Annotated in this window: 195 protein-coding genes and 1 pseudogene (2 of these 196 only partly in view); 107 read left to right on the top strand and 89 right to left on the bottom strand. The window is 59.0% G+C overall.

Annotation, left to right across the window (positions count from 1 at the left end):
• The 6 genes from lepA to pdxJ all read left to right on the top strand — a co-directional run.
• Positions 1 to 1,566: the 3' portion of a translation elongation factor 4 gene (lepA, locus tag ACZ89R_RS12220; protein ID WP_123494427.1), read on the top strand. 234 nt of this gene lie to the left of the window's left edge; 1,566 of the gene's 1,800 nt are visible here — the last part of the coding sequence; the start codon falls outside the window, past its left edge; its stop codon occupies positions 1,564 to 1,566.
• A gap of 5 nt (positions 1,567 to 1,571) precedes the next feature.
• Positions 1,572 to 2,426 carry a signal peptidase I gene (lepB, locus tag ACZ89R_RS12215; RefSeq protein WP_008073129.1) on the top strand — a complete coding sequence of 285 codons (855 nt, stop codon included), beginning with the start codon at positions 1,572 to 1,574 and terminating at the stop codon, positions 2,424 to 2,426.
• A gap of 184 nt (positions 2,427 to 2,610) precedes the next feature.
• A complete protein-coding gene (gene rnc, locus ACZ89R_RS12210) occupies positions 2,611 to 3,300 on the top strand; it encodes a ribonuclease III (protein ID WP_007905528.1) in 690 nt (229 codons plus the stop codon).
• Positions 3,293 to 4,195, top strand: a complete 903-nt coding sequence (era, locus tag ACZ89R_RS12205) for a GTPase Era (protein WP_429545665.1) — start codon at positions 3,293 to 3,295, stop codon at positions 4,193 to 4,195. Before rnc ends, era begins: the two co-directional genes overlap by 8 nt.
• Positions 4,196 to 4,367: 172 nt before the next feature.
• Positions 4,368 to 5,057 (top strand): DNA repair protein RecO, encoded by a 690-nt coding sequence (recO, locus tag ACZ89R_RS12200; RefSeq protein WP_063341462.1) that lies wholly within the window; start codon positions 4,368 to 4,370, stop codon positions 5,055 to 5,057.
• A 50-nt stretch (positions 5,058 to 5,107) separates the two neighbouring features.
• A complete protein-coding gene (pdxJ, locus tag ACZ89R_RS12195) occupies positions 5,108 to 5,854 on the top strand; it encodes a pyridoxine 5'-phosphate synthase (protein WP_429544198.1) in 747 nt (248 codons plus the stop codon).
• 94 nt (positions 5,855 to 5,948) lie between these two features.
• Here the strand turns inward: pdxJ and mltF are convergent, their stop codons facing one another.
• Positions 5,949 to 7,409 carry a membrane-bound lytic murein transglycosylase MltF gene (gene mltF, locus ACZ89R_RS12190; RefSeq protein WP_429545666.1) on the bottom strand — a complete coding sequence of 487 codons (1,461 nt, stop codon included), beginning with the start codon at positions 7,407 to 7,409 and terminating at the stop codon, positions 5,949 to 5,951.
• Positions 7,410 to 7,683: 274 nt separating this feature from the next.
• On the opposite strand from mltF, the gene purL reads away from it, so the two are divergent.
• The 4 genes from purL (at position 7,684) to ACZ89R_RS12170 (ending at position 13,434) form a co-directional block, all read left to right on the top strand.
• On the top strand, positions 7,684 to 11,580 hold the full coding sequence (purL, locus tag ACZ89R_RS12185; protein WP_429545667.1) for a phosphoribosylformylglycinamidine synthase: 3,897 nt from the start codon (positions 7,684 to 7,686) through the stop codon (positions 11,578 to 11,580).
• Positions 11,581 to 11,598: 18 nt separating this feature from the next.
• Positions 11,599 to 11,910, top strand: coding sequence for a YqfO family protein (locus ACZ89R_RS12180; RefSeq protein WP_007905538.1), 312 nt, complete (start codon positions 11,599 to 11,601; stop codon positions 11,908 to 11,910).
• A gap of 518 nt (positions 11,911 to 12,428) precedes the next feature.
• On the top strand, positions 12,429 to 12,998 hold the full coding sequence (locus ACZ89R_RS12175; protein ID WP_429545668.1) for a DUF6036 family nucleotidyltransferase: 570 nt from the start codon (positions 12,429 to 12,431) through the stop codon (positions 12,996 to 12,998).
• A complete protein-coding gene (locus tag ACZ89R_RS12170; protein WP_429545669.1) occupies positions 12,982 to 13,434 on the top strand; it encodes a hypothetical protein in 453 nt (150 codons plus the stop codon). The genes ACZ89R_RS12175 and ACZ89R_RS12170 overlap by 17 nt, the downstream gene beginning before the upstream one ends.
• A 163-nt stretch (positions 13,435 to 13,597) precedes the next feature.
• On the opposite strand, the gene ACZ89R_RS12165 is transcribed toward ACZ89R_RS12170, so the two are convergent.
• Together ACZ89R_RS12165 and ACZ89R_RS12160 are read right to left on the bottom strand one after the other, a co-directional pair.
• Positions 13,598 to 14,101: a L,D-transpeptidase family protein gene (locus ACZ89R_RS12165; RefSeq protein ID WP_429545670.1), complete on the bottom strand. Its 504-nt coding sequence runs from the start codon at positions 14,099 to 14,101 to the stop codon at positions 13,598 to 13,600.
• A gap of 65 nt (positions 14,102 to 14,166) precedes the next feature.
• On the bottom strand, positions 14,167 to 14,718 hold the full coding sequence (locus tag ACZ89R_RS12160; RefSeq protein WP_123494416.1) for an NUDIX hydrolase: 552 nt from the start codon (positions 14,716 to 14,718) through the stop codon (positions 14,167 to 14,169).
• A gap of 146 nt (positions 14,719 to 14,864) precedes the next feature.
• On the opposite strand from ACZ89R_RS12160, the gene ACZ89R_RS12155 reads away from it, so the two are divergent.
• The 5 genes from ACZ89R_RS12155 (at position 14,865) to purT (ending at position 18,140) form a co-directional block, all read left to right on the top strand.
• Entirely contained in the window at positions 14,865 to 15,464 is a 600-nt protein-coding gene (locus ACZ89R_RS12155; protein ID WP_007897550.1) for a CoA pyrophosphatase, read from the top strand.
• Positions 15,465 to 15,520: 56 nt separating this feature from the next.
• A complete protein-coding gene (locus tag ACZ89R_RS12150; RefSeq protein WP_003221962.1) occupies positions 15,521 to 16,045 on the top strand; it encodes a gamma carbonic anhydrase family protein in 525 nt (174 codons plus the stop codon).
• Positions 16,042 to 16,257: a DUF1289 domain-containing protein gene (locus tag ACZ89R_RS12145; protein WP_008071012.1), complete on the top strand. Its 216-nt coding sequence runs from the start codon at positions 16,042 to 16,044 to the stop codon at positions 16,255 to 16,257. The genes ACZ89R_RS12150 and ACZ89R_RS12145 overlap by 4 nt, the downstream gene beginning before the upstream one ends.
• 134 nt (positions 16,258 to 16,391) lie before the next feature.
• Entirely contained in the window at positions 16,392 to 16,859 is a 468-nt protein-coding gene (locus tag ACZ89R_RS12140) for a preQ0 transporter (RefSeq protein WP_429545671.1), read from the top strand.
• Positions 16,860 to 16,958: 99 nt separating this feature from the next.
• Complete coding sequence (purT, locus tag ACZ89R_RS12135; protein WP_123358219.1) at positions 16,959 to 18,140, top strand: formate-dependent phosphoribosylglycinamide formyltransferase; 1,182 nt, start codon at positions 16,959 to 16,961, stop codon at positions 18,138 to 18,140.
• Positions 18,141 to 18,246: 106 nt separating this feature from the next.
• Here the strand turns inward: purT and ACZ89R_RS12130 are convergent, their stop codons facing one another.
• The 3 genes from ACZ89R_RS12130 to ACZ89R_RS12120 form a co-directional block, all read right to left on the bottom strand.
• Positions 18,247 to 19,563 (bottom strand): MFS transporter, encoded by a 1,317-nt coding sequence (locus tag ACZ89R_RS12130; RefSeq protein WP_429545672.1) that lies wholly within the window; start codon positions 19,561 to 19,563, stop codon positions 18,247 to 18,249.
• A gap of 341 nt (positions 19,564 to 19,904) precedes the next feature.
• Positions 19,905 to 21,143 (bottom strand): HlyC/CorC family transporter, encoded by a 1,239-nt coding sequence (locus ACZ89R_RS12125; RefSeq protein WP_218398949.1) that lies wholly within the window; start codon positions 21,141 to 21,143, stop codon positions 19,905 to 19,907.
• A gap of 12 nt (positions 21,144 to 21,155) precedes the next feature.
• Entirely contained in the window at positions 21,156 to 21,968 is an 813-nt protein-coding gene (locus ACZ89R_RS12120; RefSeq protein WP_123494409.1) for a cytochrome C assembly family protein, read from the bottom strand.
• Positions 21,969 to 22,178: 210 nt separating this feature from the next.
• Between ACZ89R_RS12120 and ffh the strand changes: the two genes are divergently transcribed.
• The 5 genes from ffh (at position 22,179) to rplS (ending at position 25,749) form a co-directional block, all read left to right on the top strand.
• Positions 22,179 to 23,555 carry a signal recognition particle protein gene (ffh, locus tag ACZ89R_RS12115; RefSeq protein WP_123494408.1) on the top strand — a complete coding sequence of 459 codons (1,377 nt, stop codon included), beginning with the start codon at positions 22,179 to 22,181 and terminating at the stop codon, positions 23,553 to 23,555.
• Between the two features lie 249 nt (positions 23,556 to 23,804).
• Positions 23,805 to 24,056, top strand: coding sequence for a 30S ribosomal protein S16 (gene rpsP, locus ACZ89R_RS12110; RefSeq protein WP_003198088.1), 252 nt, complete (start codon positions 23,805 to 23,807; stop codon positions 24,054 to 24,056).
• Between the two features lie 5 nt (positions 24,057 to 24,061).
• Entirely contained in the window at positions 24,062 to 24,598 is a 537-nt protein-coding gene (gene rimM, locus ACZ89R_RS12105) for a ribosome maturation factor RimM (RefSeq protein ID WP_007897576.1), read from the top strand.
• A complete protein-coding gene (trmD, locus tag ACZ89R_RS12100; protein WP_173667518.1) occupies positions 24,580 to 25,353 on the top strand; it encodes a tRNA (guanosine(37)-N1)-methyltransferase TrmD in 774 nt (257 codons plus the stop codon). Before rimM ends, trmD begins: the two co-directional genes overlap by 19 nt.
• A 45-nt stretch (positions 25,354 to 25,398) precedes the next feature.
• Positions 25,399 to 25,749, top strand: coding sequence for a 50S ribosomal protein L19 (gene rplS, locus ACZ89R_RS12095; RefSeq protein WP_003175895.1), 351 nt, complete (start codon positions 25,399 to 25,401; stop codon positions 25,747 to 25,749).
• Positions 25,750 to 25,985: 236 nt separating this feature from the next.
• Here the strand turns inward: rplS and suhB are convergent, their stop codons facing one another.
• Positions 25,986 to 26,804, bottom strand: coding sequence for a type III secretion system regulator SuhB (suhB, locus tag ACZ89R_RS12090; protein ID WP_052967503.1), 819 nt, complete (start codon positions 26,802 to 26,804; stop codon positions 25,986 to 25,988).
• 146 nt (positions 26,805 to 26,950) lie between these two features.
• Between suhB and trmJ the strand changes: the two genes are divergently transcribed.
• The 21 genes from trmJ to ACZ89R_RS11985 all read left to right on the top strand — a co-directional run bounded on the left by trmJ (position 26,951) and on the right by ACZ89R_RS11985 (position 45,972).
• Entirely contained in the window at positions 26,951 to 27,721 is a 771-nt protein-coding gene (gene trmJ / locus ACZ89R_RS12085; protein ID WP_429545673.1) for a tRNA (cytosine(32)/uridine(32)-2'-O)-methyltransferase TrmJ, read from the top strand.
• Positions 27,722 to 27,723: 2 nt separating this feature from the next.
• Positions 27,724 to 28,497 carry a serine O-acetyltransferase gene (cysE, locus tag ACZ89R_RS12080; protein WP_429545674.1) on the top strand — a complete coding sequence of 258 codons (774 nt, stop codon included), beginning with the start codon at positions 27,724 to 27,726 and terminating at the stop codon, positions 28,495 to 28,497.
• A 255-nt stretch (positions 28,498 to 28,752) separates the two neighbouring features.
• Entirely contained in the window at positions 28,753 to 29,244 is a 492-nt protein-coding gene (gene iscR / locus ACZ89R_RS12075) for a Fe-S cluster assembly transcriptional regulator IscR (protein ID WP_003227911.1), read from the top strand.
• A 50-nt stretch (positions 29,245 to 29,294) separates the two neighbouring features.
• Positions 29,295 to 30,509: an IscS subfamily cysteine desulfurase gene (locus ACZ89R_RS12070; RefSeq protein ID WP_192345539.1), complete on the top strand. Its 1,215-nt coding sequence runs from the start codon at positions 29,295 to 29,297 to the stop codon at positions 30,507 to 30,509.
• 85 nt (positions 30,510 to 30,594) lie between these two features.
• A complete protein-coding gene (iscU, locus tag ACZ89R_RS12065; RefSeq protein ID WP_003443374.1) occupies positions 30,595 to 30,981 on the top strand; it encodes a Fe-S cluster assembly scaffold IscU in 387 nt (128 codons plus the stop codon).
• 34 nt (positions 30,982 to 31,015) lie between these two features.
• Entirely contained in the window at positions 31,016 to 31,339 is a 324-nt protein-coding gene (iscA, locus tag ACZ89R_RS12060; RefSeq protein WP_007903589.1) for an iron-sulfur cluster assembly protein IscA, read from the top strand.
• Positions 31,340 to 31,347: 8 nt separating this feature from the next.
• Positions 31,348 to 31,869, top strand: a complete 522-nt coding sequence (gene hscB, locus ACZ89R_RS12055; protein WP_095632456.1) for a co-chaperone HscB — start codon at positions 31,348 to 31,350, stop codon at positions 31,867 to 31,869.
• 51 nt (positions 31,870 to 31,920) lie between these two features.
• Positions 31,921 to 33,786, top strand: coding sequence for a Fe-S protein assembly chaperone HscA (hscA, locus tag ACZ89R_RS12050; protein WP_429545675.1), 1,866 nt, complete (start codon positions 31,921 to 31,923; stop codon positions 33,784 to 33,786).
• The gene (gene fdx / locus ACZ89R_RS12045) at positions 33,786 to 34,127 is read left to right on the top strand and encodes an ISC system 2Fe-2S type ferredoxin (RefSeq protein WP_007903596.1); all 342 of its coding nucleotides are present in this window, start codon (positions 33,786 to 33,788) and stop codon (positions 34,125 to 34,127) included. Before hscA ends, fdx begins: the two co-directional genes overlap by 1 nt.
• A gap of 14 nt (positions 34,128 to 34,141) precedes the next feature.
• Positions 34,142 to 34,342 carry a Fe-S cluster assembly protein IscX gene (iscX, locus tag ACZ89R_RS12040; protein ID WP_123494403.1) on the top strand — a complete coding sequence of 67 codons (201 nt, stop codon included), beginning with the start codon at positions 34,142 to 34,144 and terminating at the stop codon, positions 34,340 to 34,342.
• Positions 34,343 to 34,434: 92 nt separating this feature from the next.
• Positions 34,435 to 34,860, top strand: a complete 426-nt coding sequence (gene ndk, locus ACZ89R_RS12035; protein WP_007903599.1) for a nucleoside-diphosphate kinase — start codon at positions 34,435 to 34,437, stop codon at positions 34,858 to 34,860.
• Positions 34,861 to 34,888: 28 nt separating this feature from the next.
• Complete coding sequence (gene rlmN / locus ACZ89R_RS12030) at positions 34,889 to 36,037, top strand: dual-specificity RNA methyltransferase RlmN (RefSeq protein ID WP_007903600.1); 1,149 nt, start codon at positions 34,889 to 34,891, stop codon at positions 36,035 to 36,037.
• Between the two features lie 12 nt (positions 36,038 to 36,049).
• Entirely contained in the window at positions 36,050 to 36,808 is a 759-nt protein-coding gene (gene pilW, locus ACZ89R_RS12025) for a type IV pilus biogenesis/stability protein PilW (RefSeq protein WP_007903601.1), read from the top strand.
• A complete protein-coding gene (locus tag ACZ89R_RS12020; protein WP_429544187.1) occupies positions 36,808 to 37,848 on the top strand; it encodes a RodZ domain-containing protein in 1,041 nt (346 codons plus the stop codon). The genes pilW and ACZ89R_RS12020 overlap by 1 nt, the downstream gene beginning before the upstream one ends.
• Positions 37,849 to 37,851: 3 nt before the next feature.
• Positions 37,852 to 38,961, top strand: a complete 1,110-nt coding sequence (gene ispG / locus ACZ89R_RS12015) for a flavodoxin-dependent (E)-4-hydroxy-3-methylbut-2-enyl-diphosphate synthase (RefSeq protein WP_008070966.1) — start codon at positions 37,852 to 37,854, stop codon at positions 38,959 to 38,961.
• Between the two features lie 37 nt (positions 38,962 to 38,998).
• Positions 38,999 to 40,288, top strand: coding sequence for a histidine--tRNA ligase (gene hisS, locus ACZ89R_RS12010; protein WP_007903604.1), 1,290 nt, complete (start codon positions 38,999 to 39,001; stop codon positions 40,286 to 40,288).
• 40 nt (positions 40,289 to 40,328) lie between these two features.
• Positions 40,329 to 40,970, top strand: coding sequence for a tetratricopeptide repeat protein (locus tag ACZ89R_RS12005; RefSeq protein WP_007903605.1), 642 nt, complete (start codon positions 40,329 to 40,331; stop codon positions 40,968 to 40,970).
• Positions 40,963 to 42,114 carry an outer membrane protein assembly factor BamB gene (gene bamB / locus ACZ89R_RS12000; protein WP_038981745.1) on the top strand — a complete coding sequence of 384 codons (1,152 nt, stop codon included), beginning with the start codon at positions 40,963 to 40,965 and terminating at the stop codon, positions 42,112 to 42,114. Before ACZ89R_RS12005 ends, bamB begins: the two co-directional genes overlap by 8 nt.
• A gap of 235 nt (positions 42,115 to 42,349) precedes the next feature.
• A complete protein-coding gene (der, locus tag ACZ89R_RS11995; protein WP_008070964.1) occupies positions 42,350 to 43,819 on the top strand; it encodes a ribosome biogenesis GTPase Der in 1,470 nt (489 codons plus the stop codon).
• A gap of 225 nt (positions 43,820 to 44,044) precedes the next feature.
• Positions 44,045 to 45,193: a pyridoxal phosphate-dependent aminotransferase gene (locus ACZ89R_RS11990; RefSeq protein WP_429545676.1), complete on the top strand. Its 1,149-nt coding sequence runs from the start codon at positions 44,045 to 44,047 to the stop codon at positions 45,191 to 45,193.
• Positions 45,181 to 45,972 carry an amidohydrolase gene (locus ACZ89R_RS11985; RefSeq protein WP_427623015.1) on the top strand — a complete coding sequence of 264 codons (792 nt, stop codon included), beginning with the start codon at positions 45,181 to 45,183 and terminating at the stop codon, positions 45,970 to 45,972. The genes ACZ89R_RS11990 and ACZ89R_RS11985 overlap by 13 nt, the downstream gene beginning before the upstream one ends.
• Positions 45,973 to 46,135: 163 nt before the next feature.
• On the opposite strand, the gene leuA is transcribed toward ACZ89R_RS11985, so the two are convergent.
• From leuA to ACZ89R_RS11965, 4 genes are all read right to left on the bottom strand, one after another.
• Entirely contained in the window at positions 46,136 to 47,815 is a 1,680-nt protein-coding gene (gene leuA / locus ACZ89R_RS11980; protein ID WP_429545677.1) for a 2-isopropylmalate synthase, read from the bottom strand.
• A 451-nt stretch (positions 47,816 to 48,266) separates the two neighbouring features.
• Positions 48,267 to 49,088, bottom strand: a complete 822-nt coding sequence (locus ACZ89R_RS11975; RefSeq protein WP_429545678.1) for a peptidoglycan DD-metalloendopeptidase family protein — start codon at positions 49,086 to 49,088, stop codon at positions 48,267 to 48,269.
• Positions 49,089 to 49,091: 3 nt separating this feature from the next.
• Complete coding sequence (gene xseA, locus ACZ89R_RS11970) at positions 49,092 to 50,471, bottom strand: exodeoxyribonuclease VII large subunit (protein ID WP_063341447.1); 1,380 nt, start codon at positions 50,469 to 50,471, stop codon at positions 49,092 to 49,094.
• A 147-nt stretch (positions 50,472 to 50,618) separates the two neighbouring features.
• Positions 50,619 to 51,506 carry a LysR family transcriptional regulator gene (locus ACZ89R_RS11965; protein ID WP_429545679.1) on the bottom strand — a complete coding sequence of 296 codons (888 nt, stop codon included), beginning with the start codon at positions 51,504 to 51,506 and terminating at the stop codon, positions 50,619 to 50,621.
• 100 nt (positions 51,507 to 51,606) lie between these two features.
• Here ACZ89R_RS11965 and ACZ89R_RS11960 point away from each other — a divergent pair, with 100 nt between their 5' ends.
• The 4 genes from ACZ89R_RS11960 to guaA all read left to right on the top strand — a co-directional run bounded on the left by ACZ89R_RS11960 (position 51,607) and on the right by guaA (position 56,443).
• Positions 51,607 to 52,374: a sulfite exporter TauE/SafE family protein gene (locus tag ACZ89R_RS11960; RefSeq protein ID WP_429545680.1), complete on the top strand. Its 768-nt coding sequence runs from the start codon at positions 51,607 to 51,609 to the stop codon at positions 52,372 to 52,374.
• A 163-nt stretch (positions 52,375 to 52,537) separates the two neighbouring features.
• Positions 52,538 to 53,086, top strand: coding sequence for a sugar ABC transporter ATPase (locus ACZ89R_RS11955; RefSeq protein WP_123358101.1), 549 nt, complete (start codon positions 52,538 to 52,540; stop codon positions 53,084 to 53,086).
• Positions 53,087 to 53,302: 216 nt separating this feature from the next.
• Positions 53,303 to 54,772, top strand: a complete 1,470-nt coding sequence (gene guaB / locus ACZ89R_RS11950; RefSeq protein WP_008070940.1) for an IMP dehydrogenase — start codon at positions 53,303 to 53,305, stop codon at positions 54,770 to 54,772.
• 93 nt (positions 54,773 to 54,865) lie between these two features.
• Entirely contained in the window at positions 54,866 to 56,443 is a 1,578-nt protein-coding gene (guaA, locus tag ACZ89R_RS11945; RefSeq protein ID WP_007903619.1) for a glutamine-hydrolyzing GMP synthase, read from the top strand.
• A gap of 472 nt (positions 56,444 to 56,915) precedes the next feature.
• On the opposite strand, the gene ACZ89R_RS11940 is transcribed toward guaA, so the two are convergent.
• A complete protein-coding gene (locus tag ACZ89R_RS11940; RefSeq protein ID WP_192345551.1) occupies positions 56,916 to 57,563 on the bottom strand; it encodes a TetR/AcrR family transcriptional regulator in 648 nt (215 codons plus the stop codon).
• 107 nt (positions 57,564 to 57,670) lie between these two features.
• Between ACZ89R_RS11940 and ACZ89R_RS11935 the strand changes: the two genes are divergently transcribed.
• Complete coding sequence (locus ACZ89R_RS11935) at positions 57,671 to 58,564, top strand: NAD(P)/FAD-dependent oxidoreductase (RefSeq protein ID WP_429545681.1); 894 nt, start codon at positions 57,671 to 57,673, stop codon at positions 58,562 to 58,564.
• On the opposite strand, the gene ACZ89R_RS11930 is transcribed toward ACZ89R_RS11935, so the two are convergent.
• The gene (locus ACZ89R_RS11930) at positions 58,543 to 58,704 is read right to left on the bottom strand and encodes a DUF736 family protein (RefSeq protein ID WP_259698658.1); all 162 of its coding nucleotides are present in this window, start codon (positions 58,702 to 58,704) and stop codon (positions 58,543 to 58,545) included. The two genes, ACZ89R_RS11935 and ACZ89R_RS11930, sit on opposite strands and share 22 nt — an antisense overlap.
• A 65-nt stretch (positions 58,705 to 58,769) precedes the next feature.
• Here ACZ89R_RS11930 and ACZ89R_RS11925 point away from each other — a divergent pair, with 65 nt between their 5' ends.
• Entirely contained in the window at positions 58,770 to 59,633 is an 864-nt protein-coding gene (locus tag ACZ89R_RS11925) for a class I SAM-dependent methyltransferase (protein WP_429545682.1), read from the top strand.
• A 323-nt stretch (positions 59,634 to 59,956) separates the two neighbouring features.
• On the opposite strand, the gene treR is transcribed toward ACZ89R_RS11925, so the two are convergent.
• Entirely contained in the window at positions 59,957 to 60,661 is a 705-nt protein-coding gene (gene treR, locus ACZ89R_RS11920; RefSeq protein WP_429545683.1) for a trehalose operon repressor, read from the bottom strand.
• Between the two features lie 237 nt (positions 60,662 to 60,898).
• On the opposite strand from treR, the gene treP reads away from it, so the two are divergent.
• The 5 genes from treP to ACZ89R_RS11895 all read left to right on the top strand — a co-directional run bounded on the left by treP (position 60,899) and on the right by ACZ89R_RS11895 (position 68,337).
• Positions 60,899 to 62,341, top strand: a complete 1,443-nt coding sequence (gene treP, locus ACZ89R_RS11915) for a PTS system trehalose-specific EIIBC component (RefSeq protein ID WP_429545684.1) — start codon at positions 60,899 to 60,901, stop codon at positions 62,339 to 62,341.
• 39 nt (positions 62,342 to 62,380) lie between these two features.
• Complete coding sequence (treC, locus tag ACZ89R_RS11910) at positions 62,381 to 64,030, top strand: alpha,alpha-phosphotrehalase (RefSeq protein WP_429545685.1); 1,650 nt, start codon at positions 62,381 to 62,383, stop codon at positions 64,028 to 64,030.
• Positions 64,031 to 64,124: 94 nt separating this feature from the next.
• The gene (locus ACZ89R_RS11905; RefSeq protein WP_429545686.1) at positions 64,125 to 65,348 is read left to right on the top strand and encodes a maltoporin; all 1,224 of its coding nucleotides are present in this window, start codon (positions 64,125 to 64,127) and stop codon (positions 65,346 to 65,348) included.
• Positions 65,349 to 65,509: 161 nt separating this feature from the next.
• A complete protein-coding gene (gene ptsP / locus ACZ89R_RS11900) occupies positions 65,510 to 68,044 on the top strand; it encodes a phosphoenolpyruvate--protein phosphotransferase (RefSeq protein WP_429545687.1) in 2,535 nt (844 codons plus the stop codon).
• A 2-nt stretch (positions 68,045 to 68,046) separates the two neighbouring features.
• Positions 68,047 to 68,337, top strand: a complete 291-nt coding sequence (locus ACZ89R_RS11895) for a PTS sugar transporter subunit IIB (RefSeq protein WP_429545688.1) — start codon at positions 68,047 to 68,049, stop codon at positions 68,335 to 68,337.
• A gap of 283 nt (positions 68,338 to 68,620) precedes the next feature.
• Here the strand turns inward: ACZ89R_RS11895 and ACZ89R_RS11890 are convergent, their stop codons facing one another.
• Positions 68,621 to 68,944 carry a hypothetical protein gene (locus ACZ89R_RS11890; RefSeq protein WP_429545689.1) on the bottom strand — a complete coding sequence of 108 codons (324 nt, stop codon included), beginning with the start codon at positions 68,942 to 68,944 and terminating at the stop codon, positions 68,621 to 68,623.
• Between the two features lie 867 nt (positions 68,945 to 69,811).
• Here ACZ89R_RS11890 and ACZ89R_RS11885 point away from each other — a divergent pair.
• Positions 69,812 to 71,188 (top strand): multicopper oxidase family protein, encoded by a 1,377-nt coding sequence (locus tag ACZ89R_RS11885; protein ID WP_429545690.1) that lies wholly within the window; start codon positions 69,812 to 69,814, stop codon positions 71,186 to 71,188.
• Positions 71,188 to 71,685: a tRNA adenosine(34) deaminase TadA gene (tadA, locus tag ACZ89R_RS11880; RefSeq protein WP_123719405.1), complete on the top strand. Its 498-nt coding sequence runs from the start codon at positions 71,188 to 71,190 to the stop codon at positions 71,683 to 71,685. The genes ACZ89R_RS11885 and tadA overlap by 1 nt, the downstream gene beginning before the upstream one ends.
• A gap of 134 nt (positions 71,686 to 71,819) precedes the next feature.
• Here tadA and cmoB read toward each other — a convergent pair whose 3' ends face one another.
• The 10 genes from cmoB to ACZ89R_RS11830 form a co-directional block, all read right to left on the bottom strand.
• Entirely contained in the window at positions 71,820 to 72,776 is a 957-nt protein-coding gene (cmoB, locus tag ACZ89R_RS11875; protein WP_429545691.1) for a tRNA 5-methoxyuridine(34)/uridine 5-oxyacetic acid(34) synthase CmoB, read from the bottom strand.
• Positions 72,773 to 73,552: a carboxy-S-adenosyl-L-methionine synthase CmoA gene (gene cmoA, locus ACZ89R_RS11870; protein WP_429545692.1), complete on the bottom strand. Its 780-nt coding sequence runs from the start codon at positions 73,550 to 73,552 to the stop codon at positions 72,773 to 72,775. The genes cmoB and cmoA overlap by 4 nt, the downstream gene beginning before the upstream one ends.
• Positions 73,553 to 73,700: 148 nt before the next feature.
• Positions 73,701 to 74,336, bottom strand: a complete 636-nt coding sequence (locus ACZ89R_RS11865) for a lysoplasmalogenase (RefSeq protein WP_429545693.1) — start codon at positions 74,334 to 74,336, stop codon at positions 73,701 to 73,703.
• 2 nt (positions 74,337 to 74,338) lie between these two features.
• The gene (locus tag ACZ89R_RS11860; protein ID WP_429545694.1) at positions 74,339 to 74,731 is read right to left on the bottom strand and encodes a protease inhibitor I42 family protein; all 393 of its coding nucleotides are present in this window, start codon (positions 74,729 to 74,731) and stop codon (positions 74,339 to 74,341) included.
• Between the two features lie 170 nt (positions 74,732 to 74,901).
• Positions 74,902 to 75,375, bottom strand: coding sequence for a hypothetical protein (locus ACZ89R_RS11855; protein ID WP_429545695.1), 474 nt, complete (start codon positions 75,373 to 75,375; stop codon positions 74,902 to 74,904).
• A gap of 177 nt (positions 75,376 to 75,552) precedes the next feature.
• Positions 75,553 to 77,970, bottom strand: coding sequence for an endopeptidase La (gene lon / locus ACZ89R_RS11850; RefSeq protein WP_192345566.1), 2,418 nt, complete (start codon positions 77,968 to 77,970; stop codon positions 75,553 to 75,555).
• 289 nt (positions 77,971 to 78,259) lie between these two features.
• Complete coding sequence (locus tag ACZ89R_RS11845; RefSeq protein ID WP_429545696.1) at positions 78,260 to 80,668, bottom strand: glucose/quinate/shikimate family membrane-bound PQQ-dependent dehydrogenase; 2,409 nt, start codon at positions 80,666 to 80,668, stop codon at positions 78,260 to 78,262.
• 214 nt (positions 80,669 to 80,882) lie between these two features.
• On the bottom strand, positions 80,883 to 82,265 hold the full coding sequence (locus tag ACZ89R_RS11840) for a carbohydrate porin (protein WP_429545697.1): 1,383 nt from the start codon (positions 82,263 to 82,265) through the stop codon (positions 80,883 to 80,885).
• Positions 82,266 to 82,510: 245 nt separating this feature from the next.
• Positions 82,511 to 83,749 carry a serine hydroxymethyltransferase gene (gene glyA / locus ACZ89R_RS11835; protein ID WP_429545698.1) on the bottom strand — a complete coding sequence of 413 codons (1,239 nt, stop codon included), beginning with the start codon at positions 83,747 to 83,749 and terminating at the stop codon, positions 82,511 to 82,513.
• A gap of 138 nt (positions 83,750 to 83,887) precedes the next feature.
• Positions 83,888 to 85,093, bottom strand: coding sequence for a benzoate/H(+) symporter BenE family transporter (locus ACZ89R_RS11830; protein WP_429545699.1), 1,206 nt, complete (start codon positions 85,091 to 85,093; stop codon positions 83,888 to 83,890).
• 350 nt (positions 85,094 to 85,443) lie between these two features.
• On the opposite strand from ACZ89R_RS11830, the gene ACZ89R_RS11825 reads away from it, so the two are divergent.
• The 3 genes from ACZ89R_RS11825 (at position 85,444) to ACZ89R_RS11815 (ending at position 87,877) form a co-directional block, all read left to right on the top strand.
• Complete coding sequence (locus tag ACZ89R_RS11825; RefSeq protein WP_063341427.1) at positions 85,444 to 86,832, top strand: aminotransferase-like domain-containing protein; 1,389 nt, start codon at positions 85,444 to 85,446, stop codon at positions 86,830 to 86,832.
• A gap of 161 nt (positions 86,833 to 86,993) precedes the next feature.
• Positions 86,994 to 87,224, top strand: a complete 231-nt coding sequence (locus ACZ89R_RS11820; RefSeq protein ID WP_007941719.1) for a VF530 family protein — start codon at positions 86,994 to 86,996, stop codon at positions 87,222 to 87,224.
• Positions 87,225 to 87,226: 2 nt separating this feature from the next.
• Positions 87,227 to 87,877, top strand: a complete 651-nt coding sequence (locus ACZ89R_RS11815) for a Pr6Pr family membrane protein (protein ID WP_429545700.1) — start codon at positions 87,227 to 87,229, stop codon at positions 87,875 to 87,877.
• Between the two features lie 132 nt (positions 87,878 to 88,009).
• Here the strand turns inward: ACZ89R_RS11815 and ACZ89R_RS11810 are convergent, their stop codons facing one another.
• Complete coding sequence (locus ACZ89R_RS11810) at positions 88,010 to 88,801, bottom strand: siderophore-interacting protein (protein ID WP_429545701.1); 792 nt, start codon at positions 88,799 to 88,801, stop codon at positions 88,010 to 88,012.
• A complete protein-coding gene (locus ACZ89R_RS11805; protein WP_008072292.1) occupies positions 88,798 to 89,379 on the bottom strand; it encodes a PadR family transcriptional regulator in 582 nt (193 codons plus the stop codon). Before ACZ89R_RS11805 ends, ACZ89R_RS11810 begins: the two co-directional genes overlap by 4 nt.
• 513 nt (positions 89,380 to 89,892) lie before the next feature.
• Between ACZ89R_RS11805 and ACZ89R_RS11800 the strand changes: the two genes are divergently transcribed.
• The 6 genes from ACZ89R_RS11800 to ACZ89R_RS11775 all read left to right on the top strand — a co-directional run bounded on the left by ACZ89R_RS11800 (position 89,893) and on the right by ACZ89R_RS11775 (position 96,979).
• Positions 89,893 to 90,387 (top strand): CS1 type fimbrial major subunit, encoded by a 495-nt coding sequence (locus tag ACZ89R_RS11800; protein WP_429545702.1) that lies wholly within the window; start codon positions 89,893 to 89,895, stop codon positions 90,385 to 90,387.
• Between the two features lie 106 nt (positions 90,388 to 90,493).
• The gene (locus ACZ89R_RS11795; protein WP_429545703.1) at positions 90,494 to 93,016 is read left to right on the top strand and encodes a CS1-pili formation C-terminal domain-containing protein; all 2,523 of its coding nucleotides are present in this window, start codon (positions 90,494 to 90,496) and stop codon (positions 93,014 to 93,016) included.
• Positions 93,017 to 93,053: 37 nt separating this feature from the next.
• Entirely contained in the window at positions 93,054 to 94,310 is a 1,257-nt protein-coding gene (locus tag ACZ89R_RS11790) for a hypothetical protein (protein WP_429545704.1), read from the top strand.
• A 59-nt stretch (positions 94,311 to 94,369) separates the two neighbouring features.
• On the top strand, positions 94,370 to 95,113 hold the full coding sequence (locus ACZ89R_RS11785; protein ID WP_123500612.1) for a molecular chaperone: 744 nt from the start codon (positions 94,370 to 94,372) through the stop codon (positions 95,111 to 95,113).
• 47 nt (positions 95,114 to 95,160) lie between these two features.
• Entirely contained in the window at positions 95,161 to 95,655 is a 495-nt protein-coding gene (locus tag ACZ89R_RS11780) for a CS1 type fimbrial major subunit (protein ID WP_429545705.1), read from the top strand.
• Positions 95,656 to 95,704: 49 nt separating this feature from the next.
• Positions 95,705 to 96,979, top strand: coding sequence for a hypothetical protein (locus ACZ89R_RS11775; protein WP_429547863.1), 1,275 nt, complete (start codon positions 95,705 to 95,707; stop codon positions 96,977 to 96,979).
• Positions 96,980 to 97,200: 221 nt separating this feature from the next.
• On the opposite strand, the gene ACZ89R_RS11770 is transcribed toward ACZ89R_RS11775, so the two are convergent.
• Both ACZ89R_RS11770 and ACZ89R_RS11765 read right to left on the bottom strand, forming a co-directional pair.
• On the bottom strand, positions 97,201 to 102,312 hold the full coding sequence (locus tag ACZ89R_RS11770; RefSeq protein WP_429545706.1) for an NEL-type E3 ubiquitin ligase domain-containing protein: 5,112 nt from the start codon (positions 102,310 to 102,312) through the stop codon (positions 97,201 to 97,203).
• Positions 102,313 to 102,458: 146 nt separating this feature from the next.
• Positions 102,459 to 105,608, bottom strand: coding sequence for a transglycosylase domain-containing protein (locus tag ACZ89R_RS11765; protein WP_429545707.1), 3,150 nt, complete (start codon positions 105,606 to 105,608; stop codon positions 102,459 to 102,461).
• Positions 105,609 to 106,245: 637 nt separating this feature from the next.
• Between ACZ89R_RS11765 and ACZ89R_RS11760 the strand changes: the two genes are divergently transcribed.
• Complete coding sequence (locus ACZ89R_RS11760) at positions 106,246 to 107,667, top strand: amino acid permease (RefSeq protein ID WP_008072301.1); 1,422 nt, start codon at positions 106,246 to 106,248, stop codon at positions 107,665 to 107,667.
• 163 nt (positions 107,668 to 107,830) lie between these two features.
• Here ACZ89R_RS11760 and ACZ89R_RS11755 read toward each other — a convergent pair whose 3' ends face one another.
• Positions 107,831 to 108,955 (bottom strand): OpgC family protein, encoded by a 1,125-nt coding sequence (locus tag ACZ89R_RS11755; protein WP_429545708.1) that lies wholly within the window; start codon positions 108,953 to 108,955, stop codon positions 107,831 to 107,833.
• A gap of 221 nt (positions 108,956 to 109,176) precedes the next feature.
• On the opposite strand from ACZ89R_RS11755, the gene ACZ89R_RS11750 reads away from it, so the two are divergent.
• From ACZ89R_RS11750 to ACZ89R_RS11740, 3 genes are read left to right on the top strand one after another with little or no spacing between them, the layout of a single operon-like run.
• Positions 109,177 to 110,118: a glycosyltransferase family 2 protein gene (locus tag ACZ89R_RS11750; protein ID WP_123500628.1), complete on the top strand. Its 942-nt coding sequence runs from the start codon at positions 109,177 to 109,179 to the stop codon at positions 110,116 to 110,118.
• A gap of 1 nt (position 110,119) precedes the next feature.
• Positions 110,120 to 111,628 (top strand): glucosyltransferase domain-containing protein, encoded by a 1,509-nt coding sequence (locus ACZ89R_RS11745; RefSeq protein WP_429545709.1) that lies wholly within the window; start codon positions 110,120 to 110,122, stop codon positions 111,626 to 111,628.
• A 47-nt stretch (positions 111,629 to 111,675) separates the two neighbouring features.
• Positions 111,676 to 113,247 carry a glycosyltransferase family 39 protein gene (locus ACZ89R_RS11740; protein WP_429547864.1) on the top strand — a complete coding sequence of 524 codons (1,572 nt, stop codon included), beginning with the start codon at positions 111,676 to 111,678 and terminating at the stop codon, positions 113,245 to 113,247.
• On the opposite strand, the gene ACZ89R_RS11735 is transcribed toward ACZ89R_RS11740, so the two are convergent.
• From ACZ89R_RS11735 to ACZ89R_RS11710, 6 genes are all read right to left on the bottom strand, one after another.
• Positions 113,195 to 113,479 carry a putative quinol monooxygenase gene (locus tag ACZ89R_RS11735; RefSeq protein ID WP_007905780.1) on the bottom strand — a complete coding sequence of 95 codons (285 nt, stop codon included), beginning with the start codon at positions 113,477 to 113,479 and terminating at the stop codon, positions 113,195 to 113,197. The two genes, ACZ89R_RS11740 and ACZ89R_RS11735, sit on opposite strands and share 53 nt — an antisense overlap.
• 499 nt (positions 113,480 to 113,978) lie before the next feature.
• The gene (locus ACZ89R_RS11730) at positions 113,979 to 115,382 is read right to left on the bottom strand and encodes an ATP-binding protein (protein ID WP_429545710.1); all 1,404 of its coding nucleotides are present in this window, start codon (positions 115,380 to 115,382) and stop codon (positions 113,979 to 113,981) included.
• The gene (locus ACZ89R_RS11725) at positions 115,379 to 117,190 is read right to left on the bottom strand and encodes a DAHL domain-containing protein (protein WP_429545711.1); all 1,812 of its coding nucleotides are present in this window, start codon (positions 117,188 to 117,190) and stop codon (positions 115,379 to 115,381) included. The genes ACZ89R_RS11730 and ACZ89R_RS11725 overlap by 4 nt, the downstream gene beginning before the upstream one ends.
• On the bottom strand, positions 117,187 to 118,146 hold the full coding sequence (locus tag ACZ89R_RS11720; protein WP_429545712.1) for a cytochrome-c peroxidase: 960 nt from the start codon (positions 118,144 to 118,146) through the stop codon (positions 117,187 to 117,189). The genes ACZ89R_RS11725 and ACZ89R_RS11720 overlap by 4 nt, the downstream gene beginning before the upstream one ends.
• Before the next feature lie 38 nt (positions 118,147 to 118,184).
• Entirely contained in the window at positions 118,185 to 120,059 is a 1,875-nt protein-coding gene (locus ACZ89R_RS11715) for a putative bifunctional diguanylate cyclase/phosphodiesterase (protein WP_429545713.1), read from the bottom strand.
• On the bottom strand, positions 120,056 to 122,362 hold the full coding sequence (locus tag ACZ89R_RS11710) for an EAL domain-containing protein (protein ID WP_429545714.1): 2,307 nt from the start codon (positions 122,360 to 122,362) through the stop codon (positions 120,056 to 120,058). Before ACZ89R_RS11710 ends, ACZ89R_RS11715 begins: the two co-directional genes overlap by 4 nt.
• 256 nt (positions 122,363 to 122,618) lie before the next feature.
• Between ACZ89R_RS11710 and nosR the strand changes: the two genes are divergently transcribed.
• From nosR to ACZ89R_RS11690, 4 genes are all read left to right on the top strand, one after another.
• On the top strand, positions 122,619 to 123,977 hold the full coding sequence (gene nosR, locus ACZ89R_RS11705; protein ID WP_218399000.1) for a response regulator c-di-GMP phosphodiesterase, NosR family: 1,359 nt from the start codon (positions 122,619 to 122,621) through the stop codon (positions 123,975 to 123,977).
• Between the two features lie 207 nt (positions 123,978 to 124,184).
• On the top strand, positions 124,185 to 124,619 hold the full coding sequence (locus tag ACZ89R_RS11700) for an NUDIX hydrolase (RefSeq protein ID WP_123500647.1): 435 nt from the start codon (positions 124,185 to 124,187) through the stop codon (positions 124,617 to 124,619).
• A 23-nt stretch (positions 124,620 to 124,642) separates the two neighbouring features.
• Positions 124,643 to 125,281 (top strand): LysE family translocator, encoded by a 639-nt coding sequence (locus ACZ89R_RS11695; protein ID WP_008072313.1) that lies wholly within the window; start codon positions 124,643 to 124,645, stop codon positions 125,279 to 125,281.
• 1 nt (position 125,282) lies between these two features.
• Positions 125,283 to 125,798, top strand: coding sequence for a GNAT family N-acetyltransferase (locus ACZ89R_RS11690; RefSeq protein ID WP_429544152.1), 516 nt, complete (start codon positions 125,283 to 125,285; stop codon positions 125,796 to 125,798).
• Positions 125,799 to 126,007: 209 nt separating this feature from the next.
• Here ACZ89R_RS11690 and metR read toward each other — a convergent pair whose 3' ends face one another.
• Positions 126,008 to 126,925 (bottom strand): transcriptional regulator MetR, encoded by a 918-nt coding sequence (metR, locus tag ACZ89R_RS11685; protein ID WP_007898547.1) that lies wholly within the window; start codon positions 126,923 to 126,925, stop codon positions 126,008 to 126,010.
• A gap of 120 nt (positions 126,926 to 127,045) precedes the next feature.
• Between metR and metE the strand changes: the two genes are divergently transcribed.
• On the top strand, positions 127,046 to 129,358 hold the full coding sequence (metE, locus tag ACZ89R_RS11680) for a 5-methyltetrahydropteroyltriglutamate--homocysteine S-methyltransferase (protein WP_429545715.1): 2,313 nt from the start codon (positions 127,046 to 127,048) through the stop codon (positions 129,356 to 129,358).
• Between the two features lie 41 nt (positions 129,359 to 129,399).
• On the opposite strand, the gene ACZ89R_RS11675 is transcribed toward metE, so the two are convergent.
• On the bottom strand, positions 129,400 to 134,970 hold the full coding sequence (locus tag ACZ89R_RS11675; RefSeq protein WP_429545716.1) for a dermonecrotic toxin domain-containing protein: 5,571 nt from the start codon (positions 134,968 to 134,970) through the stop codon (positions 129,400 to 129,402).
• Positions 134,971 to 135,222: 252 nt separating this feature from the next.
• Here ACZ89R_RS11675 and ACZ89R_RS11670 point away from each other — a divergent pair, with 252 nt between their 5' ends.
• Positions 135,223 to 136,257: an alpha/beta fold hydrolase gene (locus ACZ89R_RS11670; RefSeq protein WP_429545717.1), complete on the top strand. Its 1,035-nt coding sequence runs from the start codon at positions 135,223 to 135,225 to the stop codon at positions 136,255 to 136,257.
• 189 nt (positions 136,258 to 136,446) lie between these two features.
• Here the strand turns inward: ACZ89R_RS11670 and ACZ89R_RS11665 are convergent, their stop codons facing one another.
• Positions 136,447 to 136,803, bottom strand: a complete 357-nt coding sequence (locus ACZ89R_RS11665; RefSeq protein WP_192345593.1) for a DUF6124 family protein — start codon at positions 136,801 to 136,803, stop codon at positions 136,447 to 136,449.
• A 548-nt stretch (positions 136,804 to 137,351) separates the two neighbouring features.
• Here ACZ89R_RS11665 and ACZ89R_RS11660 point away from each other — a divergent pair.
• The gene (locus ACZ89R_RS11660) at positions 137,352 to 138,020 is read left to right on the top strand and encodes a DsbA family oxidoreductase (RefSeq protein WP_429545718.1); all 669 of its coding nucleotides are present in this window, start codon (positions 137,352 to 137,354) and stop codon (positions 138,018 to 138,020) included.
• A gap of 148 nt (positions 138,021 to 138,168) precedes the next feature.
• On the opposite strand, the gene ACZ89R_RS11655 is transcribed toward ACZ89R_RS11660, so the two are convergent.
• From ACZ89R_RS11655 to ACZ89R_RS11605, 11 genes are all read right to left on the bottom strand, one after another.
• Positions 138,169 to 138,498 (bottom strand): GlpM family protein, encoded by a 330-nt coding sequence (locus ACZ89R_RS11655; protein ID WP_176466865.1) that lies wholly within the window; start codon positions 138,496 to 138,498, stop codon positions 138,169 to 138,171.
• Between the two features lie 8 nt (positions 138,499 to 138,506).
• On the bottom strand, positions 138,507 to 139,835 hold the full coding sequence (gene aauR / locus ACZ89R_RS11650) for a two-component response regulator AauR (protein WP_429545719.1): 1,329 nt from the start codon (positions 139,833 to 139,835) through the stop codon (positions 138,507 to 138,509).
• A complete protein-coding gene (gene aauS, locus ACZ89R_RS11645; RefSeq protein ID WP_429545720.1) occupies positions 139,832 to 141,733 on the bottom strand; it encodes a two-component sensor histidine kinase AauS in 1,902 nt (633 codons plus the stop codon). Before aauS ends, aauR begins: the two co-directional genes overlap by 4 nt.
• 218 nt (positions 141,734 to 141,951) lie before the next feature.
• Positions 141,952 to 142,686, bottom strand: coding sequence for an amino acid ABC transporter ATP-binding protein (locus ACZ89R_RS11640; RefSeq protein WP_008069475.1), 735 nt, complete (start codon positions 142,684 to 142,686; stop codon positions 141,952 to 141,954).
• Positions 142,683 to 143,354 carry an amino acid ABC transporter permease gene (locus ACZ89R_RS11635; RefSeq protein WP_429545721.1) on the bottom strand — a complete coding sequence of 224 codons (672 nt, stop codon included), beginning with the start codon at positions 143,352 to 143,354 and terminating at the stop codon, positions 142,683 to 142,685. Before ACZ89R_RS11635 ends, ACZ89R_RS11640 begins: the two co-directional genes overlap by 4 nt.
• Positions 143,354 to 144,100, bottom strand: a complete 747-nt coding sequence (locus ACZ89R_RS11630) for an amino acid ABC transporter permease (RefSeq protein WP_008069477.1) — start codon at positions 144,098 to 144,100, stop codon at positions 143,354 to 143,356. Before ACZ89R_RS11630 ends, ACZ89R_RS11635 begins: the two co-directional genes overlap by 1 nt.
• A gap of 352 nt (positions 144,101 to 144,452) precedes the next feature.
• Entirely contained in the window at positions 144,453 to 145,367 is a 915-nt protein-coding gene (locus ACZ89R_RS11625) for a glutamate/aspartate ABC transporter substrate-binding protein (RefSeq protein WP_192345597.1), read from the bottom strand.
• A 449-nt stretch (positions 145,368 to 145,816) separates the two neighbouring features.
• On the bottom strand, positions 145,817 to 147,355 hold the full coding sequence (glpD, locus tag ACZ89R_RS11620) for a glycerol-3-phosphate dehydrogenase (RefSeq protein ID WP_429545722.1): 1,539 nt from the start codon (positions 147,353 to 147,355) through the stop codon (positions 145,817 to 145,819).
• Positions 147,356 to 147,683: 328 nt separating this feature from the next.
• Positions 147,684 to 148,439, bottom strand: coding sequence for a DeoR/GlpR family transcriptional regulator (locus ACZ89R_RS11615; RefSeq protein ID WP_007898523.1), 756 nt, complete (start codon positions 148,437 to 148,439; stop codon positions 147,684 to 147,686).
• Positions 148,440 to 148,522: 83 nt separating this feature from the next.
• Positions 148,523 to 150,028, bottom strand: a complete 1,506-nt coding sequence (gene glpK, locus ACZ89R_RS11610) for a glycerol kinase GlpK (RefSeq protein WP_218399011.1) — start codon at positions 150,026 to 150,028, stop codon at positions 148,523 to 148,525.
• A 76-nt stretch (positions 150,029 to 150,104) separates the two neighbouring features.
• Positions 150,105 to 150,956: an MIP/aquaporin family protein gene (locus ACZ89R_RS11605; RefSeq protein WP_429547865.1), complete on the bottom strand. Its 852-nt coding sequence runs from the start codon at positions 150,954 to 150,956 to the stop codon at positions 150,105 to 150,107.
• 371 nt (positions 150,957 to 151,327) lie between these two features.
• Here ACZ89R_RS11605 and ybaK point away from each other — a divergent pair, with 371 nt between their 5' ends.
• Positions 151,328 to 151,798, top strand: coding sequence for a Cys-tRNA(Pro) deacylase (gene ybaK, locus ACZ89R_RS11600; RefSeq protein ID WP_429545723.1), 471 nt, complete (start codon positions 151,328 to 151,330; stop codon positions 151,796 to 151,798).
• Positions 151,799 to 151,908: 110 nt separating this feature from the next.
• Positions 151,909 to 152,691 carry a PhzF family phenazine biosynthesis protein gene (locus tag ACZ89R_RS11595; RefSeq protein ID WP_429545724.1) on the top strand — a complete coding sequence of 261 codons (783 nt, stop codon included), beginning with the start codon at positions 151,909 to 151,911 and terminating at the stop codon, positions 152,689 to 152,691.
• Positions 152,692 to 152,778: 87 nt separating this feature from the next.
• Here ACZ89R_RS11595 and ACZ89R_RS11590 read toward each other — a convergent pair whose 3' ends face one another.
• Positions 152,779 to 153,888, bottom strand: a complete 1,110-nt coding sequence (locus tag ACZ89R_RS11590; protein ID WP_123500674.1) for an ABC transporter ATP-binding protein — start codon at positions 153,886 to 153,888, stop codon at positions 152,779 to 152,781.
• The gene (argF, locus tag ACZ89R_RS11585; RefSeq protein WP_429545725.1) at positions 153,885 to 154,805 is read right to left on the bottom strand and encodes an ornithine carbamoyltransferase; all 921 of its coding nucleotides are present in this window, start codon (positions 154,803 to 154,805) and stop codon (positions 153,885 to 153,887) included. Before argF ends, ACZ89R_RS11590 begins: the two co-directional genes overlap by 4 nt.
• A 406-nt stretch (positions 154,806 to 155,211) precedes the next feature.
• On the opposite strand from argF, the gene ACZ89R_RS11580 reads away from it, so the two are divergent.
• The 3 genes from ACZ89R_RS11580 to grxD all read left to right on the top strand — a co-directional run bounded on the left by ACZ89R_RS11580 (position 155,212) and on the right by grxD (position 158,196).
• Complete coding sequence (locus tag ACZ89R_RS11580; protein ID WP_429545726.1) at positions 155,212 to 155,502, top strand: hypothetical protein; 291 nt, start codon at positions 155,212 to 155,214, stop codon at positions 155,500 to 155,502.
• Between the two features lie 134 nt (positions 155,503 to 155,636).
• Entirely contained in the window at positions 155,637 to 157,745 is a 2,109-nt protein-coding gene (locus tag ACZ89R_RS11575; protein ID WP_429545727.1) for a molybdopterin oxidoreductase family protein, read from the top strand.
• 97 nt (positions 157,746 to 157,842) lie between these two features.
• Complete coding sequence (gene grxD / locus ACZ89R_RS11570) at positions 157,843 to 158,196, top strand: Grx4 family monothiol glutaredoxin (RefSeq protein WP_429545728.1); 354 nt, start codon at positions 157,843 to 157,845, stop codon at positions 158,194 to 158,196.
• Between the two features lie 171 nt (positions 158,197 to 158,367).
• On the opposite strand, the gene bfr is transcribed toward grxD, so the two are convergent.
• Both bfr and ACZ89R_RS11560 read right to left on the bottom strand, forming a co-directional pair.
• Positions 158,368 to 158,841 (bottom strand): bacterioferritin, encoded by a 474-nt coding sequence (gene bfr, locus ACZ89R_RS11565; protein WP_429545729.1) that lies wholly within the window; start codon positions 158,839 to 158,841, stop codon positions 158,368 to 158,370.
• 199 nt (positions 158,842 to 159,040) lie between these two features.
• Positions 159,041 to 159,259 carry a bacterioferritin-associated ferredoxin gene (locus tag ACZ89R_RS11560; RefSeq protein ID WP_123500682.1) on the bottom strand — a complete coding sequence of 73 codons (219 nt, stop codon included), beginning with the start codon at positions 159,257 to 159,259 and terminating at the stop codon, positions 159,041 to 159,043.
• A 325-nt stretch (positions 159,260 to 159,584) separates the two neighbouring features.
• Here ACZ89R_RS11560 and ACZ89R_RS11555 point away from each other — a divergent pair, with 325 nt between their 5' ends.
• Positions 159,585 to 160,187 carry a peroxiredoxin gene (locus tag ACZ89R_RS11555; protein WP_007898510.1) on the top strand — a complete coding sequence of 201 codons (603 nt, stop codon included), beginning with the start codon at positions 159,585 to 159,587 and terminating at the stop codon, positions 160,185 to 160,187.
• Positions 160,188 to 160,306: 119 nt separating this feature from the next.
• Here the strand turns inward: ACZ89R_RS11555 and rnt are convergent, their stop codons facing one another.
• Together rnt and pyrC are read right to left on the bottom strand one after the other, a co-directional pair.
• The gene (gene rnt / locus ACZ89R_RS11550) at positions 160,307 to 160,984 is read right to left on the bottom strand and encodes a ribonuclease T (RefSeq protein ID WP_008069497.1); all 678 of its coding nucleotides are present in this window, start codon (positions 160,982 to 160,984) and stop codon (positions 160,307 to 160,309) included.
• The gene (gene pyrC, locus ACZ89R_RS11545; RefSeq protein WP_192345602.1) at positions 160,981 to 162,027 is read right to left on the bottom strand and encodes a dihydroorotase; all 1,047 of its coding nucleotides are present in this window, start codon (positions 162,025 to 162,027) and stop codon (positions 160,981 to 160,983) included. The genes rnt and pyrC overlap by 4 nt, the downstream gene beginning before the upstream one ends.
• Before the next feature lie 157 nt (positions 162,028 to 162,184).
• Here pyrC and ACZ89R_RS11540 point away from each other — a divergent pair, with 157 nt between their 5' ends.
• Both ACZ89R_RS11540 and ACZ89R_RS11535 read left to right on the top strand, forming a co-directional pair.
• Positions 162,185 to 163,093: a flagellar protein MotY gene (locus ACZ89R_RS11540; RefSeq protein WP_429545730.1), complete on the top strand. Its 909-nt coding sequence runs from the start codon at positions 162,185 to 162,187 to the stop codon at positions 163,091 to 163,093.
• A 129-nt stretch (positions 163,094 to 163,222) separates the two neighbouring features.
• Positions 163,223 to 164,440: an argininosuccinate synthase gene (locus ACZ89R_RS11535; RefSeq protein ID WP_429545731.1), complete on the top strand. Its 1,218-nt coding sequence runs from the start codon at positions 163,223 to 163,225 to the stop codon at positions 164,438 to 164,440.
• A gap of 175 nt (positions 164,441 to 164,615) precedes the next feature.
• On the opposite strand, the gene ACZ89R_RS11530 is transcribed toward ACZ89R_RS11535, so the two are convergent.
• On the bottom strand, positions 164,616 to 165,197 hold the full coding sequence (locus ACZ89R_RS11530; RefSeq protein ID WP_429545732.1) for a hypothetical protein: 582 nt from the start codon (positions 165,195 to 165,197) through the stop codon (positions 164,616 to 164,618).
• A gap of 548 nt (positions 165,198 to 165,745) precedes the next feature.
• Here ACZ89R_RS11530 and ACZ89R_RS11525 point away from each other — a divergent pair.
• A complete protein-coding gene (locus ACZ89R_RS11525; RefSeq protein WP_008069501.1) occupies positions 165,746 to 166,372 on the top strand; it encodes a response regulator transcription factor in 627 nt (208 codons plus the stop codon).
• 86 nt (positions 166,373 to 166,458) lie between these two features.
• Here the strand turns inward: ACZ89R_RS11525 and ACZ89R_RS11520 are convergent, their stop codons facing one another.
• The 8 genes from ACZ89R_RS11520 to metG form a co-directional block, all read right to left on the bottom strand.
• The gene (locus tag ACZ89R_RS11520; protein ID WP_007898493.1) at positions 166,459 to 166,638 is read right to left on the bottom strand and encodes a PA3496 family putative envelope integrity protein; all 180 of its coding nucleotides are present in this window, start codon (positions 166,636 to 166,638) and stop codon (positions 166,459 to 166,461) included.
• A gap of 108 nt (positions 166,639 to 166,746) precedes the next feature.
• On the bottom strand, positions 166,747 to 167,385 hold the full coding sequence (gene nth, locus ACZ89R_RS11515) for an endonuclease III (RefSeq protein ID WP_007938911.1): 639 nt from the start codon (positions 167,383 to 167,385) through the stop codon (positions 166,747 to 166,749).
• A 27-nt stretch (positions 167,386 to 167,412) separates the two neighbouring features.
• Positions 167,413 to 168,003, bottom strand: a complete 591-nt coding sequence (locus ACZ89R_RS11510; protein ID WP_429545733.1) for an Rnf-Nqr domain containing protein — start codon at positions 168,001 to 168,003, stop codon at positions 167,413 to 167,415.
• The gene (locus ACZ89R_RS11505; protein ID WP_429545734.1) at positions 167,996 to 168,607 is read right to left on the bottom strand and encodes an RnfABCDGE type electron transport complex subunit G; all 612 of its coding nucleotides are present in this window, start codon (positions 168,605 to 168,607) and stop codon (positions 167,996 to 167,998) included. The genes ACZ89R_RS11510 and ACZ89R_RS11505 overlap by 8 nt, the downstream gene beginning before the upstream one ends.
• Entirely contained in the window at positions 168,604 to 169,596 is a 993-nt protein-coding gene (locus ACZ89R_RS11500; protein ID WP_429545735.1) for an RnfABCDGE type electron transport complex subunit D, read from the bottom strand. Before ACZ89R_RS11500 ends, ACZ89R_RS11505 begins: the two co-directional genes overlap by 4 nt.
• Positions 169,583 to 170,590, bottom strand: coding sequence for an electron transport complex subunit RsxB (gene rsxB, locus ACZ89R_RS11495; protein WP_429545736.1), 1,008 nt, complete (start codon positions 170,588 to 170,590; stop codon positions 169,583 to 169,585). The genes ACZ89R_RS11500 and rsxB overlap by 14 nt, the downstream gene beginning before the upstream one ends.
• Positions 170,587 to 171,156 (bottom strand): Rnf-Nqr domain containing protein, encoded by a 570-nt coding sequence (locus ACZ89R_RS11490; RefSeq protein WP_429545737.1) that lies wholly within the window; start codon positions 171,154 to 171,156, stop codon positions 170,587 to 170,589. Before ACZ89R_RS11490 ends, rsxB begins: the two co-directional genes overlap by 4 nt.
• A gap of 244 nt (positions 171,157 to 171,400) precedes the next feature.
• Positions 171,401 to 173,452, bottom strand: a complete 2,052-nt coding sequence (gene metG, locus ACZ89R_RS11485; protein WP_008069514.1) for a methionine--tRNA ligase — start codon at positions 173,450 to 173,452, stop codon at positions 171,401 to 171,403.
• 255 nt (positions 173,453 to 173,707) lie between these two features.
• Here metG and apbC point away from each other — a divergent pair, with 255 nt between their 5' ends.
• Entirely contained in the window at positions 173,708 to 174,802 is a 1,095-nt protein-coding gene (apbC, locus tag ACZ89R_RS11480; RefSeq protein ID WP_123500752.1) for an iron-sulfur cluster carrier protein ApbC, read from the top strand.
• Between the two features lie 108 nt (positions 174,803 to 174,910).
• On the opposite strand, the gene ACZ89R_RS11475 is transcribed toward apbC, so the two are convergent.
• Entirely contained in the window at positions 174,911 to 175,669 is a 759-nt protein-coding gene (locus ACZ89R_RS11475; protein ID WP_429545738.1) for an SDR family oxidoreductase, read from the bottom strand.
• Positions 175,670 to 175,838: 169 nt separating this feature from the next.
• Between ACZ89R_RS11475 and ACZ89R_RS11470 the strand changes: the two genes are divergently transcribed.
• The 4 genes from ACZ89R_RS11470 to groL all read left to right on the top strand — a co-directional run bounded on the left by ACZ89R_RS11470 (position 175,839) and on the right by groL (position 179,347).
• Positions 175,839 to 176,570 carry a HugZ family pyridoxamine 5'-phosphate oxidase gene (locus ACZ89R_RS11470; protein WP_429545739.1) on the top strand — a complete coding sequence of 244 codons (732 nt, stop codon included), beginning with the start codon at positions 175,839 to 175,841 and terminating at the stop codon, positions 176,568 to 176,570.
• Positions 176,571 to 176,636: 66 nt separating this feature from the next.
• Positions 176,637 to 177,113 (top strand): FxsA family protein, encoded by a 477-nt coding sequence (locus ACZ89R_RS11465; protein ID WP_123500746.1) that lies wholly within the window; start codon positions 176,637 to 176,639, stop codon positions 177,111 to 177,113.
• A gap of 247 nt (positions 177,114 to 177,360) precedes the next feature.
• Entirely contained in the window at positions 177,361 to 177,654 is a 294-nt protein-coding gene (locus tag ACZ89R_RS11460; protein WP_429545740.1) for a co-chaperone GroES, read from the top strand.
• A gap of 49 nt (positions 177,655 to 177,703) precedes the next feature.
• Positions 177,704 to 179,347: a chaperonin GroEL gene (groL, locus tag ACZ89R_RS11455; RefSeq protein WP_008155543.1), complete on the top strand. Its 1,644-nt coding sequence runs from the start codon at positions 177,704 to 177,706 to the stop codon at positions 179,345 to 179,347.
• Between the two features lie 165 nt (positions 179,348 to 179,512).
• On the opposite strand, the gene ACZ89R_RS11450 is transcribed toward groL, so the two are convergent.
• Positions 179,513 to 180,256 carry a phosphatase PAP2 family protein gene (locus ACZ89R_RS11450; RefSeq protein WP_429545741.1) on the bottom strand — a complete coding sequence of 248 codons (744 nt, stop codon included), beginning with the start codon at positions 180,254 to 180,256 and terminating at the stop codon, positions 179,513 to 179,515.
• A gap of 217 nt (positions 180,257 to 180,473) precedes the next feature.
• Between ACZ89R_RS11450 and colR the strand changes: the two genes are divergently transcribed.
• From colR to ACZ89R_RS11425, 5 genes and pseudogenes are all read left to right on the top strand, one after another.
• A complete protein-coding gene (gene colR, locus ACZ89R_RS11445) occupies positions 180,474 to 181,157 on the top strand; it encodes a two-component system response regulator ColR (protein ID WP_008069526.1) in 684 nt (227 codons plus the stop codon).
• Positions 181,147 to 182,427: a sensor histidine kinase gene (locus tag ACZ89R_RS11440; RefSeq protein ID WP_429545742.1), complete on the top strand. Its 1,281-nt coding sequence runs from the start codon at positions 181,147 to 181,149 to the stop codon at positions 182,425 to 182,427. Before colR ends, ACZ89R_RS11440 begins: the two co-directional genes overlap by 11 nt.
• A 148-nt stretch (positions 182,428 to 182,575) precedes the next feature.
• Positions 182,576 to 183,245 (top strand): annotated as a pseudogene (locus tag ACZ89R_RS11435) (class I SAM-dependent methyltransferase).
• 4 nt (positions 183,246 to 183,249) lie between these two features.
• Positions 183,250 to 183,963 carry a lipopolysaccharide kinase InaA family protein gene (locus ACZ89R_RS11430; protein WP_429545744.1) on the top strand — a complete coding sequence of 238 codons (714 nt, stop codon included), beginning with the start codon at positions 183,250 to 183,252 and terminating at the stop codon, positions 183,961 to 183,963.
• Positions 183,964 to 183,965: 2 nt separating this feature from the next.
• Entirely contained in the window at positions 183,966 to 184,193 is a 228-nt protein-coding gene (locus ACZ89R_RS11425) for a hypothetical protein (protein WP_026331876.1), read from the top strand.
• A 142-nt stretch (positions 184,194 to 184,335) separates the two neighbouring features.
• On the opposite strand, the gene ACZ89R_RS11420 is transcribed toward ACZ89R_RS11425, so the two are convergent.
• The 10 genes from ACZ89R_RS11420 to ACZ89R_RS11375 all read right to left on the bottom strand — a co-directional run bounded on the left by ACZ89R_RS11420 (position 184,336) and on the right by ACZ89R_RS11375 (position 198,488).
• Entirely contained in the window at positions 184,336 to 187,362 is a 3,027-nt protein-coding gene (locus tag ACZ89R_RS11420) for a multidrug efflux RND transporter permease subunit (RefSeq protein WP_429375119.1), read from the bottom strand.
• Positions 187,363 to 187,375: 13 nt separating this feature from the next.
• Positions 187,376 to 188,524 (bottom strand): efflux RND transporter periplasmic adaptor subunit, encoded by a 1,149-nt coding sequence (locus tag ACZ89R_RS11415; RefSeq protein WP_429545745.1) that lies wholly within the window; start codon positions 188,522 to 188,524, stop codon positions 187,376 to 187,378.
• Between the two features lie 169 nt (positions 188,525 to 188,693).
• A complete protein-coding gene (locus ACZ89R_RS11410) occupies positions 188,694 to 189,794 on the bottom strand; it encodes a DUF1513 domain-containing protein (protein ID WP_429545746.1) in 1,101 nt (366 codons plus the stop codon).
• Between the two features lie 14 nt (positions 189,795 to 189,808).
• Positions 189,809 to 190,873 (bottom strand): imelysin family protein, encoded by a 1,065-nt coding sequence (locus ACZ89R_RS11405; RefSeq protein WP_429545747.1) that lies wholly within the window; start codon positions 190,871 to 190,873, stop codon positions 189,809 to 189,811.
• A 27-nt stretch (positions 190,874 to 190,900) separates the two neighbouring features.
• Entirely contained in the window at positions 190,901 to 192,328 is a 1,428-nt protein-coding gene (locus tag ACZ89R_RS11400; RefSeq protein ID WP_429545748.1) for a di-heme oxidoreductase family protein, read from the bottom strand.
• A gap of 357 nt (positions 192,329 to 192,685) precedes the next feature.
• Entirely contained in the window at positions 192,686 to 194,029 is a 1,344-nt protein-coding gene (locus ACZ89R_RS11395; RefSeq protein WP_429545749.1) for an imelysin family protein, read from the bottom strand.
• Positions 194,030 to 194,275: 246 nt separating this feature from the next.
• Entirely contained in the window at positions 194,276 to 196,324 is a 2,049-nt protein-coding gene (locus ACZ89R_RS11390) for a putative bifunctional diguanylate cyclase/phosphodiesterase (RefSeq protein WP_429545750.1), read from the bottom strand.
• 381 nt (positions 196,325 to 196,705) lie between these two features.
• Positions 196,706 to 197,302 (bottom strand): superoxide dismutase, encoded by a 597-nt coding sequence (locus tag ACZ89R_RS11385; protein WP_007898423.1) that lies wholly within the window; start codon positions 197,300 to 197,302, stop codon positions 196,706 to 196,708.
• 176 nt (positions 197,303 to 197,478) lie between these two features.
• Positions 197,479 to 198,081 (bottom strand): LysE/ArgO family amino acid transporter, encoded by a 603-nt coding sequence (locus tag ACZ89R_RS11380; RefSeq protein ID WP_429545751.1) that lies wholly within the window; start codon positions 198,079 to 198,081, stop codon positions 197,479 to 197,481.
• A gap of 5 nt (positions 198,082 to 198,086) precedes the next feature.
• Entirely contained in the window at positions 198,087 to 198,488 is a 402-nt protein-coding gene (locus tag ACZ89R_RS11375) for an ACT domain-containing protein (protein WP_429545752.1), read from the bottom strand.
• A 96-nt stretch (positions 198,489 to 198,584) separates the two neighbouring features.
• On the opposite strand from ACZ89R_RS11375, the gene ACZ89R_RS11370 reads away from it, so the two are divergent.
• The 3 genes from ACZ89R_RS11370 to ACZ89R_RS11360 all read left to right on the top strand — a co-directional run bounded on the left by ACZ89R_RS11370 (position 198,585) and on the right by ACZ89R_RS11360 (position 201,536).
• Complete coding sequence (locus ACZ89R_RS11370; protein WP_305446693.1) at positions 198,585 to 199,478, top strand: LysR family transcriptional regulator ArgP; 894 nt, start codon at positions 198,585 to 198,587, stop codon at positions 199,476 to 199,478.
• Positions 199,479 to 199,560: 82 nt separating this feature from the next.
• Positions 199,561 to 200,553: an NAD-dependent epimerase/dehydratase family protein gene (locus tag ACZ89R_RS11365; protein WP_007898415.1), complete on the top strand. Its 993-nt coding sequence runs from the start codon at positions 199,561 to 199,563 to the stop codon at positions 200,551 to 200,553.
• Positions 200,554 to 200,669: 116 nt separating this feature from the next.
• Positions 200,670 to 201,536: a GumC domain-containing protein gene (locus ACZ89R_RS11360; protein ID WP_429545753.1), complete on the top strand. Its 867-nt coding sequence runs from the start codon at positions 200,670 to 200,672 to the stop codon at positions 201,534 to 201,536.
• 167 nt (positions 201,537 to 201,703) lie between these two features.
• Here ACZ89R_RS11360 and ACZ89R_RS11355 read toward each other — a convergent pair whose 3' ends face one another.
• Together ACZ89R_RS11355 and pobA are read right to left on the bottom strand one after the other, a co-directional pair.
• Positions 201,704 to 203,221: an MDR family MFS transporter gene (locus ACZ89R_RS11355; RefSeq protein ID WP_429545754.1), complete on the bottom strand. Its 1,518-nt coding sequence runs from the start codon at positions 203,219 to 203,221 to the stop codon at positions 201,704 to 201,706.
• Positions 203,222 to 203,299: 78 nt separating this feature from the next.
• Positions 203,300 to 204,493: a 4-hydroxybenzoate 3-monooxygenase gene (gene pobA, locus ACZ89R_RS11350; protein ID WP_429545755.1), complete on the bottom strand. Its 1,194-nt coding sequence runs from the start codon at positions 204,491 to 204,493 to the stop codon at positions 203,300 to 203,302.
• 188 nt (positions 204,494 to 204,681) lie between these two features.
• On the opposite strand from pobA, the gene ACZ89R_RS11345 reads away from it, so the two are divergent.
• Positions 204,682 to 205,578 carry a helix-turn-helix domain-containing protein gene (locus ACZ89R_RS11345; RefSeq protein ID WP_123719327.1) on the top strand — a complete coding sequence of 299 codons (897 nt, stop codon included), beginning with the start codon at positions 204,682 to 204,684 and terminating at the stop codon, positions 205,576 to 205,578.
• Positions 205,579 to 205,697: 119 nt separating this feature from the next.
• Here ACZ89R_RS11345 and ACZ89R_RS11340 read toward each other — a convergent pair whose 3' ends face one another.
• Positions 205,698 to 205,874 carry a hypothetical protein gene (locus ACZ89R_RS11340; RefSeq protein WP_198537192.1) on the bottom strand — a complete coding sequence of 59 codons (177 nt, stop codon included), beginning with the start codon at positions 205,872 to 205,874 and terminating at the stop codon, positions 205,698 to 205,700.
• Between the two features lie 209 nt (positions 205,875 to 206,083).
• Positions 206,084 to 206,989 carry a LysR family transcriptional regulator gene (locus ACZ89R_RS11335; protein ID WP_429545756.1) on the bottom strand — a complete coding sequence of 302 codons (906 nt, stop codon included), beginning with the start codon at positions 206,987 to 206,989 and terminating at the stop codon, positions 206,084 to 206,086.
• A gap of 221 nt (positions 206,990 to 207,210) precedes the next feature.
• On the opposite strand from ACZ89R_RS11335, the gene ACZ89R_RS11330 reads away from it, so the two are divergent.
• Positions 207,211 to 208,092 (top strand): MBL fold metallo-hydrolase, encoded by an 882-nt coding sequence (locus tag ACZ89R_RS11330; RefSeq protein WP_429545757.1) that lies wholly within the window; start codon positions 207,211 to 207,213, stop codon positions 208,090 to 208,092.
• Between the two features lie 202 nt (positions 208,093 to 208,294).
• On the top strand, positions 208,295 to 208,909 hold the full coding sequence (locus ACZ89R_RS11325; protein ID WP_429545758.1) for an NAD(P)-dependent oxidoreductase: 615 nt from the start codon (positions 208,295 to 208,297) through the stop codon (positions 208,907 to 208,909).
• Positions 208,910 to 209,094: 185 nt separating this feature from the next.
• Here ACZ89R_RS11325 and ACZ89R_RS11320 read toward each other — a convergent pair whose 3' ends face one another.
• The gene (locus ACZ89R_RS11320; RefSeq protein WP_008069571.1) at positions 209,095 to 209,976 is read right to left on the bottom strand and encodes a LysR substrate-binding domain-containing protein; all 882 of its coding nucleotides are present in this window, start codon (positions 209,974 to 209,976) and stop codon (positions 209,095 to 209,097) included.
• 159 nt (positions 209,977 to 210,135) lie between these two features.
• Here ACZ89R_RS11320 and ACZ89R_RS11315 point away from each other — a divergent pair, with 159 nt between their 5' ends.
• The 6 genes from ACZ89R_RS11315 to ACZ89R_RS11290 all read left to right on the top strand — a co-directional run bounded on the left by ACZ89R_RS11315 (position 210,136) and on the right by ACZ89R_RS11290 (position 217,600).
• The gene (locus ACZ89R_RS11315; protein WP_429545759.1) at positions 210,136 to 211,773 is read left to right on the top strand and encodes a 5-guanidino-2-oxopentanoate decarboxylase; all 1,638 of its coding nucleotides are present in this window, start codon (positions 210,136 to 210,138) and stop codon (positions 211,771 to 211,773) included.
• Positions 211,770 to 213,218 carry an aldehyde dehydrogenase family protein gene (locus ACZ89R_RS11310; protein ID WP_429545760.1) on the top strand — a complete coding sequence of 483 codons (1,449 nt, stop codon included), beginning with the start codon at positions 211,770 to 211,772 and terminating at the stop codon, positions 213,216 to 213,218. Before ACZ89R_RS11315 ends, ACZ89R_RS11310 begins: the two co-directional genes overlap by 4 nt.
• Positions 213,219 to 213,436: 218 nt before the next feature.
• Positions 213,437 to 214,540: an ABC transporter substrate-binding protein gene (locus ACZ89R_RS11305; protein ID WP_008010017.1), complete on the top strand. Its 1,104-nt coding sequence runs from the start codon at positions 213,437 to 213,439 to the stop codon at positions 214,538 to 214,540.
• 232 nt (positions 214,541 to 214,772) lie between these two features.
• A complete protein-coding gene (locus ACZ89R_RS11300) occupies positions 214,773 to 215,681 on the top strand; it encodes an ABC transporter permease (protein ID WP_008069586.1) in 909 nt (302 codons plus the stop codon).
• Positions 215,678 to 216,526, top strand: coding sequence for an ABC transporter permease (locus tag ACZ89R_RS11295; RefSeq protein WP_429545761.1), 849 nt, complete (start codon positions 215,678 to 215,680; stop codon positions 216,524 to 216,526). Before ACZ89R_RS11300 ends, ACZ89R_RS11295 begins: the two co-directional genes overlap by 4 nt.
• Before the next feature lie 18 nt (positions 216,527 to 216,544).
• Entirely contained in the window at positions 216,545 to 217,600 is a 1,056-nt protein-coding gene (locus ACZ89R_RS11290) for an ABC transporter ATP-binding protein (RefSeq protein WP_008069588.1), read from the top strand.
• 135 nt (positions 217,601 to 217,735) lie between these two features.
• On the opposite strand, the gene ACZ89R_RS11285 is transcribed toward ACZ89R_RS11290, so the two are convergent.
• On the bottom strand, positions 217,736 to 218,665 hold the full coding sequence (locus tag ACZ89R_RS11285) for an AraC family transcriptional regulator (protein WP_063341346.1): 930 nt from the start codon (positions 218,663 to 218,665) through the stop codon (positions 217,736 to 217,738).
• A gap of 428 nt (positions 218,666 to 219,093) precedes the next feature.
• Between ACZ89R_RS11285 and ACZ89R_RS11280 the strand changes: the two genes are divergently transcribed.
• The gene (locus ACZ89R_RS11280) at positions 219,094 to 219,447 is read left to right on the top strand and encodes a putative quinol monooxygenase (RefSeq protein WP_429545762.1); all 354 of its coding nucleotides are present in this window, start codon (positions 219,094 to 219,096) and stop codon (positions 219,445 to 219,447) included.
• Between the two features lie 41 nt (positions 219,448 to 219,488).
• A complete protein-coding gene (locus tag ACZ89R_RS11275; protein ID WP_008010028.1) occupies positions 219,489 to 219,719 on the top strand; it encodes a hypothetical protein in 231 nt (76 codons plus the stop codon).
• On the opposite strand, the gene ACZ89R_RS11270 is transcribed toward ACZ89R_RS11275, so the two are convergent.
• The 6 genes from ACZ89R_RS11270 to ACZ89R_RS11245 all read right to left on the bottom strand — a co-directional run.
• The gene (locus tag ACZ89R_RS11270) at positions 219,720 to 220,349 is read right to left on the bottom strand and encodes a flavin reductase family protein (protein ID WP_123500694.1); all 630 of its coding nucleotides are present in this window, start codon (positions 220,347 to 220,349) and stop codon (positions 219,720 to 219,722) included.
• Between the two features lie 283 nt (positions 220,350 to 220,632).
• A complete protein-coding gene (locus ACZ89R_RS11265; RefSeq protein ID WP_123501351.1) occupies positions 220,633 to 221,952 on the bottom strand; it encodes an MFS transporter in 1,320 nt (439 codons plus the stop codon).
• Positions 221,953 to 222,218: 266 nt separating this feature from the next.
• Positions 222,219 to 223,544 carry a sigma-54-dependent transcriptional regulator gene (locus ACZ89R_RS11260; protein ID WP_429545763.1) on the bottom strand — a complete coding sequence of 442 codons (1,326 nt, stop codon included), beginning with the start codon at positions 223,542 to 223,544 and terminating at the stop codon, positions 222,219 to 222,221.
• Positions 223,544 to 225,304, bottom strand: a complete 1,761-nt coding sequence (locus ACZ89R_RS11255) for a sensor histidine kinase (RefSeq protein WP_429547866.1) — start codon at positions 225,302 to 225,304, stop codon at positions 223,544 to 223,546. Before ACZ89R_RS11255 ends, ACZ89R_RS11260 begins: the two co-directional genes overlap by 1 nt.
• Positions 225,305 to 225,389: 85 nt before the next feature.
• On the bottom strand, positions 225,390 to 228,239 hold the full coding sequence (locus ACZ89R_RS11250) for an RHS repeat domain-containing protein (RefSeq protein ID WP_429545764.1): 2,850 nt from the start codon (positions 228,237 to 228,239) through the stop codon (positions 225,390 to 225,392).
• Positions 228,240 to 228,243: 4 nt separating this feature from the next.
• Positions 228,244 to 230,686, bottom strand: partial view of an RHS repeat-associated core domain-containing protein gene (locus ACZ89R_RS11245; protein WP_429545765.1) — the 3' portion only. The gene runs 314 nt beyond the window's last position; the window shows 2,443 of its 2,757 coding nt (coding positions 315-2,757); its start codon lies off the right edge, out of view; its stop codon occupies positions 228,244 to 228,246.

Below are 230,686 nucleotides of genomic sequence, written 5' to 3'. Positions count from 1 at the left end.
ATTGACACCCCCGGCCACGTTGACTTCACCTACGAAGTCAGCCGGTCGCTGGCGGCCTGTGAAGGTGCATTGCTGGTGGTCGATGCCGGTCAGGGCGTTGAAGCGCAGTCGGTTGCCAACTGCTACACGGCGATCGAGCAGGGCCTGGAAGTCATGCCGGTCCTGAACAAGATTGACCTGCCACAGGCCGATCCGGACCGCGTCAAAGAAGAAATCGAAAAAATCATCGGCATCGATGCCACTGACGCGGTCGAGTGCTCTGCCAAGACCGGTCTGGGCGTCGATGAAGTGCTCGAACGCCTGGTAACCACGATTCCTGCGCCGACCGGCAACTACGAAGATCCGCTGCAAGCGTTGATCATCGACTCGTGGTTCGACAACTACCTGGGCGTTGTTTCCCTGGTACGCGTGCGTCACGGTCGTGTGAAGAAGGGCGACAAGATCCTCGTCAAGTCCACCGGCAAGATCCACCTGGTGGACAGCGTCGGCGTCTTCAACCCGAAACACACCGCCACCGTTGACCTGAAGGCCGGCGAAGTAGGCTTCATCATCGCTGGCATCAAGGACATTCACGGTGCACCGGTCGGTGACACCCTGACCTTGAGCTCCACGCCAGACGTTGACGTGCTGCCAGGCTTCAAACGCATTCAGCCGCAGGTGTATGCCGGTCTGTTCCCGGTCAGCTCCGACGACTTCGAAGATTTCCGTGAAGCGCTGCAAAAGCTCACGCTCAACGACTCGTCCCTGCAATACACCCCGGAAAGCTCCGACGCGCTGGGCTTCGGCTTCCGTTGCGGGTTCCTCGGCATGCTGCACATGGAAATCATCCAGGAGCGCCTGGAACGCGAGTACGACCTGGACCTGATTACCACCGCGCCGACGGTAATCTTCGAGCTGTTGCTGAAAACCGGTGAGACGATCTACGTCGACAACCCGTCGAAACTGCCGGACCTGTCGTCGATCGAAGACATGCGTGAGCCGATCGTGCGGGCCAACATTCTTGTGCCGCAAGAACACCTGGGCAACGTCATTACCCTGTGCATCGAAAAACGCGGTGTGCAGGTCGACATGCTGTTCCTCGGCACTCAGGTACAAGTGACTTACGACCTGCCGATGAACGAAGTGGTGCTGGACTTCTTCGATCGCCTGAAATCCACCAGCCGCGGCTATGCTTCGCTGGATTACCATTTCGATCGTTACCAATCGGCTAGTCTGGTGAAACTGGATGTGCTGATCAACGGCGACAAGGTCGACGCCCTGGCGTTGATCGTGCACCGTGACAATGCGCACTACAAAGGTCGCCAGTTGACCGAGAAGATGAAAGAACTGATTCCGCGGCAGATGTTCGACGTGGCAATCCAGGCCGCCATTGGCGGGCAGATTGTGGCGCGGACAACCGTCAAGGCCCTCAGAAAGAACGTATTGGCCAAATGCTACGGTGGTGACGTCAGCCGTAAGAAAAAGCTGCTGGAAAAGCAAAAGGCCGGTAAAAAACGCATGAAGCAGGTCGGTAATGTGGAAATTCCACAGGAAGCCTTCCTCGCCGTGCTCAGGTTGGATAGTTAGGTCCTATGTCACTAAATTTCCCGCTGTTGCTGGTCATCGCCGTGTTCGTCTGCGGTCTGTTGGCGTTGCTCGATCTGCTGTTCCTGGCGCCACGGCGCCGGGCTGCCATCAACTCTTATCAGGGTAGCGTCAGCCAGGCTGACATGGTGGTGGTCGAGAAACTGAACAAAGAGCCGCTGCTGGTCGAATACGGCAAGTCGTTCTTCCCGGTGTTGTTCATCGTACTGGTGCTGCGTTCGTTCCTGGTGGAACCGTTCCAGATTCCTTCCGGCTCGATGAAACCGACCCTGGACGTCGGCGACTTCATTCTGGTGAACAAATTTTCTTACGGGATCCGCCTGCCGGTGATCGACAAGAAAGTCATCGAAGTCGGTGATCCGCAGCGCGGTGATGTGATGGTGTTCCGCTACCCGAGCGACCCGAACGTCAATTACATCAAGCGTGTGGTAGGCCTGCCGGGTGACCAGATTCGCTATACCGCAGACAAGCGTCTGTTCGTCAACGGTGAATCGATCGCCGAACAACTGGTCGGCTCCGAGCCGGGCACGTTGGGCAGCGCCGAGCTCTACAAGGAAAAACTCGGCATTGCCGAGCACCTTATCCGCAAGGAAATGAGCCGCTACCGCGCAGCGCCGGATCGTTCGTGGACCGTGCCTGCCGGGCACTACTTCATGATGGGCGACAACCGCGACAACTCGAACGACAGTCGCTACTGGGATGATCCGAGTATTCCCAAGAATCTGCTGGGCATGGTTCCCGACAAGAATATCGTCGGCAAGGCCTTCGCAGTCTGGATGAGCTGGCCGGAACCAAAACTCAGTCACCTGCCGAATTTCTCGCGGGTTGGCCTGATCAAGTAATCACACACGGCGCTGTTGAACACAGCGCCGAATGCATTTCTGGAGTCGGCATAATCGGCACCGGACGCATGAAAACAATGATATTCAGGACGTTATTTTTGAACACAGCGTTAATTGTCCCAAGCCTGCGCCGCACCACGGCGATGGCGGTGGAATCCAGCCACGAACTCAGCGTGGGTAAACCGTGAGCGTCTCCTTAAGCCGTCTAGAGCGTCAGCTCGGCTACACCTTCAAAGACCAGGAACTGATGGTCCTGGCCCTGACTCACCGCAGCTTTGCCGGGCGCAACAACGAACGCCTGGAGTTCCTCGGTGATGCCATCCTCAATTTCGTCGCTGGCGAGGCGCTGTTCGATCGCTTCCCGCTGGCCCGCGAAGGCCAGTTGTCGCGTTTGCGCGCCCGCTTGGTGAAAGGTGAAACCCTGGCCGTATTGGCCCGTGGTTTCGATCTGGGCGAATACCTGCGCCTGGGCTCCGGTGAGTTGAAAAGCGGCGGTTTCCGTCGCGAGTCGATCCTGGCCGATGCCCTGGAAGCGCTGATTGGTGCGATCTACCTGGACGCCGGCATGGACATGGCGCGCGAGCGCGTGCTGGCCTGGCTGGCCGGAGAGTTCGAAGGCCTGACGCTGGTCGACACCAACAAAGATCCGAAAACCCGCCTGCAGGAATTCCTGCAGTCCCGTGGTTGCGAGCTGCCGCGTTACGAAGTGGTGGATATCCAGGGTGAGCCGCATTGCCGGACGTTCTTCGTCGAATGTGAAATCATCTTACTGAATGAAAAAAGCCGAGGTCAGGGTGTGAGTCGTCGTATTGCCGAACAGGTAGCGGCCGCCGCAGCACTGATTGCCCTGGGTGTGGAGAATGGCAATGACTGATTCAACCGCAACTCGCTGTGGCTATGTTGCCATCGTCGGCCGTCCCAACGTGGGCAAGTCCACGCTGCTGAACCACATCCTGGGTCAGAAGCTGGCGATCACCTCGCGCAAGCCGCAGACCACCCGTCACAACATGCTCGGCATCAAGACCGAAGGCGCCGTTCAGGCGATCTACGTCGACACCCCAGGCATGCACAAGGGCGGCGAAAAGGCTCTGAACCGCTACATGAACAAGACCGCTTCGGCGGCGTTGAAAGACGTCGACGTGGTGATCTTCGTGGTTGACCGCACCAAGTGGACCGACGAAGACCAAATGGTCCTCGAGCGCGTTCAATACGTGACCGGCCCGCTGATCGTGGCGCTGAACAAGACCGACCGTATCGAAGACAAATCCGAGCTGATGCCGCACCTGAGCTGGTTGCAGGAACAGCTGCCGAACGCGCAGATCATGCCGATCTCGGCCCAGCACGGGCACAACCTGGACGCTCTGGAACGAGTGATCGCCCAGCACTTGCCGGAAAACGATCACTTCTTCCCGGAAGATCAGATCACTGACCGCAGCAGCCGCTTCCTCGCCGCCGAACTGGTGCGCGAGAAAATCATGCGCCAGTTGGGCGCCGAGCTGCCGTACCAGATCACCGTGGAAATCGAAGAGTTCAAGCAGCAGGGCAAAACCCTGCACATCCATGCGTTGATCCTCGTCGAACGTGACGGCCAGAAAAAAATCATCATTGGCGACAAGGGCGAGCGCATCAAGCGCATCGGCACCGAGGCGCGCAAGGACATGGAGTTGCTGTTCGACTCCAAGATCATGCTTAACCTGTGGGTCAAGGTTAAGGGCGGCTGGTCCGATGACGAACGTGCGCTGCGTTCGCTGGGTTACGGCGACCTGTAATACCTGATCTGGATGTACGAGGATCCCCTGTGGGAGCGAGCCTGCTCGCGATAGCGGTCTGTCAGTCAACAACTCCGTTGAATGTTAGTCCCCCATCGCGAGCAGGCTCGCTCCCACAGTGGTTTTGGGGGTGTTTGTAAAACTGCGCTCCTTCATTGAGAACTGCGATTCCATGTCTCCAACCCAGCCCATCGCCCAACCCGCCTACGTCCTCCACAGCCGCGCCTACCGCGAAAGCAGTGCGCTGGTGGATTTCCTCACGCCGCAAGGTCGGCTACGGGCGGTGTTGCGCAGCGCGCGGGGCAAGGCCGGGACATTGGCGCGGCCGTTTGTGCCGCTGGAAGTCGAATTCCGTGGGCGGGGTGAATTGAAAAACGTCGGTCGCATGGAAAGCGCCGGTGTTTCCACTTGGCTCAACGGCGAGGCGCTGTTCAGCGGTCTCTACCTCAACGAGTTGCTGATCCGTCTGCTGCCCGCCGAAGACCCCCATCCCGCAGTCTTCGATCACTACGCCGCGACCTTGCTCGCCCTGGCCGAAGGCCGTCCATTGGAGCCATTGCTGCGCTCCTTCGAATGGCGTTTGCTCGACGACCTTGGTTATGGCTTTGCTTTGAACACCGACATCCACGGCGACCCTATCGCGCCGGATGGTCTCTACCGCTTGCAAGTGGATGCAGGCCTGGAACGGGTCTACCTGCTACAACCGGGTCTGTTCAACGGCACTGAATTACTGGCCATGGCCGATGCCGACTGGTCTGCGCCCGGAGCGCTGTCCGCTGCCAAGCGCTTGATGCGTCAGGCGCTGGCCGTTCATCTGGGTGGTCGTCCGCTGGTCAGTCGTGAGTTGTTTCGCAAGCCCTGATCACCCCGTATGCTGTGCACCGAACTTTCCCCTATTTCAGGAGCGCTTCCGTGACCACCAGCAATCGCATTCTTCTTGGCGTGAACATCGACCACGTTGCCACCCTGCGTCAGGCCCGGGGTACTCGCTACCCGGATCCGGTCAAGGCAGCGCTGGACGCGGAAGAGGCGGGCGCTGACGGCATCACCGTGCACTTGCGCGAAGACCGTCGGCATATTCAGGAACGCGACGTGTTGCTGCTCAAGGACGTGCTGCAAACCCGCATGAATTTCGAGATGGGCGTCACCGAAGAAATGATGGCGTTCGCCGAACGCATCCGCCCGGCGCACATTTGCCTGGTCCCGGAAACCCGTCAGGAGCTGACCACCGAAGGCGGTCTGGACGTGGCAGGGCAGGAGGCGCGGATCAAGGCGGCGGTGGATCGTCTGGCGAAGATTGGCTGTGAAGTATCGCTGTTCATCGACGCTGACGAGCGGCAGATCGAAGCATCCCGCCGTATTGGTGCGCCAGCCATCGAATTGCACACCGGGCGTTATGCGGATGCCGAGACACCAGCCGAAGTCGCTGAAGAGCTCAAGCGCGTGGCCGATGGCGTGGCATTTGGTCTGGCCCAGGGGTTGATCGTCAACGCCGGCCACGGTCTGCACTATCACAACGTCGAGGCTGTTGCGGCGATCAAGGGCATCAATGAACTGAACATCGGCCATGCGCTGGTGGCTCATGCGTTGTTCGTCGGGTTCAAGTCGGCTGTTTCCGAGATGAAAGCGCTGATTCTGGCGGCTGCTTTAAAGGGCTGAAAATCAAAAGATCGCAGGCTTCGGCAGCTCCTACAGGTGTACACAAAACCCTGTAGGAGCTGCCGAAGGCTGCGATCTTTTTGCAGGCGCCGCCTTAAAGCGGTGGGGTTTCCTGGCTCGGCTTGGTCTTGTCGACCCCCGGCACATGCAGGTTGCCTTCGGCGACCTGATTGCCTTCCAGCTGCGGCTGCGTGACCCACGTCAGGATGTCGTAATAACGACGGATGTTCGCCACAAAATGCACCGGCTCGCCCCCACGGGCGTAGCCGTAACGAGTCTTGCTGTACCACTGTTTCTGCGACAGACGCGGCAGGATTTTCTTCACGTCCAGCCACTTGTCCGGGTTCAACCCTGCCTTGGCCGCCAGTTTGCGCGCGTCATCCAGGTGACCGCTGCCAACGTTGTAGGCTGCGAGCGCGAACCACGTACGATCCGGCTCCTGGATCGACTCATCCAGTTGCTCTTTCATATAGGCCAGGTACTTTGCCCCACCCATGATGCTCTGCTTGGGATCGAGTCGATTGGACACGCCCATGGCTTGCGCCGTGTTCTGGGTCAGCATCATCAATCCGCGCACGCCGGTCTTGGACGTGACCGCCGCTTGCCACAGCGATTCCTGATAACCGATCGCCGCCAGCAGGCGCCAGTCGACTTTCTCTTTCTTGGCGTACGTCTTGAAATGCTGTTCGTATTTGGGCAGCCGCTGCTGCAGATGCTGGGCGAAGGTATAGGCGCCCATGTAACCGAGTACATCGACGTGCCCGTAATAGCGATCCTTGAGGCGTTGCAGGGTGCCGTTCTTCTTCACTTTGTCGAGGTAATCGTTGATCTCGTTGAGCAGGCTGTTGTCTTCGCCGGCGGCCACGGCCCAGCTCTGATTGCTGGCATCACCGAGATCGAAAGCGACCCGCACGTTGGGGAAGTACACCTGGTTCATCGCGACTTCGTTGGAATCGACCAGGGTCAGATCGATCTGGGCTTCGTCGACCATGCGCAGCAAGTCGACGACTTCAACCGCGTCGGACTCTTCGTATTCAATGCCGGGAAATTTCTTTTTCAGTTCTGCCAATTGCTCGGCGTGGGTGCTGCCCTTGAGCACCATGATCTTCTTGCCGACCAGGTCGCCTGCGTCGGTCGGCCGTGACTGGCCGTTGCGGTAGATGATTTGTGGGGTGACTTCGAGGTAGGAGTGGGAAAATCGCACCTGTTTTTTTCGTTCTTCGCTGCTGACCAGGCCGGCAGCAGCCAGCACCGGGCCATTGGGCTTGCCCACCTGATTGAACAGGTCGTCGAGGTTGTCGGCGGTTTCGATCTTGAGCTCGACCCCCAGATCCTCGGCAAAGCGCTTCACCAGCTCGTATTCGAAGCCGGTTTCACCGTTGCGATCCTGAAAGTAGGTGGCGGGACTGTTACGGGTAACCACCCGCAGCACGCCATCCTCCTTTACGCGCTCCAGCGTGTTGGGTTTATCAACACAGCCACCGAGCACCAGGAAGAGTCCGGTTGCGATCAGCCATTTGGCGTACCGCGGACGCAAAGCCGTTGGGGAAAACATCTGCGCAGTATACGCAAAGGACCACGAGCGCCATATCTCGACAGCGAAGGGCTTGTCTGCTAGAGAGTCTAAAACCCGCTTGGAGCCCGCAGGAATGGGCCCGGACAGCATTTTTTGAGATAAAAAATAACCCTCGGCGCGCGCCTGTTCAGGGCCCGAATACCCGGCCCGACGTTCGGGTGCAGCCGTGCGTACCGTTTCGGGTGATGTCGCGGGCGGTTTAGGCTAGAATGCACGGCCTCAAAGCACACCCCTTCCCGAGGCTGTCCCGAAGATGTTGATCCTGCGCGGCGCTCCTGCCCTTTCTGCCTTTCGCCACAGCAAACTCCTTGAGCAACTGAGCCAGAAGGTTCCGGCTGTCAGCGGCTTGTATGCTGAATTCGCTCACTTCGCCGAAGTTACCGGCGTCCTGACCGGCGACGAACAGCAGGTGCTCGCGCGCCTTCTGAAGTACGGCCCAAGCGTTCCAGTACAAGAGCCAACCGGTCGCCTGTTTCTGGTGTTGCCACGTTTCGGCACCATCTCGCCATGGTCCAGTAAAGCCAGCGACATCGCTCGCAACTGCGGCCTGACGAAAATCCAGCGCCTGGAGCGCGGCATCGCGTTCTACGTTGCCGGCCAGTTCAGCGATGCTGAAGCGCAGCTGATTGCTGACGGTCTGCACGACCGCATGACCCAGATCGTGCTGGACAACCTTGAACAAGCCGCCGGCCTGTTCAGCCACGCCGAGCCCAAGCCACTGACCGCGATCGACGTGTTGGGTGGCGGCCGCGCCGCGCTGGAAAAAGCCAACACCGAGCTGGGCCTGGCCCTGGCCGAAGACGAGATCGACTACCTGGTCGCAGCCTTCGTCGGCTTGAAGCGCAACCCGCATGACATCGAATTGATGATGTTTGCCCAGGCGAACTCCGAGCACTGCCGCCACAAGATCTTCAACGCCAGTTGGGACATCGACGGTCAGAGCCAGGAAAAAAGCCTGTTCGGCATGATCAAGAACACCTATCAGATGCACAGCGAAGGTGTTCTGTCGGCTTATAAGGACAACGCCTCGGTAATCGTCGGCTCCGTCGCCGGCCGTTTCTTCCCGGACCCTGAAACCCGTCAGTACGGCGCGGTGCAGGAACCGGTGCACATCCTGATGAAAGTCGAAACTCACAACCACCCGACCGCGATTGCCCCGTTCCCGGGCGCATCCACCGGTAGCGGCGGCGAGATTCGCGACGAAGGTGCAACCGGTCGCGGCGCCAAGCCAAAGGCTGGCCTTACCGGTTTCACCGTGTCCAACCTGCAGATCCCGGGCTTCGAACAGCCGTGGGAAGTGCCATACGGCAAGCCTGAGCGCATCGTTACCGCGCTGGACATCATGATCGAAGGCCCGTTGGGCGGTGCCGCGTTCAACAACGAATTCGGTCGTCCGGCCCTGACCGGTTATTTCCGTACCTTCGAACAATCGATCACCACCCCGCGTGGCGACGAAGTTCGCGGTTACCACAAGCCGATCATGCTGGCTGGCGGCATGGGTAACATCCGTGCCGAACACGTACAGAAAGGCGAGATCACCGTCGGCTCCAAGCTGATCGTGCTCGGCGGCCCGGCAATGCTCATCGGCCTGGGCGGCGGTGCTGCCTCTTCCATGGCCACCGGCACCAGCTCGGCGGATCTGGACTTCGCATCGGTACAGCGCGAAAACCCGGAAATGGAGCGTCGCTGCCAGGAAGTCATCGACCGTTGCTGGCAGTTGGGTGATAAAAACCCGATCAGCTTTATCCACGACGTCGGCGCGGGTGGTCTGTCCAACGCCTTCCCGGAACTGGTCAACGACGGCAACCGTGGCGGTCGCTTCGAACTGCGCAACATTCCAAACGACGAGCCGGGCATGGCCCCGCACGAAATCTGGAGTAACGAATCCCAGGAACGCTACGTTCTGGCGGTTGGGCCTGCGGACTTCGAACGCTTCCAGGCGATCTGCGAACGTGAGCGTTGCCCGTTTGCGGTGGTTGGCGAAGCCACTGCCGAACCGCAACTGACCGTGACCGACAGCCACTTCGGCAACAGCCCGGTAGACATGCCGCTCGAAGTGCTGCTGGGCAAAGCCCCGCGCATGCACCGTTCGGCCGTTCGCGAAAACGAGCTGGGCGACGATTTCGATCCGTCGACCCTCGAGATCGCCGACTGCGTCGAGCGCGTTCTGCATCACCCGGCCGTGGCCAGCAAAAGCTTCCTGATCACCATCGGCGACCGTACCATCACCGGCCTCGTGGCCCGTGATCAGATGGTCGGCCCGTGGCAGGTTCCGGTGGCCGACGTTGCCGTCACCGCCACCAGCTTCGACGTCTACACCGGTGAAGCCATGGCCATGGGCGAGCGTACTCCGCTGGCTCTGCTGGACGCTCCGGCGTCGGGCCGCATGGCCATCGGCGAAACCCTGACCAACATCGCGGCTTCGCGCATCGCCAAAATCTCCGACATCAAACTGTCGGCGAACTGGATGTCCGCTGCCGGTCACCCGGGTGAAGACGCGCGTCTGTACGACACCGTGAAAGCGGTCGGCATGGAACTGTGCCCGGACCTCGGCATCACCATTCCGGTGGGCAAGGACTCCATGTCCATGGCCACCCGCTGGAACGACGAAGGCGTCGACAAGACGGTGACTTCGCCGATGTCGCTGATCGTGACCGGCTTCGCCCCAGTGGCTGACATCCGTCAGACCATGACCCCGCAACTGCGCATGGACAAAGGCACCACCGACCTGATCCTGATCGACCTCGGTCGCGGTCAGAACCGCATGGGCGCTTCGATCCTCGCTCAGGTTCACGGCAAACTCGGCAAGCAGGCCCCGGACGTCGATGACGCCGAAGACCTGAAAGCCTTCTTCGCCGTGATCCAGGGCCTCAACGCCGACGGTCATTTGCTGGCTTACCACGACCGTTCCGACGGTGGTCTGCTGACCAGCGTCGTGGAAATGGCCTTCGCCGGTCATTGCGGCCTGAGCCTGAACCTCGACGGGCTGGCGGAAACCTCCGCCGACATCGCCGCAATCCTGTTCAACGAAGAACTGGGTGCTGTGATCCAGGTTCGCCAGGACGCCACTCCGGACATCCTCGCGCAGTTCAGCGCGGCGGGCCTGGGTGACTGCGTGTCGGTGATCGGTCAGCCGATGAACAACGGCGAGATCAGCATCACCTTCAACGGCGACACCGTGTTCGAAGGTCAGCGTCGTCTGTTGCAACGTCAATGGGCCGAGACCAGCTACCAGATCCAGCGTCTGCGTGATAACGCCGACTGCGCCGAACAAGAGTTCGACGTGCTGCTGGAAGAAGACAACCCGGGCCTGAGCGTCAAGCTCAGCTACGACGTCAACCAGGACGTCGCCGCGCCTTACATCAAGAAAGGCATCCGCCCACAGGTTGCCGTGCTGCGTGAGCAGGGCGTCAACGGTCAGGTGGAAATGGCGGCCGCGTTCGACCGCGCCGGTTTCAACGCGATCGACGTGCACATGAGCGACATTCTGGCCGGCCGTGTCGACCTGAATGAGTTCAAAGGTCTGGTGGCTTGCGGCGGTTTCTCTTACGGCGACGTGTTGGGCGCCGGCGAAGGCTGGGCCAAGTCCGCGCTGTTCAACAGCCGCGCTCGCGATGCGTTCCAGGGCTTCTTCGAACGTAACGACAGCTTCACCCTCGGCGTGTGCAACGGTTGCCAGATGATGTCCAACCTGCACGAGCTGATCCCGGGCAGCGAGTTCTGGCCGCACTTCGTGCGTAACCGTTCCGAGCAGTTCGAAGCTCGCGTGGCGATGGTGCAGATCCAGGAGTCGAACTCGATCTTCCTGCAAGGCATGGCCGGTTCGCGCATGCCAATCGCTATCGCTCACGGTGAAGGCCATGCCGAATTCGCCAGCGAAGAAGCGTTGCTGGAAGCCGATCTGTCGGGTTGCGTGGCGATGCGTTTCGTCGACAACCACGGCAAGGTCACCGAAAACTACCCGGCCAACCCGAACGGCTCGCCGCGCGGGATCACCGGTTTGACCAGCCGTGACGGTCGCGTGACCATCATGATGCCGCACCCGGAGCGGGTATTCCGCGCCGTGCAGAACTCGTGGCGTTCGGAAGACTGGAACGAAGACGCACCTTGGATGCGTATGTTCCGTAACGCTCGCGTTTGGGTTAACTAAGAGCGGGAGCTGATTGCCGTGTACAAGCTCGGTTTTTTTGTTCCGGCCAGTCATGTCGAGGTGGTCAAGAGTGCTGTGTTCGCTGCCGGTGGCGGGCGGATCGGGGCTTATGATCACTGCGCGTGGCAGGTGTTCGGGTTGGGTCAGTTTCGACCTTTGGATGGCAGTCAGCCGTTTATTGGTGAAGCGGGGCAGGTCGAGCAGGTTGAGGAATGGAAGGTTGAGCTTGTGGTCAGCGATGAGTTGATTCGGGCGGTGGTGGTGGCTCTGAAAGAGAGCCATCCCTACGAGACGCCGGCTTATGAGGTATGGCGGTTGGAAGACTTCTGATCTTCCTGGCCGCTGAAAATGAGAAACCCGCTGAAAGTGATTTCAGCGGGTTTTTTGTTGGCTGCGATTTAGGGCGTGGCGGCCTTAGAGCCGACCAGGTTCTTGTTGATTGAGTGTGCGGGCTTGCTCGCGAAGGCGGTCTGACACCCCCAACCAATCTCTCGAAGATGCACACGGCTCAATTGTAGGAGCGAGGCTTGCCCGCGAAGGCGGCCTGACAGCCAACCAATCTCCCCCAGATGTACGCCAACCCACTGTGGGAGAGAGCCCGCTCACGATGACGGCCCTACAGGCAGCGATGTTTATTGACCAGTAAAAACATCAGAACCTTCCCACAAGTCTTTCAGGTTGTCCGTCGGAAGTGGGCTCTCTAACCTTCCGATGTCGCTGCCAATTCAAGCTACCAGATAGTTTGTCAGGCGCCCCATATCAGTGCTTGAGGTTCAAAAATGGTATTGCCGGACGTAATCACTCCCCGCGTTAATACGAGCACTGCGTTAGGACAGGCCTTGATTTCGATGTTCAAATCCGTCGAAGCAGAGCTGGCACTTGAGAGCGCAGAATCAGGGGCGGTCAAAGTCATCGTGTTCGGTGGGTGCGCCGTTCACCTCTACACAAATCATCGTGTTTCCACAGACGTCGATGCCGAGATTTATGAAGCTTCTGTCCCTGAAGGCCTACATCTTCAGACCTTGCTCGCGGAGGTTCCTGAGCAATTTGTCGATGAGCGAACCGGTCGATTGATGGAGCTGAACTATGACCTTCAATACAACACAAGTTTTGGACCCATTCACGAGGATTACTGGGGACGGAGTATTCCTCTCATAGAGTTCCCGGTTGAGTCTCCGTTGCACGTTCACATTGCGGCACCTATCGACATTGCCATCTCCAAACTGGGCAGGGCCACAGATCAAGACGTTGGCGATATCATGATGCTTCTCCGGGCTGGCTTCATAGTGACCACCGAGCTTCGTCGACTGGCATTGCAGGCCATTGATGTATATGTTGGCAACAAAGAGCCACCAGCATCCGTTCTTACCCATATTTTGCAAGACTACTTGGAGAATACAGATGACGAAGCCCGCTAATGGCCACGTCCTCTCATCCGCCTTGGACACATTGGTCAAACGTCCTCTAAATCAAGCAGATGACGCGGCGCTTGTGAGCGCGGCCAAAGCTGTTTGGTACTCGAAATTGAATCTTGAGAATGAGGTGACAGCGTTCCTGAACTGTCACTCTGATGAAGTGGAAGTTCGACGTGCAGGCTATCTGCTCGAACGATTCACTCGCTTTGCCTGCGTGCCTGATAGCCGCGTGTCTGAAACCCTTAACGCTATTGAGCTATTTGCACACTCGACTTCCAAGCATGAAGTGATACCCCAAACAACCGTACCGCTTCGTCGGCGCCGTGATGAACTCGCCATTGCTTGGGGGCTGAATGAAGGCCTTGGTTTGAAGGCGCAATCCCTCATGCCTTTCCAGACTCGGCATTACGAGGCTGAACAGCGCGCTACGTTTTCCTGAGCTTAAGCTGCATTACAAGAACCCGGCCTAAGTCGGTTTTTTGCTGTCCGCCTGGATAAGTGATGGTGTTTATTTGTCAGGCAAAACAACAGAATCTTCCCACAAGTCTTTCAGGTTGTCCGTCGGAAGTAGGCTCTCTAATCTTTGGCCTTGAAGGTTGCCGTTAAGGGCGAATCTCAATCATCGTGCCGTCCGGCACCAAACCCCAAACCTCGCGCATGTCCATGTTGCGCATGGCGATGCAGCCGTCGGTCCAGTCCAGCGTATGGAACAGGTCTTCGGGGTTGTCTTCGGTGTCCGGGGTGCCGTGGATCATGATCATGCCGCCAGGCTCGACGCCTTCGCGCCGGGCACGGGCGGCGTCGCTGATATTGGGGTAGGAGATGTGCATCGCCAGGTTGAAACGGTCGCTGATCTTGCGCCAGTCCACCCAATAAAAGCCTTCGGGGGTGCGTTTGTCACCCTCCATCAGCTTTGGCCCCTTGGGGCGTTTGCCCAGGGAAATGCGATAGGTCTTGATCGGCCTGCCGTCATTGATCAACTGCAACTGGTGGGCAGATTTGAGAACCAGGACTTTTTCGATGACTTTGCCGTCCAGCGTTTCCGTGGAGGAAGCCTGGTTGACAGCGACGAACGACAAGCAAAAAACGGCAAGCAACCAGCGCATTGAAACGATATCCCTAAGAGGTGTCGCGATTATTAATTTTATAGATGCTTTTATGTGTAGGCGCGTTAAATGATGGCAGGCTGGACGAGCGGTGGGATCGATTCGGACCGCACGGGGTAGATCTCGGTCCGCCGGTCAGCGAAGAAGCATTCTAAGGTACGGCCCACCGTGCGGAAAGCCAGTTCGCCCCAAGGGATGTCGGCTTCTTCGAACAGTTGCACTTCCAGGCTCTCAGGCCCCGCGGAAAAATCCAGGTCCACCAGCTCGGCGCGAAAGAACACATGCACCTGGCTGATGTGTGGCACATCGATCAGCGTATAGATACTCAGGTTACGCACGCGGGCACAAGCTTCTTCGGCGGTCTCGCGAATGGCGGCCTGCTCGATGGTCTCACCGTTTTCCATGAACCCGGCGGGCAGGGTCCAGTAACCGAGCCGTGGCTCGATGGCGCGACGGCACAGCAACACCTTCGAACCCCAGACCGGCACGCAACCGGCGACGATATTGGGGTTTTGGTAATGGATGGTATGACAGCTGTCGCAGACAAAACGCAGGCGCGAATCGCCTTCGGGAATGCGCTGGGTTACCGGGTTGCCGCACTGGCTGCAAAATTTCATGCTTGGGTTCCTGAATGCTGCGCCTATCTTGGCGTGCAGCGGTGTCGGTCGGCAAGTTGTCGTTTCGCGACATGAGGCTGTTCGGGGCTTGGGCAGCCGATGCGATTGGTGCATGATGCAGGGTAAGGCACAGATCGAGAAGACTCATGCTGGACGAGCTACTGCACCGGGTAAGCAATCACACGCCGCGTACGCTGGAAACCGACCGACGTTTCCCCGAAGCCGCGGTATTGGTGCCCATCACGCGCAGTGACGAACCGGAACTGGTGCTAACCCTTCGCGCCAGCGGGCTTTCGACCCATGGCGGCGAAGTTGCCTTTCCCGGCGGTCGACGCGACCCCGAAGACCCTGACCTGATTTTTACCGCCCTGCGCGAAGCCGAAGAAGAAATCGGCCTGCCGCCGGGGCTGGTCGAAGTGATCGGCCCGCTGAGCCCACTGATCTCCCTGCATGGCATCAAGGTCACGCCCTATGTTGGCGTGATTCCGGATTTCGTCGAATACCAGGCCAATGATGCCGAGATCGCCGCAGTGTTCAGCGTACCGCTGGAGTTCTTCCGCAAAGACCCACGAGAGCACACTCACCGCATCGATTATCAGGGCCACAGTTGGTACGTGCCGAGCTACCGTTATGGCGAGTACAAGATCTGGGGGCTGACGGCGATCATGATCGTCGAGTTGATCAACCTGCTCTATGACGCGAAAATCAGCCTGCATCAACCACCCAAGAGTTTTATCAACACCTGAAGCCATCGTTCGCATGGCATGAGTCTGCGGCTGCCTGAGCCTTTGAGGACAATAAGATGAAATACCGCCTGGGCGACGCCCGCGTCGACACCCATCCGCAGAGTTGGGTCGCACCCAATGCCGTGCTGGTGGGCAAGGTCAAACTGGAAGAGGGCGCCAACGTCTGGTTCAACGCCGTGTTGCGTGGCGACAACGAACTGATCCTGATCGGCAAGAACAGCAATGTGCAGGACGGCACCGTAATGCACACCGACATGGGCTACCCGCTGACCATTGGCACCGGCGTGACCATCGGCCACAACGCGATGCTCCACGGCTGCACGGTGGGCGATTACAGCCTGATCGGCATCAACGCGGTGATCCTCAATGGCGCGAAAATCGGCAAGAACTGCATCATCGGCGCCAACTCGCTGATCGGTGAGGGCAAGGAAATTCCGGACGGATCGCTGGTCATGGGCTCACCGGGCAAGGTCGTGCGCGAGTTGACCGAGCCGCAAAAGAAGATGCTCGAAGCCAGCGCTGCCCACTATGTGCATAACTCGCAGCGTTACGCCCGCGATCTGGTCGAGCAGGAAGAATGAGCACCACTGAACGACCTGTTCCATCGCCGTGCGTGAACATTTGTGCGCTGGATGAGGATGACATTTGCACCGGGTGTCAGCGCACGGTGGAAGAAATCACCCGCTGGAGCCGGATGGACAACGCAGAGCGACGCAAGGTGCTGGGGTTGTGTCATGAACGGGCGAAGTCGAGTGGGTTGATCTGGATGTTGGGCAAAACACCAGACCTGTAGGAGCTGCCGAGTGCAACGAGGCTGCGATCTTTTGATCTTGCCTCTAAAAAACAACGTCAAAAGATCGCAGCCTCGTTGCACTCGTCAGCTCCTACGTTACCCTGTGCACCAAAATCGACAGGTACTCCCGCCCCATGCTCTTCCTGATCGCCTACATCAGCAGCGTCGTGCTGATCAATTACGCTTTTTCCAGCGCCCCGCACCTGGACATCATCTGGTCGGCCTGGGGTGGGCTGGTATTCGTGTTGCGCGACATGGTGCAAACCCGCTTTGGCCATGGCGCGATTGCGGCGATGTTGGTGGCGCTGGTGCTGTCCTATGTCACTTCCGACCCGTCCATCGCCTTGGCCAGCGCCACGGCGTTCGCCGTCTCGGAGTGCATCGACTGGCTGGTGTTCAGCATCACCAAGCGTCCATTGCATGATCGCCTGTGGATAAGTTCGGCGCTGAGCATCCCGCTGGACACCTTCATCTTCTTCGGCATGATCGATGCGTTCACTCCGGCCGTGATCCTCACCGCCATGGGTTCGAAGTTCGCAGGTGTGACAGTCGTGTGGCTGATCATGGCCTGGCGCTTGCGTAATCAGGCCGTCGTCGGCTGAAGCCAAACCCTCAGGTTCATGTAAAATGCCGCGCTTTCTCCCCATGGGAAGCGTGCCAGGCACCGCATCCCTCGATGATCCGCTTCTTGAGGACCTGAGATGACCCGTATCGGAACTCCATTGTCGCCAACCGCGACCCGCGTATTGCTGTGTGGCTGTGGTGAGTTGGGCAAGGAAGTGGTGATCGAGCTGCAACGCCTGGGCGTTGAAGTGATTGCCGTGGATCGCTACGCCAATGCGCCGGCCATGCAAGTCGCCCATCGCAGCCATGTGATCAACATGCTCGACGGCGCAGCCCTGCGTGCAGTGATCGAAGCCGAGAAGCCGGACTTCATCGTGCCGGAAATCGAAGCCATCGCCACCGCGACCCTGGTAGAGCTGGAGTCCGAAGGCTTCACCGTGATCCCGACCGCTCGCGCCGCGCAGCTGACCATGAACCGCGAAGGTATCCGTCGCCTGGCCGCCGAAGAGCTGGGCCTGCCGACGTCGCCGTACTACTTCGCCGACACCTTCGAGGACTACAGCAAGGCTGTCGACGATCTGGGTTTCCCCTGCGTGGTCAAACCGGTCATGAGTTCCTCGGGCAAAGGCCAGAGCCTGCTGCGCAGCGTCGATGACGTGCAGAAAGCCTGGGATTACGCTCAAGAAGGTGGCCGCGCTGGTAAAGGTCGCGTGATCATCGAAGGCTTCATCGATTTCGACTACGAAATCACCCTGCTGACCGTGCGTCACGTTGGCGGCACTACGTTCTGTGCGCCGGTTGGCCACCGTCAGGAGAAGGGCGACTATCAGGAATCCTGGCAGCCACAAGCCATGAGCCCGGTTGCTCTGGCTGAATCCGAGCGCGTTGCCAAAGCGGTGACCGAAGCCTTGGGTGGCCGTGGTCTGTTTGGCGTCGAGTTGTTCATCAAAGGTGATCAGGTCTGGTTTAGCGAAGTCTCGCCGCGCCCGCATGACACCGGTCTGGTGACCCTGATTTCCCAGGACCTGTCGCAGTTCGCGCTGCACGCACGGGCGATCCTGGGCCTGCCGATTCCCTTGATTCGTCAGTTCGGGCCTTCGGCTTCGGCGGTGATTCTGGTGGAAGGGCAGTCGACTCAGACCGCATTCGCCAATTTGGGCGCTGCGCTGAGTGAGCCGGATACCGCATTGCGTCTGTTCGGCAAGCCTGAGGTCAATGGCCAGCGTCGGATGGGGGTGGCGTTGGCGCGTGATGAGTCGATTGAAGCGGCTCGTGCGAAAGCGACCCGCGCTTCTCAGGCTGTTGTTGTAGAGCTGTAAACCGAGGCGCGCCTATCGCGAGCAGGCTCGCTCCCACATTCAACCGCATTCTTTCTGACAGAACGTGGTCCCCTGTGGGAGCGAGCCTGCTCGCGATGGCGGCCTGTCAGGCAACCCGATTCAAATCGTTATGCCGCGTCTCCTTCAGGCACAGCACCGCGATCAAGCTGAGCACCGCCGCCCCCGATACATACCCGCCGACATAACTCAAACCGCCCATCGCCACCAGTTTCTGCGCAAAGAACGGTGCCGCCGAGGCCCCGACAATGCCGCCCAGATTGTAGGCCGCCGACGCGCCGGTATAGCGCACGTGGGTCGGAAACAGCTCCGGCAGCAGTGCCCCCATCGGCGCAAACGTCACGCCCATCAGAAACAGTTCGATGCACAGGAACAGCGCCACGCCCCAGGTCGAGCCTTGGGTCAGCAGCGGTTCCATCAGGAATCCGGACAGGGTCGCCAGCACACCGCCGATGATCAGCACCGGTTTGCGCCCGAAACGATCACTGGCCCAGGCCGACAGCGGTGTCGCGGCCGCCATGAACAGCACCGCGAAACACAGCAGACCGAGGAAGGTTTCGCGGGTGTAGCCGAGCGTCGAAACACCATAGCTCAGCGAAAACACTGTCGAGATATAGAACAGCGCGTAGCACACCACCATCGAGCCGGCCCCCAGCAGCATCGGCGCCCAGTATTGGCTGAACAGCTCGACCAAAGGGATCTTCACCCGTTCCTGACGAGCCATGGCATTGGCGAATACCGGGGTTTCGTGGAGCTTGAGGCGTACATACAGGCCCACCATCACCAGCGCGGCACTGAGCAGGAACGGAATCCGCCAGCCCCACGAACGGAACTGCTCGTCGTTCAGGCTCATGGCCAGGGTCAGGAACAGGCCGTTGGCCGCCAGAAACCCGATCGATGGGCCGAGTTGCGGAAACATGCCGTACCACGCGCGCTTGCCTTTGGGCGCGTTCTCCGTGGCCAGCAATGCGGCGCCGCCCCATTCACCGCCCAGCCCCAGGCCTTGGCCGAAGCGCAGCACGCAAAGCAGGATCGGCGCCCAGGCGCCAATGCTGTCGTAACCCGGTAGCACGCCAATCAGCGTGGTACACACGCCCATCAGCAGCAGGGAGGCGACCAGTGTCGATTTACGCCCGATGCGGTCACCGAAGTGACCGAACAGCGCCGAACCCAGTGGCCGCGCAAGGAAGGCGATACCGAAGGTGAGGAACGCCGACAGCATCTGGGCGGTGCCGGAGGTTTGCGGAAAGAACACCGGACCGATCACCAGCGCTGCCGCAGTGGCATAGACGTAGAAGTCGTAGAACTCGATGGCCGTGCCGATGAAACTCGCGGTGGCTACTCGGGTGGCTGAGTTGGTTGGTTGGACAGGCGCGGTGGCGCTGAACGTTGTGCTGGTCGTCATGCGGTAATCCCTGACAGTCATGGGCCCCAGTGGAGCGAATTATTATGGTCGAATACCCAGGGATGTGGGTTGAGATACGGTCGCTGTTCAAGGTAGGAACAGTCGTCGCAGTGGTGCGGATATTGTCGATGATCTGGCCGGAACCTGCTGCGCGCGGGGTAAGCACGTGGTTCGGCGGGGCTTGGGTAAGCGACTTGATTATAGGAAGGCGGCTAACGATCTAACAAGGGCATGGATATTGAAAAAGATCGCAGCTCGCTTCGCTCGACAGCTCCTACAAAGGAACGCATTCCAAACTGTAGGAGCTGTCGAGCGAAGCGAGGCCGCGATCTTTTGCTGAGCTAACGGACGAGGGCAGGTACTGAGCTGGTATGCCAGATCAACACCCGCGTGACGCGATTGTCTTCCGTCTCCAGAATCTCCAGCCGATAACGCCCGATCTTCAGGCAAACCGCGCTGTCGGGGATTGTTTCCAGTGCCTCGGTCACTAACCCGTTGAGGGTTTTCGGACCATCGCTGGGCAGATGCCAGCCAAGGCTCTTGTTCAATTCGCGAATCGACGCCGCACCCTCGATGACCAAACGCCCATCGGCCTGCGGATGGATGTGCGGATTATCCAGGCTGTGCTGGCTTTCGAATTCACCGACGATCTCTTCGAGAATGTCTTCCAGGGTCACGATGCCCAGCACTTCGCCGTACTCGTCGACCACCATGCCCAAACGCCGCTGCTGCTTGTGGAAGTTCAGCAATTGCAGCTGCAGCGGGGTGCTTTCCGGTACGAAGTACGGTTCGTGACTGGCGGCCAGCAGCGCTTCCCGGGTCAGGCTTGAATCCGGCAGTAAATGACGGATTTGCCGGGTGTTGAGCACGGCTTCGACCTGGTTGATGTCGCTGTGGAATACCGGCAGGCGGGTGCGTCTGTTATGGCGCAGTTGCTCGATGATTTCTTCGAGGGAATCGTCCAGATTGATTCCGTCGACGTCACTGCGCGGTACCAGAATATCGTTGACCGTGATGTTATCCAGCGCATGGATACCTGACAGCGAATGCGGGCGACTGGCTGCGTGCTCGTGATCGTCATGCCGATCTGCTGGCGCCTCGTCTTCACTTTGTTGCACCACATTGATTTTGCGGGCGAATGGTCGCATCAGCAGTTGGCTGATGGCATTGAGCAGCCAGGCAGCCGGGTAGACGATCTTTAAGGGTATGCCGAGCAGTGTATTGCCCAGGCTCAGGACAGCATCTGGATAGCGCACGGCAAGGGTGCGCGGCAGGTAGTCGGCGAACACCAGCAGCACCGCGCTGGCACCGAGGCAGGCAATCCATACACCGTTTTGCGCCCAGGTGAAAATCGCCAGCAAAGTGCTGATGACCACTACCAGCGCGCGGCACAGGGTATTGCAGAGGATCAGGCTGTTGAGCGGGAAACTCAGCTTCGCAACGGGTTTGTCGCCCGAACGCGAGGCCGTGCGCTGGGCCAGCAGCTGCTGTTGTGCAATTTCGATGGCGGTAAACAGCCCCGACCATAAAATCAGCAGGGCCAGCACCGCGAGCATCGGCCCTATGGGCAAGTCGTCCATTAATGCCGCCCGTCAGATATGCAGAATGTATTCGCGGACCAGCTTGCTGCCGAAGTACGCCAGCATCAGCAGGCAAAAACCGGCAAGGGTCCAGCGGATGGCTTTGTGTCCGCGCCAGCCGAGGCGGTTACGCCCCCAAAGCAACACGCTGAACACGATCCAGGCCAGGCACGCCAGCAAGGTTTTATGCACCAGGTGCTGGGCGAACAGGTTCTCGACGAACAGCCAGCCGGAGATCAGCGACAACGAAAGCAGGCTCCAGCCGGCCCAAAGGAAACCAAACAGCAGGCTTTCCATGGTTTGCAGCGGCGGGAAGTTCTTGATCAGCCCGGATGGATGCTTGTGTTTGAGCTGATGGTCCTGAACCAGCAGCAGCAAAGACTGGAACACGGCAATGGTGAACATGCCGTAAGCGAGAATCGACAAGAGGATGTGGGCGAGGATGCCTGGTGCTTCGTCAATGATCTGCACCGTACCGGCGGGGGCGAACTGTGCCAGCACCACGGTGGCGGCGCCCAGCGGGAACAGCAATAGCAGCAGGTTTTCCACCGGAATCCGCGAGCAGGCCAGCAGGGTCAGGGCGATGACCGCTGCGGCAATCAGGCTGGCGGCGCTGAAAAAGTCCAGGGCCAGGCCGATCGGTGTCAGCAGATAGGTGATCAGGCTGACGCTGTGAGCCAGCACGGCCAGCACACCGAACGTGACCAGCAGGCGCTTGTTCGCCTTGGCGCCGGTGGCCAGACGAGTGCCTTGATAGAGAGTCGCAGCGGCATATAAGCAGGCGGCGGCGAGGGTGGTAAGCAAACTGGGTGACAAGGGGAGCATAAATCCTGTTAGGCAAGCCCGAAAGGCGCTGAGTTTGGCATAGAACCCCCATAGCACGAAAGACCATGCAACCTGACGGCGAGGTGTCCGCCAGACGCAGTCTTCGCTATAATCCGCGACCTGCCCACGCCGCAGGCTCGCCGAGCACATGTTTATTCCGGTCTGGGCCGCCATTATCCCGGTCTACACAGGGCCTGAAAGGATCGCGCAATGTTTGAAAACTTAACCGACCGTCTCTCGCAGACGCTGCGCCATGTCACCGGCAAGGCCAAGCTGACCGAAGACAACATCAAAGACACCCTGCGCGAAGTGCGCATGGCGCTGCTCGAAGCCGACGTCGCCTTGCCAGTGGTCAAAGACTTCGTCAACTCGGTCAAGGAGCGCGCTGTCGGCACCGAGGTGTCGCGCAGCCTGACGCCGGGCCAGGCCTTCGTGAAGATCGTCCAGGCCGAACTCGAAAGCCTGATGGGCGCGGCCAACGAAGACTTGAACCTGAGCGCCGTTCCTCCTGCCGTCGTGTTGATGGCCGGTTTGCAAGGTGCGGGTAAGACCACCACCGCCGGCAAGCTGGCGCGCTTCCTTAAAGAGCGCAAGAAGAAGTCGGTCATGGTCGTGTCCGCGGACGTTTACCGTCCGGCGGCAATCAAGCAGCTTGAAATGCTCGCGGGTGAAATTGGCGTCACCTTCTTCCCGTCCGACCTGAGCCAGAAGCCGGTCGACATCGCGCAAGCCGCTATTAAAGAAGCAAAACTGAAATTCATTGACGTGGTTATCGTCGATACCGCCGGTCGTTTGCACATCGACGAAGAGATGATGGGCGAGATCAAGGCGCTGCACGCCGCGATCAACCCGGTCGAAACCCTGTTCGTGGTCGATGCCATGACCGGCCAGGACGCCGCCAACACGGCCAAGGCCTTCGGCGATGCGCTGCCGCTGACCGGTGTGATCCTGACCAAGGTCGACGGCGATGCCCGTGGCGGTGCCGCGCTGTCGGTACGTGCCATTACCGGCAAGCCGATCAAGTTCATCGGTATGGGCGAGAAGAGCGAAGCGCTCGAGCCGTTCCACCCTGAGCGTATTGCGTCGCGCATCCTCGGCATGGGCGACGTGCTCAGCCTGATCGAGCAGGCCGAACAGACCCTCGACAAAGACAAGGCCGATAAACTGGCCAAGAAGCTGAAGAAGGGCAAGGGCTTCGATCTCGAGGACTTCCGCGATCAGCTGCAACAGATGAAAAACATGGGCGGCCTCGGCGGCCTCATGGACAAACTGCCGAACATCGGTGGTGTGAATCTGGCGCAAATGGGCAACGCCCAGGGCGCGGCAGAGAAACAGTTCAAGCAAATGGAAGCCATCATCAACTCCATGACCCCGGCCGAGCGCCGCGACCCTGAGCTGATCAGCGGTTCGCGCAAGCGCCGGATCGCCATGGGTTCCGGCACTCAGGTGCAGGACATTGGTCGCTTGATCAAGCAGCACAAGCAGATGCAGAAGATGATGAAGAAATTCTCCGCGAAAGGCGGAATGGCCAAAATGATGCGCGGCATGGGCGGTATGTTGCCCGGCGGCGGCATGCCGAAAATGTAAAAGATTCGCGCCGGCAGTTATGTCGGCGCTGCCCACATGGAAGTGGGATCTCCAGCAAACCCGCACTTGGCGGGAGCTGACTGGCCGTTTTCAACGACGGCTCTATAGCAAATCTGGATGGCGACCGAAAGGCCGCCGGAAAAAGACATTTGCAAAAGTCCGGATATTCCTTAGAATATGCGGCCTTTCGGGCACCTATGCCCGCTGTGCCTTTAGATTTGCAGCACCGACTACAGGAACGATGTTCACATGCTAACAATCCGTCTTGCCCTTGGCGGCTCCAAAAAGCGCCCGTTTTACCACTTGACCGTAACCGACAGCCGCAATCCACGCGACGGTTCGCACAAGGAACAGGTTGGTTTCTTCAACCCTGTTGCTCGTGGTCAAGAAGTTCGTCTGTCCGTGAACCAAGAGCGCGTAGCCTACTGGCTGAGCGTTGGTGCACAACCTTCTGAGCGCGTTGCTCAGTTGTTGAAGGAATCTGCTAAGGCTGCGGCCTGAGCAATATGAGCGCGACGCCAGCTGTTGCCGATGATTTGATCGTTATTGGCAAAATTTATTCTGTTCATGGCGTTCGCGGCGAAGTGAAGGTGTATTCCTTTACTGATCCGACTGAAAACCTGTTGCAGTACAAAACCTGGACGCTCAAGCGCGAAGGCAATGTGAAGCAGGTCGAGCTGGTCAGTGGACGTGGGAACGACAAGTTCCTGGTCGCAAAGCTCAAGGGTCTTGATGATCGTGAAGAAGCGCGTCTTCTGGCTGGTTATGAGATCTGTGTGCCGCGCAACCTGTTCCCTGAATTGACCGACGGCGAGTACTACTGGTACCAGCTGGAAGGTCTGAAGGTTATTGATCAACTCGGGCAATTGCTCGGGAAAATCGATCATCTTCTGGAAACCGGCGCCAATGATGTAATGGTGGTCAAGCCTTGCGCTGGCAGCCTGGATGATCGCGAACGCCTGTTGCCCTATACGGAGCAATGCGTGTTGGCTGTCGACCTTGCCGCAGGCGAGATGAAGGTGGAATGGGATGCGGACTTCTAAACGTGGCTAACCTGCGCGTAGAAGTGATCAGTTTGTTTCCCGAGATGTTCTCCGCCATCAGCGAGTACGGCATCACCAGTCGGGCGGTGAAACAGGGGTTGTTGCAGCTCACCTGTTGGAATCCGCGAGACTACACGACGGATCGACATCACACGGTGGATGATCGCCCATTTGGCGGTGGTCCGGGCATGGTGATGAAGATCAAGCCCCTGGAAGATGCTCTGGTTCAGGCCAAGGCAGCAGCCGGGGAGGCGGCGAAGGTAATTTACCTGTCCCCCCAAGGCCGTCAACTGACTCAGTCGGCGGTACGTGAGTTGGCGAATCTGGATGCATTGATCCTGATTGCCGGCCGCTATGAAGGCATTGACGAGCGTTTTATAGATGCTCATGTCGATGAAGAGTGGTCGATTGGCGACTATGTACTGTCTGGCGGCGAGCTGCCGGCGATGGTCCTGATCGATGCGGTTACACGACTGCTGCCTGGAGCTTTAGGGCATGCGGACTCCGCCGAGGAAGATTCCTTTACGGATGGTTTGCTGGATTGCCCGCACTACACCCGACCGGAGGTGTATGCGGATCAGCGTGTTCCCGACGTATTGCTAAGTGGCAATCACGCGCATATCCGGCGTTGGCGTTTACAGCAGTCCCTTGGTAGGACTTTTGAACGACGCGCCGATCTTCTGGAAAGCCGCTCGCTTTCTGGAGAAGAGAAGAAGCTGCTCGAGGAATACATCCGCGAGCGGGACGATAGTTAACAACGTATCGATGGTAGATCCGACGATTTACCTTAGGAGCACAGCATGACTAACAAAATCATCCTTGCACTCGAAGCAGAGCAGATGACCAAAGAGATCCCTACCTTTGCCCCGGGCGACACCATTGTCGTTCAGGTGAAAGTGAAGGAAGGCGATCGTTCGCGTCTGCAAGCGTTCGAAGGCGTAGTTATCGCCAAGCGTAACCGCGGCGTAAACAGTGCTTTCACCGTTCGTAAAATCTCCAACGGTGTTGGCGTAGAGCGTACTTTCCAGACCTACAGCCCGCAAATCGACAGCATGGCCGTTAAACGTCGCGGTGACGTACGTAAAGCCAAGCTGTACTACCTGCGTGACCTGTCCGGTAAAGCAGCTCGCATCAAGGAAAAACTGGCTTAAGTCCAGCTTCCGATGCAGAAGAGTCGGCCTGTTCAGGCTGGCTCTTCAAGAAAATGCCTCGTATCGAAAGATACGGGGCATTTTTCGTTATGGCTGCATATAAAGGTTGGCTAATGGCGGAACCTGTGGGAGCGGCGTTAAGGGGAAGACTTTTTCCGCACAAAAGAAAACGCCCCGAACAAGTCGAACAAGTCGGGGCGTTTGCTTGAAGTGCTGCGGCTTTTGAGCTTGGGCGTTTAGCGCTTCAGCGAAGCTGGCAGGTGTGGCTGGATCGCCGTCAATACTGCCTTGAAGCACTTGGTGTTGCCGGCGACGATGTGGCCTTTTTCAAGGAAGTCGTGACCGCCGGTGAAGTCGCTCACCAAGCCGCCGGCTTCCTGGATCAGCAGGGCGCCTGCAGCCATGTCCCATTCGGACAGGCCTGATTCCCAGAATGCATCGAAACGGCCGGCAGCCACGTAGGCCAGGTCCAGGCTCGCTGCGCCAGCACGGCGGATGCCGGCGGTCTGGCCTACCAGGGCGCGGAACATGCCCAGGTAGTTGTCGAGGTTGTCCATCTGCTCATCGCGGAATGGGAAGCCGGTACCCAGCAGGGCGCCGTCCAGGCTGGTGCGGCCGCTGACGCGCAGGCGACGACCGTTCAGCTGGGCGCCGCGACCACGGCTGGCGGTGAATTCTTCCTGGCGAACCGGGTCCAGAACAACAGCATGCTCCAGGCGGCCACGGTATTTGCAGGCAATGCTGACAGCGAAGTGCGGAATGCCACGCAGGAAGTTGGTGGTGCCGTCCAACGGATCGATGATCCACAGGTACTCTTCGCCTTCGATGCCGTTACCGGCGTGCATGCCGGTTTCTTCACCCATGATCGAGTGATTAGGGTAAGCCTTGCGCAGCGCATCGATGATTTTCTGTTCGGCGGCGCGATCCACCTCGGATACATAATCCTTGGCGTCTTTTTCGTCGACCTTGATGGTATCCAGGCGCTCGATGGAGCGGAAAATCAATTCACTGGCGCTGCGGGCGGCGCGCAGCGCGATATTCAGCATGGGCTGCATGGATGTGTCACCTAAGGTTGTTAAAGAAAGCCGGGCATTCTATCAGAAAGTTTCTACAGGTGAAGGTCGGTGTTCGCTTTCATAGCTTAACGGTGGGTTGAGCTGTAAGATTCTGCTCCCTATTAAAGTGTTCGAGAGCGTCTCCCTTGCTGCAAAACATTCGTGTCGTCCTGGTCAATACCAGTCACCCCGGCAATATTGGTGGGGCTGCGCGTGCCATGAAGAACATGGGCCTGTCGCGGCTGGTGCTGGTCGAACCGCGGTTGTTCCCGCATCACGAGGCCGATGCGCGTGCGTCCGGCGCCGGTGACATTCTTGAAAATGCTCAAGTCGTCGCCTCCCTGGAAGATGCTTTGGTCGGCTGCAATCTGGTGCTCGGTACCAGTGCTCGTGATCGTCGCATTCCCTGGCCGTTGCTCGATCCCCGCGAATGCGGCGTGAAGGTGGTGGAGGAAGCCGAGCGGGGTGCCGAGATCGCGTTGGTGTTCGGTCGTGAAGATTCCGGCCTGACCAACGAAGAGCTGCAGCGATGTCATTATCACGTGCACATCCCATCAGACCCTGAGTTCAGTTCGCTGAACCTTGGGGCGGCGGTGCAGGTGTTGAGCTATGAAGTGCGTATGTCCTGGTTGGCGGCTGCAGGTCAGCCGAGCAAGGTCGAGAAGGAAGAAGTGGCGTCCACCAAAAGTGGTGAACTGGCGACCATGGATGAGCTGGAGCGATTCTATGAGCACCTGGAGCAAACGCTGGTGGCCATCGAATTCCTCGACCCGGAAAAACCACGGCACTTGATGGCGCGTCTGCGCCGGTTGTACGGACGCAGCTCGGTCAGCCGGGCGGAAATGAATATATTGCGTGGCATCCTCACGGAAACCCAGAAAGCGGCCCGTGGCGAGCTTCTAAAGCGGAAGGATTAATGATGTTCGAGCGTTTGCGTGAAGATATCCAAAGTGTTTTCCATCGTGACCCGGCGGCGCGTAATACTTTTGAGGTTCTGACGTGCTACCCGGGCATGCACGCCATCTGGATCCATCGCCTGTCGTCAGCGTTGTGGGGCATGGGCTGGAAATGGCTGGCGCGTCTGGTGTCGAACTTCGGTCGCTGGTTGACCGGAATCGAGATTCATCCGGGTGCCAAGGTCGGTCGTCGTTTCTTTATTGACCACGGCATGGGCATCGTTATCGGTGAGACTGCCGAGATCGGCAACGATGTCACCCTGTATCAAGGTGTGACCCTTGGCGGCACCAGCTGGAACAAAGGCAAGCGTCACCCGACCCTGGAAGACGGCGTAGTGGTCGGGGCGGGCGCCAAGGTGCTCGGCCCGTTTACGGTGGGTGCCGGGGCCAAGGTGGGTTCCAATGCCGTGGTCACCAAGGCGGTTCCGCCCGGGGCGACAGTGGTGGGGATTCCGGGGCGGATCATCGTCAAGTCCGATGAAGAACAGGACGCCAAGCGCAAGGCCATGGCCGAGAAGATCGGTTTCGATGCTTATGGTGTTGGTGAAGACATGCCGGATCCTGTGGCTCGAGCCATTAACCAGTTGCTCGATCATCTGCAGGCTGTAGATGGGCGACTTGAAGGGATGTGCGGGGCGCTGAAGGACCTGGGTAGCAATTACTGTGCGAAAGATCTGCCTGAGCTGCGCGAAGAAGACTTCGCCTGCGTAAAAGACAAGGATCAGAGTCAGGCGTAGGAGCTGCCGCAGGCTGCGATCTTTTGATCTTTGCTTTAGAAAGGCAAAATCAAAAAATCGCAGCCTGCGGCAGCTCCTACAGGTCGTATTCAGACAATGGCAGCGCGCTCACCGGTGTGCCATTGCGCTATAGACCCTGTTATGATGCGCGCGCTCTTTTGCGGGTAAACCTGAGTAAAGCACTAGGTCTTATAGTTGACTTAAATACTCGGGAATTGCATACTCGCCCCATTCCGAATTCCGTGGTAATTGTCCATGCGACTGACTACAAAAGGCCGATACGCCGTGACCGCCATGCTTGACCTGGCGTTGCACGCGCAGCACGGGCCGGTGTCCCTGGCCGATATCTCCGAGCGCCAAGGCATCTCCCTGTCCTACCTCGAGCAGCTTTTTGCCAAATTGCGCCGCAGCAATCTGGTGTCCAGTGTTCGCGGTCCAGGCGGTGGTTACCAGCTGTCCCGCGACATGCAGGGCATTCAGGTCGCCCAGGTAATCGATGCGGTCAACGAATCGGTCGATGCAACCAAATGCCAGGGCCAGGGCGATTGCCATTCCGGCGACACCTGTCTGACCCACCACTTGTGGTGCGATCTGAGCCTGCAGATTCACGAATTTCTGAGCGGTATCAGCTTGGCTGACCTTGTAACTCGCCGTGAGGTGCAAGAAGTAGCCCAGCGTCAGGACCAGCGTCGTTGCAACAGCAAGGCGCCACGCCTGGACAAGATTGAAGCGTCCGCCGTCGAATGACAGCCAAAGAGCTAGCGGCACGCCAGCCAGCCTGATTTAGGAGATAGTCCATGAAATTGCCGATTTACCTTGATTACTCTGCGACGACCCCGGTTGATCCACGTGTCGCGCAAAAGATGAGTGAATGCCTGCTGGTCGACGGAAACTTCGGTAACCCGGCGTCCCGTTCCCACGTGTTCGGCTGGAAAGCTGAAGAGTCCGTCGAGAACGCTCGCCGTCAGGTCGCTGACCTGGTTAACGCCGACCCGCGTGAAATCGTCTGGACCTCCGGTGCCACCGAGTCCGACAACCTGGCAATCAAGGGTGCGGCGCATTTCTACGCCACCAAAGGCAAGCACCTGATCACCACCAAGATTGAGCACAAGGCTGTCCTCGACACCATGCGCCAACTGGAGCGTGAAGGTTTCGAAGTGACCTACCTCGATCCTCGCGAAGATGGTCTGGTCACTCCAGAGATGGTCGAAGCTGCCCTGCGCGACGACACTATCCTGGTGTCGATCATGCACGTGAACAACGAAATCGGCACCATCAACGACATTGCCGCCATCGGCGAACTGTGCCGCTCCAAGGGGATCCTGTTCCACGTCGACGCCGCTCAGTCCACCGGCAAGGTCGAGATCGACCTGTCGAAACTGAAAGTCGACATGATGTCGTTCTCTGCCCACAAAACCTACGGCCCTAAAGGCATCGGCGCGCTGTACGTCAGCCGCAAGCCGCGTGTTCGCATCGAAGCGACCATGCACGGCGGCGGTCACGAGCGCGGCATGCGTTCCGGCACCCTGGCGACCCACCAGATCGTCGGCATGGGCGAAGCTTTCCGTGTGGCCAAGGAAGACATGGCTGCCGAGAACGTACGCATCAAAGCCCTGAGCGACCGCTTCTTCAAGCAGGTCGAAGGCCTGGAAGAGCTGTACGTCAACGGCAGCATGACCGCCCGCGTACCGCACAACCTGAACCTGAGCTTCAACTACGTTGAAGGCGAATCGCTGATCATGGCGCTCAAGGATCTGGCGGTTTCGTCCGGTTCGGCCTGCACCTCGGCGTCGCTTGAGCCTTCGTACGTACTGCGCGCCCTGGGCCGCAACGACGAACTGGCACACAGCTCGATTCGCTTCACCTTCGGCCGTTTCACCACCGAAGAAGAAATCGACTACGCCGCGCAGAAAGTCTGCGAGGCCGTTACCAAGCTGCGCACTCTCTCGCCGCTGTGGGACATGTACAAAGATGGCGTCGACATTTCGAAAATCGAGTGGGCGGCGCACTGATATTCAAGTCGCCGCAACCGGGCCCCGTCAATCCACGATTGGCCGGGCTTCAAGAGCGACTCCTGATGAGTGAGGATTAAGAATCATGGCTTACAGCGAAAAGGTCATCGACCACTACGAGAACCCGCGCAACGTCGGCAAGATGGACGCGGAAGATCCTGATGTCGGCACCGGCATGGTCGGCGCTCCGGCGTGCGGCGACGTGATGCGCCTGCAGATCAAGGTCAACGAACAAGGCATCATCGAAGACGCCAAGTTCAAGACTTACGGTTGCGGTTCGGCGATCGCCTCCAGCTCCCTGGCGACCGAGTGGATGAAAGGCAAGACTCTGGATGAAGCAGAGACCATCAAGAACACTCAGCTGGCCGAAGAACTGGCTCTGCCGCCAGTAAAAATTCACTGCTCCGTACTTGCTGAAGACGCTATCAAAGCGGCCGTTCGCGACTACAAGCAGAAGAAAGGCTTGATCTGACTTTCAAGATTTGGCGACGAGTAAGGAGTCACCGATGGCTATCAGCATGACAGAAGCGGCTGCTCAACACGTGCGACGCTCCCTCAACGGGCGCGGCAAAGGTGAAGGGATTCGTCTGGGTGTTCGCACCACAGGCTGTTCCGGCCTTGCCTACGTGCTGGAGTTTGTCGACGAGGTGGTGGCAGAGGATCAGGTGTTCGAAAGTCACGGCGAGAAAGTGATCATCGACCCGAAAAGCCTGGCCTACCTGGACGGCACCGAACTCGATTTCGTCAAGGAAGGGTTGAACGAAGGCTTCAAGTTCAACAACCCCAACGTGCGCGGTGAATGTGGCTGCGGCGAAAGCTTCAACATCTGAGGCTGCGCGTGGGTACTCCTTGTCATTTCGCTTTATTTGAGCTGAAACCGAGCTTCCGTCTGGATCTCGATCAGTTGGCCACGCGCTACCGTGAGTTGGCGCGCGGTGTTCATCCGGACCGCTTTGCCGACGCTTCCGAGCGTGAGCAGCGGCTGGCGCTCGAGCAATCCGCGAGCCTCAACGAGGCCTACCAGACGCTCAAAAGCCCCCCCAAGCGCGCGCGATACTTGCTTGCGTTGAGTGGTGGCGAGTTGCCGCTGGAGGTCACGGTGCATGATCCGGAATTTCTTCTGCAGCAGATGGAATTGCGTGAAGAACTCGAAGACCTGCAAGACAGCGCCGACCTGGCCGGCATTGCCGTGTTCAAGCGCCGCTTGAAGATCGCGCAGGATGAACTGAACGAAAGCTTCGCAGCCTGTTGGGATGATGCAGCGCAACGTGAACGGGCCGAACGCCTGATGCGGCGCATGCAGTTTCTCGACAAGCTCACCTACGAAGTGCGCCAGTTAGAAGAGCGCCTCGACGATTAACCCAGTGCCGCTCCGGTCGCACGCCTGATATACAGATAAGTCCTGATCACGATGGCCCTACTGCAGATCGCCGAACCCGGCCAAAGTCCTCAACCGCACCAGCGTCGTCTGGCTGTGGGGATCGACTTGGGCACTACCAATTCGCTGGTCGCTGCGTTGCGCAGTGGTCTTTCCGAGCCTCTGGCCGACGCGCAAGGGCAGGTCATCCTGCCGTCTGCCGTGCGCTATCACGCCGATCGCGTCGAAGTCGGCGAGTCGGCCAAACTGGCTGCGGCGTCCGATCCTTTGAACACGGTGATGTCGGTCAAGCGCTTGATGGGTCGTGGTCTGTCCGACGTCAAGCAATTGGGCGATCAACTGCCGTACCGTTTTGTCGATGGCGAGTCGCACATGCCGTTCATCGACACGGTGCAAGGCCCGAAAAGCCCAGTCGAAGTTTCCGCCGATATCCTCAAGGTACTGCGTCAGCGTGCTGAAGCGACCTTGGGTGGCGAGTTGGTTGGCGCGGTGATCACCGTTCCGGCCTATTTCGATGATGCTCAGCGTCAAGCCACCAAGGATGCGGCCAAACTGGCCGGCCTGAACGTGCTGCGTTTGCTCAATGAGCCAACCGCCGCTGCCGTGGCTTATGGGCTGGATCAGCAGGCAGAAGGCCTGGTCGCCATTTACGACCTGGGCGGCGGTACTTTCGATATTTCGATTCTGCGCCTGACCGGCGGTGTGTTCGAAGTGCTGGCTACCGGTGGCGACAGCGCCCTGGGTGGCGATGACTTCGACCATGCAATCGCCGGCTGGATCATTCAGGGCGCCGGTCTGTCGGCCGACCTCGATCCGGGCGTGCAACGCAATTTGCTGCAAACCGCTTGTGCGGCCAAAGAAGCCCTGACCAATTGCTCGTCCGTCGAAGTCGCTTATGGCGACTGGAAGGCCGAGCTGGCCCGTGACGCCTTCAATGCGCTGATCGAGCCGATGGTCGCTCGCAGCCTGAAAGCCTGCCGTCGCGCGGTGCGTGATTCCGGTATCGAGCTGGAAGACGTACACGCTGTGGTCATGGTCGGCGGCTCGACGCGTGTGCCTCGCGTCCGCGAAGCTGTTGCGCAGGCCTTCGGTCGCGAGCCGTTGACCGAAATCGATCCGGATCAGGTCGTGGCCATCGGCGCCGCGATCCAGGCCGATACCCTGGCCGGCAACAAGCGTGACGGCGGCGAACTGCTGTTGCTCGACGTGATTCCGTTGTCCCTGGGGCTGGAAACCATGGGCGGTCTGATGGAGAAGGTGATTCCGCGCAACACCACCATCCCCGTCGCCCGGGCGCAGGACTTCACCACCTATAAAGATGGCCAGTCGGCCATGGCGATTCACGTCTTGCAGGGCGAGCGTGAGTTGATCAGCGACTGCCGCTCCCTGGCGCGTTTCGAATTGCGCGGGATTCCGGCGATGGTGGCGGGTGCGGCGAAGATTCGCGTGACTTTCCAGGTCGATGCCGACGGTCTGCTCAGTGTTTCGGCCCGTGAACTGGGTTCGGGTGTCGAAGCCAGCATCCAGGTCAAACCGTCCTACGGCCTGACCGACGGCGAAATCGCCAAGATGCTCAAGGATTCGTTCCAGCACGCCAATGACGACAAGGTCGCTCGGGTATTGCGTGAGCAGCAGGTCGATGCCCAGCGCCTGATCGAGGCGGTGCAGGGCGCTCTGGAAGTTGACGGCGAACGCCTGCTCGACGCCGAAGAGCGCATGGTCATCGAATTGCAGATGCAGGAACTGACCGAATTGATGAAAGGCACCGATGGTTACGCCATCGAGCAGCAGACCAAGCGTCTGTCGCAAGTGACCGATGCCTTTGCTGCCCGCCGCCTGGACTCGACGGTGAAAGCCGCTCTGGCGGGGCGCAACCTGAATGAAATCGAGGATAACTGATGCCGCAGGTCATTTTTCTGCCACACGAGAAGTTCTGCCCGGAAGGCATGGTTGTAGAGGCTGAGCCTGGTATTTCCATTCTCGAACTGGCCCATGAACACCATATCGAGATGGAAAGCGCTTGCGGCGGCGTCTGCGCCTGCACCACTTGTCACTGCATCGTTCGCGAAGGTTTCGATTCGTTGGAAGAGGCCGATGAGCTGGAAGAAGACTTTCTTGATCGGGCATGGGGTCTGGAAGCGCAATCTCGTCTAGCCTGTCAGGCGATCGTCGGGACAGAAGACCTGACCATCGAAATTCCGAAATATTCGCTCAACCATGCAGCCGAAGCGCCGCACTGATTCAAGGAGCCGACATGAGTCTGAAATGGGTTGATGTGCTTGAAATCGCGATCCAGCTGGCTGAATCCAGGCCAGAAGTGGACCCGCGTTTCGTGAACTTCGTTGATCTGCACCAATGGGTGCTGGCATTGCCGGAGTTCAGTGATGATCCGACCCGCGGTGGCGAGAAGGTGCTTGAAGCCATTCAGGCCGCCTGGATCGAAGAAGCAGACTGATTCTGCACCGTACGCCGTTAGGCAATACCAAAGAACCCGCGTATAATTCGCGGGTTTAATTTTTCGCAAATTACCGTTTCTGGAGTTACACCATGGCTGTTCAACGTACTTTCTCCATCATCAAGCCTGACGCTGTTGCAAAAAACGTTATCGGCGAGATCACCACTCGTTTCGAAAAAGCTGGCCTGCGCGTTGTAGCTTCGAAACTGAAGCAACTGTCCAAAGCTGAAGCTGAAGGCTTCTACGCTGAGCACAGCGCTCGTGGTTTCTTCAACGACCTGGTTGCTTTCATGATCTCCGGTCCGGTTGTCGTTCAGGTTCTGGAAGGCGAAAACGCTATCGCTCTGAACCGTGAGCTGATGGGCGCTACCAACCCTAAAGAAGCTGCTGCCGGCACCATCCGCGCTGACTTCGCTGATTCCATCGACGCCAACGCTGTACACGGTTCGGACTCCGAAGCCGCTGCTGCTCGCGAAATCTCGTACTTCTTCGCAGCTACTGAAGTAACCACTCGCTAAGCATTGGCTTAAGAGTGAAGGTGAATCCATGACTACATCGACTGTAAAAACCAACCTGCTGGGTCTGACTCAACAGGAAATGGAAAAATTCTTCGACTCAATCGGGGAGAAGCGTTTCCGTGCCGGTCAGGTAATGAAATGGATTCACCACCTTGGCGTTGATGATTTCGACGCCATGACGAACGTCAGCAAGGCCTTGCGCGACAAGCTCAAGGCCATTGCTGAAGTCCGCGGCCCCGAAGTGGTCAGCGAGGACATCTCCACCGATGGCACCCGTAAATGGGTAGTACGCGTGGCGTCCGGTAGCTGCGTCGAGACCGTGTACATTCCCCAGGGCAAACGCGGCACTCTGTGCGTTTCGTCCCAGGCAGGCTGTGCCCTGGATTGCAGTTTCTGCTCCACCGGCAAGCAAGGTTTCAACAGCAACCTCACCGCCGCCGAAGTGATCGGTCAGGTGTGGATTGCCAATAAATCGTTCGGCAGCATCCCGGCGACCGCCGACCGTGCCATCACCAACGTGGTGATGATGGGCATGGGTGAGCCGCTGCTGAACTTCGACAACGTCGTGGCCGCCATGCATCTGATGATGGATGACCTGGGCTACGGGATATCCAAGCGCCGCGTGACCCTGTCGACTTCGGGTGTGGTGCCGATGATCGATGAGCTGTCCAAGCACATCGACGTGTCCCTGGCGTTGTCGCTGCACGCACCGAATGACGCATTGCGTAACCAATTGGTGCCGATCAACAAGAAATATCCGCTTAAGATGCTGCTCGAGTCGTGCCAGCGCTACATGTCGTCCCTGGGCGAAAAGCGCGTGCTGACCATCGAGTACACCTTGCTCAAGGACATCAACGACAAGGTTGAACACGCCGTTGAGATGATTGAGCTGCTCAAGAACATCCCGTGCAAGATCAACCTGATTCCGTTCAACCCGTTCCCGCATTCCGGTTACGAGCGTCCGAGCAACAATGCGATTCGTCGTTTCCAGGATCAGCTTCACCATGCAGGCTTCAACGTCACCGTACGCACCACCCGCGGTGAAGACATCGATGCCGCGTGTGGCCAATTGGTAGGGCAGGTGCTGGATCGCACCCGTCGCAGCGAACGTTATATCGCCGTGCGCGAGTTGAGCGCCGAAAACGATATCGCAACGAACGCCGCGAACAATAATTAAGAGAGGATCTCTATGTCCCTGCGCTTCGCGCTGCTTGTGCTGTTGGCCAGCCTCTGTGCTGGTTGTGTCCTGTCGGGCGATTTCAACCCGATGAAGACCAGCAAGGGCCGTGATGAAGCGCGTGCTGCCTACGTGCAGCTGGGCTTGGGTTATTTGCAACAGGGCATGACCGAGCGCGCCAAAGTCCCGTTGAAGAAGGCCTTGGACCTGGATAGCTCGGATCCTGACGCCAACGCAGCCCTGGGGCTGGTGTTCCAGGCTGAGATGGAGCCGGAACTGGCCGATCAGCATTTTCGCAAGGCGCTGTCTTCTCGTCCCGCCGATGCGCGAATCCTGAATAACTACGGCAGTTTTCTTTTCGAAGAGAAACGTTACAAAGAAGCGTATGAACGCTTCGAACAGGCCGCCGCCGATACTTTGTATCCTGAGCGTTCACGGGTTTTCGAAAACCTGGGCATGACCGCTTCAAAGCTAGGCCAGCGTGATCTGGCCCGCCAGCAACTGGAAAAAGCCCTGCGTCTGAATCGCCAACAGCCACGTGCATTGCTGGAAATGGCTGAGTTGTCTTACGAAGACAGGCATTATGTGCCCGCGCGTGACTATTACGACCGTTTTAGCCTGCTTACCGAGCAAAATGCACGTAGTCTATTGCTCGGCGTTCGGCTGGCAAAAGTGTTCGAAGATCGCGACAAGGCCGCCAGTTTCGGCCTGCAATTAAAACGACTCTATCCCGGTACGCCGGAATATCAGCAATACCTGTCGGAGCAATGATGAAAGCGGCGCATCCCGAAGTTGTAGCAGCGAATCGCGTTAACCCCGGTGAGACTTTGCGCCAGGCCCGCGAAAGCAATGGCTGGTCGCTGGCCGAAGTGGCCCTCAAGCTCAACCTCACCGTCAATTCCCTGAGCAATCTGGAAGCCGGCGCTTTCGACAAGCTGCCTGGTCACACCTTTGCTCGTGGCTATATTCGCGCGTATGCCAAATTGCTCGGCATGGACCAAACCGTTCTGGTCCAGCAGTTCGACCAATCCACCGGCACCGACTCCCATGGCAGCAACGTCCACAGCCTGGGGCGTATCGAAGAGCCGGTTCGGGTTTCCCACACCATTTTGCGAATTGTCAGCCTGCTGTTGCTGCTTGCGGTGATTGGCGGTGGTTTTATCTGGTGGCAGGATCAAACTTCACTGCGTACCAAAGACCTGATTGGCCTGGCGCCGGAACACGTTGAAGTCGAAGGCGCTGACGGCACCACCCAGATCCATCCACTGGACGAGCCGGAAGACCAGGCCGTTGCGCAAGGTCAGGCTGAAGGTGAAACGCCGCTTGCGTTGCCTCAGGCCGAGACTTCGACCGAGGAACCAGTCAATGCCGAAACGAGTGCACCGGTTCCAGCGCCAGTCGTTTCAGCATTAACGCCTGCGGCTGCGGCCCACAGCACTGCTCCGGTTGTCGCAACACCGGCGACGCCAGCGACACCTGCCCCGGCAGTTCCCGCTGTACCGGCACCGGTTATCTCTGCTCCAATTGCTCCGACCGCCCCGGCTCCAGCTCCGGCAGCTCCGGTGGCCGGCCAAGGCCAGGTTCAACTGCAATTCACCGCCGATTGCTGGACGCAAGTGACCGATGGCACCGGCAAGGTGCTGTTGAGTGGTCTGAAGCGTAAAGGCGAAAATGTATCCGTTAGCGGCAAGCCGCCCTTTTCCGTGCGTCTGGGCTTCGCCCGTGGCGCGCAGGTCAGCTACAACGGGCAGGTGGTTGATGTCGCTCCGTTCACCAGTGGCGAGACTGCTCGCCTGAAGTTGGGTCAATAAGTCATGCACGGCGAATCTCCAATCAAACGTCGCGAATCCCGCAAGATCTGGGTGGGTAATGTGCCCGTAGGCGGCGATGCGCCTATCGCTGTGCAGAGCATGACCAACAGCGACACCAATGACGTGGCCGCTACCGTGGCCCAGATCAATCGTCTGGAAGCCGCTGGCGTCGATATCGTGCGGGTTTCCGTGCCGGACATGGACGCCGCAGAAGCCTTCGGCAAGATCAAGCAATTGGTCAAAGTGCCGTTGGTGGCCGACATCCATTTCGACTACAAGATCGCTTTGCGCGTCGCCGAACTGGGCGTGGATTGCTTGCGCATCAACCCGGGCAACATCGGTCGTGAAGACCGCGTGCGTGCGGTGGTCGATGCCGCCCGTGATCGCGGGATTCCGATCCGCATCGGCGTCAACGCCGGTTCCCTGGAAAAAGACCTGCAAAAGAAATATGGCGAGCCGACGCCCGCTGCGCTGGTCGAGTCCGCCTTGCGTCACGTCGAACACCTCGAGCGCCTGAATTTCCAGGACTTCAAGGTCAGCGTGAAAGCCTCCGACGTGTTCATGGCCGTCGCCGCCTACCGCTTGCTGGCCAAGGAAATCGTTCAGCCGCTGCACTTGGGCATCACTGAAGCCGGTGGTTTGCGCTCAGGCACAGTGAAATCCGCCGTGGGCCTCGGTATGCTGCTCGCCGAAGGGATTGGCGATACTATTCGCATCTCGCTGGCGGCCGACCCGGTCGAGGAAGTGAAAGTCGGCTACGACATTCTCAAATCCCTGCACCTGCGTTCCCGTGGCATCAACTTCATCGCCTGCCCGAGCTGCTCGCGGCAGAACTTCGATGTGGTCAAAACCATGAACGAGCTGGAAGGGCGCCTCGAAGACCTGCTGGTGCCGCTGGATGTCGCGGTGATCGGTTGCGTGGTCAACGGGCCGGGCGAAGCCAAGGAAGCCCATATCGGCTTGACCGGCGGCACGCCAAACCTGATTTACATCGACGGCAAGCCGGCGCAGAAACTGACTAATGACAATCTGGTGGATGAGCTTGAACGCTTGATCCGTCAGAAAGCGGCCGAAAAGGTCGAAGCCGATGCAGCGGTAATCGCTCGCGGCTGAGCCTGACTAAAAAGCCGAACGAATTTAAGGATTTATAGTGAGCAAGTCTCTGCAAGCCATTCGTGGCATGAACGACATCCTGCCCGAACAGACGCCCCTGTGGCGTCATTTCGAGGGCACCGTCTCGCGTCTGCTGGATAACTACGGTTACAAGCAGATCCGCATGCCGATCGTCGAGTTCACCGAGCTGTTCAAACGCTCCATAGGTGAAGTAACCGACATCGTCGAAAAAGAGATGTACACCTTCGAAGATCGCAACGGCGATTCCCTGACCCTGCGCCCTGAAGGCACAGCGGCCTGCGTGCGTGCGGTGCTCGAACACGGCATCACCGGCGGCGGTCAGGTGCAGAAACTCTGGTACATCGGCCCGATGTTCCGTCACGAACGTCCACAGAAAGGTCGTTATCGCCAGTTCCACCAGATCGGTTGCGAAGTCTTCAACCTCGACGGTCCGGACATCGACGCCGAGCTGATCGTGCTGACCTGGCGCCTGTGGGGCGAGCTGGGTATCCGTGATGCGGTCAAGCTCGAACTCAACAGCCTGGGCACCAGCGAGTCCCGTGGTCGCTATCGTGAAGCACTGGTCGACTACCTGTCCGCTCGCCTGGATCAACTGGACGAAGACAGCCAGCGCCGTCTGAAGACCAACCCGCTGCGGGTTCTGGATACCAAGAATCCCGACACTCAAGCGGCGTTGGCCGACGCGCCAAAGATGGCCGATTACCTCGACGAAGAATCCCGCGTGCACTTCGAGGGCCTCAAGGCTCGTCTGGACGCCGCCGGCATTCCTTATGTGATCAACCCGAAGCTGGTTCGCGGGCTGGACTACTACAGCAAGACCGTTTTCGAATGGGTCACCGACAAGTTAGGCGCCCAGGGCACCGTATGTGCCGGTGGTCGTTACGACGGTCTGGTGGAGCAGATGGGCGGCAAGCCGACCACGGGCGTTGGCTTCGCCATGGGCATCGAGCGCCTGGTGCTGTTGCTTGAAACCCTGGAGCAGATTCCCGAAGAAATCTCCCGTCAGGTCGATGTCTACCTCTGCGCCTTCGGTGAAGCCGCCGAGCTGGCCGGTCTGGCCCTGAGCGAGCGTGTTCGTGATCAATTGCCCAACCTGCGCCTGCAAGTCAATGCCGGCGCCGGCAGCTTCAAAAGCCAGTTCAAGAAAGCCGACAAGAGCGGTGCGCTGTATGCATTGATTCTCGGTGACGACGAAATGGCCCAGCAAGTGGTAGGTTTCAAACCCCTGCGTGGCCAGGGCGAACAACAAAGCATTGCCTGGGATGCGCTTGCTGCACACCTGGCCACCTGCGTCGTGCAGGGTTGAAGCTGTCAAACAGCCGATTTAGCGATTAAGGAGTATTGGGGTGTCGAGTACCGAAGACGAACATCTGGCGGAGTTGAAGGACTGGTGGACACGCAACGGCAAGCCCCTGGTCACTGGCGGCCTGTTGGCGCTGGTCATCGTGTTCGGCTGGCAGGCCTTTCAGAAGTATCAGAGCAATCAGTCGCAAGGCGCCTCGATTCTCTATCAGCAATTGCTCGAAACCACGCTGACGCCTGACGGCAAGCCTGATGCTGCACGTGTTTCGGATCTGGCCGGCAAGCTCAACAGCGAGTTCGGCGGCACCGCTTACGCGCAATACGGCAGCCTGTTCGTGGCGAAAGTTGCAGTCGACAGCGGCAAGCTGGACGACGCAGCCAGCGAGCTGAAAGCCATTGTCGCCAAACCGGCCAACCCGGCACTGGGCGAAATTGCCCGTCAGCGCCTGGCGCAGGTGCTGGCCGCGCAGAACAAGGTCGATGAAGCCCTGAAACTGCTCGAAGGCGATGCCGACAAAGCCTTCCTGGCCACTCGCGAAGAACTCAAAGGTGACCTGCTGGTGCAGCTGGGTCGTACCGACGAAGCGAACACGGCGTATCAAAAAGCCAAGGCGGCACTGTCGGATGAAGCGGCGGTCGGTGGCCTACAAATCAAGCTGGACGACCTGGCCAAAGGGGATGCGTGACGTGATCCGTTGGAAACATGCAGCATTGCTGGCTCTGGCCATACTGGCCGCGGGTTGCAGCAGCAACAGCAAAAAAGAATTGCCACCGGCCGAGTTGACCGACTTCAAAGAAGAAGTGGTTCTGCAAAAGCAGTGGAGTCGTTCGATCGGTGACGGTCAGGGCGAAACCTACAACATGCTGGTTCCGGCGATCGATGGCGATACCATCTATGCCGGCGACGTCACCGGTGTGGTGATGGCGATGGATCGCAGCAATGGCGATGTCAAATGGAAGAAAGATCTCGAACTGCCTGTCTCCGGCGCCGTTGGCGTAGGTTACGGTCTGGTCATGATCGGCACGCTCAAGGGTGAAATCGTTGCCCTGGACGCCAGCAGCGGTGAAGAGAAATGGCGCGCTCGCGTGACCAGTGAAGTGCTCGCGCCGCCGGCCACCAACGGTGACGTTGTTGTGGTTCAGACCCAGGATGACCGTCTGATCGGTCTGGATGCCGCTACCGGCAACCAGCGCTGGTTGTATGACAGCACGCCAGCGGTTCTGACCCTGCGCGGCACCAGCGCACCGATCGTCACCAATCGCCTCGCGGTGGCTGGCCTGTCGACTGGTAAAGTGGTTGCTCTGGATGTTTCCAACGGCGTGCCGGTATGGGAACAACGCGTAGCGATTCCACAAGGTCGTTCGGAACTGGAGCGTGTGGTCGATATCGACGGTGGCTTGCTGCTGTCCGGCGGTACGCTGTATGTCGCCAGCTACCAGGGTCGCGTCGCGGCACTGGATCTGGAAAGCGGTCGTCAGCTCTGGCAGCGTGATGCTTCCAGCTATGCCGGCGTTGCTCAGGGTTTTGGCAGCGTCTACGTGAGCCTGTCTGCGGGCACCGTTGAAGGCGTTGACGAGCGTTCCACCACTGCCTTGTGGAGCAACGATTCGCTGGCCCGCCGTCAATTGTCGGCTCCGGAAGTGTTCTCCAGCTATGTTGCAGTCGGTGATATGGAAGGTTACCTGCACCTGCTGAGTCAGGTGGACGGTCGTTTCGTCGGCCGCGAGCGCATCGACAGCGACGGCCTGCGTGCCCGTCCGCTGGTGGTGGGTGACACGATTTATCTGTATGGCAACAGCGGCAAACTGGAAGCCCTGACCATCAAGTAAGAACTATGCTTGGGGTTTAACCCCCAAGCGGCTTCACCTGTGGGTATGAATGTGGGAGCGAGCCTGCTCGCGAAGGACGTCAACGATAATGTTTGCGGCCTGAATGAATGCGGTGCCTTTGCGTTTATCGCGAGCAGGCTCGCTCCCACAAAAGACCCCCAGTGATTGCCCCGAGCACCAGCCGCTGCCTCGCAGCGGCTTTTGTATTTTCTGAAATAACGAAGTGGAGAGCCGCATGGTTCCCGTAATCGCCCTGGTGGGCCGACCGAACGTCGGCAAGTCCACCTTGTTCAACCGCCTGACCAGGACTCGCGACGCCATCGTCGGCGACTTGTCCGGTCTGACCCGTGATCGCCAGTACGGTGAGGCCAAGTGGCAAGGGCGTTCCTACATTCTGGTCGACACCGGTGGTATCTCCGGTGACGAGCACGGTATGGACGAAAAAATGGCCGAGCAGTCGCTGCTGGCCATTGAAGAAGCGGATGTCGTTCTGTTCCTGGTAGATGCCAAGGCCGGTTTCACCGCGGCCGACCAGATGATCGCCGAACACTTGCGCAAGCGTAACAAGCGTTCTTACGTGGTTGCCAACAAGGTCGACAACATCGACCCTGAAATGGCCCGCGCCGAATTCGCCCCGTTGGGCATGGGCCACGCGATCCCGATCGCCGGCGCTCATGGTCGTGGCATCACCCAGATGCTGGAAATCGCCCTGAGCGACTTCCCGAAAGACGACGAAGAGCCGGAAGAAGGTGAAGAAGAGATCGTTGCCGAAGGTGAGGAAGCCAAGCGCATTCCTGGCCCAAGCGAAAAAGACGGTATCAAGATCGCCATCATCGGCCGCCCGAACGTTGGCAAGTCGACCCTGGTCAACCGCATGCTCGGTGAAGACCGGGTCATCGTTTATGACCAGCCCGGCACCACCCGCGACAGCATCTACATCCCGTTTGAACGTAACGACGAGAAGTACACGCTGATCGACACTGCCGGTGTGCGCAAGCGCGGCAAGATCCACGAAGAAGTTGAAAAGTTCTCCGTGGTCAAAACCCTGCAAGCGATCAAAGACGCCAACGTGGTGATCTTTGTGATGGACGCCCGCGAAGGCGTGGTGGACCACGACCTCAACCTGTTGGGCTTTGCCCTTGAAGCCGGTCGTGCGCTGGTTATCGCGATCAACAAGTGGGACGGCATGACGCCGAGCGAGCGCGACTTCGTCAAGGTCGAGCTGCAACGTCGGCTGTTCTTCGTCGACTTCGCCGATATCCACTTCATCTCGGCCCTGCACGGCACTGGCGTAGGCAACCTCTACGCGTCGGTACAGAACTCGTTCAAGTCCGCGGTCACCCGCTGGCCGACCAACCGCCTGACCCAGATTCTGGAAGATGCGGTCGGCGAGCACGCGCCACCGATGGTCAACAACCGCCGGATCAAGCTGCGTTACGCCCACTTGGGTGGTGCCAACCCGCCGATCATCGTGATTCACGGTAACCAGATCGAGAAGGTGCCGAAGTCTTACGTGCGTTACCTGGAAAACACCTATCGCCGTGTCTTGAAGCTGGTCGGTACGCCGATTCGCATCGAGTTCAAGGGCGGCGAGAACCCGTACGAAGGTAACAAGAACTCGCTCACCGACCGCCAGGTCAACAAGAAGCGTCGGATGATGTCGCACCACAAGAAAGCCGACAAAAAGCGCCGGGACAAGCGCTGATTCAATCGTTCGGCGTCATGCTTTTGTAGGAGCTGCCGAAGGCTGCGATCCTTTGATTTTACTTTAACGACAAGATCAAAAGATCGCAGCCTGCGGCAGCTCCTACAGGGACCGGTCAGAAAGAGGGTGCTCACCAGAGCGCCCTTTTTTTATGGGCGCCGTTTGGGCTATTCTCGAGCTCTCCCGTGCCGTCGTAGAGCCGGGTGTAGAGCCAGGGAATCACCGATGATCACCAGTAAGCTGCCGAATGTCGGCATCACTATCTTCACGCAGATGTCCCAGCTTGCGGCGCAAACCGGGGCGATCAATCTGTCTCAGGGGTTTCCCGATTTCGACGGCCCGCAAGCCCTGCGTGATGCAGTCGGTCGCCACATCGCCAGTGGCCACAACCAGTATTCGCCGATGACTGGCTTGCCGGTGTTGCGTCAGCAGATTGCGGCGAAGATCGCTCGCAGCTACGGCGTCCATATCGATGCCGACAGCGAAGTGACGGTCACTCCCGGCGCGACACAGGCAATTTTCTGCGCCATTCAGGCGGTGATCCACAGCGGTGACGAAGTCATCGTGTTTGATCCGGCCTACGACAGTTATGAACCTTCGGTGGAGCTGGCCGGTGGCCGTTGCGTGCATGTGCAACTGGGCCTCGACGATTTCAGTATCGACTTCCAGAAGCTTGCCGATGCGTTAAGCCCGCGTACGCGGATGATCATTCTTAACAGCCCGCACAACCCCAGCGGCGCGTTGATCAGTCGTGCCGAGCTGGATCAACTGGCGGCGTTGATTCGCGACCGCGATATCTATGTGATCAGCGACGAGGTCTACGAACATCTGGTATTCGATGGCGTATCTCACGTCAGCGTGTTGGCCCACGAAGAGCTCTACCGGCGCGCATTTGTGGTCAGTTCGTTCGGCAAGACCTACCACGTCACCGGCTGGAAAACCGGTTATGTCGTGGCACCTCCAGCCCTCACCGCGGAGCTGCGCAAGGTTCACCAATACGTCAGTTTCTGCGGCGTGACGCCACTGCAATACGCGTTGGCCGATTACATGGCCGAGCATCCGGAACACGTCGAAGAGTTGCCGGACTTCTATCAGGCCAAGCGCGATCTGTTCTGCGATCTGCTGTCGCCGTCGCGCTTCAGTTTCACCCGCGTGGCCGGTACTTACTTCCAGCTGGTCGATTACTCGCAGATTCGCCCGGACCTCAATGACGTCGAGATGGCGCTGTGGATGACCCGCGAACACGGCGTCGCGAGCATCCCGATTTCTGTGTTCTACCAGACGCCACCCGAAGGCCAGCGCCTGGTACGTCTGTGCTTTGCCAAACGCGAGGAGACCCTGCGTGAAGCAGCGGTAAAACTATGCGTGATCTGAGTGCTCTGCCCAATCTGAATGTCGCGCTGATCCAGACCACCCTGGCCTGGCATGATCGTCAGGCCAATCTGCAGCATTTCGAGCCTTTGCTGGAACAGGCTCGCGGCGCTGACCTGATCATCCTGCCGGAGATGTTTACCACCGGTTTCTCCATGGAATCGGAAACCCTCGCCGAGCCGGAAAATGGCCCCACCAGTAAATGGCTGCGGGTTCAGGCGGCGAAACTGGATGCGGTGATCACCGGCAGCATCATCGTCCAGGTGGCTGACGGCAGTCATCGCAATCGTCTGTTGTGGGCGCGGCCGGACGGGGAGGTGTGGCATTACGACAAGCGTCACCTGTTCCGCATGGCGGGCGAGCACAACCATTTCACCCCGGGCGAGCGTCAGGTGCAGTTCGAATTGAAGGGCTGGCGAGTGCGGCCGCTAATTTGCTACGACTTGCGTTTCCCGGTCTGGAGCCGCGACCCTCAAGACACCGACTTATTGCTGTACACCGCCAATTGGCCGGGCGCCCGGCGCCAGCACTGGAACCGTCTGCTACCGGCACGGGCGATCGAAAACCTCTGCTATGTGGCGGCGGTGAACCGCATCGGTACCGATGGAAAAGGCTTTGCGTATACCGGTGACAGTCAGGTGCTGGATTTCCAGGGGGAGACGTTGCTTGGCGCAGGCGATGCTGATGGTGTGTTCAAGGTCGTTCTGGACGCGGCGGAACTGGCGGCTTATCGTGCGCGTTTTCCGGCGAATCTGGATGCGGATACCTTCGAGTTCACTTGAGAATCGGGTGGTCCCGAAAAGATCGCAGCCTTCGGCAGCTCCTACAGGGGAATGCATTCCAACATAGGAGCTGCCGAAGGCTGCGATCTTTTGATCTTTCAGCAACACAAACAAAAAGGCCCCGAGGTTCTCACCCCGGGGCCTTTTGCATTGCAGCGCTGACTTACGCCGCTTTCGCTTCCGGCTGGCTCAGGGAGCGGTTCAGCGCGCTGAACAGGGCCTTGAAGCTGGCGGTGGTGATGTTTTCATCGATGCCGACGCCGTGCACCGCACGCTCACCGTTTACGCGCAGTTCAATGTAGGCCGCAGCCTTGGCATTGGTACCCGCGCCGATGGCGTGTTCGTTGTAGTCCATGATTTCCACCGGGATCGGCAGACCGGCCACCAGCGCTTCCAGAGCGCCGTTGCCCTTGCCACGCCAGTGCAGGTTGGTTTCGCCCTGGCCTTTGCTGGAGACTTCCACTTCCACGGCGCTGTGACCGTTTTCTTCCTGCAAGCGATGGCTGACCAGCGCGTACGGGGTGTTGGCCTGCAAGTACTCGCTGTGCAGCAACGCGTGGATCTGCTGGGCTGTCATCTCCAGGCCCAGACGATCGGTTTCACGCTGCACGACCTGGCTGAACTCGATCTGCATGCGGCGCGGCAAGTTGATGCCGTATTCCTGTTCCAGCAGGTAAGCGATACCGCCTTTGCCCGACTGGCTGTTGACGCGAATCACCGCCTCGTAGCTGCGGCCGATGTCGGCCGGGTCGATCGGCAGGTACGGCACTTCCCACAGGGCATCCGTTTGCTGCTGGGCGAAGCCCTTGCGGATCGCATCCTGGTGGGAGCCGGAGAACGCGGTGTGAACCAGGTCGCCGACATACGGGTGACGTGGGTGCACCTGGATCTGGTTGCATTCTTCGACGACTTTGCGCACGCCGTCGATATCGGAAAAGTCCAGTTCAGGGTTGATGCCCTGGGTGTAGAGGTTCAATGCCACGGTCACCAGGTCGACGTTACCGGTCCGCTCGCCGTTGCCGAACAGGCAACCTTCGACACGGTCGGCACCGGCCATCAGGCCCAGCTCGGTGGCGGCCACGCCAGTGCCACGGTCGTTGTGGGTGTGCAGGCTGATGATCACGCTGTCACGACGGTTGATGTGGCGGCCGAACCATTCGATCTGGTCGGCATAGATGTTCGGGGTGGCGCATTCGACGGTGGCAGGCAGGTTGAGGATGACCTTGTGCTCAGGCGTCGGGTTCCAGACTTCGATGACTGCGTCGCAGACTTCTTTGGCGAACTCGAGCTCGGTGGCGCTGAAGGTTTCTGGCGAATACTCGAAAGTCCACTCGGTTTCCGGCTGCTGGGCGGCGTATTTGACGAACAGCTTGGCGGCGTTTACGGCGATGGCCTTGACCCCGTCCTTGTCCTGATTAAAGACAATGCGGCGGAAGGAAGGGGAGGTCGCGTTGTACAGGTGAACGATGGCTTTCTTGGCGCCGCGCAGGGATTCGAAGGTGCGTGCGATCAAGTCTTCACGGCCCTGGGTCAGCACCTGGATGGTGGTGTCGTCCGGGATGTGGCCGTCTTCGATCAGCGTACGCACGAAGTCGAAGTCGGTTTGCGAAGCGGCCGGGAACGAGGCTTCGATTTCTTTCACGCCGACTTGCACCAGGGTCTTCCAGAAACGCAGCTTCTTGACCGCGTCCATCGGCTCGATCAGCGACTGGTTGCCGTCACGAAGGTCCGAGCTGCACCAGATCGGCGCTGCGGTGATGGTCTTCGATGGCCAGGTGCGGTCCGGGATATCGATGGTCGGGAACGCGCGGTATTTCGAAGACGGGTCTTTGAGCATGCTCATCGGGAAATCCTTATTGTGTGGGCCGAAAAAAGGCGGCCTGCCGGTGGATCAAAAGTTGGGATAAAGCGTAAGACGAGGCACCGCGATTCAGCCTGGCAGTCGTGCGCTGACGAGGCACAGGCTGCGGTGCTGGCGAAGCTGAATGAGGGTGTGAGAGGTTTTCATGCCTTCAACCCTAACCGCGGGAGGAAAGGATGGCAAGCAGTCGAAAAAAATTGAGAGGAATACTTGAAAAGCGGGGTTTTGCGCGATTTTATTGTGTTTTATTCGGCCGATCGTTGTGATTTTTGCGCGGGGTTTGATAGGTGCGCAATTACGCTGGTCGAGATATTTCAGTGCCTGGGAGTGCGTCATCGCTAGCAGGCTAGCTCCCACAGGGGAGTTGTGTGGTGAACACGGTCCAATGTGGGAGCCAGCCTGCTGGCGATGAGGCCAGTGGCCTCACAATGCTTCAGGGCTGAAATGCGCCAATGAAAATCGCCGGGTCCACCCGGGCGTCATTCAGGCTGACGTTCCAGTGCATATGCGGCCCAGTCGCCCGGCCAGTCGCACCGACTTTGCCGACCACGCCACCACGCGCCAGTTGCTGCCCAACCTTCACGTCGATCTTCGACATGTGACAGAACATGCTGATAAAGCCCTGGCCGTGGTCGACGAATACCGTATTGCCATTGAAGAAGTAGTTACCGATCAGGATCACCTTGCCGGCGGCCGGGGTCTTGATGGGTGTTCCAGCGCCCACCGCGAAATCCAGACCTGAATGGGGATTGCGCTCTTCACCGTTGAAAAAGCGGCGCACGCCGAACTTGCTCGACAGTGGGCCGTTGACCGGCTTGTCCAGCAGCAGGTTGCTCGGAGTGTTTGGACTGAAGGTGCGATAGGCGGCAATCTGCTCGGCCAGCTCCCCCTCGATGCGCTTGAGATTCTCCGGGTTCGGATTGACCTGCTGGGTATTCTTCAGGGTGATGTGCTGTTCCGGGTATTTCTTGCTGCCGACAGTGAAACTCAGGTTGCGTCCGCCGCTGCTGATGGATTGGGCGCCCGGCTTGACCGTCAGCGGCACGCCGACGATGGCCAGCCAGTTGTTCTGTTCCTTGACCACCAATACCGGTCTCCCCTGATAGCTTGCTTTGGGTGCCTGGGCGGAGCTGCCCAGATCCACCACCGCCACGCCACCCGGCACCGGTTTGTTCAACAGGCGGGTGATGTAACTGTCGGCGTGGGCGTTGAAGGTCAGGCACAGCAACAGCAGCGGAGCTAAAAAACGCGGCATGGATCAATCCAGTAAAGAAAGGGTGACAGGCGTCAGGTGATTGTCTTCGACTCGTACTTGCAGTTCGCCTTCACCCAATTTGGCTTTCAGGCGCTGGCCGGTGTGGGTTTGCGCGGCGCTGCGAATCGCGTTGCCGCGCTCGTCCAGCAGAATGCTGTAGCCACGAGCGAGGGTCGCCAAGGGGCTGACCACGTGCAGCGTCTGCATCTGACTTTGCAGTTGCAGGCGGCGAGACTTGAGCCCTTCACGCATGGCCCGAGGCAGGCGTTCGGCGAGGCTGTCGAGACGTTGGCGAAGCATCGCCAGTTGTCGCCCGGGATGTTGCCCGGCAAGGCGGGTTTCCAGGCGGATCAAACGTTCGCGACGGGTATTGAGGCTGCGTTCGAAGGCCCGGCGCATGCGCATGTCCAGATCATCCAGACGTTGTGCCTGCTGACGCAGTCGTTCGCCGGGATGGCGCAGTCGGCGTGAAATACCTTCCAGGCGCAGCCGGTCACGCATCAGGCGGTCGCGCATGCGCATCACCAGGCGCCGATGCAGGCTTTCGACGCGTCGCACCAGATCGCTGGAGTCCGGCGCGAGCAGTTCGGCCGCGGCGGACGGTGTCGGGGCGCGGACATCGGCGACGAAGTCACTGATCGAGACGTCGGTTTCGTGGCCGACGGCGCTGACAATCGGCGTCACGCAGGCATCCACGGCGCGGGCTACGGCTTCTTCGTTGAAACACCAGAGGTCTTCCAGCGAACCGCCGCCACGGGCCAGGATCAACGCGTCGAAACCGCGGGCGTCCGCCAGCTTCAGCGCGCGGACAATCTGCGCAGTGGCTTCGCGGCCTTGCACGGCGGTGGGGATCAGCGTCAGTTGGATCTGCGGCGCGCGGCGGCGGAACACACTGATGATGTCGCGGATCACCGCGCCGGTGGGCGAGCTGATGATGCCGATGCGTTGTGGGTGCGCCGGCAACGGCACTTTGCGTTCGGCGCTGAACAGGCCTTCAGCACTGAGCTTTTCCTTCAAGGCATCGAAGGCCAGGCGCAGGGCGCCATCACCGGCCGGCTCCACGGTGTCGAGGATCAGTTGGTAGTCACCACGGCCTTCAAACAGCGAAACCTTGCCGCGAACCTTGACCGCCAAGCCGTCCTTCAACGCCTGGCGAACCCGCGCGGCGTTCTGTCGAAACAGCGCGCAACGCACCTGGGCGCCGCTGTCCTTGAGGGTGAAATACACATGGCCGGACGCCGGGCGGGCGAGGTTGGAAATTTCGCCTTCGACCCAGATGTTGCTGAACACGTCTTCGAGCAACACCCGCGCGCGGCCGTTGAGCTGGCTGACAGTCAGGACTTCCCGGTCCAGGCCGAGTCTTGCAAAGGGATCTTTAATCATGGGGCGCATGATAAAGGCAATCTCCTGCGCAATGCACGATCCCCCTGTAGGAGCTGCCGCAGGCTGCGATCTTTTGATCTTGATTTTCGGCGAGGCTGAAATTGCTGAAGATCAAAAAATCGCAGCCTTCGGCAACTCCTACGCCGATCAGGTGAAGTGTTCGACAAATTGCTGAACCAGCGCCGTGGGATTTTGCCGGCAGGCGAGGGCGACGGTGCTGTGGCAATCCGGGTCGGCCAAGGGCAGGAAGTGGATATCCGGCGGCGCGATGTCCTGCATCGATTCCGGTAACAGCGCGATGCCGAACCCGGCCTGGATCAATTGCAGTTGCGTGGTTTTACGCGACACCACCCGAGCCGCTTGGGGAAAGAATCCCTGGCGCATGCACAACTCGGCGGACAAATAGCTCAGACCGCCACGCTGTGGATGAGGGATGGAAATAAACGCCTCATTCTTCAACTGCGCCAGATCGATGCCTTGCGCGGACTTATCCACAGCCAGCCGATGATTCGGTGGCACCGCCAGCAACAAGCGCTCGCTGTACAGCGGAACAATCTGCACCCCTTCACGCTGACGCAACACCGGCAGGCGCAACAGACCCACATCGAGACGACCTTCGGCCAATTCTTCCAGTTGCGCCTCGGAGGACAGCTTGACGATGTCCATGGACACGCCAGCGTGCCGATCCAGATAGTCGCTGATGCCTCGCAACAGCCGACCGCTCATAGGCACAGTGCTGGAGTGACTCAGGCGCAACACGCCCAGTTGACCACTGCCCACTTGGGTGGCCATCTCGCTGGCCTTGGTCAGTTCGTTCAGCAGGTTTCTGGCCCGAGGCAAAAAAGCTTCACCTGCCGCCGTCAAACGGGGCTGGCGCGCGGTGCGTTCGAACAGCGGCGTTTGCAGCCGGGTTTCCATGTCCTTGATCTGCCGGCTCAGGGCGGATTGAGCAATAAACAGTCGTTCGGCCGCAGCGCTGAAGCTGCCGCTCTCGGCGATTTCCACGAAGTAACGCAATTGGCGGGTTGAAAGCACGAGGTATGCCTTTTAGAGATGGGTGGTCGACGTTGAAGATATTAGTCGCAACGCTTGGCACTGGATAAAGTCATCGCAGGAATAAAAGGAAGCCGTATCGATGAATGTGCTGGAGTTATTGAACCAATGGCCGTGGGGTGCGGTGGATTGGCTGGTGATTGGGTTGGGCGTTGCGCTGGCCTACATCGTGTTCGGCATCGCCGGTTTTGGTACCGCCCTGGTGGCGGGGCCGATTCTGATCCTGTTCATGCCGCTGTCGAAAATCGTGCCGCTGCTGGTGTTGCTGGATTTCGTCGCGGCATTCGGCAATCTGCTGCCCTCGCGACGGGATGTGGCGAGCCCCGAATTGTTGCGACTGCTGCCGTGCATGGCGGCGGGCTGCACGTTGGGGGTGATTTTCCTGCTGAACCTGAAGTCCGATGTTTTGCTGCTGTTGATGGGGCTGTTTATCAGTACCTATGCGATTTACAGCCTGTGGATTAAAACCCGTCCGGCGCAATTGTCCGCCGGGTGGGCGGTGCCAATGGGCACCGTGGGCGGGATGTTCGGGGCGCTGTTTGGCAGTGGCGGCTTCTTATATGCAATCTATCTGAACAGTCGCTTGTCCAAGGATGCGGCCCGGGCAACCCAGAGTGCCCTGATCAGTTGCAGCACGGTGGTGCGTTTGAGTCTGTTTGCCATCGCCGGTGTGTATGCCGAGCTACCCTTGTTGGTATTGGCGCTGTGTTTGTTGCCGGCGATGGCGCTGGGGTTGTGGATCGGCCGGCGGTTGACCATGAAATTGTCCCGCGAAGCATTCGTGCGGCTGGTGACCTGGCTGGTACTGGCCAGCGGGATTGCCTTGATCGGGCGTTATTTGAGTACTTGACCGGATTTCGTCAGGGATTAAGCTGCCGGCCGCAAATCCTGTGGGAGCGAGCCTGCTCGCGATGGCGGAGGGTCAGGCAACAATAATGTTGGCTGCAATGGCCTCATCGCGAGCAGGCTCGCTCCCACAAGGGTGGATCATTCAGCATTTGTAGGCTTGCACCATGAATTCCCAAAGCATCATCGTCCCGAAAATCTCCACCCTGCCGGTACACGAACCCCGGGCCCGGGCGGTCGTGCGTTGGCTGGTGCGCAAGAACATCATTAAAGAAGAGCTGACCACCTGTGGTCGCACCGGCAATCGCATGGCCCACGCCATCGCCGATGGAGCCCGCGCCGTGGTCCTGCACCCTGACGCGCTGCCGTTCGGCGAGCCGGTCAATGGCCTGGAAATCATCACCAAACGCTGCATCTACACACCGGCCAAGGGGTTCCTCGAAGAAGCCGGCTGCGCCGAGTGCCGCAAGGAGATCGGCGAAGCATTGTTCGAAAGCCTGGAAGAGTGGATGCCGGGGCGCACCGATAACTTCACGTGTCCTGAATGCGGGCATGAAGATGACATCAACGGGTTTCTGTTCTTGCAGGAATGCGGCTTTTCCAACCTGGGTTTCATCTTCAACAACTGGCTCGAGGCCGGGTTCAAGCAAAGCTTCATCGACGAATTTGCCGATTGGCTGGATCAGCCTGTGAGTTGGGTCAAAGTCGAACTCTGAACGCGGGCGCCTTTGTAGGAGCTGCCGAAGGCTGCGATCTTTTGCTCTTGTTTTTGAAAATCAAAGTCAAAAGATCGCAGCCTTCGGCAGCTCCTACGGAGGCGTCGTTTTCCCGTATGTCAGTAATGCCAATAATAGACAGAGTTTTACATTGAACCCGAGGGGGTGTCTGACTATAATGGCGCGCTTCCATTTTCCCGCTCGGGAGCCCCCGCGATGCTGCGTATCAGCCAAGAAGCTCTGACCTTCGACGACATTCTTTTAGTGCCCGGTTATTCCGAGGTTCTTCCTAACGAAGTCAGTCTCAAGACCCGCCTTACCCGTGGCATCGAGCTGAATATTCCACTGGTTTCTGCTGCCATGGACACCGTTACTGAAGCCCGCTTGGCAATTGCCATGGCTCAGGAAGGTGGCATCGGCATCATCCACAAGAACATGACCATCGAGCAGCAAGCTGCCGAAGTGCGTAAGGTCAAGCGGTACGAGGCCGGCGTGGTCAAGGACCCGATCACCATCGAGGCTGACGCCACGGTTCGTGAACTGTTCGAACTCACCCGCCTGCACAACATCTCCGGCGTACCGGTACTGCACGATGGCGACCTGGTCGGCATCGTCACTTCCCGTGACGTGCGTTTCGAAAACCGCATGGACGCCTCCGTCCGTGAAGTGATGACGCCTAAAGAGCGTTTGGTCACGGTCAAGGAAGGCGCCAACAAGAACGATGTGCGCGAACTGCTGCACAAGCACCGTATCGAACGCGTGCTGATCGTCGACGACAAATTCGCCCTCAAAGGCATGATGACCGTCAACGACATCGAAAAAGCCAAGGCTTACCCGCTGGCCAGCAAGGACGATCAAGGTCGTCTGCGCGTTGGCGCTGCAGTCGGTACCGGTAAAGACACCGGTGACCGCGTAGCTGCCCTGGTTCACGCTGGCGTTGACGTGGTAGTGGTCGACACTGCTCACGGTCACTCCAAGGGCGTGATCGACCGCGTTCGCTGGGTCAAGCAGAACTTCCCTGAAGTGCAGGTCATCGGCGGCAACATCGCCACCGGCGCTGCCGCCAAGGCCCTGGCCGAAGCCGGCGCTGACGCAGTCAAGGTCGGTATCGGTCCTGGCTCGATCTGCACCACCCGTATCGTCGCCGGTGTCGGCGTCCCGCAAATCAGTGCCATCGCCAACGTCGCCGCTGCCCTCGAAGGCACTGGCGTTCCGTTGATCGCCGACGGCGGCATCCGGTTCTCCGGTGACCTGTCCAAGGCCATCGTTGCCGGTGCTTCCTGCGTGATGATGGGCTCGATGTTCGCCGGTACTGAAGAAGCACCAGGCGAGATCGAATTGTTCCAGGGCCGTTCGTACAAGGCTTACCGTGGCATGGGTTCGCTGGGCGCCATGTCCCAGGCTCAAGGTTCCTCCGACCGTTACTTCCAAGACTCCTCGGCAGGCGCCGAGAAACTGGTTCCGGAAGGCATCGAAGGGCGTGTTCCGTACAAGGGCACCCTGAGCGCCATCATCCATCAACTGATGGGCGGCCTGCGTTCTTCCATGGGCTACACCGGTAGCGCCGATATCGAAGAAATGCGCACCAAGCCTGAGTTCGTGCGGATCACCGGCGCTGGCATGGCCGAGTCCCACGTTCACGACGTGCAAATCACTAAAGAAGCGCCAAACTACCGCGTAGGTTGAGGCTTCCAGCAATAAGTTAAGTAACCGGGGCTGTTTTCAGCCCCGAGTTGTTTCTGATTCTCTTCACCGAACTGCATAGACGAGACTGACCACATGGCCCTCGACATTCACGCCCACCGCATCCTGATCCTCGACTTCGGTTCCCAGTACACCCAGCTGATTGCCCGCCGCGTGCGTGAAATCGGCGTGTACTGCGAACTGCATCCGTTCGACATGGACGACGAAGCGATTCGCGAATTCGCTCCAAAAGGCGTCATTCTCGCCGGCGGCCCCGAGTCCGTGCACGTAGCCGACAGCCCGCGCTGCCCGCAAGCGGTGTTTGACCTGGGCGTACCGGTCTTCGGTATCTGCTACGGCATGCAGACCATGGCTGAACAGCTGGGTGGCAAGGTCGAAGGTTCCGAGCTGCGTGAGTTCGGTTATGCCCGCGTTGACGTGGTCGGCAAGAGCCGCCTGCTCGATGGCATCGAAGACCATATCGACGCCGATGGCCTGTTCGGCCTCGACGTGTGGATGAGCCACGGTGACAAGGTCACCAAGATGCCGGAAGACTTCCACATCCTGGCCAGCACCCCGAGCTGCCCGATTGCCGGCATGTTCAACGATGCACGCGGCTACTACGGCGTGCAGTTCCACCCGGAAGTGACCCACACCAAGCAGGGCGGTCGCATCCTCTCGCGCTTCATCCTCGACATCTGCGGCTGCGAAGCCCTGTGGACACCTTCGAAGATTGCTGAAGACGCCATCGCCCAGGTCCGCGCCCAGGTGGGCACCGACAACGTGTTGCTCGGCCTGTCCGGCGGCGTTGACTCCTCGGTGGTTGCGGCGCTGTTGCACAAGGCTATCGGCGACCAGTTGACCTGCGTCTTCGTCGACAACGGCCTGCTGCGCCTGCACGAAGGCGAGCAAGTGATGGCCATGTTCGCCGAGAACATGGGCGTCAAGGTGATTCGCGCCAACGCCGAGGACCAGTTCCTCGACAATCTGGCAGGCGAAAGCGACCCAGAGAAGAAGCGCAAGATCATCGGCCGTACCTTCATCGACGTGTTCGATGCCCAGTCCAACAAACTGGATAACATCAAGTACCTCGCCCAAGGCACCATTTACCCGGACGTCATCGAGTCGGCTGGCGCCAAAAGCGGCAAGGCGCACGTGATCAAGTCGCACCACAACGTGGGTGGCTTGCCGGAAGAAATGAACCTCAAGCTGGTTGAACCCCTGCGCGAGCTGTTCAAGGACGAAGTCCGTCGACTGGGCCTGGAGCTGGGCCTGCCGTACGACATGGTCTACCGTCATCCGTTCCCGGGCCCGGGCCTGGGCGTGCGGATTCTTGGTGAAGTGAAGAAGGAATACGCCGACCTGCTGCGTCGCGCCGACCACATCTTCATCGAAGAACTGCGTAAAGCCGACTGGTACCACAAGGTCAGCCAGGCATTCGTAGTGTTCCAGCCGGTGAAATCGGTGGGCGTGGTGGGCGATGGCCGTCGTTACGCCTGGGTCGTTGCCCTGCGTGCCGTGGAAACCATCGACTTCATGACCGCGCGTTGGGCGCACCTGCCTTATGAACTGCTGGAAACTGTCAGCGGCCGGATCATCAACGAAATCGAAGGCATCTCCCGCGTCACCTACGACGTGTCGAGCAAGCCGCCGGCGACGATTGAGTGGGAGTGATGCCCCCGGCCTCAGGGCCGATCGGCTGAAACAAAAAACGCCTGGTGCTTATGTACCAGGCGTTTTTTTTGAGTTTTTCATAGTGCTCTGGAGCGAACAGCCACTCAGTCATGCTGACTGGAATTTTTGTTTTTGGTTGGAAAGCACCGAAGCAAGAGCCGTTGTTCCCAATAGATCGCAAAGGCTGGCGTAGGTATTAGAGAAACTGTGATCGAATCAAATCCGTATCGAACGGCGTTATCCCTTGCTCAGGTGCAAACACCGCCTGTGCCTGCTGCGGCGAAGCCACTCGTTCCCCGCGTGCTCGAACATGCAAGTCGAACAGGGTTTCCAAATCCGGCCGTGGTGTATGCACCAAAGCCCGCAGTATCAACGATACCAGATCTGTGCAAGCTCGGCCGCGCGCGCCGGCCCAATATGACGAAGCGCCTGGACGACGGCCCCGGCCAAGCTGCCCGGAGCAATCAAATGCTTATCCGCCCGCGTGGTCGTTGCCACCGTGCGCGGCGATGAACATGGCGACGGCCGACCGGCAATAGGATTCGATTTCGTTGTCGTCCTCTGCTCTCGCCTCATCGAAGCGCGCGATAATCAGGAGATCGGATCCTTTGAAAAGCGCGGCAAACAAGCGGGCGGACTGGAGAGGATCGGGCACGTTCAGAACCGCCTTCGCGTGCAACTGACGCAACAGGGCCTCGATTTGGGCGATGACATAGGCGGGGCCGGCTTCGTATTGGCGCTTGCTTAACGACTTTTGATTCGTCTTGTCGGCCATGATCATGGCTTCGACACTCCGCACGTCCGGGCTCAACAGCGTGCGAAGCAGGGTTGATCCCACCGCCATGAGCTGATCTTCGGCCGAACCGTCGAAGCCTTCAAAAAGGGCCTGTGGTGCAAACTGCTGGCAGTGGGCCGCGATGGCCGCGCTGAACAGCGCCTCCTTGTTCTCGAAGTGCCTATAGATGCTTAGCTTGGATATCTTCGCCCGCTGGGCGACCTTGTCCATGGTCGTCGCTTGAAAACCCAATTCCACAAAAAGTTCGCACGCGGCGTCGACTATCGTTTGGCCAAGCGCCTCGTTGGCGGGCCGGCCGCGCCGGGCCTGGTTGTTCTCGGTCATAAAAATTCCAGTACTTGACAGTATTCTAATTCTTGAATTAGGGTACTTCAAAGTATCTTAAAAGTGCAAGCCAATCTCCCTTCATCCACAACACGGAGCCTATCACCATGAATGACGTTATCATCATCGGCGGCAGCTTTGCCGGTCTTGCCGCAGCCCTGCAGCTCGGCCGTGCCCGCCGAAAGGTCACCGTTCTCGATACCGGCCTGCCGCGCAATCGCTTCGCCGACCACTCGCATGGCCTGCTCGGCCACGACCACAAGCCACCGCTGGAGATCCTGGCCGAGGCGCGGCAGCAGCTGGCGCGCTATCCCACGGTCAGGCTGGTCACTGCCCGGGCCGAGAGCATCTCCGGCTCCATCGACGATTTCTCCGTCCTCACTGGCGATGGCGAAAGCCTCAGGGCGCGCCGCCTGATCCTGAGCTATGGCGTCGCCGACCAGATGCCTGAACTTCCCGGCTTTGCCGAAGGCTGGGGCAGCTCCATCGTGCCCTGCCCCTATTGCGACGGCTTTGAAGTTGCCGGCCGGCATTGGGGCCTCGTCTGGTCCGGCCCGCCGTCGCACAACTACGTCAGGCTGTACCACGATTGGACCGACACATTGACGGTCTTCGCCAATGGTCACGACATTCCACCCGACATCCGGGCCGATCTGGCGCGCCGCGGCATCCCTGTCGTCGATGGCCGGATCACCGAAATCGACCATGACGAGAGCCATAACGCCACCGTCAGGCTCGACGCCGGCCCCCCTGTCGCGGTCGACATCCTGTTCGCGCATCCGCGCAACAAGCCGTCCGCGCGCCTGCATGAATCGCTGGGACTCGCCACGGTCGATACGCCCCTGGGCATCGCCCTCAAGGTCGACGAACGCCGCGAAACCAGCATGCCCGGCGTCTACGCCGCGGGCGACCTAGCAAACCCCCTCATGGCCTCGGTCACCCTGGCAACATCGTACGGCGCGACGGCGGGTATCTCCGCTCAGCAATCGATGCTGGTTTGAGAGCACAGATTCCCTTCTCCGGTTGCGTCGTCGCTTTCGAAGAGGTTGGCGTAGATCGGCGCGGTGAAGGACGGATCGTCGAGTTTGACGGAATGGTAGGAGGGGTTGTCCTTCGAGGTCCGGCGCCAGGCGGCACCGATCTCGGTCTGGTGCCTTATCGCTGCTGGAGGCGGGTTTAGAACGAATCAAAACGAGGAGATGTATCATGACAGAGCAAAATGCCTATCAGGTCGCCGACTGGAATGGCCAAAGCGGAGAGTACTGGGTCGCCAACCAGGCCCGGCTCGACGCCATGTTTGCGGTGTTCGGCCAGGCCGCGATCGAAGCCGCCGCGCCCACGACGGGTGAGCGCGTGCTGGACGTCGGCTGCGGCGCGGGCGCGTCGAGTCTGGCTCTGGCCGCCCGCGTCGGCGCGGGGGGCCAAGTGTTGGGCGTGGACATATCCGAACCGCTGATCGGCCGAGCGCGCGCGCTTGCGCCACAGGATACGCCGGCCCGGTTCCGGGTAGCCGACGCCAGCAGCGCCGAGCTGCCCGAGGGCGCGTTCGACATCCTGTTCTCGCGTTTCGGAGTGATGTTCTTCGACGATCCGACAGGGGCGTTCGCCCATATGCGACGCGCGCTCCGGCCGGGCGGGCGGGTCGCTTTCGTCTGCTGGCGCGGCGTGGCCGAGAACGATTGGGTGCGCCTGCCGATGGGCGCGATCAAGGGCATCGTCCCGCCGACCGCACCGCCCGATCCCGAAGCACCCGGCCCATTCTCGTTCGGCGATCGGGGGCGCGTGGCACGCATCCTGACAGCGGCCGGCTTCACCGATATCGCTATCGCGCCCTTCGATGCTTCCATCCCGTTCGGCGAGGGCGGGACGCGGGACGCGGCGATCGACGACGCGGTGAAGATGGCGTTCGAGGGCGGCCCGCTGTCGCTTGTGCTCGCGGATCAGCCCGACGACATCCGCGCCCGTGCCTCTGCCGCGGTTCGTACCGCCTTCGCGGGCCTCCCCGGCGAGCGGTCGGTGATGATCGACGGCGCGGCGTGGATCGTCATGGCACGCAATCCGGCAAGCTGACAGGGATTAATAGGGGAGATGCCCCCGCTCGGAAGCTTGTCACGCCGACGGACACGAAGGACGAATCGATCTTCCGCTATTTCCATTCTGTGGCCACTGCCCGCGTCGATCATGCAGCGTCGAAGGACAAGGAGATCGCCCAAAATGTGTTGCGTCAGCTCGATGCATTACCTCCTTGCGCGGATACGGCATTGCACGCCTACTGCAAAGGGCACAATGGCAGGCAGGAGCAGGTGGGAAATTTCGAGCGATCTCGGCTGTAGCTGATCGCCCCTAATACCTGAAAGGCCCCGTGAACGCGAGTTCACGGGGCCATTTGCGTTTCAGCGCCGGGCGACGTCTGAGAAGTAGAACTTATCCAGCGTATGCCGCGACTCGGTGTACTCGAATTGCCGGCCATCCTGCAAAAACGTCTGGTTACTGACCACTATCACATGGCTCTGGCCGTCGAGGTCCAGGTGTTGCTGGTCGTCCTTGCTGCGGGGCACCGCTTCGATGGTGCGCTGGGCGTAGGCGATTTGCAGTTGCAGGGTCTGCTCGATGAAGGCGTAGATTGAGTGCTCGGCAATGTCGCGGGACAAGCCGGGAATCACGTCGCTGACGAAATGGTTGATGTCGAGGATCACCCGTTTGCCGTCGATCCGCCGTACTCGCTTGATCCGCGTGATCAGGCTGCCTTCTTCGGCCTTGATGTGTTCGAGCAGTGGGCCTTCGAGGGGGATCTGGGTGAATTCGACCACCTCGGTGCTGACGTCATTGCCCAGTCGCGGGTAGGTTTCCTGGAAGCTGACGATACCGCCGAGCTGGAATTCGATCGGGTTGGTGGACAGCACGAAGGTGCCTTTGCCGTGGACTTTCTGGGCGAAGCCGCGCTCCTGCAATTGCTCGATGGCCTTGCGCACGGTGCCGCGACTGGCCTGATAGCTGTCCATCAGTTCGGTTTCGGACGGCAATCGGGCACCGCGTTCCAGACGATCGGTCGTGATGCTGGCAAGCAGATCGCTGTAGATCTGGTTGTATTTACTCATGGGGATGGCTCTGTGCCGCGCTGTGCTCAAGGTTTTGAACCTTAAGGGCAGGGTAGGGGTTTGTCCATGCGGGTTTAGGTTTCTTTGACTTTTGAGGTAGGAAATATCGCCGCTTGTCGGGTTCAGGATAAACAAAACCAAACTCGTCTGTACGAGTTGTTGCAATAACTCGTACAGACGAGTACTTTTCGCTTCGGCGTGCTGCCAATAACAAAAAACTACAGCGGAAGAATAAGCATGAGCCACGACTATCCGAATATCGTCACTGAGCTGCTGCACAGCCTCGGTGGCAGCGATAACCTCGAGCAGGCCGCGCATTGCGTCACACGCTTGCGCCTGGCCCTCAAGAACCCGGGCCTGGTCGACAGCGCCACGCTGAACCAGATCGATCTGGTCAAAGGTTCGTTCTTTACCGGTGGCCTGTTCCAGGTGGTGATCGGCCCTGGCGAAGTGGAAAAGGTCTACGCCGAGCTGCGCCGGCAAACCGGTCTCGCCGCCTCGACCATCGCCGACGTCAAACAGAAAAGCGCGGACAAGATCCACCCGATGCAGCGATTGGTGCGGGTGTTTTCCGACGTGTTCATGCCGATCCTTCCGGCGCTGATCATTGCCGGCCTGCTGATGGGCATCAACAACCTGATTGGCGCCAAGGGCATGTTCATCGAGGGCAAGACTCTGCTGGACGCCTATCCCAAGCTTGACGGGCTCTGGAGCCTGATCAACCTGATGGCCAACACCTCGTTCGTGTTTCTTCCGGCACTGGTGGGCTGGTCGGCGGCCAAGCGCTTTGGCGGCAGCGAAATCCTCGGCATCGTGCTCGGCCTGATGCTGGTGCACCCGGATCTGCTCAACGCCTGGAACTACGGCAAAGCGGTGGCTGGGCTTGAGGGGCAGAGCCTGCCGTACTTCGACATCCTTGGTCTGTTTCAGATCGAGAAGGTCGGTTATCAGGGGCAAATCCTGCCGATCCTGATGGCGGCCTATGTGATGAGCGTCATCGAAAAATGGCTGCGGGCGCGGGTGCCTAATGCCGTGCAATTGCTGGTAGTGCCGATCACCACCATCGTCGTCACCGGTGTGCTGGCCCTGGCGGTGATTGGTCCAGTGACCCGCCATCTGGGGATTCTCATCACCGAAGGCGTGGTGACCCTGTTCGACCTGGCTCCGATGGTCGGCGGCGCGATTTTCGGTCTGCTCTACGCACCGCTGGTGATCACCGGCATGCACCACATGTTTCTCGCGGTCGATTTGCAACTGATCTCGACCCAGGGCGGCACCTTCATCTGGCCGATGATCGTCATGTCCAACCTCGCCCAAGGCAGCGCGGCACTGGCGGTGTTCTACATGACCCGCAGTGTGCGGGATAAAAGCATGGCCTCGACCTCGGCGATTTCTGCCTACTTCGGCATCACTGAACCGGCGATGTTCGGGGTTAACCTGCGCTACAAATTTCCGTTCTATGCAGCCCTGATCGGCTCGGCGCTGGGCAGCATTTTCCTGTCGCTGAACAAGGTCCAGGCCTCGGCGATCGGCGTTGGCGGATTGCCCGGTTTCATCTCGATCATTCCGCAGTTCATTCCGATGTTCGTGGTCGGGATGGTGATTGCCATGGTCGTGCCGTTTGTTCTGACCTGCGGTTTGAGCATGAGGATTGTCCGGCCGGGGTATCGGGTCGCCTGACAGATCGCATTCGTACAAAATTCAAGAAGGAATCCCGCCATGCAAGACTGGCAACGTTCGGTGATCTACCAGATCTACCCGAAGAGTTTTCACAGCCACGCCGGCAACCCCACGGGGGATCTGCTCGGCGTCGTGGCCAAGCTCGATTACCTGCACTGGCTGGGTGTCGATTGCCTGTGGATCACGCCGTTCCTGCGTTCGCCCCAGCGCGACAACGGTTATGACATCAGCGACTACTACGCCATTGATCCAAGCTACGGGACCATGGCCGACTGCGAGTTGCTGATCGCCGAGGCCGGCAAACGCGGGATCAAATTGATGCTTGATATCGTGGTCAATCACACCTCGATTGAGCACACCTGGTTTCAGCAGGCCCGCAGCAGCCTCGACAACCCTTACCGCGATTTCTACATCTGGCGCGACCAGCCGAACAATTGGGAATCCAAGTTCGGCGGTTCGGCCTGGGAGTACGAAGCCCAGACCGGTCAGTACTACCTGCACTTGTTCGACCACACGCAGGCCGACCTGAACTGGGACAACCCCCAGGTGCGCGCCGAAGTGTTCAAGATGATGCGTTTCTGGCGCGACAAAGGCGTGGGCGGTTTCCGTCTGGACGTGATCAATCTGATTTCCAAACCAGCGGATTTCCCCGAGGACAACAGCGACGGTCGGCGCTTCTACACCGACGGCCCGAACGTTCACGAGTACTTGCAACAGATGCACCGCGAAGTGTTCGAAGGCCATGACCTGATCAACGTTGGCGAGATGTCGTCCACCAGCCTGGAACACTGCATTCGCTATTCGCGGCCGGAGTCGAAAGAGCTGTCGATGACCTTCAACTTTCATCACCTGAAAGTTGATTATCCGAACCTGCAAAAGTGGGTTCGTGCCGATTTCGATTTCCTCGCACTCAAGCGCATCCTCTCCGACTGGCAGACCGGCATGCAGGCTGGCGGCGGCTGGAACGCGCTGTTCTGGTGTAACCACGACCAGCCGCGTGTGGTCTCGCGTTTTGGTCACGACGGCGAACATCGGGTGGTGTCGGCGAAGATGCTCGGCACGGCGCTGCATTTCCTGCAGGGCACGCCGTTCGTGTATCAAGGCGAAGAACTGGGCATGACCAATCCGGGGTTCGATCACATCGATCAGTACCGCGACGTCGAAACCCTGAACATCTTCCGGCTCAAGCGCGAAGCCGGTAGCAGCGACGCCGACAACATGGCGGCGATCATGCAGAAGTCCCGGGATAACGGTCGCACGCCGATGCACTGGAACGCCGAGCCGAACGCTGGCTTCAGCGCGGTCGAACCCTGGATCGGCGTGCCGGCCAACGCAGCGCAAATCAACGTCGCCCACCAACTCGACGACCCGGATTCGGTGCTGCATCACTACCGTCAGTTGATTGCGCTGCGCCGCAGTGAAACGTTGATGTCCGACGGCGTGTATCGGCAGTTATTGCCTGAGCATACGAAAATCTGGGCGTATGTGCGTGAAGGCCATGGCGAGCGTTTGCTGGTGCTGAACAACTTCTATGGCGCGCCGTGCGAAGTCGAGCTGCCGCCAGAAGTGATCAACGAATCGATGGTGCAATCTCTGGTCATCAGCAACTACCCAGACTGCCCGCCGCGCAATCGGCAGGTGTTTCTACGGCCCTATGAGTCGTTCGTTCTGCGCCTGACTGACCACTAAAAAACACTAATTCAAAAAACACGCAGAACGCTGCGCGGGGGAGTTTTGCGCGCCGATTTTGCTGCATCACACAATAAAAATAATGAGGTGGTTCTTGAAAACAACAATAAATCGCAGCCTTGTAGCGGCGGGCGTGTACCTGGCGTTACCGTTATCGGCCCATGCGCTGGAGTTCGCCGGCTATGTGCGTAGCGGTGTCGGCACCTCGGTCAACAGCAGTTCGCAGTCATGTTTTCAATTGCCGGGTGCGCAGTCGAAATACCGCCTCGGCAACGAATGCGAACAGTATGCGGAGCTGGAGTTGCGTCAGGATCTGTTCACGCTGGACGACGGCTCGGTGCTCAGTGTCGACGGCATGGCCTCGCTGTATAACCAGTACGACCGCAGCCTGACGTTCAACGGCGACAACGGCTCGGTGCGCATGCCGCAGTTGTATGCGCAATGGTCGAACATGCCCAGCCTCAACGGCGGTTCACTGTGGGCCGGTCGGCGTTACTACAAACGGAACGATATCCATATTTCCGACTTCTACTACTGGAACCAGAGCGCCACCGGTGGCGGTATCGAAGATGTGCTGATCGGCGATCTGAAGTACAGCTACGCCTTCTCGCGCAAGGACAACCTGTACCAGAAGGACTACATCAACCGTCACGATTTCAACGTCGCCGGCTTCAACACCAACCCTGGCGGTGAGCTGGAGTTCGGCTTGAGCTACATCGACAAACCCGATAGCCGCGACGCTCACCACGGTTGGGCGATTACCACCCAGCATGTGCAGAAAGACTTTCTGGGTGGCAAGAATAAACTGGCCTTTCAGTACGGCGAAGGCCCCGGCACCGGGTTGGGCTATACCGGTAACGTGAGGCTGGACGACAACAGCAAAAGCTATCGCGTGGTGGAGTTCTTTGACTGGCAAGTGACGCCGCGTTTCGGCGGGCAGGTTGAAGCGGTCTACCAGAAAGACATTCGCCCGGACGGTGCCGACCAGAACTGGATTTCCCTTGGGATTCGTCCGGCCTATGCGATCACCGAGCAGTTCAAACTGGTGACCGAGTTGGGTCACGATCAGGTTGAAGCCACGGGCGGGACGCGCAAGCTGAGCAAGTTCACCTTCGCCCCGACGTGGTCGCCCAAGGGCCCGGAATTCTGGGCGCGCCCCGAGGTGCGTCTGTATTACACCTATGCCAGCTGGAACGAGGCGGCTAAACGGGCGGCCAATGAACTGGCTGCGGGTTCGGCGTTGTCCGACACCGGCGCTTTCGGCACGGCGCGACACGGTTCGAACGTCGGATTGCAGGTCGAGTATTGGTGGAAATAAACGCCGCATAACCCCGTAGGAGCTGCCGAAGGCTGCGATCTTTTCTCTTGGGCTCACTTGAATCTCAAGCGGAAGATCAAAAGATCGCAGCCTTCGGCAGCTCCTACCAGGTACCGCGAGATCGCAAGCGTCTTTTAAAGAACAAAACAGCAGGTGACGTCATGGCCACACCCCAACAATTGCAACTGCTGGCACCCTTGTCCGGCGTGCTGATGCCGCTGGATCAGGTGCCCGATCAGGTGTTTTCCAGTCGCGTGATCGGCGACGGTCTGTGTATCGATCCGACTTCGCAAACCTTATGCGCACCGCTGGCCGGCGTGATCAGCAATGTGCAGGTCAGTGGGCATGCCGTCAGCATCACCGACGACAATGGCGTACAGGTGCTGATGCACATCGGTCTCGATACCGTGAACCTGGCTGGAAAGGGTTTCACCCGATTGGTGGAGGAAGGTCAGCGGGTAATAGTGGGGCAGGCACTGATCGAGTTCGATGCCGATTACATTGCCTTGAACGCCCGCAGTTTGTTGACCTTGATGCTGGTGGTCAGCGGCGAGCCGTTCACCTGGCTGGCGCCCGAAACGGGTGTGGTGGAAAGTGGTCAGCCGCTGCTGAGGCTGCGTCCATCCGAAGTGGCAGCCGATGAGGGGACTGCGCAGGAGGGCGAAGCGCTGTTTTCCAAACCGGTGACGCTGCCCAACACCAACGGTTTGCATGCTCGCCCCGCAGCAGTGTTTGCCCAGGCAGCGAAAGGCTTTGCGGCGAGCATTTGCCTGCATAAACAGCAGGACAGCGCGAACGCCAAATCCCTGGTGGCGATCATGGCGTTGCAGACCGCCCATGGTGACGTCCTGCAGGTCAGCGCGGCGGGCGCGGATGCCGAAGTGGCAATCAAGACGCTGGCCGAGTTGCTGGCCGCCGGTTGTGGAGAAGCCGTGACGGTGATGGCAGAGGTTGAGACAGTTGCCGCGCAGGCCTCATCGCTAACGGTGCTGCGCGGCGTCTGTGCATCGCCGGGGTCGGCGTTTGGCCAGGTGGTGCAGATTGCCGAGCAGAGCCTTGAGGTCAGTGAATCAGGGGTCAGTCCTCAGGTTGAGCGTGAGCACCTGTCCCGAGCGCTGGCCAAGGCGGTTTTGGCCTTGCAGCAGTTGCGAGACAAGGCCACGGGTGACGCCCAGGCAGACATCTTCAAGGCTCATCAGGAATTGCTCGAAGACCCTGGCCTGCTGGATCAGGCACTGGCACTGATCGATGCAGGCAAAAGCGCCGGTTTCGCCTGGCGTGCGGCCACCGAGTCGACGGCCACCTTGTTCAAAAAACTGGGCAATGCCTTGCTGGCCGAACGGGCAGCGGATTTGGCCGACGTTGGTCAACGAGTGCTCAAGCTGATTCTCGGCGTAGAGGATCGTGCGATGGAGTTGCCGGACGGGGCGATTCTGATTGCCGAGCAACTGACGCCCTCCCAAACGGCTGGCCTGGACACGCGCAAGGTGCTGGGGTTCGCGACGGTCGGCGGTGGCGCCACCAGCCACGTGGCAATTCTCGCGCGGGCCTTTGGTTTGCCGGCGATCTGCGGCTTGCCGGTTCAGGTGCTGACACTGATCAATGGCACCCGGGTGTTGCTCGATGCCGACAAGGGCGAGCTGCAGCTGGATCCCGAGCTTGCCGCCATTGAGCAGCTGCAAGCCAATCGTCAGCGACAAAAGAAGCGCCAACAATACGAGCTGGAAAATGCAGGACTGGCCGCCTGTACCCGCGATGGGCATCATGTTGAAACCACCGCCAATATCGCATCCCTGGCCGAAGCCGAACAGGCCATGGCGCTGGGTGGCGAGGGCGTCGGTCTATTGCGTTCGGAGTTTCTTTATCTGGACCGCAACCACGCGCCAAGCCATGACGAGCAGGCATCCATCTACGGCGCCATTGCCCGCGCATTGGGGCCGGCGCGCAACCTGGTAGTGCGCACCCTGGATGTCGGCGGTGATAAACCCTTGGCCTATGTGCCGATGGAGCGCGAAACCAATCCGTTCCTGGGCATGCGCGGCATTCGTTTGTGCCTGGAGCGTCCGCAACTGTTGCGCGATCAGTTCAAGGCGATTTTGAGCAGCGCCGGGATGGCTCGCCTGCACATCATGCTGCCGATGGTCACGCAATTGTCGGAACTGCGGCTGGCTCGCCAACTGCTGGAAGAAGAAGCGCTGGCATTGGGCCTGACTGAACTGCCGAAGCTGGGGATCATGATCGAAGTACCCGCTGCGGCGCTGATGGCTGACCTGTTTGCGCCCGAAGTGGATTTCTTCTCCATCGGCACCAACGACCTGACCCAATACACCCTGGCCATGGACCGCGATCACCCACGGCTGGCCAGTCAGGCCGACAGTTTTCATCCTTCGGTATTGCGCTTGATCGCCACCACCGTGAAAGCCGCCCATGCCCATGGTAAATGGGTCGGAGTATGCGGCGCCCTGGCTTCGGAAAAACTGGCGGTGCCGCTGTTGCTGGGGCTTGGGGTGGATGAGTTGTCGGTGAGCGTGCCGTTGATTCCGGCGATCAAAGCGGCGGTTCGCGAGGTGGATCTGCTGGACTGCCAAGCCATCGCCCAGCAAGTGCTGGGGCTGGAAAGTGCCGAGCAAGTGCGCGAGACATTGCGGCTGCACCATGAGGCAACGGTCGATACTTCACTGGTTCTGGAGAACTGAACATGTTCGAGAAAATGCAGCGGGCGTTCTGGAAAGCGTTGACGCCGGACCTGGTGGTGGACGAGCCGAAAGTGGAGACTCAGCCTGTTGGCGGTTTGGCCGCGAATATCGTCGCCGCGCTTGGCGGAATGGATAACCTCAAGTCGCAACAACCGGTGGCGCTGACCCGGGTGCGGGTGGAATTGCGGGAGATGGCGCGGATGGATCGACAGGCTTTGGCGGCGGCGGGGGTGCCGGGGGTGATGACGCTGGAGGATGGGGTTGTTCATTTGATCACTGGTCTCCAAGCGTAACCGACCGTGGCGAGGGACTGCCTGTGGCGAGGGAGCTTGCTCCCGCTGGGTCGCAACGCGGCCCCTCTTCCGACGCCCCGTAGGAGCTGCCGAAGGCTGCGATCTTTTGATCTTGCCCTTGTGGCGAGGGGGCTCGCCCCCGTTCGACTGCGCAGCAGTCGCCAAACCAAACACCGCGGTATGTCTGACAAAACCGGATCCCTGGTTTTGGGGCTGCTGCGCAACCCAACGGGGCAAGCCCCCTCGCCACAGACAAGCCCCCCATCATTAATGTCGGCCGCTGCTACTCCGAAGACCGAGCCCGCAACCGTCGTCCAATCACATCCAGCACATCACAGCCATCGCGCAACGGAATGGCGCAGAGCAAAGCAAAGTCACTGAGAATGAAGGATTCGCACTCGACTGAACCGCGCATCGACATGTTCTCAAGCACCTGAGTGACGGCACGAATTCGATAGTCGGCAGCGTCATACAAAACATCGAGCGGCGCCTGGGTATCGACGAATAGGGTCGGCATGTCGGTGCAGTTGCCGGTGAGTGCCATGAAGCGGTTGTCGGGGTGGGGAATTGGGTTTTCGTAGGGTGGATCGGGGTGAAGACTTTTCATTTTTAAACCTCTGGTAGAAGTGGAGCTACCATCGGCCTTCCTACAGGCTTGGGTGGCAGCTATACGCGGGGTAGGAATATCGAGACCAGAGAACTCGACCACACCGAAGCGTGCCCGCGCACAGCCGCCGCAACTGATCTTACGGACACATATTGATGGCCGCAATTCAGGTGTCGACGCCAAAGCGTCCTCTCTAGTCTTGAAGGGTTCCTACACCCTGCCACTGAATTTTCAGTGACCACCAGAGACTATCGATGGAGCGCATTTCACACCAGTTCATGGAAACCGCTACGAGTTGAAGGAAACTTCCGATGACCTTGCCCAGAAATTTCACCGTCCTGTAAGACCGCCTTCGCGGGCAAGCCTCGCTCCTACGGAATCGAGGCAGACCGCTAAATATGGGAACGACTTTAATCCTGTAGGAGCGAGGCTTGCCGGCGATTGAGCGCGAAGCGGTCATAAAATCTATCTGCCTCAGAGATAACAGGCCTTACCTGGCGCAGAAAATAAGGCGCGGGGACTTTGCGGGGGATCGAGCAGGAAAGAAGTCGGGAAAGGTGGAAATGGATGTAGGGCGATTCGCTGATTAGCGGCGACTAAGTCACGTTCAGCGAAGCGGCCCTAAATTCTGTAATCGCATTGCATCAGGCACATCGCGCGAGCCCCAAAAGATCGAAGCCTTCGGCAGCTCCTACAGGGTGTACGCCGATCAAATGTAGCGCTGCCGAAGGCTGCGATCTTTTAAAGGGTTCACCACCGGCTGTGACCATCCGCCGCGCTGCCCTTACTGTTTCTCAACCGCAGGTGTATCGTATTCGCCTTTTGCAGGCCCCGCGCCTGTGGCTGATACGTGAGGTAGTTGAGTTCATGTCCTTTACCCGTCGACAAATACTCGGTGGCCTGGCCGGTCTTGTGGTGGTTGGCGTGGGGGCCGGTGGCGCGTCGCGTTACTGGCTGGGCAAGATGGCCGATGCTGACGCCGGCCACGACTATGAGCTGATCGCCGCACCGCTGGACGTCGAGCTGGTGGCCGGGCACAAGACCCCGGCCTGGGCGTTCGGTCCGTCGGCGCCGGGCACCGAGTTGCGCGTGCGTCAGGGTGAATGGCTGCGGGTGCGCTTCATCAACCATCTTCCGGTGGCGACCACCATTCACTGGCACGGCATCCGTCTGCCGCTGGAGATGGACGGCGTGCCGTATGTCTCGCAATTGCCGGTGCTGCCGGGCGAGTACTTCGACTACAAATTCCGCGTGCCCGACGCCGGCAGCTACTGGTATCACCCGCACGTGAACAGCAGCGAAGAGCTCGGCCGTGGACTGGTCGGTCCGCTGATCATTGAAGAGCGCGAGCCCACCGGTTTCAAGTACGAAAAAACCTTGAGCCTCAAGAGCTGGCACGTCGATGAAGAGGGCGCTTTCGTCGCGTTCAGCATTCCTCGTGAAGCGGCCCGTGGCGGCACGGCGGGGGGCTTGTCGACCATCAACGGCGTCTCGCAAGCGGTGATCGACTTGCCCGCCGGGCAGATCACTCGCGTACGCCTGCTCAACCTCGACAATACGCTGACGTACCGGCTCAACATTCCTGGCGTCGAAGCGCAGATCTATGCTCTGGATGGCAATCCGATTGAACCGCGCCCACTGGGCAAGGAGTACTGGCTGGGTCCTGGCATGCGCATTTGCCTGGCGATCAAGGCGCCGCCCGCTGGTGAGGAACTGTCCCTGCGCAATGGCCCGGTACGCCTGGGCACCTTCCGTTCAGTGGCGAACACCGATGCGCCGACCGAGTGGCCGCCGGCGCTGCCCGCCAACCCGGTGGCCGAGCCGGACCTGGCCAATGCCGAGAAACTCAACTTCAATTTTGAATGGGTAGGTTCGGTGTCGGTCAATGTCGAAAACGGCAAGCCGCCAAGCCTGTGGCAGATCAACGGCAAGGCTTGGGACATCACCGACAAGACCTGCGCCGATCGGCCGATTGCCAAGCTCGAAAAGGGCAAAAGCTATATTTTTGAATTGAAGAACATGACTCAGTATCAACATCCGATCCACCTGCATGGCATGAGCTTCAAGGTCATTGCCTCGAACCGGCACAAGGTCATTCCGTACTTCACCGACACGTACCTGTTGGGCAAGAACGAGCGTGCGCAAGTGGCGCTGGTGGCGGATAACCCGGGGGTCTGGATGTTCCACTGCCATGTGATCGACCACATGGAAACCGGCCTGATGGCCGCCATCGAGGTGGCGTGATGCGTCAGATACGCCCCGCAGCGATTATCGACCGCAGCCGTGATCGTGATTTCATGCGCGAAGCCCTGGCCTTGGCGGCTCAAGGCGCGGCGCTGGGTGAAGTGCCGGTGGGCGCGGTGCTGGTGCAGGACGGTGAAATCATTGGGCGCGGGTTCAATTGCCCGATCAGCGGCAACGACCCCAGCGCCCACGCCGAGATGGTCGCGATTCGCGCCGCGGCCCAGGCCGCCAGCAACTATCGCCTGCCGGGCAGCACGCTCTACGTGACCCTGGAGCCGTGCAGCATGTGCGCCGGGCTGATCGTGCATTCGCGGATTGCGCGGGTGGTGTATGGCGCGCTGGAGCCCAAGGCCGGGATTGTGCAGAGCCAGGGGCAGTTTTTTACCCAAGGCTTTTTGAATCACCGGGTGTTGTATGAGGGAGGGGTGTTGGCGGAGGAATGCAGCGCGGTGTTGACTGAGTTCTTCAAGGCACGCCGAGCAAAACCTTCAGAGTAAACACCGAACCATTGTGGGAGCGAGCCTGCTCGCGATAGCGGACTAACATCCAACATCTTCGTTGGCTGAAAGGCCCTCATTGCGAGCAGGCTCGCTCCCACAGGGGGATCTCCATTGGTAGGGAGATCGGGGTTTTACTTGCAGGCGACGATGACGGCACGCATCGGCGCCGGCAGCCCTTCGATGGTTTTGCTGTGATCCTGCGGGTCAAGGAAATCGCTCAACGACTGATACTTCATCCACTCCGTCCCGCGTTGTTCCTCGACCGTGGTCACGCTCACATCCACGCAACGCACATCGCTGAAGCCGGCGCGGCGCAGCCACAGTTCCAGTGCCGGCACCGATGGCAGGAACCATACGTTACGCATCTGCGCGTAACGGTCTTCCGGCACCAACACCTGCTGCTGATCGCCTTCGATCACCAGCGTTTCCAGCACCAGTTCACCGCCCTTGACCAGGCAATCCTTCAGCGCCAGCAAATGCTCGATCGGCGAGCGGCGGTGGTAGAACACGCCCATGGAAAACACGGTGTCGAAGCCTTCCAGGTTGGGAGGGAGATCCTCAAAGGGAAACGGCAAGTGCCAGGCATTGGGCTCGGACAGGTAACGCTGCACGGCCTGGAACTGGCAGAAGAACAGCCAGTTCGGGTCAACACCAATCACACTGTCGGCCCCGGCGCCGAGCATGCGCCACATGTAGTAGCCGTTGCCACAGCCGACATCGAGGATGCGTTTGCCTTTCAAATCCAGATGTGGCGCGACTCGCGACCATTTCCAGTCCGAGCGCCATTCGGTGTCGACATGCACGCCGAACAGGTCGAACGGGCCTTTGCGCCAGGGCGATAAACCCATCAGTGCGGTGCGCATTTGTGCGCGGGTCTCAACGTCGCAATCGGTGTTCAGTTTCAGGCCGTTCAACAAATCGACTTCGCTCGGCTGAATCTTCGGCAGCGCGTCCAGCGCGCTCTGCCAGCGTTCCAGGTCGCCGTGACCTTTTTCCATTTTCTTGTCGAGTTGCGCTTGCAGGGTGTTGGCCCATTCGGCCAGCGGAGTACCGGCCAGACGGCGGGCGAGGGGGGACAGATCAATCATGGCAAGGCAATCAACGAGGCAAAGTTAAGACACTGGAACCATGGCACGACTTTCGAGAACCCGGCGGCCAGCAGGCGTTCGCGGTGTTCTTCGAGGCTGTCGGGCTTCATGACGTTTTCGATGGCGCTGCGCTTCTGGGCAATTTCCAGTTCGCTGTAGCCGTTGGCGCGTTTGAAGGCTACATGCAGGTCGGTGAGCAGCGCGTGTTCTTCGGGGTCGTTGAAGCGAAGCTTCTCCGAGAGAATCAGCGCGCCACCGGGCACCAACGATTGGCGGATGCGCGAGAGCAACGCGGTGCGCTGGTCCGGGGCAATGAATTGCAGGGTAAAGTTCAGCGCCACCACCGAGGCTGGCTGGAATTCCAGGGCAAGGATATCGCCCTCGATCACTTCCACCGGCAGCAACTCCTGGAACATCGAGTCCTGGCCGTTGAGGTACTCACGGCAACGCTCGACCATGGCTGCGGAGTTATCCACAGCGATCACGCGGCAGCCGTCGGTGCGCACGTGACGGCGCAGGGCCTGGGTTACGGCGCCTAACGACGAGCCCAGGTCGTAGAGCACGCTGTTGGGTTGGGCAAACTGCGCGGCGAGCACGCCGAGGTTTTCCACGATGGTCGGATAACCCGGCACCGAGCGCTTGATCATGTCCGGGAACACCCGCACCACGTCCTCGTTAAAGGCGAAGTCAGGCACCTGGGCCAAAGGCTGGGCGAAAAGGCGATCGGATTCTTTGCTCACGGCGGTTCCAGCGGCGTAGGTGGAAAAGGCTGGCATTTTAGCCAAATTGACGGGGGGATGCGCGGGTTGTCTGATAAAGCGCCGGCTCCGGAGTCTTCACCGTCAGTGATATTGCTATCGCGAGCAGGCTCGCTCCCACAAGGATTGCACTGTACTTGTGGGAGCGAGCCTGCTCGCGATGGATTCAGCGCGGTTTCTGATCGAACGCCGAAGCTGTAATTCCCCATTGCCCCAGCCAGTAGCTGAGGATGATCACATAAGGCGCGGCGTTGAACGGTGATACAAACCGGTTAATGCCAATCACGCTGTCAGAAAACACAAACGCCACCGCGCCCGCTGCCGCCAGCAGCGCCGAGCGTTTGGGCACGTCGGTGCCGAGTCGGGCCAGGGCGCGCCAGAGCATGGCGCTGATGGCCAGCCCGTAGACGATCACCGGGATCAGCAGCGGTCCTAAGCCATTGGAAATCAGAATCCCCAGCAGTACCGCGCCCACGCTCAACGCAAGGATCAACGGCAACAGCGCCAGACGCCGGCAATCGCTCAAATAAGCCTTCAGATACGCCAGATGCGCGACCAAAAACGCCCCAAGGCCAAACACGAACAAATCCCCCGGCCATGCCAGTAACACATCGCCGATCAGGGAGAAAATCAGACCCAGGCTGATCCAGCGTCGATAGTCACTGGGCGGTGCGTCGTGCAACCAGCCGAGCAGGGCCAGCACCGGCAACGGTTTGACCAGCAGGCACAGCAGCGTGGCATGCACGCTCAGGCCATACAGAAAGGTCACTGCGCCCATCAGCGCCAGAATCAGCCAACCCACGATCAATTAACCGCGATGGCGCAGTCGAAGGTTTTGACCGCCGGCACTTCGGGCGCCCACGGCTGTGAATAGGTCAGTCGCAAGCGACCAGTGCCAGTGGCAAAGGCCTGGAAGCGCCAGGTCGAAAGGCCGGCGCTGCCGATGACTCCTGCGTCTTCCGGATTGCTGTAAACCTCGGGGCTGAGCGCGCGCAATACGCCACCGGCCGAATCCTGAATCGTCCAGCGGTAACCCGTGGTCGGGTTGCTGGGCAGGGTCAGGATCAGGTTTTGCCCGTTGTTCAGTTGCACCGGGCATTCGCTTTGTTTTTCCACGGTTACGTTGTGTTTCGGTTGCGTGGCGCAAGCGCTCAGCAGGGCAAGGGCGAGCGGGATAAACAGGCGGGTGGGGGACATTAGTCAGCGGCTCCGGCATTCATGACGAACGGCGAGCATAACTGAAGATGAGACAAAGTGTGACGGGGCATCGCGAAGTCAATGCGCTGCCCTTGTGGGGCAGCGATGCTATTGATTCCGTTGTGGGGATAATTTTGTTAATGCCTGTTAAAAGTCTACAAGGGCATTGTTCAGGTGGGTGATTTAACTACATCTTCGATACGGCATTTGAAGTTGCCCTCTAGTTCGCGTTTTTTTCCGCTGAATGTAGACTTTACCGTAAGCTTGAAGTCGGTTACGTGGTAGGAGCGCTCCGGAGTGCCCTCTCCGGTTGCGGTGATTATTAAATAGCCCTCTACGGCTTCGTAATCTTCGGGATGTCCCCCATTGATCTCGTTGAGATGTTCAAAGTAAGTCGCGCCCACGAAGGCGCCTTCTTTGATATTGTATGTCCCGGTTTTAATGTCGGATTTAAAGGCGAAGCGGATGGATTTTTCACTTTGGTGGTTTCGGTTGTTATAGAAAGTTAATGAAAAGCCCGACGGGGAATAGTAGAAGTCAACACTGGTCGAGTTGAAAGGAACTCGATTTGTTGTGTTCATTTTTATTTCGCCGTCTATTGCAATGTATTCATCGGCAGTGTTGTTTTGTAGAGTGATAGCCATAAACTTATTCCCTTTGAATATGAATATCGAGTGGGGAGTATGGCGGGGGCTCACGCAGAGGGGGACTGTCAAACTTGATAGTTTTTTATACGAAAACGTGATAACCAGTTTGATAGTTATTAATAAGCATCTGTGCTGTCGGGCTTTCCCCCCCCCGACAGCGCGTGAGGTATTAACTCAGAACAATATCTTCGCCACATCCGCAAAGCGCTTGGCAAAATGCACGGTAATCCCTTCCTTCAGATAATCCGGCAGTTCTTCAAAGCTTCCACGATTAGGCTCGGGCAGGATCAACTCGAAAATCTTCTGCCGCCGCGCTGCAATCACCTTCTCTCGCACCCCGCCAATCGGCAGCACATGCCCGGTCAGGGTCAGTTCGCCGGTCATGGCCACGCCTTTTTTCGGTGGCTGGTTGCGGGCCAGGGACAGCAGGGCGCTGGCCATGGTCACGCCGGCGCTCGGGCCGTCTTTCGGCGTGGCGCCTTCCGGTACGTGGAGGTGAACGAAGGCTTCGTCGAAGAACGTCGGATCACCGCCAAATTGCTTCAGATGGGAGCTGACGTAGCTGTAGGCAATTTCTGCCGACTCTTTCATCACTTCCCCCAGTTGCCCGGTGAGTTTGAAGCCACGGTTGAGGGTGTGAATGCGCGTGGCTTCGATCGGCAGGGTCGCGCCGCCCATGCTGGTCCAGGCCAGCCCGGTGATCACGCCGATGCCGGACAGCACTTGTTCGTTGCGGAACACCGGGCGGCCGAGTGAGGCTTCCAGGTCTTTCGGCCCGAGCTTGATCACCGCTTTCGGCTCGTCGATCAGCTTCATCACGGCTTTGCGCACCAGTTTGCCGAGGTTTTTTTCCAGCTGGCGCACCCCGGCTTCACGGGCGTAGCCATCGATCAAGGCTTTCAACGCGTTGTCGCTGATGCTCAGGCTACCCTTGGACACACCCGCTTTCTCAAGCTGTTTCGGCCATAGGTGACGCTTGGCGATCGCGACTTTCTCTTCGGTGATGTAACCCGACAGACGAATCACTTCCATCCGGTCCAGCAACGGGCCGGGAATCGAATCCAGGGTGTTGGCGGTGCAGACGAACAGCACTTTCGACAGGTCCAGGCGCAAATCCAGGTAGTGGTCGAGGAATTCGACGTTCTGTTCCGGGTCGAGGGTTTCCAGCAGCGCGGAGGCTGGATCGCCCTGGTAGCTCTGGCCCATTTTGTCGATCTCGTCGAGCATGATCACCGGGTTCATCACTTCGACGTCTTTCAACGCGTGGACCAGTTTGCCCGGTTGCGCACCGATGTAAGTGCGACGGTGGCCCTTGATCTCGGCTTCGTCGCGCATGCCGCCGACGCTGAAGCGATAGAACGGCCGGCCCAGGGTTTCGGCGATGGACTTGCCGACGCTGGTCTTGCCCACGCCCGGCGGGCCCACCAGCAACACGATGGAGCCGCTGATCTCGCCTTTATAGGCGCCGACCGCGAGAAATTCGAGGATGCGGTCCTTGATGTCATCAAGGCCGGCGTGGTGTTTGTCCAACACCTTGCGCGCGTGTTTGAGGTCGAGTTTGTCCTCGCCGTACACGCCCCACGGCACTGAGGTCGCCCAGTCGAGGTAGTTGCGGGTCACCGCGTATTCCGGTGAACCGGTCTCGAGGACCGACAGCTTGTTCATTTCCTCTTCGATGCGTTTCTGCGCCTGAGGCGGCAACACCTTGCCCGTCAGACGTTGCTCGAACTGCTCGATGTCGGCGCTGCGATCATCCTTGGTCAGCCCCAGCTCTTGCTGGATGACCTTGAGTTGTTCCTTGAGAAAGAACTCGCGCTGGTGCTCGCCGATCTTGCGGTTCACTTCGGCGGAGATTTCTTTCTGCAGGCGCGCGACTTCGACTTCCTTGCGCAGCATCGGCAGGACTTTTTCCATGCGCTTGAGCATCGGCACACAGTCGAGCACTTCTTGCAGTTCGCTGCCAGTGGCCGAGGTCAGGGCGGCGGCGAAGTCGGTCAGCGGTGATGGATCGTTGGGGCTGAAGCGGTTGAGGTAGTTTTTCAACTCTTCGCTGTACAGGGGGTTGAGCGGCAGCAGTTCCTTGATCGCGTTGATCAGCGCCATGCCGTAGGCCTTGACCTCATCGGTCGGCTCAGTGGGCTGGTGCGGGTATTCGACTTCCACCAGGTACGGTGGACGATGGTGTTTGAGCCAGGCCTTGATGCGTACGCGGCTCAGACCCTGGGCGACGAATTGCAGTTTGCCGTTTTCGCGACTGGCGTGGTGGACTTTGACCAGGGTGCCGTATTCCGGCAGGGCTTTGGTGTCGAAGTGGCGCGGGTCTTCCTGGGGAGTGTCCATGAAGAACAGGGCCAGGGAGTGGTGGTCGGATTGGCTGACCAGTTCGAGGGTTTCGGCCCACGGTTCTTCGTTGACGATCACCGGCAATACTTGCGCCGGGAAGAAAGGCCGGTTGTGGATCGGGATGATGTAGACCTTGTCCGGCAGGTTCTGGCCAGGCAGGGCGAGGCCTTTGCCGGTGGAGTGGTGTTCGACGTTGTCTGTTTCGGCGTATTCGCTCGTGTCTTCGGGGAATTCTTGCTGGTCGGTCATGGGGCACCTGCGCAATAGGGTATGGGTCTTAGATGGGGCAGGTGGGGGGTGGTTTCAATGGGCCTGGATATTTCAGCGTGTGTGTTCAGCGCCCACAGGCGCGTAGGAGCTGCCGAAGGCTGCGATCTTTTGATTTTGATCCTGGTGTCTTTCCGAGACTGTCAGAAAATCAAGATCAAAAGATCGCAGCCTTCGGCAGCTCCACAGGGGATGGGTGACCTGAAACAATCGAGCACAAAAAAGGCGACCCCCTCTCAGGAGTCGCCTTTGCTTTAACTGCCGCTACCGCTTATTCCGACAGTTTGTACGCAATCACATAGTCACCCTGTTTGGTGCCCAGCGATCCGTGACCGCCCGCAACAACGAGCACGTATTGCTTGCCGTCTTTGCCGGTGTAGGTCATCGGTGTGGTTTGCGCGCCTGCTGGCAGGCGGCCTTCCCACAGTTGCTTGCCGTTTTTCACGTCGTAGGCGCGCAGGTACTGGTCGAGGGTGCCACTCAGGAAGGCCACGCCACTGGCAGTGGTGAAGGCCCCGCCCAGGCTCGGTACGCCCATGCTCAGAGGGATCGGAACCGGCGAGCTGTCGCGCACGGTGCCGTTCTTGTGCATCCAGATGGTTTTGTTGGTGGTCAAATCGACCGCCGCCACGTAGCCCCAGGCTGGTGCCTGGCACGGCAGGCCCATTGGCGACAGCAGGGCTTCGAGGATTACGCCGTAAGGCGCGCCTTTGTTGGGCTGCACGCCTTCGGTTTCGCTGACGCGAGGGCCTTGTTTGGCGATTTCGGCGGCCGGGATCAGTTTCGATTTGAACGCCATGTAGCTCGGGTTCACGAAAGCAATCTGACGCACCGGGTCAACCGAGATGCCGCCCCAGTCGAACACGCCGAAGTTACCGGGATAAACGATCGAGCCTTGCAGCGATGGCGGCGTGAACATGCCGTCGTAGCGCAGGGATTTGAAGTCGATCCGGCACAGCATCTGATCGAACGGGGTCACGCCCCACATGTCGCGTTCCTTGAGGGTCGGCGGCACGAAGTTCAGGTCGGACATCGGTTGGGTCGGCGAAGTGTAGTCGCCTTCCACTGCGCCTTGCGGCACCGGAATTTCCTTGATCGGCACGATCGGCTGACCATTGCTGCGGTCCAGCACGTAGATGCTGCCTTGCTTGGTGGACGCGAGCACCGCCGGTTTCACACCGTCTGCGGTTTTCAGGTCCATCAGGGTTGGCTGGCCACCGACGTCCATGTCCCACAGGTCATGGTGGGTGAACTGGAAGTGCCAGCGCACCTTGCCGGTGGCGATGTCCAGCGCGGTCAGGCCGGCGGCGTGCAGTTCCGATTCTGGGGTGCGTGCGCCACCGAATTGATCCGGGGTCTGGTTGCCCATCGGCAGGTAGATCATGCCGAGTTTTTCGTCGACGCTGAAGATCGACCACATGTTCGGCGAGTTGCGGGTGTAGACCTTGCCTTCGGCAATCGGCGTGGTGTCGTCCGGGTTGCCGCTGTCCCAGTTCCATACCAGTTTGCCGGTGTGCACGTCGAACGCGCGGATCACGCCGCTTGGCTCGTCGATGGAAACGTTGTCGGTCACGTGGCCGCCAATCACCACCAGGTCTTTGGTGACCGCCGGTGGAGAGGTGGAGTAATAACCGCCGGCGGTGAATTCACCGATGTTGGTCGTCAGGTCAACCTGGCCACCGTTGCCGAAGTCTTCGCACATTTTGCCGGTGTCGGCGTTCAGGGCGATCAGACGGGTGTCGGCGGTCGGCAGGAAGATCCGGCGCGGGCAGACGCTGGCGACTGGCGCGTTGGCAGTGCCGGTAGGGCTCTGCTCGGACGCGTAGGCGGCGTCATCGTGATAGGTCACGCCACGGCAGGTCATGTGCGCCCAACCCTTGAAGTTCGCCGCGTTTTGCGTGGAGAGCTTCGGATCGAAACGCCAGAGTTCCTTGCCGGTGTCCGGGTCCAGCGCGATCACCTGGCTGTGCGGCGTGCAGACATAAAGCATGCCGTTGGCTTTGAGCGGGGTGTTTTCGGCGGTGGTTTCGCCCGGGTCGTTCGGGCCAGGCAGGTCGCCGGTGCGGTAGGTCCAGGCGGGCACCAGTTTGTTGACGTTCTGCGGCGTGATCTGCGCCAGTGGCGAGTAGCGATCGCCATGGGCGCTGCGGCCGTAGGAGTTCCAGTCGCCATCGGGCATGGCCGGGGCGGTGTTGCTCATGCCAGGCACGGCGTCACGATCCAGTTCGCCTTTGATTTCACCGGGGTTGGTGAACAGGCTGGCCAGCGCGGCGATACCGGCGATGACCACGGCAGCGCTCAGCACGCCGGTGCCGACCGGGTTGAACTCGCCGGTACGCAACGGGCGACGGAACCATGGCAGCAGCATGACGATACCGAGGGCAAAGAGCAGCGCCAGACGTGGCACCAGTTGCCACCAGTCCAGGCCGACTTCCCACAGTGCCCAGACCGTACTGGCGAACAGCACTATCGCGTACAGGCTCAGCGCTGCATAACGGTCGGCAAGCAGCAGCCCACCGGTCAGCATCAGGCCGATACCGGCCAGCAGGTAATACAGCGAGCCGCCGAGCATGCTCAGCTTGATCCCCCCGGCCAGCAAGGCCAGGCCCATTAGTAGAAGCACGATACCGAGCAGGCTCGGCAGCAGACGGCTTCGACTGAAAGCACCATCAGCGCTCATAGTGTGGTTCTCCGTGACGTTTTAAGTAAGCCCGCGCAAGTTCACTGTAGATGACGATCTGGCGTGGGCAGGGTTCATAGAAATAAAGTGTTCGGTTGATGCGGTCCTTGTGGGAGCGAGCCTGCTCGCGATGGCGGCTTAACATTCGGCATTGATGTCGACTGACACACCGCCATCGCGAGCAGGCTCGCTCCCACAGGTTTTGTGCCGTTAGTTAGAACGATGACTGGATCTTGATCCCGCCAATCAGCGCGTCATCGACCTTGTCAACGCCACCGGGGTGGCGGATGTATTGCAGGTTCGGGCGCACGGTCAGCCAGTTCGTGACGTGCACGCCGTAATAGAGTTCGGCGCTGTATTCGGTGTCTTGCGGCGGCAGGAACGACGGGTCGTCATAGTCGAAGACGGCGCGGGCCTGATTGGTGGCCTCGGCGTTCTTGCGGTAGGCCGGGTTGACATGGACACGGGCCAGGGCAAAACCAATGTCGTCCCTGGCGCGGGCATCGAACAAGCCTTTGTAGACGACGCCGGCCTGGACGTAGTTGTCGATGGCATTGGTCTTCTTGTCGTGCATCGTGCCATTGGCAAATACGCTCAGGCCCCGAGAGTGGTCACTGGCGCGGCTGGTAAGCTGCTGCTGCACGCCCAGCCACACACCGTGCTTGCTCGATGCGCTGCGATAAGCCTCGCCACTCAGGGCTGCCGGCTGGCCGTTGCTGTCCTTGTAGACATCGGTGGCCTTGGCATTGCTGTAGTAATAACCGGCACGGTATTCACCCGGCAGGCCATTGAATTTCGGGGTCCAGACCAGTTCCACCGGCAGGATCGCGCCCTGTGTGCCGCTGCCGCTGAGCTTGAAACCATTATCGCGATCAAGGTTGGACGGGTTTTGCTCGTAAGCCCCGACTTGCGCGTACAACTCCGGCGTCAGGTGATATTTGACGCGCATCGCCCACTGGCTGACCGGCCAGTTGTACCAGATGTCGCCCACCCAGTTGCCGACCTGGGAGCCGCAGAACGCCAGGTTCTGGAAGTCGCAGGGGAAGCTGTTGAAGTCTTCGCCCTCGCCGAAGCGACCGACCTTGATGTCGAGCTTCTGATCGAAGAACTTCTGCTGATACCACATCTGTGTCAGGCGCCAGGTCTGGCCGCGGCCCCAGACTTCCTGAGCCGAGGTGAAACCGCCGACCCGCGGATCGTTGATCCGGTCGTTGCTGATGTTGTTGCCGTTGCGCTCGGTGATGGTCAGCTGAAATTCAGCGTCGTCCCAGCCGAGAATTTTCTGCAAGTCCAGATGAGTGCCAAAGCCGAACTGGTCGCTGTAGCGAGCGGTGCGGTCATGGTCATAACCGCCGTGCAGGTTGCTGCCCATTTCACCGGTGTAATCGACCTTGAAGTCGTAGCCCTTTTCCGAAAGTTCGGCACGAGTGCCGTTCCAGTCACCGAGCATCCACGGTGAGTCGCTATCGAAGGCCGGCGCAGCCTGGATGCAGGTGGCGAGACCCAACGCGGTGAATCCGCCCATCAGGATGAGGGCTTTTCGATTGGACACAGAGAGTAAGACAGCGCTGTCTCGCGGAGTTTGAAAATCAGGCATAGAGAAGGAATTCTTGGTTTTTTTCTAAGGGGGTGAACTGAACGCAGCGGGAATGCAGCAGGGGAGAAGCGTTTCAGCTGGACGGGCATAAGGATAATGTTCTGTTACACATAGAGAAAGGGCTTTTACTGACATGGATCATTTCGGATTTCGTAACAGTCGGTTGCGACCGGTCGCCGCAGTGCCAGGTGGTGCCAAAAAAAAAAAGCGGACTCAAGCGTCCGCCCCCTTATGTTTCAGTGCCGTTAATTCAACAGATAGACCGGGAAACACTCACACAAATGCATCACCCGTCGACGGACATTGTCCAGCAGCGCCGCATTGGTCGGTTGCTCAAGCAGGTCGGCAATCAGGTTGGCCACTTCGGCACACTCGGCTTCGCCAAAGCCCCGCGTGGTCAGGGCGGGTGTGCCAATGCGAATGCCGCTGGTGATCGCAGGTTTTTGCGGATCGTCGGGGATCGCGTTCTTGTTCAAGGTGATATGGGCGCTCTCGAGCAACGCCTCGGCATCTTTTCCGGTGATGTTCTTCGTGCGCAGATCGAGCAGGAACATGTGGCAATCGGTGTCACCTGACACCACCCGCACGCCCCGTCGAGTAAGTATGTTCGCCATGGTCCTGGCGTTGTCGATGACGCGTTGCTGATAGTGCTTGAACTCATTACCGAGGGCTTCGTTGAACGCTACGGCCTTGGCGGCGATGACGTGCATCAGAGGTCCACCCTGATAGACCGGGAATATCGTCTTGTCGAGCAACGCCGCATGTTCGCGTTTAGCCAGAATCAGACCGCCCCGTGGGCCGCGCAGCGTTTTATGAGTGGTCGAGGTGACGAAGTCGGCAATGCCGACCGGCGAGGGGTACAGGCCGGCTGCGATGAGTCCGGCGTAGTGCGCCATGTCGACCATCAGGTATGCCCCGATTTCATCGCATATTTTGCGAAAACGCTGGAAGTCGATGGTCCTGGAATACGCCGAGGCACCGGCAATGATCATTTTCGGCCGGTGTTCCCGGGCCAGGGCTTCCATCTCGGCGTAGTCGAGGGTTTCGCTGTGTTTTTCCAGGCCGTAAGAGTACGCGGTGTAGAACTTGCCGGAGAAGTTTACCGAGGCGCCATGGGTCAAGTGGCCGCCATCGGCCAGGGACATTCCCAGAATCGTGTCGCCAGGGTTGAGCACAGCGAGAAACACGGCCTGATTGGCCTGGGAACCGGAGTGCGGCTGGACGTTGGCATATTCGCTACCAAACAGTTTGCAGGCACGTTCGATGGCGAGGCTTTCGATCTCGTCGACCACCTTGCAGCCGCCGTAATAGCGCTTGCCCGGGTAGCCTTCGGCGTACTTATTGGTCAGCACCGAACCTTGGGCTTCCAGCACTTCTTCGCTGACGTAGTTTTCCGAGGCGATCAGCTCCAGGTGGGTTTCCTGACGGTTGCGTTCGCGGCCGATCAGGCGCGCGAGGGTAGGGTCTAAATTCTGCAGGCTCATGGAGTCTTCCTTTCAATAAGTGCTTCGGCCAAGGGGGCTGGCGCGTGATGTGGCAATACCCTTGACTGGCTTTTGCTGGTGTCGGAAAGAAAAATGGACGTGTCTTTCAGGCCCTGCCCGTGAAGTCGTGACGAGCGGTCATGGTCGGCTGCCCTCGGCGACGGTGCTGGCTTTGCTTTCTCGGGTGTAGGTCAGTACGAAATGTGCCACGAGCCCGAAGATCAGCCCCCAGAATGCAGCGGCCAGCCCCAGGAAACTCATGCCCGAGGCGGTGACCAGGAAGGTGATCAGCGCCGCTTCACGTTGTTTCTCGTCAGCCATGGCGCCGGTCAGCCCGGCGCTGATCGCCCCGAACAGGGCCAGGCCGGCGAGCGAGGCGATCAGCTCTTTGGGCAAGGCAGAAAACACCGAAGCCAGGGTCGCGCCGAAGGTGCCCATCAGAATGTAGAACACTCCGCAGGCGATCCCGGCGATGTAACGCTTGTCGCGATCTTCATGGGCTTCGCGGCCGGTGCAGATAGCGGCGGTGATGGCCGCAAGGTTAAAGCCATGGGAGCCGAAGGGCGCCATCAAAACTGAACCGATGGCCGTGACCGAAATGATCGAGCGCGCGGGGGTGTTGTAGCCCGAGGTGCGCAACACCGCCATGCCCGGCACGTACTGCCCGGTAAGGGTGACGAGGGCCAGCGGCAGGCCGATATTGATGATCGCGTGCCAGCTCCACTGCGGGGCGATAAAGATCGGGTGGGCGACATCGATGGTGATCGAACCTGTGTTGAGTTCACCGAACGAGGCGGCCACGGCGCAGCCGACAATCAATACCGACAGGATGGCGTAGCGCGGTGAAAAGCGTTTGAAGATCAGGTACGCCGCGATCATTGACAGCACCAGGCTCGGCTGCAGCTTGATCGAGGTGAAGAGTTCGGCGCCGAAAAGAAACAGGATGCCGGCGAGCATGGCGGCGGCGATGGCTTTTGGCAGGCGACTCATCAGTTTGTCGAACGCACCGGACAGGCCGACCACCGCGATAATCACCGAAGCCACCACATAGGCGCCGATGGCCTCGGGCAGGGAGACCGTGGGCAGCATCGACACCAGCAACGCCGCGCCTGGTGTCGACCAAGCCGTAATCACCGGAACCCGCAAACGCCAGCTCAATAACAGACCGGTAATGCCGCTGCCGATGGAAATCGCCCAGATCCAGGACGACACTTGATCATTGGGCAGGTGTGCCTCCCGGGCCGCCTGAAACACGATGATCAGCGGGCCGGCATAGGAAATGATCACGGCGATGAAGCCTGCAATGACCGCTGACAGGGATAGATCCTTTCTGAGTGTGTCCATGATGTCTCGACTTGGCGTGGCGGGCACGCGGTGATTCAGAATTGAGATTGAGTCGATTGATTCGATTCGAGATGAGTGTATTTGAATGAATTGAGTTGGTTCAATATGTGAGGAGATTGTTGCGAGATGTTTTTTTGCTATCAAGGGATATTTGTCAGATTTTTTTCCAAATAAGTATTTGATTTATAAATAAATATTGTTGTTGAAAAATATTTTTCATGAAAGATGATTTTCGATTAAATCGCCGAATCAATCGACTCAATTTATTGATTGAGTCCATTTATCAGTTGCCTAACCACCATGTGATATGCTCGGATATTCATCATTTCTACGATGGGTAGTGATCATTCATGTGGGTTCCTCAGCTAAGCGAGTTCAGCCAGCCGATGTATTTGTCGATTGCCGACGCGTTGGCGCGCGATATCAGCAACGGCGTGCTGAACGAAGGTGATCGTCTGCCGACTCTGCGGGAGCTGGCCACCACGCTGAATGTCACGCCCGGTACCATCAGCCGTGCCTATAGCGAAGCCCATCGGCGGCGTCTGGTGCAGGGGGAAGTGGGGCGTGGCACTTATGTACTCAACCAGAAGCAGTTGGAATTGCCGGCCAGCAACAGTGCCGTCTCGCTGAATCTTGGGCAGTCTGAATTACTGGATCTTTCGATCATCAAGCCTTACAGCGAAACCCTGGAATACTGGTTGCGCGGAGCATTGGTGGACATGGCCAAAAGCACGGATTTTGCCCATGCCCTCGATTACGCACCCGATGGCGGTCATCCGGCTCATCGCGAGGCGGGCGCGCAATGGCTGCGCCATTCGTTGCCCGATGCGCAATGGCAGCAAGTGGTGATCACCGCCGGCGCACAGCATGGTTTGATGGTCGCGATGAGTGCGCTGACCAACGCCGGTGATCTGGTGCTCTGCGAGGCGCTGTGCTACCCCGGCATCATTTCCCTTGCCCATGGGCTGGAACGACGTCTGCGTGGCGTGCCAATGGACGATGAAGGGATCATTCCCGAAGCGTTACGCGAACTGTGCCAGCGTGAGAAACCGGCGATGCTGGTCTGCGTGGCGACCTGTCAGAACCCGACGGCCGCAATCATGTCGCAAAAACGTCGGGCGCAGATCGCGGCGTTGGCCGAGGAGTTCGACTTCATCATTCTGGACGATGACATCTACGGTTTTCTGGCCACAGACCCGTCGATCAAACCGCTGTCGGCGTTTGCTCCGGATCGTTCGGTGTACCTGACCAGTCTGTCGAAGTCGGTCATGCCGGCCTTGCGGATTGGCTATCTCTATAGCCCGCCGAAACTGCTGTCACGCCTGACCTCCATGGTACGCAGCAGCGTCTGGATGCCGTCGCCATTGACCGCTCAGTTGGCCAGTAATGTGATCACGCAGGGGTTGGATAAAAAGCTGATCCGTATTCAGCGCAACGAAGCCGCCGGGCGGCAGGCGATTGCTCAGGAAATTTTCGCCAATTTCGAGCTCAAGACCCAGCCGTATTCCTACCACGTCTGGTTGACGTTGCCCGAACCCTGGACCAGTGACGAATTCACCATGCTGGCCCGTGCCAACGGTGTGCTGGTCCTCAGTGGCACCCAGTTCCAGGCCGAACGTAGCGGCATTACCCGCTGCGTGCGATTGGTGTTGATGTCGCCAACCAGCCAGGACGAATTGAGGTTTGCCCTGACCAAGCTGGCCAGTCTGATCGATTCGGACCCGCGTCGTTATTACTGAGTTCTGGCAGTATCTCCTGACGTTTGCCCCTCAGATGATGGCCAACTCGCCTACAGTTAATTCAGCATCTGACGAATGCCTCTGTCCGGAGCCCTTCCACCGGGCGAAAGCCTCCGCTAAGGTGCGCGGCTTCCCATCCTTTCATCGCTCGAAGGCCCGGCATGACCGAACAGAACACCAACCCCCTGCACGGCGTGACGCTGGAACAGATCCTCAACGCCCTGGTTGAACACTACGAATGGTCGGGGCTGGCCGAGCGTATCGATATTCGCTGCTTCAAGAGTGACCCGAGCATCAAGTCGAGCCTTACATTCCTGCGCAAAACCCCATGGGCGCGGGAGAAGGTCGAACGCCTGTACGTGAAGCTGATGCGCACCAAGCGACCGGTCTGAGCATGGTCATACCCTCGACGCCAGGTGCTGCCACGAGGCGTCGTTGTGTTGCCGTGGCGGCGATTCTGGGCTGGGCGGGCTTAACCATTCAGCTGTACCTGATTCTTTACTTACGCTGGAGTGTTGCGGCCAGTCTGCTGGGTGGGCTGGTGAGTTTTTTCAGTTTCTTCACCGTGCTGACCAACACGCTGGTGGCGGTGGTGCTGACCTGTGAACTGACGTCCCGCGAATCCGCTGCGCGCCGCTGGTTTCTGCAGCCATGGGTGTGCAGTGGGATTGCGGTGAGCATCGCCGTGGTGGGTGTGGCGTACAGCCTGTTGTTGCGCCATTTATGGCATCCCGAAGGCTGGCAATGGCTGGCCGACGAGCTGATGCATGACGTCATGCCGCTGCTGTTTCTGGTTTATTGGTGGTGCTGTGTGCCCAAAGGTACGTTGCGCCTGCGGCACATTGCGGTGTGGGTGATCTATCCGCTGGTGTACTTCGGCTATGCGTTATGGCGCGGGCATCTGCTGGCGGTTTATCCGTATCCGTTCATTGATGTGGACAAGCTGGGTTATCCACAGGTGTTTGTGAATGCAGGGGGATTGTTGGCGGGGTTTGTGCTGATTGCGTTGTTGGTGGTTGGACTGGATCGTCGTCTTCATCGTTAGTTGGAGTTCGTTGGATAAAGATCAAAAGATCGCAGCCTTCGGCAGCTCCTACATATGAATCGTGCACCCCCGTAAATCGTCGGGCGAACACAAATCCTGTAGGAGCTGCCGAAGGCTGCGATCTTTTACGATTTATTCTTCGTCGCTGTCATCCAGCCGCCAGTAGCCGACCGCTTTGACGAATTGCTCGTCCAGGCCATGCTCATCGAGCAATACCCGGCGGATCTGACGCGACAGCTTCGATTCGGTCGCCACCCACGCATACAGATTGCCATCGGGCACCTTGATCTGTTGCACGGTGGTCAGCAGGTTGTTTTTGCCTCCCTCACGCAGCACCCAGATCACATCGACCTGGGCTGCGCTTTCCAGGCGTTGTTGTTCGGCGCCGTTTTCCACTTCCACGATCACCAGCGCACGCCGGTTGGCAGTCAGGCCTTCGAGCCGGCGGGCGATGGCGGGCAGGGCGGTTTCGTCGCCGATCAGCAAATAGCTGTCGAAGATGTCCGGTACGATCATCGAGCCCCGTGGCCCGCCAATGTGCAGGAACTGGCCCGGTTTGGCCTGCTCGGCCCAGGTCGAGGCAGGGCCATCGCCGTGCAGCACGAAGTCGATGTCCAGCTCAAGGGTGTGCAGATCGTAGCGGCGCGGCGTGTAGTCGCGCATCGCGGGCATCGGCCCGTTGTCTTTGCCAGCACCGAGGACCAGGTTTTCCAGCGCCGCCTGTTCTGCCGCGTTTTGTGGGAACAGCAGTTTTACATGATCGTCCGTTCCGAGGCTGACGAAGCCTGCCAGATCAGGACCACCCAGCGTAACCCTGCGCATACGCGGGGTCAGGTCGACCACCCGTAGGACTTCCAGGCGACGGCGTTTGAGCTCATGCATGACGCGGTGAATGGAGGGCGATTGCAGGATCACGTCAGTCATTCGGCTTTCTCCTGAACAGGTTGAACAGCGGGGCCATCGACGATGGCCTTGGCAGTGTTGTTGAGCAGGTCGCGCACCCGCAGGATTTCTTCCGGGCTCCAGCGACCATGGTGCATTTGCAAGGCATGGCGCAGGTTGTGCACCGCTTCGTGAATTTCGGCCGGGCGGTCATGGCCGCGCAATGAGCGCTTGCTGACCTCGATGCGCATGCGCACGCCGTCCAGGGCAATCGCTTGTTCACTTAAAGACAGACGTCCGGCGTCGGTGATGCTGTAGCGTTTTTTTCCGCCTTCGGCATCGCCCAGGATCATTTCGCTTTCTTCAAGGAAGGTCAGGGTCGGGTAGATCACACCGGGGCTGGGGCTGTAAGCGCCGTCGAACATGCTTTCGATCTGGCGGATAAGGTCATAGCCATGGCACGGCTGCTCGGCGATCAGTGCCAGCAGCAGCAATTTCAGGTCGCCGGGGGCGAATACCCGTGGGCCGCGCCCACCACGTTCGCGGCCAGGGCCGGGGCGTTTCTCGAAGCCGTCGCGGCCTTCGCCGTGTTCGCGGTGGGGGGAATGATGGTCTCTCATTTTTGCTTGCTCTCGTCGTGTTTAGATACAACGTAAGATATATCTTAAGGCCGGAGCAAGCGCTTCAGACCAACGGCGCCTCTGTGCCCGGGACGAGAAAACAATCCGACGAGGAAAAAACACAAAGGAATTCATATTCTCGCGCCTGTTAATTACAGAGAATTAGTGTTAACTCTCTAATACGTGGACATTAACCTTTAATTTCAGGGAGTGTGGTACTTGTCTTACGGAAGTTGCACGGTGTTGGACAAGTAAAGCAGGTCGTGTTTTGCATGATTTGTAGTCCGTCTCTTACAGTCACTGTTTGATTATTTCAATATGTCGGGTTTTTTCACGCTGCAGCCATCTCCATTTGGCTACACGCTCATCAGAAGTTGCCTGCTTACTTTCAGGAGAGATTGCTTGATGATCTTCCGGCATTGAAAGTTCAACAAAACCTCTGGCGGTTATGTGGCCGATCACAGGTCTTCTGACTTCAATGAGCCAATTCTTAGATAAAAAGACAGGTATTAGATGATGTTCAAGAAAATTGCGATGACTGCTCCACTGGCCATTCTGGCGCTGAGTTCCTCCATGGCTTTTGCCGCCGGGGAAGCGCGACACTCCATCAGTCTGATCGCCACCGTTCCGGAAAACGGTTTCTACGTGACGCCTGTCGATCCGGATCTGGTCAACAAGGATCAGGACATGAGCCCGCGCACAGGCTCCAATACCCTGACGCCTTTGGTCGGCTACTTCGATGTACGCAACAATAATGGTTCGGTTCACGCCAGCGTGGAAAGTACGCCAATGCTCTACGGCGGCGCCAACACGATTCCTCTTACCGTTGCGTTCAATGGCGTTACGCTCACCACTACGCCGCAGTTGGTCGTCGGTGAACAAGAGTCCGATGCGAACTATCGCGCGGCGCTCAACATCAGCGCGGTGGGTACCGACCATCCTGCTGCGGACTACACCGGCACTGTTGCCATGAGTTTCGATGCCGTTCTTCCTATCATCACTCCATGAGTGTCTGACGTGACAGCAAACGCTTACTTGTCCAAGTAACGCAACCGGTCGGTAAATATTTTTTACCGGCCGGGCTTTAATCTATTGGTAATTAGAGTACGTGTTCATGTTCCCGATGACGCCCATCGCGGCTGCGCTTGCGTTGCTGCTTTGTAGTAGTGCATTTGCAGCGCCCGCCACTGTTGCTAATACGCCGAGAAGTTTGTTGTCTCAGGCCAAAGGTTTGCCGGCGGACTTCGAAGAACACTTCTTTGATGTTCCGTTAGCGGTTCGGGTTGAACTTGATCAACAGCCACTGGGCGAGGCGATGATTATATTGTCTCGCGATGATCGCATTACCTTACTTGAATTCACCGACACCAGTGACAGTAACATTGGTGCCGTCGAACGTGATGCCTGGGCAACTTACCTGAAGTCGGGCGTGGCCCTTGGCGCCTGCACGGGTGCGTGTCCGGAACAACTGCAGGCGATCCACTACAACCTGCAAAATTCATTGGTGTCCATCGGTACTGAAAACGCCGAACGCGACACCGAAGCCAAGCGTTACTACGACCAGCCCGAGGGTGGCAGCAGTGGTCTGATCGTGCGCAATCAGCTCAACCTCAATGGTGGGCAGGAACAGGATCTGGGCGGCCGTTTTGGCCTGGAGGCCAGTGGCAGCCTGGGCAATTGGAGCCAGACATTCAACATGCAGCTGGCCCGTCTCGGTGGGCCCGATGACAAGCTTTATCACGCCATACATGAACTCCATACCCAGCGTGAATTGCAAGGCAGCTTCTTTCGCCTGGGCTTCTTTACCCCCAATTCCGAAGGCCTGACCCGGCAGCCGCGCACTTTCGGCACCAGTCCCGATACTGCGATGGGCATGATGTTCGGCAGTTCCGACAGCCTGGCGATCGACACCCCGAAACCGAGCGTCTATCCGATCTATGTCACTGCCAACCGGCAGGCCTCGGTGGAAATTTTCCGCGACGGTTTGCTGATCAATACCCAATCGGTGCCGGCCGGCTTGCAAACCCTCGACACCCGGCCGTTGCCCGGTGGCATTTACGAAGTGGAAGTACGCCTGATCGAAGACGGTCAAATCACTTCGACGACCCAGGAGCTGGTGTACAAGCCGAACAACTGGCGCAACTTCGATGAGCGTTGGCGCTACAACCTGTTTGCCGGGCAGGAACGCAAACTGTTCAGCAACTGGGATCAACAGACCAGTGGTGATGCCACGGCGGGCGCGTCGATCAACTACCTGCTGCACCCCAGAGCCATTCTCGGACTTTCGTTGCGTCAGGTACGCGAAAAACTGCAATACGGCAGCTCCATCGACTGGACCCTGGCCAACAGCCTCAGCGTTTATGCCAATGTGTATCAGACCGAAGACCACGGCACCGGGGTCGATCTGCAAGGCTTGTACAACTATGGCTCTGGCAGCCTGGTGGTCAGCCATAACCGCAGCTGGCTCGACACCACTTACACCTATGACACCCTGCCCGACGGCACCCGGGTGCGCCAACAAAATGTGTTCACCGGCCAGACCAGCAATTCATCCCTGGCGCTGAGCCACCGCATCAGTCGCAAAAGCTCGGTCAACGCGCGGGTGTCCCACAGCGAAGGCAATGTCGAAGGCGTTGGCGTGGACCTGGGATGGACGCAGCGCGGCGAGCTGTTTGGCAGCGATGCCAGTTGGCGCCTGTCGCTGTTCGATCGTCCCGGTAGCTACAGCAGCGGCAATGATCGTAATCGCGGCGTCGACCTGAGCGTCAACGTCGCGCTGGGGGCACCGGGACAACAAATATCCGGCAGCATCGGTTCGCGCACGGCGCGCGACGGAAGCCGTGACAACAACGCCTCCCTGGGTTACCGCAAAGACCTGCAGGACCACGTGTTGCAGAGCGTTTCGGTGACGGCACTCACCGACACCTATGGCGTCGGCGTGTCGAGCCTGGCGAACTTTAGTACCGATACGATCCGGGGCGACGGGTTTGTGCAGCGTTCGTCCTACAACGGCAACTTTACCGGTGGCCTGAACCTGGACAGCACGGTTGCCATCGGCGCCCGGCAGATGGTGATGACCAGCCAGCCTCAGGGGCGGGGCGCCGGGATGATTGTCGATGTCGAGTCCGATATCGACGGCATCGCCTTACGCGCCGACGACCTCAGCGGCGGCAGCGCCGCCTTGCGACCGGGGCGCAATTTCATCCCCATCACCGCTTACAAGAACAGTTCAGTGAGTTTCGACTTCGAAGGCAATCACGTTCCGGCGGCGACCATCGAGCCGGCGCGCACCCGTTATCACCTGAACAAGGGCGGGGTGGAGTACCGCAAGGTGCGCGTGATGAAAACCCTGACCGTGCTCGGTCGTTTGCTCGACCCACAAGGCCGTCCCCTCAAGGGCCATCACGTGATCAACCACGCCAGCCGCGGGGTGAGTGAAGTGGACGGGTTCTTCTCCATGGAAATGAACGCCGGCTCGCCGACCCTGCAAGTGCGTTACGCCGATCAGTTGCTGTGCCAGTTCCGACTCGATACCGGCAAGTACCGCAGTGAAAACGACGTGCTGATGATCGGTGACCTGCGCTGCAGCCCGGACACCTTGGCGGACGCAACGTTTGCGCCTGAAACAGCGGGCTGATGCCGCTTACAGACATTAACTTTCGGACTATAAATTCATGGCTCATTCAAGGCGGTATGGCAAGTTTCTTGCGCTTTCGATCGTCAGTTTTTTGATCGGCTGTTTCCAACATTCGGCCGAAGCGGAGGAGGTGCTCATCACGGCGACGTTCAAGCCGGACCCTTCGAAACCGCATCAAAACAGGTTTGAAAACACAACCCCACCTAGTGGTTACTGTGCGACTTACCCGGGGGAATGCTCCGATAACCAGATGTTCAGCCTGCAAGTACCGATCGCGTTCAATTCCAGCACGGCGATTCCCGCTAATCATACTTCCCCACGTAGCGGGGCTATGTTGAAAGTGCCCGCGCAATGGCGGGAACTCACGATTTATCACGAAAGTACCCGGGAACCGCAGACGGTGAAGGTGCGGATTGTCGGCATCGGGTCCAAGTACGTGACTCAGGACGTAATGCAGCTGGTGGTGGGGGCTGATGACTACCGGATTGCCCACAATCTTTTATGGGGGACGAGCTGGGTTAACGCGCCCGCGCCATGCTTCTACAGTGGGGTAGGCGCATTCACAAACACAACCTACAAGTTCTTCTGGAAAACACCCTCACAGGGCGAATGCGCAAAACAGGCAAAGTTCGATGTGCCGTGGCTGCGCTTCGATAATCTGGACTTTGCCTATGAGCTTGAAACCCCTAACCCCTTGGGAATGAAAACAGGACAGTACGTTGGGGCACTGACCTACACCGTCGGCCCGGGCGGCGATTTTGATATGGGTGACGTCATGCTGCCGAGCAGTTCGGCGTTGACATTGAACTTCAGTCTCGACGTACAGCACACCCTCAAAGTCGACATTCCTCCCGGCGGCAACAAGGTCGAACTGGTACCGGAGGGTGGCTGGCAAAACTGGCTGCAAAACGGGCGTAAACCGGTGCGGCTGTTCCGTGACCAGACCTTCAATATCTCCGCATCGTCGCGGTTCAAGATGGAACTGAGCTGCTTCATCACCGGAACTAACAATTGCATGATTGTCGACCTGGTTTCAGGGCGTACCGCGGAGGTGCAGATATCAATCAGCTTGCCCAATGGTCTGACGGACCTTGCTGGGGAACCGGTCAAGCGCAAGCGTTTTTATCCTGGTCCGAGTAGGGCCGAACAGTTTCAACCTGCGTTCTATGTCGATCGGGCACCCGGCGTTTTGCACTTCGAAATCGATTCCTTCTACGTGAACTCAATGCTGCAAAGCGGCCGTGCGGCCACCTATTCCGGGACTGTCACGGTGATCTGGGATTCGGAAGTCTGATGGGCTGTGCATCGAGCGGTCGAGCCAGCGTTGTATTCAATGTCATGAGGTACAAGGTTATGAAGCGTCTATTTGCGCTGGTAAGTCTGGGCGGGTTTTCCCTGGCCGTTCAGGCGGCGCCCAACATCAACGTCGGGACGGTCTACGACTATCTGGATGGCGATAAAAGTACCTATTTGAAACGGGTGTTCAATGGTGGCGACAGCACGGCTTTCGTCAAGGTCAACATTCTGGAAATCATCTACGACGCCGATGGCACGCCCCGTGAAGTGCCGGTCAAGAGCCAGGCCGATGCCAGCGCCCGCGATGGATTGATGGCCAGCCCCGCGCGGCTGATCGTGCCCGTCAATGGCATGCAGGGTTCGCGTCTGCTGTACATGGGCGAGCGTGAAACCGAGCGATATTTTCGTGTGCGCTTCGTACCCGTGGTGCCGGAAAAGGAGGATGAATTCGCCGTTTCCGAGGAGGATCGCGACACCTACAAAAAGAACCTGTCGGCGGGGGTCAACGTGATGGCCGGTTTTGGCACGGTGTTCTTCGTGCGGCCGAAAAACACCCGTTACGACAGCGTGATCGATGATGGTCCGGGCACTTACAGCATTCGCAACAACGGCAACACCGTGGTGATAGTCGACGAGTTCAAGAACTGCTCGCTGAAGGTCGAGACCGAATGCGAGCCGACCACCAAGCACCACATCCTCGCGGGAAAGAGTTTTCAGTTCGAGAAAAAACCCGGTCGTGAGTACCGTTTCCAGCTGATTGAAGGCCAGGCCAAAAAGACCATGCGCATTGCCAGCCGGTAGCACCGACCCGTGTTGCTGCGGTTTTCTTTGATGAACAGGTACCAGACATGATCAAGCAATGGGCCTTCGCGGCATCGTTGAGTGCCGCGACGCTGATGAGCTCCCAGGTGTTCGCGGCGCGGGAAGAACATGAGTTCGAAATTTCGGTGAACATCCCCACCTTGGCGTTTTACGTGATACCGGCGGAAACGGACTGGATTCATCGCGAGCAGAGATTGCCGTGGAATCCTCATACTTCAACCTTGGGCGGTTTGCGCAAGTATTTCGACGTCAAGCACGACACCAGCGCAATTGAAGCGCGGCTGGAGAGCGAACCTTATCTATCCAACGGCAACGATGCCGAGAATATATACCTGCGCGTCAGCTTCAACGGTCAGGCGCTGAGTCACGACGCTCAGCCCCGGCAAGTGGTCTCGGCACAGGAGGCCATGGCGGGCAGTCGGGTGCGGTTGGACATCGAGCCGACAATCCCCACTGGAGGTTATAAACCGGGCAGTTACTACGGCAACGTGCTGTTGGTGTTCAGTGCCGTGGCGCCCTGAGCCCGTTAAAAAAACGTCCTCCATCCCATGACAGGGAGTCATGAGCGAGATGAAATCAATGAAGTTTTGCAAAACCCTCCTCCATGGCAGCGCGGGGTGGGTGTTGTTGTGTGCATTAACCGTTGAATCGGCGATCGGCGCGACCATGGACATCAGAGCATCGTTCAGGCCGGATCCGTCCAAACCCCATGAAAACAAGTTCACCAATGACACCCCGGTGAGCGGACATTGCGCACGTCAACCTGAATTCTGCAAGGAGCAGGGGTTGTTCTCATTGCTTGTCCCCATCGAGTTTCAGTCCATCGCCCCCATCCTGGCTGGGCATGCCGATCGCCGCAAAGGGGCAATGTTCAAAGTACCGGCCGATTGGCGACGGCTCACGATCAGCAAGGTCGATGGTCGTGCGGAGACATCGGAGGTCGAGGTTCGTATTGTTTCTATCGGTGGCCGTTACATTCTTCCCGATACGGCGCAAAACCTGGTCGGCGAAGGCGAACCCACCAACTTGCAAGGCTGGCATACCCGTCTGTGGGGGGACTGGACCTGGGCTCCGCCCGCGCCTTGTCAGCCTACGGGAGGCATGTATACGCAACCGAACAGCAGAACCTTTTTCTGGATGACGCCCACTGCCAGCGAATGTGCAATGACGGCTAATTATCGAATTCCGGGCCTTACTTATGACCAGATGCAGATTGGCTATGAATTGCGCACCCCCGATCCGCTGCACATGTCCTCCGGAATTTTCACCGGCAATCTGACTTACTACGTCGGCCCCGGCATGGATTTCGACATGGGTGATGTCATGCACCCCAACGACTCTACCCTGACATTGAGTTTTACCCTCAACGTTGAACATACACTCAAGGTCGATATTCCACCGGGTGGTAACAAAGTCGTGCTGGAGCCGGCTGGCGGGTGGCAAAACTGGTTGCAACATGGACGAAAGCCGGTGCGCCTGTACCGCGATCAGGTCTTCAATATCTCGGCGTCATCACGGTTCAAGATGCAAATCGGCTGCGAAATCCCCGGGCTGTACGACTGCATGATTCGCGACCCCGTTTCGCAGCGTGCCGTCCTGGTGGAACTCAGCGTCACCCTGCCCGATGGCTTGACCGATCTCGCTGGCGTACCGGTCAAGCGCCGTCGTCTGATACGTGTGGGTCAGGAGGAGCAGCAAAAATACCAGGCCCTGAATTATGTGAACAATCGGCCGGGCATCCTGCACTTTGAAGTCGCGAGCGAATACATGGATTACATGCTGCAACCTGGCGTCGCCGCCCACTATACCGGGAACATCGTCGTGATCTGGGATTCGGAAATATGAAAGGCCTTGGGCTAATGCCGGTAAGTTAAGACATTTGAGCGACGAAAATCCTGTGGGAGCGTGGCTTGCCCGCGAAGAATGCACCGCGGTTTTTCAGGTACTACGCGTCATCGTTCTTCGCGGGCAAGCCACGCTCCCACAGGTTCTGCGTCTTGACTTACCGGCTGACTGTTTGCCTCCAGGTACAGCAACTGGCAATGGTCGAAACGTTCAGGGCGTTATCAATGACCTGCCATTCTCAATGCTATTCGGGTCAGGCGTCGCGCCAGTTCCTTTTCGTCTTCGAAAAGGTCGTTGATCAATCGGTTGTACACCTCATCGGTCATTTCCTTGCCGGTGAACACAACCGACTCGGGAACAGCAAGCTGTCGGGCCAGTTCTTTGAGTTTTTCCTCGAGCTGGTTTTTGTATTCATCGGTGCGGTGCCGGGTATGAGCCCGTTCGCTTTGCGTCTGCCGCAAATCCGCCAGTAACCCGGCCTTGACCACCGCGTACAGCTCGGTGTTTTCCTCAAATGCTCGCGGGTGGGTCGTGCGCAGGTATTCAACCCAGAAGCGTTGCTCCAGTATCTGGTTCACCAGCCCGTCACCGTACCCCAGTGACAGCACCGCGCCGTAGGCTTGATCGATCATGCTCTCACTCACGCCAGCAACCGGCCGGTGAAGCATGCTTCGCGATTGCCAGGGCAGGTCCAACCGTCGGGCCAGACCAGTCTGGTAGGCGAGATAGACCTCGACTTCATCCGGTGTGAGACCGCTGTCAATTCGTTCCTGCATGTCCGCACGGGCAATCTCGTTCACATGATCCAGACGTGCCGCGCTCCGGGCCAGGGTCACCAGTTGACGTTCGAGCATCTGCGGCGAGGTGCTCAATGATCTGACTTCCGAGGCCAGCACTTCCAGCCCCATGTTGTTGAACAACTGAGCGCCGGCATCGGCGCAGTTAACGGGTGAGCTGGCCATGGTGAAGAGCCTGTTCCTGAGCTCGGCATCCATGTCGGCGGCATCAATCAGCCGCCATACACGCTTGGCCAGATCGGCTCGAAACTCGCCTCCCGCTCGATAATCAGCAGACAGGGTAAGGCCGCGAATCACCGTGAAGAATCCCGCCGAGTCCGGTTCATCGGCCAGATCACCCCAGGCCTCGCCACGGTATCGGCCAAGCCCGGGGGAGGGCGTCCACCATTCGCTGTCGTCCGTTACAGGCCAGAAGGCCAGATCGTTGTCGGTGGCAGGTGGATAGGCATGTCGGGGGCTGAGCCCCACGGACCTCCTGAGGTTTTCGTAGGCCAACCGGTTCACGTCACTGAGCGTTTGCGCGTCAAGCCGGGTGCGTGCGACCACAAAGGCATCGTTCGAGCCCGGGATCACATCGGGAATACGCGCCAGCGGGTTGTCCTGCAAGTCGAGGAAAAAACCGCGCGGTCGAGGTTTGCCGAAGGTGCCTCGGGGCCAGGTGTCGATGCCGGTGTCACGCAGGCTGACGATCATCAGGCCGGGCATGTGTCCGATGTCCGGTAGCGCGCCCAAGGGGTTGTGATCCAGCCTGAGGGTTTTCAGGTAGGTCAGGCGGCTGAGTTGTTCAACGCTTTGCGCTGTCAGGCGGATGTGGTTGTTGTTCAGGCGCAGGGTCGACAAAACGTGCATCGTGGTGATGCCCTGGGGTATTTCAGTCAGTTGACCGCCTCTGGCGCTTAATTCGTCAAGGTGCGCAAAGTCCTTCAACAGACCGCCCGGTTCGCTGGAGAAACGCGTGTTGTCCAGATTCAGGACCGAGACCTTGTCGAGAAACCGCTTGAGATCGGGCTTCTGTTTCCACCAGGTCTCAAGATTGACACTGCTCAGCTCCACCGATAAATCGAGACGATAACCGCTGTGGGGATGCAGGCTGCGCTCGTCGAACACCAGGCTTCGACGTTCGAAACACTCGATCAGCCGTTCGGCGATGTGGCGCCCGCCGCCGTCGCGGAAACCCTGAGGGTCAGGCCCCCAGACGTCGGGTTGCTGATAGCGCCACTGATTGAGGGTGACGCGCAGGTCGTCGAGTTCATCCTCAAGCGCCGAAAGGGCGGTCAGGGGGTCACCATGCGCGGTCAAGGCCTCGACAAATCGCGTGGCCTCCTCAGCGCTGAAGGTCGGGTAAAGGTCGCGAACCCGCCGATCCAGTGAGGCGGAACCGTCCTTGCTCAGGCCCCCACCCTGTAACAGCAGGCTGGTGATCCGGTCACGCTGCGAGCGAATCGGTAGTTCGGCGAGCGCGGTTCTGCGGACTTCAGGGGCAACGAGGATTTGCTTGAACCAGTGTTTGAGCGCTTTGCCCTGGCCGAGCTGGAAACCCAAGGCGTTGCGCTGATCCTGCGGCATTGCACGCAGCAACGACTCATAGAGGCTGCTGGCTCCGTAAAGGCGATTGTCCTCGTCGAACACTTCGTATTTGTTGCGTCCGCCGCTGCTGACGAGTGTCCTGACCCGGGTAGCAGATTGCGCGCCAACGCTGCAGCGCAAGCTACCGTGCGGGGAGCTGTCGCGGATGTCGACACGCAGGTCGGTGAATACGTCGCTGTGCAGTCTCAGCGTATTCAGGACCAGACGCTCGGTGTCCGCGGTTAACCCCGAATGCCCATAAAGGCTCTCGGTTGCCCGGACCGCGCGCACTTCGAAATTCAGTTCACGGGCCTGATTTTTTATACGCAACGGAAGGCGTTTTTCGCTGAGCATCGCGAGGCGTTCCGCACCCGTGGCGTTGGCCAGCAGTGTTTGGCTGATGCTTGACGGCAGTTCGGGGAACGCGTCTCTGAGCAGCCTCACTTGCGGATCGCGGGTTTTTTCCCGGGCGCGATACGTCCGTTTGGCCAACCTGTCCATGTCGCCTTCGACAAAGTCGGCCAGTTGATTGCGCAAGGCTTGTGCCCGATGCGCCGGTGGCACGTCGGGGCCGAGCATGACGGCGAGTTCGGGCTCCTCCAGAAACGCCACCACGCGTTCGGGCAACTGCCCGGCCATGACGTCCGCCAGGCTGATGCTGAGGATGTCCGATGGCAAGGCCTCAGGATTGCCATAGAGGCGATCTTGCGCCGAAGCACTGGATTGATGAAGCACGCGCAGGGCCTTGTCGTGTGGCCAACCGGGCAGTTCCGTCACGGTTTGCTCGAACCAGGCCGAAGCCGGATCAGGCGTCAGCGGCAGACCACTGCGAATCTGTTCTTCCAGCCGGGCGATATCTTCATACGCCTCGAAGCGTTTCAGCGCATCGGCCAGCAGCGGCGGTGGCGCGTCAGACTCGACGTACATCCGCCGCAACGTATCGTGATCGGTGCCGCTGATGGCGCGGATCTGCTCCAGTTCGCCGTCGCTAAAGCGCTCGACCGAATGCCCGAGCCGGCGCATCAGTTGGCGTTCACTCCAGGCTCCGGGCTGTTCGCCTTCATGCACGAAGGCACCCAGGCCATTGTGTGTCACCTGCGGCCGATAAACGTCCGGCTGCCGGGGATGAATCACCCGCAACCGGCCGGAGGGTTCTCGCTCGATCTCCAGCAGTTTGCCCTCGTGAGGCAAAATGGATTTGCCTTGATGCCGGTGCAGCCCCCAGGCATCCGGCGCCGAATCGGCGGGCAATGACAGGTCGTGCTGTTGATAGGGAGTGAGATCGGGATGCCACAGGCGTTGGCTGCCGTCAGGCAATTGCACCGGTTTCATCGCGTTGATGAACGGTGAGGAGAGGGAGTTGCCCAGCTCGGCGGCGCTGCCGAAGATACCGAACTGAACCAGGTTTTCGACAATGCCCAATACATGCCCGGCCGCTTCGGTGGTCTGGCCTTCAGCCCAGTCCACAACGCCTTCGAACACTTCATCCGTCAGTTGGTAAGCGGTGTACGCCAGCATCAGCTCACCGAGCACCGGCACGAACGGCGTGACCACGAACAGGGCCACATTGAAAATGTCCGAGAGCATCTTCTCCAGGTTATCCCACCAGGCCCAACGCGCCATGCGGTCGGCATCCTGGGTGGAGATCGCGAGGTCGCGGGCATCGTTGACGATCTTGTTGAGCCTGATCCGGAACAGGTATTGCCAAAGGTCGTCATGGGCCGGGTCGGGCGAGCGGTTTTGATAGTCATCGGTGATCGCCTGGACGCTGAAACTCAGGTTGGGATTGTCCACCGGCGTATCCCTCCAGACGGGGCCGCCGGCCTGCCGATCTCGTTGATGCCATTTCACCGTGCTCAAGCGTTGATTGAGACTGGCGAAGAAATGCCCTCGCTCCGTGTGGGGCACGAACTGGCTGAAGAACTGTTGATAACCGAACCCACCCGATGACTGTCCGTCGGCGGGTTTTTCTTCCCGCAGCTGGCGGGTCAGTTCGGCCATGAACTCGGCGGGCGAGGGGTATTCCTTGAGTGGGTGTTGGTTGTCGTGTGGCACATAGGCGATCAGGCGACCGGGAGAGCCACCCGGTCCCGGGTCGGTTGTGATCAACAGAATGCCCGCCAGCACCGTTTCCATCATGGCCAGGTTGTAGTAGCTCACGTGCTTGCCGTCCAGCCTCAAATCCTGTCGGCCATGGACCAGATCAAGGATGAGTCGATGGGCGTGTGCATCAATGTGTTTGTTCAGCAGTGCCAAATGCGCCGCTGCTTTCAACGCGGCTTTTTGGCTGGCAATGACCGCCGTGCGCACGTTGTTGGCGACCCGGGAGCTGCCGAATCCGAGGGCCTGACGCAGTGCCTGTTGATAGCGGGCGCCGATGTCCAGATCACGGCAGATGGCCTTGAACCCTTGGGCGGTAAGCGCGGCTCCCGTGATTCTGTGGTTGATGTGCAGCGTTTTCATCTGTCCGCGCGGGTCCGGCGCGTCAAGAAAAGCAAAGTCCGAAAATGTTTCGTCATCCGAGAAATTGTGCAGGGCCGCGTTCAGTAACGAGACCGTCCGGACCTTCGTGCCACCCTTGAAATCGTGCACCCACCATGGGCGGCCGACGGCGGCGTAAAGCCGCAGGTAGGTGTTCCTGACATCAATGTCGCCGTAGTGCTCGCTGAGCGTTTTTTTCAACAGGGGTTCGGCAAACGCATAAACATCGGTCAGGTTATCAAGCAGGGCGTCCACGGCGTTCTGGGTAGACCAGTGCTCGGATATCGCCTCTTTGAGCTGATGGTGAGCTGAGCGGGCATGGGTTTTGAACGGAGCGAAGTCGCGCTGGGCAGCCTTTAATGCGCGAGCGTTGACAGGGGAAATGTCGGTGATCCAGGCGGGCAGCGCCTGCGCGATCCAGGTGTCATTAATGCCGTCCTGGTTTTTGGTGTTGCGGCGTCTTTGATCAATCCTTGATAAATTCGTCATGTGCTAACCGTCTAAAGCTGTAATCAGGCTCTTCAGGTTAGGTAGGTACAGCGGTCGAAAAAAGCTCAAATACAGGGTTGGATTGCCCCGAAAGACGCCTCAATCCAACGATAAACAAAGAGCGAAAAATACAGGAATACCACCCTTTAACGTGCGGATGTGCCCAGTGCGGCCGTAGCTTGAGTGACGACCGGCAATCCCGTCCCGGTATGGCACAACGTGTGGGTGCCCGGTTGCAGATAAGGCGACAGGATCGGCGCCATGCCCTTGAGCACTTGCGCGGGCAACGCCGAGGTGAATTTGAAATTCTCCGCCGTGCGACCGGGAACATAGGCGGTGAGGGTGCCGAAATGCTTGTCGCCGATAAAGAACACAAAAGTTGCCGTGCGGTTGATCGATTTGGAGCTGAGAATCCGCCCGCCGGAACCGATGGCTTCAATGCGGTTGTCGCCGGTGCCGGTCTTGCCCCCCATGGCCAACGGGCTGCCATCGACCAGTTTAAAGCTGCCGGCCAGGCGTTTGGCGGTGCCGGCGTCCACCACTTGTGAGAGGGCTTCGCGCATCGCGGCGGCCACTTCCGAAGGCATCACTCGTTTGCCGACCTCCGAATTGTTGATCAGGCGGGTTTCATAGGGCGTATCTGCCGCGAAGTGCAGGCTGTCGATCCGCAATGTCGGCATCCGCACACCATCGTTGAGAATGGTGCCGATCAACTCGGCCAACGCAGCGGGGCGATCGCCCGAGCTGCCGATAGCGGTGGCCAGCGATGGCACCAGGTGATCGAACGGATAGCCGACTTTCTGCCAGCGCTGGTGAATGTCGAGGAACGCTTCGATCTCCAGCATGGTGCGGATGCGGCTGTCACGGGCGCCCTTGTGACGGCTTTTGAACAGCCAGCTGTAGACTTCCTGGCGTTCGAACTGGCTGGCTTTGACGATCTGGCTGAACTTGGCGTCGGGGTTATTCAGCAAGTAGCCGATCAGCCACAGATCCAGCGGGTGGACTTTGGCGATGAAGCCTTGATCCGGCAGGTCGTAGCTGCCAGGGCCGTAACTCAGGTAGAGGCGTTCGAGGCGTTCATCGGTCAGTTTTTCTTGAAGCTTGGCGCCTTTGAGGTGCGAGCGTACGAAGGTATTGAAGTCTTCCTGGTCGGCCTGGGGGAATAGATAACGATGCACCGCGGCCATGCGAATCGGCGTTGGGCGCATGCCGTCGAGAAAGGTTTCGAGCCGCGCCTGGGTGTCCTTGTTGCGGTATTTCTTCCAGAACTTCAGCAGGAATGAAGTGCCTTCTCTGTCGGCGAAGGAGGCCAGGTATTCCTGACGCCGCGGGTCGCGGTCGTCCTTGAGTAATTCGGCGCTGCTGTTAGGGCCCGCGTAGGTGCTGTAGCGCACCAGGTCACGCATCAGCCGAATGAACGGCAGGTTGATCGATTCGCGCAGAGCATCGCGCAGGGTCGGCAGGCGGCCGTTGTCTTCCTTGCGGAAGTTGACGAATGTGTGCAGTCCGCCGCCGGTGAAAAAGGCCTCGCCAGGGCTGGCGGAATATTTGCGATCCAGCGCGGCGCCGAGCATTTTCGGCAGGCTGCGGTCGGTGTTCTGAATCATGTAATCGACGGCCCAGCGGGACAGGCGATCCGGGTCGGCGACTTCGGTTTTCTTTAGTTCGGCGACGCTCATGCTGGCGTAGCGATCATGCAGTTCGGCCATGATCTGCAGGTAGGTGGTGAGCACGCGCATTTTTGCGGTGGAGCCCAATTCCAGTTTGCTGCCTTCATTGATGTCGAATGGCTGGTCGGTGCTGTCGGTTTGCACCCGCACGCGCGAACCGTCCGGGGTCAATTCGAACAGGGTGAAGCTATAGCGCACCTGCGCGGTGTTGGTGGGGGTGAGCAGGCGTTCGCCGATCAGGCCGATTTCCGCTGCATAAGCTGGATCGGCCAGATGCTTGAGGTAGGCGGTGGCCTGGGTTTGCAGCTCGCCTTGCAAGGTGCTGGTGGCGGACAGGTCGAGGCGGTCGAGATCATACAGCGGACGATTGAGTAAACCGGCCAGGCGGCTGCGCGCCACACTGATGCCTTTATTGGTTTCGATGGGCTGAATGGTGGGCTGGGTGGCCCAGTCGCGGTAAGTCACTTTACTGGCCAATGCCGCCGTGGCGAGTGGCGCATCGATCACGCCGTTTTGAGACAGCAGGCGAATATGGCTGTCGGTGAGGCTGGCCAATTCATCACGACCCTTGGTCAAGTAATGGGAAGGGCGGCGCTGAGCAATCATCAGTGACAGCATTTCGCGCAGGGCCAGGCCTTTTTCCGACAGACTTTTCGGGTCGGTGTCGGTGCTGGCCAGCCGTTCGTTGGCCTTGCTGAAGTCGGCGCCGTACCAGACACGCAAACCTTCGGCCATGCCATGCACTTCACCGTGGCCCGGTACCGCCGACAGCGGAACACTGTTGAGGTAGTCGCGAATCACGTTTTGTCGCGCCTGGAGGGTTTCCGGCCCCGCCTGATAGGCGCGCACGCTGGCGGAAATCATCTGGCGGATTTTTTCCGCGCCCGACACCGTCAAACCATCGGGCGAATGGCGATATTTCTCAAGTTGCGTGGCCAGCGTACTGCCGCCCGCCGACTGACCGGGCAGGCTCAACAGCTTGGCTACCTGGGACCACGCCGCCTTGCCGAACCGCGGCCAGTCCACGGCGGGGTTGGCCAGAGGCTGACGGGGATCGAGCAAAAAACGGTTTTCAATAAACAGCAAGCTGCTGACCACGACCGGTGGGATCGCGGCAAAGCTTGAATAGAGTTGCTGGGGGTACTTGAACTGGTACAGCGGGGCCGCGCGGCAATCGGTGATCGACAGCCCAGCCTGGATTTTTTCAGCATAGGGCACAAAAAAACCCTTGTCGGTGTAATTCATCAGTGCTGGGGAGAAGCGGGTTTGTGCCGCTATTACGTAATCGCGTTTGAGCAGTCGCGGTAGAAACTCATCCATGGTGCTGTAACCCAAACGCTGATCGAACGGGCCTGCGCCAGGGTAGCGAATCGCATCGCTGGGTCCGGGTTGCAGCTCGTACTTCAGCGAGGCTGCGTATTTGCTGATTTCCCGTGCCTGAAACTTGGAGGTGCGCATTTCCTTGGCCGCGGCGAGGCCCAGGACAATCAGGATAATCAGCAACAGCAACCAGAAAGCCCCCCAGCCGTGCCGGGAGCGACGGGGTTTCTCAGGTAAAGGCGCTTCATCCACTCGTTCAGTCGGAACCACGGTTTTACTCGAATCGGTTTGCCACAAAGCGCCCATAGTCGACTGATCCATTCACGCAGATTGATCGGACTTGCTTGAAGCTTAGACGGTGGTTGGCGTTGGTGAAAAAATTGTGAATAACCAGATATCGAGTTCCCGCTATTCCTTGTGGCTTGTGACCTGTGTGACTTGTGGCGAGGGAGCTTGCTCCCGCTGGGCTGCGAAGCGGTCCTATCCCTGCAAACGTGATCTGCCAGGTAAACCGGTGTGTTGGGTTTGCGACTGCTGCGCAGCCGAGCGGGAGCAAGCTCCCTCGCCACAGGGACGGTGATGTCGTCTGTAATAGCCGAGCTAGACGTATCAAAGAGCTAAATGCTGCCTGGATAGGGGCATGACGATGCACCATTGCTGTGCAATACTCGGCACCGTTTCAGTGGCGAATAATCCTGCATAAGTCAGGTAATGCCCCTCCGTAAACCCCGCTTTTGCCGAGAGTTATGGCTGAATGTTGTGATTTATAGAGTGAAAAACCCTGCTGGAAGCTTTTTATACTGCATGCCCGCTGATCTTGCAGGTTTTGGTCCTGCAAGACGTGTCTGCCCATGAAGCAGGCTCGGTTTCAACAGGCACTGGTTTATCGGTCGGTGCTTCGACACTCGGTGGTCACATCCAATAACAAGACGAGGTTGTACCTATGCCAGTCGGCAATCACCTGCCTCACGGCGAGACCGCTCAGGGCGGCCCGCTTAAACGCGAACTAGGCGAACGGCATATTCGCTTGATGGCGCTCGGTGCCTGTATCGGCGTCGGCCTGTTCCTGGGTTCGGCCAAGGCCATCGAAATGGCCGGTCCGGCCATCATGCTCTCCTACATCATCGGCGGTCTGGCGATTCTGGTCATCATGCGTGCCCTCGGCGAGATGGCGGTGCACAATCCGGTCGCCGGCTCGTTCAGCCGTTACGCTCAAGACTATCTCGGCCCGTTGGCAGGTTTTCTGACCGGCTGGAACTACTGGTTCCTGTGGCTGGTAACCTGCGTCGCGGAAATCACTGCGGTGGCGGTGTACATGGGCGTCTGGTTTCCCGACGTGCCGCGCTGGATCTGGGCACTGGCGGCGTTGATCAGCATGGGCTCGATCAACCTGATCGCGGTGAAAGCCTTCGGTGAGTTCGAGTTCTGGTTCGCCCTGATCAAGATCGTCACCATCATTGCGATGGTGGTCGGCGGCATCGGCGTGATCGCATTCGGTTTCGGCAACGACGGCGTCGCCCTGGGAATCTCCAATCTCTGGGCTCACGGCGGCTTCATGCCCAACGGCGTGCAAGGCGTGTTGATGTCTCTGCAAATGGTGATGTTTGCCTACCTCGGCGTCGAGATGATCGGCCTGACCGCCGGTGAAGCCAAGAACCCGCAGAAGACCATTCCCAATGCGATCGGCTCTGTGTTCTGGCGGATTCTGCTGTTCTACGTCGGCGCCTTGTTCGTGATCCTGTCGATCTACCCGTGGAACGAAATCGGCACCCAGGGCAGCCCGTTTGTGATGACCTTCGAGCGTCTGGGCATCAAGACCGCCGCCGGCATCATCAACTTCGTGGTGATCACCGCGGCGCTGTCGTCCTGCAACGGTGGCATCTTCAGCACCGGGCGCATGCTCTACAGCCTGGCGCAGAACGGCCAGGCCCCGGCCGGTTTCGCCAAGACCTCGAACAACGGCGTGCCGCGTCGCGCGCTGCTGCTGTCGATCGGTGCCTTGCTGCTGGGCGTGTTGCTTAACTATCTGGTGCCAGAGAAAGTCTTCGTCTGGGTCACCGCGATTGCCACCTTCGGCGCAATCTGGACCTGGGTGATGATCCTGCTGGCCCAGCTCAAGTTCCGCCAAGGCCTGAGCGCCAGCGAACGTGCCGGCCTGAAATATCGCATGTGGCTGTACCCGGTCAGTTCTTACCTGGCGCTGGCCTTTTTGGTGCTGGTGGTCGGCCTGATGGCGTACTTCCCGGACACTCGCGTGGCGCTGTATGTCGGGCCTGCTTTCCTGGTGCTGCTGACGGTGTTGTTCTACGTGTTCAAGCTGCAACCGACCAATGTGTCGCAAGGTGCGGTGCGTTCGGCTTCGTAAGTTGTAACGCCAGAAATGCAAAAGCCCCGGTTTAGATGACCGGGGCTTTTGCATTGTGGAAGATCAAAAGATCGCAGCCTCGTTGCACTCGACAGCTCCTACAGGGTGTACACCATCCCAATGTAGGAGCTGTCGAGTGCAACGAGGCTGCGATCTTTTGATCTTAAGCTACCGACACCACAATCGAGCGATTCAACCGCTTGTTGAAATCCAGCCAGGCCCCCAGCAGCACCATCAGCCCGACCCCCAACATTGCGCTGAATACCTGCATCGCCAGTGCATTCGCGCCCAAGGCGTTGAGCATGTCCGCCAATGGCGCCAGCAACACGCCAAAACAAAACACTTCCAACGAATAACGACCCATGCGGCAGCTTTGTTGCGCCAGCCAATGTTGCGTCCAGCCATTGTCGGGCAACAACCTGGCGGTGACGTAGGCGAGGGCGAGGAAATGCAGCAGGCGTGCCGGCGAGAGGTGGGTCTTGCTGATCGGATAGAGCCATTCGCCGAGTGTCTGGGGCATGAAGGCGTCATGCACGGTCGGCCATTTCCACGACACCGCGATCAGCCCGGTCACCATCAGATAGGTCAGCGCGGCGATAAAAACCGGCTGCCGAATCAGCGGTCGAGGTTGCGGCGCCCGAGGCCTTTGCCCGTGAATCGCCGTCGCGCCACCGAGAATAAACAACAGTTGCCAGGCCATCGGATTGAAAAACCACACGCCACCGTCGGTGCCCGCCAGGTTCCACTGAAACCATGGCGCCAGTAGATACACCAGCACCGACAATCCCACCACGTATTCAGGCTTGCGCAACAGCATCGGCAGCACCAGCGGCAGGCCAAGCAGCAACAAAATATACAGCGGCAGCGGGTCCATCAGGTTCGGCTTGAAGCGCAGCAACAGCTCATCCATCAATGCCTGCTGCGGATTGCTGAGGAAGTACTGCAAGCCCATCTCCTGCACCAGGTCACGGGTTTCCACGTGGCTGTTGGCGAAAAACACGATACCCATCAGCAGCGCCAGCAAAAAGATATGCACCACATACAGCACCCAGGCGCGTCGCAGGATTTTTACCGTGGCGACCATGAAACCGTCGCGCCGGGCGATTTTGCCGTAGGCCAGCACGGCCGCGTACCCGGCCAGGAACACGAAAATCTCTGCCGCATCGCTGAACCCGAAATTACGCACCGTGAACTGCGCGAGCGGGTTCTGTGGCACGTGATCCCAGAAGATGAAGATCAAGGCCAGGCCGCGAAAAAAGTCGATTCGGTGATCGCGTTCAAACGTCATGATGGCGGGCTCTTGAACGGGTTGAGTAGGAGCGAGCGGCGCGCAGGGTGGCGTGATTCGCCGCCAATTGCAAAAGGCTGGATATTACCGAATGTCTCAGGGGGCTATAGCGAACGATCGGGATGGCGTGTCCGTCGGTCTGCCGGGCAGTTCGCGCACCAGAACGCCCCCTGATGGCGGTCTGCCGAACATCTACACTTCGATTTTCAGGAGTGTGAAACGTGAAAGTTTCGCTGATTGTTCCGGTATTCAATGAAGAGCAGGCGATCAGTCTGTTCCATCAGGCGGTGCGTCGCGAATTGAAACTTGACCCGTGTGAGGTCGAGATCGTGTTCATCAACGACGGCAGTACTGACCGGACGGCTGAGCAGGCCAAGGCGCTGGCACAGGTCGATGAACAGGTATTGCTGATCAACTTCTCGCGCAACTTCGGCAAGGAACCAGCGTTGTTTGCCGGCCTGGAATACGCCACCGGCGATGCAGTGATCCCCATGGACGTGGACCTGCAGGATCCGATCAGCGTCATCCCGCAGTTGATTGCCGAGTGGCAAAAGGGCGCCGATGTGGTGCTCGCCAAACGCCGCAATCGTGACAGTGACAGTTATTTGAAACGCCACAGCGCATCGCTCTTCTATCATTTGTTGAACAGGATTTCCTACACCCGGATCGAAGAAAACGTCGGGGATTTCCGGCTCATGGACCGCAAGGTGGTCAATGTGATTCGGGCGCTTCCCGAGCATCAGCTGTTCATGAAGGGCGTTCTGTCCTGGGCCGGATTCACCACCGCGGTGGTGGAGTACGAGCGAGCCCGGCGAGTGGCAGGACGCAGCAAGTTCAATGGCTGGAAACTGTGGAACCTGGCGCTGGAAGGCATTACCTCGTTCAGCACGGTGCCGTTGCGATTGTGGACTTACATCGGTGGCGGCATTTCGATCTTCGCGGTGCTGTACGCGGTGTACATGGTGCTGGACAAGATTTTCTTCGGGAACAATGTCCCCGGTTACCCCTCGCTGATGACGGCCATTCTGTTTCTCGGCGGCGTCCAATTGATCGGTATCGGCATCCTCGGCGAGTATGTCGGCCGCATCTATATCGAAGCCAAGCACCGGCCGCGTTATGTGGTCAAAGACGTCATTGGCGGCAAAGACCGGACCGGGCTTTAGCATGGGCAGGCTGAGCGACTTTTTCAGCAAAGAGCTCGGGCGTCGTCGGGTCTGGCTGTTTTTTTTGATCGCGACGCTGGTGTATGTCATTCCGCTGATCCTGGCGGACTATCCCTACATCGATGACAACTGGCGTTCGCTGTCGGCCGGTACGGCCTGGGCGGGGCAGGGACGGTTGTTCACCGAGCTGTTCTACAACCTGCTGACGTTCAGCGATGGCGCACCGAACATCTTTCCATTGCCGCTGTTGATCGCCACGCTGGCCATGGCTTTTGCATTGACCAGCCTGACCTTCCATTACTATCCACGGCCGACACTATCCTGCTGCCTGGTGCTGTTGCCGCTCTGGTACAACCCGTTCTTCCTGCAGAACCTGTCTTATCAATACGACGGGCCGGCCAATGCCTCGAGTCTGGTGGCAGTGATCTACGCGATCACTTTTCGTCATCCCTCGCGCATTCTGCAATGGCTGGTGCCGGCCTTCCTGATTGCGCTGGCGCTGGGGTTCTATCAGGTGAGCCTGAATGTGTTTCTGGGCCTGTGTTGCCTGGAACTGCTCAGGGGCGCGAATGACAAATGGGCGTGGCGGCAGTGGTACGAGTTGATCGGCTGGAAAATCGCCCAGGCAGGGCTCGGCGGGTTGATCTATAGCGTCACGGCTTATCCGTACATGAACCAGGATCGCGCCTTGCTGCTGAACTGGGCGGCGGCGCCCTTGCTGCAACTTGAAATCAACATCGGCCGGGTGCTGGAAAAAGTCGCGCTGCTGTTTCACGGTGGATTCACTTGGGTGTTCGCTGCGCTGCTGCTGTGTGCACTGGCGGGCAGCGTGCGGCTGGCCCGGAACGTGATGGAACGCCATGACACCGGGCTGAGAAAAATCGTGATGGGCCTGGTGTGTGTGCTGACAGTACCGGTCGTGACTTTACTGGTGTCGGGTGCTGCGCTGTTTTTCCGCGACTTCAATGAAGGCGCCAGAACCTTGATGGGTTTTGCGGTGTTGCTGATGCTGGTGTTCTATTTAACCCATCTGGCGCTGGCGCCCATCCATGAGCGGCTGCCGCTGCTGTTGGCGGTGCCTCTGTTGGCCATGCTTTCGTTGTCTTACGCCTATGGCCGCGTGCTGACAGTGCAGAACACCTTTGCGTCCAGCGCGTTGTTTTCCCTGGGGCATGACATTGCGGCCCATCGGCAATTGCACGAGGCCAAGCGTATTTATCTGGCGGTGAGTTATTCCGATCACTGGCTGGTGGGGGCCGCGGGGTCGTTCAAGCAGATGCCGGTCTTGCATTATCTGCTGAACATCAACTTCTTCATGCTGGCTGAAAACCTGCCGAAGGCGGGCATCACCAATGTGGTCGCGGAGAGGGAGCGGCGTAATGCGACCCTGGCCGGTTATCAGGGTTATCCGCCGTTGGTGGAGAGCAAGTTTTACCGCATCTATCTGCTGGGTGATTACGGTTTCATCGTCATGAAGGAGCCAACCCCGATCACCACGCTTCAGTGGTGAGCCTGGTGATTACCTCTTCGATCCCTCCCGAAAGCTTTCCATCCCGGATGGCCGATAGGGCAGGTCTGGTGGCGGTAATCGTCCTCGCGTTGCTCGCAAGGTTTCACTCCATCACCGTGCCGGTCATCTGGTACGACGAGGCCTACAGTATCTTGCTGGCCGAAGGCTCGCCTGCGTATATCTGGGCTACGACGGCACGGGATGTTCATCCGCCGCTTTACTATCTCTTGCTGCATTTGTGGATGTTGCTGTTCGGCAATGGCGTGTTGGCTGCGCGATCCCTGAGTGCGCTGGCGGATGTCGGTACGCTGTTGCTGTGCATCAAATTGATGAGTCAGGTGACGACGCGAAAGGCGACCTGGATAGCCGCCGTGTTGTTGGCGTTGCTGCCGATGTCGGTGCGTTATAGCCAGGAAGTGCGAATGTACACCTTGCTCGGCTTCTGGCTGATGGGCGCGACCGTGGCGCTGGTGTGCTGGGTCAAGGCACCGGATCAAAAACGTTATCCGGTTTTTTACGTGCTGCTGATGTCGGCTGCTTTCTATACGCACTACTTCGCCGCACTGTGCGTTCTGGTGCATTGGCTTTGTTGGTGGCGAGTGCGAGAGGGCGGTCGGCCCAGGGCAATACCGATTCGTGCGTGGGTCGTGGCCAACAGCGCAATCGTTGTGCTGTACCTGCCGTGGACTCCTCATTTCATCGATCAAGTGTTGCGAATGGACGGGCTCGAGTGGATACCGCCACTCACTTGGCAAACAGCACTGACCTTCGTTTGGCAATTGGTGATGATGGGGGATTCGGCCAGTTATTCATCCCTATGGCGTGTGTTGCCCACGGTGTTGATCGTTGTTTGCGCCGCTGCGGTGCTGCTCAAGGCTCGTCATGAGCGGCCTTTCAGCATCTTGCTGGTGGGCTATTTCTTTGTGCCGGTGCTGAGCGTGTTTCTGGTGTCGCTGATCGTGCCGGTCTTCAACGCCAGGTACCTGGTTTTTGCGGCTGTCGCGTTGCCCCTGATCGTTGCGCTCGCGCTGGATGCCTTCAGCCAACGCCATGCCGTTCTCGCCGCTGTCGCCATGGCGTTGGTTTTACTGGCAGAAGTACACGGGCTTTCGGCGGTCTATGCGCAAACCGATGAGATGAACGGGACGAGCATTCGCAAGGACGCAAGACTCGACGCCGTAGTCGCAGGGCTTGGCCGCGAAGTACGTCCGGGTGACGAGATCGTTGTGGATAACCTCTATTGGTACTTGCCATTCACGTACTACAACCCGACAGGTATTCAGCCGAAGTTATACGTCTTCAAATCACCGGCAGGCCGCTTGTGGGGAACCGCCGAATACGGTGGGTGGGCACTCATTCCCCGTCATTTGCGTTCGATTCTCTTCGACGATTTTTCAACCTTGCAACTGACTGCCAAGCGGATCTGGTGGGTCACGGGTTACGCTCGTCCTGAACACGACGCCTTGTTTCCCAGGCACTGGAAGCAGGTGCAGGTGCTAAAGGAAGGGGATAGCGAAGCCCGTTTGTTTCTCCGAGGGGAAGCGGCAACCCCCCTTGAGGTTGACGTCAGAACGCATCCATCAGCACAACAATACAATCCTTCGCCTGGTAACCATTGATCTGCGGCACCAGACGCCGAAAATGCTCAGACTGGCAATGAGCATCCAGCGCCGCCTTATTCGGCCATTGTTCGACGAAGATAAAGTGCCCCGGGTCTTTTTGATCGATGAACAGATCGTAAGCAATGCAGTCAGGTTCCAGTCGAGTCTTCTCGACCAGTTCGGCGTACCACGGGCGAACGGTTTCAATGTATTCGGGTTTGATGAAATCTTGAGCGATTACTTTCAGCATGGTGTTCTTCCTTGGTGCATGGGTATCTACACATCTTCCCGGATTTTGAGGGTGTACATATCCGTTTTTGCGGTAATAGCCACTTAGGGTTCCGCCCTTACGGCGGATCACTTGGAAAAGGGCGTAGCGGCTCAGGAGGGACAAGCTCAAACGGTTTCCCTGGGGTCGGACTCGGTAATGGTAGGCAGTGGCATACAGGCTTTTGTGGCGAGGGAGCTTGCTCCCGCTCGGCTGCGCAGCGGTCGCAAAACCTGCTGACGGGCTTTGTCTGACTGAGCGCGTTGTCTGTTTTGGGATCGCTTCGCGATCCAGCGGGAGCAAGCTCCCTCGCCACAGAGATCTCCTGCGGACAACAGAGATTTCCAGCTTACGGGCGATGGCAATAATGGAGCAACCGGGTAGGAGCTGCCGAAGGCTGCGATCTTTTGATCTTTGGCGTATCTAACTGACCTCAAGGTCAAAAGATCGCAGCCTTCGGCAGCTCCTACACACGGGGTGTTTATGCTGGCCAGGATTGGCGCACCGGCAACTCGACCCGAAAGGTGCTGCCCACCCCGACTTCGCTGCGTACCGAAATATCGCCCTGGTGTTTTTTCACGATGCCATAGGACAGGGACAACCCGAGCCCTGTCCCCTGGCCCACCGGTTTGGTGGTGTAGAACGGGTCGAATATTTTCTGCAGGTTGTCCGGCTCGATACCTATGCCCGTGTCCGCGACCTCGATCGACACCGTTTCACCTTCAAGGCCAGTGCGTAGCGTGATGGTGCCCCGTTCCGGCCCCATTGCCTGAGACGCGTTGACGATCAGGTTCATGATCACCTGATTGATTTGCGACGGCAGGCATTCGATATCGGGCAGCTGTTGAAACTCCTTCACCACATCGGCCTTGTACTTGAGTTCATTGGCAACGATGTTCAAGGTCGACTCGATGCCTTGTTGCAGATTGGCCCACTGCCACTCCTGATTGGAGTCCACGCGGGAGAAGTCCTTCAGGTCTTTGACGATCTGCCCGACGCGGCCGATGCCTTCCTTGGACTCCTTGATCAGCAGCGGAATGTCTTCGCGCAGAAAGTCCAGTTCCACCCGTTCACGCAACTTGCCGAGTTGCTCGATGACCTCGCTTGAGCCAATGGCGTTTTCCGCCTCCCGATAGGCATCGAGCATGTCCTGCAGTTGTTTGAAGTAGCCATCGAGGGCGCCTAGGTTGGAGGAAATGAAGCCGATGGGGTTATTGATTTCATGGGCGACGCCCGCCGCCAGTTGCCCCAGCGAGGCGAGTTTTTCCGACTGCACCAATTGGGATTCAAGCTGTTTACGCTCGTCGATTTCCCGCTGCAACGCCTCGCTGGCTTGCTTGAACTGGGCCGTGCGCTGATCCACCAGATGCTCCAGATGGCTCATCTGAATAGACGCCCGCTCGGTCATCTCCCATTTGGTGAGCAGGGTGTTGGCCATTTGCTGGACTTCAATGTTGTCGAACGGTTTTTTCAGAATCAGCAGGCGATCATGGGCATGCAAGCGTTCCAGCAGTTCATCCCAGGAATAGTCGGAATAGGCGGTACACACCACCACTTGCAGCAACGGATCTTTTTGCCACAGGTGTTCGATGGTCTGCGCGCCGTCCCAACCCTCGGGCATGCGCATGTCGACGAAGGCCAGCGCATAGGGGCGGTTTTCCTGTAATGCCTGGATGAGTTTGCCTAGCCCCTCCTGACCGCCATAGGCCGAATCCAGCTCGAACAGCAGGTTGGTGGATTTCGCTTCGCTGCCGAACAGCGCGGCCTCCATTTCGTCCAGCTCTGCATGCTGCGCTGATGTCGGGGTGAGGATCTTGCGAAAATCTTCATGGATGGACGGTGTGTCGTCGATCAGCAGAATGCGTCGGTTTGAAAGATCGCTCATGCTTCCTCCATGACGGGTTTTAACGGGATCTGCAAAGTGAACAGTGCACCTTTGCCCGGTCCGTCGCTGTGGGCGGTGAGATGGCCGTTCATCTCGATGGCGGCCAGGGCACAGCTGTGCAGACCGAAGCCGTGACCTTCCTTGCGGGTGGTAAAGCCATGGGCAAAGATCCGCGTCATGTTCTCCGGCGCGATGCCTTCGCCGTCATCCTTGACGCTGATTTGCAGGATCGTGTCTTCGACGACTTTCACCCCAAGGGTCATTTGCCGCGGGCGATTGCTGAGGTCAGTCATGGCGTATTTGGCGTTGCTGATCAGGTTGATCAGGATCAGCAACAACCGGTGTTTGTCGCCCATCACCTGCGGTACGTCACCGTACTCCTTGACCACCGTGACGTGATGCCGGATCAGGGCGCCAGCGTTCATCCGCAGGGCGTCTTCCAACAGTTCGCTGATGTGCAACGGCTCCACCAGGCTGTTGGCGCCCGCGTAGGATTGCTGGGTAGCGACGATGTCCTTGATGTGATCGACGCTTTTGCTCAGTTGCCCGAGTTCGTCGGCCATGCCTTGTTGTTCAAGGGCAATGGCATCCACCAGTTGGTTCAGGTAACCGGGCAGCAGTTTTCCTTTCTCGTCCTGGGTCAGGAAGGCGCCCAGGTCGTCTTGATGCGCGTTGATCAGCAGCATCGCCTTGCCCAGTCCCTGGGTCTTGCTGTTACGCAGCTTGCGGGTGACCAGGTCGGCCGAGATGTTCACGCTGTTGAGCACGTTGCCGACGTTGTGCAGCACGTTAGTGGCGATTTCAGCCATGCCGGCCTGGCGAGCGGTGTCGAGCAGTTCGCTCTGGGTATCCTTGAGTTCGCGGGTGCGCTCCTCGACCCGTTGTTCGAGTACGTCGTTGGCAGTTTGCAGTTCCTTGTTGACCCGATGGGTCTCCCCGAAGCTGCGCATCAGGCGAATGGCCAGGTACACCAGCACCATCACCAGCAGCGTTGAAAATACCAGCATGTAGAGGTGGTAGCGCCGGTTGGCTGCATCGGTTTGCTGCTGATCCTTGTTCAGCAGCGCAGTCATGTCGTCCAGCCGTGCGGCCACGGGAATGGCTTCGATATTCTCCAGCAGCCGATTGACCACGGGTTGTTCCCGCAGGATCAGCGCAATGTGATTGCTCAAGACATCGATCGGGCTATGAAACTGCTCCGGTAATCGTTCCTTGTTCACCCGCAGTTTGTTCAGCCCGACCAGGATATCGGCCGCTTTGTCGTCGGAGGTGACCTGGGCGAACTCCAGGCTGCTGAGCAGCAAGTCGTAGGTGTCGGTGGCGATGTTCTGTAGTTGCAGTTTGTCTTCGTCGACCAGTTGGGTAAGCGGTTCCTGGATGTCATCTTCGGCGGTGGGCAAAAACGCCAGTGAGTTACGCAGCACAGCGTTGTGCGATTTGAACTGCTCCACCAGCCGGGTTTTTTCCTGAATGGCGGTGTGGTAAGCCTCATGGCTGGCACGCCAGATCGGCGAGTCATTGCGACCATGACTGGATTCCATGGTCTCGAAGCGCTGCCACAGGAGCGTCATCTCGGTCAGCGGTGCAACCAGCGGGTCGTAGTTGTGGCTGATGGCAATCCTGGCCTTGAGAATCTCGGTTTCCCACTGCGCATTGAACTGTTTGATCCGGCCAATCAGGTCCCGGGACTCGGCGTACGTCGAGGTCTGGTCGGAGCTTGATTTGAGGTACAGAAACAGCAGTGTCGAGGCCAGTAACACGGCCACGCCACTGAGCAATAAAAGGTTGCGACGGTGGTACGTTTTCATAAGGATTTGCCTCCCCACTCACCGGTCAGGGTCTTGAGGAATTTGATGATCAAGGTCTTGTCCTGGTCAGAGGGCACGCGACCGAGCTGGAATCTGAACATCACGTCTACCGCGTCTTCGAGGGTCTTGGCCGAACCGTCGTGAAAGTACGGCGCGGTCACGGCGACGTTGCGCAGGCTCGGAACCTTGAACACGTTGCGATCTTCTTCATCTTTGGTGACCAGATAGCGGCCCAGATCGGCTTCGGTGGGGTTGCCTCGAACCTGGAAGTAATCGCCCATGACTCCGAATTTCTGGAACATGTTGCCGCCAATGTTTACCCCCTGATGGCAGGCGATGCAGCCGTAGTCCTTGAAGCGCTGGTAACCGTACTTCTCCTCGATCGTCAGAATCTCGGTATCGCCCAGCAGATATTGGTCGAAACGCGAGTTGGCGCTGATCAGCGTGCGCTCATAGGTGGCCAGGGCTTTTTGCACATTGTTCATGGTCACGCCGTCCGGGTAGGCCTTGGCGAAAGCGCTTTTGTAAGCCGGGTCGGCGGTCAGTGTCTGAACGACATGCTCCCAATGACTGCCCATTTCGCTGGGGCTCTGCACCACTTCGTGGACTTGTGTTTCCAGAGTGTCGGCGCGGCCGTTCCAGAATTGCCGGAAATTCAGACTTGCGTTGAACACGCTGGGGGTGTTGATCGTCAAGGGGGCGCCGTTGAAGCCGATGGAAAACGCCAGGACGTCGGCGCCTCCGTTTTCCAGACGATGGCAACTGGCGCAGGACAGGGTGTTGTTGACCGACAGGCGTGGCTCGTTGAACAACCGGCGACCGAGTTCGACTTGCAAGGGATTCTGCTGGGGCACTGCGGGCAAGGGTTTGAGCGGTTCGTCCAGCGGTGCGCCGCTGGCTATCAGACAACATCCGAGTAGAGGCGCAAGAAGCAGGTAGTAGAAGGAGCGCGACATCTTGTTATTCCTTGGCAAAGGGTGTCGTTGCACATCGATCATTTGGCTGCGAAGGAGTCGGGCTGCATGGATATCAGGTATTGCACGAAGGCCTCCGGCTCCACGGCTTTACTGAAGTAATAACCCTGGCCTTCCTCGCATTGGAGGGCCTTGAGAAAATTCAATTGCTCGAGGGTTTCCACCCCTTCGGCAATGACGGTCAGTTTGAGGCTCTTGCCCAGGCTGATGATGGCGCTGACCAGGGCCGCATCGTTGCTGTCACGGCTCAGGCCGCGAATGAATGACTGGTCGATTTTCAACACATCGATGGGAAACCGTTGCAGGTAACTCAGGCTCGAATAGCCGGTGCCGAAGTCATCGATAGCCAGCCGTACGCCCAATGCCTTGAGCCGATTCAGCGCGACCATCGTGGCATCGATGTTCTGCATCAATACGCCTTCGGTGATTTCCAGCTCCAGCAAGGTGGGGTCCATACCGGTTTGCTTGAGTATCTGTTCGACCCCTTTGACAAAGTCCCGCTGGCGGAAATCGATGGCCGACACGTTCACCGACATGCAGAGTTTCGGCAGACCTTTCGCCTGCCAGGCGCAGGCTTGTTGACAGGCCTGGGCGAGCACCCATTTGCTCAACGGTACGATCAAGCCGCTGTCCTCGGCCACCCCGATGAAATCTGTCGGGTAAACCCAGCCTTGCCCCGGCTTTTGCCAGCGGATCAATGCCTCGGCGCCGACCACCTTGCCACTGCCCAGGTCAAGTTTGGGCTGGTAGTGCAGGACAAATTCGTTGCGTTCCAGCGCCAGGCGAATACCCGACTCGATGCTCTGCTGTTCCCGGGCGCGCTGGTTCATCTCATCGATGAAAAAGCTGAAATCGTTCGGGCCGCTTTCCTTGACGTTGCGCATCGCGGTTTCGGCTTTTTTGATCAGCGCGATGGCATCGAAACCGTCCTCGGGATAGATGCTGATGCCCAGGCTGGCCGTCACGCTCAGGTCGTGGCCGGCAATGTGTTGAGGCGCGCGTATGGCGTTCAAGAGCTTTTCGGCGATGCCCTTGGTCTGTTGGGGGTGATGGATGTCAGCCAGGATCACCACAAACTCATCGGAGCCGTAACGAAACACCGAGTCGGATGCGCGCACGCAGGCCACCAGATTGTGCCCGACACGTTTGAGCATCTCGTCACCGGTCGGGTGACCCAAGGCATTGTTGATGCGCTTGAAGCGATCGAGCCCCAGAAACATCACCGCCAGTTGTTTGTCATGGCGTCGTGACAGGGCCAGTGATTGGTTCAGCCGGTCGCCCAGCAAGGTGCTGTTGGGCAATTCGGTCAATACGTCGTACTGCAACAAGTGCGACACCTTGAGCAGTTCATGGACCCGGGCCTCAATGGTTTGCTCCAGTGTTTGCACTTTCATGGCCGCGTCCTGCGCCATCTGCCACTTCCAGGTCAAGGCGCTGGCCATCTGGCGGATTTCCAGGCTGTCGAAAGGTTTTTTCAGTACCAGCAACTGATCGCCGAACTCCAGCCGCTCGGCCATGGCTTCCCAGGTGTAATCGGAAAAGGCCGTGCACAGCGCGATTTGCAAGTGAGGATCAGCCTGCCAGAGCCGTTCGATGGTTTCCAGGCCATCCCAGCCCGGGGGCATGCGCATGTCGGTGAACGCCATGGCGTAAGGCCGACCTTGTGCCTGGGCGCGCTTGACCAGTTCGAGTGCTTCTTCGCCCTGGTAGGCGGAGTCGAGCTGAAATACCAGTCGTGCCGACTGCGGGCTGCCGAACAGCGCGGCTTCAGTGCCAGCGAGCGTTTGTTCATCGTCGGTATCGGGGCCGAGAATCTTGCGAAAGTCCTGATGGATCGAAGGTGTGTCGTCGATGATCAGGATGCGCCGGTTGGCCTGGACAAACGGAGTCTTCATTCCTTGTCCTCCGTGGCACGCGGCGGGTCATTCGGCATCGCTGCGGTTGTGTGGCTGGCACGCAGGATGCTCCCGGCCTTCAGCAACTCGGCGGCCTGTTGGCTGCTGACCGCTTGGCTGAAGTAGTGACCCTGGGCGTTCATGGGTGAGCCGGTGGCCATCAGCGAACTGCGTTGCTCCTGGGTTTCTACGCCCTCGGCGATAATGCCGATCCCCACATCGCGGGCGAAGTTGATGATGGCCCGCAACGTCGTCGCGCTGGCCGGGTCGCGTGCGGCCATGTCGATGAAGGTCTGGGCGAGCTTCAGGTGATTGACCTGATAAGTCTTGAGGTAATCGAACGAGGAGTATTCGGTGCCGAAGTCGTCGATGGCGATTTTCACCCCCAGCTCACGCAGGCGCGGCAGTACATCGTTATGCGTCCATTTGGTCTGGGCCAGGGTCGCCTCGGTGACGTCGAAGCGCAGGTCCCACGGGCACAGTTCCCAACGCGCGGTGGTGCGCAATACGTCATAGATCAGCTCGGGACCACTCTTGAGCTGAGCCAGGGACAGTTTTATCGCCACCACCGGTGGCGCCATGCCTTCGTCACGCCACTGACGCATTTGCCGACAGGCGCGCTCCAGCACCCAGTGACCGAGGGCGATGATGGTGCCGGTCTTTTCCGCCGCGGGTAAAAACGCCTGGGCTTCCAGCAACCCGCGCTGAGGATGGTTCCAGCTGACTTGTGCTTCCATACCGAGGATCTTGCCACTGCTCAGGTCCACTTCCGGCCAGTAACGCAGTTCGAGTTCGTCGTGTTCGATGGCCGTTTTCAAGTCGTTGGCGATGGTCATGCGCTCGACCACTTCCTGATTGATCTCCTCGGAATGGAAGTGGTACTGGTTGCGGCCTTTTTCCTTGGAGCGATACAGCGCCATGTCGGCCTGGGTCAACAGGCTGTCGGCACTGAGGCTGATCGGCGCATAGCTGCTGATGCCGATGCTGACCGAAACCCGCACATCATTGCCGGCCAGGGAGTAGGGGAGCACCAGTGCATCGCGGACCTTGGCGGCCAGGGCCGCTGATTGGGTCGGATCGCCGACGTCCAGTTGTAGTATCGCGAACTCGTCGCCACCCAGTCGGGCGACCACATCGTTTTCGCGCACGCAGTTTTTTATGCGCCCGGCGACCTCTTGCAACAGCAGGTCGCCCACCGGATGGCCCAGGGTGTCGTTGATCCGTTTGAAATGATCCAGGTCCAGGTAAAACATGGCGAACGGTGTGGCCCCGCGCCGGGCGGCGGCGAATGCCTGGTGCAGCCGCTCGATCAGCGTCGCGCGGTTGGCCAGCCCGGTCAGCCCGTCGGTGCGGGCCAGCAGGGCGATTTTTTCCTCGGCCAGTTTGCGTTCGGTGATGTCGATGATGATGCCTTCGACTTCCAGCAAGCGGCCTTCATCATCGCGCACCGGGATATAGCGGTTTTCGACCCAGCGCCAGTCCCCGTCACCGGTGCGCATCCGAAACTCGATGGAAGCACCTGACGCATGGCGGTCCAGTACCCTGGCCATCGCCGTATCGACTTTTGCCTGATCGTCAGGATGGATCAGCTCCTGCGCCCAATTGGCCGACGCCACCAGGGCCGCCGCGATGTGGCCGTATTTGGTGATGTTGTGGGAGATGTACATCAACGGGAACGACGGTTCGCCCCGCAGCCGATACAGAATGGTCGGGCTGTTCTGCACGATGATGTTGGCGTCGGACAATTCCCGGGTGCGCTCTTCGACCGCGTGCTCCAGCAAGGACATCTTCAGCGCCGCGTCTTCGGTCATTTGCCACTTGGCGGTCAATGCGCTGGCCATCTGACGGATCTCGATGGCATCGAAGGGTTTTTTCAGGATAAGCAGGCGATCGCCCAGTTCCAGACGCTCGGCGATGTCTTCCCAGGAATAGTCGGAATACGCGGTGCAGAGCGCCACCTGCAGCTTGGGATCGACTTGCCACAGGCGTTCGATGGTTTCCAGACCGTCCCAGCCCGGCGGCATGCGCATGTCGATAAAGGCCATCGCGTAGGGCGAGTCATTCGCCAGTGCGCTCTCGACCTTGTCCAGCGCTTCGCGGCCCTGAAACGCGGAATCGATGACGAAACTTTGCAACGATACCGACGCAGGGGTACCGAACAGGGCGTTTTCAGCGCTGATCAGGCTGTCGTCTTCGATCGATGGCGGGCTGAGAATCTTGGCAAAATCCTCATGGATCGACGCGGTGTCATCGACGATGAGAATCCGACGATTAATGCGCGCAAGCAGCGTGTTCACTGACATGCGCCTGTACCGACAGCAGGTTGGTGCAATGAGCTCATAGAGGGTATCCCTTCCCTGATCGCTGGATGAAGCGGGTATCGTTCTGGATCCGAGTGATCTGAGCATAGTCGCCCGGCCAGAAATTCGCCCGGTTGACTGAAACGAATCATTTCCGGGGTCGGGCTGAAAATCATCTAGCCTGTAGGTCAGGCTCGGGAACGCTAGGACATTCGCCCCGCGCGCGACATAAAGACACACGTTTTCTTGAGGTAATGCCATGGAAGAGCAACTCCCCACGACAGTGACCGATAAACCCAAATTACTACTGGTCGACGATGAGGAGTCGATTCTCAATAGTCTGCGCCGTCTGCTACGCGGTCAGCCCTACGAGGTACTGCTGGCCACCAGCGGTGCCCAGGCGCTGGAGATCATGGCGCAGCAGCCGATCGATCTGGTGATGAGTGACGCGCGCATGCCCAATATGGACGGCGCCACGCTGCTGGCTCATGTCCATCAGCGTTACCCCGACACTCTCCGGATCATGCTGACGGGTTATGCCGATCCGTCGGCCATTATCAAAGCCATCAATGAAGGGCAGATTCATCGTTACATCAGCAAACCCTGGCACGATGAGGAAATGCTGCTGACCCTTCGACAATCACTTGCCTATCAGCATTCCGAGCGTGAACGCTTGCGTCTGGTGCAGGAGACGTGGGATCAGAACGAGAAACTGAAGCTGCTCAACGCCACCCTGGAAAAACACGTCGCGGCCCGCACCAGTGAGCTGCAGCAGACCGCCGACATGCTGGACCTGGCCTACGAAGAGCTCAAGCGCAGCTATGTCACGGGCACCGAGGTGTTTTCGTTGCTGGCCAACCTGCGCCTGCCGCCCGCCAAACAGACCAACCGGCAGATCATCGAGCTGGTGCGGGTGTACTGCAAACTGCATGGCCTGGACGAAGGCAGCAGTCGTGACCTGACCATGGCCGCGGCGCTTTACAACATCGGAAAATTGAGCTGGACCGACAGCATGATGAGCACGCCCTCGGACCTGCTGCATCACAATGACCGCGAGCGCTATCGGGGTTATCCGAAGCAGAGTGAGTCGCTGCTGATGACGCTCGATCCGATGAAGGATGCCGCTCGGCTGATCCTGCATCACCAGGAGCGTTGGGACGGCAGTGGTTTTCCGGATCGGCTCAAGGGTGAAGCGATTCCGTTCGGTTCGCGGTTGCTGAAACTGGCGGTGGATTTCATCGAGTTGCAGCGCGGGCTGATCCTCGAACGGCAGATGAACAGCGATGAAGCCCTGGTGTACATCCGCCAGTACGCCGGTCGCCTCTACGACCCGGAGCTGGTGGAGGATTTCATTCAGGTTTGCGCCACTTATCTGAGCGACGTGACACTGGCCGATCCGACGGTCAAGGTGCTGACCACCCGGGATCTGGCGGCGGGCATGATCCTGGCGCGCAATCTCAACGCCGACAACGGCATGCTGCTGCTCAATGCCGGCAAGGTGTTGAATGGGCCGCTGGTGGAGAAGTTGATCGCTTTCGAGGCGATGGAGGGTGCCAGGTACAGCATTTTTGTGAAAGTGCCGGAGGAAGTGGAGGGCGCGCTTCTCGAGACGAGTTAAGTGTTCAAGACTCAACACTGATCCCCTGTGGGAGCGGGCTTGCCCGCGATGAGGTCATCACATCCAACATTGATGTTGCTGACAGTCCGCTATCGCGGGCAAGCCCGCTCCCACATTATTTGGCGTTCGGCAGATAAGTTTTCGGCGTGACGAAGAACCGGCGCGCATGTGATCCTTGCGTCTTTTACCCAAGGCCAATCCTGATCCATGACACTTCCATCCGCCGCTTCGCCCCGCCTCATCCGCATCGCCGCTGCCCTGCTGATCGGCCCCGACGGTCGCACCCTGCTGGTGCGCAAGCGCGGTACCCAGGCGTTCATGCAGCCGGGAGGCAAGATCGAGGCCCATGAGCAACCGGTCCATGCCCTCGCTCGGGAGCTGGAAGAGGAACTGGGGCTGGTTATCGATCCGGCCCATGCCGCCTACCTGGGGCAATTCTCGGCACCGGCCGCCAATGAGCCGGGTTTTGTCGTACAAGCCGAACTTTTTCAATTGATCATCGACTCACACGTTTCCCCAGCGGCGGAAATCGAAGAAGTGCGCTGGATCGATCCTGCCACCGACGGCGATGTCATGCTGGCGCCATTGACACGGGACCAGATATTGCCGTTTTATCGAGCCTCACTGAACGAAACCGCTTGATCGTCCAAGGACGGAGGATGCCCATGATCCCGCTTCAAGATTTGCTGATTTTCGCCGCGGCGGCGCTGCTGATGGTACTCACGCCCGGGCCAAACATGATCTACCTGATCTCTCGTTCAATCTGCCAGGGGCGCAAGGCCGGAGTGACTTCGTTGCTCGGCGTGGTCGCGGGGTTTTTAGTGCACCTGTTCGCTGCCGCTGCGGGTTTGACCGCGGTGTTCGTGGCAGTGCCGATGGCCTATGAAGTGTTGAAGTGGGCCGGTGCGTTGTACCTGTTGTGGCTGGCCTGGCAGGCGGTCAAGCCCGGTGCGCGTTCGCCGTTCGAGGCGCAGCAGTTGCCGGCGGACTCGTCCCGCAAGCTGATTACCATGGGCTTTCTCACCAGCGCGCTGAACCCGAAAATCGCGGTGTTTTACCTGTCGGTGTTTCCGCAGTTCATTACCCCTGAGCACGGTTCCGTGTTCACCCAGAGCATCATCCTCGGCCTGACCCAGATCAGCGTGAGCTTCAGCGTCAATCTGCTGATCGCGCTGTTTGCCGCGGGCATCGCGTCCTGGTTCGTCAACAACCCGAACTGGCTGGCGATGCAGCGTTACTTCATGGGCTTCGTGCTATCCGGGCTGGCGGTGCGCTTGATGCTCGAGCAGCGGCGAGTGGCCTGAAATGTGGATTCAACGGCTTGATGCCAGCCATGCCCTGGATTACCGGGCGCTGATGCTTGAGGCCTATGACTTGCATCCCCAGGCGTTCACGTCCAGCGTGCGCGAGCGCGCGGTAATGCCGTTGAGTTGGTGGGAATCGCGCCTGACCGGCAAGCTGGACGTAGTGTTCGGGGCGTTCGAGAAGGGTGAGCTGGCGGGCATCGTCGGCCTGGCCTTCGAGCCGCGGGAAAAGGCCCGGCACAAGGCGACGCTGTTTGGCATGTACGTGACCGGCAAGGTTCGGCAGCGCGGGCTCGGCTATCAACTGGTTCAGGCAGCTTTGGCTGAAGCACAGACCCATCAGGGCCTGAGGCTGATCCAGTTGACCGTCACCGCCGGCAACGAAGCCGCCTTCAAGCTGTATCAGCGATGCGGCTTCGTGCAGTTCGGCCTTGAGCCGCTGGCAGTTCGGGTGGGCGAGGACTACTTCGACAAAATCCACATGTGGCGAGAGCTCACCGCTGAATCTTTGGCATAAGGGCTGTTGTGGCGAGGGAGCTTGCTCCCGCTGGGCTGCGAAGCGGCCCCAAAACCCGCAACCGCATGTTTTCAGACACTCCGCGTACACCGGTTTTACGACTGCTTCGCAGCCGAACGGGAGCAAGCTCCCTCGCCACAATTTTGAGTACTACTGAACACCAAGACCTGTCGCTGCTCGTTGCCCCAACCATTTCGGCTGACAGAGCATTAGCGAACTGCACTAACCCCATCCAGCGTCGAAAACGACGTGTCCTTTGCCGTCAGCAAAAAGTCGCGCATGTAGGGTGCATCCAGCATGTCGGCGCGAATTCCCGCGTAGAGCGTCGCGAACAAGCCTTTTTCCCCCAGCCGTTTAGCCTTCACGTAACCCCGTGAACTGTACTCATGCAGCGCCCAATGAGGCATGCCGCAGACGCCGCGACCGCTGGCCACCAGTTGCATCATCATCACCGTCAGTTCCGAGGTGCGCACCTGGGCCGGTTCGATGTCGGCCGGTTCCAGGAAGCGGGTGAAGATGTCCAGCCGATCGCGCTCCACCGGGTAGGTGATCAAGGTTTCCGTCAGCAGATCTTCGGGCACGATGTACGGCTTGCTCGCCAGGCGATGCTGGTTAGCCACCGCGAGCATGGCTTCGTAGGTGAACAACGGCACGTAAGTGATCCCGACCAGTTCCAGCGGGTCGGAGGTCACCACCAGGTCCAGATCGCCTCGGGCCAGCGCCGGCAGCGGGGCGAAGGAGAAACCCGAGGCCAGATCCAGCTCGACTTCCGGCCAGGCATCGCGGAACTGGTCGATGGTCGGCATCAGCCACTGAAAGCAACTGTGGCACTCGATCGCCATGTGCAAACGCCCCGCCGTGCCGCCGGCCAGCCGCGCAATGTCACGCTCGGCGCCACGCAGTAGCGGCAGGGTGGCGTCGGCCAGTTGCAGCAGGCGCAAGCCGGCACTGGTGAAGCGCACCGGTTTGGTCTTGCGCACGAACAACGGCATGCCCATGCGCTCTTCCAGCTCCTTGAACTGGTGGGACAGTGCCGACTGGGTCAGGTGCAGGCGGTCGGCCGCATCCACCAGGCTGTCGGCTTCGCGCAAGGCGTGCAGGGTTTTCAGGTGACGGATTTCAAGCACCGGGGGCTCCATGAGGAAAACTTGTGATCAACACGAAAAGGTTGAGTTTGTCTCATGTTGGGTGAGCTGTCGACAATAGCACCATGTTTTACAGCATCTTTTATAGAGAGAAATTTCACCATGGCTAAGGCCCACACACTTGGTTTTCCGCGCATCGGCGCCGACCGCGAACTGAAAAAAGCCCTCGAATCCTACTGGAAGGGTGATCTTGACCAGGACGCACTGAAAAGCGTCGGCCGCCAATTGCGCGCCACCCATTGGCAATTGCAGAAAGACGCCGGCATCGACCTGCTGCCCGTGGGCGACTTCGCCTGGTACGACCAGGTACTGACTCACTCCCTGACCTTCGGTGTCATCCCCGAACGTTTTGACAGTGCCAAGGATAAACGTGGCCTGCCCACCCTCGACACCCTGTTCGCCATGGCTCGTGGTGCTACTGCGGCCTGTTGTGGTGGTGAACATGACAAGGCGCAATACGCTCAGGAACTGACCAAGTGGTTCGACACCAACTATCACTACCTGGTCCCGGAATTCACCGCTGATCAACAGTTCAAACTGAGCTGGGAACAGCTGTTCGACGAAGTAGATGAAGCCAAAGCCTTGGGCCACAACGCCAAACCGGTGATCATCGGCCCGTTGACTTACCTGTGGCTGGGCAAGGCGAAGGGTGATGGCTTCGACAAACTCGACCTGCTGGAGCGACTGTTGCCGATCTACGGCGAAATTCTCGGTCGCCTCGCTGCCCAAGGCGTGGAGTGGGTGCAGATCGATGAACCGATCCTCACCCTCGACCTGCCACAGGCCTGGAAAAACGCCTTCGAACGCGCCTATCACATCCTTCAATATTCGCCGCTGAAAAAACTCGTGGCGACGTACTTCAGTGGCCTGGAAGACAACCTCGGCCTGGCTGTCAGCCTGCCAGTGCAAGGCTTGCACATCGATGCGGTGCGCGCGCCGGATCAACTCGGTCAGGTGCTGGATCGTCTGCCGACTTACAAAATTCTCTCGGTGGGTCTGGTGAACGGTCGCAACGTCTGGCGCTGCGAGCTGGAGCAAGTGCTGGCGCAATTGCAGCCAGCCCAGGAGCGTTTTGGCGATAACTTGTGGGTCAGCAGTTCCTGTTCGCTACTGCACAGTCCGGTGGACCTGGACCGTGAAGACACACTCGACCCGGAACTGAAAAGCTGGCTGGCGTTTGCCGTGCAGAAGTGCGGTGAAATCGCGGTGCTGCGTGATGCCCTCAACGATCCGCAATCGCCCAAAGTGCAAACCGCCCTGGCTGAAAGCCGCGCCATTGCGGCCAGTCGCGCTCAATCTCCGCGTATCCACAAAACGGATGTTCAGGCCCGAATCAACGCCATCGGCGCAGCGGACAGCCAGCGTCACTCGCCGTTTGCCAAACGCATCGAACAACAACAGGCACGGCTGAAACTGCCGGCGTTCCCGACCACCACCATCGGCTCGTTCCCACAGACCGCATCGATCCGTCTGGCGCGCCAGGCCTTCAAGCAAGGCAAGCTGTCGGCCAACGATTACACCGATGCTATGCACAGCGAAATCCGCCACGCTGTGCAAATCCAGGAACGCCTGGGCCTGGACGTGCTGGTGCATGGTGAAGCCGAGCGCAACGACATGGTCGAGTACTTTGCCGAACAACTGGACGGCTACTTGTTCACTCGGTTCGGCTGGGTCCAGAGCTACGGCTCGCGCTGCGTCAAACCGGCGATCATTTATGGCGACCTGAGCCGTCCGAAGCCGATGACGGTCGACTGGATCACCTATGCCCAGAGCCTCACCGACAAAGTCATGAAAGGCATGCTCACCGGTCCCGTCACCATGCTGATGTGGTCATTCCCGCGCGAAGACGTCTCGCGCAAAATTCAGGCGCAGCAACTGGCCTTGGCCTTGCGCGATGAAGTGGTGGACCTGGAAAGCGCCGGCATCAAGATCGTGCAGATCGACGAAGCCGCGTTCCGCGAAGGGCTGCCGCTACGCCGGGCGCAATGGCAGGAATACCTCGACTGGGCGGTGGAAGCCTTCCGCCTGAGTGCATCGGGTGTGCGCGACGAAACTCAGATTCACACCCACATGTGCTACAGCGAATTCAACGACGTGATCCAGTCCATCGCCGCCATGGACGCCGACGTGATCACCATCGAAACCTCGCGCTCGGACATGGAACTGCTGGAAGCCTTCGAAGCGTTCGACTACCCCAACGACATCGGCCCGGGCGTCTACGACATCCACTCGCCACGGGTGCCGGACACGGCCGAGATGGTCAAGTTGATGAGCAAAGCCGTGAAGCGGATTCCGGCCGAACGCTTGTGGGTCAACCCCGATTGCGGTTTGAAAACCCGCGCTTGGCCGGAAACCGAAGCAGCGCTGGTAAACATGGTTGCGGCAGCACGGCAGTTGCGTAGCCAGCTGGCGTGAAGCGCCAGGAAGGAGCGGGGTAATCCCGCTCCTTTTTTTCATCAGAGGTTTTCGAAGTGTGGCAGCGCGGCAGATTGTTTGCCGATATCGGCGTAAGGCAGGTTGGCGTTGTCCGCATGGGTGAGAAACCGATGTTCCGGTAATTTCAAATGGGCTTTCTCGAATGCGCCGAATGCAGGTGCGGCCTTGTTGTAATGGAAGTGGGCGTACCACAGCACTTTCGCGGGTGTTTGCGTCAAATCCCAGACTTCGTATTCCTGCATATAGTCAATTCGACCATTCGAGCGTTTGCCCAGGTTTTTGATCGGACTGGTTTTACGGATATCTACCACGTGGTGCGTGACGAGGTCGTCGAGCATGCCATCGGTTGGTTTTTTAATCAGCAGCGACTGACGGGTTCGCAGTGCGCGACCGGTGGCAATCAATTCGGTGGCCTTGTCGCGTAGCTGCTGGACAAGGGCATTGCCTGGGGCAATGTCCTCGATGCCAAGAGCGCGGCGTGTGAGTTCATTCGCCTCACTGACCATCATGTGCTCGAGGTCCACCGGGAGCATGTCTTGATCCGCGTAGGCTTGAACCCTGGCCTGGTAGGTTGCTTGTGATTGCAATCGGTGGCGGGCATCTGCCACTAACGGTTCAAGTTCTCTGCGAATGGAGTGGGATGGCTGTGGCTGTGGGTTCAAGAGGCGGAATTTGCCGTTGCTCCCTTGTTCCCAGATTTCCATGTACCCACTTCGTCCCGTCAGGATGTATTGCCGCTTTTGTTTAGTCGTTTCCCAGCGCTCCACCCCGATCAACAATTGGTCGCCTTCAGTGGTGAACACTTTTTTGTTGCTGCGCCCTGGAATAGTCGGTGCAGGCAAATCAAGCGCCTTGCGCGCTCTCTCGGCCATTTTCGCGATGCCGTCCATCAATGACGGCACGTCATCCAGATGAAAATGCTGAGGATAGCTGGCAGTCCAGGCATTCATATCCCGGCGAAATTGACTGTAGTACTCGATGCACTCTTGAAGGATCTGGTTACGCTGAGCCTTGGTAACATTGACTTCCGGCAGACTGAACTGGGTGAACAAGGCGCGGTCGACTTGGGCTCTTTTCACTTGCGCCTGGCTTTGGAGCCAGAACCAGGACACATCGTTGGCGGTGTCATAGCGTGTCACCATTTCCAGCAAGTTACCGGTTTTCAAGTAAAGGAGATTTGTCTCGCTGAGACGCCCGTTCAGCATTGTGACTTCCTGGGTCAGTTGGGCTTTGTGTGCCTTGACGGTAATTTTCTCGTACCAATAGTTAAGGTCCCGCATTTGGGCCTTGATGGTGTCGAGTTGTTTAATCGTTTCCAGCCGCAGCTTCCGGATATTCCCCAGCACCCGCAGCCGGTCGGAGAGCGCTGTAGCGGGCAATGTGTCCAGACTCTCTATCAGCGCATCGATACTGTTCAGCAGGGGATCGGTTCGATGATTGGCAAAGAACAATTGTTGCTTGTACCTGTCGGTCAGTAACGCCGCGTCATCGCTTTGCATTTGCACAAGCGCGCGCTTTTTGTTGCCGTGGCTGAGTGGAAGCAGATCTGCCAACGTCTGGTAGTGCTGTTTGGCTAACTCGATATCGGCGATGCAGGCTGTCTCAGCTTCGCGCATCAGCGCCTTGGGGCGCTCTGGATTGGCGTTGTAGGCTTGCAGGGCGGCTTTGGTGCGCTTTACCTGGGTATCGAATTGCAGGGCGAGCCTATCGGCCTCTACGGTCAATGCATGATGGCGACGATAAGCGTGGTCGATCCACCAGCGAGGCAACCGTTCGCGCAGAGCCTGAGGCCATACCGGATCAAGCGTATCCGCTAGGTGCCCGAGCATGTTGCCGCCACCGAGCCCCCCGCCTTCGAACGTAACGCCATAAACGCCGAAATAAGTATCCCAGTGGCCTGCTTCATCGAGCGCGATGGGCTGTTTGTAGGTTTTTTGACTATTGCCGCTCAAGCGCCAGTTGCGTGAATCCTTGCTGCGCTCGACCTGGAAAATCCGTCCCTGGCGCACGATAAAATCACCCTCGGCATGGCGGTAGATATTGCGATAGGTCCCCTGGGTTGCCGGCTGGAGTCCCGATAGGGAAATTGCCTGCTCATACTCGTAACCGGTGAAGCGTTCGGCCACATGCCGGGCCTGACGCATCGAGGGCACCTGTATCGCGGCCGCCGTTGTGCCCAACTTATGAAGCTGGCGCGCGCGCGTGATGGAGCGGGCTGTCCGGGAAAGCGCCGAGGTTGCAACTTCACCGGGAAGCAAATCCATGGCCGCGTCGATCAGCGACAACAGCACCGATTCGACCTCCGCCAGGCCGTCACCCACGTCTGCGCGTAAAAAGGCCGCCACCGCCTGGTTCGCGGCGATCCAGACATCGTAGAGTGAGATAGCGGTCCCGACGAAAGGCACCAGTCCAAAAGCCATTTTTATGTAGTTGAAGGCGCGCGGGCCTTTCAGTGCGTAACGCTCCATGTACAGCGCGTCGTTGGCGCGGGAGGTGCCGCGATGAGTTTCGATCAGGCGACCCATATGAGCATTGACCAGGTGGGCAGCCAACGAGGTGGTCGCCGGCCAGCGCAAGCCGACTCCGATCAACGCGTCGAAGTGTTTAAGCATGCTCTGCTTGATGCGGATTTCGTGGGCTCGTACGTCGCCCTGTAAGGCCCGGCCAGCCAGGTAGCCGACCCATTTGTCATGCAGACACAAGTTGAACAGGGCCTTGCGAGCGGTTTCCAGGCTGTCGTAACGGCGCAGGAATTGGCCATCGGGGCTGTCGGGCAGGTATAGCAGGGTGACCCCGCTGACCTGTTCCTCGATGAAGTTCACGCCAGACAACGTCACGGGGCCTTCATTGGGTGTGTCCTTGCCACCCACGCTCAAGTGGGCCGGCAGCAATACGATGCGCTTGCCATCGGTGCGCCAGGCTTGGGGGGTGTCGGCGTCGATGGCGATGTTCAGGACTTGCAAGTCGTTTTGGTCGATCTGCTTTTGCAGGCGGGCGGTCTCACCCTGCAATTTGAGCATCAGAGCCCAGGGCTCGATCAGGCTCTCGCGGCGATGCTCTTTGCTGAAGACGGGCTCGGTGGCCGCCCCTGTGAACGCGTCGCGGATCAGCGTTTCGTATGCCTTGGGCAAGTCGAGTTCCGGCAGGACCCTCATCAGATAATCACGGGTGATGCCGCTTTTCAGGGCCTGGGCTTCGGACTTGTTCGCCGCAGTAACCTCCACCTGCATGAAGCTCAATCGCAGGGGAAGGGGTTCCAGGTTCATCGACGGTGTGTTGTCTATATTGTGTTGGGCCAGGTCCTCGAGGGACATCCTGCTACGCGTCACACTTGGAGTCAGCACGAGTTTTTGCGGGGTTCCTGGCGCTCCGGGAGCGGCATCGAGATGCTTTGTCCATTTCACCGAATCGGGCAAGTCGAGCTTCACCTCGAAACGGCCCTTGATCGAGAAGTCCTTGCGCAGACGGGCGTGCAAGTGTTTACGGGTGAAGTCGTCACGGGGTTCCAGGGCGACTGTTAGCAGTTCGTGGCTGCGTTGCATCGCCGTGATGTACGCCTCGATCAGTCGCTTGAGCCTGATACGGTCAGCCTCGGTCAGTGCACTGAGCCAATTCGGCAGGTTGGACGCGAGGATATTGCTGCGGTCTTGCTCCTGCAGGTGGGCGAAAGCAAGGTTCCTGGCGGCGTGCACCGGAACCTGCAACGTGGCGCGGGCGTGTTTGCGCAAGATTTCCAGTTGTTCGGCACGCTGTGCGGCCTTGGCCGGCTCGGCGTGACGCTGGCGTAGCGCGCCGGCCTGTTCTTCGAAGTCGCTGGTCAGTTGGTTCAGCCCGTACGTCAGCGCGTCGCCAGGAATTTTATTCAGCTGCAATGTCAGTGCATTGTCCTGCTGATGAATCTGCAATACCTGGCGTTCAAGCTCACGACGGTTGGCGAATCGTTGCAGACCACCGCCGGTGCCAGACCAGTAGAGCAACACGCTGTGCGGCGAATTGGCATCGGCCAGCGCATCCGCTCGGGTGACGATAAATGCGCCGTTGAGTTCCTGGGCGGTGACCGTGGTTTTGTCACCGCTCTGTTCGGTCATCGATAGGGTCAGGCTGGCCGCGACCGGGTCCGGCCCTGGATTGTCGGGAGTGTCCAGCAAGGCTTTGAGCAGGCTGCACTCCTCGTCACTGAGTTGTTTAAGCGCCAGTTGGAGCCTGGCTTCAGCGTGCAGACCGGCCTTATGGGCGCTGTGCAGGGCGGTGAACGCCTGCTGGAACGTGACCACATCCAGTGGGCGCGATCGATTAAGCAACGCAGAGGCGGCCTTGTCTGCGGCTTCTTCGGCGGTTTCCAACGCGTTGAGCGAGTCCTTGAACGGTTGCAGGCCCTGGCCATCTCCTACCTCTGCCACCAATATTTCGAGCGCATCGCGCTGCTTGTTCAGCGCGGCCTGGCGCAGTGACAAGGGGATATCCGCATATAGGCTGCCAAATAGTGGCTGTTCACTGGCCACCGTGTCGCCATCGGCGGTTTCCAGCTTGGGGGGTGAGGCGAGAATGGCAGTCTTGCCGCGCTCTTGGTCAACCTGGTCAGCCAGGGCGAGGGATTGCGCACCGTGCTCCGCCAACCCGGGCTTGCCGCGGGTTCCGTGGCGTAACGCGCTGACCTGAGCCGGCTGGCAGGCCGCAAACAGGTCGCTTGCGCCCACGCCCATGGGGTCGGTTTTGGCGGTGTATTCAAAGCGAACGTTATCGGTGGGCAAGCCGGGCGGGACGAGTGCCTGTCGGAGAAGCCATGCCTCCATGTCTCTGCGTTGACTGAAAAGTTGAATTGCGACGGGCCGGCTAGGCAGATACAGCCATTGACTGCCGCTGGCCGCCTCGCCTGTGGTGATGACCCATGCGCCTGGGAGTTCGACTCTGAGGTTACTCAATACCAGGACCAATTGCTCGGTATGGACAGGCTGGCCGTCCAGCGTCAGAGCACCGAGGGGCGGATCGATGATCAACAACAGGGGTTTTAGCTGTTCCGCCGTCAGGGCTCTCTGGGCGAATGCCAGTTGGACGCTCGCTTCGAAATGCTGACGGTAAAGCTGTATTGCCCGTTGTTTGCGCGATACCGCAGTGTTGGGGGCACGCGTGTTCCAGTAGGTTGCCCAGCGCTCGCGGTGCGACTGTTCAGGGGTGAGTGTCTTGAGTCGTTCGAGCATTTGCAGTGGCGTCAGGTTCGACAGGGGATGAGTCTGACTCAGACCGGTCACTTGGCAGCGCTCATCGAGCGTCGTCTCCAGTGTCGGGTGTTGCAGGACGAAGGCGCAGGCATCGGTGAAGCTGACCAACCGTTGCGGATGCTCCTGTGTGGCGACGAAGAGCAAGCCAGCTTGTTGTCCCGCCAGATCGAGTTTCTGTTTCAACAGTTGAGTGAGCGTGTCACGCATTCCCGGACTGGCGACAAGAAGCTCGCGCAAGCCCTCGCTGCTTTCGCGCCAGCGTGCCGAAGCATGCAGAAACAGGCTTTCGTCGTAGAGAGGCGGCAGCGCGGATGGGGTAGGTATGAGGATCGGCGCCGGGTTGGGGAGGTCGAAAAGAAGTCTATCGGTCATATCAACAGGGCTCGGTGCGAGGAGCGGCGGTTCCACTCCATTTGCGAGCCATTTAAGGAAAGTTCTCGGGGACGGTGGCGGTAAATAGTTATCGCATCAGAGGCGGATGTGATCGAACGCACCTCATGCAATCGAACTGTCGCGATGACCGCTCGGCAATCTTCATCAAACTGTCACGTAACTGTGGCAGCGCGCTTGAACAAACTTCATCAGACTCGCGCTCTACTGGAGTTCTGCGTTTCGGTGTTTTTCATGCGTGCTTTATTTTTATCGGCGGCCACATTTCTGGCCGCTTTATTGTTCAGCCTGTCGTCCCTGGCGGCTTCGCGGTGCGATGTCAATGTTCCGACCGAGCGGGTCGATCTGGAGCAGGTGAGCCTGGCTTACCAGAGCATTGGCCGTGCCTCGGACCCTGCGTTGTTGCTGGTGATGGGCCTGGGCGGGCAGTTGATTCACTGGCCGGACGAAGTGGTGGTTGCGCTGTGTCAGCAGGGGTTTCGGGTCATCCGCTATGACAATCGCGATGTGGGCCTCTCGACTTGGCGGCAGGCGCCGGTCGATGCCAACCTGACGTTCGAAGTGCTGCGCTACAAACTCGGCTTGCCGATATCGGCGCCGTACACCCTGACCGACATGGCCGACGATGCCTTCGGCCTGATGAGTGCCTTGCACGTCGAGCAATTCCACGTACTGGGCGCCAGCATGGGCGGGATGATCGCCCAGCATATGGCGGCCATGGCACCGCAGCGTGTCGAGAGCCTGACCTTGCTGATGACCAGCTCGGGGGCCGAAGGTTTGCCGGCGCCGAGTGCGGCGCTGGTGCAGTTACTCGCGCGACGTGGTGCGCCGAATCGTGAAGTGGCGCTGGAGCAACAGGCCGACTTGCTGGCGGCACTGGGCAGCCCGGCGGTGAGCGATGACCGGCAGGCGTTGTTGCAGCAAGCGGCGCAGTCTTATGACCGGGCATTCAACCCTGAGGGCGTGAAGCGCCAGATCATGGCGATCCTCGCTGAACGGAGCCGCGTGGCGTTGCTTAACCAACTGCGAGTGCCGACGCTGGTGGTTCACGGCACCGCCGATCCGTTGTTGCCGGTGATGCATGGCGTGCATTTGGCGGCGCACATTCGCGGCAGTCAGTTGAAGCTGATTCCGGGGCTGGCCCATCGTTTTCAGGAGGCGTTCAAGGCGCCGTTGCTGGCGGCGGTGTTGCCGTATTTGCAGGCCCACCGCGAAGACACCTCACATTGGGCGCAGATCGATCCGGTGGCCGAACACAATCTTCTGTAACACCCAGATCCAAACTGTAAGAGCCCTGTGGCGAGGGAACTTGCTCCCGCTGGGCTGCGAAGCAGCCCCAATCCTGCACAGGCTGCTGAGTCTCAGGTAATCCGCATTGACCTGTTTACGACTGCTGCGCAGCCGAGCGGGAGCAAGCTCCCTCGCCACAAAAGCGCCTCAATGACAGTGGAGGCTGCTTTACGTTGGAACGAAGTTATCCAGCATCCGGTTCACCGCCAGTTCACCCAGCATGACCGAGTTCTGGATGCCGAGCACGGTGTTGCGTTGCGGGCCGTTCAGCTGCCCCGCGAAATCACTCAGCATCACGCTCGCCGCTGCCAGCGATTCGCAGGCGTTGACCAGCAGGGTTTCGTCATTGGCGTCGGGGGCGACCAAGTAAAGGGTGCTGGGTTTGCGTGGGGTGTCTTTGGGAATGACCGGTTTGAGGTAGTAATCGAGGGCGCGGTCGGCGGCTTCGTTGAGCTTTTTGGAGCCCGGGGTTTCGTATGGGGAAACGTCGTCGGTTTCCGGTGGGTTTGGAGTGATTTTGAACATTGGTACGGTAATCCTTTTAGTAGAGCCGCAACCTATCTCGCTACTAAACGGAATGGGAGGCAGCTGTGCGCAAGTTAGTAGACCGGCTACCGCCCAAACCGGCGCGCCCTAGGGCACCATGCGCACAGCCACCATCAAGTGCAGGCGAATACCTGACTAGATGACACTTGTACGGCCGATAAGAAAAGCCGGGCTACTAAACCCGATCACTGGGAATCAGTGACACGAACCAAGTTACCGACGGGCCTCCAGGCGCACAAGCCGGCGGATTCTGACGTGGTTGTAGGCGACGGCGCAAGGCGCTGTAGCTTTCAGGAAGTAACGCTAAACAGAACTAAACACCATCCCCAAAACACCCGAAATCCCCCTGTGGGAGCGAGCCTGCTCGCGAAAGCGGTGTATCAGCCAATGCAGATATCAACTGACAAGACGCCTTCGCGAGCAGGCTCGCTCCCACAATGGGAATAGTGGAACGGCTGCCACACGGGCTCAGTCTGCGGGTGTATCGTTCGAACTTTCCGGCGCGATTCAAGCCTGCGAGGTAAATGATGAGTACCCCCCTGAAAATCGATTTCGTCAGCGACGTGTCCTGCCCCTGGTGCGTCGTCGGTCTGTATAGCCTGACCCGTGCCCTGGATTTACTCGGCGACGAAGTCCAGGCCGAGATCCGTTTCCAGCCGTTCGAACTGAACCCGAAGATGGGCCCCGAGGGCCAGAACATCACCGAACACATCAGCGAAAAGTACGGCTCGACGCCTGAGCAATCGCAGAAGAACCGCGAAATGATCCGCGCGCGTGGCGCCGAGGTCGGGTTTGCCTTTCGCACGGATGGCAACAGCCGCATCTACAACACTTTCGATGCTCATCGCTTGCTGCACTGGGCCGGGCTGGAAGGGTTGCAGTTCAACCTGAAAGACGCACTGTTCAAGGCGTATTTCACCGAGGGCGGCAATCCGTCCGATCACGCACAGTTGGCGCAGATCGCTGAAAGCGTGGGGCTGAATCGGCAGCGGGCCGAGGCGATTCTGGCGTCCGATGAATTCGCCAATGAGGTTCGCGAGGAAGAACAGTTGTGGTTATCGCGCGGCGTGAGTTCAGTGCCGACGGTGGTGTTCAACGGGCAGTACGCCGTCAGTGGCGGGCAGCCGGTGGAGACGTTTATCGGTGCGATTCGTCAGATTATGAGTGAGGCCAAGGGTGGAACGGTCAACGGCTAATGGCTCGATCTGCGTAGGAGCTGCCGCAGGCTGCGATCTTTTGATCTTGACCTTCAGCGGTCTAGAAAAAATCAAGAGCAAAAGATCGCAGCCTGCGGCAGCTCCTACAGGTGTGTGCAAATGCCGCAGGCCGCGATCTTTTTTGAATTTAGCCGTGGAGGCGAACCCAAACACTGACCAGCACCGTCGCCGCCATCAACCACGCCACCGCCGCCACCGCCAACGAAGCCTCCAGCCGCATCCGGTCGACCATCACATACAAGGTCGCCAGGTAGACGAAGTACGGAATGATCGACCACATACCAAACACGATGGTGGTTTTCAGATCATCCAGCGAACGCCCCTTGCCGACGATGTAATGAGCGATCAGCGCAAAGGTCGGAAACAGCGGCACCAGGCCTGCGATGTAATAGTTTTTGGTCTTGGCCAGCATGGCCAGAATCACCACCACCGCCGCGCCCAGGGTTGCTTTGAACATCAGGTCCATCAGTGGCTCAACCCGTATTTCTTCACTTTGTCGAACAGCGTGGTCTTGGCCATCCCCAGTTCCTGGCTGGCCTGGGTCAGGTTGCCGCCGCTGCGCTGCAAGGCGTCGCTGAGCAGGTTGCGTTCGAAGGCTTCCACCGCTTCGGCGAAGGCCAGGCCCTGATTGTTGCCATTGGTGCCGGATTTTTTGAAGGCCGGCAGGCCCAATGCGAAACGCTCGGCGACGTTACGCAATTCGCGCACGTTGCCCGGCCAGTCGTGGCTCATCAGGTTCGACAGGGTCTGGTTGTCCAGTTCCGGCACCGCGCGGTCGAAGCGCAAGGATGACTGCTGCAGGAAGTGTTCGAACAGTTGCAGGATGTCTTCGCGGCGTTCGCGCAGCGGCGGCAGTTCCAGGGTTACCACGTTCAAGCGGTAATACAGGTCGCTGCGAAACTCGCCGGCCTTGCTCGATTGATCCAGATCGGACTTGGTCGCGGCGATCACCCGGCAATCCACCGCCACGCTCTGGTTCGAGCCAAGGCGTTCAAGAGTGCGTTCCTGCAACACCCGCAGCAGTTTGATCTGCAACGGCAGGGGCATGCTTTCCACTTCATCGAGGAACAGTGTGCCGCCGTCGGCGTGCTCGATCTTGCCGATCCGCCGCTTGCCGGCACCGGTGAAGGCGTTGGCCTCGTGACCGAAAATTTCACTTTCGAACAGGTTCTCCGGCAGGCCACCGCAGTTCAGCGCGACGAACTGTTTGGTGTGCCGACGGCTGAAGTCGTGCAGGCAGCGCGCAACCAATTCTTTACCGGTACCGGTCTCGCCTTCAATCAGCACGTTGGCCGAGGTATCGGCGACGTTGGCGATCAGTTCTCGCAGGTTCTGCATGGCCGGCGAGCGCCCGATGATCCGGCCTTCGAGGGAGTCGCGCTCGAACAGCTGTCGACGTAACGACGACACTTCCCGCGCCAGGCTGCGTTGCTCCAGCGCACGGCGGGCGACGTCCACCAGACGTTCCGGGGAGAAGGGTTTCTCCATGAAGTCGTAAGCGCCTTTCTGCATCGCGCCGACGGCCATCGAGATGTCGCCATGGCCGGTAATCAGCACCACCGGCAGGCTGCGATCGCGGGCCTTGAGCCGGGTCAGCAGTTCCAGGCCATCGATGCCCGGCAGGCGGATGTCGCTGATGACGATGCCGGCGAAGTTATCGCCGACCCGTTCCAGCGCTTCTTCGGCGCTGCCGACGCCCACGCAGGGAATGTCTTCCAGGGTCAGCGCCTGTTGGCAGCCGAGCAGGACATGGGGGTCGTCTTCGACGATCAGCACACTAAGGTCGTTGTTCATATTGGCTCGGCGGGAGTGGAGCTTACCAACGGTAAACTGAGAACGAAGGTGGTACCACCGCTGGCCGGGTGCTCGACACCCAGATGCCCGCCAGTGGCGGCGGCCAGGCTGGCGGAAAGCGTCAGGCCGAGGCCCAGGCCTTGTTCGCCGGGTTTGGTGGTGAAGAACGGTTCGAACAGATGCTTGCGCGCTTCGGCATCGATGCCGTGGCCGTTGTCGCGTACCCGCAGACGATACTTGCCATCGAACTCCTCGCCTTCGAGCCACAACGCCGGCAGGGGCTGCGACTGCATGGCGTCGAGCGCGTTGCCGATCAGGTTGACCAGGATCTGCTCCAGACGGGTCTGGTCGATTTGCACCTGCACGTCTTCAAGGTCGCGGTGCAATTGCAGGTGCGCGCTTTCCATCCGGCTGCCCAGCAATTGCAGGGCGGCGTCCACGGCTTTGCCAAAACTGGCCTGGCCCTTGTCATCACCGCGCCGGGCGAAGGAACGCAGGCTGGCGGTGATCCGGCCCATGCGGTCGATCAGTTCATTGATGGTCTTGAGGTTGGTGCTGGCCACATCCAGCTGGCCGCGTTCCAGAAAGCGCACGGTATTGCCGGACAAGGTCCGCAAGGCGGCCAGCGGCTGGTTCAATTCGTGGGCGATGCTGGTGGACATCTGGCCGATGGCTGCCAGTTTGCCGGCCTGGACCAGTTCATCCTGAGCGCGGCGCAACGTCTCTTCCGCCTGCCGGCGTTCACGGATCTGACCCTTGAGTCGTTCGTTGCTGGCGCGCAGGTCGGTGGTGCGTTCGGTAATCCGACGCTCCAGTTGATTGTTGGCTTCCTGCAGGGCTTCCCGCGCCGCGAGGCGGGTGGCGATCACCTTGCGCCGCTCGTTCCAGGCGATCAGCAGAAACGCCACCAGGGCAAACGCCACCGCCACCAGAATCCCCTGATTGATCGCTTCACGCCGCAAATCCTGCAGGGGGGTGAGCAGGGTGAAATTCCATGGGGTGTCGCTCAGCGGCCGGGTTTGCGAGAGGTAGCTGATGTTCTCTTCTTCGGACATCAATTCGCTGTTGGCGGGGAAGGTCAGTTTTTCCTCGCCTTCGGCCAGCTTCTCCCGCGCCAGCGGTTGCAGCTCGTTCAGCGGAAACCAGTAGTACTGCAGGCTACGGGCCAGTTTTTCCTTGGTTTCCTCGCTCAATGGCACAACCGATTTAAGCCGCCGCGCCGGATCGCTGGAGAGAATGATGATGCCGTTCTCGTCGCTGACGAAGGCTTCCAGACGCGCACGCTGCCAGCGTTCTTCCATGGCTTCGAGGCGGACCTTGACCACGGCGACACCGATGATCTTGCCGTGCTCTTCCAGGCCATGCGCCAGGTAATAGCCGGGTTCGCCACTGGTGCTGCCAATGCCGTAGAAACGCCCCGGCTGACCGCGCACGGCATTCTGGAAATAGGCGCGGAAGGACAGGTCTTCACCCAGATAACTGTCGACATCGCGCCAATTGCTGGTGGCCAATACGCGACCGGTGGTGTCCATCACATAAATGGCCCGACTGCGGCTGCGCCGGTTCAGGCCTTCAAGGTATTCGTTGACCGTCTGCCGGAGTTCCGGAGACGGGTCGGCCAACAGCTTTGAAACACTGGATTCGAGTTCCAGCAGGCTGGGCAGGTAGGTGTACTTGCTGATTTCGCTCTCGACGGCGCGGGCGTGCAGTTCCAACTGACGCTGGCCATTCTCGCTAAGGCTGCGAATTCCGTAGTGTTCACTGACCCAGAAGCCGATGTAACCCAATCCGATCATCAGGGCGATGACCAGTGGCGGCAGGAACAGGTGGCGAATCAAACGGGGTTTCACGGCGAGTGATGGCGGCGCGGCGCGATAGAGAGTGGAGTCGCATTTCATCACAGATGCCTTGGGTCAACCAGCGTGGCAACGGGCTTGCACTGGTTTCCAGTCGAACGCGGAACCTGTGGCGAGGGAGCTTGCTCCCGCTCGGCTGCGAAGCAGTCGTAAAACCGGTAAATGCGGTGTGTCAGACACAATGCGTTTTCAGGTTTTGGGGCCGCTGCGCGACCCAGCGGGAGCAAGCTCCCTCGCCACAAGGGCAAGCCAGTACCGTCTTAGTGCTGCAGAATCTTCTCGAGGAAATGCTGCGCGCGGTCGGAGCGGGCGGTGATGTCGCCGAAGAACTCTTCTTTCTTGCAGTCTTCGATGATCTTGCCCTGGTCCATGAAGATCACCCGGTCGGCCACTTTGCGCGCAAAGCCCATTTCATGGGTCACGCACATCATGGTCATGCCTTCGTGGGCCAGTTGCACCATCACGTCGAGTACTTCGTTGACCATTTCCGGGTCCAGCGCCGAGGTCGGTTCGTCGAACAGCATGACGATCGGGTCCATCGCCAGCGCACGGGCAATCGCCACACGCTGTTGCTGACCACCGGAGAGTTGGCCCGGGTGCTTTTTGGCGTGGGCGGAGAGGCCTACGCGTTCGAGCAGTTGCAGGGCTTTCTTGGAAGCCTCTTCCTTGCTGCGACCCAACACCTTGACCTGTGCGATGGTCAGGTTGTCCATGATGCTCAGGTGCGGGAACAGTTCGAAATGCTGGAACACCATGCCCACGCGCGAACGCAGTTTCGGCAGGTTGGTCTTCGGGTCGGCGATGGATGTGCCATCGACGATCACGTCACCTTTCTGGAACGGTTCCAAGGCGTTGACGCATTTGATCAGGGTGGATTTGCCGGAACCGGACGGCCCGCACACCACAATCACTTCGCCTTTTTTGACCTCGGTGCTGCAGTCAGTCAGTACCTGGAAGTCGCCATACCACTTGTTGACATTCTTGATAGAGATCATACGGCAAACCTTTTTTGCAGACGCTTGACCAGCTGCGAGGCGGCAAAGCTGATGATGAAGTATGTGAAGCCGGCGAAGATCAGGAACTCATTGGAGCGGCCGATAATGTCGCCACTGGCACGGGAGGCATTGAGGAAATCCACCAGACCCACCGCATACACCAGAGACGTGTCCTGGAACAGAATGATGCTCTGTTGCAGCAACAACGGGGTCATCTTGCGAAACGCTTGCGGCAGGATGATCAGTCGCATCATCTGGCCGTATTCCATGCCCAATGCCTGGGCAGCGCCCATCTGGCCCTTGGGGATCGACTGCACGCCAGCCCGGACGATTTCGCAGAAATACGCGGCTTCGAACATCATGAAGGCCACGATGCACGAGGCGAACGCGCCGATCGGGGTGTCTTCGCCGGTAATCCAGCGTAATACAAACGGCACCGCCAGGTAGAACCAGGTGATGACCAGCAGCAGCGGGATCGAGCGGAAGTAGTTAACGTAGGCGCCGGCGATGTTCGACAGCAGTTTGTTGTGGGACAGGCGCATCAGCGCCAGGATCGTGCCGAGGATGATCCCGCCGATCACGCCCAGGGCCATCAGCTTGAGGGTCATGATCATGCCGTTCCACAAACCCGGCAGGGACGGAATGATGCCCGAGAAGTCGAATTCCATCATTTACCCCCTACGGAAATCAGGCCCGGTACGGCGACTTTCTTCTCGACCGAACGCATCAGCAGCATCAGGCTCATGTTCAGCGTGAAGTAGATCAGCGTGGCCAGGGTGAAGGCTTCGAACAGGTTGGCGGAGAACTCGGCGGTCTGTTTGGTCTGCGCGAGCAGCTCCATCAGGCCAATCAGCGACGCGACGGAGGAGTTCTTGAATACGTTCAAAAATTCCGAGGTAAGCGGCGGAATGATGATGCGGTAAGCCTGGGGCAGCAGCACGTTCCAGTAGATCTGCGGCAGCTTGAAACCCATGGCGCGAGCGGCGGCTTCCTGGCCGCGAGGCAGCGCCTGGATACCGGTGCGCACTTGTTCGCAAACGCGAGCGGTGGTGAACAGGCCCAGGCACACGACGACGCTGAGGAAGGCCGACGTGGTGGGGTTGAGATCCTGCTTGTACCACTCCTGGATATCCGCAGGCAGCAGATCGGGCACCAGGAAGTACCAGATGAACAGCTGAACCAGCAGCGGCACGTTACGGAAGAGTTCGACGTAGCAGGTCGCGATGCCCGATACGATGCGATTCGGTACCGTGCGCATGACGCCCAGAATCGAGCCCAGCAGCAGCGCGATGATCCAGGCTGCGACGGCAATGGCGATGGTCCAGCCCAAACCGGAGAGGTACCAGTCGAAATAAATTTCGCTGCCCACGCCGGTGGACTTGAAGAACACGCCCCAGTCCCAGTTGTAATTCATTAGGGTCTCCCCTCGGATTCGTTCGATGTACAAATGCCCGCCTGGGGAAGCTCCGTTCCCGCCCGACCTGAGTGGCCTGTGTGGTCAGTTCTGTCAGCTCAACTTCGGCCCCGGAAGTCCATCTCCTGCGTTGCTGTTCCTCGCCATAGCGGGCTATGACTCGTCACAGCGCCTTGGATATGAACTTCCGGCACCGAATTTGAGCTAACGAACTGACCGTACAGGCCACTACGGTCAGGCACACACGAGCGGCTCGACAACCACCGGTTCGAGTGTTTCCAGAAAATGCCAGCAGGGAGTGACAACCCCTGAAAGGGCAAAGGCTCTCTCAGGGGATAAGGTTAGTCAGAAATCAGGATTTCTTTTCGTCAGCCGCTTTGTCGGTCGGATTGGCGATCAGGGCCTTGAGCTCTTCGCTCATCGGGAACATCAGGTTCAGGCCTTTTGGCGGAATTGGCTGCATGAACCATTTTTCGTAGATCTTGTTGATCTCGCCGGACTTGTAGGTCGCGATGATGGCGTCGTCGACAGCTTTCTTGAACGGCGCGTCGCCTTTGCGAACCATGCAGCCGTAAATCTCATTGGACTGCGCAGTCCCGGTCACGGCCCAGTCGGTCGGCTTCTTGGCCTTGGCCATTTCACCGGCCAGCAAGGCGTCGTCCATCATGAAAGCCACGGCACGACCGGTTTCCAGCATCTGGAAGGACTCGCCATGGTCTTTGGCGGAGATCACGTTCATGCCCATCTGCTTGTCGGCGTTCATCGACTTGAGGATGCGCTCGGACGTGGTGCCGGCGGTGGTCACGACGTTCTTGCCTTTGAGGTCGGCGAAGTCTTTGTATGGGGAATCTTTCTTGGCCAGCAGCTTGGTGCCGATTTCGAAGATGCCAACGGAGAAGTCAACTTGCTGCTGACGCTCTACGTTGTTGGTGGTGGAACCGCACTCAACGTCCACGGTGCCGTTCTGCACCAGCGGGATACGGGTTTGCGAGGTCACCAGGTTGTATTTGACCTGGAGGTTGGGCATGTCCAGGTCTTTCTTGATGGCTTCGACGATTTTCAGCTGGATATCGTGGGAGTAGCCAACCGGTTTGCCGGAAGCGTCCGCGATGTAGGAAAACGGAATGGAAGCGTCACGATGCCCGAGGGTGATAACGCCGGACTCTTTGATCTTCTTCAGGGTGCCGGTGAGTTCGGCGGCGAAAACTGGAGTGCTGATCAGAGCGGCAGCAATGGCTGCGCCCAGGAGATGGGGAACGATGCGCATCAAATTTTCCTCGACATTGTTTTTATATGGAGCCAGTTCATCGGCCCTTTTTGGTGCTTCGAATGCTTGCCGGCTCCTGAAGGGGTGGCGCAACGAACATTCGTCCAAGAGTGTAGAGCATGACTCGTGCCAGGCCAGGCGATATAGATCAAGCTATTGATTTATAAGGCTATTAAATATTTGTGGCGCTGAATTTTCTATTGGGCGATCCGGTTTACCGAATCGACTGGCAAGTCGCGTTCGGAAAACCGAATGCAATCTCTCGTCTTGCACCGATCCCTGTGGGAGCGAGCCTGCTCGCGATGAGGTCGGCACATTCAACATTGATGTTGCCTGACACTCCGCTATCGCGAGCAGGCTCGCTCCCACAGGGGATATGCAGTGTTTGGCAGAATGCAAAAAGCCCCTCAACCTTTCGATTCAGGGGCTTCGTTTCACCAGATTCCCGATCAGGCCGCTTCGATCTTGCTGCGGTTCTGTTCGAGCTTGTTCAGGTAATCTTCGAGCTTCTGCTGTTCCGCCGGGGTAGTGAACAGCCCAAGCTTTGTGCGGCGCCACAGAATGTCGTGGGCGGTGGTCGCCCATTCTTCGCTGCACAGGTAATCAACTTCGCGAGTGTAGAGACCGCCGCCGATGTGTTCGCCTAGATCACCGAGGCTTTCCACACCTTCGAGCATGCGCCAGGTGCGGCTGCCATAAGTGGTGGCCCAACGTCGGGCGATCTCGGTGGGCACCCAGTCGAATTTGTCGCGGATCCGCGAGCTCAAGGCCTGCGGCGTGGTCATGTCTTCGCCGCCGGGCAGGGTGGCGCTGGCCGTCCAGCTTGGCTTGATGTGCGCGAAGTAAGGGGCCAGTTGCGCCAGCGCCGACTCGGCCAGTTTGCGGTAAGTCGTCAGTTTGCCGCCGAACACCGACAGCAACGGCGCTTCTTCGCCACTGCCCGACAATGCCAAGGTGTAGTCGCGAGTAACGGCCGACGGGTTGTCGGATTCGTCGTTGCACAGCGGACGAACACCGGAATAGCTGTGCAGGATGTCGCCGCGACTGACTTGCTTCTTGAAGTGGGCGTTGACCACTTTGAGTAGGTAATCGGTTTCGCCTTCAGTTATCGCAACTTTCGCCGGGTCGCCGGTGTACTCACGGTCGGTGGTGCCGATCAGGGTGAAGTGATTCAGGTACGGAATGGTGAAGACGATGCGCTGATCTTCGTTTTGCAGAATGTGCGCGTGTTCGCCTTCATATAGCTTCGGCACGATCAGGTGGCTGCCCTGGATCAGACGGATGCCATACGGCGATTCCATCTTCAGGTCATCACGGATGAACTTGGCGACCCACGGGCCGGCTGCATTGACCAGCGCTTTGGCGCGGATCGAAAACAGGCTGCCATCGGCACGCTCCAGGTTCAGATGCCACAGGCCCTTGGTGCGACGGGCACTGACGCAGCGAGTCTGGGTGTGAACATGGGCGCCTTTCTCGCGGGCGGCCATGGCGTTCAGTACGACCAGGCGTGCGTCATCGACCCAGCAATCGGAATATTCGAAGCCTTTGGTGATTTCGCTTTTCAGTGCACTGTCCGGGCCGAACTTCAGGCTTTTCGAACCTTCGAGTTTTTCCCGTTTGCCCAGGTTGTCATAAAGGAACAGGCCGGCGCGGATCATCCAGGCCGGACGCAGGTGCGGGCGGTGCGGGAGCACGAAACGCATCTGCTTGACGATGTGCGGCGCCTTGGCCAGCAGCACTTCGCGCTCGGCGAGGGCTTCGCGCACCAGGCGAAATTCGTAATGTTCGAGATAGCGCAGGCCGCCGTGGATCAGCTTGCTGCTGGCGGACGAAGTGTGGCTGGCCAGGTCATCCTTTTCGCAAAGGAATACCGAAAGACCGCGACCGGCGGCATCCGCTGCGATCCCCACGCCATTGATCCCACCACCGATGACGGCGATATCGTAAACCTCGGCGAGAGGGGGCGTAGGCAAGGTAGAAGTGGGCATCGGCTGGCCTCGGGTTTTGATTTTCTATATTGGAATTCGAACATTGATGTTCATTTACGAAAATACTAGCCCATAAAGACGCGCACAGCCAGTCAACTTCGATTGAAAATACTGATCGAAGGGCGGTTAAAGGAAAATTTTCGAACATTGAGTGAGCGCAAGAGGGGCTTTTGTGGCGAGGGAGCTTGCTCCCGCTGGGCTGCGAAGCAGCCCTAAAACCGGCAATCGGGGTATTTCAGAAGGAACATGCCATCTGATTTGCGTCTGCTGCGCAGCCGAACGGGAGCAAGCTCCCTCGCCACAAGGGAGCACGCTGTTTCCGAGGGGGTTAAACCACTTCCAGCCGAATCTTGTGCTGGCTCAGCAACTGCGCCAAGGCTGGCGAGGGCTGCTGATCGGTGACCAGGCAATCGATCAGGCTGATCGGCCCCAGACGAATCATGGCGTTGCGCCCGAATTTGCTGGAGTCGGCGGCCAGAATCACCTGCCGGGCATTGGCGATGATCGCCTGGGATACCCGCACTTCCTGATAATCGAAGTCCAGCAAGCTGCCGTCTTCATCAATGCCGCTGATGCCGACCAGGGCGAAGTCGACCTTGAACTGGTTAATGAAGTCGACACTCGCCTGACCAACCACGCCACCGTCACGCCGCACGTTGCCACCGGTCAGCAGCACGTCGAAATCGTCCTTGGCGCTGAGCATCGAGGCCACATGCAGGTTGTTGGTGATGATCTTCAGGTGGTTGTGGTTGAGCAGCGCCCGAGCGATGGATTCGGTGGTGGTGCCGATATTGATGAACAGCGAGGCGTGATCGGGAATCTGAGCGGCAATGGCTTCGCCGATACGCTGTTTTTCATCGCGCATCTGATCGGCGCGCATGGCGTAGGCAGTGTTTTCGACGCTGGAGTCGTAGGCTGCGCCGCCGTGGTAGCGACGCAACAGATTGACTTCCGCCAGTTGATTGATATCGCGGCGGATGGTTTGCGGTGTAACGACGAACAGCTGGGCCATTTCCTCAATGCTGACATAACCGCGTTCGCGGACCAGTTCGAGGATTTGCTGCTGACGGGGAGGCAGATTCATGGGGCTTCCTTTGGGCTGCCGTGCAAAATTTGCCCATGATGCCGCAGGAATCTGCTCCCTACCAGTTAGAACCCGACCTTGGCTTATTCAGCACCCTCATGCGGTTCCCAATCACGAGTGCGGCTGACCGCTTTTTTCCAGCCGGCGTAGAGTTTCTCCTTCGCGGTTTCGTCCAGGGTCGGTTCGAACTCGCGCTCGATCACTGCCTTGCCGCGCAACTCGTCCAGGCTGCCCCAGAAGCCGCAGGCCAGACCGGCCAAATAAGCCGCGCCCAATGCGGTGGTTTCGCGCATTTTCGGACGCTCAACTTGCGTACCGAGAATGTCGGCCTGGAACTGCATCAGGAAGTTGTTTGCGACTGCGCCGCCGTCCACACGCAGGGATTTCAGGCGCTCGCCGGAATCCTGTTGCATGGCGTCCAGAACGTCGCGGGTCTGGTAGGCAATCGACTCCAGCGCGGCACGAATGATGTGATCCACGCGTACGCCGCGCGTCAGGCCGAACAATGCGCCACGGGCATACGGGTCCCAGTACGGAGCACCCAGACCGGTGAAGGCGGGCACCAGGTACACACCGTTGCTGTCCTTGACCTTGTTGGCAAAGTATTCGGTGTCGTGGGCGTCGTTGATGATTTTCAACTCGTCACGCAACCACTGCACGGTGGAACCACCGTTGAATACCGCGCCTTCCAGGGCGTAGGCCACTTCGCCACGCGGGCCGCAAGCGATGGTGGTGAGCATGCCGTGTTTGGATTTCACCGCTTTGTCGCCGGTGTTCATCAGCAGGAAGCAACCGGTGCCATAGGTATTTTTCGCCTGGCCTGGCTCTACGCACATTTGGCCGAAGAGGGCCGCCTGCTGGTCGCCGGCGATACCGCCAATGGCGATGCCACTTTTGGTGTGGCCGTAGATTTCGGACGAGGACTTAACTTCCGGCAGCATCTCGCGCGGGATGTCGAGGACTTCCAGCATCTTCGCGTCCCACTCCAGCGTGTGGATGTTGAAGAGCATGGTGCGCGAGGCGTTGGTGTAGTCGGTGACGTGTACTTTACCGCCGGTAAATTTCCAGATCAGCCAGCTGTCGACGGTGCCGAACAACAGTTCACCTTTGCGCGCACGTTCACGGCTGCCTTCGACGTTGTCGAGGATCCACTTGAGCTTGGTGCCAGAGAAGTACGGGTCGGTGACCAGGCCGGTGGTGTCGCTGATGTATTGCTCGTGACCATCGCGCTTGAGCTGTTGGCAGATTTCGGTGCTGCGCCGGCACTGCCAGACGATCGCGTTGTAGATCGGGCGGCCGGTGGTCTTGTCCCAGACCACGGTGGTTTCACGCTGGTTGGTGATGCCGATGGCCGCGACCTGATCGTGATGCAGGCCGGCTTGAGCCAGGGCCTCGACCATCACGGCGCTTTGGGTGGCGAAGATTTCCATCGGGTCATGTTCGACCCAACCGGCTTGCGGGTAATGCTGCGCGAATTCGCGCTGGGCGGTGCAGACCACGTTCGCGTCACGGTCGAAAATGATCGCGCGGGAGCTGGTCGTACCCTGATCGAGGGCAATGATGTAGTTCTTATTCTGTATGTCGGTCATGTCGATTGCCTTGGACGAAAGTTAGGAAGTGAGGTCAGGCGCGGGACCACATGGGCAGGATCACGCGCCAACGGTTTCAAGACGTTCTTGGTTTGCCGTCAATGGCCGGTAATGCATCCTTTGTAGCAGGTATGGCGCTGGGCAGATGACGGGCAATCAGCCCGCGATAAGCTGCAGCACCGAGGCAGGCACCGACAATCGGTGCAAAAATCGGGATCAGGAAGTACGGGATATCGCGCCCGCCAGTGAAGGAAATTTCACCCCAGCCGGCGAAGAAAGTCATCAGTTTAGGACCGAAGTCTCGGGCCGGGTTCATCGCGAAACCGGTCAACGGGCCCATCGAGCTACCAATCACGGCAATCAGCAGGCCGATCAGCAACGGCGCCAGCGGCCCTTTGGGCAGGCCATTGTTGTCGTCGGTCAGCGACATGATCACGCCCATCAATATGGCGGTGATGATCACTTCAACCAAAAAGGCCTGGGCAGTGGTCAGGGCAGGGTTCGGGAAAGTGGAGAACACCGACGCCAATTCAAGGCTGGCCTGGGTGCCACGAACCATTTGGTGAGTTTGTTCGAAATCGAAGAAAAGGTTGCTGTACAGCGTGTAAACCAACAAGGCCCCGCAAAAGGCGCCGGCCACCTGGGAGAAAATATAGAAAGGCAGTTTGCGCTTTTCGAAGTCAGCAAAAATGCTCAGCGCGATACTCACGGCAGGATTGAGGTGCGCACCGGAAACGCCGGCGGTGAGGTAGATCGCCATGCTGACGCCCACCCCCCAGATGATGCTGATTTCCCACAGTCCGAAGCTGGCACCCGCCACCTTGAGCGCGGCAACGCAGCCGGTACCGAAAAAGATGAGCAGTGCAGTACCCAGAAACTCGGCCATGCATTGGCTCGAGAGCGATGGTTGTTGTAAAGCAGTTGTCATTGAAAACCTCGTTTTTGTTGTTGTCTGGCGCTTTTTCATCAAGGTCAAAGCGCGATTTTCACCAAGGCAGGATCCCCATCCTGTACTCGGCTTACTGCTGGGTGCTGCGGTGAGACATTCGTACAGTATTCAGATTCGAAAAAATATAGACAAGAAACGCTGCTGTCAAAGGTCGAAAGTGAACTGCCGGTCACATTTCAACTATTAGTCACGTGAATGACCGCATCGTTCATCAGGCAGGCTGACCGTAGACGAACGGCACAGAAGCCCGGCCAAGCTTTTGAAATAGCGTTGTAATAGAGCCTTTTATCGATCAATGACCTAGAATCCTGCGCAGTATTTTTTCTTCTACCGCCAAGTCTGGAGTTGCCATGACACCCGCATTGGATTTGTTGAAAAAAGTTCGTGCCGAACATCGCGTGCACAGTTACGAACATGATCCGAAGGCAGCGTCCTATGGTCTGGAGGCCGCGGAAAAACTGGGGTTGGACCCGGCGCAGGTGTTCAAGACATTGCTGGCGGCCAGCGAGAAAGGGGAATTGTTGGTGGCGGTGGTGCCGGTCGTCGGAAGTCTGGACTTGAAGGCGCTGGCGCATGCCGCTGGCGTAAAAAAAGTCGAAATGGCCGACCCCGCGGCTGCACAACGTTCGACGGGATATCTGTTGGGCGGCATCAGCCCGCTCGGGCAGAAGAAGCGCCTGCGTACCTTTATCGATCATTCGGCTCAGCCTTTTTCCAGCATCTTTGTCAGCGCCGGACGGCGTGGACTGGAAGTCGAACTGGCGCCCGCCGTGTTGGCCGAACACACCCAGGCGAAGTTCGCCGATATCGGTCGCCCCTGAACAGAAGGCTTCGGGTGCTCAGCCTGTATGGTGGAAATTGATTAGTTCTGTCACTGGTGAAGGGCTCTTCGTGGCTTCATGCTCGTCGACCTGAAAAAGGGAGAAATGGCATGCAGCTAGAGTTTCATCAGGTGGACGCGTTCAGTGATCGGCCGTTCAGTGGCAACCCGGCGATGGTGTACCGGCTCGATACCTGGCTCGACGATGAGTTGATGCAAAAAATCGCCGCCGAACACAACCTCGCCGAAACCGCGTTTCTGGTGCGTGAGGGGCCTGTCTGGCACATCCGCTGGTTTACCCCGACCACCGAAGTCCCGTTATGCGGCCATGCGACCCTGGCCAGCGCCTATGTTCTGTTCGAAATCGATAAGGAACCGGTCGAGCGACTGGACTTTATCTGCAAGTCTGGCCCGCTGAGTGTCAGCCGTGAGGGCGAGCGCTTGTGGCTGGATTTCCCGGCCATCATGCCGACTGAAGTGGACGTGACCCTGGATATCGAGCGCGCCTTGGGTGTGAAAGCAGTCGATGTGTTGGGTTCGAAAGAATTGTTCGTGGTACTGGAGTCCGAGCAAGCGGTGCTCGATTGTCAGCCGGACATGGTTGCGCTGGCAAAACTGCCGTGGCTGGGCGCCATTGTGACGGCCAAGGGCAGCAAGCATGACTTTGTGTCGCGATACTTTGCCCCGGCAATCGGCATCAACGAAGACCCGGTGACCGGGTCGACCCATTGCAGCCTGATTCCGTATTGGTCGGAACGCTTGAACAAGTCGAGTCTGACGGCGTATCAGTGTTCGGCGCGAGGCGGGGAGTTGTTCTGCCAGCTGGAAGGGGATCGAGTGAGCATTGGCGGTAATGCAACGCTGGTTGCAAGCGGCAAGCTGATGTTGGGTTGAGCGAAAAGATCGCAGCCTTCGGCAGCTCCTACAAGTGTATGCAAACCATGTAGGAGCTGCCGAAGGCTGCGATCTTTTAGCGCTGGTTCAGCTAGCGGTGCTGTACCGCCGAACACCGGATTCGATCACCGGAATCTGCGCCGCCGTGCTGCCGTTCGCCTGAAACAGTACCAAGTGTTCAGCCGCCACCCGAATGCCTACTTCAGCACCGACCAGATGATCGGCATGACTCGGGAAAATCGACTCCAGCTGCGCGCCCGTAGACAACTGCAAGCGGTACAGAGTCGATGCCCCCTGGAAGCTCTTGCCAACAATCTGCGCCTTCAGTGGGCTGTCCGGCGCATAGACGATATCGTCCGGACGCAACAACACATCCACAGCACAACCGATCGGCCAGGTGTAGGCACGGTTGCCGCGCAATTCACCCAACTCGGTCTGCACCGACTCCGGGCTGCTCAACTGGCCGCGAATGAAGTAACCCTGGCCAATGAAACTGGCCACGAATGGCGTCAGGGGTTCGTGATAGAGGTTGTAGGGCGTGTCCCACTGCTCCAGGCGACCTTCCTTGAAAACGCCCACGTGGTCACTGACCGCGAAGGCTTCTTCCTGATCGTGGGTCACAAGGATTGCACTGGTGCCGCGAGCCTTGAGAATGGCGCGTACTTCATGACTGAGCTTGCGTCGCAATTCGCCGTCGAGGTTAGAGAACGGTTCGTCGAGCAACAGCAGTTGCGGTTCCGGCGCCAGGGCGCGGGCCAACGCCACACGTTGCTGCTGGCCACCGGACAGCTCATGGGGGAAGCGCTTGCCGAGGTTTTTCAGATTGACCAGTTCGAGCAGTTCTTCGGTGATGCGATCCTTTTGCGGATGCTTGCGGATTCCGAAAGCGATGTTCTCGGCCACGCTCAAATGCGGAAACAGTGCGTAATCCTGAAACACCATGCCGATCCGGCGCTTCTCCGGGGCAAGGGTGAAACCGGCGCTGGAGATGGTCTCGCCCGCCAGCTGGATTTCACCTTCGTGCACCGGTTCAAAGCCGGCAATCGCCCGCAGGGTGGTGGTTTTGCCGCAACCCGAAGACCCCAGCAGGCAACCGATATCCCCAGCATTCAAATGCAGGTTGAGGTTCTGCACAACCCGCTGGTTTTGATAACCGCAGGCCAGGTTGCGCAGGTTCAGCAGTAATGGCTGGCTCATGCGTGGTGGTACGAAGGCGGGACGAGGAATTCGAGCAAGGCCTTTTGTGCATGAAGGCGGTTTTCGGCTTGATCCCAGGCCACCGAACGCGAGTCGTCGAGCAGGTCGAGGCTGATTTCCTCACCACGGTGGGCCGGCAGGCAATGCATGAACAGCACGTCCGGCGCGGCCAGGTCGAGCAGGGCACGGTTGACCTGGAACGGTGCGAACAACTTCAGGCGCTTGGCGGTTTCCTCTTCCTGGCCCATGGAGGTCCAGACGTCGGTGCTCACCAGGTGCGCGCCGCGCACGGCTTCCTGCGGGTCGCGGACGATGGTCACCCGATCGCCGGCTTTAGCCACGAACTCAGGATTGGGTTCGTAACCTTCCGGGCAGGCGATGCGCAACTGGAAGTCGAACTGGATCGCCGCTTCTATATAGCTGTTGCACATGTTGTTGCCATCGCCGATCCAGGCCACGATCTTGCCTTGAATCGAACCGCGGTGTTCGAGGAAGGTTTGCATGTCGGCCAGCAACTGGCAGGGGTGCAGGTCATCGGACAGGCCATTGATCACCGGCACGCGGGAATTGGCGGCGAATTCGGTCAGGGTACTGTGGGCAAAGGTACGGATCATCACCGCATCGAGCATGCTCGACATGACGATGGCGCAGTCGCCGATCGGCTCGCCGCGACCCAATTGGGTGTCGCGTGGCGACAGGAATATCGCCTGGCCGCCGAGCTGGATCATGCCGGCTTCGAACGAGATACGGGTGCGGGTCGAGGACTTCTCGAAAATCATCCCCAGGACGCGGTTTTTCAAAGGCTCGAACAGTACGCCGCGGTTACGCAGGTCCTTGAGCTCAACGCCTCGACGGATCACGCTGACCAGCTCTTCGGGCGTGCAATCCATCAGGGAGAGAAAGTGCCTTGCGCTCATCATTGACTACCTTTTTGCAACAGACCGCAGATACTCAAAGCCTTGTTTAACTGAAAAACGGGCGAGACCTGCGGCGTAAGCCGCACGGGGCGACGAAATAGGGGAAGGCGCGATATTGACATTAAATGTCGCGTTTTTCCAATGGGCTACGGTGTTTAGGGGATTTCAGAGGGGCTACGGGTGACCGCAGTAGCGCTTTTGAAGCCTGTTTCCTGACAGCAGCTAACCATTTGTACACCGCGCTCGCCGGACTTGGCAATCAAACAGGACGCGGGCGACACGCTGGCGGTCGGTTTTTGACCTGTCATTCGGGCCTTTGATGGGCAATGTGTCTTGTCCGAAACATTTGCTAAAGCAAAGTGCTGCGTTATAACTAAGGCACGAGCGATGCAGGAAGCCATCTGGAATGGAATCGAAAGAACAGCTGTTAATGGAATTACTCGGGCTTACGGCCCGCTCTCTGACTCACCTCACCGCTTCCATGACCTCGATGTCTTTCGAGTTGTTGCGCAGTGAGGACGAAGTCACGAAGGCGGCCGGTCGGCGCATGATTGACCGCATGGCCACGATCAGCGCCGGGCTCGACGAGCATTGGCGACTGATCGGCGAGCTCACCGGCGTGCATATTGCCCACGAGCAGATCGAAACCGTTGAGGAGATCCAGTTGCAGGCGCCGCCGAGTCTGCCGTTGAACTGATCCGTTGCTGCCATCGGCTGGCCTGATGGTCGCCGATTCACAAGACGAACGTCGCTGGCAAAGGGGCGGATCGCGCGCCATAGTTTTGTTCCCGCGGCCGCTATTGCCCGCCCAGAACAAAACAGAGACTGGCCATGACCAAGACTCTCCATCACCGTGCGTGCCACCTGTGTGAAGCCATCTGCGGCCTGACCATCGAAACCTCTGAGGTCGAAGGCAGCGGCGTACAGATCACCTCGATCAAGGGTGATCCGCAGGACACCTTCAGCCGTGGGCACATCTGCCCCAAAGCGGTTGCCCTGCAAGACATTCAAAATGATCCGGATCGCCTGCGTCAGCCGATGCTGCGAACAGGCAGCGAATGGCAGCCTATCGAGTGGGAAGATGCTTTCAATCTTGTGGCCGAACGCCTGGCGGCGATTCAGGAGCGTCACGGGCAGAACGCGGTGGCGGTCTATCAGGGCAACCCCAGCGTGCACAACTACGGGTTGATGACCCACAGCAATTACTTCCTCGGCCTGCTGAAAACCCGCAACCGGTTTTCCGCGACATCGGTCGATCAGTTGCCCCATCATCTGACCAGTCATTTGATGTACGGCCACGGCTTGCTGCTGCCGATCCCGGACATCGATCACACCGATTTCATGCTGATCCTGGGCGGCAATCCACTGGCCTCCAACGGCAGCATCATGACCGTGCCGGATGTGGAGAAGCGCCTCAAGGCGATTCAGGCCCGGGGCGGCAAAGTGGTGGTGGTCGATCCGCGTCGCAGCGAAACGGCGGCGATTGCCGATCAGCATCTGTTCGTGCGCCCCGGTGGCGATGCGGCGCTGTTGTTCGGGCTGCTCAATACCTTGTTCGCTGAAAGTCTGACCCGCGACAGTCATTTGCCGGTCGATGGCCTGGATGAGGTGCGTGAAGCGATCGCAGGGTTCACCGCCGAGGCCATGAGCCCGCTGTGCGCTGTGCCCGCCGAGCAGATCCGCCAACTGGCACGGGACTTCGCGGCAGCGCCGACAGCGGTCTGCTACGGTCGCATGGGCGTTTCGACCCAGGCTTTTGGCACTCTGTGCCATTGGCTGGTGCAACTGATCAATCTGGTCACCGGCAACCTCGACCGGGTGGGCGGTGCGTTGTGCACCGAGCCTGCGGTGGATCTGGTGGCCTCGACCTCGGGCGGGCATTTCAACCGGTGGCAGAGTCGCGTGTCCGGGCGTCCGGAATACGCGGGAGAGCTGCCGGTATCGGCGCTGGCCGAAGAGATGCTTACCGAAGGGGAAGGGCAGGTCCGCGCGCTGATCACCGTGGCGGGTAATCCGGTGCTGTCCACGCCCAATGGCCGGCAACTGGAGCAGGCGCTGGACGGATTGGAGTTCATGGTCAGTGTCGACCTGTACATCAATGAAACCACGCGTTATGCCGACCTGATCCTGCCGTCGACTTCGGCGCTGGAAAACGATCATTACGACACCACGTTCAACATGTTCGCGGTGCGCAACGTCACCCGCTTCAACCGGGCGATCCTCGCCAAGCCCGAAGGCGCGCTGCATGACTGGGAAATCTTCGTAGGGTTGGCCAAGGCTTTTGCAGCGAAGACTGGCAAAGAGCTGAAGCCAACCATCGCCCCCGCGCAGATGATCGACCTGGGGCTGCGGATGGGACGGTATGGCGACGCTTCGGAACATAAGCTATCACTGGCGACTCTGTTCGATCATCCTCACGGTATCGATCTCGGTGCGCTTAAGCCCAACCTGGCGCCACGCCTGAAAACGGCCAATCAGCGAGTCCAGGCAGCGCCTGTCGAGATCCTTGCCGACCTGGCGCGCTTCGCCGCGCTACAAGCACCGGCTGCCGATGAGCTGCTGATGATCGGCCGCCGCCATGTGCGCAGCAACAACTCATGGATGCACAACTATCACCGTCTGGTGAAGGGCAAACCGCGCCATCAACTGCTGATGAACCCGGATGACCTGGCCAGTCGCGGGCTCCACGATGGGCAGCGAGTGCGCGTGAGTTCGCGGGTCGGGGTGATCGAGGTTGAAGTGGTCGCCAGCCTGGATATGATGAAAGGTGTGGTCAGCCTTCCTCACGGTTGGGGTCATGCGCGACCGGGTGTGCAGATGACGATTGCCAGTGGTCAACCCGGCTCCAGCGCCAATGACCTGACTGACGAATGTCAGCTCGATGAGTTGTCGGGTAATGCGGCGTTGAACGGCGTGCCGGTGACCGTGGCGGCGGCGTGAACATGACTGTCGGGGAGGCCGAGCATGGCGCTCGGGTTTCCGTTACAATGCGCCACCGTGCCGACCACTGAGTCGGAAAGTTCAGCCGAGGTGCTCCATGGATATCATCGAAACGATTAAAGAGCAGATTGCCAACAACACCATTCTGCTTTACATGAAAGGCTCGCCGAATGCCCCACAGTGTGGGTTCTCCGCGAAAGCCGCTCAGGCTGTAATGGCCTGTGGCGAAAAGTTTGCCTATGTGGACATCCTGCAGAACCCGGAAATCCGCGCCAACCTGCCAAAGTACGCCAACTGGCCAACCTTCCCGCAATTGTGGGTCGGTGGTGAACTGGTCGGCGGTAGCGACATCATGACTGAAATGGCTGCTGACGGTTCGTTGCAAGCGACGATCAAAGCTGCTGTTGAAGCTGCTGTTGAAGCTGCTGCTGCCAACAAGACCGACGCCTGATTAGCTCCTGTAGGAGCTGTCGAGTGAAACGAGGCTGCGATCTCTTGATCTCAGCAACTAAAAAGCCCCGCCTTCGAAAGAGGAGCGGGGCTTTTTATTGCACTTAAACAAGTTATTGAGATGTCGCCGCTACGATCGTCAAGATCGCAGCCTCGTTTCACTCGACAGCTCCTACTCGTCGCCCATCTGCGACTGCAGATAGTTCTCAAGACCGACTTTATCGATCAGGCCCAGTTGGGTTTCCAGCCAGTCGATATGTTCTTCTTCGGATTCAAGAATGTCTTCGAGCAGTTCACGGCTACCGAAGTCGCCAACAGTTTCGCAGTGAGCGATAGCGACTTTCAGATCGGCATGGCCGTCGCGTTCAATCTTCAAGTCACACTCAAGCATTTCCTTGGTGTGTTCGCCAATGTTCAGCTTGCCCAGGTCCTGGACGTTCGGCAGGCCTTCAAGGAACAGGATGCGCTTGATCAGCTTGTCGGCGTGCTTCATCTCGTCGATGGATTCGTGGTACTCGTGCTTGCCGAGCTTGTTCAGACCCCAATCTTCATACATGCGCGCATGCAAAAAGTATTGATTGATCGCGACCAGCTCATTGGCAAGGATCTTGTTGAGATGCTGGATGACTGTAATGTCGCCTTTCATGATGGGGTCCTGCCCTGTATTGGCTGTCTATAAGGCAGAGTTTGAGCCGCGTAATTAAGAGTGTCAAACCTAAGTTATTGAAACTTAAATGAAAATTAATCGGAATAAGAATGTTTGTGTTCCGCGTCTAGCGCCTAAGCGGTTGATTTTCAGACATAAAAAAACCGGACATCAAGTCCGGTTCTTTGAAATACGGTCATTATGCGGCGGTAAATTCTGCGGGGTAGGGGATCGACGCCTGGGCCGATTGCAGTTTGCCCAGGGTTTCACGGACCACTTCCTTGGCAAGGCAGGCGCATTTACCGCATTGGCTGGCAACGCCGGTGGCCTGACGTACTTCCCGATAGCTGCAGCAACCTTCATAGATTGCATCGCGGATTTGACCGTCGGTGACGCCAGTGCAGAGGCAGACATACATAAGTGAAAACCGTCGCTGGTTGTGACTCAATTGCGATGGATCTTAATGTTAACGAGAATGATTGTCAAAGTGGTTTCTGAAAGGTTTTCGTCATAAGGGCATGTGACTGACGAACGGTTTCTTCTCACGTTGTCAGGAGAAAAATATAGCAGCGGTCTTTTTACCTTCCAGGAAAAAAACCATTAAGGCGCTAAGGACAGGTGAAAAACGCGGTGTATGATGGTCGGCCTTTTGCGAAGCAGGTTTATGTCACAGGGCTGTCGCCCGAGGGTGGCAGGCTGGCATGAACCCTGTTCTTCAACGTTATTACACCAGGAGATATCCAATGAGCGTACTCGTAGGCAAACAAGCCCCTGACTTCACCGTACCGGCCGTACTCGGCAATGGCGAAATCGTAGACAGCTTCACCCTGTCCTCGGCCATCAAAGGCAAATACGGCCTGGTGTTCTTCTACCCACTGGACTTCACCTTCGTTTGCCCGTCCGAGCTGATCGCTCTGGACAACCGCATGTCTGATTTCAAGGCACGCAACGTGGAAGTGGTAGCCGTTTCGATCGACTCGCACTTCACCCACAACGCCTGGCGCAACACCCCGGTCAACAATGGTGGCATCGGCGAAGTTCGCTACACCATGGCGGCCGACCTGAAGCACGAAATCGCCAAGGCCTACGACGTTGAGTCCGAAGGCGGCGTGGCTTTCCGTGGCGCGTTCCTGATCGACGACAAAGGCGTTGTCCGCTCGCAGATCATCAACGACCTGCCGCTGGGCCGTAACATCGAAGAGCTGATCCGTCTGGTCGACGCTCTGCAATTCCACGAAGAGCACGGCGAAGTTTGCCCTGCCAACTGGAAAAAAGGCGACAAAGGCATGACCGCTTCCACCGAAGGTGTTGCGGCTTACCTGACCGAGAACGCTGCTGCGCTGTAAGGCACGTTCGAGGCATAAAAAAACCGGCTGATAAGGCCGGTTTTTTTATGGGCGGGATAAACCCATTCTGTTCATCGGTGGCGAGGGAGCAAGCTCCCTCGCCACCGATTAGTAACAGATCAGTCGTTGTAATCTTCCCAACCGCCCATTTGTTTCCAGCGATTGACGATGCCGCAGAACAGCTCGGCAGTCTTCTCGGTGTCGTAGCGAGCCGAATGAGCCTCGCGACCGTCGAAGTCGATATCGGCTGCCTGACAGGCCTTGGCCAATACGGTTTGACCGTAGGCCAGACCAGCGAGGGTCGCGGTATCGAAGCTGGAAAATGGATGAAACGGGTTACGTTTCATGTCCAGGCGTGCGACAGCGGCGTTGAGGAAGCCCAGATCGAAGCTGCTGTTGTGCCCGACCAGAATCGCCCGTTTGCAGCCGTTGGCTTTCAGGGCCTTGCGGATGCCGCGGAAAATATCAGTCAGGGCTGCTTCTTCACTCACGGCCATGCGCAACGGGTGATCGAGCTTGATCCCGGTGAACTCCAGAGCGGCCGCTTCGATGTTCGCGCCTTCAAATGGCTCGACGCGGAAGAAGTAGGTGTGATCGGGATACACAAAGCCTTTTTCGTCCATGGCGATGGTGGTCGCCGCAATTTCCAGCAGGGCATCGGTGGCCGAATTGAAGCCACCGGTTTCTACGTCGACGACAACCGGCAGGTAACCACGGAATCTGGCAGCCATTGGATGACGAGGACCACCTCCGTTGCCTTGACCGTCCTGTTCGTCGTCGAAATGGTCTTCACTCACGCGTGTTCCTCCAGCAGGCGCCAGCGCAGTTTTTCACCGGCGCGCAGCGGGATTACAGTCAGCTCGCCAAACGGCAGGCTGGTTGGGGCGGTCCACTCATCGCGGACCAGGGTGATGCGATCGGTATTCGCCGGCAGCCCGTAGAAACGCGGGCCATTGAGGCTGGCGAAGGCTTCAAGCTTGTCCAGCGCGTTGCGCTGTTCAAAGGCTTCGGCATACATCTCGATTGCGGCATAAGCGGTGTAGCAACCGGCACAGCCGCAAGCCGCTTCTTTGGCGTGCTGGGCATGGGGCGCCGAGTCGGTGCCGAGGAAGAACTTGTCGCTGCCACTGGTGGCGGCGTCGAGCAGGGCTTCCTGGTGAGTATTGCGCTTGAGGATCGGCAGGCAATAGAAGTGCGGCCGAATCCCGCCCACCAGCATGTGGTTGCGGTTGTACAGCAGGTGATGCGCGGTGATGGTAGCGCCAACGTTGGCCGAGGCCTCGTTGACGAACTGCACGGCGTCAGCGGTGGTGATATGTTCGAACACCACTTTGAGGGTCGGGAAACGCTCGACCACTCGACGCATGTGCTCGTCGATGAAGATTTTTTCGCGATCGAAAACGTCGACATCGCCACGGGTGACTTCACCGTGAACCAACAAGGGCATCCCGACGTCGGCCATGGCCTCGAGTGCAGGGAAAATCTTGTCGATGCTGGTGACGCCAGAGTCCGAGTTGGTGGTCGCGCCGGCCGGGTACAACTTGGCGGCGTGAACGAAACCGCTGGCCTTGGCCTCACGAATTTCTTCGGGCTGGGTGCGGTCGGTCAGGTACAGAACCATCAGCGGTTCGAAACGGCTGCCGGCCGGACGCGCGGCGAGAATCCGCTGGCGATAGCCATTGGCTTCAGCCGCGTTGCGCACCGGCGGTACCAGGTTGGGCATGATGATGGCGCGACCAAAGGTGCGCGCGACATCCGCGACGGTATTGGGTAACACAGCACCATCGCGAAGATGAATATGCCAGTCGTCGGGACGCAGCAGGGTCAGGCGGTCGGACATGAGGGGATTCCAGGCGGGTCAAACTCAGGGGAATGCTACCGGAAAAGACTCTTGCAGGCACTCGCTATCAAGTTTTGCAGCAAGCTTCCGATATCCAACAGGTATGCCGTAAATATGTGTGTCGGTCTTTTTGTTGCACAAGCCAGTGGAGCCTCCCGTGCGCCAGCGTTATTTAGCCTTGCTCAGTGTGTTTGCCAGCCTTCCTGCGATGGCGCTCACTTTCCAGACCCGTCTGGAGAGCATCGAGTGGACGGTCGAAGGTGACAAGTTCGAATGCCGCCTGACTCAACCCATCACCGATTTCGGCTCGGGAGAGTTCGTGCGTCGTGCCGGCGAACAGGCGACATTTCGCTTGAAGGCCTACAACTCGATGATCGGTGGTGGTTCCGCGACCTTGCTGGCGGCCGCTGCGCCATGGCAGCCGGGGCGCGGTGACATCAATCTGGGGTCGGTGCGAATGGGCAGTGGCAACGTGCTGTTCAACAGCTCGCAAGTTCAGGCCGGGCGCCTGATCAGCGGGTTGCTGGACGGTCGCAGCCCAGTGGTTCGACACTCCTCGGGCGAGGGGCGGGTATCTGAAGTCCGCCTGCTGCCGGTCAAATTCAGCAAGGCCTACAGTGACTATCAGGGGTGCGTGGCCAAGTTGCTGCCGCAGAATTTCGAGCAGGTGAAGCAATCCGAAATCGGCTTTCCGGGGGAGGGTATCGATCTTGACGCCCAAGCCAAGGCTCATTTGCAGGTCATGCTGGAATTCATGAAAGCCGATCCGACGGTCAACCACATCGAACTCGATGGCCATTCCGACAACAGCGGCAATCGCCTGACCAACCGCGAATTGTCGCGACGCAGGGCGCTGGCCGTGATGGATTTCTTCAAGGCCAATGGTATCCAGGAATCGCAGATCACCCTGCGTTTTCATGGTGAGCGCTATCCTCTGGCGCCGAACAATAACGCCGCCAATCGGGCGAAAAACCGCCGGGTCGCCGTACGCCTTGAACGGGTAGCGCCGACCGAGCAACCGGCGCCTCCAGCCACTGCTTCCGTGGGCAGCGCGAAGACCTCCTGAACTCGCTGAAATCGTCGCTCGCTCGACATAATCTGTCGCTTCGTCGTCATAAGCTGTCGCGCCTCTGTAAATTATTCTGCATGAGCGGTAGACTTGACGGCTTTCCGTAGAACCCCGTGGAGTGATGGCATGGCGGACGTAAACAAGGTCGTTCTGGCGTATTCCGGCGGCCTGGACACTTCGGTGATCCTCAAGTGGCTGCAGGATACTTATAACTGTGAAGTAGTGACCTTCACCGCTGACCTGGGTCAGGGCGAAGAGGTCGAACCGGCCCGCGCCAAGGCACAGGCCATGGGCGTAAAAGAAATCTACATCGACGATTTGCGTGAAGAATTCGTGCGCGATTTCGTGTTCCCGATGTTCCGCGCCAACACCGTTTATGAAGGCGAGTACCTGCTGGGTACTTCCATCGCTCGTCCGTTGATCGCCAAGCGCTTGATCGAAATCGCCAACGAAACCGGCGCTGACGCCATTTCCCACGGCGCGACCGGCAAGGGCAACGACCAGGTTCGTTTCGAACTGGGCGCCTACGCTTTGAAGCCAGGTGTGAAAGTGATCGCTCCGTGGCGCGAATGGGACCTGCTCTCCCGTGAAAAGCTGATGGATTATGCTGAAAAGCACAACATCCCGATCGAGCGCCACGGCAAGAAGAAATCCCCGTACTCGATGGATGCCAACCTGCTGCACATCTCCTATGAAGGCGGCGTGCTGGAAGACACCTGGACCGAGCACGAAGAAGACATGTGGCGCTGGACCGTCTCCCCGGAGAACGCTCCTGACAAACCGCAGTACCTGGAACTGACCTACCGTAACGGCGACATCGTCGCACTAGACGGCGTCGAAATGACCCCGGCCACCGTGCTGGCGACCTTGAACCGTATCGGTGGCGAACATGGTATCGGCCGTCTGGACATCGTCGAAAACCGCTACGTCGGCATGAAGTCCCGCGGCTGCTACGAGACCCCGGGCGGCACCATCATGCTGCGCGCTCACCGCGCGATCGAATCGATCACCCTGGACCGCGAAGTGGCTCACCTCAAAGACGAGCTGATGCCTAAATACGCCAGCCTGATCTACACCGGTTACTGGTGGAGCCCTGAGCGTCTGATGCTGCAACAGATGTTCGATGCTTCCCAGGCCCACGTGAACGGCGTAGTGCGCCTGAAGCTGTACAAGGGCAATGTGATCGTCACCGGCCGCAAGTCCGACGAGTCGTTGTTCGACGCCAACATCGCGACCTTCGAGGAAGATGGCGGCGCCTACAACCAGGCGGATGCGGCGGGCTTCATCAAGCTCAACGCCTTGCGCATGCGTATCGCGGCGAACAAGGGCCGCAAGCTTTTCTGAGACCTTTGAGTCGGTAATCAATTTGTGGCCTTGTTGATGACAAGGCCACAAATTTGAAAGAGGGGCTGCTGCATATAGCGTTTCGCTTTCTTCTTGTTTCCGCTGACCGTTCCTTCTGCTTCCTGTCCTTGATCTGCTTCAAGGGCTGCCTTTCTGATGTGCGACAGTTCAATACCTAGCCCATAATCGTCACGCCCTGTGAGCTCAAATTGTAAGAAATACAGAACGTTGCGCTGTTGCGTTTCTTTATGTGTTTCCAATGTTTGAGCGTGTTTGCCTTCAGCAATTTATCCGAATCGGTACACGTGAGAAATACGATCACTTGTGCGGGATTGTCCGCAGGGTATTGAATGCTCTCCATCAGGGCGCTGAACGCCATTTTTTTGTGTATCCACCGTGCATCAACGATGTGCAGGTCCTTTAGGGGGGCAGGCAGGTTTACATGGTGCTGGGTCGAGCTTTCGGGCGCGACGCTGGATGGGCTGTTACTCGGATGATGAATGTTCTCCATGGCTTTTATGAAATGCTTTCCCTTCATAAAATCGGAGGGCGCGTAAAGCGATCGATAGTTGAAGTTGAGAGTAACGAAGAAAAGAAAAAGCAAGTAAAAGGGAAAACTGATCAGGAACCACACATAGAGTTCCCTCTCCTCATTGTCGAGAAAGGGGAGGGAGACGGCGGCCGATGTTTCAGACAGTGCTGCAAATATGGCAATAATTGTCATGGGGTTGGTGATTCTTTTTTTGAGTTTTATCATATTGTATGCTCATTAAATATTGTCTTTTCTCTATTGGTTTGTGGTCGTAATAACTAATATCAGATTGTTCTGCTGTTGTATTGAGCTGTTTTTATTGGAGTGGTGAGGTTGTTATAGTAGCTGTATTGTTGCAGGCTCGGGTATGGCTGTTTAATTGTTTTGATGGTGCTATGTTATTGGTCAAGTGTTACGGTGTGTGAGCTTTTTCGATTGTTGAGCCAGATTGCGCAAGAAGGTACTGGAAAATACCCGTTACTTTTAAGGGTAGCTCAATAGTCGGCGCATCGTAGATTAATGCGTCGACTCTGTTTTTTTTGTCGTTTTTTGGTTGTAAGTCGATACAAAAAACTGTCGAAGCACTGAACAATAGTAGGTCAGTAAAATCTCTGTTTCTTCGTATGGCAATGATTTTTTGTAGGAATAATCCGTGTTGTTTGTAGGCTATGTCTCTCGCTGCGAGTGGCCGAGGGTGACGGCGTGCCATGGGTGAAACGACTAGGCTATGGTGCGGGCTCTAAAAATTCGAACAGCGAAAATTGGACTTGCCCATGAATAAAGTGCTGATCGTGGATGATCACCCCGTCATTCGTCTCGCGGTACGTATGCTAATGGAACGTCATGGCTACGAAGTCATTGCAGAAACAGATAATGGTGTGGACGCATTACAACTTGCCCGTGATCTTATGCCGGATATTGTCATACTGGATATTGGAATACCGAAACTGGATGGGTTGGAAGTTATCGCGCGCCTGACATCAACGGCGATGCCTCTTAAAGTACTGATATTGACATCCCAGGCGCCAGGGCATTTTTCCATGCGTTGTATGCAATCGGGTGCCGCCGGGTATGTTTGCAAACAACAGGATCTCACTGAGTTGCTCAGTGCAATAAAAGCCGTGCTGTCAGGCTACAGCTACTTTCCTAATCAGGCTCTGCATACCGTGCGTTCCAGTCTTGGGAACGCCAGTGAAGCTGATATGGTGGATCGTTTGTCCGGGCGAGAGATGATGGTCCTGCAACAATTGGCCCGAGGAAAGACAAACAAGGAGATCGCCGACGGAATGTTCCTCAGCAATAAAACCGTTAGTACTTATAAGACTCGTCTTCTGTTAAAGCTCAATGCTCGCTCACTGGTCGACCTGATTGAATTGGCCCAGCGCAACGGCCTGGTATGAAGCTGCCGGCATTTGGCGCGATGAACAGGTGTTTGTCAGGGGGCGGCACTTAGTAAAAAGCCTCCGTTTCGGGAGGCTTTTAAGTGTCATAAGTCAAAATCGTAATCGGCCAATTGCTTCTGCAGTCGGCGCTCCTCCAGCAGGTTGTCGATGGTGCGGCGTTTGCTCAGGTTGGTCTTTGCCACTTCCACTACCGGCTCTGCGTCATCGGCCTCAACGGGGGTGAAGTCGTCTTCTACGTCCAATTGCTCTTTGCCAGTGCTCATAAGGTTAACTCCAGGCTAAGGCTGCCCTTTGGCGCTCCTTATATCGACAATTTCCCGGCGGGTAAAAAAGATTTTTTCAATCGATCAATCAAAAAAACTAATAGAGCCTCAATCGTCCGAGGTCTTTTGCTTGTATTCGCATAAATCCTCGATCCGGCAGCTGCCGCACCGCGGCTTGCGGGCCAGGCAAACGTAGCGCCCATGGAGAATCAGCCAGTGATGGGCGTCGAGCAGATATTCCTTCGGCACGAACTTCATCAGTTTTTGCTCCACCTCGACCACGTTCTTGCCCGGAGCAATGCCGGTACGGTTACTGACCCGGAAAATGTGAGTGTCCACGGCCATGGTCAGCTGACGAAAGGCGGTATTGAGCACCACGTTGGCGGTCTTGCGACCGACGCCGGGCAAAGCCTCCAGTGCCTCGCGGGTCTGCGGTACTTCACCTCCATGGCGCTCCACCAGTAAGCGACAGGTTTCGATCACATTTTTCGCTTTGCTGTTGAACAGGCCGATGGTCTTGATGTACTCCGACAGCCCTTCGACGCCCAAGGCATGGATCGCCGCTGGCGTATTGGCCACCGGGAACAGTTTGGCGGTGGCCTTGTTCACGCCGACATCGGTCGATTGCGCCGAGAGAATCACGGCGATCAACAATTCGAACGGTGAGGAGTAGGCCAGTTCGGTCTTCGGTTCAGGGTTGTCTTCGTGAAACCTGCGGAAAATTTCAAGACGTTTTGCGGCATTCATGGGCGATGCGTTTCCTCGAAAAGGCGGTCAATGTGATGCCGCCGGGCGGCGGGTCCAGGCTTGATGTGCGGCGATCAATAGTCCCAGCAGAATAAACCCGCCAGGGGCCAGTGTGGCCAGATGCAGGCCACCGTCGACGATCAGCGTCCAGCCTTGCCAGTCCGGTTGCGTGGCACCGGCCATCCAGGGAAGATGGCTACCGAGTGTTCCGTTGCCGATGAGCTCGCGCAGCAGACCCAAGCCCACCATCAAGGCGCCGAACAAGCCACACAGACGCAGTCGATCACGCGGTGGGCTCTGGAAAAAACCGTTGTGTTCCAGCACGACGCATTGCAAAGCTATCAATCCTGCGTAGAAACCCAGCTGCTGGTGCCATTGGAGCGACCAGGCTTGCATGGCGAGTTCCGCGCAACTGGTCAGCGTGGCGGCCAGCAGCAGGCATGCCAGCAAATGTGTTGTCGGCATCAGTCGCGAGCGCAAAACGCCCATGCTTAAACCATAAGCACTGAATACCAGAGCAAACATCAGCCACAGGCCCAGGGCCGTTACCAATGAATCCGTAACGCCGATCAACGGTGTAAGCATCAGCGAGTTTTTCAGGGTCGATGACTTATTCATGGGTGCTGCTCCCGATCAGCGGTTGCCGGTGTTCGTCGAAGTAGCGTAACGCGTCATGGGTAGCATTGATCACTGCTCTTGAGGTGATGGTTGCGCCCGCGATCTGATCGAATTGCCCTTGGTCCTTCTTCAAGGCCCAGCCATTGTCATCGGGGTCGGTTAGAGACTTGCCGGTAAACACCTCAAGCCAGGCATTGGGCCAGTCGGCGAGCTTGCCGCCCAGCCCCGGGGTTTCCGATTGCTTGAGGGTTTTGACCCCCACTAACTTGCCTTGGCGGTCGATGGCGATCAGCAATTCGATGGAGCCGGCGTAGCCCAGAGTCTGGCTGCGCAGCAACACGGCGCTCGGTTGGTCGGCCTTGGACGCCAGATAGCCACCCAGCAGTGTGCTGTTGGCCAGGCGAGTGTTTTCGAGACCGAGGGGGTGTTCCAGTGGCTGATTGTCGTAGCTGTCGGGCGGTAGCAGATCCAGTAACCGGCGGCTGTCGATCAGGCGTTGTTCGGCGGCAATGCGCGCGGCACTGGTGTGCTGCACGAGGTAAGTCGCGCCCATCCCCAAGCCTGCCAGCACTACCAGAATCACAACGCTCGTCGCTCGGTTCATGGGGCAACCTGTTCCTGTCTGGACGCCGCAAACCGTTCCAGCGCCGGTACACAGAGGTTCATCAGCAAAACCGCAAAGGCCACGCCGTCCGGATACCCGCCCCACGTCCGAATCAGGTAAGTCAGCAATCCCACGCCTACGCCGAACAGTAATCGGGCCATGGGGCTTTTTGCACCGGATATCGGTTCCGTCACGATGAAGAAGGCACCCAGCATGCTCGCGCCGGTGAGCAGATGAAACAGTGGCGAGCCATGAGAATCGGAGCCCGTACCGTTCCAACACAACAGGCTGATGACGAACAGGCTGGCGAGCATGCCGACCGGCGCATGCCAACTGAATACCCGCCGCTGTAGCAGAAACGCACCGCCAACCAGAAACGCCAGGTTGACCCATTCCACGCCTCGGCCGCCAAAACGGCCGTATGCCGGATTGCCGGCGAACAGTTCGTCCATGGTCAGGCTTTTGTTGATTCGCAGACTGTCCAGCGCCGTAGCCTGGGCCCACGCATCGGGTGCCTGGCCGAAGCTGAAACCGAACACCTGTTGCAGCCCACCGAACAAATCCATGCCATGGGACGCCGGCCAATGGGTCATTGGCTGGGAAAACATCACCAGGACCAGCGCAAAACCGAGCATCGCCGGATTGAACGGATTCTTGCCGACGCCGCCATACAAGTGCTTGCCGAAAAACAGTCCGAACGCCGCAGCGCTGACTGTCAGCCACCACGGACAATAAGGCGGCAAGGCTAGCGCCAACAGCGTCGCGCTGACCAGCGCACTGCCGTTGCTCAATGTCGGTTTTACCGGTTGCTTGCGCAGCTGCAACACCGCTGCCTCAACGGCCAGGGCGGTGGCAGCCGCCAGAATCAGGTTGATCAACACCCCCCAACCGTACAGCCAGAACAACATCAGCATCCCCGGCACAGTGGCCAGCAATACCAGCTTCATGGCCTGTTGAAGGCGTTCGTCCACCGATTCAAGAGGTGGCATAGATATCCACCTGACGCTCGGCTTCGCTGAGCGCACGTTGCAACGCTTCGATCTGTTCGGGCGGTGCCTCGCTTGTTTGAGCTTTCTTGAGTTCGGCGCGGCGCATGGCCAACTGGATCTTCGCCCGTTTCAGTTCGGCATCTTTTGCCAGGGCAGGTGGCGCAGAGACCAGCGGTGCGCTGCTCTCCAGTTGCGCCAGCGCCTGTTCGGCGGCTTCGAACTGCTGTTGCAACACGATCAGTTGCGATTGCTGTTCGAAGGTGGGTGGATGCCCAAAGGCCTTGAGCGATTTGTTCAGTTGCGCCCGGCTCATCGCCAGATCGACCTTGGCCTTTTTCAGTGCCGCATCGGCATTGTCGGCTTTCTGTGCGCGGACGCGCTCGAGTGCAGCCTGAACCGGGTCGAGCGTCACTTCGCTGTGCTGCACGGCGCGTTGGGCACGGGCCTGGCGTTCGGCGAGTTTCTGTTCCTCTTCGCGATGCAAACGGGCATTGCGCTGTTCGAATCGGCGTCGCGCGTGATTGCGCTTGGCGGCCCGAGCCTGTTGTTCCTCCGGGCTGAACGCCAGCCCGCCGACAATCGGCAGCACCGTGGCCAGCGGTAACGGATGCATCTCGATGCAGTCCACCGGGCAGGGCGCCACGCAGAGGTCGCAACCGGTGCATTCGTCGACGATGACCGTGTGCATGAATTTCGCCGCGCCGACAATGGCGTCGACCGGGCAGGCCTGGATGCACTTGGTGCAGCCGATGCATTCGGCTTCACGGATGTAAGCGATCTGCGCTGGTGCCGAGCCGCGACTGACGTCCAGTTCCAGCACTGGCACTTTCAGCAGGTCGGCCAGGGCCGCAATGGTTTCGCTGCCACCCGGTGGGCACTTGTTGATCGGCTCGCCGCTGGCGATGCCTTCGGCGTAGGGTTTACATCCGGGGTGACCACATTTGCCGCATTGGGTCTGCGGCAAGAGGGCGTCGATGCGTTGAATCAGACTCATGTTTTGATCAGCCCGCTGAATCCGAGAAAAATCACTGCGATCAATCCGGCGCCGATTAATTCGATCGGCAGGCCGCGAAAGGGCAGGGGGATATCGTTGTCGAGTGTGCGCTGGCGCAAGTCGCTGAACAGACTCAGCACCAGCCAGAAACCCAGCCCGGCGCCAAGGCTCAGGGCTACGGCGTGCAAAATTCCCTTGTCGTCTTGAGCGTTGAGCAACGTCAGCCCAAGCACGCCGGCATTCCCCAGCAGCAGGGGCCAGAGGCCATCGAATGAAAGCTTCGCCAATAACCGTGAAAGCAGCTTCAGCAGGGGGGCGATCAGCAGAACGCTCAACGGCAGGAACACGAACAGACGCAGCGACGTCAGCCCCAATGGCACTAATAGCCAGTGGTAGAGCACATAGCCAAGTGCGCCGACGATCAGCATCAGACACGTCGTCGCGATGCCCAGCGCATGGACCTGCGGCCGCTCGCTGCCCAGCACCGGATCGACGCCCAGCGGCCAGTGCAACACAAGGTTGTTGATCAGGGCAGCGCTGATAAGCGTTAAAAGCAGTTCGGTCATGATCGGTCTACCTGAAGCGTCCGTATCCACACATCGTTGGGCTGCTGGGTTAAATCCGTAGGAGCTGCCGCAGGCTGCGATCTTTTGACTTTGTTTTTTAAACACAAGGTCAAAAGATCGCAGCCTCGTTTCACTCGACAGCTCCTACAAAGTGAGGCCGGAGTTGAGAGATAGTATGGGCCAGACATGAAAAACCCACAGTCATGCCAGGCACGACTGTGGGATCGGTCCAGCGGATCGAGCCTTACTTGATGCGCTGACCCGGCTTGGCGCCGCTGTCGGGGCTCAGCAGATAGATTTCTTCACCGCCAGGGCCGGCTGCCATCACCATGCCTTCGGAGATCCCGAATTTCATTTTGCGGGGCTTGAGGTTGGCGATCATCATAGTCAGGCGACCATTGAGCTTGGACGGGTCCGGGTAAGCGCTCTTGATCCCGGAGAACACGTTGCGTTGCTCGTCACCGATGTCCAGGGTCAGGCGCAGCAATTTGTCGGCACCTTCCACGGCTTCGGCCTTGACGATCAGCGCAACGCGCAGGTCTACAGCGGCAAAGGTGTCGAACTCGATCTCTGGCGACAGCGGATCCTTGGCCAGTTCACCGTTGCCGGCGGGCGCAGCTTCGCCGGTGTCGGTTGCGCTGGCGGTCAGGTCTTCTTTCGAGGCGTCGGTCATGGCTTGTACTTTTACCGGGTCGATGCGGGTCATCAACGGTTTGAACTCGTTCAACTGATGGTTGCTGAGCAAGGTCGCGTGATCGTTCCAGGTCAGCGGGGCGACGTTCAGGAACGCCTCGGCATCGGCGGCCAGCAGCGGCAGTACCGGTTTGAGGAAAATCACCAGTTGGCGGAACAGGTTGATGCCCAAGGCGCATATGGCCTGGACTTCATCCTGCTTGCCTTCCTGTTTGTTCAGCGACCACGGCGCCTTGTCGGCGATCCAGGCGTTGGCGCGGTCGGCCAGGCCCATGATTTCGCGCATGGCACGGGCGAAGTCGCGAGCCTCATAGGCATCGGCAATGCTTGGCGCTGCGGCCAAAAAGGCGTCGGTCAGTTCCGGCGCGGCGTTGCCGGCTACCAGTACACCGGCGTTGCCTTTATGGATGAAACCGGCGCAACGGCTGGCGATGTTGACGACTTTGCCAACCAGGTCGGAGTTGACCTTCTGCACGAAGTCTTCGAGGTTCAGGTCCAGGTCGTCGACACCACGGCCAAGCTTGGCGGCGTAGTAGTAGCGCAGGTATTCCGGCGACAGGTGATCCAGGTAAGTCCGCGCCTTGACGAACGTGCCACGGGACTTGGACATCTTCTGGCCGTTGACGGTCAGGTAGCCGTGTACGTTGATGCCGGTCGGTTTGCGGAAACCGGCGCCTTCAAGCATGGCTGGCCAGAACAGGGCGTGGAAGTTGACGATGTCCTTGCCGATGAAATGGTACAGCTCGGCGGTGGAATCCTTGCCCCAGAACGCGTCAAAGTCCAGGTCCGGACGGCGGGCGCAGAGGTTCTTGAAGCTGGCCATGTAGCCGATTGGCGCGTCCAGCCACACGTAGAAATATTTACCCGGCTCGTCGGGAATCTCGAAGCCAAAGTACGGCGCATCGCGGGAAATGTCCCACTGTTGCAGGCCGGCATCCAGCCATTCGGCGATCTTGTTGGCCACGGCCTCTTGCAAAGTGCCGCTGCGGGTCCAGGCTTGCAGCATTTCCTGGAAGTCCGGCAGCTTGAAGAAGAAGTGCTGGGAATCCTTGAGCACCGGCGTGGCACCGGAGATGGCCGATTTCGGATCCTTCAGATCGGTCGGCGCGTAGGTCGCACCGCATTTTTCGCAGTTGTCGCCGTACTGGTCTTCGGTGCCGCATTTCGGGCAGGTGCCCTTGATGAAGCGGTCGGCCAGGAACATTTTCTTTTCCGGGTCGAAGTACTGAGTGATCGAGCGCGTGGCGATGTGCCCGGCGTCGCGCAGCTTCAGGTAGATCTGGCTCGACAGCTCACGGTTTTCTTCGGCGTGAGTGGAGTGGAAGTTGTCGAAGTCCACCAGGAACTCGGCAAAGTCGGCGCTGTGTTCGGCCTGGACGTTGGCAATCAGTTGTTCCGGGGTGATGCCTTCCTTTTCCGCGCGCAACATGATGGCCGAACCGTGGGCGTCGTCGGCGCAGACATAAATGCATTGGTTACCGCGATGCTTCTGGAAGCGCACCCACATATCGGTCTGGATGTATTCCAGCATATGGCCGAGGTGGATCGAACCATTGGCATAGGGCAGGGCGCTGGTGACGAGGATCTTGCGTGGCTCGGACATGGGGCTCGGCTACTTGATGAAACGGAGGTCGGCCACTATAAAGCGCTGGCGCATATTTTTCACCCCGTGAGGTTGTTTCCTCCGATGATCGAATGGGGGATGCCATTAAAAGATCGCAGCCTTCGGCAGCTCCTACAGGGATTGCGCCGAACTTGTAGGAGCTGCCGAAGGCTGCGATCTTTTGAACATCCCGCCAAACCATCAGAACAGGTACGATACGCGCCTGATTTTCCAGTCTTGCTATCGGAGTTGCCCATGAGCGCCGTCAATCGCGCAGCGGTGGAAGCCGTCCTTCGCCAATACACCGACCCTTACCTGAACCAGGACCCGGTCAGCGCCGGATGCGTGCGCGGTATCGACATCCAGGGTGATCGCGTCAGCGTCCAGCTGGAGCTGGGCTATGCCGCCGGTTTGTTCAAAAGCGGCTGGGCGCAGTTGTTGCAACTGGCCATCGAAGGCCTGGACGGCGTCGTCACCGCGCGCGTCGAGATCACCAGTGTGATTGCCGCGCACAAGGCCCAGGCACAGATTCCGGGGTTGGCCAACGTCAAGAACGTCGTGGCTGTGGCGTCCGGCAAGGGTGGCGTGGGCAAGTCCACCACGGCCGCCAACCTGGCGCTGGCGCTGGCTCGCGAAGGCGCCAAAGTCGGGATTCTCGACGCGGATATCTACGGCCCGAGCCAAGGCATCATGTTCGGCATCCCTGAAGGCACCCGACCAAAGGTCAAGGATCAGAAGTGGTTCATTCCGATTGAATCCCATGGCGTCGAAGTGATGTCCATGGCGTTCCTGACCGACGACAACACGCCGATGGTCTGGCGCGGGCCGATGGTTTCCGGCGCCTTGTTGCAACTGGTCACGCAAACGGCCTGGGGCGATCTGGATTACCTGGTCATCGACATGCCGCCAGGCACCGGCGATATCCAGCTGACTCTGGCGCAGAAAGTCCCGGTAGCCGGTGCGGTAATCGTGACCACCCCACAGGATCTGGCATTGCTGGACGCGCGCAAGGGCGTGGAGATGTTCCGCAAGGTCAACATCCCGGTGCTGGGCGTGGTGGAAAACATGGCCGTGCACATATGCTCCAACTGCGGGCATGCCGAGCATCTGTTCGGTGAGGGGGGCGGTGTGAAGCTGGCCAACCAGTACGGTGTCGAACTGTTGGCTTCGTTGCCACTGTCGATGCTGATCCGCGAACAGGCCGATGGCGGCAAGCCAACGGTGATCGCCGAGCCGGACAGCCAGATCGCGATGGTTTACCAGGAACTGGCCCGCCATGTCGGCGCGCGGATTGTGTTGCAGGAAGCGGCGACGCCAGCGATGCCGAACATCACCATCAGCGACGATTGATTCGCTGAAAAGATCGCAGCCTCGCTTCGCTCGACAGCTCCTACATGGATAGGCTTACACTTGTAGGAGCTGTCGAGCGAAGCGAGACTGCGATCTTTTGATCTTGCTTTAAATCCGCAACCCGCCATCCAATTCCAGAATCCGACCGGTGTAGTAGTCGTTCTCGAAAATGTAGGCGGCCGACTGGGCAATCTCTTCGGGTTTGCCCATGCGCTTGAGCGGAATCCCGGACGTCATTTTCTCCAGCGCTTCCGGTTTCATGCTCAGGGTCATCTCGGTTTCGATGAAACCCGGGGCAATGCCCGCCACGCGAATGCCGTAGCGTGCCAGTTCCTTGGCCCAGGTCACGGTCGCCGCAGCGACACCGGCCTTGGCCGCGGAGTAGTTGGTCTGGCCAACGTTGCCGGCGCGCGAAATCGACGAGATATTGATGATCGTGCCGCTATTTTGCAGCTCGACCATTTTTGCCGCGACTTCACGGGTGCACAGGAACACACCGGTCAGATTGACGTCGATGACTGCCTGCCATTGGGCCAGGCTCATCTTGGTCATTTCGCCGTCCTTGACCTTCAGCAGCAGGCCATCGCGCAGAATGCCGGCATTGTTGATCAGGCCATGGATCGCGCCGAAATCGTCTGCCACCTGGGCGACCATATGGGTCACTTGCTCTTCATCGGCGACGTTGCACAGGTAGGCACGAGCCTCGACACCCTTGGCTTTGCAAGCCGCGACGGCAGCGTCGAGTTTTTCCTGATTCAAGTCCACCAGCGCCAGCTTCGCGCCTTTGCCTGCGAGATACTCGGCCATGGAGCGGCCTAAACCCTGGCAACCGCCGGTGATAATGATTACTTTGTCAGTGAGTTGCATTCGCATAGCCCCATAGCAGTTCGGAGTGGTTTTCCTTCTATTCTAGAGAGCCTCTCGATCTGAGCCTGATATGGCCTGGCTGCACATGAGAACTGCCCCTATGGCGTGCTGGAACTTTACCCAGGCGCCTGTCCGTTTTTTTGACGGATTCTATATAAGGAGTCATAAATTGAGCGTTGTAGTGGCTAAGCATGCCCGAGAATTGCTTCTCAAGGAATACCGTGGAGTGCTCTCGACGCACTCCAAAGCGATGCCCGGTTTTCCGTTTGGCTCCGTGGTTCCCTACTGCCTGGATGAGCAGGGCCGGCCGCTGATCCTTATCAGCCGCATCGCTCAGCACACTCACAACCTGCAGAAAGATCCGAAATGTTCGCTGCTGGTGGGTGAGCGTGAAGCCGAAGACATACAAGCCGTTGGTCGCCTGACTTACCTCGCCGAGGCAGAAAAGCTTCAAGACCCCGCTGCTATCGAGGCGGCCGCCGAGCGTTACTACCGCTATTTCCCCGATTCGCAGAACTATCACAAGGCCCATGATTTCGATTTCTGGGTGCTCAACGAGGTACGTCACCGCTACATCGGTGGCTTTGGCGCGATCCACTGGATCGATCAGTTGACCCTCGCCAACCCGTTCTCCGGCAAGGCCGAAGTGAGCATGGTCGAGCACATGAATGCCGATCACGCCAAAGCCATCGCCCACTACGTCGAGCTGGCGGGGCTACCGAAAACTGCACCGGCGCAATTGGCCGGCATCGACACCGAAGGCATGCACTTGCGCATCGGTCAGGGACTTTACTGGCTACCGTTTCAAACGCCCTGTAATACGCCGACACAAGTCCGGGAAGCCTTGGTTTTCCTGGCTCACGCCGAGCATTGGCCGAAAAATGAAGTGGCCGACGCTTGAATTCACGAAACGGCGACGTCATCTAAGGAAAACTGGCAAGGTATTCTTGCGTTGAGGAACCATTTGATGCGCCCTTTTTTGTTGCTCTTTGTACTGTTCCCGGTGTTGGAGCTGTTCGTATTCGTCAAGGTCAGCGGGGCGATCGGGTTTTTCCCGGCCCTGCTGCTGGTTATTCTCGGCTCGATGCTCGGCGTGTTCGTGCTGCGCATCGCCGGTCTGGCTACTGCGCTGCGCGCCCGTGAAAGCCTGAACCGCGGCGAGCTGCCGGCCCAGACCATGCTCGAAGGCCTGATGCTGGCCCTGGCTGGCGGTCTGTTGATCCTGCCGGGCTTCGTCACCGACGTGCTGGGCCTGATCATGTTGCTGCCGATCTCTCGTCGACTGCTGGCCAACAAAATGCGTCTGCGCGCCGAGGAACAAGCGATGCGTCAGCGTGCGTTCGCCGATGACCTTCAGCCACGGGGCGGTCCTGCTCCGCAGCAGCCACTGGGCCGTGAGCCCAATGTGATCGAAGGCGAGTTCGAACACCGCGATTCCAAGTAACACTTCCATCGACACGGCACCTTCGGGTGCCGTGTTCATTTTCAGGGCATTGAGATAAAAATTTTTCGCTCCCCGCCCTTGAAATAAGCTTGTGCGCCCTTATGTAACGGTCACCGCAAGGTTTCTGGCAATTGCGCCAGACAGACTTCCGCGGTTCGCTTGACGAACCGCACCCGGCGCCGCCGGATTTGTTAAACCCGCCGGGACTACACCGGCCGATGAAAACCACAATTAGGAGAGATCGACAATGAAGCTTCGTCCTCTGCATGACCGCGTCGTCATCCGTCGCAGCGAAGAAGAAAAGAAAACCGCTGGCGGTATCGTCCTGCCAGGTTCGGCTGCTGAAAAGCCAAACCAGGGTGAAGTCCTCGCTGTAGGCCCAGGCAAAGTGCTGGACAACGGTGAAGTGCGTGCGCTGGCCGTGAAAGTGGGTGACAAGGTTGTGTTCGGCCCTTACTCCGGCAGCAACACTGTGAAAGTCGACGGCGAAGACCTGGTGATCATGGCTGAGAACGAGATTCTCGCTGTTGTCGAAGGCTGATTCCCCGCTCATTTTCCCGCTACTACAAAGTATTTAAGGAATATCGATCATGGCTGCTAAAGAAGTTAAATTCGGCGATTCCGCCCGCAAGAAAATGCTCGCCGGTGTCAACGTCCTGGCTGACGCAGTAAAAGCGACCCTGGGCCCTAAAGGCCGTAACGTGATCATCGAGAAAAGCTTCGGCGCTCCGACCATCACCAAGGACGGCGTTTCCGTTGCCAAAGAAATCGAGCTGAAAGATCGCTTCGAAAACATGGGCGCGCAGCTGGTCAAAGACGTTGCCTCCCGTGCCAACGATGACGCAGGCGACGGCACCACCACCGCTACCGTTCTGGCTCAATCGATCGTCAATGAAGGCCTGAAAGCCGTCGCTGCCGGCATGAACCCGATGGACCTGAAGCGCGGTATCGACAAAGCCACCATCGCCATCGTCAAAGAGCTCAAAGCCCTGTCCAAGCCTTGCGCTGACACCAAGGCCATCGCTCAGGTCGGCACCATCTCGGCCAACTCCGACAGCTCCATCGGCGACATCATTGCCGAAGCCATGGAAAAAGTCGGTAAAGAAGGCGTGATCACCGTTGAAGAAGGCTCGGGCCTGGAAAACGAACTGTCGGTTGTTGAAGGCATGCAGTTCGACCGTGGCTACCTGTCCCCGTACTTCGTCAACAAGCCAGAGACCATGACCGCCGAGCTGGACGGTCCGCTGATCCTGCTGGTCGACAAAAAGATCTCGAACATCCGCGAAATGCTGCCAGTACTGGAAGCCGTTGCCAAAGCCGGCCGTCCACTGCTGATCGTGGCCGAAGACGTTGAAGGCGAAGCCCTGGCGACTCTGGTTGTGAACAACATGCGTGGCATCGTTAAAGTCGCAGCCGTCAAGGCTCCAGGCTTCGGCGACCGTCGCAAGGCCATGCTGCAGGACATCGCTGTTCTGACTGGCGGTACCGTTATCTCCGAAGAGATCGGTCTGAGCCTGGAAAGCACTACCCTGGAACACCTGGGTAATGCCAAGCGCGTGATCCTGTCCAAAGAAAACACCACCGTGATCGACGGTGCCGGCGTTGAGGCTGACATCCAGGCTCGCGTTCTGCAGATCCGTCAGCAAGTGGCTGATACTTCGTCCGACTACGACCGTGAAAAACTGCAAGAGCGTCTGGCCAAACTGTCCGGCGGCGTTGCAGTGATCAAGGTTGGCGCTGGTTCCGAAGTTGAAATGAAAGAGAAGAAAGCCCGCGTTGAAGACGCCCTGCACGCTACCCGTGCAGCCGTTGAAGAAGGCGTGGTACCTGGCGGCGGCGTGGCACTGGTTCGCGCTCTGCAGGCTATCTCCGAGCTCAAAGGCGACAACGATGACCAGAACGTTGGCATCCAGTTGCTGCGTCGCGCTGTTGAAGCGCCACTGCGTCAGATCGTTGCCAACTCCGGCGACGAGCCAAGCGTAGTAGTCGACAAGGTCAAGCAGGGTTCGGGTAACTACGGTTACAACGCTGCTACCGGCGAATACGGCGACATGATCGAAATGGGTATCCTGGACCCGGCTAAAGTGACTCGTTCGGCTCTGCAAGCGGCTTCGTCGATTGCCAGCCTGATGATCACCACCGAAGCCATGATCGCTGAGATCAAGGAAGACGGCCCAGCTGGCGGCGGCATGCCAGACATGGGCGGTATGGGCGGCATGGGCGGCATGATGTAAGCCAGCCTTACCCCGTACATAAAAACCCCGCCGGCGTTAAGCCGGCGGGGTTTTTTATTGCCCGTCTTAATATCAACCTCAAAAGATCTCAGCCTTCGGCAGCTCCTACATGTGGACACATCACCCTGTAGGAGCTGCCGAAGGCTGCGATCTTTTGATCTTTCTTCAGGCGCTGACCGGTTCTGCCTCACTTTCCCGCTCAACCTTGGAAGCCGGTCGATAAAGGATGTAGTAATACGCCCCCAAACAAATCAACCAGCAGAAAATCGCCGTCCACACGTTGTGCGAAAAGAAGTGCGCACCCTGCATCATCCGGCTGATGGAAAACACCGAACCCAACGCGAAGGCAAAGATAAACGCCATGCGTGCAAGACGCGGGCGACGGTCGCGCAACACGAAGAACAGTGCGAACAACGTGAAACCGGTTGCCGCATGGCCACCCGGCCAGCAGCGGCCCGGCTTGTCGGTGTGCGGGCGAGGGCTGAGCAGTTCGCTGTAGGTTTCGTGCCCGCCGAATTGCTCCAGGCTCCATGGGCATTGCACCGCCGTCACCGCTTTGACCGGGGTGACGAACGAGGTTGCCAGTGCCAGAGACAACACCAGGCAACCCAGTTCACGCTTGAATGGTTTGAGCCTGTCCATGAAAAAGGAACCGATGAAGCCCAGAATGGCGAACACCGAGAAGGCGATGACCACTTGCTTGGCCCGGTCATGCAGGATGTTTTCCAGGAAGTAACTGTGCCGCCCTATGAACTCGCCTGCCACTGGGTCATAGAACCGCTTGGCAAGGTCCATGTCCAGGGAGGTCAGTTCGAGCAACAGCAGGGTGATCGCCGCAATGGCGGGCACTCCCAGGCATAGCCAGGCATTCAGTGGCCTGGAAGCGGGGCGGGCAGCGGTCGAAGCCATGGCAATTCCTTGGTGGGTGAAATGTTCTGAAGAGCACAACCGCGGGAGTCTGAACACGCCTCTGTCGTCAGCCTGTGAATCGATGGTGAAAAAGTTGTTAAGGCCGTTTCAGGTTTTTTTTGTCGGATTTACCCCTGCACGCCACCCTATCCCTGAGCCACACTTGGCCTTAAGCTGCGCGCCAAGACAGCCGTTACTGTGTACGGAGGAGGTGCCGATGCGAATTCTATTGGTTGAAGACAACCGCGATATCCTGGCCAATCTGGCCGATTATCTGGGGCTCAAGGGTTACACCGTGGATTGCGCGCAGGACGGTTTGTCGGGCCTGCACCTGGCGGCCACCGAGCATTACGATTTGATCGTGCTCGATATCATGCTGCCCGGCATCGACGGCTACACCCTGTGCAAACGTCTTCGCGAAGACGCCCGCCGCGACACGCCAGTGATCATGCTCACTGCCCGCGATCAACTGGATGACCGTTTGCAAGGCTTCAAATCCGGTGCAGACGACTATTTGATCAAACCCTTTGCCCTGTCCGAACTCGCCGCGCGGATCGAGGCGGTCATGCGCCGTGCCCAAGGGGGCGGTCGCCGTGCCTTGCAGGTAGGCGATCTGAGCTACGACCTCGATACCCTGGAAGTGACGCGCGAAGGCCGCCTGTTGAAACTCAACCCGGTGGGCCTGAAGCTGCTGGCTGTGTTGATGCAGAAAAGCCCCCATGTGTTACGCCGCGAGGTCCTCGAGGAAGCCCTGTGGGGCGATGACTGCCCGGACAGCGACAGCCTGCGCAGCCACGTCCATCAACTGCGTCAGGTGATCGACAAGCCGTTCGACAAGCCCTTACTGCACACGGTGCATGGCGTCGGTTATCGCTTGGCCGAGGGCCGTGATGGAGTTTAAACAGAGCCTTGCGCAACGGATCATCATCGCCTTTGCGTTGATGAGCGCGCTGGTGGCGGGAGCCTTCGCCATGGGCATTGTGGCGACCGTGCACCTGATGGAAGAGAAACTGATTTCGGCAGGTCTGGGCGGCGATTTGCAACGCCTGTTGCTGATGGACAGCGTGTCGGACTGGAGCCACCGTCCCGAGCCGGACCAGCTGTTCTATTTCAGCGGCGGCCCGGGCGACTTCGAATTACCCAAGGATTTGCGGCACCTGGACTCAGGCTTTCATGAAGTCTTTCGCGAGCAGCTGTCATATCACGCGATGGTTGAAATCGTTGACGGTCGGCGTTACGTGCTGATGCAGGACCAGAGCGATTTCGAAGAGCGTGAGCGGGTGCTGTTTGCCGTGGTGCTGGTGGGTTTCGTACTGAGCCTGGCATTGGCGGTATTTCTGGGCTGGGTGCTGGCCCGCAAGGTCATGGCGCCGGTGGTGCGACTGGCCCGTCAGGTGCGTCATCGCGATCAATTGCTGGGCCTGGCGCCGCCACTGGCGCCGGACTATGCCGCCGATGAAGTGGGCGAGCTGGCCGTGGCCTTCGACGCCACCCTTGGGCGTTTGCGTCAAGCATTGACCCGTGAGCGATTGTTCACCAGTGACGTCAGTCACGAGCTGCGCACGCCGTTGATGGTGTTGGCCAGTTCCTGTGAACTGTTGCTGGAAAACCCTGGTATCGATCAGCGCGGCCGTGCTCAGGTGGAGCGAATTGCCCGTGCGTGTGCCGAGATGCGCGAGCTGGTGCAAACCTTCCTCATGCTGGCTCGCGCTCAACATGAAGACGCCAGCATGGCTCCCCAGCAGACCCTGAGCCAAGTGGCCGACGGGCTACTTTCTCAATGGCGCGAGCCGATCGAAGCCAAGGACCTGACGCTGAACTTTGAGCCGGGCAATCCGCCGGACACCCGCTATAACGCGACCCTTTTGCATGCGGTGATGGGCAACCTGTTGCGTAATGCGCTGCATTACACCGAGCACGGTTACATTCGCCTCGCCCTGACGGATACAGGGTTCGTGGTCGAGGACAGTGGAGTCGGCATTCCCGAGGAAAAACGCGAGGCGATGTTCGAGCCTTTCGTACGCGGCAACGAGAAACGCGGCGAGGGCCTGGGGCTGGGGCTATCGCTGGTGCAACGGATTTGCGAGAACCAGGGCTGGAACGTCAGCCTGACCAACATGGAACCCAATGGTTGCCGCTTTCAGGTGGATTTGAGTCCGTCTTTGATCTGAAGGAAAAACGAAAAGATCCTGAATTGGCCCTGTAAAACCCTGAAATAATTCCGGGTTTTACATGACAATTTTTTCACAAAGGCACGACCTGACACTGACACGACGCAACTTAAGGTGGTGGTCATCAGAAGTTCAGGAGACTGCAGTGATGGCTCGCCCGATCAAACTCGATTTTTCCGAAAAGTACGACGATCAACACGCCCAGAAATATTTGCGCAAGCATCAGGAAGGTCCCAGCCGCCGACTGTCCCACTGGCGTGACGAACAACTGGCGCGAAAAGCGCTGACCCTGGCCAGTGAGCCTGGGTTAGTCCTCGATTTGCCGTGCGGTGCGGGGCGTTTCTGGCCGCTGCTGGCGGAGAAACACAACCGTATCATCATTGGGGCCGACAACTCGGAGTCCATGTTGAAGACTGCCATGCAGGCACAACCCGCCGACGTGGTGAAACGGGTACAAACCCTTGCACACATCTGCATTCGACATTGCCTTGCCCGATAACGCCGTCGACAGCATCTTCTGCATGCGCTTGCTCCATCACATCGGTAAAGCCGAGCATCGACTGGCCATTCTGCGTGAATTCGAGCGCGTCACCCGTGACAGCGTGATTGTTTCGTTGTGGGTAGACGGCAATTTCAAGGCCTGGAAACGCAGGCGTGCCGAGGAAAGGCGTGTGCAGGGGGGTTACCAGAATCGATTTGTGTTACCGGCCGCCACGGTTGAAAAAGAATTCGAGCAGGCGGGTTTTCGGATCCAGGAACAACTGGATTTTTTACCGCTTTATGCCATGTGGCGGGTATACGTATTACGCAAGAGGTAACAAGATGGCCATGCAATGTGCAGCACAAACAGAAGTGGCTTCTCAGGACTGCTTCGACTACTTCTGGAACCTGCGCGGTGAATGGGTAGAAGAACCCAATGTCCGTCGCGGTGGCGAAAGTGGCGTGCAGCGCGTTATGGGCAGTAATGGACAGCTGCTCTATACCAAGCGTCAAACCGGGCATATCTATCGCAGCGCGTTACACCCGTTCGGCCGGCCGACGGTGTTGCGCGAGCGCGATGCGCTCATTGGCCTGCGTCTGCTCGACGTTCGTGTTCCGGAAATCGTTTTCTGCGGGGCGCAGCGCGATCCCGTACACAAATGGCGCGCATTGCTGGTTACCAAGTCCCTGGATGGCTTTGGGGAAATCCAACACTGGTATGCCGGTGGCGGTCGCGAGCGTTACGGTGAGGCGGTGCACGATCGCGTGTTGAAGGATCTGGCCGACAACCTGGCCCGCATGCACAAGGGCCGTTGGCAACACGGCTGTATCTACATCAAGCATGTATTCGTGAGGGTCACCGGCGAAGGCGAGTCAGCCAAGGTCGAGGTGGCGTTGATCGATCTGGAAAAATGTCGGCAGCGCTTGACCCCCCATCAAGCGGCGGCCCATGACCTGAAGCAACTGCGTCGCCACTCGTCGTTCAGCGATACGGACTGGAAAAAACTCGTCTATTTTTATGAGACGGCGTTTGGCAGCGCTATCAAAGGCTTATAACAATGAAACTCGAAATTGCACGAGGTTTGTTTTTAGCCGGAGCCTTGGCAGTTGCTTCATTGGCGGTGGCTGCCTGGGAGCAACCCCGCACGCAAGTCCTCAGCTCCGTGCACGGTGACGCGCATTGTCCGTTGCCCCGGGTTGCCAAGGCACCCGTGGCCACTCAACCCGATCATGATTTGTTACTGTTCATGTTCGGACTTTCTCAGGGACTGAGGCCACAGAGTTGAACAGATTGAAGCCCAAGTAAAAGGCCTCGCAGTTGCGAGGCCTTTTATTTTTTGATAATCAAAAGATCGCAGCCTTCGGCAGCTCCTACAGGGAGCACGCCATCCCAATGTAGGAGCTGCCGAAGGCTGCGATCTTTTGACGTCAAGGTTTATCGGGCTTGGCCAGCAACGTGTAGATGCACGGCAACACAAACAACGTGAACAGCGTCCCGATCGACATCCCCGTCGCGATCACCGTGCCGATGTCGAACCGGCTGACCGCACCCGCGCCCGTGGCGATGATCAACGGCACCATGCCGAACACCATCGCCGCCGTGGTCATCAATACCGGACGCAGACGAATGGCCGCCGCTTCCTCCACCGCTTCGCGAGGTGACAGGCCCTTCTCCTTGCGTAGCTGGTTGGCGAACTCGACGATCAGGATCCCGTGCTTGCTGATCAGCCCGATCAACGTCACCAATCCCACCTGGGTATAGATGTTCATGCTCGACCAGCCAAGGAACAGCGGGATCAATGCGCCACAGATCGACAGCGGCACGGTGACCAGAATCACCAGTGGGTCGCGGAAGCTTTCGAACTGGGCTGCCAGCACCAGGAAGATGATCGCCAGCGCCAGGGCGAAGGTGACCCATAGCGCGCTGCCTTCCTGAACGTATTGCCGTGATGCGCCGGCATAGTCGACGGCATAACCCGCCGGCGCTTCTTCCCGGGCGATCTGGCGCACGGTGTCGATGGCTTCACCCATGCTGACCAGCGGGACCCCGGAAAGAATTGCCGAGTTGAGTTGCTGGAACTGGTTCAACTGACGCGGTCGCGCCCGGTCGGTCACGGTGATCAGGGTCGACAGGGGCAGCAATTCGCCCTTGGTGTTCTTGACGTAATAATGGTTCAGCCAGTCGGGGTTATCCCGGAAGGGCCGTTCCACCTGGGCAATGACTTTATAGCTGCGACCTTCGATGGTGAAACGGTTGATCTCCGCTTCACCCAGCAACGTTGCGAGGGTGCCGCCCAGGTCCTGCATCGACACACCCATTTGTGCAGCCTTGGCGCGATCGATATCCACCACGACTTCGGGTTTGTCGAAGGCCAGGTCGACGTCGACGAAGGCGAATTTGCCGGACTCCATCGCCCTTTTTTTCACCCGGTCCGTCACTTCCAGCAATGACTCGTAGGTGTTGGCCGAGTTGATCACGAATTGAAACGGCAAGCCTTCACCGGTACCCGGCAGGGAAGGCAGGTTGAAGCCGAAGATTTGTAACCCGGGGATACTCTCCAGCTTGCTTTGGACCTCGGGGAGGATCTGCATCTGGGTCCGGTCGCGTTCGTTCCAGGGTTTGAGCAGGAAGCCGCCGATCCCCGATTGCACGCCGTTGAAGCCGTTGATCTGGAACGAGGAGTAGTACTCGGGGAACTCCTTGAAAATCGCGAGGAACTCGTCGGTGTAGGTGTTCAGGTAGTCGAGGTTGGCCGGCTGCGGGGCACTGGCCATCATGAAGATGACGCCCTGGTCCTCGTCCGGCGCCAGTTCCGATTGGGTGAATTTGAGCAGGACCGGAATCAGGCAGAGCACGATCACCGCGAACACCAGCACCACCGGCCGGGTATTGAGGGTGCCATGAAGCACACTCTGGTAGCGGCGCTTGAGGCCTTCGAAGATCACGTCCAGGCGATGGGCCAGGCCGGTAGGGTTTTCATCGTGGCGCAGCAGCAGGGCGCACATCATCGGCGACAGTGTCAGGGCAACAACGCCGGAAATCACCACCGCCCCGGCCAGGGTCAGGGCGAACTCTTTGAACAGCGCTCCCGTCAGGCCGGTCAGGAAGCCGATCGGCGCATAGACCGCCGCCAGGGTAATGGTCATCGACACCACCGGCATGGCGATTTCCGCAGCACCTTCAAGCGCGGCATCCAGCGGTGTCTTGCCTTCTTCAATGTGCCGATGGATGTTTTCCACCACCACGATGGCATCGTCCACCACCAGCCCGATGGCCAATACCATCGCCAGCAAGGTCAGCAGGTTGATCGAGTACCCCATCAGCTGCATGAAGAACATCACGCCGATCATCGACAGCGGAATGGTGACTACCGGGATCACCACCGAGCGCAGGGCGCCGAGGAACAGGAACACCACCACGATCACGATCAGCACCGCTTCGAACAGGGTTTTCACCACTTCGTCGATAGACGCTTGAATGAACAGCGTGGCGTCGTAGGCGATTTCACCTTTCAGGTTCGGCGGCAGCTGGGCTTCCAGCTCCGGCATGATCTTGCGCACTTCCCTGATCACATCCAGCGGGTTGGCGCCTGGCGTAGCCTTGATACCGATGTACACCGAGGGGGTGCCGCCAAAAGAGCTGATGGTGTTGTAGTTCTCCGCGCCCATCTCGACCCGCGCCACGTCCCGCAGCAGTACGCGGCTGTCGCCATCGACCTTGAGCGGGATCGCGCCAAAGGCTTCGGCGGATTTGAGTTCGGTGTTGGCGTTGATGCTAGTGACCACATACTCGCCTTTCACTTCGCCGGCGGCGGAGAGGAAGTTGTACTGGCGCACTGCGTTGGTCACATCGCTGGCGCTCAGGCCGTAACCGGCGAGTTTCACCGGGTCCAGCCACAGGCGCATGGCGAATACCTGGTTGCCAAGAATCTCGGCTTCGGCCATGCCCGGCAGGGTCGCCAGTTTCGGCTGGATGACCCGTGACAGGTAATCGGTGATCTGCGGATTGCTCAGTTCGTCGCTGAAGAAGCTGATGTACATCAGCGCCGAAGCGTCGGCGGCTTCCTTGCTCAGCACCGGGTCTTCGGCGTCCTGGGGCAGCTGGTTCTTCACCTCGTTGGCCTTGGCCAGCAGTTCGGTGAACAAGCGGTCGCTATTGGAACCGATGCGAGCGTAGATCGAGATCACCGAGAAGTTCTGGCGACTGACCGACGTCATGTAGTCAATGCCTTCGGCGCTGGCCAGGCTCTGCTGCATCGGTTGGGTGATGTAACCCTGGATGGTTTCGGCGTTGGCCCCGGGGTAAGCGGTGGTCACCGTGATCAGGGCGTTTTCCATTTGCGGGTATTGGCGCAGTGGTAACTTGCTCCAGGCCTGGAAGCCCAGCAGCACAATCAACAGGCTGACCACGGTGGCGAGCACCGGGCGGCGGATGAACGGGTCGGTAAAAGCCATGGGGATTCCTTGATCAGTCAGCGCGCGGCTGACTGCTCTTCTCGGCTAGGGTCTTGTCGTCGCTGATGGCAATGTGCGCGCCGTGGTCCAGTTTGATCTGGCCCCCCGTGACCACTTTTTCGCCGTTCTGCACGCCTTTGGTGATCATGACCATTCCGTCGCGGCGCTCGCCGGTTTCGATGAAGCGCCGCTCGGCGATCAAAATCGGCTCGCCCTTGTCGTCTTTTTCGAGGCTGCCGTCTTCGGCCTTTTTCTGCGCGACGACGTACAGCGAGTTGCCATAAAGGGTGTAGGTGATCGCGCTTTCCGGCACGACGATGCGTGGCTGCGGATCGGGCAACATCACCTGCAGACTGGCGAACATCCCCGGCAGCAGTTTGTCATCGGGGTTGGCCAGGGTTGCGCGCACCAGCACGTTGCGGGTGCTGCTCTCGACCTTCGGGTTGATCGCACTGATAGTGCCGGGGAAACTCTCTGTCGGGTACGCCGAGACAATGACTTGTACCGGTTGGCCGAGGGCTATTTTCGGTACCGATTGTTCGGGCACAAAGAAGTCGACGTAGAGGCTGCTGATGTCTTGCAGGGTGGCGATCATCGTGCCGCTGGCCACGTAGTCGCCGACGTCTACCTGACGAATGCCGATGGTGCCGCTGAACGGGGCGAGGATGCGTTTTCTCTCCAGTGCCGCCTTGAGCTGATTGACGGTGGCACGGCTCTTTTGCAACACCGCCGAGAGTCGGTCGAACTCGCCTTTGGAAATGGCCTGGCTGCCCACCAATTGGCTACCGCGACCGTAATCCAGTTGCGCCAGTCCCAGGTCGGCTTGAGCGGTTGCCAGCAGGGCCGTTTCAACGGCGGTGTCGAGTTGCAGAATCGGCTGACCGGCCTTGACCTTCTGCCCTGACTCGAACTGTACCTCCTTGACGGTGCCGGCGATCTCCAGGCTCAGGTCGACCCCTTGCAGCGCCGTGAGGGTGCCGACCGTTGGCAAACGGCTTTGCCACGGACGTTCGGTGGCGGTGGCCACGGCGACACTTATCGGCGGTTTCGGCGCGGAGAAGCCTTGCATCATCGTGTAGATGGAGAAGGCTTTGTAACCGGCCAGGGCCAGCACGATTAGCAGGACAACACCCAACATGATCAGCATGCGGCGACGCAGCATATTTCCATTTCCTTGGAGAAAATCAGGTGAGACAGGCGGGAACATTACTCCGAGTGCAAGGGGGATTCCAATGGATGTTTTTTGCGTGATCTTACGAAAAAGATCGCAGCCTGCGGCAGCTCCTACAGGTACCCATTCCCCTGTAGGAGCTGCCACAGGCTGCGATCTTTTAAACCATCAGATGAAGATGGTTGTCCCAGAGCCCGGCAGGCAATTCCAGAGGTTTTGCAACCAGGGTTGTCTGGCGGCAATCGTAGTACCGGCAGCGTCCTTGGCCGGAGGTCACGACGAAACCATCAGCCACGGCCCCGACACCGGCGCAGTCGGGAAGTGGCGCATCCAGGCGCACTTCACCACTGTCCAGGTCCCAGATAAAAAAGCGGTTGCCCCGCGGCGCGGTCAGGGCGACCAGACGCAGTTCGCTGTGTACGGCGACGCTGGCGGTGTAATGCCCCATGGCCTGCAACTGATGCTCGGGGACCGGGAACGCCACGAACGGTTGGCCGGGCCGCTTGATCGCCAGCAGCTCCGATGACTCGTGGGCATCGCCCATGAACTGCTGGCCGGCGACGATGGTGCCATCGCTGGCGACGCCCAAATGCCGCACGCTGTTCATCTGCTGGGCCAGTGTTTCCTTGCTCAACAAAGTGCCATCGCGCTGCATCAACACCAGGCTCGGCTCCATCGCGTTGAGGTTCATCTCGACCCGGCTTTCGGCCTCGGTGCGAATGCCGCCGTTGGCCACAATCAGCGTCTCGCCATCGGGCATCCACGACACCTGATGCGGGCCCACGCCATGGGTGGAAAGCTCGCCACTGTGCACCAGCCGCTCACCTTCGAATTTATACACACCGAGCAGGCCTCGGCCCGGATCGGAGGTGTCGTTCTCGGTGGCGTACAGCCAGTCGCCGCTGTGGTGAATCACTGCGTGACCGTAGAAGTGCCGGTTTGGCTGCGAGACCACGGTTTGCAGCAGCGTGCCGTCGCGCAGGTCGATCAGGTAACTCTCGGTGCCCGGACGCCGAGCGACGAACAGCGCTATCGGCCGCGTCGGGTGGTTGATGATGTCGTGGCAACGCAGGCCGACCTGGGTGGCAAACACCCGGGTGCCATCCAGCCGATAACCGACGGCATAATGCTTGCCGTCACCGTCGTCCCGCGCCGAGAGCAACAGCGGGCTTTTGTCCTTTTGCTTGAACAGCGTCCAGCCGCCCAGTGTCACCGCACCCAGCAGCAAACTCCCTAACGTCAGAGCCTGGCGTCGCAGCATGGCACTTGCCCTCATCAGTCACCGTCGTTGGCGTTGAAGCCCAGTTGGATGCCCAGCGCCTTGGCCAGTTCGCCTTCGTGCAGGCGATGGACAACGTTGAGGCTGTCGTAGATGGCGTTGAGCTGCTGGCGCCCGGCATCGTCGGTGAGCATGTCGGTCAGCGAGCGTTGGTTGCTGGAGAACAGTTTCAGGGACGTTGCATAGGCTGCGTCGATCTTGTCGGCCAAGGGTTTCTGCTCGCTCGGCAACAGACCGCGCAGGCCTTTGTTGTCGACACCGACCCAGACTGTTTGCGCCGCGCTCAGGCTTGCTTGCAGGCCTTGCAGCGACGATTGGCTACGCCAGGCATCGGCCTGGAACGGCTGTGGCGTGCCCTTGCTCTGGCGACCCATCGGCGTGCCGAGTTTTTTCTTCAGGGTGTCCAGCGCGGTGACCTGCACGCGCAGCAGATCGGCGATCGCTTCGTGGGAGTCGGCGTAGCGCTGGTTCGGGAATTTGCTCATCTGCGCGAGCATGCCGTCGTTGGTGTTCCAGCGCGACAGGATCTCTTCGGCCAGTTGCTTCTGACGTTCGCCAATGGCAGTCAACAGCGGGCAGTATCTGGCTTTCTGAGCGCTGTCGGCCATGTCGATCTTGCTGTCGAACAGGATGTATTCATAGGCCGAGAGCCCCTGAACCACAACGCTGGACTTGGTCAGGGCGGCGGCATCGATCTGTGGCTGCGCGGTGACCAGTTGCTCGACCTGACGGCCCACGAGGTTCTTTTTGTCCGGCCAGAACTGCACCTGCCAGGAACGGTTGCCCTCGGCCAACGGCCCGATCAGCAGCGGTTGCAACTCGGCCCAGGATTTCTGCGCGTGCAGGAAGTCGGCGCGGGCGGTGTCCAGGGTTTCCTTGCCTTGGCAGAACGCCAGGGCGCTGACCGCCAATTGACGGTCGGCTTCGACCCAGCGGCTGTAGGTTGGCAGGATCACTTGCTTGGCGATGGCCGCTGACGTGACCGCTTGCGGGTCCTGAGGCGAACAGGCGCCCAGGGCGAGGGCGGCAAGGCTGGTGAACAACAATTTGGGACGGAACATGTCGGGCTCCCGCTGAAGGAAAACGTATTAAAGAGAATTCAAAAACGCCAGCAATGCAGCGCGCTGCTCGGCATTGAAAGACAAAACCTGTTGCTGCGCCGCCTGTGCCTCGCCGCCATGCCAGAGCACGGCTTCGAGCAGGTTGCGGGCGCGACCGTCATGCAAAAACTGGGTGTGGCCGCTGACCGCTTGTGTCAAGCCGATGCCCCACAACGGCGGCGTGCGCCAGTCGCGGCCGCTGGCCTGGAACTCGGTGCGGTGGTCGGCCAGTCCGTCGCCCATGTCATGCAGCAGCAGGTCGCTGTAAGGGCGAATCACTTGATTGGCCAATTCAGGTTCCGCGGCGTTGGCGGCGGTGGTGTATTTCGGGGTATGGCAGGACTGGCATCCCGCCTGGAAAAACAGATTCTTCCCGGCCAGCACTTGCGGCGTGCCGACATCGCGCCGGGCTGGTACCGCGAGGTTACGGCTGTAGAACAGCACCAGACGCAGGATGTTATCGCTGACTTCCGGCTCGCCATCCGGGCCATTGCCGTTGGGCGCCTGCTTGCAAGCGGTTTGCGCGTCGGTGCAGTCATCAATGGGTCTCAGGCTGGTCGTGAGGCCCATATCACCAGAGAACGCGTGAACGTTTTGTTGATTGAGGTTCGGTTGCCCGGCCTTCCAGCCAAATCGCCCGAGGACGGTTTTCTGCTGCGCGTCATCCCAGACCCGGTTCGGTCGTCCGGCGATGCCGTTCTTCTCCCGAGCCTGAGCTTCAGCGTTGGCCAGGATGGCCTCGTCGGGGATCGCCTCAAGCAAGCCCAGGCCAATCATCGGCGGTGCGATGCGCGCCGAGAAACGCGTGTCGGGGTGCATTGGGCCGTAGCCGAGTTGGGTGATCTGCAGGGTCGGCTTACGCAACTCGATTTCGCTGCCGTCCTTGAAACGCACCGGGACCGGCGTGTAATCGACGCGCACCTTGCCTTCCGGGACGACGCCGGGCACCGACATGTCCTGGAACTGCCCGCCATAGACAGGCTCTGGCACCACGCCCAATTGTTCGATGACTTTGGCATAAGCCGGCGTATCAGGAATCGACAGGCGCACCAGCATCGACACCGCATTCGGTGCATCGGGCGCGGGCGGGTGACCGCGCCCGTCCTTGATGTGGCAGTTCTGGCAGGCGTTGGTATTGAACAACGGGCCAAGGCCATCGCGGGCGGTGGTGGTCGACGGCGCGATCACCCAAGGGCTGCGAAAGAAACTGTTGCCGACGCTGAAATCCACGCGTCGTGACGGCGGCAGGTTGGCGGACGGCAGGGAGAATGCGTTCTGATCGGTCTTGCGTACCGTCGCACTGCCGCCGGAGCGGGCTTCACCGGGTTCTGCCTGGGTGAAACGCGGGGCGTCATCGCAGGCACTCAGGCCCAGGGCCAGCAACAGAGCGGACAAGCGAAGAGGCAGCGAGGGCATCGGACATCCTGCAAGACGAGCAAAACAAGGGCGCAAAGTCTAACAGGGCAGGGGAGTTTGAATAAGAGGAATTATCGTTTGCTTCAATTTGTAGGAGCGAAGCTTGCTCGCGAAAGCAGTGTGACAGTCACCAACGATGTTGAATGTGACGCCGCCTTCGCGGGCAAGCCTCGCTCCTACAGGTTCAGCGCAATCCAATGTGGGAGCGAGCCTGCTCGCGATAGCGGTTTCACATTCAACATCAATGTTGGCTGTGATGCCCCCATCGCGAGCAGGCTCGCTCCCACAGGGATTTCATTCAGGCTGGGACAAAAAAGGCGACCCGAAGGTCGCCTTTTTTGTCCCAGCCAGCGTTGATCAGAACTCGTGATCAGCGTTGTCCGGGTTCAGGTCGCTGATGCCCAGTTTGCCGGCGGCCGCTTCGATCGAACCGGTCTGCTTGACCAGCGAGGCGATGGCGTCACGCACGATCTGGTTGCCAGCAGTGTTACCGGCAGCGATCAGTTGGTCGTAGTGCTCACCCTTGTTGGCGTGATCGACCATGACCTGAAGCTTGGCTTCGGTGGTAGCCAGGTCGGCTTTCAGGGCGGTGTCGGCTGCCGGGTCGGCTTTGGCGACCAGCGACGACAGGCTGGCGCCGGTCATTTTGCTGCCATCGACGCGGGTGTATTCGCCCAGGTACACGTTACGCACGCCTTTGGCGTCGTAGAAGTGCGAGTTGTGGGTGTTGTCGCTGAAGCAATCCTGTTCGTCTTCCGGGGAGTTGGCTTCCAGGGAAACCTTCATGCGCTCGCCCGCCAGTTCGCCCAAGGACAGGCTGCCCATGCCGAACAGCATTTTGCGCAGGCCGGTTTCAGCCGGTTCCGCTTCCAGGGTGGCGCGGTAGTTGTCGGCCACGTTCGGCTTCCAGTTACCGACCATTTCTTGCAGGTCGTTGACCAGCAGTTGAGTCACGGATTTCAGGTAAGCACGACGACGATCGTTGTGACCGCCGGTAGCGCCTTTGCCTTCCAGGTAGTCGGTAGCCGGACGGTTGCCGGCGCCAGGGCCGGTACCGTTCAGGTCCTGGCCCCAGAGCAGGAATTCGATGGCGTGGTAGCCGGTGGCGACGTTGGCCTCGGAACCGCCCAGCTCGTTCAGGCTGGCGAGTTTTTCCGGGGTGATGTCTTTCACGTCGACCTTGTCTTCGCCGACCTGAACTTTAGTGTTGGCGATGATGTTGGCGGTGGCGCCCGGGTTACCCAGTGCGTGTTCGTAGGATTTGTCGACATAGTCGATCAGGCCTTCGTCCAGTGGCCAGGCGTTCACCTGACCTTCCCAGTCGTCGATGATGGTGTTGCCGAAGCGGAACACTTCGCTCTGCAGGTAAGGCACGCGGGCCGCAACCCAGGCAGCCTTGGCGGCTTTCAGCGTATCGGCGTTCGGCTTGGCCAGGAACGCGTCGACGGCGGTTTGCAGGGTTTTCGCGGTGGATTCGGCATCGCTGTAAACGGCGAAGACGATGTCGGCGTAGTGCGCGACCACAGCCTTGGCGGCGGCTTCATCGACTTTACCGGTAGCGGCAGGCGCAACCGGGGCAGCGGTGCTGGCGGCCGGGGTCGGCGCTTGTGGAGCGGCAGCCTTGTCTTTGCCTTCGCCGCAACCGGCGAGGGAAATAGCGATGGCCAGCAGACTGGCGGTGGCCAGAGGCATACGAATCATGGCGAACATCCTGCTTCGGTGATTGATGGACGCGCGTAGAGGGCGCGCAAAACTGCGACATAATGCAAATCTTTCGCATTATGTGTAAAGGGTTGTTCCTGTAAATATTTCTTATTCACGCGGGAGTTGTGTCGTGGATCAAGAGATCGCAGCCTCGTTTCACTCGACAGCTCCTACACAGCTCCTGCGAACCGCGTGCATCTGTAGGAGCTGTCGAGTGAAACGAGGCTGCGATCTTTTGATCTTCTACAAGATAGCCGCGTTACTGCGCTGGGCTTGCTTGAGGTAGGCACCCAATTCCCGTGCCGGCAGCGGTTTGCTGTAGTGATAGCCCTGACCTTCGTGGCAGCCTTCGGAGATGATGTAGGCCTCTTGCTCGGCGGTTTCCACGCCTTCGGCAATCACCTGCATGCCCAGGCTCTTGCCCAGCTGGATGATGGCCCGAACGATGGTCGCATCGTCGTCGTCATCGAGCAGGTCCTGAACGAAGCTCTTGTCGATCTTGATCTTGTCCAGCGGCAGGCTTTTCAGATAACTCAGTGATGAATAACCGGTGCCGAAGTCGTCGATGGCGATCAGTGCGCCGGAGCGACGCAGGCTCAACAAGTGCTGGGCGGCGGTGCTGATGTCTTCCATCAGGCCGGTTTCGGTGACTTCCAGTTCCAGGCTGCGCGGTGGCAGGCGGTACATCTGCAGCAGGTTATTGACCACCCGCGGCAACTCGGCGTGGTGCAATTGCACGGTGGACAGGTTCACCGCCATGCGCAGGTCGAAACCCTGATCGTGCCATTCGCGCAATTGTTTGCAGGCCTGATCCAGCACCCATTCGCCGATAGCGATGATGGTGCCGTTCTGCTCGGCCAGCGGAATGAACAGGTCCGGCGGCACTAGCCCGTGTTCGGGATGTTGCCAGCGAATCAACGCCTCGACGCCCACCACGCGATGATCGCGGTAGCTGATCTGCGGTTGATAAACGAGGTAGAACTGGTCGCGGATCAAGGCATCGCGCAGGTCTTTTTCCAGCTCGCGACGCCGCCGCATTTCCGTGTCGACGCTGGCGATATAGAACTGATAGCGGTTGCGCGAGCGAGTCTTGGCCAGGGTCATGGTCTGCTCGGCTTTTTGCAGCAACTTCTCGGTGCTGTCACCGTCCTCGGGGAACAGGGTGATGCCGATGGTGGCGCGCAGACGGATTTCCTGATGATCGAGGGCGAACGCCGCTTCCAGATCATCAAGAATGCTTTGGGCCAGTTCGGCCGCTTCATAGGGTTGTTCGATGTCGGCCTGGACCAGTGCAAACTGATCGCCACCCAAACGGGCGAGGGCGCCGAGGCGACCGCTGTGAGCCCGCAGGCGATCGGCCAGGGCCAGCAGCAGTTGGTCGCCGGTCTGATAGCTGAACTGTTCGTTGATGCCTTTGAAATCATCGAGCCCGACACACAGCACCGCGACCCGACGCTGCAATTTACCGGCGTCGACGAGGATCTTGTCCAGTTGTTGCTGCAATTGCTGGCGGTTCGGCAAACCGGTGAGGAAGTCGTACTGGGCCATGCGCAGCAGGCTGTTTTCCGCTTCGTGGCGCAGGTGGGTGTTGCGCTCGATGGATTCGAGCAACTGGTTGGCGGTGTTGATCCAGACGCCCAACTCGTTTCTCTCATGCCCCTTGAGCTGCGGAATCTTGTGGGCGCTCGGCCGGTCCGGGTTGATTTCGGTCAGGTGTTCGATAATCCGCGACAGCGGTTTGGTCAGCAGCCAGTGATAGACCAGATACAGCACCAGGGCCATGGCCATGGCGCGCAATACGCCAGAGATGAAGATGATCACGGAACTGACAATGAAGCCCTTGCCGTAGGTGGCGGTGTCGAGGGTAATACTCAGGTCGCCGTAATACTCGCTGTAGGGCCCACGGCCCACCAGTTGGGTGGTGAAGGTGCGTTCCTGGCCGAGGATCAGATCGGTCAGCCAGCGGCTGTTGGAGTGCTGCAATTCACGGGTTTTTTGCGCGAGCATGGCTTCGTGAGGGTGGCCGATGGAGGCCATGCGCACGGCGTCGTCCTGAAACAGGCCTTCGATCACCTGCATGCCCATTTCCCGGTCCAGGCTGTAGACGGCCTGGGTCGAAGGGTCACGGAACATATCGAGGATGCGCTGGGCATCGCTGGCTACGGCCTGATGTGTTTTGTAGGCATCGAAAACGATCTGCGCGCAGCTCAAGACCACGCCGACGATCAATGCCGACAGGAGCACGACCCGGAGCAACTTCACCGACAAGCTGTTCTTGAGTTCCAGCTTCAAAGGGGTATTCCTTGTTCCGTGCGGGTAGCGTCAAGTTGCCATGAGTATTGGCAATCCCGTGAGGTCAGTCAAAGGGACAATCCAACCCAGGGGATTTTGCCGGTAGCTTGGCCGATAGGCTGTTGTTTGGAATATTTGCCCTATTAGCACTGTGTCGGTTGTTGAGGCCCTCAACTTGAGGGGAGCGGGACAATTTTTCCTTGTGGTTGATGTTAGACGGCTGTGATGTGAGGGCAAGAGGGCGAATGCCACTCGCGTTGTGGGAATGTTCCCTCCAACTGTGAGCGAGGCTTGCCCGCGAAGGCGGCTGGAGGAATGTACCCATTTCCCCAGCCCATAAAAAAACCCGGCAACAGCCGGGTTTTTTGACTGGCGCGAAGCTTAAGCGGTGAAGGTTTTGCCTTCGAACTGCTCAGCCACGAACTTCCAGTTGACCAGGTTCCAGAACGCTTCGACGTACTTCGGACGAAGGTTGCGGTAGTCGATGTAGTAAGCGTGTTCCCAGACGTCGCAAGTCAGCAGCGGGGTGTCGCCGCTGGTCAGCGGGTTGCCGGCGCCGATGGTGCTGGCCAGGGCCAGGGAACCGTCAGCCTTTTTCACCAGCCAGCCCCAACCGGAACCGAAGGTGCCGATGGAGGTTTTGCTGAACTCTTCCTTGAACTTGTCGAACGAACCGAACGCTGCGTTGATGGCATCAGCCAGCGCGCCGGTTGGTTGACCGCCGGCGTTTGGCGCCAGGCAGTTCCAGTAGAAGGTGTGGTTCCAGACCTGAGCGGCGTTGTTGAAGATACCGCCCGAGGAAGTCTTGACGATTTCTTCCAGGGTCTTGCCTTCGAACTCGGTGCCTGGCACCAGGTTGTTCAGGTTCACGACATAGGTGTTGTGGTGCTTGTCGTGGTGATATTGCAGAGTTTCCTCTGAAATGTGCGGCTGCAGGGCATCGTGTGCGTAAGGCAGCGGCGGCAATTCGAAAGCCATGATGATTCTCCTAATCAGGTCAGTTGCGGTGAGCGCAAGGCCGATCACGGGCGGCCAGACATGCGCCGGGGAGTTTGTACTCTTTGCGGCGCAGGGATCGGATCATAGCACCGGGGGTGCGGCATAACCACGCAACAACTGTGTGGAATAGAGGTTCCAGAGCCTTTTGGAATAAATCATGAAGCGATGATTAACTGGAACGCTACGGCGAACATCATGACGGCGACCAACAGGTCGAGGATTCGCCAGGTGCTTGGCCTTGCCAGCCACGGCGCCAGCCATGCCGCGCCAAGGGCCAAAGTGAAAAACCACAGTAATGACGCACTGGCCGCGCCCACCACATAAGCACCGGGCTCGGTCTGTTGAGCGCCGAGGGAGCCGATCAGCAACACGGTGTCTAGATAAACGTGCGGGTTGAGCAACGTCACCGCCAACGCACTGAGCAGCACCGCCCGCAGCGAGCGTACCGTCTGATTTTCACCCTGTTGCAGGCTTTGTTTCGAGCACGCCCTACGCAACGCCAGGCTGCCATACCACAGCAAAAACGCCGCGCCACCCCAACGAGCGATGGCCAACAGGGTCGGGTTTTGCGCCAGCACCGTCGCCAGCCCGAACACTCCGGCGGCCACCAGCAGCGCATCGCAGGTCACACAGAGTGCAGCCACCGGCAGGTGATGTTCACGCCGAAGGCTCTGCGCCAACACGAATGCATTCTGGGTGCCGATCGCCATGATCAGCCCCGCGGCCACCAACAGGCCGTTCACATAGCTTTGCCACATACGTTTTACTCCGCGTTGGACGCCAGATCCCGCAGTACCTGCAGGGCGCGTTCGGCATCGGCCTGGCCGACGAACAAATGATCGTGGTAATACCCGGCGATCACGTTGCAACTGATGCCGGCCTTGCCCAGTGCCGTGGCGAACGCGGCGGTCAGGCCGACGGCTTCGAGGGCCGAGTGCACGTTCAAGGTGATCCAGGCGGCGACATAGTCGAAACTGAAACCGGCCTTCTGGGCGTGGGAACGTTCCAGAATCACCGTCAGGCCTTCTCGTTCTCGAAAGCTGCCGACAATCTCAAGGCCGGCGGGCAGCTTGCCGTCGCGCAGCGTGCAGAACACGTATTCGCCGTCGTTGAGTTGTGGGCTCATGCTGCGCAGCAGGGTTGCCAATGACGTTTCGCCAGCCATGTCGGTAATCCTTGTTCAAGAGTTCTTGCTGGCCATTCTCCGGTTGAACGCTGTATAAGAAAAACCAATAGTCCTGATCGCCCATTAGGAAAACTGATGTTCGACTACAAATTACTTTCTGCGCTCGCCGCTGTGATCGAGCAGGCGGGATTCGAACGCGCCGCGCAGGTATTGGGTTTGTCCCAATCGGCCATCTCCCAGCGCATCAAACTGCTGGAGGCACGGGTCGGCCAACCGGTACTGGTGCGGGTCACACCCCCGGCACCGACGGAGATTGGCCGGCGCTTGCTTAACCATGTGCAGCAGGTGCGATTGCTTGAGCGGGATCTACAAACGTTGGTCCCGGCGCTGGACGAAGAAGGGCTGCCGGAACGCCTGCGTATCGCGCTGAATGCCGACAGCCTTGCCACTTGGTGGGCAGAGGCGGTGGGCGATTTTTGTGCGGAACAACATCTATTGCTCGACTTGGTGGTAGAAGACCAGACCGTCGGCCTTAAACGCATGCGCGCAGGCGAAGTGGCGGGGTGTGTTTGTGCCAGTGAGCGGCCGGTGGCCGGTGCGCGCAGCGTTCTGTTGGGGGCTATGCGTTACCGTGCGATGGCGAGCCCGGCGTTCATTGCCCGGCATTTTCCCGAAGGTGTACGCGCCGATCAGCTAGCCAAAACCCCGGCCCTGGTATTTGGCCCGGATGATTTCCTACAGCATCGCTACCTCGCCTCCCTCGGTGTGGATGGCGGTTTCGAACACCATTTATGCCCATCGTCCGAAGGCTTTCTTCGTCTTACGGAAGCGGGGCTTGGCTGGGGCCTGGTGCCTGAATTGCAGGTGCGCGAGCAACTGGAACGCGGCCAATTGCAGGAGCTTTTGCCAGATAAGCCGATCGATGTGCCGCTGTACTGGCATCATTGGCGCAATGGCGGTCAGTTGCTGGGGTTACTCACCGACCAATTGGTGCGCTCGTCGAAGCAATGGCTGGTGCCGTTGGACTGACGGGCAGCGTCAAGACCTCACGCCCTACGCCCTACGCAATATGCAAAGCGCAAAACGTAAAACGAAATATTCGGAGCAATTCATGAAGATTCTGGTCACCGGCGCAAGCGGCTTCATTGGCGGGCGCTTTGCGCGTTTTGCCCTGGAGCAGGGCTTGGACGTGCGGGTCAACGGTCGCCGGGCCGAGAGTGTCGAGCATCTGGTGCGCCGTGGCGCCGAGTTCATTCAGGGCGACTTGAGCGACCCGCAACTGGCGCGCGACCTGTGTTCAGACGTCGAAGCCGTGGTCCATTGCGCCGGCGCGGTGGGTTTGTGGGGGCGCTATCAGGACTTTCATCAAGGCAACGTCGAAGTCACCGAGAACGTGGTCGAGGCCTGTCTGAAACAGCGGGTTCGGCGCCTGGTGCACTTGTCGTCACCGTCGATCTACTTCGATGGCCGTGATCATCTGGGGTTGACCGAAGAGCAGGTGCCCAAGCGCTTCAAACATCCCTACGCCGCGACCAAATACCTGGCCGAGCAAAAAGTCTTCGGCGCGCAGGAGTTCGGCCTCGAAACCTTGGCCCTGCGCCCGCGTTTCGTGACGGGCGCCGGCGACATGAGCATTTTCCCGAGATTGCTGAAAATGCAGCGCAAAGGGCGGTTGGCGATTATCGGCAACGGCCTGAACAAGGTTGATTTCACCAGCGTGCAAAACCTCAATGAAGCGTTGCTCAGCAGCTTGCTGGCCAGCGGTTCGGCCTTGGGCAAGGCCTACAACATCAGCAACGGAGCGCCGGTTCCGTTGTGGGATGTGGTCAATTACGTGATGCGCCAAATGGATGTCCCACAGGTTACCCGCTACCGTTCCTACGGTTTAGCCTACAGCCTTGCCGCGCTCAACGAGGGCGTGTGCAAGCTGTGGCCAGGTCGTCCCGAGCCGACGCTATCGCGGCTGGGCATGCAAGTCATGAACAAAAACTTCACCCTGGACATCAGCCGCGCACGGCATTATCTGGACTACGATCCGAAAGTCAGCCTCTGGACCGCCCTCGATGAGTTCTGCGGTTGGTGGAAGGCTCAGGACATTCGCTGACACACAAGGGCAGCCCTGACTGAACCGAGTTCGGGGTTCAGGGTCAACCGGTGCGGCAGCGGGGGTTATACTTCGCCGCATCAAGCCATCACCGCGTTCCACAAAGGTTGACCCTAATGCCCATGCGTAACGATGCCAACGACGACTTCGACGATGTCCCGAGCCTGCGCGCCAGCAGCCTTGATGACGATGATTTTCCGACCACCGCTCGCACTTCCGTGCATTCGCGCACCACACCGGTGGTCAAGGTCAAAGGCCCGAGCACCGGCCCTTTGTGGGCATTGGTCGGCGCGTTGTTCTTTGCCTTCGCCGGCCTTGCCTGGTGGAGTTTTCAGCAGATCTCGCTGATGGAACAGCAACTGGTGGCGACCCAGGAAAGTTTCGCGCGCATCAGTGAGGAAGCGGCGGGGCGCTTGCAGGACATTTCCGGCAAGGTCGTGGCCAGTCAGTCCAACGTCAACACCGGCAGTGAAGCGTTGAAGCTGCAAATCAAACAGCTTGAAGGCAAACTCCAGGACCAGAGCAAGCAGCTGGAAAGCAAGCTTCAGGACCAGAGCAAACAGCAGCAAGGCGTACTCGGCCAGACCTCCGATCTGGACAAGCGCTTGGCGCAAATGACCGCGCAAGCCACCGAACAACAAACCGCCAATGCTCAGTTGCAGGCGCAAGTCAAAGCCTTGAGCGGCGAACTGGCCGCGTTGAAGAACGCGTCGGCCGATACCAGCCAAATCGATGCCCAGCTCAAAAGCCTGGGGGCCGACATTACCGCGCTGAAGAGGCAAGGTAACCCAAGCGCCGCCATCGAGCGCCTGGAGCAAGACATGATCGTGCTCAAAAGCCAGCAGGACAACCGCCCGGCCCCCGCACAAGGTGGCACCAACACCGCCGAGTTCGACGCCTTCCGCGGCCAGGTCACCCGCAACATCAACACCCTGCAGGCGCAGATTCAGAATCTGCAGCAGCAGCTGCGCAACCGGCCTTAGGTCACACAAGCATGCCTACCTGAAAAACGTCGGGCATTTTCTAGTGGCTGTCGGGTATTACAGCCCTTGATGGTTTAAAAGAAAGATCAAAAGATCGCAGCCTTCGGCAGCTCCTACAGGGGATCGCATTTCAATGTAGGAGCTGCCGAAGGCTGCGATCTTTGCTTTTAGCGAACTGTGTCCTCCCGCCCCCGCAACACTCTGTTCGGCATCGCAATCGCCGCCGCCAACCCCAGCAGCGATACCGCCGCGCTGACGATCAATAAATGCCGGAAGGTCAGCAGCAACTCAGCGCGCAAGGCGTCCTGCGCATCCCCCGGCGCGGCGTTCAATCCGTCCAGCAAGACATTCCCCGAACTCCCCTCGGCCATCAGCGAAGAGCCGGCCAGGTGCGCAAAACTCGAATCCTGTAACAACGCCAGCAGCAGCGCCGACATTAACGCCACACCCATTGCGCCGCCCAGAGAGCGGAACAGATTGGTGGTGCTGGTGGCGACGCCGATGTCCCGTTGTTCCACCGAGTTTTGCGTGCCCACCAACGATGTGGGGAACTGCATGCCGCTGGCGATACCGCTAAGCAACATGAACAGACTGCTCAGCACAAACGCCTGAGGCGCACTGAACGCCATGCCGAGAATCGAGAACGGCATCAGCAGGGCGCCAGTCAGGATCATCGGTTTATAGCGACCGCTCACCGAGGTCTGGCGTCCGGCAAAGTACGCGCCTATCGGCAAACCCATGGCCAGCGGCAACAGGTGCAGCGCGGCGCTGTCAGCCCCGGCGCCGGTGACGCTCTGGAAGCGCAGCGGCATCAGCACGATCAAGGAAATCGCCTGGAAACTGGTGAAGAAAATCGTGCACCAGCAAAGAATCGCACTGCGGTTGGCAAACAAGTGCATCGGCAGCAACGGTTCCCGCGCCCGCTGTTCATGCCAGACGAACACCGCCAGCACCACCACCGCACAACCGAGCAAGGCCAATACTTCGGCGCTGCGCCACGAATGGCCCTGGCCGACCTGAGTGATGCCCAGCAACAACGCCGTCAGGCCGATGATCATCAGCAATGTGCCGAAGTAATCGATGATCGGCTTGCGCTGCGGCACGGGCAAACCCACCAGCGTACGGTGGGCCACCCACAAGGCACCCAGGCCCAATGGAAGGTTGATCAGAAATACCCAGCGCCAGGACAGGTATTCGGTCATGTAGCCACCGAGAACCGGGCCGGCCACGCTGGCCACCGCGTACATGCTGCTGAAATAACCCTGATAGCGACCGCGTTCGCGGGGTGGAACGATGTCGCCGATGATTGCCTGGCTCACCGAAATCATCCCGCCGGCGCCGATGCCCTGAAGAATCCGCGCCAGCACCAGTTGCTCCATGCTCTGCGCCATGCCGCAGAACAACGACGCCAGGGTGAACACGCCCATGCCGAACAGCATCAACTTGCGGCGCCCATACAGGTCGCCGAGTTTGCCGTAGATAGGCACCGCCACGGTCATCGCCACCATGTACCCGGAAATCACCCAAGCCAGCAGGCTGACATCCTTGAATTGCGCGGAAATGGCCGGCATCGACACGGCGACGATGGTCTGGTCCAGCGCGCCCAGAAAAATCGCCAGCATCAGGGCGATCAGCACGCTGCGAATGGCCGGTTTGGGCGTTTCAGGCTGGTTGAGATTGGTCACGGGTAAAACCTGCGGACAGTAATGGGCCCGCAGCAGGCAAGGCGAGCGGGATGCTCGCCAGTGTAGATCGGTAGCAGGCTATTCGATAGCCTCGTATGGAAGGCCAACGTAATTTTCGGCGATGGTTTTTCGGCCCGCCTCGGAGTCCACGAAATAGGCCAACTCCGATTCGCTGATGCGCTGGCTGAACGCGTCGTGCTCGTCGAAGCGATGCAACATCGAGGTCATCCACCAGGAAAACCGCTCGGCTTTCCATACCCGCCGCAAGCAAACCTCGGAATACTTCTCCAGCAAATCCACACGGCCTTCGCGGTAAACCTTCAGCAGAATATTGAACAACGTACTGACATCGCTGGCCGCCAGGTTCAGGCCCTTGGCGCCGGTGGGCGGGACGATGTGGGCGGCGTCGCCGACCAGGAACATCCGCCCGTACTGCATCGGCTCGACTACGAAGCTGCGCAGCGGCGCGATGCTTTTTTCGATCGACGGGCCGGTCACCAGCGTGTCGGCGAGGGCGGCAGGCAGACGGGATTTGAGCTCATCCCAGAAGCGTTGGTCAGACCAATCTTCGACTTGATCCTGGGCCGGTACCTGGAGGTAGTAACGGGTACGTGTCGGCGAACGCATGCTGCACAACGCAAAACCACGTTCATGCCGCGCATAGACCAACTCTTCGTGCACCGGCGACGTGTCAGCGAGAATCCCCAACCATCCGAACGGATAAACCCGCTCGAATACCTTCAGGCAGTCGGCAGGGATCGACTGCCGCGCCACGCCATGGAAACCGTCGCAACCGGCGATGTAGTCACAATCGAGTCGATACGTTTCGCCGTCCTTGTCGAAGGTGACGAAGGGTTCAGCGGTTTTCATGCCGTGGGGGACGACATTGCTGGCTTCGTAGATCGTCTGTGCACCGGCGTCCCGACGAGCGGCCATCAGGTCGCGGGTGACCTCGGTCTGGCCATAGATCGTTACGGTTTTGCCGCCCGTCAGCGCCTGCAAATCGATATGTACCCGGCGCCCGTCGAGGGCCAGTTCGAAGCCTGCATGCACCAGCCCTTCGGCATCCATGCGCTGACCCACTCCGGCCTGACGCAACAGCTCTACCATGCCTTGTTCGAGGACACCGGCGCGGATGCGTCCGAGCACGTAGTCCGGGGTCTGGCGTTCGAGGATCAAGGTGTCGATGCCGGCGTTATGCAGCAATTGGCCGAGTAGCAAGCCAGAGGGGCCGGCACCGATGATCGCGACTTGGGTTTTCAGTGTTTTCATTGTTTTCATTGTTTTTATGACTCGCAAGCTCCACACGACCAAGGCCGGTGAATGATTTTTATGGATCGAGTACTTGCATTTTTCACTTGCGAGTCTGTCAATTGAAGGGGAAAACTGAGCCGATACCTGTACATTCTGCCAATCGGTGCGATTATCGCCCCGTTACCCTCGAGGCCTGGATTGAAGTGATGAACAAGCCTGACCTGCCATCGATTCCGGTGTTCAAACTCTATGGTGAAAGCCTGGACTGGCCGACCCCTGACTTGTTGCACTGTGAAACCATTTCCAAACGCAGCCGCGAACATCAATGGGAAATCAAACCCCACCGCCATGCCGATTTGTGTCAGTTACTCTTCGTTTTCAAAGGTCAGGCAGAGCTTGAGATCGAAGGCAAACGCTCACAATTGACTGAGCCGGCGATCCTGATTTTGCCGCCGTTATCGGTGCATGGTTATCGGTTTTCCGAGGACGTCGAAGGTTTCGTCGTCACGCTGGCCGCGCCGCTGATCGCCCACCTGCAAGCACAACTGGGCAATTCGGTGAACGCTCTGGCACAGGCCGAAAGCTACCCGGCGGGCAAGGACAGCGAGTACCTCAACAGCCTGTTTTCAGCACTGCAAAGCGAGTACACCGGCCATCAACCGGCGCGGGAAATGCTCATGCATTCGCTAGTCAGCGTGATTATGGTGTGGATCAGTCGCCAGGTGATTCAGCGCCAAACCGCCACCCAGCGTCCGCAGCGGGCTCGGGAATACCTCAACGGCTTTATTCAGTTGGTGGAAGAGACCTATCGCCAGCACGTCAAGGTCGAGGACCTGGCTCATCGGCTGGGGATTTCCGTGTCCCACCTCAACGGCACGTGCCGTGAACTGGCGGGTCAACCGGCGTTGCAGATCATGCACGAGCGTCAATTGCTGGAGGCCAAGCGCTTGCTGACCTACACCAGCATGACCATTTATGAAATGTCCGACGTGTTGGGGTTTTCCGATCCGACCAACTTCACACGCCTGTTCAGGCGTCGCGTGGGGATTTCGCCCAAAGCCTTTCGCGACCGCTTGAAGGCCGATCAGGACAACGACGCCTGAACCTTGTGGCGAGGGAGCTTGCTCCCGTTGGACTGCGCAGCAGTCCCATTCTTTTTGGGGATAAGGGGGGCCGCTTCGCAGCCCAGCGGGAGCAAGCTCCCTCGCCACAGGTGTGATCGTCACCGGAGGGCGTTGAGGGTCGCGTTGTGGGGAATGCAGCGCTCGAAGTTGCAGCTCGCGAAGTCACGGGGCTGTTGTCGCAACTGCTCGACACGCCAGGCGGCTGTGCCATACAGCGCCAGTGTCGCCGCGCAAGTGATGAAAATGGCGAGGTATCTTCTTGTTTTGATGTTCATGGCGTTGACCTCTGAACGAATACCTTTCGGTACTGCTTTGAGCATAGGTCAGCGCCGGTGAGTTGTGTAGGAGCTGCCGAAGGCTGCGATCTTTTGATCTTGATCTTCTCGCCGCCCCTGAAGATCAAAAGATCGCAGCCTTCGGCAGCTCCTACCGGGTATACGCCGAGCTTTTGTAGGAGCTGGCGAAGCCTGCGATCTTTTGATGTTTAAAGACCTGCATCCCACTCCGGCTCTTCCGGAAATCTGAGCACCAGAAAATCCAGCATGCTGCGCAACGCCGCGGGCATGTGTTTGCGTGAGGCATACACCGCATAGATGTTCAGCTGCCGAGGCTCGGCCTGAGGCAACAGGCGGATCAGTTCGCCGCTGTGGATATGCACGCCGGCCAGGTAACTGGGCAGCATCGTCACGCCGGCCCCGGCCATCGCCGCGCGCAACAGCGTGCTAGCTTCATTGGCGCTGATGTTGCCCTGCACCGGCACCGAGACGGGCTCGCCGTCTTGTTCGAAATGCCAGAGGCTTTTGCCGAAGTAGGAGTGGGTCAGGCAATTGTGCAGGCTCAGGTCTTCGACCCGTTGCGGTGTCGGGTGCTCGCGCAGGTACGCGGGGGAGGCGCAGATCACTGAACGGCAGACCGTCAGGCGTCGGGCGATCAGGTTCGGGTCCAGGTCGTTGCTGGTACGAATCGCCAGATCGATGCGTTCATCCACCAGGTTCACCGTGCGGTCGAGCATTTGCATATCGATGCTGACGCCGGGGTAACGTTTGACGTAAGCCGCCATGGCGTCTGCCAGTTGGGCCTGGCCGAACGAGGTGCTGACGCTGATCCGCAGCAGACCTCGCGGTGCGTCGTCCGGCTCGCTGACGGCGGCTTGCATGTCGGTGGACAACTCGAGCATCTGCCGGCAGCGTGGCAGGATCTCGCTGCCGGCGGTGGTCAGGCTCAATTTGCGCGTGGTGCGGTGCATCAGGCGCGCGCCGACCCAATCCTCCAGCTCCGCCAGATAGCGGGAAACCACCGGCCGTGACAGGTCCAGGTGATCGGCGGCGGCCGATTGGCTGCCCAGGTCCACCACCGTAACGAACACCCGCATTGCTTGTAGACGATCCATGATTTGCCCGCTTTCAGAAACAAACTATGTTCAAGCATCGCATTTTTTGTATCGAACCAGGCAACTAAGCTCTGTCCCCTGTAGGAGCTGACGAGTGAAACGAGGCTGCGATCTTTTGATCTTGCCTTTAAAAGGAAAAGTCACAAGATCGCAGCCTCGTTTCACTCGTCAGCTCCTACAGAGCCATCGGCCAACCCTAGCCATCGACAACGGAGCAACAGATGATCGGCTTCACTTCACTCAAACGCATTCTTCTGGCAACCGCCACGCTCGGCTTCGCGGCCCATGCCGCGGCGGCGTTGACCCTGACGCTGGACGTTTACAACCCAGGCACCAACGCGATCTTCCCGGTGACCTCGGTACTGGTCAGCGGCGAGAGGGAAGCGATTCTGCTGGACGCGCAATTCGGCAAAGCCCAGGCCGAACAAGTGGTGGAAAAAATCCGCGCCAGCGGCAAGCAGCTGACCACCATCTACATCAGCCACGGTGACCCGGATTACTACTTCGGCCTCGACACCGTTATCCAGGCGTTCCCGAAAGCCAAAGTGCTGGCTTCGCAACCAACCGTCGATCACATCAAAAAAACCGTCGACGGCAAACTGGCGTTCTGGGGCCCGAAAATGGGCGCCGACGTGCCGAGCAAAACCATCGTGCCGCAGGTGCTCAAGGGCGACAGCCTGTTGCTGGAAGGGCAGAAATTGCAGGTGATCGGCCTGGACGGCAAGCAGCCTGATCGCAGCTTTGTGTGGATCCCGTCGATCAAGGCTGTGGTCGGAGGTGTGGTGGTCGCTGAAAACATTCACGTATGGATGGCCGACACCCAGACCCCGCAATCCCATGCCGATTGGCTGACGACGCTGCAGGCGATTGAAGCGCTGAAGCCAAACACCATCGTGCCAGGTCACTACCTCGGTGAGAGCGCTCGCTCTCTGGCGGCGGTGCAGTTCACCGCCGATTACATCAAGGCTTTCGACGAAGAAACCGCCAAGGCGAAAGACGCTGCCGAACTGATCGGCGCAATGAACAAACGCTACCCGACCCTGGGCGAAGAAAGCTCACTTGAGCTGAGCGCCAAAGTCGCCAAGGGCGAGATGAAGTGGTAATCCACCGCACCTGAAACTGAATAAGCCTTTGTGGCGAGGGAGCTTGCTCCCGCTCGGCTGCGAGGCAGTCGTAAAACCTGAGCATGCGGTGAGCCTGAAGAAATGCAGGGGAGCGCTTCGCACTCCAGCGGGAGCAAGCTCCCTCGCCACAATGAGCATTGCCACATCACTACAACTACATCACCGCAACTGGAGAAACGTCATGAGCAACATCGCAATCATCGGTGCCACCGGTCGTGCCGGTAGCCAACTGTTGGAAGAAGCTCTGCGTCGCGGTCACAGCGTCACGGCCATCGCCCGCGACACCTCGAAAATCGCCCCGCGAGCCGGTGTCGTGAGCAAAAATGTCGACGTACTCGACGCTGCTGCATTGCAAGCCGCCGTGGCCGGGCATGATGCGGTGATCAGCGCTGCGCACTTCTCCACCATCCCCGCCAGCGCCGTCATCGAGCCAGTGAAGAAGGCCGGGGTCAAGCGTCTGCTGGTGGTCGGCGGTGCCGGCTCGCTGTTGCTGGCGGACGGCTCGCGGGTGATCGACAGCGAAGGCTTCCCCGAGGAATACAAGGCCGAGGCCAGCGCCGGTGCCGCGTTCCTCAATACCCTGCGTCAGGAACAGGATCTGGACTGGACCTTCCTGTCTCCGTCGGCAGAGTTTGTCGAAGGTGAGCGCACGGGTACGTTTCGAATCGGCAAGGATGACTTGCTGGTGAGTGCCCAGGGCCGTAGCTGGATTACCTTTGCTGACTTCGCGATTGCGCTGCTCGATGAAGTGCAAACGCCGAAGCATTCACGGCAGCGGTTTACTGTCGGGTATTAATTCCGGAACACCCTAACGTAGGAGCTGCCGAAGGCTGCGATCTTTTGATCTTTTGATCTTTTGATCTTTTGATCTTTGATTTTCGGCGACTTTGAAAGCGTTAAAGATCAAAAGATCGCAGCCTTCGGCAGCTCCTACAGATCAAAAGATCGCAGGCTTCGCCAGCTCCTACACGGTTGTTCGGTTCAACGCGATTGAGCCTGCTCCACCAACCATCCCATCAATTCGCGCAACTTCGGCGAAGGCGCCGGTTTCTCGGGGAACACCAGGTAATACGCCAACCCGGTTTTCACCTTCAGGTCAAAAGGCATGACCAGCCGTCCGGCACTCAGGTCATCGCCGATCAACGACCAATCGCCAATCGCCACGCCCGTCCCCTGGGACGCCATCGACATCGCCAGATCCAGGGTTTCGAAATGCTGCCCCTTGCCGACATTGCTCAGCCGAATATCCGCGGCTTTCAGCCAGGCGTTCCAGTCCCGTTCATCGCGGGTGGGGTGCAGCAACAAGTGCTGTTGCAGATCGGCCGGTGTCTGCAAGGCCATCGGCCCTTCAAGCATCGGTCGGGAACACACGGGCGTCAGTTGCTCATCGAATAGATGCTGGGAGGCCAGGGAGTTGTCCGGCGGCGCGCCATACATCACCGCCGCATCGAACTGCTCGCGATGAAAATCCACGCCGTGTTTCACCGTGGTGGTCAATTCCACCGGTACATCCGGGCGCTCCTTTTGCCACTGCAACAGGCGTGGCAACAGCCAGCGCATCACGCAGGTCGGGGCTTTCAGTTGCAGGGTTTCGCGCTTCTCGCCGATCTGCTCCACGGCCTCGTCGATCAGGCCGAAAATCTGCTGCACCCGTGGCAGCCATTCCCGTCCTTCGGCGGTCAGGCTCAAGCCCCGCGCCTGGCGAATGAACAGCTCATAACCCAGATGATCTTCCAGCCCGGCGATCTGCCGGCTCACCGCGCCTTGGGTGATGTGCAGTTGTTCGGCGGCCCGGGTGAAGTTGCAGCACTGCGCGGTGATCAGAAAAGTGTGCAGCGCCGGCAGGGGAGGCAATCGTTTCATTGGGATCCAAGGTATGACGTGAGGACATGGCTAGTATGACTTTTTATCCATTGTTGCGGCTACGTGTCGCCCGTTCCAATGAGGCCATCCCTGGACCTGCCAACCCATCATAAACACTGCGCAGGCCCGGCGTCTCAAACGAACAAAAAGGGCAAAGACATGGCGACGTGCGGCGAAGTATTGGTCAAGTTACTCGAAGACTACGGGGTCGAGCAGGTGTTCGGCATTCCCGGGGTGCACACCGTGGAGCTGTATCGCGGGCTGGCCCGTTCGAGCATCAACCACGTCACTCCGCGTCACGAACAGGGCGCCGGTTTCATGGCCGACGGTTACGCTCGCACCAGCGGCAAACCGGGCGTGTGCTTCATCATCACCGGCCCTGGCATGACCAACATCACCACCGCCATGGGCCAGGCTTACGCCGACTCGATCCCGATGCTGGTGATTTCCAGCGTGCAATCGCGCAGCCAACTGGGCGGCGGTCGCGGCAAGTTGCATGAACTGCCGAACCAAAGCGCACTGGTCGGCGGCGTGGCAGCGTTCTCTCACACCTTGATGTCGGCGGCTGAATTGCCGGGCGTGTTGGCCCGCGCCTTCGCGCTGTTCCAGGCTGGCCGTCCGCGTCCGGTGCACATCGAAATTCCGTTGGACGTATTGGTCGAAGAGGCCGATGACTTGCTCGCCAGCGTGCCGGTGAACATCGACCGAGCCGGTGCTTCGCCCAGCGCGATCAGCCGCATGACCGACTTGCTGGCCGGTGCCAAGCGCCCGTTGATTCTCGCCGGTGGCGGCGCCATCGATGCCGCGGCCGAATTGACCGAACTGGCCGAACTGCTGGACGCGCCAGTGGCCCTGACCATCAATGCCAAGGGCATGCTCGAATCCCGCCACCCTCTGCTGATCGGTTCGACCCAAAGCCTGGTAGCCACTCGCGCGCTGGTCGCCGAGGCCGACGTGGTGCTGGCCATCGGCACCGAACTGGCCGAAACCGATTACGACATCACCTTCGCCGGCGGCTTCGAAATTCCCGGCGTGCTGCTGCGCGTGGACATCGACCCCGACCAGACCGTGCGTAATTACCCGCCGACAGTCGCGTTGGTGGCCGACTCGCGCAACGCCGCTCAGGCCTTGCTGAGTGCGCTGTCCCACAAGTCGCTGGCCGAGCGTCGCAACGATTGGGGCCAGGTGCGTGCCGCGCGTTTGCGCGATGAATTGGCCGCATCCTGGGACGTCCCGACGCTGGCCCAGACTCGCTTCCTGGAAACCGTTTTGCACGAATTACCAAACGCGGTATTCGTCGGCGATTCGACCCAACCGGTGTACACCGGCAACCTGACCTTCAACCCGGAGCGCCCCCGTCGCTGGTTCAACTCGTCCACTGGTTACGGCACCCTTGGTTACGCCTTGCCGGCGGCGATTGGCGCCTGGCTCGGTGGCCGCGTCGAAGGCGGCGCACGCCCTCCGGTGGTGTGCCTGATCGGCGACGGTGGCCTGCAATTCACTTTGCCGGAATTGGCCAGTGCGGTGGAAGCACGCACCCCGGTGATCGTCCTGCTGTGGAATAACCAGGGCTACGAAGAGATCAAGAAATACATGGTCAACCGCGACATCGAGCCGGTGGGCGTGGACATCTACACCCCGGACTTCATCGGCGTTGCCAAGGCCCTGGGCTGTGCAGCCGAAGCAGTCAGCAGTGTTGACGGATTGCGTGATGCATTGCGCCTTGCCACCGATCGCCAGGGCCCGACCCTGATTGAAATTGACCAGACCCAGTGGATGAAGGCGGTGTCGCAATGAGTTTTCCAACTACTTTGGATGGCCTGTACATCAACGGCCAATGGGCCGCCGGCCACGAACACTTGCGCGTGATCAACCCAGCGACCGAAGCCCTGTTGACCACCGTTAATGGTGGCGATGCACACGCTGTCGATCAGGCCGTCACAGCCGCGACCCATGCTTTCAAGGAATGGTCAAAAAACACCGGCGCCGAGCGCGGGGCGATCCTGCGCAGAATCGCCGCGGGCGTGCAGGCCGGTCGCGAGCAGTTGATGAAGTTGCAGTCGAGCAACAACGGTAAACCACTGTTCGAAGCGGCCATCGACGTCGACGACGTGATTGCCACCTTCGAGTATTACGCCGAGCTGGCCGAAGGCCTGGACGCGAAGCAAGACAGCGCCGTGGTATTGCCGAGCGATGATTTCAGCGCCCGTTTGCGCCGCGAACCGTGCGGTGTGGTGGGGCTGATCGTGCCGTGGAATTTCCCGATGGTTACCACCGCCTGGAAACTCGCCCCAGCCCTGGCCGCCGGTTGCTGCGTGGTGCTTAAACCGTCGGAAGTGACGCCGCTGCCGGAGCTGGAACTGGCGACGATCATTGCCGAAGCCGGTCTGCCAAACGGTGTGTTCAATCTGGTCTGCGGCACCGGCCTGGCCGTCGGCGCACCGCTGTCGGCTGATCCGCGCATCGCCAAGATTTCCTTCACCGGCAGCAACGCGGTGGGCGTGCAGGTGATGCAGCGAGCGGCAGAAACCGTGAAGGGTGTGAGCCTGGAACTAGGCGGCAAATCTTCGCTGCTGGTACTCGCCGATGCCGACATCGAACTGGCCGTGGAAGTGGCCTGTGGCGGTGGTTTCTTCAACGCCGGGCAAATGTGTTCCGCCACCAGCCGTGTGCTGGTTGCCGATGAGCTGGCGGAAGAATTTGTAGCGCGATTGAAGGCGCGCGCCGAAGCCATTCGCGTGGCCGACCCGTTCGATCCGAACGTGGAAATGGGCGCACTGGTCAATCAGGCGCAATACCAACGTGTGCTGGGCCACATCGATCGCGGTTTGAGCGCTGGCGCAAAGCTGATCTGCGGCGGTAATCGCCCGGCGGATCTGTCACGCGGCTATTTTTTGCAGCCGACCCTTTTCATCGACGTGCCCCTCGACAGTGCGCTGTGGTGCGAAGAGATTTTCGGCCCAGTGATCTGCGTACGCAGTTTCAACTCTGAAGCCGAGGCGATTGCCCTGGCCAACGACAGCCAGTTTGGCCTGGTGGCCAGCGTGGTTACGCGCGACGCCGAAGCGGCCGATCGGGTCGCCAACGCTTTGCAGGCGGGGCTTGTGTGGATCAACGCGCCGCAAGTGATCTTCCCGCAGACCGCCTGGGGTGGCTACAAACAGAGCAGCATCGGCCGCGAATTGGGGCCGTGGGGTTTGCAGGCTTTCCAGGAAATCAAACACGTGATTCGGGCCGTCTGAAGGCACAAAAAAAGGCCGTGCATGCCTCGCGATGAGGCATGCGCCAGCGTCATGGCTTCAATGAGTTTTTATCGATAGTCAGGTGTTTTGCACGACCTCAGGATGAACCCGCCGGTGCAGCTCAAGTCCTTTGAAACCGGGGACTGTAAGCCGATCTGGCCGCGCGGATGCAACGGTTGCGACCAACCTCATACTTAAAAAAACAAAGGGAGTCCTTCATGGGCGAGCACGATCTGAACAGACGTCAATTCATCAAAACCGTGGGCGTGGCGTCTGTGGCTGCGGCGGCCATGAGCATGCCGTTCATCAAGGCCAATGCCAGCGACACACGCTTCCAGGGCAAGACCCTGCGCTTGCTGACCTGGTCCGATGACACCGGCCTTGCGGCACTGCGCAACATCGCGGCAACCTTCGAAGCCAAGTACGGCTGCAAGGTCATCGCCGACCGCACCGGCAGCACCTCGGAAATGGTCGCCAAACTCAAGGCCGGCGGTGATCGTCCGCAGTACGACATCATCACGCTGGCCGGCGTCGGCGCCGAAGGTCTGGCCGCCGCCAACCTGCTGGAAAAACCCGATCTCAACCGTATCCCCAACCTGATCGACGTGCCGGAGCAATACCGCACCGGCGCCAACGGTCACGGCATCGGCTACCTGCTGTGGTGCAACAGCCTGGTCTACAGCACCCGCACCATCAAAGAAGCGCCGGACAGCTATGCCGCCCTGTGGGACGCGGAACTGTCGCCGAACATCTTCCTGCCGCCGCCGAACTGGACCGAGGCCATGGACCTGATCATCATCGCCGCCAAACTGGCCGGTGGTGACGAACACAACATCGAGCCAGGCTTCAAGAAACTCGCCGAGCTGAAAGATCGCGTCGTGACCCTGGGCGAAAACCCGAACCAGATCGCCGAGCTGTTCCGCACCGGTTCCTTGGACATGGGTGGCCTGTATGCGCCGGCGTTTTTCCCGAAACAGATTCGCGATCCGGCCTACGGCCTGGGCGCCACGTTCGGCATGAAGGAAGGCTTCTACACCGACCTGATGCTGTCGGTGATGCCGAAGAATCGTCCGGGCGATACCGACCTGGCCTACGCCTTCATCAACCACTCTCTGGACCCACTGGTGCAGGGCAAGATGGCCGAAGACATCTACAACGGCCCGGTCAACGCCAAGGCGATCATCTCCGCCGAAGCGCGCAAGAGCCCGTACATCCTCACGCCGGAGCAGATTGCCGAGAAGGCGATCATGCACGACAACGCCTTTCTGGCCACCGTGCATGACCAATGGATTCGTCGTTACACGGAAATCTTTTCTTCCTGATCTGAATGGCGGGGAGGTTCTTCGAACCTCATCGCGGCACAGGTGTGACGGCTGCCCGGATCTCCCTGTAGGAGCTGCCGAAGGCTGCGATCTTTTGATCTTGATCTTTTTCTGGGGCCGATGAAGATCAACATCAAGATCAAAAGATCGCAGCCTTCGGCAGCTCCTACAGGGGATCGGGTTAATACCTGCATTCTTGCGCCAATGATCTTCCATTGACGAGACCCTTGCTATGGAACACCAACCTCTGACCCACCCGGTAAGCGCCGCACCCGTGCGCGTCAACCGGGGTGTCTCACCGACGGCGCGCGCCTGGCTTTTTCTCTCGCCGTCGATGCTGTTTCTCGGCGTGCTGATTGCCGCCAGCCTTTTGGTGCTGCGCATGAGCGTCGGCACCAAAGGCGCGGAGTGGTCCGGCTTCAGCCTGGCCAGTTACGCCCAATTGCTGGAACCCTATTACCTCAAATCGTTGCTGCTGACGTTGCGCCTGGCGCTGATCAGCGCGGTGATTGCGGTGCTGCTGGCGATCCCGGTGGCCTACACCATGTCGCGGTTGACCTCACCGTTTGTACGGCGGATCTTCCTCGCGGCGGTGCTGCTGCCATTGCTGGTCAACCTGCTGCTGCAAAGCTACGGCTGGCTGGTGATTCTCGGCCCCGGCGGCATGCTCAATCAGGCGCTGATGGGCCTGGGCCTGATCAAGCGGCCGATCATGCTGCTGTACAACCAGAACGGCGTGTTGATGGGCCTGGTGCAAACCGCGTTCCCGTTGGCCGTGCTGCCGATTGCCAGCGCCATGCGCGGCGTCGCCCGCACGTACGAAGAGGCCGCAGCAACCCTTGGCGCCAGTCGCTTGCAGGTGTTCCGCCAGGTGGTGTTGCCGATGAGTTTGCCGGGGATCATTACTGGCGCGACGCTGGTGTTCGCCTACAACGCCAGCAGCTTCGTGGTGCCGCTGCTGCTTGGTGGTCGACGCGTGCCGATGCTGGCGGTGATGGTGCATGACCAGATCGCCCCGCTGATGAACTGGCCCGCCGCGTCGGCTGCCGGTGTGGTGCTGATCGTTACCACCCTGGCGATCATGACCTTGTCCGAATACATAACCGGCCGTCGTCGGCGCATGCTGGAGGCTTCCCAATGAGCACCCTGATCAAGAAGCGCCATTCGCTGCTGCCAGGCGATACCGGCAAGTTCGCCGGCATCCTGTCAGGCTTCATTTTGCTGCTGGCGGTGCTGCCGATCCTGACCATGATTGTCATGTCGTTCAGCGGTGCGTCGAACCTCGACTTCCCGCCCAGCAGCTATAGCCTGCAATGGTACAAAGCCGCCTGGAACACCTTCGTGTCGCCGGATTCCAGCGATGTGCTGAGCCTTGGCAAAGCCATGACTACCAGCCTGATGGTGGCCTGCCTGACCATGATTTTCGCCACGATTATCGCGGTGCCGGCAGCCTATGCTCTGACCCGTTGCGAGTTCCGCGGCAAGGCCGTGGCGCTGCAATTGATGTCGCTGCCCCTGGTGTTCCCGATGGTGGTGTTGGGCCTGGCCTTGCTGTTGGTGTTCGACAGCCTGCCGTTCCACATCACCACCTCGCGGCTGGTGATTGCCCACGTGATTCTGGCGCTGCCGTTTGTGGTGAAAAACTGCACCGCAGCGATGCTCTCCATCGGCAGCGAAGTCGAAGAGGCCGCGCAGATGCTCGGCGCTTCACCGCTGCGAGCGATTGTCGATGTGGTGGTGCCGCTGATGAAGTCGGGGATTCTGGCGGGCATGCTGCTGGCGTTCATCGTCTCGTTCAACGAATTCACCGTGACCTATTTCCTCTACACCATCGACGTCATGACCGTGCCGATCTGGATGTACAGCCGCACTGTGTCTTCGCTCGACCCTACCGTTTTCTCGTTTGCCGTGCTGATCGTGCTGATCGACATCGTGCTCATCTGGGCGCTGGAAAAGTTGGTTGGCGAAGGCGGCGTTTCGTTCTGATTTCTTGAGGTGATTCAAATGACTGGTCTGATTCTGGAAAACGTCGAGAAACATTACGGCTCGGCCTGCGCAGTAAAGGATGTGAACCTGCATTTGCCCGAGGGCAAACTGGTGTGTTTCCTCGGCCCTTCGGGCTGCGGCAAAACTACTTTGCTGCGGATGATTGCCGGGCTGGAAACCCTGACCGGTGGCGAGATTCGCCTGGACGGTGAAGACATCGGCCATACGCCGGCGCATCAGCGTAATTTCGGCATGGTGTTTCAATCGCTGGCGCTGTTCCCGCACATGACAGTGGGGGAGAACATTGCCTATCCGTTGAAACTGCGCGGGGTCAGCAAGGCTGATCAGCAGGCGCGGGTGGTGGAGTTGCTGGAGCTGATTCAGCTGCAGGAAATGATTGATCGCCCGGTGGCGAAACTCTCTGGCGGGCAACGTCAGCGCGTGGCGATTGCCCGGGCGATTGCCTCGCGGCCGAAAATCCTCCTGCTCGATGAACCGCTGTCGGCGCTGGACGCCAAGCTGCGCGAATCGATGCAGGTGGAAATCCGTCAGCTGCAACAGCGTTTGAACATCACCACCATCATGGTCACCCACGACCAGCGCGAAGCCATGACCATGGCCGATATCGTGGTGGTGCTGGGTGAGCATCGGGTGCAGCAGGTGGGCTCGCCGATTGAAATCTACCGGCATCCGGCCAATGAATTCGTCGCGGATTTTATTGGTTCGGGAAACATTTTCCCGGCCACGGCGCTGGGCAACGGCAAAGTCAGCTTGCCGGGCGGCGATGCGCTGCAAGTGCCAATCTGCAGCAGCATTGTGGTGGGGGAGAAGGTGAAAATGCTGATCCGCCCGGAAGACCTGCAACTGTCGCAACCCCAGGCCACGGCGGGCAATCGCTTGCTCGGGAAGGTGACGTTTGTGCGGGATATCGGGGCGACGATTGAAACGACTGTTGAGTGTTCCGGGGTGTCGTTTACCGCGTTGAGCACGCCGTGTCAGGGGGTTGGGTTGAGCATTGGCAATCCGGTGTCGGTGACCTTGCCGGCTGAGGCGTGCCGCGTGTTGAGCGCCTGACTTACTGGCCCCATCGCGAGCAGGCTCGCTCCCACATTGGATCTCCTGTGAACACTGGATTTGTGAACACCACAGATCCACTGTGGGAGCGAGCCTGCTCGCGATGAGGCCGGCACAAACAACACAAAAATCTGCTCAAACCGACAACCGCAACCGCGCCAAATCCCGCAGCGGCGGCGCGCCAAACAATCGGCTGTACTCACGGCTGAACTGCGAAGGGCTTTCATAGCCCACCCGATAACCCGCCGCCGAAGCTTCCAGCCCTTCGGCCAGCATCAACCGCCGCGCCTCCTGCAGGCGTAACTGCTTCTGATATTGCAGCGGACTCATCGCCGTCATCGCCTTGAACCGGTGATGCAATGTCGACACGCTCAGGTTTACTTCCCGCGCCAGATCATCGATGCGCAGCGGTTGCTCATAATTGCCGTTGAGCCATTTGATCGCCTGGCTGATGCGATGGCTCTGGCTGTTGGCGATGGCAATCTCGTACAGCCGATGCCCCTGCTGGCTGCGCAACAGCCGATACAGAATCTCCCGACGAATCAGCGGCGCCAGCATGGCGATGTCTTTGGGTGTGTCCAGCAAACGTGCCAGACGCAGCACGGCATCGAGCATTGCCGTGTCGATCTGCTCGACATACAGGCCGCGACCAGTAGGCCGTGTGGGGACGCCGATGGGGCCGGCGTCGGCAATCAGCGCGGTGATTTCTGCGGGGTCGATGTCCAGCCGCACGGCGAGGATCGGTTCTTCGGGCGAGACATTCACCACTCGCCCGCTCAAAGGCATCGAGACCGACACCACCAGGTAATTCAGCGGGTCGTAGTTGAAGTATTCATCCGCCAGCCGCACTTCCTTGCGCCCCTGGGCCATGATGCACAGGGCCGGTTGCGCCAGCACTGGGGCGAAGTCATGGTTTTGACTGTGGCGCGACATGAACAGCGAACCGACGGCGGTGGCATAAGTGCCATCCTCCATCGTATTGCGGCGGATGAGGGCGGCCAGTTCCGCGCGCTGTTTTTCCATGTCGGCGGCAAGCGGGGCTTGAAAATGATCGAGCGACGACATGCTGGGCATCCTCGGTGACGCGTTGGTAATGGGCTGAGCTTAAATTTGTGCAAGGGACAGCGGTAGACACATCCTGCCAAAAGCTTGCCTGATTCTGCACGGGGCTTCATATATCGCCCCGTCATGACGTGACGCAGATGGGCAACGGCTGACGCAAACCTCCCCCTGTAGGCGCTGCCGAAGGCTGCGATCTCTAGATCTTGAAAACAGAAGTCAAAAGATCGCAGCCTTCGGCAGCGCCTACACAAAGCTCGTGTGACAGTGATGTGACGGGTTTTGCCGGTTGTTACAGGTGTTGAGCCAAGTCTCGCAGGATTGTGCAATGCGTCGGCAGGAATCGACTAACGACGACCAGGGCGCGCCGCCTAATCTTGGATCCTGTCGCAGCCCGTCCCCGGCTGCCACTGGATGACCTGGGAGGGTTGAACATGTCTACGCAAATCCCCGTCAGTCATATGGCCTTCATTCGCGCCCGCGCCGGGCGTTCGGCAGAACTCGGTGCGCGCCTGAGCGCCCTGATTGAGCCGTCGCGCAACGCGCCGGGTTGCCTGAGCTTTGCCCTGCAGCACTCGCAATGCGATCCGGAGCTGTGGCTGGTGTCCGGTTTCTGGGTCAACCAACAGTCCATGACCGCTTACTTCGGCAGCCCGGCGATGCAGATTTTTGCCGAGCTGGTGCAGGAACTGGTGGTCAATAGCCTGGATTTTCATACCTTCAAGGATGTCTCGGCGGCCCAGGCCCTTGGCCAGTCCCAGGCAGCGGTACACAAACTCGCCGGTTGAGGGTTTAATGGCGCAATTCTCCATTAGCCAGGATCCGCGACATGGCACGCAAAGCCTTTGAACACTTCGAAGCCGTTTCAGCAGTAGTACCGGGCGAGGGCGGTTACCACGCCGCGATTGCCGTCAAAGCCCTCGGCGGTTCCGGTGCCCCGACTTTTCACAAAGTGCTGGAAGGCCAGACCTTCAAGACCGCTCATGAAGCCGACGAGGCCGCGGCCAAAGAGCTGACCCGCCTCAAAGACGTTAAAGAAGACGCCGACCTGCTCTGGTAATTACTTGACTGCCCCCGGGCGGAACATCTTGAACAATGCCTCTGGCCCCAGCTGAAAGTAATCCGCCGGCCCGCCGCCGCGCAGAATCGGTTCTGCCGCGGCGGTGTCGTACACCCCATCCTTCAATAGCCATTTGGCGATGTGCACGGCGACCACTTCGCCGAGAATCAGCCAGCTCGGCACCACTTCCTTGTTGGCGCGCTGCAACTGAATGATCTGCGTGACCTTGCACTCGAAGGACACTGGGCTTTCGGCAACCCGTGGCACCTGAATGATTTTCGACGCCGCAGTGGTCAGCCCGGACAGTTCGAATTCATCGACCTGCGGCCCGACCATGGCGCAGCTCTGGTTCATCTGCTCGGCCAGCGGCCGGGTCGCCAGGTTCCAGGCGAATTCGCCGGTCTGCTCGATGTTGTTCAGGCTGTCTTTACGCCCGACGCTGGAAAAACCAATGATCGGCGGAATGTAGTTGAAGGCGTTGAAGAAGCTGTAGGGCGCCAGATTCAAGCAGCCGTTGGCGTCCTGGGAAGAAATCCAGCCGATAGGGCGTGGGCCGACGATGGCATTGAACGGGTCATGCGGCAGGCCGTGGCCGTTGGCGGGTTCGTAGAAATGGATATCGTCGGGCATACAGTGAATTCCTGGGGATCTCGGGAGAGGGCCATGGTGCAAGGGCCTGCGACATAATTCCAGTCGATCTTCGATCAATGTGGGAGCGAGCCTGCTCGCGATGACTGCTTAACATTCGATAAAGATTTCGACTGTTACACCGCCATCGCGAGCAGGCTCGCTCCCACAGGGTTTTGTGTTGATTCCGGTATTTGTGCTCGCAGCCGATCGCTTCTACGGGGGCTGGCGCCAAATGAAAAGGGGCAGACCGTTGCCGGATCTGCCCCTTTTTGTATGAGTGGACTCAGTCCGTCTCGATCCGCGAATGTTTGCGGGTGTCTTTCATGGTGATGTACACCAGCAACGACACCGCGATGCACGCCGTGACATACCAGTAGTAACCGGTTTCCATGCCGATGCTCTTGAACCACAGCGCGATGTATTCAGCGGTACCGCCGAAGATCGACACGGTCAGCGCGTACGGCAAACCGACGCCCAGCGCACGGATCTCGGTGGGGAACAGTTCAGCTTTGACCACCGCGTTGATCGAGGTATAGCCGCTGACGATGATCAGCGCCGCCATGATCAGGAAGAATGCGCCCCACCAGGTCTGGACAGTGTGCAGGGTGGTCAGGATCGGCACGGTGAACAACGTCCCGAGGATACCGAAGGCAATCAGAATCGGCCGGCGACCGACTTTATCCGACAGCCCGCCAACGATTGGTTGCAGGCACATGAACAGAAACAGCGTGGCTGCCGAGATGCTGGTGGAGTCGGTGATGCTCATGCCGACGGTGTTCACCAGGTATTTCTGCATGTAGGTGGTGTAGGTGTAGAACGCCAGGGTGCCGCCCATGGTCAGGCCGACCACGGTCATCAGTTCCTTCGGGTGGCGCATCAAGGTGCGCATCGCGCTTTCCTTGGCCTTCTCTTTCTTGGTGAACGACTCGGTTTCTTCCATACCACGACGCAGGTACAGCGCGACCACGGCACACAGCGCACCGATGGCGAACGGGATGCGCCAGCCCCAGGCGTAGAGTTGCTCGGTGGTCAGGGTCTGTTGCAACACAATCAGCACCGCCAGGGCGATGAGTTGGCCGGAGATCAGGGTCACGTACTGGAAGCTGGAATAGAAGCCGCGACGCTCCTTGGTCGCCATCTCGCTGAGATACGTCGCCGAGGTGCCGTACTCACCCCCAACCGACAAGCCCTGCAGCAGGCGAGCGAACACCAGCAGGATCGGCGCACCGATACCGATGGTTTCATAATTGGGGCTCAAGGCGATCAGCAGCGAGCCGAAACACATCAGATACACCGAGGCCATCAACGCACGTTTACGACCGGCGCGGTCCGCGTAGAGGCCCATCAGCCAGCCACCGATCGGACGCATCAGGAAGCCCACGGCGAAGATTGCAGCGGTGTTCATCAGCTGTGCGGTGGAGGAACCGGCGGGGAAGAAGGTTTTGGCGAAGTACAGGGAGAAGGCGGCGTAGACGTACCAGTCGTACCACTCAACCATGTTGCCGACAGAACCGCTGAAGATCGATTTGATCCGGCTGGCGGTGGTTCTTTCTTTAGCCGGCGCGGCAGCCGACCCAAGGGGCAGGGTGTTGGAGTTATCCATTGAAGGATCCTCGTTTAATTGTTTTTGTGGAGCGCGTTAAAACGCAGCCTGCTGGAGCTATAGCAGGAGATGTGCCAAGGGGAGGAGGGCCGGTTTAGAGGGGTTTTCCAGTTTGAGTGAGCGGAAATCCGCTTATTCTGAGCTTGGTGTGAGCGGAAAATCGCCGAAAGATCAAAAGATCGCAGCCTTCGGCAGCTCCTGCATTGGGATGGTGTACACCCTGTAGGAGCTGCCGAAGGCTGCGATCTTTTGATCTTGACGGTCCATTACACAAACATCTCCCGGTTCAACCCATGCCGCTGCATCTTTTCATTAAAGGTACGGCGCGGCAGTTGCAGCTCTTCCAGCACCGCTTTCACATCGCCTTTATGCCGGGTCAATGCCGCGCGCAGGCAATGGGCTTCGAAGGCTTCTTGCTGCGCCGCCAATGACTGGCCGGGATCGATCCCCGCCGGTTCCGGTTCGCCGAGGCCCAGCACTTGTCGTTCGGCGACGTTCGCCAGTTCACGCACATTGCCCGGCCAGTCGTGGCTCAGCAGATGGCTCAGTTGCGGCCCGCTCAAGGGCGCAAAGGTGCGCCCCAAACGCTCGGCGGCACTCTGGGCGAAGAACTCGAACAGCAGGGGAATGTCTTCACGCCGATCGCGCAATGGCGGCAGACGCAACTCGGCGACGTTCAATCGATAGGCCAGATCCTCGCGAAAGCGTCCGGCCCGGGCTTCATCCAGCAAGTCGGGTTTGGTCGCGGCGATGATCCGCAAGTCCACGTGGATACTCTGGTTGGAACCCAGGCGCTCAAGCTTCTGCTCCTGCAGCACCCGCAGCAGTTTCACCTGCTGGGCCAGCGGCATGCTTTCGATTTCATCGAGAAACAACGTGCCGCCGTCGGCGTACTCGAGCTTGCCGATGCGCTTGCCCTGGGCGCCCGTGAACGCGCCGCTCTCATGGCCGAACAGTTCGGCCTCAAACAACTGCTCGGGAATCGCTGCGCAGTTGAGTGCCACGAAGGCTTTGTCGGCGCGCGGACCGAAGTCGTGCAGGCAACGGGCAACCAGTTCCTTGCCGCTGCCGGTTTCGCCACGGATCAGTACATTGACCGGCAGCATTGCCAAATCCAGCACTTGGCGGCGCAGGGTCTGCAACCCACGGGACACCCCCAGCAGCGTGGCATCGAGTTTGGCGCGATTGTCCGCCTGCTCATGCAGCGCGCGGTTTTCCAGCACCAGTCGACGCTTGTCCAGCGCCCGGCGCAGACTGCTCATCAGGGCTTCCGGGCTGAAGGGTTTCTCAAGGAAATCGTAGGCACCGTCGCGCATCGCTTCGACGGCCATCGGCACATCGCCGTGACCGGTCAGCAGGATCACCGGCAAATCGGCATCGCGGCGCTGGACTTCAGCCAGCAGCTCCAGCCCCGTCATGCCGGGCATGCGCACATCGCTGAGAATCACCCCGGGGAAATGTCTGGGCAGTTGCGCCAGGCATTCGTCGGCGCGGCTGAACAGCTGCACCTCGAACCCTGAGAGGCTCAGCCACTGTTCGACAGCGCTGCGGATGCTGCTTTCGTCATCGACCACCATCACCGAATTGAGCATCAGGCAGGGACCTCCAGATCAATAGGCAGCGTCAAGGTGAATACCGCGCCGTTTTCGCCATTGTCAGCACTCAAACGTCCGCCTGCTTCGTGAACGATAGCGAAGGATACGGCCAGCCCCAGACCCAGGCCATCGCCCACCGGTTTAGTGGTGAAGAACGGATCGAAGACTTGTGCCAGATGCTCTTCGGCAATGCCGCCACCGTTATCGGCGACGGTCAGGCGCCACAATTGTTCATCGGCTTCGAGGCGGATTTCCAGACGTTTGCAGGGTTTGTCGTGCATCGCATCCAGGGCATTGCGCAGCAGGTTGATCAGCACCTGTTCCAGACGAATCGCATCGCCACGCACCCAGGCTGGGCGCGTCAGGTGCAGCACGAGACTGACGTTTTCGTCCCGCAAGCGCGTATCCAGCAACTGCAAGGATTGATCGACCACCGTCGCCAGGTCCAGCCGTTCACGCAGGCCGCTGGGGCTTTTGCGGGCGAAGGTTTTCAGGTGGCCGGTGAGCGCGGCCATGCGCGTGAGCATATCGTCCACCGGTTTCAGCGCCTTGTAAGCGTCTTCAACCCGACCATGATCGAGCAGCAGGCGCAAGGTCGCCAGTTGCATGCGCTGGGCAGTCAGCGGCTGGTTGATTTCATGGGCCAGCGCCGCCGACATTTGCCCCAGCGCCGCGAGTTTGGCCGATTGCACCAAGCCGTCCTGAGCGGTGCGCAAATCGCGGGTGCGTTCTTCCACCAGTCGTTCGAGTTCTTCACGGCTGCGCTGGCGCAATTTCGCCAGCCGCCAACGCTGATTGAGGAAGAGCAACAGAAACACCACGGCCAGCCACACCCCGGCGGCCGCGAGCCCGGCGTTGCGCAGGTCTTCGAAGGCTACCTGCGGGCGGCGCAGCAAGTGCAGCGTCCAGCCTTCAGTGGCCAGCGGCAGGGATTCCCAGAGGTAATCCGCCGTCCCCTCGGGGCCATTGACCCGGGTCAAATCACTGTTGTCGTCGAAGCGCCGCACCGAACGATATTCAAGCGGGGTCAGCGGCTGCTTGTCGTATTGGCGGGTGGTCTTGAGCTCAGTGTGATCGCTGGCGCTCAGCGGCCGCAGCAGGCGATAGCGCCAGCCTGGCTGATTGGCGATAAAGATGATCCCGCGCGCATCGCTGACCAGCAACGTGTCGCTGCCCTGGCGCCATTCGCGCTCCAGTTCCGGGAATTCGAGTTTGACCACCATGGCGCCGAGAAACTCACCGCTGTCGCTGGTTACCGCGCTGGACAGGAAGTAGCCGGGAATGCCGCTGGTCACGCCCACCGCATAAAAACGCCCGGTGCCCTGGGTGCGGGTCTGGCTGAAGTAGGGGCGAAAACCGTAATTGTGGCCGACGTAACTGCTGGGCAGGCGCCAGTTGCTGGCGGCCACGGCGAGGCCGGTGTGGTCGAGCAGTTCCAGGGTCGAGGACTGTGCGGCGCCGTTGATTTTTTCCAGTTTGCGATTCAATGCAAGCTGCTCTTCGGGGCTCACTTCACCGTTTAGCGCGTCGCGCAATTGCGGGTCCAGCGCCAGCACGGCGGGCAGGGCGCGGTAGCGTTCAATCAGCGTGTGCAGGGAGTTGGCGTACAACGCCAATTGCTGACTGGCGCGGGCGGCATCTTCTTCCAGCGCCTGGCGCTCGGCGTGGCGGATGGCCAAGGTGGCAGCCAGAACCGCACCGGCGACGATCAGCAGGGTGTACAGCGTCAGGCGTAACGTTCGGGAAGTCGCAAGCATGGCGTTGAAAACAGTCAGCAATACGGGCACGCACCATAACATGTTGCCAGGCGTGGCCCGTTTACCTCGGGTAAAACTTGTCGATTCAGGCGGCCTTACGACTGTTCCTGTGGTCCCGCACGGAGCCCAGGAGATTGTTGAGAATACCGGTGATTTTTCCCGTTTCCTGATCCAGCGCTTGAATATCGATCCCGCCTATTTTGTCTATGGAAAGCGCGTCGGCAAATTCGTGAATGCCTCGCATGCTTGAGTCAATCGCGCCTATGAGATTGAGAATGCCGCTTTCGAATTCGGCCATTTTTTCGTCTGATTTTCCCCGACTGGCCCCTATTGCTTCATCAACTATCTCAGGTAGCCCCACCAAGATGTTTATGCCACTGCTGATTGCGCTCACGGCTTCCGAGGGCAGTCCGGTGAGTGTTGCCTTTAACAGTTGGCTGGAAGCCTGAGCAGTAGCTTCTTTGGTCAGCTTTAACTGCGATTTCTGAGAGCTGAAGTTCATGTTCTGATATTTGGCTTTTATGTATTCAACGGGATCCATCTGTTTGTATTCGGCTTTTTTTATAATTTTATCGGCCGTCAGCTTTGTGGTTTTCAAATTGACCGAAGCGCTCAAACCTGTTCTTTCGGCCACATAGTCCACAAGACCGCTGACGGCAAATTTGGCGGCGAACCCCAGCCCCGCACCTACCACGTTACCGATCCCCGGCGCCGCGGCGCCCAAGAGCTGGCCGCCGAGACCGACGAGAAACCCGATGCCATAGCTGATGGCCTTTCCTCCCGCCAGCACCAACGTTCTGCGCGTCGTCGCAAGTGCAACTTTCGAGTCTGAGCCCATATTGCTGAGTTGCTCGCCGGCATCGCGCACGCGGCCTTTAGTGATCCCCAGTATTTCGATATGACGCGTCACTTGCTTGTTCATTTGATCTTTCATATGGCGTGTTGCAATGGCTTGCCTGTTCTTCGCATAGCTGGCGTTTTCTGAGGCAATGATCCTGGCGATACCCGCGTGGAAATCGGCCATGGTTGGCATTTTGACTTCGCCATTGATGTCGACGTAACCGACTGGATTGTTGCCAACGAATGCATACAGATTCAGCCCATCCACATCCCCCGCCGGGTCTGCACTGATCCAGCGCTGCAACCACGGCGCGTAATAACGGGCACCGTAGTAATACAACCCGCTGGCATCCATTTCCTTACCCGAATAGCGAATGGTCTTGTAACTGGCTTCCAGCGCCGAGCGGGTCGCCCACCACGCGGTGCCGCCGAAGGCATAGTAGAACTCCTGGCTAATCACCCCGGCGCCGCGATCCAGTTCCAGCGAGCACGAGCCCAGGTGGTCGTCGAGACTGTAGCGCAGTTGATCGTCTTCGATGCCTGCGGGCTGGCCGCTGATCCAGTGCAGGCAACGGGCGCCCGGCAGGACGATGACGTGCAACTGCTGGCCGTCGCGGTCATGAATTTCCAGTCCGGGCAAATAGCGCACTTCGCGCAGATGAGGACCGTTTGAAGTGTAGGTCAACCAGCTTTTGTAGACGCGCTCGCCCTGGCTATAGCGGTAGGTTTCTTCGTCATCGTCCAGACCGTTGCTGTGCTTGAGCAACGTCACTTTAGTCAGTTGATCGCGGCTGTTCCATTCAAGCGGCAGGGTGCCGGGTTGCCGATTCAGCTGATTGCCGTGCGGGTCGAAGTGATCGCCGAAAACCGGTTCGGCGTCGCCTGGTTTCCAGCGCACGCCACGGTTGCTGTGTGGGTCGATGCGCATCTCTTGCGTGAACATGTTGCCTTTGCGCATGTGCCGCAACTCGACCAGATTGTTACCGGCGTCGTACTGATAATGTTCGGTGTAGTTGAAGCGACGCCCGGGGTCGATCGGCTGGATCGGCGAGGGCAGGCCCGGTTGCAGGTGGGGGATATCGCCCTCGAAGCCGCTGCTTTCGGTCAGGCGGTACAGCGAGTCATAGGTGAAAGTGCGATGGCCCTCAACCCGTTGGTTGGCGAAATACACGGTGGTGAGGGTGGGGTCGTCGATGCGCAACACGTTACCCATCGGGTCGTAGCTGTAGCGCATATCCTGCAGGGGATCTTCCTGGTCCTTCTGTGCCAGCAAACGAAGCAGACGACCGTCGGCCGGGTCGTAGAACCAGCTGCTGCGTACACCGTTGCCAGCGAGTTGATCGCTCAGCTGACCGGCGGCGTTGTAGTGGGCTTCGCGCAAAACCGGTTCCGACGAAGTGGCACCGGCCAGCTGTAACGACACCTGGTTGAGTTGCCCGGCGAGGTCATAGTGCGACAGTTGTTGGTGGCCGCCGGCATCGGTGTGGGCGAGCAGGCTGCCGAGCGGGCTGAAGAGGTGACGGCTGGTGAAGGTGTCGCTGTTTCCGGCAAAGGTGCGGGTTTCAGCCAACGGCTGGCCGAGCAGGCCGTAGCTGCTGAAACTCAGGGTGCCCGACGGATCTACCTGTTCGAGCAACTGGCCGCGCAGGTTATGGCCCGGGTCCGCGTTACTGTCGGCATAGCTGAAGCGTTCGACGTCCGGCTGCGTATTTTCTTCGATGGCGATCGGCCGTAGCTGGTCGTCGTAGCGGGTCTGCCAGTGATGGCCGCGCTGATCCCAACGCTGCAGCACTTCGCCCGCCAACCCCGGCAGGCTCAGGCGCCAGCCGGCATCGACGCTGTCGACTTTCAGCGGCCCGCCGGTCAGGTTGTAGACCATGGCCAGATTGGACTTGGGCGCGGTGTCGAACAGGCGCGGATCCCATTGCGCGATCAACCGCCCCGCCGCGTCATGGTGCTGTCGGGTGACGAGTGTTTGTACCGGACCGACAGCATTGCTACGCAGGTAGGCGACCTGCCTGACAGGCAGATTGCGCGGGTCGTTGACACTCAATTGCGGTGTGCCTGAATGCACCGAAGCGGTTTTCCGGTTCATAGCGTCAGGCCGCCCTTGATGATGTTTTTTTCGTGACGTAGGCGCGATATCTGCCAAGTGTGTGTTGAACTTCGCCGATGCTATACAGCGCAGCTTCTGCAGAGGGGCGTATGGACGAACGCTCAGTCATTCGGGAGTTGCTGGCGGCTACACGTCCCAGTCCAACGTCGATCAAGTAATCGCTGGTGCTTGCATAGAACTGATTAATACCCAATTCATCGAACGCAGCAGTGGCGGATTCCGATGAATTGATGACGCTTTCTCGCAAGGAATCGAGCATTGAGTCATAGAGGTCGATTTCTCTTGGGGTTAATAGCTGTTCGGCTTTTGTTGCATCTTTGGCTACTTTCAAAAGCTCGGCCAACTCAGACACCCCAGGCAAAATGGCGCCGCCAACGGAGTCCCGTACAATCGCGGCGAGCGCTCTGATGTTTTCTGCTTTTTCCGGCCATGTCGCGGGATAGGGGTTGAAACTGTCGAGAGGACTGTTCGAGCGTCCGGAACTTTGATCCCGGATGGATTGCGGATCCAGATCCGAGGGGCGTGGCAAAATAGGTGTATCGAATTTGAGCGGTGACATTAACAGTGCGTACGCCGCATTGGCCTTGTCTGCAGTGAAGTTGCCCAATGTAAGGCCCTGGAGTTCTCCAGGAATGCTGGAAGCAGAAAAAGCGTCACCGGTCGTTTTAAATGCGCTGAAGTAACCAACGGCAGCGCGGCCGGAAAGATAAACAAAGTTTTTGAGTATCTTCAGTCGGAAGTCGGCAGGAGAGGTCAAGTCAGTGAACTGTTGTTTAACTTCGCTCAGGTTTTTTGGAACGGCCGAGAGATATTTCAGTTCGTCGACGATGACCTGGCGTTGCTGGGCGGGCGTTTTGTTTTTGCCACTATTGTCGAAAAAGCTCAGTGGATTGTTCCCGACAAACCCATACAGATTCAGCCCATCCACATCCCCCGCCGGATCGGCACTCACCCAGCGCTGAAGCCACGGTGCGTAGTATCGGGCGCCGTAGTAGTACAGCCCGCTGACATCCATTTCCTTACCCGAATAGCGCACGGTCTTGTAATCGGCCTCCACCGCCGACGATGCCGCCATCCATGCGGTGGCGCCGAACGGGTAGTAGCCTTCGTGGCTGATTAGCCGGGCCTGTTGGTCCAGCTCCATCAGGCAAGAACCCAAGTGGTCATCCAGGGTGTAGCGCAGTTGATCGGCGTCGATACCCGGCGGTTTACCGGTCACCCAATGCAGGCACCGTACGTTGCCGAGCCCGATGGCGAGGGTGATGACGTGCAGTTCTTCACCGTTGTCCCGGGTGCGGATCTCCAGTCCCGGCAGGTAGCGCACATCGTGAAAATGGCTCGTGGCGGTATGGGTTTCCAGACGCTTGTGGACCCGTACCCCCTGGCTGTAGTGGTAAAGCTCTACGTCGTCGGGGCCATTGTCGCGATCGACCAGTGTCACCGATTGCAATTGATCGCGCGTGTTCCACTGCAGGTTTTGCCCGGGCTGCAAGACCTGGAGGTTGCCGTGGCGGTCGAACAGGCTGTCAAACACCGGCGCGGGATCGCCCCTGACCCAGCGCACGCCACGGTTGCTGGCGGGGTCGATGAACATCTCGCGGGTATGGCTGGCACCCTCGCGCACATGGCAGAGTTTGATCAGGTTGCCGCCGTCGTCGTACTGGTAAGTCTGCGTGTAGTTGAGCCGGTTGGCGGGGTCGGTGGGTTGTGGGCGGCCTGGAATGTCCGAGGGCGGGCCGTCGTCGTAACCGCTGGCGCTGTGCAGTCGATACAACGAGTCATAGCTGAACTCGCGATGGCCATCGATGCGCTGGTTGGCGAAATGCCGGGGCGTGAAAACATGGTCGAGCAGGCGCGTGAGGTGGCCTGCCGGGTCGTAGACATACTCGAAGTTCTGAAAGGCCGGCGCCTGGTTTTTCTGTGAGGAGTGCCGTAGCAGGCGCCCGTCGGCCGAGTCGTAGCGCCAACAGCTGATCACACCGTTACCCGCGTGTTGCTCAATGATTTGTCCGGCGGCGTTGTACTGCGCGTCCAGCAACACCGGTTGCCAGCCCGTTTGCCCGTTGAGCTGCAACTGCACCTGTTTGAGCTGCCCGGCGAGGTCGTAACGCGATTGCTGCCGATGATCGCCGGCATCAACCAGCTCGAGCACGGTGCCCAAGGGGCCGTAGGTGCGGCGGCTGACAAACGTCTGGGCATCTTGGAAGGTGCGGGTTTCGCGCAGCGGCTCATCGCTCAGACCGTAGCTGTCGAGGCGCACGCTGCCCGACGGATCCACCTGCTCGAGCAACTGCCCGCGCAGGTTGTGGCCGGCGTCGGCCGAGGCTGTGGCGTAGGTGTAGGTTTCGACGTCCGGCTGCGCGTTTTCCTCCACAGACACCACCCGCAACTGGTTATCGTAAGTGCTGCGCCAGTGATTGCCGCGC

Source organism: Pseudomonas sp. TE3728 (genome assembly GCF_056279145.1).
Note: the sequence above shows the minus strand (reverse complement) of the source record. Positions and strands in the feature narration are given on the sequence as shown.

Coding starts and splice junctions, on each gene's coding strand:
- ACZ89R_RS11955 (WP_123358101.1), top strand. CDS start 52,538: ATGAATTCCCAAAGCATCATCGTCCCGAAAATCTCCACCCTGCCGGTA.
- ACZ89R_RS11860 (WP_429545694.1), bottom strand. CDS start 74,731: ATGTCCCCCACCCGCCTGTTTATCCCGCTCGCCCTTGCCCTGCTGAGC.
- ACZ89R_RS11375 (WP_429545752.1), bottom strand. CDS start 198,488: ATGGCTGGCGAAACGTCATTGGCAACCCTGCTGCGCAGCATGAGCCCA.
- ACZ89R_RS11465 (WP_123500746.1), top strand. CDS start 176,637: ATGCGCCCTTTTTTGTTGCTCTTTGTACTGTTCCCGGTGTTGGAGCTG.
- ACZ89R_RS11300 (WP_008069586.1), top strand. CDS start 214,773: ATGGAACACCAACCTCTGACCCACCCGGTAAGCGCCGCACCCGTGCGC.
- ACZ89R_RS11715 (WP_429545713.1), bottom strand. CDS start 120,059: ATGAAGACTCCGTTTGTCCAGGCCAACCGGCGCATCCTGATCATCGAC.
- ACZ89R_RS11330 (WP_429545757.1), top strand. CDS start 207,211: ATGATCGGCTTCACTTCACTCAAACGCATTCTTCTGGCAACCGCCACG.
- ACZ89R_RS11590 (WP_123500674.1), bottom strand. CDS start 153,888: ATGAGCCAGCCATTACTGCTGAACCTGCGCAACCTGGCCTGCGGTTAT.
- ACZ89R_RS11795 (WP_429545703.1), top strand. CDS start 90,494: ATGTTCCCGATGACGCCCATCGCGGCTGCGCTTGCGTTGCTGCTTTGT.
- ACZ89R_RS11805 (WP_008072292.1), bottom strand. CDS start 89,379: ATGAGAGACCATCATTCCCCCCACCGCGAACACGGCGAAGGCCGCGAC.
- ACZ89R_RS11925 (WP_429545682.1), top strand. CDS start 58,770: ATGACAGAGCAAAATGCCTATCAGGTCGCCGACTGGAATGGCCAAAGC.
- purT (WP_123358219.1), top strand. CDS start 16,959: ATGACCCGTATCGGAACTCCATTGTCGCCAACCGCGACCCGCGTATTG.
- ACZ89R_RS12070 (WP_192345539.1), top strand. CDS start 29,295: ATGAAATTGCCGATTTACCTTGATTACTCTGCGACGACCCCGGTTGAT.
- glyA (WP_429545698.1), bottom strand. CDS start 83,749: ATGAGCCTGCAGAATTTAGACCCTACCCTCGCGCGCCTGATCGGCCGC.
- ACZ89R_RS12150 (WP_003221962.1), top strand. CDS start 15,521: ATGAAATACCGCCTGGGCGACGCCCGCGTCGACACCCATCCGCAGAGT.
- rsxB (WP_429545736.1), bottom strand. CDS start 170,590: ATGAGTCTGATTCAACGCATCGACGCCCTCTTGCCGCAGACCCAATGC.
- ACZ89R_RS12120 (WP_123494409.1), bottom strand. CDS start 21,968: ATGCTCCCCTTGTCACCCAGTTTGCTTACCACCCTCGCCGCCGCCTGC.
- ACZ89R_RS11840 (WP_429545697.1), bottom strand. CDS start 82,265: ATGCCTGATTTTCAAACTCCGCGAGACAGCGCTGTCTTACTCTCTGTG.
- ACZ89R_RS11635 (WP_429545721.1), bottom strand. CDS start 143,354: ATGGAATTCGACTTCTCGGGCATCATTCCGTCCCTGCCGGGTTTGTGG.
- ACZ89R_RS11290 (WP_008069588.1), top strand. CDS start 216,545: ATGACTGGTCTGATTCTGGAAAACGTCGAGAAACATTACGGCTCGGCC.
- grxD (WP_429545728.1), top strand. CDS start 157,843: ATGGATATCATCGAAACGATTAAAGAGCAGATTGCCAACAACACCATT.
- purL (WP_429545667.1), top strand. CDS start 7,684: ATGTTGATCCTGCGCGGCGCTCCTGCCCTTTCTGCCTTTCGCCACAGC.
- pyrC (WP_192345602.1), bottom strand. CDS start 162,027: ATGTCCGACCGCCTGACCCTGCTGCGTCCCGACGACTGGCATATTCAT.
- ACZ89R_RS11660 (WP_429545718.1), top strand. CDS start 137,352: ATGAGTACCCCCCTGAAAATCGATTTCGTCAGCGACGTGTCCTGCCCC.
- ACZ89R_RS11250 (WP_429545764.1), bottom strand. CDS start 228,239: ATGAACCGGAAAACCGCTTCGGTGCATTCAGGCACACCGCAATTGAGT.
- ACZ89R_RS11640 (WP_008069475.1), bottom strand. CDS start 142,686: ATGATCTCTATCAAGAATGTCAACAAGTGGTATGGCGACTTCCAGGTA.
- iscA (WP_007903589.1), top strand. CDS start 31,016: ATGGCTATCAGCATGACAGAAGCGGCTGCTCAACACGTGCGACGCTCC.
- ACZ89R_RS11800 (WP_429545702.1), top strand. CDS start 89,893: ATGATGTTCAAGAAAATTGCGATGACTGCTCCACTGGCCATTCTGGCG.
- ACZ89R_RS11305 (WP_008010017.1), top strand. CDS start 213,437: ATGGGCGAGCACGATCTGAACAGACGTCAATTCATCAAAACCGTGGGC.
- ACZ89R_RS11615 (WP_007898523.1), bottom strand. CDS start 148,439: ATGAATCTGCCTCCCCGTCAGCAGCAAATCCTCGAACTGGTCCGCGAA.
- ACZ89R_RS11975 (WP_429545678.1), bottom strand. CDS start 49,088: ATGCCGCGTTTTTTAGCTCCGCTGCTGTTGCTGTGCCTGACCTTCAAC.
- ACZ89R_RS11670 (WP_429545717.1), top strand. CDS start 135,223: ATGCGTGCTTTATTTTTATCGGCGGCCACATTTCTGGCCGCTTTATTG.
- aauS (WP_429545720.1), bottom strand. CDS start 141,733: ATGAAATGCGACTCCACTCTCTATCGCGCCGCGCCGCCATCACTCGCC.
- rimM (WP_007897576.1), top strand. CDS start 24,062: ATGAGCGCGACGCCAGCTGTTGCCGATGATTTGATCGTTATTGGCAAA.
- pobA (WP_429545755.1), bottom strand. CDS start 204,493: ATGAAAACACTGAAAACCCAAGTCGCGATCATCGGTGCCGGCCCCTCT.
- ACZ89R_RS11500 (WP_429545735.1), bottom strand. CDS start 169,596: ATGCCACCTCTTGAATCGGTGGACGAACGCCTTCAACAGGCCATGAAG.
- ACZ89R_RS11420 (WP_429375119.1), bottom strand. CDS start 187,362: ATGGCTTTTACCGACCCGTTCATCCGCCGCCCGGTGCTCGCCACCGTG.
- glpD (WP_429545722.1), bottom strand. CDS start 147,355: ATGCCCACTTCTACCTTGCCTACGCCCCCTCTCGCCGAGGTTTACGAT.
- ACZ89R_RS11275 (WP_008010028.1), top strand. CDS start 219,489: ATGGCACGCAAAGCCTTTGAACACTTCGAAGCCGTTTCAGCAGTAGTA.
- ACZ89R_RS11690 (WP_429544152.1), top strand. CDS start 125,283: ATGTGGATTCAACGGCTTGATGCCAGCCATGCCCTGGATTACCGGGCG.
- ACZ89R_RS12130 (WP_429545672.1), bottom strand. CDS start 19,563: ATGACGACCAGCACAACGTTCAGCGCCACCGCGCCTGTCCAACCAACC.
- ACZ89R_RS11320 (WP_008069571.1), bottom strand. CDS start 209,976: ATGAAACGATTGCCTCCCCTGCCGGCGCTGCACACTTTTCTGATCACC.
- ACZ89R_RS12020 (WP_429544187.1), top strand. CDS start 36,808: ATGAAAGCGGCGCATCCCGAAGTTGTAGCAGCGAATCGCGTTAACCCC.
- ACZ89R_RS11460 (WP_429545740.1), top strand. CDS start 177,361: ATGAAGCTTCGTCCTCTGCATGACCGCGTCGTCATCCGTCGCAGCGAA.
- ACZ89R_RS11940 (WP_192345551.1), bottom strand. CDS start 57,563: ATGACCGAGAACAACCAGGCCCGGCGCGGCCGGCCCGCCAACGAGGCG.
- leuA (WP_429545677.1), bottom strand. CDS start 47,815: ATGAGCATGCTCAAAGACCCGTCTTCGAAATACCGCGCGTTCCCGACC.
- pilW (WP_007903601.1), top strand. CDS start 36,050: ATGTCCCTGCGCTTCGCGCTGCTTGTGCTGTTGGCCAGCCTCTGTGCT.
- tadA (WP_123719405.1), top strand. CDS start 71,188: ATGCGTCAGATACGCCCCGCAGCGATTATCGACCGCAGCCGTGATCGT.
- ACZ89R_RS11255 (WP_429547866.1), bottom strand. CDS start 225,304: ATGCTTGCGACTTCCCGAACGTTACGCCTGACGCTGTACACCCTGCTG.
- cysE (WP_429545674.1), top strand. CDS start 27,724: ATGTTCGAGCGTTTGCGTGAAGATATCCAAAGTGTTTTCCATCGTGAC.
- guaB (WP_008070940.1), top strand. CDS start 53,303: ATGCTGCGTATCAGCCAAGAAGCTCTGACCTTCGACGACATTCTTTTA.
- ispG (WP_008070966.1), top strand. CDS start 37,852: ATGCACGGCGAATCTCCAATCAAACGTCGCGAATCCCGCAAGATCTGG.
- mltF (WP_429545666.1), bottom strand. CDS start 7,409: ATGTTTTCCCCAACGGCTTTGCGTCCGCGGTACGCCAAATGGCTGATC.
- ACZ89R_RS11335 (WP_429545756.1), bottom strand. CDS start 206,989: ATGGATCGTCTACAAGCAATGCGGGTGTTCGTTACGGTGGTGGACCTG.
- ACZ89R_RS12140 (WP_429545671.1), top strand. CDS start 16,392: ATGCTCTTCCTGATCGCCTACATCAGCAGCGTCGTGCTGATCAATTAC.
- ACZ89R_RS11830 (WP_429545699.1), bottom strand. CDS start 85,093: ATGGACACACTCAGAAAGGATCTATCCCTGTCAGCGGTCATTGCAGGC.
- ACZ89R_RS11560 (WP_123500682.1), bottom strand. CDS start 159,259: ATGTATGTCTGCCTCTGCACTGGCGTCACCGACGGTCAAATCCGCGAT.
- rplS (WP_003175895.1), top strand. CDS start 25,399: ATGACTAACAAAATCATCCTTGCACTCGAAGCAGAGCAGATGACCAAA.
- ACZ89R_RS11370 (WP_305446693.1), top strand. CDS start 198,585: ATGTTCGACTACAAATTACTTTCTGCGCTCGCCGCTGTGATCGAGCAG.
- ACZ89R_RS11935 (WP_429545681.1), top strand. CDS start 57,671: ATGAATGACGTTATCATCATCGGCGGCAGCTTTGCCGGTCTTGCCGCA.
- ACZ89R_RS11790 (WP_429545704.1), top strand. CDS start 93,054: ATGGCTCATTCAAGGCGGTATGGCAAGTTTCTTGCGCTTTCGATCGTC.
- ACZ89R_RS11725 (WP_429545711.1), bottom strand. CDS start 117,190: ATGAAAACGTACCACCGTCGCAACCTTTTATTGCTCAGTGGCGTGGCC.
- ACZ89R_RS11985 (WP_427623015.1), top strand. CDS start 45,181: ATGCGTGATCTGAGTGCTCTGCCCAATCTGAATGTCGCGCTGATCCAG.
- nth (WP_007938911.1), bottom strand. CDS start 167,385: ATGAATGCCGCAAAACGTCTTGAAATTTTCCGCAGGTTTCACGAAGAC.
- metE (WP_429545715.1), top strand. CDS start 127,046: ATGGCTAAGGCCCACACACTTGGTTTTCCGCGCATCGGCGCCGACCGC.
- ACZ89R_RS11710 (WP_429545714.1), bottom strand. CDS start 122,362: ATGTCAGTGAACACGCTGCTTGCGCGCATTAATCGTCGGATTCTCATC.
- treR (WP_429545683.1), bottom strand. CDS start 60,661: ATGAGTAAATACAACCAGATCTACAGCGATCTGCTTGCCAGCATCACG.
- treP (WP_429545684.1), top strand. CDS start 60,899: ATGAGCCACGACTATCCGAATATCGTCACTGAGCTGCTGCACAGCCTC.
- ACZ89R_RS11340 (WP_198537192.1), bottom strand. CDS start 205,874: ATGAACATCAAAACAAGAAGATACCTCGCCATTTTCATCACTTGCGCG.
- ACZ89R_RS11895 (WP_429545688.1), top strand. CDS start 68,047: ATGTTCGAGAAAATGCAGCGGGCGTTCTGGAAAGCGTTGACGCCGGAC.
- argF (WP_429545725.1), bottom strand. CDS start 154,805: ATGAGCGCAAGGCACTTTCTCTCCCTGATGGATTGCACGCCCGAAGAG.
- ACZ89R_RS11580 (WP_429545726.1), top strand. CDS start 155,212: ATGGAATCGAAAGAACAGCTGTTAATGGAATTACTCGGGCTTACGGCC.
- ACZ89R_RS11410 (WP_429545746.1), bottom strand. CDS start 189,794: ATGCTGCGACGCCAGGCTCTGACGTTAGGGAGTTTGCTGCTGGGTGCG.
- ACZ89R_RS12145 (WP_008071012.1), top strand. CDS start 16,042: ATGAGCACCACTGAACGACCTGTTCCATCGCCGTGCGTGAACATTTGT.
- ACZ89R_RS11365 (WP_007898415.1), top strand. CDS start 199,561: ATGAAGATTCTGGTCACCGGCGCAAGCGGCTTCATTGGCGGGCGCTTT.
- ACZ89R_RS11695 (WP_008072313.1), top strand. CDS start 124,643: ATGATCCCGCTTCAAGATTTGCTGATTTTCGCCGCGGCGGCGCTGCTG.
- rlmN (WP_007903600.1), top strand. CDS start 34,889: ATGACTACATCGACTGTAAAAACCAACCTGCTGGGTCTGACTCAACAG.
- ACZ89R_RS11295 (WP_429545761.1), top strand. CDS start 215,678: ATGAGCACCCTGATCAAGAAGCGCCATTCGCTGCTGCCAGGCGATACC.
- aauR (WP_429545719.1), bottom strand. CDS start 139,835: ATGAACAACGACCTTAGTGTGCTGATCGTCGAAGACGACCCCCATGTC.
- groL (WP_008155543.1), top strand. CDS start 177,704: ATGGCTGCTAAAGAAGTTAAATTCGGCGATTCCGCCCGCAAGAAAATG.
- ACZ89R_RS11765 (WP_429545707.1), bottom strand. CDS start 105,608: ATGGGCGCTTTGTGGCAAACCGATTCGAGTAAAACCGTGGTTCCGACT.
- ACZ89R_RS11960 (WP_429545680.1), top strand. CDS start 51,607: ATGAATGTGCTGGAGTTATTGAACCAATGGCCGTGGGGTGCGGTGGAT.
- iscR (WP_003227911.1), top strand. CDS start 28,753: ATGCGACTGACTACAAAAGGCCGATACGCCGTGACCGCCATGCTTGAC.
- ACZ89R_RS11510 (WP_429545733.1), bottom strand. CDS start 168,003: ATGAATAAGTCATCGACCCTGAAAAACTCGCTGATGCTTACACCGTTG.
- ACZ89R_RS11700 (WP_123500647.1), top strand. CDS start 124,185: ATGACACTTCCATCCGCCGCTTCGCCCCGCCTCATCCGCATCGCCGCT.
- recO (WP_063341462.1), top strand. CDS start 4,368: ATGTCTCCAACCCAGCCCATCGCCCAACCCGCCTACGTCCTCCACAGC.
- ACZ89R_RS11730 (WP_429545710.1), bottom strand. CDS start 115,382: ATGAGCGATCTTTCAAACCGACGCATTCTGCTGATCGACGACACACCG.
- ACZ89R_RS11315 (WP_429545759.1), top strand. CDS start 210,136: ATGGCGACGTGCGGCGAAGTATTGGTCAAGTTACTCGAAGACTACGGG.
- ACZ89R_RS11575 (WP_429545727.1), top strand. CDS start 155,637: ATGACCAAGACTCTCCATCACCGTGCGTGCCACCTGTGTGAAGCCATC.
- bamB (WP_038981745.1), top strand. CDS start 40,963: ATGCGTGACGTGATCCGTTGGAAACATGCAGCATTGCTGGCTCTGGCC.
- ACZ89R_RS11520 (WP_007898493.1), bottom strand. CDS start 166,638: ATGAGCACTGGCAAAGAGCAATTGGACGTAGAAGACGACTTCACCCCC.
- nosR (WP_218399000.1), top strand. CDS start 122,619: ATGGAAGAGCAACTCCCCACGACAGTGACCGATAAACCCAAATTACTA.
- ACZ89R_RS11325 (WP_429545758.1), top strand. CDS start 208,295: ATGAGCAACATCGCAATCATCGGTGCCACCGGTCGTGCCGGTAGCCAA.
- ndk (WP_007903599.1), top strand. CDS start 34,435: ATGGCTGTTCAACGTACTTTCTCCATCATCAAGCCTGACGCTGTTGCA.
- ACZ89R_RS11285 (WP_063341346.1), bottom strand. CDS start 218,665: ATGTCGTCGCTCGATCATTTTCAAGCCCCGCTTGCCGCCGACATGGAA.
- ACZ89R_RS11440 (WP_429545742.1), top strand. CDS start 181,147: ATGGAGTTTAAACAGAGCCTTGCGCAACGGATCATCATCGCCTTTGCG.
- glpK (WP_218399011.1), bottom strand. CDS start 150,028: ATGACCGACATACAGAATAAGAACTACATCATTGCCCTCGATCAGGGT.
- ACZ89R_RS11630 (WP_008069477.1), bottom strand. CDS start 144,100: ATGAATTACAACTGGGACTGGGGCGTGTTCTTCAAGTCCACCGGCGTG.
- ACZ89R_RS11785 (WP_123500612.1), top strand. CDS start 94,370: ATGAAGCGTCTATTTGCGCTGGTAAGTCTGGGCGGGTTTTCCCTGGCC.
- ACZ89R_RS11605 (WP_429547865.1), bottom strand. CDS start 150,956: ATGACAACTGCTTTACAACAACCATCGCTCTCGAGCCAATGCATGGCC.
- ACZ89R_RS11720 (WP_429545712.1), bottom strand. CDS start 118,146: ATGTCGCGCTCCTTCTACTACCTGCTTCTTGCGCCTCTACTCGGATGT.
- der (WP_008070964.1), top strand. CDS start 42,350: ATGGTTCCCGTAATCGCCCTGGTGGGCCGACCGAACGTCGGCAAGTCC.
- ACZ89R_RS11405 (WP_429545747.1), bottom strand. CDS start 190,873: ATGTTCCGTCCCAAATTGTTGTTCACCAGCCTTGCCGCCCTCGCCCTG.
- ACZ89R_RS11740 (WP_429547864.1), top strand. CDS start 111,676: ATGGCCGATAGGGCAGGTCTGGTGGCGGTAATCGTCCTCGCGTTGCTC.
- ACZ89R_RS11845 (WP_429545696.1), bottom strand. CDS start 80,668: ATGAGCGCTGATGGTGCTTTCAGTCGAAGCCGTCTGCTGCCGAGCCTG.
- ACZ89R_RS11345 (WP_123719327.1), top strand. CDS start 204,682: ATGAACAAGCCTGACCTGCCATCGATTCCGGTGTTCAAACTCTATGGT.
- rpsP (WP_003198088.1), top strand. CDS start 23,805: ATGCTAACAATCCGTCTTGCCCTTGGCGGCTCCAAAAAGCGCCCGTTT.
- ACZ89R_RS11755 (WP_429545708.1), bottom strand. CDS start 108,955: ATGACGTTTGAACGCGATCACCGAATCGACTTTTTTCGCGGCCTGGCC.
- ACZ89R_RS12165 (WP_429545670.1), bottom strand. CDS start 14,101: ATGCGCTGGTTGCTTGCCGTTTTTTGCTTGTCGTTCGTCGCTGTCAAC.
- ACZ89R_RS11655 (WP_176466865.1), bottom strand. CDS start 138,498: ATGTTCAAAGCAACCCTGGGCGCGGCGGTGGTGGTGATTCTGGCCATG.
- ACZ89R_RS11265 (WP_123501351.1), bottom strand. CDS start 221,952: ATGGATAACTCCAACACCCTGCCCCTTGGGTCGGCTGCCGCGCCGGCT.
- ACZ89R_RS11595 (WP_429545724.1), top strand. CDS start 151,909: ATGCAGCTAGAGTTTCATCAGGTGGACGCGTTCAGTGATCGGCCGTTC.
- ACZ89R_RS11775 (WP_429547863.1), top strand. CDS start 95,705: ATGAAATCAATGAAGTTTTGCAAAACCCTCCTCCATGGCAGCGCGGGG.
- ACZ89R_RS11625 (WP_192345597.1), bottom strand. CDS start 145,367: ATGCGCATCGTTCCCCATCTCCTGGGCGCAGCCATTGCTGCCGCTCTG.
- ACZ89R_RS11735 (WP_007905780.1), bottom strand. CDS start 113,479: ATGCTGAAAGTAATCGCTCAAGATTTCATCAAACCCGAATACATTGAA.
- metG (WP_008069514.1), bottom strand. CDS start 173,452: ATGTCCGAGCCACGCAAGATCCTCGTCACCAGCGCCCTGCCCTATGCC.
- iscX (WP_123494403.1), top strand. CDS start 34,142: ATGAGTCTGAAATGGGTTGATGTGCTTGAAATCGCGATCCAGCTGGCT.
- ACZ89R_RS11885 (WP_429545690.1), top strand. CDS start 69,812: ATGTCCTTTACCCGTCGACAAATACTCGGTGGCCTGGCCGGTCTTGTG.
- ACZ89R_RS11385 (WP_007898423.1), bottom strand. CDS start 197,302: ATGGCTTTCGAATTGCCGCCGCTGCCTTACGCACACGATGCCCTGCAG.
- ACZ89R_RS11815 (WP_429545700.1), top strand. CDS start 87,227: ATGGTCATACCCTCGACGCCAGGTGCTGCCACGAGGCGTCGTTGTGTT.
- ACZ89R_RS11745 (WP_429545709.1), top strand. CDS start 110,120: ATGGGCAGGCTGAGCGACTTTTTCAGCAAAGAGCTCGGGCGTCGTCGG.
- bfr (WP_429545729.1), bottom strand. CDS start 158,841: ATGAAAGGCGACATTACAGTCATCCAGCATCTCAACAAGATCCTTGCC.
- ACZ89R_RS11380 (WP_429545751.1), bottom strand. CDS start 198,081: ATGTGGCAAAGCTATGTGAACGGCCTGTTGGTGGCCGCGGGGCTGATC.
- fdx (WP_007903596.1), top strand. CDS start 33,786: ATGCCGCAGGTCATTTTTCTGCCACACGAGAAGTTCTGCCCGGAAGGC.
- ACZ89R_RS11505 (WP_429545734.1), bottom strand. CDS start 168,607: ATGAACCGAGCGACGAGCGTTGTGATTCTGGTAGTGCTGGCAGGCTTG.
- ACZ89R_RS11535 (WP_429545731.1), top strand. CDS start 163,223: ATGGCGGACGTAAACAAGGTCGTTCTGGCGTATTCCGGCGGCCTGGAC.
- ACZ89R_RS11530 (WP_429545732.1), bottom strand. CDS start 165,197: ATGATAAAACTCAAAAAAAGAATCACCAACCCCATGACAATTATTGCC.
- ACZ89R_RS11525 (WP_008069501.1), top strand. CDS start 165,746: ATGAATAAAGTGCTGATCGTGGATGATCACCCCGTCATTCGTCTCGCG.
- ffh (WP_123494408.1), top strand. CDS start 22,179: ATGTTTGAAAACTTAACCGACCGTCTCTCGCAGACGCTGCGCCATGTC.
- ACZ89R_RS11280 (WP_429545762.1), top strand. CDS start 219,094: ATGTCTACGCAAATCCCCGTCAGTCATATGGCCTTCATTCGCGCCCGC.
- suhB (WP_052967503.1), bottom strand. CDS start 26,804: ATGCAGCCCATGCTGAATATCGCGCTGCGCGCCGCCCGCAGCGCCAGT.
- ACZ89R_RS11260 (WP_429545763.1), bottom strand. CDS start 223,544: ATGCTCAATTCGGTGATGGTGGTCGATGACGAAAGCAGCATCCGCAGC.
- ACZ89R_RS12125 (WP_218398949.1), bottom strand. CDS start 21,143: ATGGACGACTTGCCCATAGGGCCGATGCTCGCGGTGCTGGCCCTGCTG.
- ACZ89R_RS11395 (WP_429545749.1), bottom strand. CDS start 194,029: ATGATTCGTATGCCTCTGGCCACCGCCAGTCTGCTGGCCATCGCTATT.
- ACZ89R_RS11810 (WP_429545701.1), bottom strand. CDS start 88,801: ATGACTGACGTGATCCTGCAATCGCCCTCCATTCACCGCGTCATGCAT.
- ACZ89R_RS11770 (WP_429545706.1), bottom strand. CDS start 102,312: ATGACGAATTTATCAAGGATTGATCAAAGACGCCGCAACACCAAAAAC.
- lon (WP_192345566.1), bottom strand. CDS start 77,970: ATGACCGACCAGCAAGAATTCCCCGAAGACACGAGCGAATACGCCGAA.
- treC (WP_429545685.1), top strand. CDS start 62,381: ATGCAAGACTGGCAACGTTCGGTGATCTACCAGATCTACCCGAAGAGT.
- lepB (WP_008073129.1), top strand. CDS start 1,572: ATGTCACTAAATTTCCCGCTGTTGCTGGTCATCGCCGTGTTCGTCTGC.
- cmoB (WP_429545691.1), bottom strand. CDS start 72,776: ATGATTGATCTGTCCCCCCTCGCCCGCCGTCTGGCCGGTACTCCGCTG.
- ACZ89R_RS11270 (WP_123500694.1), bottom strand. CDS start 220,349: ATGCCCGACGATATCCATTTCTACGAACCCGCCAACGGCCACGGCCTG.
- era (WP_429545665.1), top strand. CDS start 3,293: ATGACTGATTCAACCGCAACTCGCTGTGGCTATGTTGCCATCGTCGGC.
- ACZ89R_RS11310 (WP_429545760.1), top strand. CDS start 211,770: ATGAGTTTTCCAACTACTTTGGATGGCCTGTACATCAACGGCCAATGG.
- xseA (WP_063341447.1), bottom strand. CDS start 50,471: ATGATTAAAGATCCCTTTGCAAGACTCGGCCTGGACCGGGAAGTCCTG.
- ACZ89R_RS11415 (WP_429545745.1), bottom strand. CDS start 188,524: ATGCTGCGTCGCCGCATGCTGATCATGTTGGGTGTTGTCCTGCTAATC.
- ACZ89R_RS12175 (WP_429545668.1), top strand. CDS start 12,429: ATGTTCAAATCCGTCGAAGCAGAGCTGGCACTTGAGAGCGCAGAATCA.
- ACZ89R_RS11450 (WP_429545741.1), bottom strand. CDS start 180,256: ATGGCTTCGACCGCTGCCCGCCCCGCTTCCAGGCCACTGAATGCCTGG.
- ACZ89R_RS11400 (WP_429545748.1), bottom strand. CDS start 192,328: ATGCCCTCGCTGCCTCTTCGCTTGTCCGCTCTGTTGCTGGCCCTGGGC.
- ACZ89R_RS11360 (WP_429545753.1), top strand. CDS start 200,670: ATGCCCATGCGTAACGATGCCAACGACGACTTCGACGATGTCCCGAGC.
- ACZ89R_RS11555 (WP_007898510.1), top strand. CDS start 159,585: ATGAGCGTACTCGTAGGCAAACAAGCCCCTGACTTCACCGTACCGGCC.
- ACZ89R_RS11490 (WP_429545737.1), bottom strand. CDS start 171,156: ATGACCGAACTGCTTTTAACGCTTATCAGCGCTGCCCTGATCAACAAC.
- ACZ89R_RS11990 (WP_429545676.1), top strand. CDS start 44,045: ATGATCACCAGTAAGCTGCCGAATGTCGGCATCACTATCTTCACGCAG.
- trmD (WP_173667518.1), top strand. CDS start 24,580: ATGGGATGCGGACTTCTAAACGTGGCTAACCTGCGCGTAGAAGTGATC.
- ACZ89R_RS11820 (WP_007941719.1), top strand. CDS start 86,994: ATGACCGAACAGAACACCAACCCCCTGCACGGCGTGACGCTGGAACAG.
- ACZ89R_RS11855 (WP_429545695.1), bottom strand. CDS start 75,375: ATGGCTATCACTCTACAAAACAACACTGCCGATGAATACATTGCAATA.
- ACZ89R_RS12155 (WP_007897550.1), top strand. CDS start 14,865: ATGCTGGACGAGCTACTGCACCGGGTAAGCAATCACACGCCGCGTACG.
- guaA (WP_007903619.1), top strand. CDS start 54,866: ATGGCCCTCGACATTCACGCCCACCGCATCCTGATCCTCGACTTCGGT.
- ACZ89R_RS11665 (WP_192345593.1), bottom strand. CDS start 136,803: ATGTTCAAAATCACTCCAAACCCACCGGAAACCGACGACGTTTCCCCA.
- ybaK (WP_429545723.1), top strand. CDS start 151,328: ATGACACCCGCATTGGATTTGTTGAAAAAAGTTCGTGCCGAACATCGC.
- iscU (WP_003443374.1), top strand. CDS start 30,595: ATGGCTTACAGCGAAAAGGTCATCGACCACTACGAGAACCCGCGCAAC.
- ACZ89R_RS11825 (WP_063341427.1), top strand. CDS start 85,444: ATGTGGGTTCCTCAGCTAAGCGAGTTCAGCCAGCCGATGTATTTGTCG.
- ACZ89R_RS11425 (WP_026331876.1), top strand. CDS start 183,966: ATGAAACTCGAAATTGCACGAGGTTTGTTTTTAGCCGGAGCCTTGGCA.
- ACZ89R_RS12170 (WP_429545669.1), top strand. CDS start 12,982: ATGACGAAGCCCGCTAATGGCCACGTCCTCTCATCCGCCTTGGACACA.
- ACZ89R_RS11890 (WP_429545689.1), bottom strand. CDS start 68,944: ATGAAAAGTCTTCACCCCGATCCACCCTACGAAAACCCAATTCCCCAC.
- colR (WP_008069526.1), top strand. CDS start 180,474: ATGCGAATTCTATTGGTTGAAGACAACCGCGATATCCTGGCCAATCTG.
- ACZ89R_RS12160 (WP_123494416.1), bottom strand. CDS start 14,718: ATGAAATTTTGCAGCCAGTGCGGCAACCCGGTAACCCAGCGCATTCCC.
- ACZ89R_RS11780 (WP_429545705.1), top strand. CDS start 95,161: ATGATCAAGCAATGGGCCTTCGCGGCATCGTTGAGTGCCGCGACGCTG.
- hscA (WP_429545675.1), top strand. CDS start 31,921: ATGGCCCTACTGCAGATCGCCGAACCCGGCCAAAGTCCTCAACCGCAC.
- ACZ89R_RS11760 (WP_008072301.1), top strand. CDS start 106,246: ATGCCAGTCGGCAATCACCTGCCTCACGGCGAGACCGCTCAGGGCGGC.
- cmoA (WP_429545692.1), bottom strand. CDS start 73,552: ATGCCAGCCTTTTCCACCTACGCCGCTGGAACCGCCGTGAGCAAAGAA.
- ptsP (WP_429545687.1), top strand. CDS start 65,510: ATGGCCACACCCCAACAATTGCAACTGCTGGCACCCTTGTCCGGCGTG.
- ACZ89R_RS11430 (WP_429545744.1), top strand. CDS start 183,250: ATGGCCATGCAATGTGCAGCACAAACAGAAGTGGCTTCTCAGGACTGC.
- ACZ89R_RS11675 (WP_429545716.1), bottom strand. CDS start 134,970: ATGACCGATAGACTTCTTTTCGACCTCCCCAACCCGGCGCCGATCCTC.
- apbC (WP_123500752.1), top strand. CDS start 173,708: ATGAGCGCCGTCAATCGCGCAGCGGTGGAAGCCGTCCTTCGCCAATAC.
- ACZ89R_RS11475 (WP_429545738.1), bottom strand. CDS start 175,669: ATGCAACTCACTGACAAAGTAATCATTATCACCGGCGGTTGCCAGGGT.